The 224,625-nt window shown below is 56.6% G+C and carries 229 protein-coding genes, 5 tRNA genes, 1 other RNA gene and 1 pseudogene (2 of these 236 cut by a window edge); 111 read left to right on the top strand and 125 right to left on the bottom strand.

What is annotated here, in order from left to right; all coding sequences use genetic code 11:
• A protein-coding gene (locus tag ACR0LL_RS04515; protein ID WP_480584300.1) for an ATP-binding response regulator crosses the window boundary here: on the top strand, positions 1-1,658 show its 3' portion. It extends 634 nt beyond the left edge of the window; the window shows 1,658 of its 2,292 coding nt (coding positions 635-2,292); its start codon lies off the left edge, out of view; it ends in the stop codon at positions 1,656-1,658.
• A 4-nt stretch (positions 1,659-1,662) separates the two neighbouring features.
• Here the strand turns inward: ACR0LL_RS04515 and ACR0LL_RS04510 are convergent, their stop codons facing one another.
• Positions 1,663-2,256, bottom strand: a complete 594-nt coding sequence (locus ACR0LL_RS04510) for a sulfotransferase family protein (protein WP_480584298.1) — start codon at positions 2,254-2,256, stop codon at positions 1,663-1,665.
• 192 nt (positions 2,257-2,448) lie between these two features.
• On the opposite strand from ACR0LL_RS04510, the gene recA reads away from it, so the two are divergent.
• The 4 genes from recA to ACR0LL_RS04490 all read left to right on the top strand — a co-directional run bounded on the left by recA (position 2,449) and on the right by ACR0LL_RS04490 (position 7,641).
• Positions 2,449-3,516, top strand: coding sequence for a recombinase RecA (recA, locus tag ACR0LL_RS04505; RefSeq protein WP_480584296.1), 1,068 nt, complete (start codon positions 2,449-2,451; stop codon positions 3,514-3,516).
• 169 nt (positions 3,517-3,685) lie between these two features.
• The gene (gene alaS, locus ACR0LL_RS04500) at positions 3,686-6,358 is read left to right on the top strand and encodes an alanine--tRNA ligase (RefSeq protein WP_480584294.1); all 2,673 of its coding nucleotides are present in this window, start codon (positions 3,686-3,688) and stop codon (positions 6,356-6,358) included.
• Position 6,359: 1 nt separating this feature from the next.
• Positions 6,360-6,647, top strand: a complete 288-nt coding sequence (locus ACR0LL_RS04495) for a DUF1330 domain-containing protein (protein ID WP_480485606.1) — start codon at positions 6,360-6,362, stop codon at positions 6,645-6,647.
• A gap of 409 nt (positions 6,648-7,056) precedes the next feature.
• The gene (locus ACR0LL_RS04490; RefSeq protein WP_480584292.1) at positions 7,057-7,641 is read left to right on the top strand and encodes a transglutaminase-like cysteine peptidase; all 585 of its coding nucleotides are present in this window, start codon (positions 7,057-7,059) and stop codon (positions 7,639-7,641) included.
• 214 nt (positions 7,642-7,855) lie between these two features.
• Here ACR0LL_RS04490 and ACR0LL_RS04485 read toward each other — a convergent pair whose 3' ends face one another.
• The 6 genes from ACR0LL_RS04485 to ACR0LL_RS04460 form a co-directional block, all read right to left on the bottom strand.
• Positions 7,856-8,512, bottom strand: coding sequence for a hypothetical protein (locus tag ACR0LL_RS04485; protein ID WP_480584290.1), 657 nt, complete (start codon positions 8,510-8,512; stop codon positions 7,856-7,858).
• A gap of 301 nt (positions 8,513-8,813) precedes the next feature.
• Positions 8,814-10,631, bottom strand: a complete 1,818-nt coding sequence (gene typA, locus ACR0LL_RS04480) for a translational GTPase TypA (RefSeq protein WP_480584288.1) — start codon at positions 10,629-10,631, stop codon at positions 8,814-8,816.
• A gap of 76 nt (positions 10,632-10,707) precedes the next feature.
• Entirely contained in the window at positions 10,708-11,043 is a 336-nt protein-coding gene (locus ACR0LL_RS04475) for an SMR family transporter (protein ID WP_267366185.1), read from the bottom strand.
• A gap of 362 nt (positions 11,044-11,405) precedes the next feature.
• Positions 11,406-12,575, bottom strand: coding sequence for an HD domain-containing protein (locus tag ACR0LL_RS04470; RefSeq protein WP_480584286.1), 1,170 nt, complete (start codon positions 12,573-12,575; stop codon positions 11,406-11,408).
• A complete protein-coding gene (locus ACR0LL_RS04465; protein WP_267366187.1) occupies positions 12,572-12,817 on the bottom strand; it encodes a hypothetical protein in 246 nt (81 codons plus the stop codon). The genes ACR0LL_RS04470 and ACR0LL_RS04465 overlap by 4 nt, the downstream gene beginning before the upstream one ends.
• On the bottom strand, positions 12,817-13,470 hold the full coding sequence (locus ACR0LL_RS04460) for an alpha/beta hydrolase (RefSeq protein WP_170424714.1): 654 nt from the start codon (positions 13,468-13,470) through the stop codon (positions 12,817-12,819). Before ACR0LL_RS04460 ends, ACR0LL_RS04465 begins: the two co-directional genes overlap by 1 nt.
• A gap of 179 nt (positions 13,471-13,649) precedes the next feature.
• Here ACR0LL_RS04460 and iscR point away from each other — a divergent pair, with 179 nt between their 5' ends.
• From iscR to ACR0LL_RS04410, 10 genes are all read left to right on the top strand, one after another.
• Positions 13,650-14,108: a Fe-S cluster assembly transcriptional regulator IscR gene (iscR, locus tag ACR0LL_RS04455; protein WP_209596301.1), complete on the top strand. Its 459-nt coding sequence runs from the start codon at positions 13,650-13,652 to the stop codon at positions 14,106-14,108.
• A 51-nt stretch (positions 14,109-14,159) separates the two neighbouring features.
• The gene (locus tag ACR0LL_RS04450) at positions 14,160-15,239 is read left to right on the top strand and encodes a cysteine desulfurase family protein (RefSeq protein WP_480584284.1); all 1,080 of its coding nucleotides are present in this window, start codon (positions 14,160-14,162) and stop codon (positions 15,237-15,239) included.
• Positions 15,240-15,257: 18 nt separating this feature from the next.
• A complete protein-coding gene (gene sufB / locus ACR0LL_RS04445) occupies positions 15,258-16,778 on the top strand; it encodes a Fe-S cluster assembly protein SufB (RefSeq protein WP_267365773.1) in 1,521 nt (506 codons plus the stop codon).
• Entirely contained in the window at positions 16,778-16,981 is a 204-nt protein-coding gene (locus ACR0LL_RS04440; RefSeq protein WP_480505146.1) for a hypothetical protein, read from the top strand. Before sufB ends, ACR0LL_RS04440 begins: the two co-directional genes overlap by 1 nt.
• Positions 16,982-17,028: 47 nt before the next feature.
• Complete coding sequence (gene sufC, locus ACR0LL_RS04435) at positions 17,029-17,784, top strand: Fe-S cluster assembly ATPase SufC (RefSeq protein WP_480584282.1); 756 nt, start codon at positions 17,029-17,031, stop codon at positions 17,782-17,784.
• Complete coding sequence (gene sufD, locus ACR0LL_RS04430) at positions 17,784-19,064, top strand: Fe-S cluster assembly protein SufD (RefSeq protein ID WP_480584280.1); 1,281 nt, start codon at positions 17,784-17,786, stop codon at positions 19,062-19,064. The genes sufC and sufD overlap by 1 nt, the downstream gene beginning before the upstream one ends.
• Positions 19,064-19,549, top strand: coding sequence for a YIP1 family protein (locus tag ACR0LL_RS04425; protein ID WP_267365776.1), 486 nt, complete (start codon positions 19,064-19,066; stop codon positions 19,547-19,549). Before sufD ends, ACR0LL_RS04425 begins: the two co-directional genes overlap by 1 nt.
• Entirely contained in the window at positions 19,546-20,112 is a 567-nt protein-coding gene (locus ACR0LL_RS04420; RefSeq protein WP_480584278.1) for a YIP1 family protein, read from the top strand. The genes ACR0LL_RS04425 and ACR0LL_RS04420 overlap by 4 nt, the downstream gene beginning before the upstream one ends.
• 13 nt (positions 20,113-20,125) lie before the next feature.
• Entirely contained in the window at positions 20,126-21,346 is a 1,221-nt protein-coding gene (locus ACR0LL_RS04415; RefSeq protein ID WP_480584276.1) for a cysteine desulfurase, read from the top strand.
• Between the two features lie 77 nt (positions 21,347-21,423).
• Positions 21,424-21,500: transfer RNA gene (locus tag ACR0LL_RS04410), tRNA-Arg, on the top strand.
• 275 nt (positions 21,501-21,775) lie between these two features.
• On the opposite strand, the gene mepK is transcribed toward ACR0LL_RS04410, so the two are convergent.
• The gene (gene mepK / locus ACR0LL_RS04405) at positions 21,776-22,345 is read right to left on the bottom strand and encodes a peptidoglycan L,D-endopeptidase MepK (protein WP_480584274.1); all 570 of its coding nucleotides are present in this window, start codon (positions 22,343-22,345) and stop codon (positions 21,776-21,778) included.
• A 353-nt stretch (positions 22,346-22,698) separates the two neighbouring features.
• Here mepK and ACR0LL_RS04400 point away from each other — a divergent pair, with 353 nt between their 5' ends.
• Genes ACR0LL_RS04400 through ACR0LL_RS04385 form a run of 4 tightly spaced genes read left to right on the top strand, consistent with a single transcriptional unit; the run spans position 22,699 to position 26,940 of the window.
• Entirely contained in the window at positions 22,699-24,306 is a 1,608-nt protein-coding gene (locus ACR0LL_RS04400) for a L,D-transpeptidase family protein (RefSeq protein WP_480584272.1), read from the top strand.
• A gap of 34 nt (positions 24,307-24,340) precedes the next feature.
• Positions 24,341-25,432 carry a UDP-3-O-(3-hydroxymyristoyl)glucosamine N-acyltransferase gene (locus tag ACR0LL_RS04395; protein ID WP_480584270.1) on the top strand — a complete coding sequence of 364 codons (1,092 nt, stop codon included), beginning with the start codon at positions 24,341-24,343 and terminating at the stop codon, positions 25,430-25,432.
• A 32-nt stretch (positions 25,433-25,464) separates the two neighbouring features.
• The gene (locus ACR0LL_RS04390) at positions 25,465-25,722 is read left to right on the top strand and encodes an acyl carrier protein (RefSeq protein WP_171723262.1); all 258 of its coding nucleotides are present in this window, start codon (positions 25,465-25,467) and stop codon (positions 25,720-25,722) included.
• A 9-nt stretch (positions 25,723-25,731) separates the two neighbouring features.
• Complete coding sequence (locus tag ACR0LL_RS04385) at positions 25,732-26,940, top strand: beta-ketoacyl-[acyl-carrier-protein] synthase family protein (RefSeq protein ID WP_267366704.1); 1,209 nt, start codon at positions 25,732-25,734, stop codon at positions 26,938-26,940.
• A gap of 48 nt (positions 26,941-26,988) precedes the next feature.
• Here ACR0LL_RS04385 and ACR0LL_RS04380 read toward each other — a convergent pair whose 3' ends face one another.
• The gene (locus ACR0LL_RS04380; protein WP_480480900.1) at positions 26,989-27,567 is read right to left on the bottom strand and encodes an invasion associated locus B family protein; all 579 of its coding nucleotides are present in this window, start codon (positions 27,565-27,567) and stop codon (positions 26,989-26,991) included.
• Positions 27,568-27,999: 432 nt separating this feature from the next.
• Between ACR0LL_RS04380 and ACR0LL_RS04375 the strand changes: the two genes are divergently transcribed.
• Complete coding sequence (locus tag ACR0LL_RS04375; RefSeq protein WP_480584268.1) at positions 28,000-29,547, top strand: helicase HerA-like domain-containing protein; 1,548 nt, start codon at positions 28,000-28,002, stop codon at positions 29,545-29,547.
• Positions 29,548-29,579: 32 nt separating this feature from the next.
• Here ACR0LL_RS04375 and ACR0LL_RS04370 read toward each other — a convergent pair whose 3' ends face one another.
• From ACR0LL_RS04370 to ACR0LL_RS04340, 7 genes are all read right to left on the bottom strand, one after another.
• Positions 29,580-29,834 (bottom strand): hypothetical protein, encoded by a 255-nt coding sequence (locus tag ACR0LL_RS04370; protein WP_209503910.1) that lies wholly within the window; start codon positions 29,832-29,834, stop codon positions 29,580-29,582.
• A 181-nt stretch (positions 29,835-30,015) separates the two neighbouring features.
• A complete protein-coding gene (locus tag ACR0LL_RS04365; protein ID WP_480584266.1) occupies positions 30,016-31,329 on the bottom strand; it encodes a branched-chain amino acid ABC transporter permease in 1,314 nt (437 codons plus the stop codon).
• Entirely contained in the window at positions 31,326-32,336 is a 1,011-nt protein-coding gene (locus ACR0LL_RS04360) for a branched-chain amino acid ABC transporter permease (RefSeq protein WP_480584264.1), read from the bottom strand. The genes ACR0LL_RS04365 and ACR0LL_RS04360 overlap by 4 nt, the downstream gene beginning before the upstream one ends.
• Before the next feature lie 207 nt (positions 32,337-32,543).
• Positions 32,544-32,873, bottom strand: a complete 330-nt coding sequence (locus tag ACR0LL_RS04355; protein ID WP_480584262.1) for a hypothetical protein — start codon at positions 32,871-32,873, stop codon at positions 32,544-32,546.
• Positions 32,874-33,578: 705 nt separating this feature from the next.
• Positions 33,579-34,409 carry an ABC transporter ATP-binding protein gene (locus tag ACR0LL_RS04350; RefSeq protein ID WP_267366696.1) on the bottom strand — a complete coding sequence of 277 codons (831 nt, stop codon included), beginning with the start codon at positions 34,407-34,409 and terminating at the stop codon, positions 33,579-33,581.
• A gap of 8 nt (positions 34,410-34,417) precedes the next feature.
• Positions 34,418-35,206 carry an ABC transporter ATP-binding protein gene (locus tag ACR0LL_RS04345; RefSeq protein ID WP_209596275.1) on the bottom strand — a complete coding sequence of 263 codons (789 nt, stop codon included), beginning with the start codon at positions 35,204-35,206 and terminating at the stop codon, positions 34,418-34,420.
• Positions 35,207-35,312: 106 nt separating this feature from the next.
• On the bottom strand, positions 35,313-36,494 hold the full coding sequence (locus ACR0LL_RS04340) for an ABC transporter substrate-binding protein (RefSeq protein WP_209503916.1): 1,182 nt from the start codon (positions 36,492-36,494) through the stop codon (positions 35,313-35,315).
• Between the two features lie 169 nt (positions 36,495-36,663).
• Here ACR0LL_RS04340 and ACR0LL_RS04335 point away from each other — a divergent pair, with 169 nt between their 5' ends.
• On the top strand, positions 36,664-37,746 hold the full coding sequence (locus tag ACR0LL_RS04335; protein WP_480584260.1) for a PQQ-dependent sugar dehydrogenase: 1,083 nt from the start codon (positions 36,664-36,666) through the stop codon (positions 37,744-37,746).
• Positions 37,747-37,748: 2 nt separating this feature from the next.
• On the opposite strand, the gene ACR0LL_RS04330 is transcribed toward ACR0LL_RS04335, so the two are convergent.
• Entirely contained in the window at positions 37,749-38,753 is a 1,005-nt protein-coding gene (locus tag ACR0LL_RS04330; RefSeq protein ID WP_267365697.1) for a GlxA family transcriptional regulator, read from the bottom strand.
• A gap of 169 nt (positions 38,754-38,922) precedes the next feature.
• Between ACR0LL_RS04330 and ACR0LL_RS04325 the strand changes: the two genes are divergently transcribed.
• Positions 38,923-40,293 carry a class II 3-deoxy-7-phosphoheptulonate synthase gene (locus ACR0LL_RS04325; RefSeq protein ID WP_480584258.1) on the top strand — a complete coding sequence of 457 codons (1,371 nt, stop codon included), beginning with the start codon at positions 38,923-38,925 and terminating at the stop codon, positions 40,291-40,293.
• A gap of 69 nt (positions 40,294-40,362) precedes the next feature.
• Here ACR0LL_RS04325 and ACR0LL_RS04320 read toward each other — a convergent pair whose 3' ends face one another.
• Positions 40,363-41,037, bottom strand: coding sequence for a PAS domain-containing protein (locus ACR0LL_RS04320; RefSeq protein WP_480480919.1), 675 nt, complete (start codon positions 41,035-41,037; stop codon positions 40,363-40,365).
• 245 nt (positions 41,038-41,282) lie between these two features.
• On the opposite strand from ACR0LL_RS04320, the gene ACR0LL_RS04315 reads away from it, so the two are divergent.
• The 11 genes from ACR0LL_RS04315 (at position 41,283) to ACR0LL_RS04265 (ending at position 51,719) form a co-directional block, all read left to right on the top strand.
• The gene (locus tag ACR0LL_RS04315; RefSeq protein WP_480584256.1) at positions 41,283-42,173 is read left to right on the top strand and encodes a YicC/YloC family endoribonuclease; all 891 of its coding nucleotides are present in this window, start codon (positions 41,283-41,285) and stop codon (positions 42,171-42,173) included.
• A gap of 17 nt (positions 42,174-42,190) precedes the next feature.
• The gene (gene gmk, locus ACR0LL_RS04310) at positions 42,191-42,832 is read left to right on the top strand and encodes a guanylate kinase (RefSeq protein WP_480584254.1); all 642 of its coding nucleotides are present in this window, start codon (positions 42,191-42,193) and stop codon (positions 42,830-42,832) included.
• On the top strand, positions 42,829-43,353 hold the full coding sequence (locus ACR0LL_RS04305; protein ID WP_480584252.1) for a gamma carbonic anhydrase family protein: 525 nt from the start codon (positions 42,829-42,831) through the stop codon (positions 43,351-43,353). The genes gmk and ACR0LL_RS04305 overlap by 4 nt, the downstream gene beginning before the upstream one ends.
• Positions 43,354-43,381: 28 nt before the next feature.
• A complete protein-coding gene (locus tag ACR0LL_RS04300) occupies positions 43,382-44,428 on the top strand; it encodes an ATP-binding protein (protein ID WP_480584250.1) in 1,047 nt (348 codons plus the stop codon).
• A 185-nt stretch (positions 44,429-44,613) separates the two neighbouring features.
• Positions 44,614-45,654: a substrate-binding domain-containing protein gene (locus ACR0LL_RS04295; RefSeq protein WP_267365708.1), complete on the top strand. Its 1,041-nt coding sequence runs from the start codon at positions 44,614-44,616 to the stop codon at positions 45,652-45,654.
• An 88-nt stretch (positions 45,655-45,742) separates the two neighbouring features.
• The gene (pstC, locus tag ACR0LL_RS04290) at positions 45,743-47,215 is read left to right on the top strand and encodes a phosphate ABC transporter permease subunit PstC (protein WP_480584248.1); all 1,473 of its coding nucleotides are present in this window, start codon (positions 45,743-45,745) and stop codon (positions 47,213-47,215) included.
• The gene (gene pstA / locus ACR0LL_RS04285) at positions 47,212-48,543 is read left to right on the top strand and encodes a phosphate ABC transporter permease PstA (RefSeq protein ID WP_267366511.1); all 1,332 of its coding nucleotides are present in this window, start codon (positions 47,212-47,214) and stop codon (positions 48,541-48,543) included. Before pstC ends, pstA begins: the two co-directional genes overlap by 4 nt.
• 12 nt (positions 48,544-48,555) lie before the next feature.
• A complete protein-coding gene (gene pstB / locus ACR0LL_RS04280) occupies positions 48,556-49,353 on the top strand; it encodes a phosphate ABC transporter ATP-binding protein PstB (RefSeq protein WP_480584246.1) in 798 nt (265 codons plus the stop codon).
• A 16-nt stretch (positions 49,354-49,369) separates the two neighbouring features.
• On the top strand, positions 49,370-50,071 hold the full coding sequence (phoU, locus tag ACR0LL_RS04275) for a phosphate signaling complex protein PhoU (protein ID WP_267366515.1): 702 nt from the start codon (positions 49,370-49,372) through the stop codon (positions 50,069-50,071).
• A gap of 12 nt (positions 50,072-50,083) precedes the next feature.
• The gene (gene phoB / locus ACR0LL_RS04270; protein WP_480480935.1) at positions 50,084-50,773 is read left to right on the top strand and encodes a phosphate regulon transcriptional regulator PhoB; all 690 of its coding nucleotides are present in this window, start codon (positions 50,084-50,086) and stop codon (positions 50,771-50,773) included.
• Between the two features lie 178 nt (positions 50,774-50,951).
• Entirely contained in the window at positions 50,952-51,719 is a 768-nt protein-coding gene (locus ACR0LL_RS04265; protein ID WP_480584244.1) for an SDR family oxidoreductase, read from the top strand.
• Here the strand turns inward: ACR0LL_RS04265 and ACR0LL_RS04260 are convergent.
• On the bottom strand, positions 51,716-52,585 hold the full coding sequence (locus tag ACR0LL_RS04260) for an acyl-CoA thioesterase (RefSeq protein WP_480585265.1): 870 nt from the start codon (positions 52,583-52,585) through the stop codon (positions 51,716-51,718). The genes ACR0LL_RS04265 and ACR0LL_RS04260 overlap by 4 nt on opposite strands.
• A 51-nt stretch (positions 52,586-52,636) precedes the next feature.
• Positions 52,637-53,812 (bottom strand): serine hydrolase domain-containing protein, encoded by a 1,176-nt coding sequence (locus tag ACR0LL_RS04255; protein WP_480584242.1) that lies wholly within the window; start codon positions 53,810-53,812, stop codon positions 52,637-52,639.
• 124 nt (positions 53,813-53,936) lie between these two features.
• Here ACR0LL_RS04255 and ACR0LL_RS04250 point away from each other — a divergent pair, with 124 nt between their 5' ends.
• On the top strand, positions 53,937-54,692 hold the full coding sequence (locus tag ACR0LL_RS04250) for a DsbA family protein (protein ID WP_480584240.1): 756 nt from the start codon (positions 53,937-53,939) through the stop codon (positions 54,690-54,692).
• A 7-nt stretch (positions 54,693-54,699) separates the two neighbouring features.
• On the opposite strand, the gene ACR0LL_RS04245 is transcribed toward ACR0LL_RS04250, so the two are convergent.
• Together ACR0LL_RS04245 and ACR0LL_RS04240 are read right to left on the bottom strand one after the other, a co-directional pair.
• Positions 54,700-55,734 carry a phosphotransferase family protein gene (locus ACR0LL_RS04245; RefSeq protein WP_480584238.1) on the bottom strand — a complete coding sequence of 345 codons (1,035 nt, stop codon included), beginning with the start codon at positions 55,732-55,734 and terminating at the stop codon, positions 54,700-54,702.
• Between the two features lie 14 nt (positions 55,735-55,748).
• Positions 55,749-56,567, bottom strand: a complete 819-nt coding sequence (locus ACR0LL_RS04240; protein WP_480584236.1) for an SDR family NAD(P)-dependent oxidoreductase — start codon at positions 56,565-56,567, stop codon at positions 55,749-55,751.
• 151 nt (positions 56,568-56,718) lie between these two features.
• Here ACR0LL_RS04240 and ACR0LL_RS04235 point away from each other — a divergent pair, with 151 nt between their 5' ends.
• From ACR0LL_RS04235 to ACR0LL_RS04225, 3 genes are all read left to right on the top strand, one after another.
• A complete protein-coding gene (locus tag ACR0LL_RS04235) occupies positions 56,719-57,720 on the top strand; it encodes an NADPH:quinone oxidoreductase family protein (protein WP_480584234.1) in 1,002 nt (333 codons plus the stop codon).
• 123 nt (positions 57,721-57,843) lie between these two features.
• Complete coding sequence (gene aroQ / locus ACR0LL_RS04230; protein ID WP_480480949.1) at positions 57,844-58,293, top strand: type II 3-dehydroquinate dehydratase; 450 nt, start codon at positions 57,844-57,846, stop codon at positions 58,291-58,293.
• Entirely contained in the window at positions 58,290-59,045 is a 756-nt protein-coding gene (locus ACR0LL_RS04225; RefSeq protein WP_480564792.1) for an autoinducer binding domain-containing protein, read from the top strand. Before aroQ ends, ACR0LL_RS04225 begins: the two co-directional genes overlap by 4 nt.
• A gap of 354 nt (positions 59,046-59,399) precedes the next feature.
• Here the strand turns inward: ACR0LL_RS04225 and tsf are convergent, their stop codons facing one another.
• The 5 genes from tsf to ACR0LL_RS04200 all read right to left on the bottom strand — a co-directional run bounded on the left by tsf (position 59,400) and on the right by ACR0LL_RS04200 (position 63,183).
• Positions 59,400-60,275, bottom strand: a complete 876-nt coding sequence (gene tsf, locus ACR0LL_RS04220) for a translation elongation factor Ts (protein WP_480472746.1) — start codon at positions 60,273-60,275, stop codon at positions 59,400-59,402.
• 77 nt (positions 60,276-60,352) lie between these two features.
• Complete coding sequence (rpsB, locus tag ACR0LL_RS04215; protein WP_209503940.1) at positions 60,353-61,135, bottom strand: 30S ribosomal protein S2; 783 nt, start codon at positions 61,133-61,135, stop codon at positions 60,353-60,355.
• Between the two features lie 166 nt (positions 61,136-61,301).
• On the bottom strand, positions 61,302-62,177 hold the full coding sequence (gene olsA, locus ACR0LL_RS04210; RefSeq protein WP_480485654.1) for a lyso-ornithine lipid O-acyltransferase: 876 nt from the start codon (positions 62,175-62,177) through the stop codon (positions 61,302-61,304).
• Entirely contained in the window at positions 62,143-62,898 is a 756-nt protein-coding gene (olsB, locus tag ACR0LL_RS04205) for an L-ornithine N(alpha)-acyltransferase (RefSeq protein WP_480584232.1), read from the bottom strand. Before olsB ends, olsA begins: the two co-directional genes overlap by 35 nt.
• A 102-nt stretch (positions 62,899-63,000) precedes the next feature.
• Positions 63,001-63,183, bottom strand: coding sequence for a DUF3553 domain-containing protein (locus ACR0LL_RS04200; protein WP_267364751.1), 183 nt, complete (start codon positions 63,181-63,183; stop codon positions 63,001-63,003).
• A 42-nt stretch (positions 63,184-63,225) separates the two neighbouring features.
• On the opposite strand from ACR0LL_RS04200, the gene ACR0LL_RS04195 reads away from it, so the two are divergent.
• A complete protein-coding gene (locus ACR0LL_RS04195; RefSeq protein WP_480584230.1) occupies positions 63,226-63,822 on the top strand; it encodes a histidine phosphotransferase family protein in 597 nt (198 codons plus the stop codon).
• Here ACR0LL_RS04195 and ACR0LL_RS04190 read toward each other — a convergent pair.
• From ACR0LL_RS04190 to ACR0LL_RS04150, 9 genes are all read right to left on the bottom strand, one after another.
• Positions 63,819-65,081, bottom strand: a complete 1,263-nt coding sequence (locus tag ACR0LL_RS04190; protein ID WP_480584229.1) for a glutamate-5-semialdehyde dehydrogenase — start codon at positions 65,079-65,081, stop codon at positions 63,819-63,821. The two genes, ACR0LL_RS04195 and ACR0LL_RS04190, sit on opposite strands and share 4 nt — an antisense overlap.
• A 32-nt stretch (positions 65,082-65,113) precedes the next feature.
• Complete coding sequence (gene proB, locus ACR0LL_RS04185; RefSeq protein ID WP_480584227.1) at positions 65,114-66,220, bottom strand: glutamate 5-kinase; 1,107 nt, start codon at positions 66,218-66,220, stop codon at positions 65,114-65,116.
• Positions 66,208-67,242 (bottom strand): GTPase ObgE, encoded by a 1,035-nt coding sequence (obgE, locus tag ACR0LL_RS04180; RefSeq protein ID WP_209596239.1) that lies wholly within the window; start codon positions 67,240-67,242, stop codon positions 66,208-66,210. The genes proB and obgE overlap by 13 nt, the downstream gene beginning before the upstream one ends.
• A 37-nt stretch (positions 67,243-67,279) precedes the next feature.
• Positions 67,280-67,816, bottom strand: a complete 537-nt coding sequence (locus ACR0LL_RS04175) for a GNAT family N-acetyltransferase (RefSeq protein ID WP_480472732.1) — start codon at positions 67,814-67,816, stop codon at positions 67,280-67,282.
• A complete protein-coding gene (locus tag ACR0LL_RS04170) occupies positions 67,813-68,421 on the bottom strand; it encodes a LysE family translocator (protein WP_480584225.1) in 609 nt (202 codons plus the stop codon). Before ACR0LL_RS04170 ends, ACR0LL_RS04175 begins: the two co-directional genes overlap by 4 nt.
• A gap of 96 nt (positions 68,422-68,517) precedes the next feature.
• A complete protein-coding gene (rpmA, locus tag ACR0LL_RS04165; protein ID WP_050602452.1) occupies positions 68,518-68,787 on the bottom strand; it encodes a 50S ribosomal protein L27 in 270 nt (89 codons plus the stop codon).
• Between the two features lie 11 nt (positions 68,788-68,798).
• Entirely contained in the window at positions 68,799-69,410 is a 612-nt protein-coding gene (locus ACR0LL_RS04160) for a 50S ribosomal protein L21 (protein ID WP_480480969.1), read from the bottom strand.
• A 219-nt stretch (positions 69,411-69,629) separates the two neighbouring features.
• The gene (locus ACR0LL_RS04155) at positions 69,630-70,433 is read right to left on the bottom strand and encodes a DUF2059 domain-containing protein (RefSeq protein ID WP_480584223.1); all 804 of its coding nucleotides are present in this window, start codon (positions 70,431-70,433) and stop codon (positions 69,630-69,632) included.
• Positions 70,433-71,275 carry a DUF2059 domain-containing protein gene (locus ACR0LL_RS04150; RefSeq protein WP_480584221.1) on the bottom strand — a complete coding sequence of 281 codons (843 nt, stop codon included), beginning with the start codon at positions 71,273-71,275 and terminating at the stop codon, positions 70,433-70,435. Before ACR0LL_RS04150 ends, ACR0LL_RS04155 begins: the two co-directional genes overlap by 1 nt.
• A gap of 123 nt (positions 71,276-71,398) precedes the next feature.
• Between ACR0LL_RS04150 and ACR0LL_RS04145 the strand changes: the two genes are divergently transcribed.
• From ACR0LL_RS04145 to ACR0LL_RS04105, 9 genes are all read left to right on the top strand, one after another.
• A tRNA-Ser gene (locus ACR0LL_RS04145) sits at positions 71,399-71,488 on the top strand.
• A gap of 249 nt (positions 71,489-71,737) precedes the next feature.
• On the top strand, positions 71,738-72,292 hold the full coding sequence (locus ACR0LL_RS04140) for a hypothetical protein (RefSeq protein ID WP_480545581.1): 555 nt from the start codon (positions 71,738-71,740) through the stop codon (positions 72,290-72,292).
• A gap of 209 nt (positions 72,293-72,501) precedes the next feature.
• Positions 72,502-73,530 carry an alcohol dehydrogenase catalytic domain-containing protein gene (locus ACR0LL_RS04135; RefSeq protein ID WP_480584219.1) on the top strand — a complete coding sequence of 343 codons (1,029 nt, stop codon included), beginning with the start codon at positions 72,502-72,504 and terminating at the stop codon, positions 73,528-73,530.
• Positions 73,531-73,605: 75 nt separating this feature from the next.
• Positions 73,606-74,481, top strand: a complete 876-nt coding sequence (locus ACR0LL_RS04130) for a branched-chain amino acid ABC transporter permease (protein WP_480584217.1) — start codon at positions 73,606-73,608, stop codon at positions 74,479-74,481.
• 3 nt (positions 74,482-74,484) lie between these two features.
• Complete coding sequence (locus ACR0LL_RS04125; protein ID WP_480584215.1) at positions 74,485-75,582, top strand: branched-chain amino acid ABC transporter permease; 1,098 nt, start codon at positions 74,485-74,487, stop codon at positions 75,580-75,582.
• Complete coding sequence (locus ACR0LL_RS04120) at positions 75,579-76,343, top strand: ABC transporter ATP-binding protein (protein WP_480480983.1); 765 nt, start codon at positions 75,579-75,581, stop codon at positions 76,341-76,343. Before ACR0LL_RS04125 ends, ACR0LL_RS04120 begins: the two co-directional genes overlap by 4 nt.
• Entirely contained in the window at positions 76,340-77,113 is a 774-nt protein-coding gene (locus ACR0LL_RS04115) for an ABC transporter ATP-binding protein (RefSeq protein ID WP_480584214.1), read from the top strand. The genes ACR0LL_RS04120 and ACR0LL_RS04115 overlap by 4 nt, the downstream gene beginning before the upstream one ends.
• 5 nt (positions 77,114-77,118) lie before the next feature.
• Positions 77,119-79,005, top strand: coding sequence for an AMP-dependent synthetase/ligase (locus tag ACR0LL_RS04110; protein WP_480584212.1), 1,887 nt, complete (start codon positions 77,119-77,121; stop codon positions 79,003-79,005).
• 25 nt (positions 79,006-79,030) lie between these two features.
• The gene (locus ACR0LL_RS04105) at positions 79,031-80,191 is read left to right on the top strand and encodes an ABC transporter substrate-binding protein (RefSeq protein WP_480480990.1); all 1,161 of its coding nucleotides are present in this window, start codon (positions 79,031-79,033) and stop codon (positions 80,189-80,191) included.
• Positions 80,192-80,259: 68 nt separating this feature from the next.
• Here the strand turns inward: ACR0LL_RS04105 and rpsI are convergent, their stop codons facing one another.
• The 3 genes from rpsI to ACR0LL_RS04090 form a co-directional block, all read right to left on the bottom strand.
• On the bottom strand, positions 80,260-80,745 hold the full coding sequence (gene rpsI / locus ACR0LL_RS04100) for a 30S ribosomal protein S9 (protein WP_209503959.1): 486 nt from the start codon (positions 80,743-80,745) through the stop codon (positions 80,260-80,262).
• Positions 80,746-80,751: 6 nt separating this feature from the next.
• Positions 80,752-81,210, bottom strand: coding sequence for a 50S ribosomal protein L13 (gene rplM, locus ACR0LL_RS04095; protein WP_209503960.1), 459 nt, complete (start codon positions 81,208-81,210; stop codon positions 80,752-80,754).
• Between the two features lie 161 nt (positions 81,211-81,371).
• Positions 81,372-82,775, bottom strand: coding sequence for an aminotransferase-like domain-containing protein (locus tag ACR0LL_RS04090; RefSeq protein ID WP_480584209.1), 1,404 nt, complete (start codon positions 82,773-82,775; stop codon positions 81,372-81,374).
• A 99-nt stretch (positions 82,776-82,874) separates the two neighbouring features.
• Between ACR0LL_RS04090 and ACR0LL_RS04085 the strand changes: the two genes are divergently transcribed.
• A complete protein-coding gene (locus ACR0LL_RS04085; RefSeq protein WP_480472702.1) occupies positions 82,875-83,102 on the top strand; it encodes a DUF1127 domain-containing protein in 228 nt (75 codons plus the stop codon).
• Positions 83,103-83,162: 60 nt separating this feature from the next.
• Here ACR0LL_RS04085 and ACR0LL_RS04080 read toward each other — a convergent pair whose 3' ends face one another.
• Positions 83,163-83,606, bottom strand: a complete 444-nt coding sequence (locus tag ACR0LL_RS04080; RefSeq protein WP_480558422.1) for a PaaI family thioesterase — start codon at positions 83,604-83,606, stop codon at positions 83,163-83,165.
• Between the two features lie 58 nt (positions 83,607-83,664).
• Between ACR0LL_RS04080 and ACR0LL_RS04075 the strand changes: the two genes are divergently transcribed.
• The 4 genes from ACR0LL_RS04075 to gluQRS all read left to right on the top strand — a co-directional run bounded on the left by ACR0LL_RS04075 (position 83,665) and on the right by gluQRS (position 87,576).
• Entirely contained in the window at positions 83,665-84,450 is a 786-nt protein-coding gene (locus tag ACR0LL_RS04075; protein WP_480584207.1) for an enoyl-CoA hydratase, read from the top strand.
• Positions 84,451-84,705: 255 nt separating this feature from the next.
• A complete protein-coding gene (trmFO, locus tag ACR0LL_RS04070; protein WP_480584205.1) occupies positions 84,706-86,046 on the top strand; it encodes a methylenetetrahydrofolate--tRNA-(uracil(54)-C(5))-methyltransferase (FADH(2)-oxidizing) TrmFO in 1,341 nt (446 codons plus the stop codon).
• Between the two features lie 37 nt (positions 86,047-86,083).
• Entirely contained in the window at positions 86,084-86,698 is a 615-nt protein-coding gene (locus ACR0LL_RS04065; protein ID WP_480584203.1) for a class I SAM-dependent DNA methyltransferase, read from the top strand.
• On the top strand, positions 86,695-87,576 hold the full coding sequence (gene gluQRS / locus ACR0LL_RS04060) for a tRNA glutamyl-Q(34) synthetase GluQRS (RefSeq protein ID WP_480584202.1): 882 nt from the start codon (positions 86,695-86,697) through the stop codon (positions 87,574-87,576). The genes ACR0LL_RS04065 and gluQRS overlap by 4 nt, the downstream gene beginning before the upstream one ends.
• 4 nt (positions 87,577-87,580) lie before the next feature.
• Here gluQRS and hisI read toward each other — a convergent pair whose 3' ends face one another.
• The gene (gene hisI / locus ACR0LL_RS04055; RefSeq protein ID WP_480481004.1) at positions 87,581-87,970 is read right to left on the bottom strand and encodes a phosphoribosyl-AMP cyclohydrolase; all 390 of its coding nucleotides are present in this window, start codon (positions 87,968-87,970) and stop codon (positions 87,581-87,583) included.
• 48 nt (positions 87,971-88,018) lie between these two features.
• On the opposite strand from hisI, the gene ACR0LL_RS04050 reads away from it, so the two are divergent.
• Positions 88,019-88,471: an iron-sulfur cluster assembly scaffold protein gene (locus ACR0LL_RS04050; protein ID WP_480584200.1), complete on the top strand. Its 453-nt coding sequence runs from the start codon at positions 88,019-88,021 to the stop codon at positions 88,469-88,471.
• Positions 88,472-88,529: 58 nt separating this feature from the next.
• Positions 88,530-89,168 (top strand): MarC family protein, encoded by a 639-nt coding sequence (locus ACR0LL_RS04045; RefSeq protein ID WP_267366387.1) that lies wholly within the window; start codon positions 88,530-88,532, stop codon positions 89,166-89,168.
• 184 nt (positions 89,169-89,352) lie between these two features.
• Here the strand turns inward: ACR0LL_RS04045 and ACR0LL_RS04040 are convergent, their stop codons facing one another.
• The 5 genes from ACR0LL_RS04040 to sciP form a co-directional block, all read right to left on the bottom strand.
• Positions 89,353-89,475, bottom strand: a complete 123-nt coding sequence (locus tag ACR0LL_RS04040; RefSeq protein ID WP_267366389.1) for a hypothetical protein — start codon at positions 89,473-89,475, stop codon at positions 89,353-89,355.
• A 112-nt stretch (positions 89,476-89,587) separates the two neighbouring features.
• A complete protein-coding gene (recG, locus tag ACR0LL_RS04035) occupies positions 89,588-91,678 on the bottom strand; it encodes an ATP-dependent DNA helicase RecG (RefSeq protein WP_480584198.1) in 2,091 nt (696 codons plus the stop codon).
• Entirely contained in the window at positions 91,675-93,927 is a 2,253-nt protein-coding gene (ligA, locus tag ACR0LL_RS04030; protein ID WP_480584196.1) for an NAD-dependent DNA ligase LigA, read from the bottom strand. The genes recG and ligA overlap by 4 nt, the downstream gene beginning before the upstream one ends.
• A gap of 123 nt (positions 93,928-94,050) precedes the next feature.
• Positions 94,051-94,767 (bottom strand): response regulator transcription factor CtrA, encoded by a 717-nt coding sequence (gene ctrA / locus ACR0LL_RS04025; protein WP_480584195.1) that lies wholly within the window; start codon positions 94,765-94,767, stop codon positions 94,051-94,053.
• 70 nt (positions 94,768-94,837) lie between these two features.
• The gene (sciP, locus tag ACR0LL_RS04020; protein ID WP_480584193.1) at positions 94,838-95,146 is read right to left on the bottom strand and encodes a CtrA inhibitor SciP; all 309 of its coding nucleotides are present in this window, start codon (positions 95,144-95,146) and stop codon (positions 94,838-94,840) included.
• Between the two features lie 128 nt (positions 95,147-95,274).
• Between sciP and mnmA the strand changes: the two genes are divergently transcribed.
• Positions 95,275-96,420: a tRNA 2-thiouridine(34) synthase MnmA gene (gene mnmA, locus ACR0LL_RS04015; RefSeq protein ID WP_480584191.1), complete on the top strand. Its 1,146-nt coding sequence runs from the start codon at positions 95,275-95,277 to the stop codon at positions 96,418-96,420.
• Here the strand turns inward: mnmA and ACR0LL_RS04010 are convergent.
• The 19 genes from ACR0LL_RS04010 to ACR0LL_RS03920 form a co-directional block, all read right to left on the bottom strand.
• Positions 96,417-96,962 carry a carboxymuconolactone decarboxylase family protein gene (locus tag ACR0LL_RS04010; protein ID WP_480584190.1) on the bottom strand — a complete coding sequence of 182 codons (546 nt, stop codon included), beginning with the start codon at positions 96,960-96,962 and terminating at the stop codon, positions 96,417-96,419. The two genes, mnmA and ACR0LL_RS04010, sit on opposite strands and share 4 nt — an antisense overlap.
• 98 nt (positions 96,963-97,060) lie before the next feature.
• Positions 97,061-97,636 (bottom strand): hypothetical protein, encoded by a 576-nt coding sequence (locus ACR0LL_RS04005; protein ID WP_480584188.1) that lies wholly within the window; start codon positions 97,634-97,636, stop codon positions 97,061-97,063.
• Positions 97,629-98,795 (bottom strand): lipid-A-disaccharide synthase, encoded by a 1,167-nt coding sequence (gene lpxB, locus ACR0LL_RS04000; protein ID WP_480584186.1) that lies wholly within the window; start codon positions 98,793-98,795, stop codon positions 97,629-97,631. The genes ACR0LL_RS04005 and lpxB overlap by 8 nt, the downstream gene beginning before the upstream one ends.
• Complete coding sequence (locus ACR0LL_RS03995; RefSeq protein WP_480584184.1) at positions 98,795-99,589, bottom strand: LpxI family protein; 795 nt, start codon at positions 99,587-99,589, stop codon at positions 98,795-98,797. The genes lpxB and ACR0LL_RS03995 overlap by 1 nt, the downstream gene beginning before the upstream one ends.
• Positions 99,590-99,593: 4 nt before the next feature.
• The gene (gene lpxA, locus ACR0LL_RS03990; protein ID WP_480584182.1) at positions 99,594-100,379 is read right to left on the bottom strand and encodes an acyl-ACP--UDP-N-acetylglucosamine O-acyltransferase; all 786 of its coding nucleotides are present in this window, start codon (positions 100,377-100,379) and stop codon (positions 99,594-99,596) included.
• Positions 100,376-100,849, bottom strand: coding sequence for a 3-hydroxyacyl-ACP dehydratase FabZ (gene fabZ, locus ACR0LL_RS03985; RefSeq protein WP_480584180.1), 474 nt, complete (start codon positions 100,847-100,849; stop codon positions 100,376-100,378). The genes lpxA and fabZ overlap by 4 nt, the downstream gene beginning before the upstream one ends.
• Before the next feature lie 73 nt (positions 100,850-100,922).
• Positions 100,923-101,501: an OmpH/Skp family outer membrane protein gene (locus ACR0LL_RS03980; protein ID WP_480584178.1), complete on the bottom strand. Its 579-nt coding sequence runs from the start codon at positions 101,499-101,501 to the stop codon at positions 100,923-100,925.
• Between the two features lie 6 nt (positions 101,502-101,507).
• Positions 101,508-103,868, bottom strand: coding sequence for an outer membrane protein assembly factor BamA (gene bamA, locus ACR0LL_RS03975; RefSeq protein WP_480584177.1), 2,361 nt, complete (start codon positions 103,866-103,868; stop codon positions 101,508-101,510).
• 128 nt (positions 103,869-103,996) lie between these two features.
• Positions 103,997-104,125 (bottom strand): hypothetical protein, encoded by a 129-nt coding sequence (locus tag ACR0LL_RS03970; RefSeq protein WP_267364732.1) that lies wholly within the window; start codon positions 104,123-104,125, stop codon positions 103,997-103,999.
• Between the two features lie 79 nt (positions 104,126-104,204).
• Positions 104,205-105,557 (bottom strand): RIP metalloprotease RseP, encoded by a 1,353-nt coding sequence (gene rseP, locus ACR0LL_RS03965; protein ID WP_480584175.1) that lies wholly within the window; start codon positions 105,555-105,557, stop codon positions 104,205-104,207.
• Between the two features lie 4 nt (positions 105,558-105,561).
• Complete coding sequence (dxr, locus tag ACR0LL_RS03960; protein ID WP_480584173.1) at positions 105,562-106,734, bottom strand: 1-deoxy-D-xylulose-5-phosphate reductoisomerase; 1,173 nt, start codon at positions 106,732-106,734, stop codon at positions 105,562-105,564.
• Positions 106,734-107,516, bottom strand: coding sequence for a phosphatidate cytidylyltransferase (locus tag ACR0LL_RS03955; RefSeq protein ID WP_480584171.1), 783 nt, complete (start codon positions 107,514-107,516; stop codon positions 106,734-106,736). The genes dxr and ACR0LL_RS03955 overlap by 1 nt, the downstream gene beginning before the upstream one ends.
• Positions 107,513-108,244 carry an isoprenyl transferase gene (locus ACR0LL_RS03950; RefSeq protein ID WP_480564851.1) on the bottom strand — a complete coding sequence of 244 codons (732 nt, stop codon included), beginning with the start codon at positions 108,242-108,244 and terminating at the stop codon, positions 107,513-107,515. The genes ACR0LL_RS03955 and ACR0LL_RS03950 overlap by 4 nt, the downstream gene beginning before the upstream one ends.
• Positions 108,245-108,253: 9 nt before the next feature.
• Positions 108,254-108,817: a ribosome recycling factor gene (frr, locus tag ACR0LL_RS03945; protein ID WP_480481034.1), complete on the bottom strand. Its 564-nt coding sequence runs from the start codon at positions 108,815-108,817 to the stop codon at positions 108,254-108,256.
• A 181-nt stretch (positions 108,818-108,998) separates the two neighbouring features.
• A complete protein-coding gene (acuI, locus tag ACR0LL_RS03940; protein ID WP_480564854.1) occupies positions 108,999-109,994 on the bottom strand; it encodes an acryloyl-CoA reductase in 996 nt (331 codons plus the stop codon).
• A gap of 106 nt (positions 109,995-110,100) precedes the next feature.
• Complete coding sequence (locus ACR0LL_RS03935) at positions 110,101-111,204, bottom strand: dimethylsulfoniopropionate demethylase (RefSeq protein WP_480584168.1); 1,104 nt, start codon at positions 111,202-111,204, stop codon at positions 110,101-110,103.
• Positions 111,205-111,432 (bottom strand): hypothetical protein, encoded by a 228-nt coding sequence (locus ACR0LL_RS03930; protein ID WP_480584166.1) that lies wholly within the window; start codon positions 111,430-111,432, stop codon positions 111,205-111,207.
• A 39-nt stretch (positions 111,433-111,471) separates the two neighbouring features.
• Entirely contained in the window at positions 111,472-112,176 is a 705-nt protein-coding gene (locus ACR0LL_RS03925; RefSeq protein WP_480584164.1) for a DUF1326 domain-containing protein, read from the bottom strand.
• A gap of 4 nt (positions 112,177-112,180) precedes the next feature.
• Complete coding sequence (locus ACR0LL_RS03920) at positions 112,181-112,945, bottom strand: DUF2182 domain-containing protein (RefSeq protein ID WP_480585263.1); 765 nt, start codon at positions 112,943-112,945, stop codon at positions 112,181-112,183.
• Between the two features lie 115 nt (positions 112,946-113,060).
• Between ACR0LL_RS03920 and ACR0LL_RS03915 the strand changes: the two genes are divergently transcribed.
• The 9 genes from ACR0LL_RS03915 to ACR0LL_RS03875 all read left to right on the top strand — a co-directional run bounded on the left by ACR0LL_RS03915 (position 113,061) and on the right by ACR0LL_RS03875 (position 120,049).
• Positions 113,061-113,792, top strand: coding sequence for a FadR/GntR family transcriptional regulator (locus tag ACR0LL_RS03915; protein ID WP_480584162.1), 732 nt, complete (start codon positions 113,061-113,063; stop codon positions 113,790-113,792).
• A 115-nt stretch (positions 113,793-113,907) separates the two neighbouring features.
• Positions 113,908-115,308: a selenium-binding protein SBP56-related protein gene (locus tag ACR0LL_RS03910; protein WP_480584160.1), complete on the top strand. Its 1,401-nt coding sequence runs from the start codon at positions 113,908-113,910 to the stop codon at positions 115,306-115,308.
• Between the two features lie 13 nt (positions 115,309-115,321).
• Positions 115,322-115,972 carry a hypothetical protein gene (locus tag ACR0LL_RS03905; RefSeq protein ID WP_480584158.1) on the top strand — a complete coding sequence of 217 codons (651 nt, stop codon included), beginning with the start codon at positions 115,322-115,324 and terminating at the stop codon, positions 115,970-115,972.
• Positions 115,973-116,037: 65 nt separating this feature from the next.
• Positions 116,038-116,400, top strand: a complete 363-nt coding sequence (locus tag ACR0LL_RS03900) for a DUF4345 family protein (RefSeq protein WP_480537818.1) — start codon at positions 116,038-116,040, stop codon at positions 116,398-116,400.
• Positions 116,401-116,436: 36 nt separating this feature from the next.
• Positions 116,437-116,783, top strand: a transfer-messenger RNA (tmRNA) gene (gene ssrA, locus ACR0LL_RS03895).
• Between the two features lie 99 nt (positions 116,784-116,882).
• The gene (locus ACR0LL_RS03890; protein WP_267364373.1) at positions 116,883-117,314 is read left to right on the top strand and encodes an ester cyclase; all 432 of its coding nucleotides are present in this window, start codon (positions 116,883-116,885) and stop codon (positions 117,312-117,314) included.
• Between the two features lie 131 nt (positions 117,315-117,445).
• Positions 117,446-118,261, top strand: coding sequence for a chromate resistance protein ChrB domain-containing protein (locus ACR0LL_RS03885; RefSeq protein WP_480584154.1), 816 nt, complete (start codon positions 117,446-117,448; stop codon positions 118,259-118,261).
• A complete protein-coding gene (chrA, locus tag ACR0LL_RS03880; RefSeq protein ID WP_480584151.1) occupies positions 118,258-119,511 on the top strand; it encodes a chromate efflux transporter in 1,254 nt (417 codons plus the stop codon). Before ACR0LL_RS03885 ends, chrA begins: the two co-directional genes overlap by 4 nt.
• A 76-nt stretch (positions 119,512-119,587) precedes the next feature.
• On the top strand, positions 119,588-120,049 hold the full coding sequence (locus tag ACR0LL_RS03875) for an SspB family protein (RefSeq protein ID WP_480584148.1): 462 nt from the start codon (positions 119,588-119,590) through the stop codon (positions 120,047-120,049).
• Positions 120,050-120,076: 27 nt separating this feature from the next.
• Here ACR0LL_RS03875 and ACR0LL_RS03870 read toward each other — a convergent pair whose 3' ends face one another.
• Positions 120,077-120,640 (bottom strand): hypothetical protein, encoded by a 564-nt coding sequence (locus tag ACR0LL_RS03870; RefSeq protein ID WP_480481056.1) that lies wholly within the window; start codon positions 120,638-120,640, stop codon positions 120,077-120,079.
• A 206-nt stretch (positions 120,641-120,846) separates the two neighbouring features.
• On the opposite strand from ACR0LL_RS03870, the gene fumC reads away from it, so the two are divergent.
• Genes fumC through ACR0LL_RS03850 form a run of 4 tightly spaced genes read left to right on the top strand, consistent with a single transcriptional unit; the run spans position 120,847 to position 123,297 of the window.
• Positions 120,847-122,241, top strand: a complete 1,395-nt coding sequence (fumC, locus tag ACR0LL_RS03865; RefSeq protein WP_480584145.1) for a class II fumarate hydratase — start codon at positions 120,847-120,849, stop codon at positions 122,239-122,241.
• A complete protein-coding gene (locus ACR0LL_RS03860; protein ID WP_480584142.1) occupies positions 122,241-122,417 on the top strand; it encodes a DUF4169 family protein in 177 nt (58 codons plus the stop codon). Before fumC ends, ACR0LL_RS03860 begins: the two co-directional genes overlap by 1 nt.
• A complete protein-coding gene (locus ACR0LL_RS03855) occupies positions 122,414-122,635 on the top strand; it encodes a ribbon-helix-helix domain-containing protein (protein ID WP_267364385.1) in 222 nt (73 codons plus the stop codon). The genes ACR0LL_RS03860 and ACR0LL_RS03855 overlap by 4 nt, the downstream gene beginning before the upstream one ends.
• A 59-nt stretch (positions 122,636-122,694) precedes the next feature.
• The gene (locus ACR0LL_RS03850) at positions 122,695-123,297 is read left to right on the top strand and encodes a DNA-3-methyladenine glycosylase I (RefSeq protein ID WP_480584139.1); all 603 of its coding nucleotides are present in this window, start codon (positions 122,695-122,697) and stop codon (positions 123,295-123,297) included.
• A gap of 3 nt (positions 123,298-123,300) precedes the next feature.
• On the opposite strand, the gene ACR0LL_RS03845 is transcribed toward ACR0LL_RS03850, so the two are convergent.
• The 4 genes from ACR0LL_RS03845 to ACR0LL_RS03830 all read right to left on the bottom strand — a co-directional run bounded on the left by ACR0LL_RS03845 (position 123,301) and on the right by ACR0LL_RS03830 (position 127,619).
• Entirely contained in the window at positions 123,301-124,182 is an 882-nt protein-coding gene (locus ACR0LL_RS03845; protein WP_480584137.1) for a fructose bisphosphate aldolase, read from the bottom strand.
• A gap of 73 nt (positions 124,183-124,255) precedes the next feature.
• Positions 124,256-125,605 carry a cytochrome P450 gene (locus ACR0LL_RS03840; protein ID WP_480584134.1) on the bottom strand — a complete coding sequence of 450 codons (1,350 nt, stop codon included), beginning with the start codon at positions 125,603-125,605 and terminating at the stop codon, positions 124,256-124,258.
• Positions 125,602-126,804 (bottom strand): hypothetical protein, encoded by a 1,203-nt coding sequence (locus ACR0LL_RS03835; RefSeq protein WP_480584131.1) that lies wholly within the window; start codon positions 126,802-126,804, stop codon positions 125,602-125,604. The genes ACR0LL_RS03840 and ACR0LL_RS03835 overlap by 4 nt, the downstream gene beginning before the upstream one ends.
• Positions 126,805-126,866: 62 nt before the next feature.
• Positions 126,867-127,619: a cytochrome c biogenesis CcdA family protein gene (locus ACR0LL_RS03830; protein ID WP_209504008.1), complete on the bottom strand. Its 753-nt coding sequence runs from the start codon at positions 127,617-127,619 to the stop codon at positions 126,867-126,869.
• Positions 127,620-127,725: 106 nt separating this feature from the next.
• Here ACR0LL_RS03830 and ACR0LL_RS03825 point away from each other — a divergent pair, with 106 nt between their 5' ends.
• Positions 127,726-127,959, top strand: coding sequence for a sulfurtransferase TusA family protein (locus ACR0LL_RS03825; protein WP_209504009.1), 234 nt, complete (start codon positions 127,726-127,728; stop codon positions 127,957-127,959).
• A 43-nt stretch (positions 127,960-128,002) separates the two neighbouring features.
• Here the strand turns inward: ACR0LL_RS03825 and ACR0LL_RS03820 are convergent, their stop codons facing one another.
• The 7 genes from ACR0LL_RS03820 to purC all read right to left on the bottom strand — a co-directional run bounded on the left by ACR0LL_RS03820 (position 128,003) and on the right by purC (position 137,458).
• Entirely contained in the window at positions 128,003-130,795 is a 2,793-nt protein-coding gene (locus ACR0LL_RS03820; RefSeq protein WP_480584128.1) for an Rne/Rng family ribonuclease, read from the bottom strand.
• Positions 130,796-131,297: 502 nt separating this feature from the next.
• A complete protein-coding gene (locus ACR0LL_RS03815) occupies positions 131,298-132,632 on the bottom strand; it encodes a sigma-54-dependent transcriptional regulator (protein ID WP_267364599.1) in 1,335 nt (444 codons plus the stop codon).
• Between the two features lie 12 nt (positions 132,633-132,644).
• Positions 132,645-134,390 carry a sensor histidine kinase gene (locus ACR0LL_RS03810; RefSeq protein WP_480585260.1) on the bottom strand — a complete coding sequence of 582 codons (1,746 nt, stop codon included), beginning with the start codon at positions 134,388-134,390 and terminating at the stop codon, positions 132,645-132,647.
• Positions 134,391-134,459: 69 nt separating this feature from the next.
• Positions 134,460-135,128 (bottom strand): phosphoribosylformylglycinamidine synthase subunit PurQ, encoded by a 669-nt coding sequence (gene purQ, locus ACR0LL_RS03805; RefSeq protein ID WP_480505287.1) that lies wholly within the window; start codon positions 135,126-135,128, stop codon positions 134,460-134,462.
• 11 nt (positions 135,129-135,139) lie between these two features.
• A complete protein-coding gene (locus ACR0LL_RS03800) occupies positions 135,140-136,183 on the bottom strand; it encodes a zinc-dependent alcohol dehydrogenase family protein (protein WP_480584126.1) in 1,044 nt (347 codons plus the stop codon).
• Between the two features lie 3 nt (positions 136,184-136,186).
• Positions 136,187-136,417 (bottom strand): phosphoribosylformylglycinamidine synthase subunit PurS, encoded by a 231-nt coding sequence (purS, locus tag ACR0LL_RS03795; protein ID WP_117872765.1) that lies wholly within the window; start codon positions 136,415-136,417, stop codon positions 136,187-136,189.
• Positions 136,418-136,702: 285 nt separating this feature from the next.
• Positions 136,703-137,458 carry a phosphoribosylaminoimidazolesuccinocarboxamide synthase gene (gene purC, locus ACR0LL_RS03790; protein ID WP_209504015.1) on the bottom strand — a complete coding sequence of 252 codons (756 nt, stop codon included), beginning with the start codon at positions 137,456-137,458 and terminating at the stop codon, positions 136,703-136,705.
• 186 nt (positions 137,459-137,644) lie between these two features.
• On the opposite strand from purC, the gene ACR0LL_RS03785 reads away from it, so the two are divergent.
• Together ACR0LL_RS03785 and bmt are read left to right on the top strand one after the other, a co-directional pair.
• Positions 137,645-137,965 carry a DUF1476 domain-containing protein gene (locus tag ACR0LL_RS03785; RefSeq protein ID WP_267364605.1) on the top strand — a complete coding sequence of 107 codons (321 nt, stop codon included), beginning with the start codon at positions 137,645-137,647 and terminating at the stop codon, positions 137,963-137,965.
• 124 nt (positions 137,966-138,089) lie between these two features.
• A complete protein-coding gene (bmt, locus tag ACR0LL_RS03780) occupies positions 138,090-139,103 on the top strand; it encodes a betaine--homocysteine S-methyltransferase (RefSeq protein WP_267364607.1) in 1,014 nt (337 codons plus the stop codon).
• A 6-nt stretch (positions 139,104-139,109) separates the two neighbouring features.
• Here bmt and ACR0LL_RS03775 read toward each other — a convergent pair whose 3' ends face one another.
• The 10 genes from ACR0LL_RS03775 to ACR0LL_RS03730 all read right to left on the bottom strand — a co-directional run bounded on the left by ACR0LL_RS03775 (position 139,110) and on the right by ACR0LL_RS03730 (position 150,522).
• The gene (locus tag ACR0LL_RS03775) at positions 139,110-139,886 is read right to left on the bottom strand and encodes an enoyl-CoA hydratase-related protein (RefSeq protein ID WP_480584124.1); all 777 of its coding nucleotides are present in this window, start codon (positions 139,884-139,886) and stop codon (positions 139,110-139,112) included.
• A 75-nt stretch (positions 139,887-139,961) separates the two neighbouring features.
• Complete coding sequence (locus ACR0LL_RS03770) at positions 139,962-140,417, bottom strand: cytochrome c-type biogenesis protein (protein WP_480481083.1); 456 nt, start codon at positions 140,415-140,417, stop codon at positions 139,962-139,964.
• On the bottom strand, positions 140,414-142,378 hold the full coding sequence (locus ACR0LL_RS03765; protein ID WP_480584122.1) for a heme lyase CcmF/NrfE family subunit: 1,965 nt from the start codon (positions 142,376-142,378) through the stop codon (positions 140,414-140,416). Before ACR0LL_RS03765 ends, ACR0LL_RS03770 begins: the two co-directional genes overlap by 4 nt.
• Before the next feature lie 75 nt (positions 142,379-142,453).
• Positions 142,454-143,032, bottom strand: a complete 579-nt coding sequence (locus ACR0LL_RS03760; RefSeq protein ID WP_480584121.1) for a holin family protein — start codon at positions 143,030-143,032, stop codon at positions 142,454-142,456.
• Positions 143,023-143,634, bottom strand: coding sequence for a holin-associated N-acetylmuramidase (locus ACR0LL_RS03755; protein ID WP_480584118.1), 612 nt, complete (start codon positions 143,632-143,634; stop codon positions 143,023-143,025). Before ACR0LL_RS03755 ends, ACR0LL_RS03760 begins: the two co-directional genes overlap by 10 nt.
• 116 nt (positions 143,635-143,750) lie before the next feature.
• Complete coding sequence (gene ccmE / locus ACR0LL_RS03750; RefSeq protein WP_209504023.1) at positions 143,751-144,197, bottom strand: cytochrome c maturation protein CcmE; 447 nt, start codon at positions 144,195-144,197, stop codon at positions 143,751-143,753.
• A 7-nt stretch (positions 144,198-144,204) separates the two neighbouring features.
• On the bottom strand, positions 144,205-145,233 hold the full coding sequence (gene argC / locus ACR0LL_RS03745; RefSeq protein ID WP_480584115.1) for an N-acetyl-gamma-glutamyl-phosphate reductase: 1,029 nt from the start codon (positions 145,231-145,233) through the stop codon (positions 144,205-144,207).
• A gap of 94 nt (positions 145,234-145,327) precedes the next feature.
• Entirely contained in the window at positions 145,328-146,137 is an 810-nt protein-coding gene (murI, locus tag ACR0LL_RS03740; RefSeq protein WP_480584112.1) for a glutamate racemase, read from the bottom strand.
• Between the two features lie 8 nt (positions 146,138-146,145).
• Entirely contained in the window at positions 146,146-147,024 is an 879-nt protein-coding gene (locus tag ACR0LL_RS03735; RefSeq protein ID WP_480584109.1) for a lysophospholipid acyltransferase family protein, read from the bottom strand.
• Between the two features lie 78 nt (positions 147,025-147,102).
• The gene (locus tag ACR0LL_RS03730) at positions 147,103-150,522 is read right to left on the bottom strand and encodes an indolepyruvate ferredoxin oxidoreductase family protein (protein WP_480584106.1); all 3,420 of its coding nucleotides are present in this window, start codon (positions 150,520-150,522) and stop codon (positions 147,103-147,105) included.
• 169 nt (positions 150,523-150,691) lie between these two features.
• Here ACR0LL_RS03730 and ACR0LL_RS03725 point away from each other — a divergent pair, with 169 nt between their 5' ends.
• The 6 genes from ACR0LL_RS03725 to grxD all read left to right on the top strand — a co-directional run bounded on the left by ACR0LL_RS03725 (position 150,692) and on the right by grxD (position 157,706).
• A complete protein-coding gene (locus ACR0LL_RS03725; RefSeq protein ID WP_480481095.1) occupies positions 150,692-151,600 on the top strand; it encodes a LysR family transcriptional regulator in 909 nt (302 codons plus the stop codon).
• Positions 151,601-151,872: 272 nt separating this feature from the next.
• Positions 151,873-154,119, top strand: a complete 2,247-nt coding sequence (locus ACR0LL_RS03720; RefSeq protein WP_480584103.1) for a mechanosensitive ion channel family protein — start codon at positions 151,873-151,875, stop codon at positions 154,117-154,119.
• A 180-nt stretch (positions 154,120-154,299) separates the two neighbouring features.
• Positions 154,300-156,459: a phosphoribosylformylglycinamidine synthase subunit PurL gene (gene purL / locus ACR0LL_RS03715; RefSeq protein WP_480584100.1), complete on the top strand. Its 2,160-nt coding sequence runs from the start codon at positions 154,300-154,302 to the stop codon at positions 156,457-156,459.
• Positions 156,460-156,594: 135 nt separating this feature from the next.
• On the top strand, positions 156,595-156,831 hold the full coding sequence (locus tag ACR0LL_RS03710; RefSeq protein WP_267363417.1) for a BolA/IbaG family iron-sulfur metabolism protein: 237 nt from the start codon (positions 156,595-156,597) through the stop codon (positions 156,829-156,831).
• Between the two features lie 235 nt (positions 156,832-157,066).
• The gene (locus tag ACR0LL_RS03705; RefSeq protein ID WP_480584097.1) at positions 157,067-157,357 is read left to right on the top strand and encodes a hypothetical protein; all 291 of its coding nucleotides are present in this window, start codon (positions 157,067-157,069) and stop codon (positions 157,355-157,357) included.
• On the top strand, positions 157,344-157,706 hold the full coding sequence (gene grxD / locus ACR0LL_RS03700) for a Grx4 family monothiol glutaredoxin (protein ID WP_209596128.1): 363 nt from the start codon (positions 157,344-157,346) through the stop codon (positions 157,704-157,706). The genes ACR0LL_RS03705 and grxD overlap by 14 nt, the downstream gene beginning before the upstream one ends.
• 6 nt (positions 157,707-157,712) lie before the next feature.
• On the opposite strand, the gene ACR0LL_RS03695 is transcribed toward grxD, so the two are convergent.
• The 3 genes from ACR0LL_RS03695 to ACR0LL_RS03685 are packed head-to-tail and all read right to left on the bottom strand — an operon-like array spanning position 157,713 to position 159,195.
• The gene (locus tag ACR0LL_RS03695; protein ID WP_480481105.1) at positions 157,713-158,060 is read right to left on the bottom strand and encodes an MliC family protein; all 348 of its coding nucleotides are present in this window, start codon (positions 158,058-158,060) and stop codon (positions 157,713-157,715) included.
• On the bottom strand, positions 158,057-158,452 hold the full coding sequence (locus ACR0LL_RS03690) for a cell division protein ZapA (protein ID WP_480481107.1): 396 nt from the start codon (positions 158,450-158,452) through the stop codon (positions 158,057-158,059). The genes ACR0LL_RS03695 and ACR0LL_RS03690 overlap by 4 nt, the downstream gene beginning before the upstream one ends.
• Positions 158,452-159,195 carry a hypothetical protein gene (locus ACR0LL_RS03685; RefSeq protein ID WP_480481109.1) on the bottom strand — a complete coding sequence of 248 codons (744 nt, stop codon included), beginning with the start codon at positions 159,193-159,195 and terminating at the stop codon, positions 158,452-158,454. Before ACR0LL_RS03685 ends, ACR0LL_RS03690 begins: the two co-directional genes overlap by 1 nt.
• 236 nt (positions 159,196-159,431) lie before the next feature.
• Here ACR0LL_RS03685 and tkt point away from each other — a divergent pair, with 236 nt between their 5' ends.
• The gene (gene tkt / locus ACR0LL_RS03680) at positions 159,432-161,456 is read left to right on the top strand and encodes a transketolase (RefSeq protein WP_480584094.1); all 2,025 of its coding nucleotides are present in this window, start codon (positions 159,432-159,434) and stop codon (positions 161,454-161,456) included.
• A 45-nt stretch (positions 161,457-161,501) separates the two neighbouring features.
• On the opposite strand, the gene ACR0LL_RS03675 is transcribed toward tkt, so the two are convergent.
• A complete protein-coding gene (locus tag ACR0LL_RS03675; RefSeq protein ID WP_480584091.1) occupies positions 161,502-161,924 on the bottom strand; it encodes a hypothetical protein in 423 nt (140 codons plus the stop codon).
• Positions 161,911-162,870 (bottom strand): DUF808 domain-containing protein, encoded by a 960-nt coding sequence (locus ACR0LL_RS03670; protein ID WP_480584088.1) that lies wholly within the window; start codon positions 162,868-162,870, stop codon positions 161,911-161,913. Before ACR0LL_RS03670 ends, ACR0LL_RS03675 begins: the two co-directional genes overlap by 14 nt.
• A gap of 181 nt (positions 162,871-163,051) precedes the next feature.
• Between ACR0LL_RS03670 and gap (ACR0LL_RS03665) the strand changes: the two genes are divergently transcribed.
• The 3 genes from gap (ACR0LL_RS03665) (at position 163,052) to gap (ACR0LL_RS03655) (ending at position 165,355) form a co-directional block, all read left to right on the top strand.
• Positions 163,052-164,053: a type I glyceraldehyde-3-phosphate dehydrogenase gene (gene gap, locus ACR0LL_RS03665; protein ID WP_480584085.1), complete on the top strand. Its 1,002-nt coding sequence runs from the start codon at positions 163,052-163,054 to the stop codon at positions 164,051-164,053.
• A 71-nt stretch (positions 164,054-164,124) separates the two neighbouring features.
• Positions 164,125-164,268, top strand: coding sequence for a hypothetical protein (locus ACR0LL_RS03660; RefSeq protein ID WP_209596120.1), 144 nt, complete (start codon positions 164,125-164,127; stop codon positions 164,266-164,268).
• Between the two features lie 82 nt (positions 164,269-164,350).
• Positions 164,351-165,355 (top strand): type I glyceraldehyde-3-phosphate dehydrogenase, encoded by a 1,005-nt coding sequence (gene gap, locus ACR0LL_RS03655; RefSeq protein WP_480584082.1) that lies wholly within the window; start codon positions 164,351-164,353, stop codon positions 165,353-165,355.
• Here the strand turns inward: gap (ACR0LL_RS03655) and coaD are convergent.
• From coaD to ACR0LL_RS03640, 3 genes are all read right to left on the bottom strand, one after another.
• The gene (gene coaD, locus ACR0LL_RS03650) at positions 165,347-165,838 is read right to left on the bottom strand and encodes a pantetheine-phosphate adenylyltransferase (RefSeq protein WP_209596116.1); all 492 of its coding nucleotides are present in this window, start codon (positions 165,836-165,838) and stop codon (positions 165,347-165,349) included. The genes gap (ACR0LL_RS03655) and coaD overlap by 9 nt on opposite strands.
• Before the next feature lie 85 nt (positions 165,839-165,923).
• Positions 165,924-166,361 (bottom strand): CBS domain-containing protein, encoded by a 438-nt coding sequence (locus tag ACR0LL_RS03645; RefSeq protein WP_267363439.1) that lies wholly within the window; start codon positions 166,359-166,361, stop codon positions 165,924-165,926.
• A gap of 60 nt (positions 166,362-166,421) precedes the next feature.
• Positions 166,422-167,303: a LysR family transcriptional regulator gene (locus ACR0LL_RS03640; protein ID WP_480585256.1), complete on the bottom strand. Its 882-nt coding sequence runs from the start codon at positions 167,301-167,303 to the stop codon at positions 166,422-166,424.
• A 125-nt stretch (positions 167,304-167,428) separates the two neighbouring features.
• Between ACR0LL_RS03640 and ACR0LL_RS03635 the strand changes: the two genes are divergently transcribed.
• The gene (locus ACR0LL_RS03635) at positions 167,429-168,928 is read left to right on the top strand and encodes a CoA-acylating methylmalonate-semialdehyde dehydrogenase (protein ID WP_209596112.1); all 1,500 of its coding nucleotides are present in this window, start codon (positions 167,429-167,431) and stop codon (positions 168,926-168,928) included.
• Between the two features lie 239 nt (positions 168,929-169,167).
• Positions 169,168-169,713, top strand: a complete 546-nt coding sequence (locus ACR0LL_RS03630) for a L,D-transpeptidase (protein ID WP_480585253.1) — start codon at positions 169,168-169,170, stop codon at positions 169,711-169,713.
• 68 nt (positions 169,714-169,781) lie between these two features.
• On the opposite strand, the gene ACR0LL_RS03625 is transcribed toward ACR0LL_RS03630, so the two are convergent.
• On the bottom strand, positions 169,782-170,258 hold the full coding sequence (locus ACR0LL_RS03625) for a fasciclin domain-containing protein (protein ID WP_480485754.1): 477 nt from the start codon (positions 170,256-170,258) through the stop codon (positions 169,782-169,784).
• 71 nt (positions 170,259-170,329) lie between these two features.
• Positions 170,330-171,181 (bottom strand): class I SAM-dependent methyltransferase, encoded by an 852-nt coding sequence (locus ACR0LL_RS03620; RefSeq protein ID WP_480584079.1) that lies wholly within the window; start codon positions 171,179-171,181, stop codon positions 170,330-170,332.
• A 137-nt stretch (positions 171,182-171,318) separates the two neighbouring features.
• Between ACR0LL_RS03620 and ACR0LL_RS03615 the strand changes: the two genes are divergently transcribed.
• The 5 genes from ACR0LL_RS03615 to ACR0LL_RS03595 all read left to right on the top strand — a co-directional run bounded on the left by ACR0LL_RS03615 (position 171,319) and on the right by ACR0LL_RS03595 (position 176,043).
• Positions 171,319-172,434 (top strand): carboxylate-amine ligase, encoded by a 1,116-nt coding sequence (locus tag ACR0LL_RS03615; protein WP_480584076.1) that lies wholly within the window; start codon positions 171,319-171,321, stop codon positions 172,432-172,434.
• A gap of 110 nt (positions 172,435-172,544) precedes the next feature.
• Positions 172,545-173,687 (top strand): acyl-CoA dehydrogenase family protein, encoded by a 1,143-nt coding sequence (locus tag ACR0LL_RS03610; RefSeq protein WP_480584073.1) that lies wholly within the window; start codon positions 172,545-172,547, stop codon positions 173,685-173,687.
• A 7-nt stretch (positions 173,688-173,694) separates the two neighbouring features.
• The gene (locus ACR0LL_RS03605; RefSeq protein ID WP_480584070.1) at positions 173,695-174,735 is read left to right on the top strand and encodes a 3-hydroxyisobutyryl-CoA hydrolase; all 1,041 of its coding nucleotides are present in this window, start codon (positions 173,695-173,697) and stop codon (positions 174,733-174,735) included.
• A 3-nt stretch (positions 174,736-174,738) separates the two neighbouring features.
• Positions 174,739-175,611, top strand: a complete 873-nt coding sequence (gene mmsB / locus ACR0LL_RS03600) for a 3-hydroxyisobutyrate dehydrogenase (RefSeq protein ID WP_480584067.1) — start codon at positions 174,739-174,741, stop codon at positions 175,609-175,611.
• A 108-nt stretch (positions 175,612-175,719) separates the two neighbouring features.
• On the top strand, positions 175,720-176,043 hold the full coding sequence (locus tag ACR0LL_RS03595) for a hypothetical protein (RefSeq protein ID WP_209504052.1): 324 nt from the start codon (positions 175,720-175,722) through the stop codon (positions 176,041-176,043).
• Positions 176,044-176,059: 16 nt separating this feature from the next.
• Here ACR0LL_RS03595 and uvrA read toward each other — a convergent pair whose 3' ends face one another.
• From uvrA to ACR0LL_RS03580, 3 genes are all read right to left on the bottom strand, one after another.
• Positions 176,060-178,918: an excinuclease ABC subunit UvrA gene (uvrA, locus tag ACR0LL_RS03590; protein WP_480584064.1), complete on the bottom strand. Its 2,859-nt coding sequence runs from the start codon at positions 178,916-178,918 to the stop codon at positions 176,060-176,062.
• Between the two features lie 176 nt (positions 178,919-179,094).
• Positions 179,095-179,171, bottom strand: a tRNA-Asp gene (locus tag ACR0LL_RS03585).
• 45 nt (positions 179,172-179,216) lie between these two features.
• Positions 179,217-179,293, bottom strand: a tRNA-Asp gene (locus ACR0LL_RS03580).
• A gap of 181 nt (positions 179,294-179,474) precedes the next feature.
• Between ACR0LL_RS03580 and ACR0LL_RS03575 the strand changes: the two genes are divergently transcribed.
• Positions 179,475-179,549, top strand: a tRNA-Val gene (locus ACR0LL_RS03575).
• A 138-nt stretch (positions 179,550-179,687) separates the two neighbouring features.
• Here ACR0LL_RS03575 and lon read toward each other — a convergent pair.
• The 3 genes from lon to ACR0LL_RS03560 form a co-directional block, all read right to left on the bottom strand.
• On the bottom strand, positions 179,688-182,096 hold the full coding sequence (gene lon, locus ACR0LL_RS03570; RefSeq protein ID WP_480537778.1) for an endopeptidase La: 2,409 nt from the start codon (positions 182,094-182,096) through the stop codon (positions 179,688-179,690).
• Positions 182,097-182,375: 279 nt separating this feature from the next.
• Positions 182,376-183,506, bottom strand: coding sequence for a tRNA guanosine(34) transglycosylase Tgt (gene tgt / locus ACR0LL_RS03565; RefSeq protein ID WP_480584062.1), 1,131 nt, complete (start codon positions 183,504-183,506; stop codon positions 182,376-182,378).
• Between the two features lie 63 nt (positions 183,507-183,569).
• On the bottom strand, positions 183,570-184,481 hold the full coding sequence (locus tag ACR0LL_RS03560) for a nucleoside hydrolase (protein ID WP_480584060.1): 912 nt from the start codon (positions 184,479-184,481) through the stop codon (positions 183,570-183,572).
• A 175-nt stretch (positions 184,482-184,656) separates the two neighbouring features.
• Between ACR0LL_RS03560 and ACR0LL_RS03555 the strand changes: the two genes are divergently transcribed.
• The 3 genes from ACR0LL_RS03555 to ACR0LL_RS03545 all read left to right on the top strand — a co-directional run bounded on the left by ACR0LL_RS03555 (position 184,657) and on the right by ACR0LL_RS03545 (position 186,282).
• Complete coding sequence (locus ACR0LL_RS03555; protein WP_480584059.1) at positions 184,657-185,547, top strand: SPFH domain-containing protein; 891 nt, start codon at positions 184,657-184,659, stop codon at positions 185,545-185,547.
• Entirely contained in the window at positions 185,547-185,825 is a 279-nt protein-coding gene (locus tag ACR0LL_RS03550) for an NfeD family protein (RefSeq protein WP_267364499.1), read from the top strand. Before ACR0LL_RS03555 ends, ACR0LL_RS03550 begins: the two co-directional genes overlap by 1 nt.
• A 94-nt stretch (positions 185,826-185,919) precedes the next feature.
• Positions 185,920-186,282: an SUF system Fe-S cluster assembly protein gene (locus tag ACR0LL_RS03545; RefSeq protein WP_267364500.1), complete on the top strand. Its 363-nt coding sequence runs from the start codon at positions 185,920-185,922 to the stop codon at positions 186,280-186,282.
• Between the two features lie 230 nt (positions 186,283-186,512).
• Here ACR0LL_RS03545 and ACR0LL_RS03540 read toward each other — a convergent pair whose 3' ends face one another.
• Positions 186,513-186,854, bottom strand: coding sequence for a hypothetical protein (locus ACR0LL_RS03540; RefSeq protein ID WP_480584056.1), 342 nt, complete (start codon positions 186,852-186,854; stop codon positions 186,513-186,515).
• 218 nt (positions 186,855-187,072) lie between these two features.
• Between ACR0LL_RS03540 and ACR0LL_RS03535 the strand changes: the two genes are divergently transcribed.
• Together ACR0LL_RS03535 and tpiA are read left to right on the top strand one after the other, a co-directional pair.
• Entirely contained in the window at positions 187,073-187,438 is a 366-nt protein-coding gene (locus ACR0LL_RS03535; protein ID WP_480584053.1) for a HesB/IscA family protein, read from the top strand.
• A gap of 149 nt (positions 187,439-187,587) precedes the next feature.
• A complete protein-coding gene (gene tpiA, locus ACR0LL_RS03530; RefSeq protein WP_480584050.1) occupies positions 187,588-188,337 on the top strand; it encodes a triose-phosphate isomerase in 750 nt (249 codons plus the stop codon).
• A 9-nt stretch (positions 188,338-188,346) separates the two neighbouring features.
• On the opposite strand, the gene ACR0LL_RS03525 is transcribed toward tpiA, so the two are convergent.
• From ACR0LL_RS03525 to ACR0LL_RS03495, 7 genes are all read right to left on the bottom strand, one after another.
• Positions 188,347-188,793, bottom strand: a complete 447-nt coding sequence (locus ACR0LL_RS03525) for a nucleoside deaminase (protein WP_480584047.1) — start codon at positions 188,791-188,793, stop codon at positions 188,347-188,349.
• 65 nt (positions 188,794-188,858) lie between these two features.
• The gene (locus ACR0LL_RS03520; RefSeq protein ID WP_480584044.1) at positions 188,859-189,170 is read right to left on the bottom strand and encodes a DMT family transporter; all 312 of its coding nucleotides are present in this window, start codon (positions 189,168-189,170) and stop codon (positions 188,859-188,861) included.
• A 153-nt stretch (positions 189,171-189,323) separates the two neighbouring features.
• Positions 189,324-190,700, bottom strand: a complete 1,377-nt coding sequence (locus ACR0LL_RS03515) for a TRAP transporter large permease (protein WP_480584041.1) — start codon at positions 190,698-190,700, stop codon at positions 189,324-189,326.
• Positions 190,700-191,377 carry a TRAP transporter small permease gene (locus ACR0LL_RS03510; protein WP_480584038.1) on the bottom strand — a complete coding sequence of 226 codons (678 nt, stop codon included), beginning with the start codon at positions 191,375-191,377 and terminating at the stop codon, positions 190,700-190,702. The genes ACR0LL_RS03515 and ACR0LL_RS03510 overlap by 1 nt, the downstream gene beginning before the upstream one ends.
• 116 nt (positions 191,378-191,493) lie before the next feature.
• Complete coding sequence (locus tag ACR0LL_RS03505; protein WP_480584035.1) at positions 191,494-192,495, bottom strand: DctP family TRAP transporter solute-binding subunit; 1,002 nt, start codon at positions 192,493-192,495, stop codon at positions 191,494-191,496.
• A gap of 286 nt (positions 192,496-192,781) precedes the next feature.
• The gene (locus ACR0LL_RS03500; protein WP_480584032.1) at positions 192,782-194,011 is read right to left on the bottom strand and encodes a sigma-54-dependent transcriptional regulator; all 1,230 of its coding nucleotides are present in this window, start codon (positions 194,009-194,011) and stop codon (positions 192,782-192,784) included.
• A complete protein-coding gene (locus ACR0LL_RS03495; RefSeq protein WP_480584029.1) occupies positions 194,008-195,741 on the bottom strand; it encodes a sensor histidine kinase in 1,734 nt (577 codons plus the stop codon). Before ACR0LL_RS03495 ends, ACR0LL_RS03500 begins: the two co-directional genes overlap by 4 nt.
• 46 nt (positions 195,742-195,787) lie before the next feature.
• On the opposite strand from ACR0LL_RS03495, the gene ACR0LL_RS03490 reads away from it, so the two are divergent.
• Complete coding sequence (locus tag ACR0LL_RS03490; protein WP_480584026.1) at positions 195,788-196,969, top strand: cytochrome P450; 1,182 nt, start codon at positions 195,788-195,790, stop codon at positions 196,967-196,969.
• Positions 196,970-197,014: 45 nt separating this feature from the next.
• Here ACR0LL_RS03490 and ACR0LL_RS03485 read toward each other — a convergent pair whose 3' ends face one another.
• On the bottom strand, positions 197,015-197,497 hold the full coding sequence (locus tag ACR0LL_RS03485; RefSeq protein ID WP_267365581.1) for an Lrp/AsnC family transcriptional regulator: 483 nt from the start codon (positions 197,495-197,497) through the stop codon (positions 197,015-197,017).
• A gap of 174 nt (positions 197,498-197,671) precedes the next feature.
• Between ACR0LL_RS03485 and cobA the strand changes: the two are divergent.
• From cobA to infC, 7 genes and pseudogenes are all read left to right on the top strand, one after another.
• Positions 197,672-198,418: pseudogene (cobA, locus tag ACR0LL_RS03480) on the top strand (uroporphyrinogen-III C-methyltransferase); the annotation flags it as partial.
• A complete protein-coding gene (locus tag ACR0LL_RS03475) occupies positions 198,418-198,732 on the top strand; it encodes a DUF2849 domain-containing protein (protein WP_010439754.1) in 315 nt (104 codons plus the stop codon). The pseudogene cobA and the gene ACR0LL_RS03475, both read left to right, overlap by 1 nt.
• Positions 198,733-198,797: 65 nt before the next feature.
• Positions 198,798-200,462, top strand: coding sequence for a nitrite/sulfite reductase (locus tag ACR0LL_RS03470; RefSeq protein WP_480584023.1), 1,665 nt, complete (start codon positions 198,798-198,800; stop codon positions 200,460-200,462).
• The gene (locus ACR0LL_RS03465) at positions 200,452-201,213 is read left to right on the top strand and encodes a phosphoadenylyl-sulfate reductase (protein WP_480472505.1); all 762 of its coding nucleotides are present in this window, start codon (positions 200,452-200,454) and stop codon (positions 201,211-201,213) included. Before ACR0LL_RS03470 ends, ACR0LL_RS03465 begins: the two co-directional genes overlap by 11 nt.
• Positions 201,210-201,617, top strand: coding sequence for a DUF934 domain-containing protein (locus ACR0LL_RS03460; protein WP_480584019.1), 408 nt, complete (start codon positions 201,210-201,212; stop codon positions 201,615-201,617). The genes ACR0LL_RS03465 and ACR0LL_RS03460 overlap by 4 nt, the downstream gene beginning before the upstream one ends.
• 108 nt (positions 201,618-201,725) lie before the next feature.
• On the top strand, positions 201,726-202,559 hold the full coding sequence (locus tag ACR0LL_RS03455; protein ID WP_480537754.1) for a ferredoxin--NADP reductase: 834 nt from the start codon (positions 201,726-201,728) through the stop codon (positions 202,557-202,559).
• Positions 202,560-202,675: 116 nt separating this feature from the next.
• Positions 202,676-203,266, top strand: coding sequence for a translation initiation factor IF-3 (gene infC, locus ACR0LL_RS03450; RefSeq protein WP_480492811.1), 591 nt, complete (start codon positions 202,676-202,678; stop codon positions 203,264-203,266).
• A 57-nt stretch (positions 203,267-203,323) separates the two neighbouring features.
• Here infC and ACR0LL_RS03445 read toward each other — a convergent pair whose 3' ends face one another.
• From ACR0LL_RS03445 to ACR0LL_RS03435, 3 genes are all read right to left on the bottom strand, one after another.
• Positions 203,324-203,713: a hypothetical protein gene (locus ACR0LL_RS03445; protein ID WP_480584016.1), complete on the bottom strand. Its 390-nt coding sequence runs from the start codon at positions 203,711-203,713 to the stop codon at positions 203,324-203,326.
• A gap of 76 nt (positions 203,714-203,789) precedes the next feature.
• Entirely contained in the window at positions 203,790-205,106 is a 1,317-nt protein-coding gene (locus tag ACR0LL_RS03440; protein WP_480584013.1) for an aspartate aminotransferase family protein, read from the bottom strand.
• The gene (locus tag ACR0LL_RS03435; protein ID WP_480584009.1) at positions 205,103-205,876 is read right to left on the bottom strand and encodes a beta-keto acid cleavage family enzyme; all 774 of its coding nucleotides are present in this window, start codon (positions 205,874-205,876) and stop codon (positions 205,103-205,105) included. Before ACR0LL_RS03435 ends, ACR0LL_RS03440 begins: the two co-directional genes overlap by 4 nt.
• 107 nt (positions 205,877-205,983) lie before the next feature.
• Here ACR0LL_RS03435 and ACR0LL_RS03430 point away from each other — a divergent pair, with 107 nt between their 5' ends.
• Positions 205,984-206,862, top strand: coding sequence for a MurR/RpiR family transcriptional regulator (locus ACR0LL_RS03430; RefSeq protein WP_480584005.1), 879 nt, complete (start codon positions 205,984-205,986; stop codon positions 206,860-206,862).
• Positions 206,863-206,905: 43 nt separating this feature from the next.
• Here the strand turns inward: ACR0LL_RS03430 and ACR0LL_RS03425 are convergent, their stop codons facing one another.
• Positions 206,906-207,907 (bottom strand): molybdopterin-binding protein, encoded by a 1,002-nt coding sequence (locus ACR0LL_RS03425; protein ID WP_480584002.1) that lies wholly within the window; start codon positions 207,905-207,907, stop codon positions 206,906-206,908.
• Entirely contained in the window at positions 207,904-208,872 is a 969-nt protein-coding gene (locus ACR0LL_RS03420; protein ID WP_480583999.1) for an XdhC family protein, read from the bottom strand. The genes ACR0LL_RS03425 and ACR0LL_RS03420 overlap by 4 nt, the downstream gene beginning before the upstream one ends.
• Positions 208,873-209,096: 224 nt before the next feature.
• Here ACR0LL_RS03420 and ACR0LL_RS03415 point away from each other — a divergent pair, with 224 nt between their 5' ends.
• The gene (locus ACR0LL_RS03415; protein ID WP_480481159.1) at positions 209,097-209,603 is read left to right on the top strand and encodes a hypothetical protein; all 507 of its coding nucleotides are present in this window, start codon (positions 209,097-209,099) and stop codon (positions 209,601-209,603) included.
• Positions 209,604-209,607: 4 nt separating this feature from the next.
• On the opposite strand, the gene ACR0LL_RS03410 is transcribed toward ACR0LL_RS03415, so the two are convergent.
• On the bottom strand, positions 209,608-210,867 hold the full coding sequence (locus tag ACR0LL_RS03410; RefSeq protein ID WP_480583996.1) for a vWA domain-containing protein: 1,260 nt from the start codon (positions 210,865-210,867) through the stop codon (positions 209,608-209,610).
• A gap of 58 nt (positions 210,868-210,925) precedes the next feature.
• Positions 210,926-211,834: an AAA family ATPase gene (locus ACR0LL_RS03405; protein ID WP_480583993.1), complete on the bottom strand. Its 909-nt coding sequence runs from the start codon at positions 211,832-211,834 to the stop codon at positions 210,926-210,928.
• Positions 211,835-211,997: 163 nt separating this feature from the next.
• On the opposite strand from ACR0LL_RS03405, the gene pyrC reads away from it, so the two are divergent.
• Positions 211,998-213,035 carry a dihydroorotase gene (pyrC, locus tag ACR0LL_RS03400; protein ID WP_480583990.1) on the top strand — a complete coding sequence of 346 codons (1,038 nt, stop codon included), beginning with the start codon at positions 211,998-212,000 and terminating at the stop codon, positions 213,033-213,035.
• Here the strand turns inward: pyrC and ACR0LL_RS03395 are convergent.
• Positions 213,032-214,324: an MmgE/PrpD family protein gene (locus ACR0LL_RS03395; protein WP_480583987.1), complete on the bottom strand. Its 1,293-nt coding sequence runs from the start codon at positions 214,322-214,324 to the stop codon at positions 213,032-213,034. The genes pyrC and ACR0LL_RS03395 overlap by 4 nt on opposite strands.
• A 37-nt stretch (positions 214,325-214,361) precedes the next feature.
• A complete protein-coding gene (locus ACR0LL_RS03390; protein WP_480583984.1) occupies positions 214,362-214,808 on the bottom strand; it encodes a type II toxin-antitoxin system RatA family toxin in 447 nt (148 codons plus the stop codon).
• Between the two features lie 72 nt (positions 214,809-214,880).
• Between ACR0LL_RS03390 and hpt the strand changes: the two genes are divergently transcribed.
• Positions 214,881-215,423: a hypoxanthine phosphoribosyltransferase gene (gene hpt / locus ACR0LL_RS03385; protein ID WP_267365856.1), complete on the top strand. Its 543-nt coding sequence runs from the start codon at positions 214,881-214,883 to the stop codon at positions 215,421-215,423.
• A 120-nt stretch (positions 215,424-215,543) separates the two neighbouring features.
• A complete protein-coding gene (locus ACR0LL_RS03380) occupies positions 215,544-215,900 on the top strand; it encodes a hypothetical protein (RefSeq protein WP_480583981.1) in 357 nt (118 codons plus the stop codon).
• Positions 215,901-215,911: 11 nt separating this feature from the next.
• Here the strand turns inward: ACR0LL_RS03380 and ACR0LL_RS03375 are convergent, their stop codons facing one another.
• Both ACR0LL_RS03375 and lipA read right to left on the bottom strand, forming a co-directional pair.
• On the bottom strand, positions 215,912-217,063 hold the full coding sequence (locus tag ACR0LL_RS03375) for an amidohydrolase (protein WP_480583978.1): 1,152 nt from the start codon (positions 217,061-217,063) through the stop codon (positions 215,912-215,914).
• A complete protein-coding gene (gene lipA / locus ACR0LL_RS03370; RefSeq protein WP_480481175.1) occupies positions 217,060-218,010 on the bottom strand; it encodes a lipoyl synthase in 951 nt (316 codons plus the stop codon). Before lipA ends, ACR0LL_RS03375 begins: the two co-directional genes overlap by 4 nt.
• Positions 218,011-218,271: 261 nt before the next feature.
• On the opposite strand from lipA, the gene ACR0LL_RS03365 reads away from it, so the two are divergent.
• Positions 218,272-218,820 (top strand): redoxin family protein, encoded by a 549-nt coding sequence (locus tag ACR0LL_RS03365; protein WP_480583975.1) that lies wholly within the window; start codon positions 218,272-218,274, stop codon positions 218,818-218,820.
• A 50-nt stretch (positions 218,821-218,870) separates the two neighbouring features.
• On the opposite strand, the gene ACR0LL_RS03360 is transcribed toward ACR0LL_RS03365, so the two are convergent.
• Positions 218,871-219,953, bottom strand: a complete 1,083-nt coding sequence (locus ACR0LL_RS03360) for a DUF6456 domain-containing protein (RefSeq protein WP_480583972.1) — start codon at positions 219,951-219,953, stop codon at positions 218,871-218,873.
• A 241-nt stretch (positions 219,954-220,194) separates the two neighbouring features.
• Between ACR0LL_RS03360 and ACR0LL_RS03355 the strand changes: the two genes are divergently transcribed.
• On the top strand, positions 220,195-220,494 hold the full coding sequence (locus ACR0LL_RS03355; protein ID WP_480583969.1) for a DUF6477 family protein: 300 nt from the start codon (positions 220,195-220,197) through the stop codon (positions 220,492-220,494).
• On the opposite strand, the gene ACR0LL_RS03350 is transcribed toward ACR0LL_RS03355, so the two are convergent.
• Positions 220,495-222,039: a trimethylamine methyltransferase family protein gene (locus ACR0LL_RS03350; RefSeq protein WP_267366259.1), complete on the bottom strand. Its 1,545-nt coding sequence runs from the start codon at positions 222,037-222,039 to the stop codon at positions 220,495-220,497.
• Between the two features lie 306 nt (positions 222,040-222,345).
• Between ACR0LL_RS03350 and guaA the strand changes: the two genes are divergently transcribed.
• Positions 222,346-223,905 (top strand): glutamine-hydrolyzing GMP synthase, encoded by a 1,560-nt coding sequence (guaA, locus tag ACR0LL_RS03345; RefSeq protein ID WP_480481185.1) that lies wholly within the window; start codon positions 222,346-222,348, stop codon positions 223,903-223,905.
• 210 nt (positions 223,906-224,115) lie between these two features.
• A protein-coding gene (locus tag ACR0LL_RS03340; RefSeq protein ID WP_480558544.1) for a DMT family transporter crosses the window boundary here: on the top strand, positions 224,116-224,625 show its 5' portion. It continues 396 nt past the right edge of the window; 510 of the gene's 906 nt are visible here — the first part of the coding sequence; its start codon is at positions 224,116-224,118; its stop codon lies off the right edge, out of view.

Genomic DNA, 224,625 nt, shown 5'->3' with positions numbered 1-224,625 from the left:
CGCACCCTGCCAGGGCGCAGGATATTTTCAGCGAAGCCGAACCGCGGACCGGGGCTGTCAACTCCGTCAGGACCCGCGATGGTCATGTTCTGGCTGCCGTGTCCGAATTTTCTCAATCCGGGTCGGAACGAAGCCTTTGTTTGTTACCGATTACGCAAATGCCCGCACAGGATGCGGTCATGTCCTTCTCAGACCTTCCGGTTCCAATCCTCAGACTTTCCGAGGACGGCATCATTCTGGACAGTAATCGGCTGGCGGCGAAACTGTTGGGAAAGAAGCAGCTTGAAGGCAGTAACATCAGCGACATCATGCGGGGCATGGGTGGCCCTGTGCTGGATTGGTTGAAACGAACCGAGGCGCATGAAGAAACGCAGCGATCAGAGTTTTTGCAGTTCATTAGGGACGACAAGGAAATCTTTGTTCAAGTCACCCTGAGCCGTGTGTTTGTCGATGGAAAGATATGCCTGATCGCGGTTCTGAACGATGCGACTGAACTGAAGACGCTCGAAGCTCAATTCGTTCAGGGCCAGAAGATGCAGGCCGTAGGGCAATTGGCCGGAGGTGTTGCACATGATTTCAACAACCTGCTGACGGCCATTTCCGGTCACTGCGATCTGCTGCTGTTGCGCCATGACCAGAATGACCCGGATTACGGGGATTTGGTGCAGATCAATCAGAATGCCAACCGGGCCGCCGCGCTGGTCAGTCAGCTTTTGGCGTTTTCGCGAAAACAGACCCTCAGGCCCGAAGTGTTGGATCTGCGTGACACGATATCGGATCTTATTCACCTGCTGAACCGTTTGGTTGGCGAGAAGGTGCAATTGACGCTGAGCCACGATCCGGTGCTCAAACCCGTGCGGGCGGACAAACGTCAACTTGAGCAGGTGCTGATGAACCTTGTCGTTAACGCACGAGATGCCATGCCGGACGGTGGTGAAATTCGCATTGAAACCAGTGTGTTGACCATTTTGCAGCCTCTCATGCGGGACAGGGCAACCGTACAACCGGGCGACTATGTGACAGTCAAGGTTGTGGATGGCGGTGTTGGTATCCCAGCAGATAAGCTGCAGAAGATTTTCGAACCCTTCTACACCACGAAACGAACTGGTGAGGGCACCGGGTTGGGGTTGTCAACGGCCTACGGGATCGTAAAGCAAACCGGTGGGTTTATCTTTGTCGACAGCGCAATTGGACGGGGCACCGAGTTCACTGTCTTTCTTCCGGTTTGCGCGACGACGTCCGAGGTCGAAACTGAATCGCCAGTCCAGCCCGAAGCCCAGAGCGCCAGGCAGGGCGAAGGCGTGGTGCTGCTGGTCGAGGATGAGGCGCCTGTTCGCGCCTTTGCGACCCGCGCCCTGCGGCTGAAAGGTTACACCGTGCTCGAGGCGGACTCGGCGGAAGAGGCGCTTCGACTGCTTGAAGATTCCGCGTTAAGTGTTGATGTATTCGTCACAGATGTTGTCATGCCAGGAATGGACGGGCCCACTTGGGTGCGCAAGGCCATGGAGACGCGCCCGGATGCGCGTGTGATTTTCGTGTCCGGGTATACCGAAGGCGTTTTCGGTGATACCGGTCCGGATATTGCCAACTCAACCTTCCTGCCCAAACCGTTTTCCCTCAACCAACTGACAGAGGCCGTGTTTCAACAACTCAACTGATGGATCACAATGCGGCTTTGTGCAGCGCAAATTCTTCCGGGCAGGCATTTCGAAACTTCTCTTCGGTCGCAGGTGACAGATGCAAATCTCCCGGAGGCGATACGTTTTCGCGCTTCAGGTCGATCTGCATGTCCAGACGTGCTTGCAGAAAGTCCAACACCTTGTCCTGATGTTCGTATTTGAAGATATGACGAGCGCCAGCGCTGTCGTTGCGGGTACGGAAGAATTGCGCCTGGCTGCCGACATTGGCGAACTCGGGACGTGTGTCCAGCAAATAGGCTTGCACGAATGCGTCAAAACTCATGTCACGTGTCGAGCGCGGTTGACCTATCAAGTCTTCACGACTGCGAAACCGGTACCAGCTGCCCAGCCAATCCAACGGCTCGCGCACAATGGCCATAATTTCCATCTCGGTATCAAACAGTTTTCGAAACATGGTCTGGAAAAACCGGTCATACCGACGCACCGGGGCGTGTTTCAGCTCTGGCGGATGTGTCACGATGAGATCGGCCCGATCACGCAACGCCGTGTGATAAGCCGTGCTTCCGGTCTTGGGGACTGAAAGAAAAGCAAGTCGTTCTTTATAAAAAACAAGCATTTATCGGTTCCCAAGGTTGCCATGTCACTTGTGCAGATTGTCGTAAACGACTCTTTAACACAATTGCAGAAGACTGATTTCTGTAAGTTTTAGTTGAAATGTTCTCTTTTTGATCTCATAAGGAACAAGAGGCGAACAAAGCAGCGATTGCCGCCCGATTAAGGGTGTGACAAAAGGGAAGGCGACAGGACAATGGCGGATCTTCTGACAATGAGCGACAAGAAAAACGCAGACAAGCAAAAGGCGCTCGACAGTGCGCTGGCCCAGATCGAACGGCAGTTCGGCAAGGGGTCGATCATGAAGCTGGGAGAAGATGCCCGGCAGGACATCGAGGCGAGCTCGACCGGGTCGCTGGGTCTGGATATCGCGCTGGGTATCGGCGGGCTGCCGATGGGGCGTATCGTTGAGATTTACGGGCCTGAGAGCTCGGGTAAAACCACTTTGACCCTTCATTGCATTGCTGAGCAGCAAAAGCGGGGCGGAGTTTGCGCGTTCGTAGATGCGGAACACGCTCTGGACCCGCAATATGCCCGCAAGCTGGGCGTTGATCTGGATGAGCTTTTGATCTCCCAGCCTGACACCGGTGAGCAGGCGCTTGAAATCACAGATACTCTGGTACGCTCGGGCGCAGTCAATATGGTTGTTGTCGACTCGGTCGCTGCCCTGACGCCGAAATCGGAACTCGAAGGGGACATGGGCGACAGCAGCGTGGGTGTACAGGCCCGGCTGATGAGCCAGGCAATGCGCAAACTGACAGGCTCGATCAGCCGTTCGAACTGCATGGTCATCTTCATCAACCAGATCCGGATGAAGATCGGCGTGATGTTCGGCAGCCCGGAAACCACAACCGGTGGCAATGCGCTGAAATTCTACAGCTCGGTTCGGTTGGATATCCGCCGGATTGGCGCGATCAAGGACCGGGATGAAGTGGTCGGGAACCAGACCCGCGTCAAAGTTGTGAAGAACAAGGTTGCACCGCCGTTCAAGCAGGTCGAGTTCGACATCATGTATGGCGAAGGCATCTCGAAGATGGGCGAATTGCTGGATTTGGGTGTTAAAGCCGGTGTTGTCGAAAAGTCCGGGTCCTGGTTCAGCTATGGTGATGAGCGGATCGGGCAGGGGCGTGAGAACGCCAAACAATACCTGCGGGAAAACAGCCGGGTGGCGCTGGACATCGAAGACAAGATCCGCGCGGCGCATGGGCTGGAATTCGATATGTCGCCAGGCTTTGCCGAGGATGACGATATTCTGGAGGCCTGATGTCCTGAGGTGGGTAACCCCTGACATCTGCGCAAAGACTGTAACACCTGAAACAAGGCGGCCTGATCGGGTCGCCTTGTTTCGTTCCTGAGAGCCTCTGCTGTGGACACTCACCTGACGGGGGGCTAAACCAACGGAGACCAAGATATATGTGCGCCGAGAGAGCCCTATGCCAACCCTGAACGACATCCGATCGACTTTTCTGAACTACTTTGAAAAACAAGGGCATGAGGTCGTCGCGTCCAGCCCGCTGGTGCCGCGCAATGACCCGACACTGATGTTCGTGAACTCAGGCATGGTGCAGTTCAAGAACCTGTTTACCGGTCTGGAAACCCGCGATTACAAACGCGCCACCACGGCCCAGAAATGTGTGCGTGCGGGCGGCAAGCACAACGATCTTGACAATGTTGGCTATACGGCGCGTCACCATACGTTTTTTGAGATGCTGGGAAACTTCTCATTCGGGGATTATTTCAAACATGAAGCGATCCCATTTGCCTGGGAGCTGATCACCAGGGAATTCGGTATCGACAAGACCCGCCTGTTGACCACCGTCTATCATACCGATGATGAAGCCTTTGAAATCTGGAAAAAGGTCGGTGTGCCCGAGGACCGGATCATTCGCATCGCCACCAATGACAATTTCTGGCAGATGGGTCCGACCGGACCTTGCGGCCCGTGTACCGAGATCTTCTATGATCATGGCGATCACATCTGGGGCGGCCCTCCGGGATCACCCGAGGAGGATGGCGACCGGTTCATCGAAATCTGGAACGTCGTTTTCATGCAGAACGAGCAGTTCGAAGATGGCTCGATGGTCGAACTTGACATGCAGTCGATCGACACAGGTATGGGGCTCGAACGGATTGGGGCGCTGTTGCAGGGCAGCCACGACAATTACGACACGGACCTGTTCAAAACACTGATCGAGGCTTCGGCGGATGCGACCGGTGTCGACCCCTATGGCGACCAAAACGTGCATCACAGGGTGATCGCGGATCACCTGCGGTCGACCTCGTTCCTGATTGCAGACGGTGTGATGCCCAGCAATGACGGCCGCGGATATGTTCTGCGCCGGATCATGCGCCGCGCCATGCGCCATGCGCACCTGCTGGGCGCCAAGGATCCTGTCATGCATCGCCTGGTGCCTACGCTGGTGCAGCAGATGGGCGGGCATTATTCTGAACTGAAACAGGCGCAACCGCTTATCGAAGAGACGCTGCTGCTGGAAGAAACCCGGTTCAAGCAGACACTGGACCGTGGTCTGAAGTTGCTGGATGATGAGGTTTCAGGGCTTTCCGAGGGGGCACCCCTGTCAGGTGAAGCGGCATTTAAGCTTTACGACACTTATGGCTTCCCACTGGATCTTACGCAGGATGCGCTGCGTGAAAAGGGCCTAAGCGTCGACACGGACGGTTTTGACACCGCGATGGCTGAACAGAAGGCCAAGGCACGTGCCGCATGGGCCGGGTCAGGTGAAGCAGCGGATCAGGTTGTATGGTTTGATGTGCTGGATACCGCCGGTGCGACGGATTTTCTGGGCTACGATACCGAGAAAGCCGAAGCGCAGGTTGCCGCTTTGGTTGTTGATGGCGCAATGGTCGACAAGATCGACGCGGGCAGCAGCGGTTGGGTCGTCGTGAACCAGACCCCGTTCTACGCGGAGGCCGGCGGTCAGGTCGGCGATACTGGCGCGTTGCGTAGGCTGGAGGATCGCGATCACCTGAGCCGCATAGAGGACACGAGGAAGTTTGCCGACGGCAAGGTCTATGCTCATAAGGTGGCGGTTCAAAGCGGCGTTGTTTGCAAGGGCGACGCGGTAGAGCTTGAGGTTGATCACGCCCGCCGTTCCGCCATTCGCGCCAATCACTCGGCCACGCACCTGTTGCATGAAGCATTGCGCGAAACACTGGGCGACCACGTAGCACAACGCGGTTCGCTGAACGCGGCGGATCGTCTGCGGTTCGACTTCAGCCATTCCAAAGCGCTGAGCCTAGAGGAAATCCAAAAAGTCGAACGCGAGGTGAACGATTTCATCCGCCAGAATTCGACTGTTGAAACCCGGGTCATGACACCCGACGACGCGCGCGCATTGGGCGCGCAGGCCCTGTTCGGCGAGAAATATGGTGACGAGGTTCGTGTCGTCTCCATGGGCAAGGCACCAACAGGCAAAGGCCATGACGGCGATACGTGGTCGATAGAACTCTGTGGCGGTACACATGTGCGCCAGACAGGTGATATCGGCACCTTTGTTGTGTTGGGTGACAGCGCCAGCAGTGCAGGTGTGCGCCGGATCGAAGCGCTGACCGGGGATGAAGCCTTCCGCTATCTTTCGGCACAGGATCAACGTCTGGCTCAGGTCGCATCAGAACTGAAGGCGCAACCGGACGACGTTGTGGCGCGCGTGAAAAGCCTTCTGGACGAACGCAAGGCTTTGCAGAACGAAGTGGCTCAGTTGCGCCGGGATCTGGCTATGGCTGGTGGGGCCGGTCAGGGCGGTGGTGCCGAGGCGCGGGATGTAAATGGTGTGAAATTCCTGGCGCAAGCCCTTAGCGGTGTTTCAGGCAAGGACCTCCCTGCGTTGATCGACGAACACAAAAGCCGCCTTGGATCGGGTGCGGTGCTGCTGATTGCGGATACGGGCGGCAAGGCGGCCGTTGCGGCTGGTGTGACGGAAGATCTGACCGGACGAATTTCGGCGGTGGATCTTGTAAAAGCGGCCGTGATCGAGTTGGGCGGAAAAGGCGGCGGCGGCCGTCCTGACATGGCCCAGGGCGGCGGCAAGGATGCATCAAATGCAGAGGCGGCATTCAAGGCCGCACAACAGGTTTTGGGAGGATAATATGGCTGCTCTTTGGATTGCGCATGTCACGGTGACGGACACTGAGGCGTACGGCAAATACGCTGAACTGGCCGGACCGGCCATCGCCAAGCACGGGGGCGAGTTTATCGCCCGTGCTGCGCGGTACGTTCAGCTGGAAGGCAAGGAACGTCCACGAAACGTGGTGGCCCGCTTCCCGACGCTGGAGGCTGCGGTTGATTGCTATAACTCGGATGACTACCAGCAGGCCCTGAATCACGCGCGCGGAGCAAGTGAACGTGAACTGGTAGTGGTCGAAATCACGGAGTGAACTTCGGGTTTAGTATCCAAGATGCTGATAATTCCGAGAAAACTGACGGTGAATAAGCAAGATTCGGCTTATGTCCTGTTCAGTTGATAAAGATCAGCCCGTGACAGCGGGCTTTTTTATTTAATTGATTGATTTCAATTTGTTATCTCCAAAAGCGCACAACTATCCGGGTAGTTCTTGACCGAATTGTGGCCGCGCCAACAAATTTCTTACGTGAAATTGTCAGAATCTCGGACGAATTTTTGCCCCGTTTTCTTTGCAGGTTCTCAAAAGATTGCGCGTGACACCTTATCACAGATAGTTTCAAGAAACAGAATGTGGTGCAGTTGGACATGCAATCGTTCGAAGAACATCGGATCGGGGAACTCGCATGATTTCATTAGCGAATTTAGCCAAGAGGTGTGTTTCCGTGCCTGCATCGGTTGCGAAGCGTTTATTGGGTATATGCGCCGTGTGCATCGGTGGCTTGGCTTCAGCACCTGCTGCCCACGCGTCCGACGGTGTCTTTATTCCATTTATCGCGTCTTCGCCACCGCCTTCAGGCGCAATCAACCTTTGCAGCCAGTATGACTGGGCTTGCGCCGCTAAACGCTCGGTCAAACTTTCCAGCCAGCAAGAGCTGAAGGTGGTAAATCAGGTGAATCGCCGCGTAAACGCGTCGACGCGTGAAGTTACGGATCAATCCCAGTACAAAACGCGCGAGCGATGGGCCTTGCCAACACTCAGAGGCGGTGATTGTGAAGACTTTGCATTGTTGAAGAAAAGGGATCTGATCCATGCCGGGGTTGATCCAAGTAAGCTTTTGATTGCCACCGTTCTGGACACACGCCGGACACCTCATGCGGTTCTGGTCTACCGCTCGGCGCAGGGCGACCTGATCTTGGACAATCTCACAAACCGGATCAAACCCTGGACAGCTACGCGCTATTTGTTCCTGCGCATGCAAGATCCGAAGCGGCCCAGTCAATGGGTCGGCGTTTACGGGCGCAGCTGACCTCAGTGGTATATTTACATACCCAAAATCTTGCCCTTGGACGCAGATTTGGTCTGCGCCCAAGAGAGTAGTCTTTGTCCTGTCGCTTGGACGGATTAATCCGAACGTTTTGCGTATCGACGTATTCTAGCCCCGAAGCCACGACCAGCAGAGTTTTTTCTATCGAATACGCTCCGCATTCCTGGGGCCGGTTCGCTGGTATTCGGTTTCGTCTCTATCGGTCTTCTTCTTGCGCTTCCCCACCGGGCTCTTCACCACCGGGCTCTTCACCACCGGGTTCTTCGCCGCCGGGTTCTTCGCCGCCGGGTTCTTCACCGCCGGGCTCTTCACCACCGGGCTCTTCGCCACCGGGTTCTTCCCCACCGGGTTCTTCGCCGCCGGGCTCTTCACCACCGGGTTCTTCACCACCAGGCTCTTCCCCACCGGGCTCTTCACCACCGGGTTCTTCACCACCAGGCTCTTCGCCACCGGGTTCTTCACCACCGGGCTCTTCACCACCAGGTTCTTCGCCACCGGTTGGGTTGCCGCCGCCACCATTGGGGGGCGTGTCGTTTTCCTGGGAAGGTCCGTCGCCGGATCTCTGGTCTGAGACACCGATCGATGCGGTCGGGAAGTCACTTAGCAGACCTGCCAGCGGGGCGCATTCTGCACCGACGCGTGCCAGGATCTGATCGAAGTCATGACGGCGTTGAATGTAGCGGATCATGCCGGATGTCACAGCATCGCATTCGCACAAAACCTGAGCGGACGCAGCGGATTGCCGTGCTGTTGCAACTGTACACGTCCCAGCGGCAAAGGTTTCACCGGCAGGTGAAAGCAGAAAAGTTGTCACAACAAAAAACAGTGGAAACTTACGAGCTCTATTACCCATTTTGAACTCCTTGGAACTCGATAACTAAACTACGTCCTTCTTTGCACCATTCCCGTATCGGTGTTTGTGAAGGACGTCACACTTCTGACGTGTTTTGACCATAATTCGAGGGCGCCTACAATATCTTGTTGGTGAGGCCTGGGGCGGAAATTTTCAACCATGGGGAGAAAGGTGTTAGTTTTCAAATAAAAACCGGGCATGGAGCCCGGTTTTTCTGATTTCGTCTTTTGTCGTATTGGAAGCAAATATGCCACACTATTGCCATTGTTTCCGTTTGGTCAGTTTGCAACCTGAGGGTGTTCTAGGCAGATTTGGCCATCCGCTTACGCTCGTGCGGGTCAAGAAAACGCTTCCGCAGGCGCACCGCGTTTGGTGTGACTTCCACCAGTTCATCATCGTCGATATAGGCAATTGCCTCTTCCAGTGAGAACTGAATATGCGGCGTCAGGCGGACGGCGTCGTCGGATCCACTGGCGCGCACGTTTGTCAACTTCTTGCCTTTGAGCGGGTTCACTTCCAGATCGTTGTCTCGCGAGTGTTCGCCGATCACCATACCCTGATATACGTCTGTTTGCGGACCAACAAACATACGGCCACGCTCTTCCAGGTTCCACAGCGCATAAGCCACAGCCTGACCTTTCTCCATCGAGATCAGAACGCCTGCGCGACGGCCCGGAATTTGCCCCTTATGTGGCGCCCAATCGTGGAACACACGGTTCAGTACGCCGGTACCGCGCGTGTCGGTCAGAAATTCGCCGTGGTAACCAATCAGACCACGGGACGGGACATGGGCGATGATCCGCGTCTTGCCGGTACCAGCCGGGCGCATCTCGACCAGTTCACCTTTGCGGGCGCCGGTGATCTTTTCGATAACGGAACCAGAATATTCGTCATCCACGTCGATAGTGACTTCTTCGATGGGCTCAAGCCGCTGCCCGCCTTCCTCACGGAACAGAACCTGCGGGCGCGAGATGCTAAGCTCAAAGCCTTCTCGGCGCATGTTCTCGATCAGAACGCCCATTTGCAGCTCGCCGCGGCCCGCAACTTCGAACGCCTCGCCGCCGGGGGTGTCGGTGACACGGATGGCGACGTTCGACTCGGCTTCTTTCATTAGGCGGTCTCGAATGACGCGTGATTGGACTTTTTTGCCATCACGGCCTGCTAGCGGGGAATCATTGATACCGAAGGTCACGGTAATGGTCGGCGGATCGATGGGCTGCGCGGGCAGGGCCTCAGTGACCAGAGGGGCAACCAGTGAATCCGCTACGGTGGCTTTGCTCATGCCAGCGATGGTCACGATGTCGCCTGCTTCGGCCACGTCAATGGGCTGCTGGGCCAGTCCCCGAAACGCCAGGATTTTCGTGGCGCGGAAGTTTTCGATCACCGAACCATCGCGGCTGAGCGCCTTGAGGCTGTCGCCGGCCTTCAGCGTACCGCTTTCCACACGGCCGGTCAGGATTCGGCCGATGAAGGGATCGCTGCCCAGTGTCGTGGCCAGCATCCGGAAGGGTTCATTTTTGTGATCGACCTGCTTCGGAGCAGGGACATGATCGACAATCAGGTCGAATAGCGCGCTTAAGTCCTTGCGGGGGCCGTCCAGCTCCATATCCGCCCAGCCCGAACGGCCCGAGGCGTACATTGAAGGGAAATCCAACTGGTCGTCATCCGCGCCGAGGTTGGCGAACAGGTCAAAGCATTCGTCCAGCGCGCGATCCGGTTCGGCATCCGGCTTGTCGACCTTGTTCAGAACCACGATCGGGCGTAGGCCCAGCGCCAGTGCCTTGGACGTTACAAACTTGGTCTGGGGCATCGGGCCTTCTGCGGCGTCCACCAAAAGAACAACACCGTCGACCATGCTGAGGATGCGCTCGACCTCGCCGCCGAAATCGGCGTGGCCAGGGGTATCGACAATATTGATGCGCGCGTCTTTCCACTCAACCGAGGTGGCCTTGGCAAGGATGGTGATGCCGCGTTCACGCTCCAGGTCGTTACTGTCCATGGCGCGTTCCGCGACGGCCTGATTTTCCCGGAATGCACCGGATTGTTTGAGCAGCTCGTCCACCAGGGTCGTTTTGCCGTGGTCCACGTGAGCGATGATTGCGATGTTGCGCAGGTCCATGAGAGGTCAGCCTTTGAACGGGAAGTTGCCGCGCGCATAACGCGGCGCGGCAAAATATACCAGCCCTAACCGGCCTTCAGTGTCCGGCAGTCTTTGAAAAGAGGTGAATGATCAGGATTCCGGACAAGATCAACGTCAGCCCCAGGATCGCAGGCCAGTCCAGCCTTTGGCCGAACACGATGAATCCGATCACGGCGATCAGGAATATACCGAGACCGGACCAGATTGCATAAACGATACCGACAGGCATGAATTTCAGCGTTAGCGCCATGAGGTAAAACGCAAACGCGTACCCAACGACAACGATCACTGATGGCCAGAACCGCGAAAACTGCTGGCTGGCTTGCAAGGCCGTCGTGCCAATGGTTTCCGCCAGCACTGCCAGTAACAGATACAGATAGGCTTGGGGCATTTGAGTACCTCGAAAAGGGTGGGTCCGGTGGCTTGGTGGCGATTTTCGTGAGTGAAATACGTCGACCGCCATGCAGTCTACAAGATTACCTTGGGTCAGGTATACCTGACTGTTTTTTCAATCGAATGAATGCAATATTCGCCATATATTTTTTATTTTTGTTAACGAGTTTTGAGCGATGACGTTATTTGCGAAATCAATCATATTTGCTTCGGTTCTGATAGTGGCGATTGGGTGGCTTGCTGACGGGGGGTCCGTCGAAGTGAATGCAGCCAACTTGGTTCAACAGTTTGATGGTAGTAGTGTTTTTTGAACGCCGCTAGAAACCAAGCAAGAAAAAAGGAGCCTTCAGGCTCCTTTTTTTATGTTTGAGGATCGGGTGTTTCGACATTTTCAAAATGCACAACCAGTTGCGGTTGCAGCCAGTCCCACAGCTGAGGTGCTCCCGCTGCAATAGCTGGTCGGACACGTGTTACAATCTGATCGAATTTTACTTTGTATTCGACCCATGATCCGCCACCTGTTTCCAGATTTGCTATGGGTGTTTGAAACCGGTCAACAGCCTTTGCAAATCTGGCTTCCGGGGTTTCAGCCGCCTCAAACTCGCGCCATAGTTCAGTAAATGACCTGTGTTGACAGTCAGGCAGAAGGCCAAACAGTCGTTTGGCGGCGGCGTGTTCCTTGGCTTCTTGTTCCGCGTGGTCGACATGTCCGTGGATCGGGTGGTCGCCCGCGTCGATTTCGACAACATCGTGCAAAAGCAACATCTGGAGGATTCGGTCCACTTGAACATCCGAATGCGCGTATTCCGACAATACCCAGGCGTAGAGCATGACATGCCACGAATGTTCCGCCGAGTTTTCGAACCGGTCACTGGCCATCAGGCGTGACGCGCGCAGAACGGATTTCAACTGATCCGCTTCTGTGAGAAACGCCAATCTTTTCGTGAATGCGTCATCCTGAGGGTCCGACTTGGTCAAGAGGTTTGTGGCATGCTGATGGGCCAGTGGAAACGCATGGGCCAGGTAAGCTGCGCGCCCACCCGCCAGGTTCGACCGCGCAATGTCCACATGATCGTGTCGCGGGTCAGTGGCGCACAGGACCTGAAACAGCGGCTGGCAGCGATCCAGAATCTTGGCAAACCGGGCATCCGGGGTCTGGTCCGCCTCGAACTCGTGCCAGAGAGAAAGAAATTCCTGTGCCTGTTCGTCGGGCAACAGACCAAACAATTCCTGTGCTGCGGCCTGTTCAGCCTCGGCCACGGTATCCCAATCCGTATTGAGGTGAATCGGGTGATCACCTGTCACGATCTCGACCAGATCATGAAGCAGCAACATGCGGATGACCCGGTCGACCGAGATGTCCGGCCCGGCCAGCGGCGCCATGACCATTGCCCACAAAGCCAAGTGCCAGCTGTGTTCGGCGGAGTTTTCGGGCCTTGACTGGTCAAGCAGGACATTTGCCCGCTCGACCAGTTTCAGATTGTCGGCCCGTTTCAGAAATGCGACCTGCGCAACCAGGCGATCGGTCATTGCTTTTCAATCGCCTTGAGTTTCGCGCGATGCGAAGCGAGGCGCTTGATCACGAATTGTCTGGCCTTGCGTTCAGCCAGACGCACGCGGATTTCTGTCAGGAAAGCCTCTTCCAGAGATTGAGACGCCGCACCAAGAACTTCACCCACTTCCACAAAGAACCGGTCTTCGCCGGTTTCGTCCATGACCTTCATCGTATCTTCGGCCAGTTTGGCCGCGAGCGATGTGATGGTGTCGGACATTAGCGGGTGTTCTCGGTCAGCCGACGTTTCACATAGTCGCTGACATCTGTGATCAGCGTGTCCATGTGGCGATCCTGGAAGAAATGATCCGCGCCCTCAACCTCGTTATGGGTGATCGTGATCCCTTTTTGCTCGTGCAACTTGTTGACCAGCGCGGTGGTATCCGCTGGTGGTGCCACACGGTCAGCCGATCCGTTGATGATCAGGCCCGAAGACGGGCAGGGCGCAAGGAAGGAAAAGTCATACATGTTTGCAGGCGGCGACACGCTGATGAAACCCGTGATTTCGGGGCGGCGCATCAGCAACTGCATTCCAATCCACGCCCCAAACGAAAAGCCCGCAACCCAACAGTGTTTCGAGTTGTTGTTCATGGATTGCAGGTAATCGAGCGCAGATGCCGCATCGCTCAGCTCGCCTACGCCCTGATCATATTCGCCCTGGCTGCGACCGACGCCGCGGAAGTTAAAGCGCAGCACTGTGAAGCCCATGTTGTAAAAGGCATAGTGCAGGTTATAGACCACCTTGTTGTTCATGGTCCCGCCGAACTGAGGATGCGGGTGAAGCACGATAGCGATCGGTGCGTCTTTTTCCTTTTGCGGGTGGTAACGGCCTTCCAGGCGGCCTTCGGGTCCGGGAAAAATCACCTCGGGCATGTGTGCTTTGGTCCTGTCATTTTCGTGCGGGTATCCGGATATACTTGACTATAATCGTCGGACACCTTAGAACGGTTCTAATTACATTGCTTGGCGCAATCGCGCTGTCAGTCGGAGATACGCACTGGCAGCGTCGGCGTCAATGATTTCGCGCAGATCCAGCTAAAAGGGGGCAGGGCATGAAGCTTTCGACCAAAGGGCGTTACGCGATGGTCGCTTTGGCGGATATTGCGCTTCAGCCAACAGACCGGCTGGTAACCCTGGGCGAAATCTCGGAACGGCAGGACATTTCTCTGCCGTATCTTGAGCAGCTTTTCGTCAAGCTGCGTCGCGCGGAACTGGTTGCTTCTGTCCGTGGGCCCGGAGGGGGGTATCGTCTTGCACGCCCCGCGTCCGAGATTCGCGTGGTCGAGGTTCTGGCCGCTGTGGATGAGACAGTTGATGCGCTGCAAAAAGGGGCCGGAGCATCCGGTGCGTCATCGGGTAGCAGGGCGCAATCCCTGACGAACCGCTTGTGGGAAAGCCTGAGCGCGCATGTTTATGTCTTCCTGCACCAGACGCGCCTGTCGGATGTGATCAGAAACGACCTTGCGCCTTGCCCGGCAGTTCCAAGCCTGTTTTCCGTCGTCGATGAATGAGCTGGGTAAGTCGAACATGCATATGAGTTCTGTGCAGGAAAAGATGTATCCATGAAACGTGTTTATCTGGATCATAACGCGACTACGCCGCTGCGACGCGAAGCGCGCGAGGCAATGATCGCGGCGATGGATGTGGTCGGGAACCCGTCATCTGTTCATGCGGAAGGACGTGCCGCAAAAGCGCTGGTCGAACGCGCGCGGGCGCAGGTCGCCGAGGCCGTTGGTTGCCGTCCGCAAGAGGTCATATTTACCTCTGGCGCGACCGAAGCGGCGCGGGTTCTGCAAAACCGCCCCGAAGGCTGCGACGTCTTTGTCGACAGCACTGCCCACGATGCGCTGTGGTCGCATTTCGATCTGACCCATTGTAGCGAGCATCCCTTTGGCCCCGGGCACATATTGGCGATGGGGCTTGCGAACTCCCAAACCGGGGTCATCACGCAGCCGCCTCAGAAAGTTGAGAGCCAGTGGCCCTATGGCGCGCGGCGCGCTGATTGGCTGTTGCTGGATATTACGCAGGTTGTCGGACGCATTCCATTTTCCTTCGCCTGGAGCGGCGCTGATATGGCGATTCTGTCGGCGCATAAGATTGGCGGGCCAAAAGGTGTTGGCGCTTTGATCCTGCGGCAAGGTATCGATATCGAACCATTGGCCAGCGGTGGCGGACAGGAAATGGGCCGAAGATCCGGAACTGAAAATGTGGTGGGTATCGCCGGATTTGGCGCGGCTGCCGAAGCTGCTCAGCGCGATCTGGCTGATGGAGTATGGGAAAAAGTCAGAGAACTTAGAAATATTCTAGAAAAGGCCCTTGAGGCTGGTTCAATATCTACTATTTTTGTCGGGAAAGATCAGGAGCGACTCCCGAATACCCTGTGTTTCGCGACGCCCGGCTGGAAAGGCGAAACGCAGGTGATGCAGATGGATTTGTCGGGCTTTGCCATCAGTGCGGGATCCGCCTGTTCCAGCGGCAAAGTCAAAACCAGTCGGGTTCTGACAGCAATGGGATTTGATGAGACGGTGGCGTCATGCGCAATCCGCGTATCGTTGGGGCCAGAGACGACTGAAGAAGATGTGCTGCGTTTCGCCGAAACGTGGCTTGAAAAAGAGAAAAAGCATCGCGCGCGGGCTGCGTGATCTGACGGAGGGTAAGTCATGGCCGCTTTGGACCAGACCCAGGTAAAAGAAGGTGTCGATCAGGAAACCGTGGACGCGGTTCGCGAGGTCGGCACATACAAATATGGCTGGGACACCGATATCGAGATGGAATACGCGCCCAAAGGCGTGAACCCGGATATCGTCCGTCTGATCTCGGGGAAAAACGATGAGCCCGAGTGGATGACCGAATGGCGTCTGGCCGCGTTCGAGCGTTGGACCAAAATGGAAGAACCCAAATGGGCGATGGTTCACTATCCGCCAATCGATTTTCAAAACCAGTATTACTATGCCCGCCCCAAATCGATGGAAGAGAAGCCCAAATCTCTGGATGAGGTCGATCCAAAGCTGCTCGCCACTTACGAAAAGCTTGGTATCCCTCTGAAAGAACAGATGATTCTGGCTGGTGTTGAAGGTGCAGAGGATGCACCTGCCGAGGGCCGCAAGGTAGCGGTCGATGCAGTGTTTGACTCGGTTTCCGTGGGCACGACCTTTCAGGCCGAACTGAAAAAGGCAGGCGTGATCTTCTGCTCGATCTCTGAGGCGATCAAAGAGCATCCCGAATTGGTCAAGAAGTACCTGGGAACCGTGGTTCCGGTTTCAGACAACTTCTATGCGACACTGAACTCGGCCGTATTCTCGGATGGTTCGTTCGTCTACATCCCGCCGGGGGTTCGCTGCCCGATGGAGCTGAGCACCTATTTCCGGATCAACGCCGAAAATACCGGTCAGTTCGAACGCACCCTGATCATTGCTGACAAGGGCTCGTACGTCTCATATCTGGAAGGCTGTACCGCCCCCCAGCGCGACACGGCGCAACTGCATGCCGCTGTGGTCGAGATCATCGTCGAAGAAGATGCCGAGGTGAAATACTCGACCGTTCAGAACTGGTTTCCGGGGGATGAAAACGGCAAGGGTGGTATCTATAACTTCGTGACCAAACGCGCCGACTGCCGGGGTGATCGGTCTAAGGTGATGTGGACACAGGTGGAAACCGGATCGGCCGTGACATGGAAATACCCGTCCTGCATCCTGCGCGGCAATGAAAGCCAGGGTGAGTTCTATTCGATCGCGATAGCCAACAATTATCAGCAGGCCGACACCGGCACCAAGATGATTCATCTCGGCAGGAATACCAAGTCGCGCATCGTGTCCAAGGGCATCAGCGCGGGCAAGGCCCAGAACACCTATCGTGGGCTAGTGTCGATGCACCCGAAAGCCAAGGACAGCAGGAACTACACGCAGTGTGACAGTCTGCTGATCGGCGACAAATGCGGCGCACATACGGTTCCCTATATCGAGGTCAAGAACAACTCGAGCCGCGTTGAGCACGAGGCGACGACGTCAAAAGTTGATGACGATCAGCTGTTCTACTGCCGTCAGCGCGGCATGGACGAAGAAGAAGCCGTAGCGCTGGTGGTCAACGGGTTCTGCAAAGACGTGCTTCAGGCGCTTCCGATGGAGTTTGCGATGGAAGCACAGCAGTTGGTGGCCATCTCACTTGAAGGTTCGGTTGGGTGATGACGCGGTCACCCGGAACCCGCATCCGTAAGGATAATGTGCTGACCTGGCTTGGGTACACATTGCCGGTTCTGGGCGGTCTGCTTGGCGTGGCCTACGTCAACACCCATTACATGGAATTCATCAACCCGGTTTGGGCAGTAGGTGGCGGGGCGATCCTGGGTTGGATCATCGCCAGACTGATCCGCAGATTACTGGGCTAGAACAATACGGGGCCAAGGGCCCCTTGCGATACGCAAAAGGACAAAAAATGCTGGAAATCAAAAACCTGCACGTACAGCTTGAAGAAGAAGACAAACAGATCCTCAAAGGTGTAGACCTGACGGTCGAGGCTGGCAAGGTACACGCGATCATGGGGCCGAACGGGTCGGGCAAATCGACCCTCAGCTATGTTCTGTCGGGGCGCGACGGGTACGAAGTTACCGAAGGTTCGGCCACTCTGGACGGTCAGGACCTGCTGGAGATGGAACCGGAGGAACGCGCAGCAGCAGGTGTTTTCCTTGCCTTCCAATACCCGGTTGAAATCCCCGGAGTTGGCAACATGACGTTCCTGCGCACCGCAGTAAACGCGCAGCGCAAGGCCCGTAGAGAAGAGGAACTGTCTGCCGCAGACTTCCTGAAAGAAGTGCGTGCCAAGGCCAAGACGCTAAAGATCGACGCGGATATGCTTAAGCGCCCGGTCAATGTTGGTTTTTCGGGCGGTGAGAAAAAGCGTAACGAAATCCTGCAGATGGCTATGCTTGAACCGAAGATGTGCATCATGGACGAAACCGACTCGGGCCTTGATGTGGATGCGATGAAGCTGGTCGCCGAAGGTGTGAATGCCCTGCGGGACGAAGGCCGTGGGTTCCTGGTCATCACCCATTACCAGCGCTTGCTGGATCACATCAAACCTGACGTCGTGCACATCATGGCCGATGGCCGCATTGTCAAAACTGGAGGCCCGGATCTGGCGCTTGAGGTTGAAAACAACGGTTATGCCGACATTCTGGCCGAGGTGAACTGATGGCTTTGCCGCAAGCGAAACAAACCGCAACCGAGGCGCGTCTGGCTGCGCTGACCATGCCTGACGCGGGCTGCACCCGCGGTGCACGCGAAGACGCTCTGGCGCGTGTTCTGGAATCCGGGCTGCCGGGGCGCCGGGATGAGTATTGGAAATACACCCAGCCCGACAGTCTGATTTCTGCCGAGGCTTTGCCTGCGGCGGTGTTTGTCAATGATGAACCGGTACTTTTCAACGACCTCGACCGTTTGAAAATAGTCTTTGTCGACGGGGTGTTCAGCGCCGAGGAATCCGATGAGCTGTCGCTGGACGGTGTCAAGATCGACCGGATTGAAGACATCTGCTGCAAAGACATTCATTGGGCAAAAGACCTGTATGGCGTTCTGGAAGCGCGTGGCCAGTCCCCGGTTCAGCGCCCGTTGGCTGCATTGAACACGGCCTTTGCGTCGGATGGAGTTGCCATTCACGTTACGGGCAAACCCTCTAAACCGATCAACCTGATCTATCGTCATGCCTCACCGACATCCGACGCGATCCTGCATCACGTTATTCGTGTGGAAAGCGGGGCCGAGGTGACAGTTCTTGAATCCGGTCCGGCGGCGTCGCGTTTCAACAAATGCATCGAGATTGAAATCGCCGACAAGGGGACGTTGCATCATGTGCGGGCACAAGGCAGGGACCATGAACGTCGTGCCGCGACCCATATGTTCACACGTTTGGGGGCAGAGTCGGTCTACAAGTCCTTCACCTTGACAGCGAATGGGGTGCTGACCCGTAACGAACAGGTCGTTGAACTGACCGGGGACAATGCTGTGGCGCATGTGGCCGGGGCCTGTGTTGGGGATGGTGATTTCCACCATGATGACACGGTGTTCATCACCCATGACGCGGTAAATTGCGAAAGCCGTCAGGTCTTTAAGAAAGTGCTGCGCAACGGTGCGACCGGAGTGTTTCAGGGCAAGATCCTTGTAAAGGAAGGGGCTCAGAAAACTGATGGCTACCAAATCAGCCAATCGCTGCTTTTGGATGATGACAGCCAGTTCCTCGCCAAACCGGAGCTAGAGATCTACGCCGATGACGTGGCGTGTTCCCACGGCTCAACCTCGGGGGCGATTGACGAAACAGCGCTGTTCTATCTTCGGTCACGGGGTGTACCGGTCAAGGACGCGACCAACATGTTGACGCTGGCGTTCCTGGCCGAAGCGGTGGACGAAATCGAAGACAGTGCTTTGGCAGATGAAATCGTAAGCCGTCTGGAAGGGTGGCTGGCGCGTCGAAGCTGATGGCCCTGTCGTCGGATATCCTGGCAACGTACCGGGGGCCGGGGCGCGTGGTGCGCAGGCTTCTGGATATGGGCCAACGAGAAGACCGGGCGCTGATCTTTGTCATGGCTTTTTGTGTGGTGGCATTCATCGCCCAGATGCCTGGCCTTGCCCGTAAAGCGCATTTGGAAGGCGTTGAGCTGAATATGCTATTGGGTGGTGCTCTGCTTGGATCAGTGTTCATTCTGCCCTTGGTTTTTTACACGCTGGCACTGGTATCTCATTGGGCGGCACGCCTGTTTGGCGGGCAGGGAAGCGCCTATGGTGCGCGCCTGGCACTGTTCTGGGCGCTGTTGTCCTCTGCGCCGCTGGTTCTGCTGAACGGCCTTGTCGCCGGGTTCATCGGGCCAGGGCCTACCTTGACGTTTGTAGGTCTCGCCTGGGTTGCTGTTTTTGTCTGGTTCTGGGTATCAGGTCTCAGACAAGTGCAAAGGTCCGTCGCATGAATTCGAGTTTTCTGGGAAATCTGGCGGTCTTGACGATCAAGAACCCGGCCGAAGCGGCGCGTCAACTGATGGCGCTCAAGCTGGGGCGAGAAGTGCTTTGGCTGGCATTTGCGCTGGCCGTCGTTTTGAACTGCGTTGTCCAATTGGGAATTGATCTGTCGATAACAATGGCGGCAGGTCAACCCTCTCCTGCGCTCGAAAGCATTCCCATGGTTTTAGTGCGCTCGGCCGGGGCCATGATGCTGAGCATTGTCGCGTTCCTGTTGGTCGGGCGAATGCTTGGAGGTCTGGCGAAGTTCGATGATCTGATGGTTCTGACGATCTGGCTGCAATTCCTGCAAATAGCCGCCTTGGTCGTGACGCTGATCTTGAGCCTGACCCTACCGTTCCTGATGATGATGACATTGTTGGCGACAGCAATCCTGAGCCTTTACGTCACGCTTCATTTTCTGAACGAAGCGCATCAGCTCGGGTCGCTCTGGAAATCCTTTGCGGTAATTGTGTTGTCAGCCCTTGTCGCCATCCCTTTTGTTCTGTTTCTAAGCCCAACCGGGCCCGTCTAGGAATACCACTCTTATGTATGATGTGCAGAAAATCCGCTCTGACTTTCCGATCCTGTCGCGTCAGGTGAATGGCAAGCCTTTGACGTATCTCGACAATGGTGCTTCGGCTCAGAAACCTCAGGTGGTCATTGACGCGGTGACGCGAGCCTATGCCGAGGAGTATTCGAATGTCCATCGTGGCCTGCATTTTCTGTCCAATCTTGCGACAGAGAAATACGAGGCCGTTCGTGGCACGATCGCGCGGTTTCTGGGGGCATCGAACGAGAATGAGATCGTCCTGAACTCTGGTACCACCGAAGGGATAAACCTGATCGCCTATGGCTGGGCTATGCCGCGACTAGAAGCGGGGGATGAGATCGTTCTGAGTGTGATGGAGCACCATGCAAACATCGTACCCTGGCATTTCCTACGCGAACGACAGGGCGTTGTGCTGAAATGGGTCGATGTCGACGCAGAGGGCGGGCTTGACCCTCAGGCGGTAATCGATGCAATCGGGCCGAAAACCAAGCTGGTTGCTGTGACGCACTGCTCGAACGTGCTGGGTACGGTCGTGGATGTGAAAGCCATAACTAACGGCGCACATGCCAAGGGCGTTCCGGTTCTGGTTGATGGCAGTCAGGGTGCCGTTCACATGCCAGTAAATGTTGAAGAGATTGGGTGCGATTTCTACGCAATCACAGGCCACAAGCTTTATGGTCCGTCAGGGTCGGGTGCGATTTTCATCAAATCCGAACGCATGGCCGAGATGCGCCCCTTTATCGGTGGCGGCGACATGATCAAAGAGGTCAGCAAGGATCAGGTCATCTATAATGACCCGCCAATGAAGTTCGAGGCCGGCACGCCGGCGATCGTGCAGACGATCGGACTTGGCGTAGCGCTGGAGTATATGATGGACCTGGGGATGGAAAACATCGCTGCCCATGAATCCAGCTTGCGCGATTACGCGATGCGACGTCTGACCGGACTGAACTGGTTGCAGGTTCAGGGCACTCGCCCGGACAAGGCAGCGATTTTCAGCTTTACGCTGGACGGTGCTGGCCATGCACACGACGTTTCTACCATTCTCGACAAGAAAGGTGTTGCGGTTCGTGCCGGTCACCACTGTGCAGGGCCGCTGATGGACCACCTGGGGGTGACGGCAACATGCCGCGCCAGCTTTGGTCTCTATAACACTACCGATGAAGTAGATACGCTGATCGAAGCGCTTGAATTGGCGCATGATCTGTTTGCCTGATTTTGGTCTTGATAAGGGTGCGGCAATCGCGATTTGCAGTTGCACCCGGATTGGAACAAGGTTAGCTAACGGCCAAGGCACCTGTAGCTCAGCTGGATAGAGCGCTGCCCTCCGAAGGCAGAGGCCAGAGGTTCGAATCCTCTCAGGTGCGCCACCCAATATTCAACGTCGGATTGAAATCGGAAGCCCTGAACAGTGGACTTGTCGATTGGATTGCTTAATGCGTTGATCGTGCAGTCATCACAACGGCCCATGAGTGCAAAAATACTGCTGAGTTGCAGTATTTGAGGGAGGGATTCGCTGTCGGGTATCGGGAGTTATTGTAGTAGCTGATTTGGCGGCTCTGCCGCCAATCGCCACGAATGTTAGAAAACCGAGTGGGAAACTCAGTCAGTCAAAAGTTCCAAACAGAACCGATGTGTTCAGGTTTTACCCGCGCCAGGTGCGAACCACGCCGCAATCCATGTGTACGAAGTTCGATCCATAATACTGACCAACACCGCCTGCGCGGCACGACATCGCCGCCTTGGCCATCTGCGATACCGAGCGGGAGGCAAGGCGCAAATCAGCTGCTTGCCCTTCCATGTGAAGCGAGTTGCGCGCCACACGGCGGGACCGGGAACGCAGCATTGCGTTGGTCTGAGGTGAGCGATAGCCGGACAACAGCATGTAGGGTTCGTTGACATCCAGCAGGCTGTGTGATGCCGCCATGATATCAATCGTGCGTAAATCGATGGATTTTACCTGATCTGTGCGCCAATCACGCATGAAGTTGTTCACTTCTTTGACAGCGTCTTTGATATACTTACCATCGACCCAATAGATCATATCCAACCGTTCGCCAGTGCGACCGGAATACATACGAATGCGACGGATGTCGCCGCCACCGCGTAAAAAGCCTGCTGCGTTGGAGTAGGTGGGGGCTGCTGCGACTGCCGTTGCTGCAAACGCTCCCAATAGGGCACGTCGGGTCAAGCCCGAGGAACTGCTCTCAGTCATTTTGGTTTCGTCCCGTACTGTTCCTGCCTGCACACGATGTTACGTGCACTGTCTTAATTATTCCCATCCCAGATGCGGGATTTATGGCACAATCGGAATCGACGGCCAAGAAGTGTTTCATCTTCACCTTTTCAAGGGGGAATTTTCGGCAGTTTTTTGCGCATTTGTCACAGAGCATCACAAATATTTCGCAGTTGTGGGCTTTGGGCCGCGCAGCCGATGCAAACGCGCATCAGGCCCACGAAGAAGCGATTTGGTAAGGATATCGTGAGTGGACAAGCGTTCTGGCGCGACTGCATAGTTGTTCGACGTATAAATCACCAGTTCAACCTATTGAATTCCAAGGCTATCCTATGTTTTCTGTTCTCCGCACCAGTACCAGCATCCTGTTTGCCGCGTGTTTCGTTGCTACCGCATCCGTCGCCAATGCGTCGTCCGAAGCTGCGCCAGGAACTGCGTTTCAGATGGCGATGGCTGAACATACTCAGCAGGCGCCGCAACTGGTTGAGTTCTACCGGGCGAACGGATTTTCGCCGCTTTGGGTCGGCGATACGCCTGAACACACTCAACGCCGGGCGGCGCTGATCAAGGCGCTTACGACTGGGCATCTGCACGGCCTTCCACAGGCCGAGCCAATTGTTGCTGCCATGATGGAAAAGATGGAAAGGGCCCGTTCGGCGCGCGATCTCGGTGCGGTTGAAGCAGAACTTAGCCGTATCTTTGTCGAATATGCTGACGCGCTTTATGCGGGCGCAATCCGGCCCGGCAGTGTGGATGATGGGCTGGTTCGGTCCGTAGAACGACGCAGCACTGTTGAGCATTTGCAGGGAATAAGCACTCAAGGCGCGGCCTACTTTACAGTCTTGGCGCCGCAATCACATCAATACCGCGCATTGATGAAGCAGAAGTTGTCCTTGGAAAAGCTTGTGTTTCAAGGGGGATGGGGGCCAACAGTTCCCGAAAGCAAACTGGAATACGGCGACACGGGACCGAATGTTGTCAAGCTGCGCGACCGTCTGGTGGTGATGGGTTACATGAAACCGTCCGCCAGCCCGTCTTTCGACAGCGCGTTGCTTGAAGGCGTTCGTGCCTTTCAATCCGCGCATGGGCTTGAAACCGATGGTGTGGCGGGCAAGGGGACGATTGCCGAAATTAACCGTCCAGCCACAGACCGGTTAAAAGCCGTTTACGTTGCGTTGGAACGCGAACGCTGGCTGCCTCGGGAACGCGGCACGCGCCATATCCTTGTGAACCAAGCCGATTTCACGGCCAAGATCGTGGACGACGGGCAAGTCACTTTTGAAACCCGCGCAGTCATCGGTAAAAATGTGCATGATCGCAGAAGTCCGGAATTTTCGGATGAGATGGAGCATATGGTGATCAACCCAAGCTGGCATGTTCCCCGCTCGATTGTGACCAAGGAATACCTGCCGAAACTGCAATCAAACCCGAATTCCGTGGGCCATATTCTGATTACTGACAGAAGCGGCAGGCAGGTCGATCGGGGTGCGGTTGACTTTACCCAGTTCACGACCAGAAATTTTCCCTTCGCAATGCGTCAACCGCCCAGTCAAAGCAATGCGCTGGGTCTGGTGAAGTTCATGTTCCCCAATAAGCACAACATCTATCTTCATGATACTCCACAGAAAAACCTGTTCTCGCGTGAGGTTCGGGCCTTTTCACATGGGTGTATCCGCTTGGCCCAGCCCTTTGAATTTGCATACGCCTTGCTGGCCAAACAAGAGGAAGATCCAAAGGCATTCTTCCATCGCGTTCTGAACACCGGAAAAGAGACCAAAGTTAATTTGGAACAGAAAGTTCCGGTGCATCTGATTTACCGCACGGCCTATGTCGGGCCCAAAGGCGAAGTGCAGTATCGTCGCGATGTCTATGGGCGGGACGGCAAGATTTGGGAAGCCTTGCAAAAGGCAGGGGTGGCCCTGCCGGACGTTCAGGGATAAGCACAGGGCAAATCCTGCCAAAAGGAAGCCCGCCATGCAGTTTACCGTACAACAGATCGCCGAGTCTCTGGGTGCCGAATGTCAGGGCGATGGCGGCCTGACGATTGTGCGCGCCGCCGAACCGGGCGATGCAGGCCCGACAGATCTGGCGATGGCTATGTCTCCGAAATACGCCGAGGCGCTTACCAACGGAGCCGCTCGTGCGGCCGTCCTATGGGAAGGGGCCGACTGGCAGGCGATGGGATTGCGTGCGGCGATTTTTGTAAAACGTCCCCGTATGGCGATGGCTGGCATCACTTCCATGCTGGACCGGGGGCAGGGTGTCGAACCGGGGATTCACCCCTCGGCCGTGATCGACCCGACCGCTGAAATTGGTCTGGATGTGGCGATTGGTCCGTTGGTTGTTGTGGGCGCGCGCGCCCGGATCGGCGCGGGCTCTGTCATAGGGGCACATTGCGCGGTGGGAATGGACGCCATATTGGGCGACCAGGCAGTGTTGCGCGAAATGGTCAGCATTGGCGCACGGGCGCAGATCGGAGATCGTTTTATTGCGCAACCCGGTGCCCGGATCGGCGGGGACGGGTTCAGTTTTGTAACACCCGAAGTCTCGGGCGTCGAAAATGTACGCAAGACAATGGGCGATCAGGGTGAGGCCAAAGCTCAGAGCTGGCTGCGCATTCATTCGCTGGGCGCTGTGGAAATCGGTGATGACGTCGAAATTGGTGCGAATTGCACAATCGACAATGGCACGATCCGAAATACGTATATTGGCCACGGTTCCAAGTTGGATAACCTGGTCCATGTCGGGCACAACACCCGAGTCGGTCAGGACTGCCTGTTGTGCGGTCAGACTGGTGTGTCGGGTTCGGTTGAGATCGGAAACAACGTGGTTCTGGGCGGTCAGACCGGCGTTGTCGACAACATATTCATCGGGGATGGGGTTATTGCCGGAGGCGGCACCAAGATACTGTCCAACGTGCCCGCTGGTCGCGTGATCATGGGGTATCCCGGCGTCAAAATGGAAACGCATACGGACATCTACAAGGCACAACGGCGTTTGCCCCGTATGGCACGCGACGTCGAGGCATTGAAAAAGGCTGTTTTCAAACAGACCCCGAGCGATTAAATCAACCTCAAACTGATAATCAGGGGATCGACATGAGCATCAGCGACCGCGTCATCGCGATCATTGCAGAGCAGGCCGTTCTGGAGCCATCGGATGTAACGCCCGAAAGCACGCTGGAAGATCTGGGTATCGACAGCCTCGGGCTGGTCGAAAGCATATTTGCCATCGAGGAAGAGTTCGACATTTCGATTCCTTTCAATGCCAACGAGCCCGAGGCCAATGACTTCGATATCTCCAATGTGGCCGCGATCATCTCTGGGATCGAAAAGCTTGTGTCGGAAAAGGTCTGACACACGCTCATGAAACGCGTTGTCATTACCGGAGCAGGTACGATCAATTCGCTGGGCCATTCGGTCCCTGACACGCTGGAAGCAATGCGCGAAGGTCGTTGTGGTATTTCGGAACTTGAATTCCGGGATGTTGATCGGTTGGCCATCAAGATCGGCGGACAGGTCCGGGGTTTCGAGGCGGAAGGGCGGTTCAACCGACAGCAGATGTCGCTGTACGACCGCTTCACCCAATTCACCCTGACGGCAGCCAAAGAGGCGATTGAACAGTCGGGTATCGAATTTCACGGCGAACTGGCGGCCAGATCAGGCGTCGTTCTGGGGACCGCAGGCGGTGGTGTTTCAACCTGGGATGACAATTACCGTTCCGTTTATGAGGACGGGAAGAACAGGGTACACCCCTTTGTCGTTCCAAAGCTCATGAATAATGCAGCCGCCAGTCATGTCTCAATGGAACACAACCTGAAGGGCCCCAGTTTCACCGTGTCGACGGCATGTGCGTCATCAAACCATGCGATGGCTCAGGCTTTTCAGATGGTGCGTAGTGGCGCGGCTCCGGTCATGGTTACGGGCGGGTCCGAATCTATGTTGTGTTTCGGCGGTGTAAAAGCCTGGGAAGGTCTGCGCGTGATGTCGAAAGACGCGTGCCGCCCGTTCAGTGCCAACCGCAACGGAATGGTGCAGGGCGAAGGGGCTGGCGTCTTTGTCTTTGAGGAATACGAACACGCCCGCGCCCGAGGGGCCGAAATACTGTGCGAAGTTGTCGGCTTTGCCATGTCATCGGATGCCTCGGACATTGTGATGCCCAGCAAACAAGGGGCCGCGCGTGCCATGGCCGGTGCCTTGGCCGATGCGAAGCTGAACGCAAAAGATGTGGGTTATATCAACGCGCATGGTACCGGAACAGCTGCAAATGACAAAACCGAATGCGCAGCCGTGGCCGACGTGTTTGGGCCGCACGCAGACGATCTGATGATATCGTCCACGAAGTCCATGCACGGCCACCTGATAGGCGGGACCGGAGCTGTTGAGCTGCTGGCCTGCATCATGGCACTGCGGGACGGTGTCATTGCACCGACGATTGGATATGAGGAACCGGACCCGGAATGCGCGTTGGACGTGGTACCGAACGAAGCACGCGAAGCAAAGGTCGACGTCGCGCTTAGCAACGCATTCGCCTTTGGTGGGTTGAATGCCGTACTGGCCCTGAAGCGGGTTTAGTGAAAAAGCCGCCGTTGTTAATACGGCGGCTTCCACGGATGTTTTTTCTTAGTTTGTGTTGACGTTCAGAGCGTCAAAGCCCGATGTGAAGCCGGAGAGCGACATGTCCATTTCAAGAACCTGATCCGGGAAACGGGCGGGAACCAGTGAAAACGTCGCTTTGGTACCAGCTTTCATCGCGTCGATATCCCCTTGGCTTAGACCCAGTTGCGCGATGCAGCCCACGGGAACGCATTGGTGATAGTTGTACAACTTACGCGGCGCGCCATCGATTGACAGGGCCAGTTGCGCTTGCAGCAAAGTTTCGAGGGGTACGATCACATTTGCCCAAGCAACGGCGGCACCACCTTCCGGCAGTTTCCCGATGGATACTTCTGCGATCGGATCCCCATTTTTACCCTCCAGAACCTGAACGATGGCGCAAGGATCCTCGCCTTCCTGTGCCTTGATACAGGATACGTCCCAATCGCCGAATTCTTCCTTTACGAACTGTTCTCCGACCCGGGGGCCTTCCTGACCAAGGTCCAGACCGGCGTCTGGCGCGGTTGTGGTTGTGTCTTGTGCATACGCTGCGCCGGATAGCAGAACAGCGGCGACCGTGTTGAACGAGAGGATTTTCTTGAACATGAATGCCTCGGGTTGATGATTGATCTTTTTGCTTCGTTTAACACTCTTCTGAACCAGTGTCAGGCACTAACAGAACAGCCTTTTTGAACGTGAACGGATTCTTGCCTGAGGCCTGGAACCGCACCTTCGGAGGTTAGAAAAAGGGAGCTGTTCGACCAGCTCCCTTCCCCATAAGTTTCTCCCCGTCGGACTGGCCGACTTATTTATGCGCAAACCCTACGGAAGGGGCGCACACGGGTCAACAGCTATCCTCATTTTTTAATCTATGCGCCAGAATAATAATCCGATGGCCAAACCAAAAAGGCCGTGCCAGCAGGCACGGCCAGTCGACAGGGAGGAAGTCTGCCCCGCAATGCAAGGCAAATAGACTATCGCAGTCAAATGTTAACTTTGTATGCTGGCGGCAGATCGGTGAACAATAAGGCAATGTTAATGGGCACGAATATCTTTTTGGGCGGTGGCGGTAAAAACTATGGCCAGCCGCAGGAACTGGCTTTGAAATATGCCAACCGCCACGGGTTGATTGCCGGGGCAACTGGTACCGGCAAAACCGTGACATTGCAGATTCTTGCAGAAGGTTTTTCTCAGGCGGGTGTCCCGGTATTCCTCTCGGATGTGAAAGGGGATCTGTCTGGTCTGGCCCTTCCCGGAAGCGAGGCCCACAAACTGCATCAGGCCTTTCAGGACCGGGCCAGCCGGATCGGGTTCGAGGATTTTGCCTATTCTGCGTGCCCGGTGACATTCTGGGATTTGTTCGGTGAACAGGGCCATCCCGTGCGTACGACGGTGACAGAAATGGGCCCGCTGTTGCTGTCGCGGTTACTGGAGTTGAGCGAGGCGCAGGAAGGTATCCTAAATATCGTATTCCGCGTGGCCGACGAAGAAGGGATGCCGTTGCTGGACCTTAAGGACCTACAGGCGCTGCTGGTCTGGATAGGAGAGAATCGGGCGCAACTGTCATTGCGATATGGCAATGTATCCACGTCATCAATCGGGGCAATCCAGCGACGTCTGTTGGTCCTCGAGAATCAGGGCGGAACAAAATTGTTTGGCGAACCGGCGCTGGATCTGGCCGATCTGATGCGAACTGACGAAGCCGGGCAGGGGATGGTGAACATTCTGGCATCAGACCAGCTGATGGCAGCCCCACGGCTATATGCAACGTTCCTGTTGTGGCTGTTGAGTGAACTGTTCGAAGAGCTGCCAGAGGTCGGAGACCCCGAAAAACCAAAGCTGGTGTTCTTTTTTGACGAAGCCCATCTGTTGTTCGACGATGCGCCAAAGGTTCTGGTGGACAAGGTCGAACAGGTCGCCCGCCTGATCCGTTCAAAGGGTGTGGGTGTATACTTCATCACTCAGAGCCCCGGTGATATCCCGGAAGATATTCTTGGACAGCTGGGCAACCGTATACAGCACGCATTAAGGGCATTCACGGCGCGGGACAGAAAGAACCTACGGCTGGCCGCTGAAACCTATCGCGAGAACCCGACTTTTGACACGGAAACGGCAATTCGCGAAGTCGGTGTGGGGGAGGCCGTCACTTCCATGCTGCAAAAGAAAGGTGTTCCGGGCGTGGTCGAGCGTACACTTATTCGGCCGCCGGGATCTCAGCTGGGGCCTATTTCAGATGCCGAACGCCGGGATATCCTTGCCGCCTCAGCGATGTCAGGGAAATACGACAAGAGCATAGATCGAAAATCTGCCTTCGAGATTCTTCAGGCGCGGGCCCAAGCTGCGGCCATTGCAGCGGAACGGGCCGAGTCCGACGAAGTTCTTGAAGCGCAATCGCCGATCGAACGCGAATACTCTTCGGCCCGCAGATATTCGGGCAGCCGGGTCGGCCGGTCCTCCTCCCGGGGTGAGCGCAAGCAGGACACGTTTGCCACGGCAATGACCGAAGCGGTGATCAAAGAGCTTAAGGGCACAACCGGGCGCCGGATCGTGCGCGGTATCCTCGGCGGATTGTTTCGCAACAGGTAAAAACGTAGCGTCCTTGGTGGGCGCTACAGCGTTTACTTCAGTCGGCGTTGGCCTTCCTGGCGACAATAGGCGTCAGCCTCGGGAACAGACATCTTCGTGGCTGGGAAGTCGATTGCACGGTCCCAGGTCACGCGATCCTGACGATACAACTGACAGGTCACGACACCTTTAGGTGTCTGAACCTTGACGGGCGTCGTCTCAAGATCTTCGGGGCTGGGGACACAAGCGGATACCGCAACCGCAATAGCCGGAAACAGAATGAGTGATTTCAGATGTGGTGCTTTCATTTTCTACTCTTATCTACTCGTCTTGTTGATCGATTGAAACGGCATAGGCGAGGGTGAGTGCCAGCAACCTGCCGCAAATCGAAAACACTGTGGTGGGTTCGTTTATTCAGAAAAACCTTAAGATTCAAGAAACCGCGCCAGATAAGTGGCGCGGTTTTGCGCATTGGAACGTGGCGCGGACCTATTTCTCGGGGATCAGACCCCTTGGGCTGAATCTGAGAACAATCAACAGGATCAGGCCCATCGTGAACAGACGCATATGTGCGGCACTATCAATAAGATGTGCCTTCAGCGCGCTGCCATCCGGCAAGCCTGCAGTGATAACACTCATCAACCACAAGCCAATCGGTTCGACCTGAACCCACAAGAACCATATCAGGAACGCACCCAAAACGGCCCCGAAGTTGTTGCCTGAACCGCCAACGATCACCATGACCCAAACCAGGAAGGTAAAGCGCAGCGGATTGTAGGTGCCCGGCGTCAGCTGTCCGTCCAGAGTGGTCATCATCGCGCCTGCGATGCCGCAAATGGCCGATCCTAATACGAAAATCTGCAAGTGGCGACGGGTGACGTCCTTGCCCATCGCTTCGGCTGCAATTTCATTGTCGCGGATTGCGCGCATCATACGGCCCCACGGGCTTTTCAGCGCCATTTGCGCCATCCAGAGCAGCACCAGAAGAACCAGCATGAACAGCAGCGAATACCCAAGTTTCACCGAGAGGGTGGATGCAGTGACCGGATCCAGCCCCAGCCATTCGGCGCGGGCAAGAAAAGCCGGATCTTGCTGCAAGTCAACTTCATAACCGACAACCGGGGAGGGACGCGGGATGCCATAGACGTTCTTCACGCCGCGGGCCAGCCAGTCCTCGTTCTTCATGACGGCGATAATAATCTCGGCGATACCCAGAGTGGCAATCGCCAGATAATCTGACCGCAGCCCTAGCGCGGTTTTGCCAATCAGCCACGCCGCCCCGGCAGCCAGCAGACCTCCGGCAGGCCAGGCCAGCAGAACGGGCAGGTTCAGTCCACCGATGTTACCGGCAATCGCCGGGTCAATGGCCTCGACCGCGGCAACATTGGGGTCGAACACGGCCCGGTAGAGGAAGAAGCCGACGATAAGGACAGTGATTATTGTGAGCGTCTGCACCCGGCCTTTGGGCAATCTTGTTGCCACCAGTACGGCTGCAACAACGGTGGCAGCCCCCAGTAGCAAGGACAGAACGATACCAAAACCGCCAGCGCCCCAAGCACCCGGAGTAGGCTCTGTCGAAACCAGAACCACGGCCAGACCGCCCAGCGCGACGAAGCCCATGACCCCTACGTTAAACAGGCCCGCAAAGCCCCATTGCAGGTTCACACCGATCGCCATGATGGCCGAGATCAGCCCCATGTTCAGGATCAGAACGGCAGTGTTCCAGCTTTGCGTGAAACCGGTCAGCAAAATGAGACTGCCAACAGCAATGAAAAGCAGAGTGTTTTTGACAGATTCGGTCATACTGCTTTCCCCTTGAACAGGCCCGTGGGCTTAAACAGAAGCACGATCAGCAGGATGACAAAGCTGACAGCGAATTTGTAATCGGTGGACAGGAGCTGGACCAATCCGGACGGCTCCAGGTTTTCGGGGGCCACATAGGTCAGTACTTTTTTCCAGGCATAGGTGATCGTCACCTCGGAAAACGCGATGATGAACCCGCCTGCAATTGCGCCCAGTGGGTTACCAAGGCCACCCACGATGGCCGAAGCGAAAATCGGCAGCAGAAGCTGGAAATAGACGAAGGGTTTAAAGCTCTTGTCCAACCCGTAAAGAACACCCGCTGTGGTCGCCAAGGCGGCCACGATGATCCAGGTGATCATCACAACACGTTCAGGGTTGATGCCGGACAAAAGCGCCAGATCCTCGTTGTCGGAATAGGCGCGCATCGATTTCCCGGTTCGTGTTTTATTGAGGAACCAGAACAACAAGGCCACGGCAATAACGGCCACTATCAGTGTAATCCCTTGTGAGGTCTTGATCGCCAGCCCCTCTTGTAGGCCCGTCATGGATTTGAAGTCCCGCGCGGATATCAGGAATCTTGCACCGTCCGAAAACTTTTGGTCATCCGGCCCGATGATAAAGCGCACCAAACCGTTCATGATGAACATTACACCCATTGATACGATCACAAGGATAACCGGCTTGGCCTTTTGTTCGCGGTAAAAGCGGTAGACCAGCCTGTCCGTGACCAACACCAGCAGGATGCAGCCAAGGATGGCAAAGGGCAGGGCGAGCAGGGCAGTCGGCAACGGCCCAAAGCTGACACCAGCGGCCTGTAAGCCCCAAGTGACAAGCACAGCGATCATCGCCCCAAAGGCCATGGTGTCACCATGGGCAAAGTTCGAAAACCGCAGGATGCCGTAGATCAGGGTCACGCCAAGCGCTCCCAATGCCAGCTGGCTGCCATAGGCAATCGCAGGCACGATGACAAAGTTGGCAAGCGCAACAAGCGCGTTGAGTAAGTCCATTATTTCTTCTCACTGTCCGGGTGCGACCTTATGGCATAACGGTCTGCGCGGGCACAATGTTTTGCACGCGATTTATCGTGATATTTTCCTGCTGGTAGCGAAAAAACCCTAGAAAAACTTTCAAGAAGGACGGACTTTCCACATCAAGCTCGGCTCAGTCACGCACCGGTCAATTCCGGTGCGTGGTCGAGATGGTCGGAAGGAGGCTCAGGCGTTTGTTTCAGTACAAGCGCCGCGATCAGTCCCCGCGTTGGGGCCTTTGATCGAGAGATCAAAGGTCATGTCGTCATAGTTCACGACAAAGGTCATGACCTCATCGCCCTGGATATAGACAAACGTCATGTTGCCAACGCCTTTGAAGACCATCGCATCGCCAGAAACACGTGTAGTTTCGATGATGCCCTTGTCTCCTTCCGACGCCCGTTTGAGGCGCACTTCACTGCCGTCGCGGTCTGAAACGCAGACAAAGTGGCGCTCTTCCGCAGTTGCTGCGGTTGTGCACAAAGTGGCGACGGCCACCCACATCCATTTTTTCATTTTTGTGTCCTGAACAGGTTTTTCATTCAGAAGGTTCGCTTGATTTCACGGAACTTGAGTTGTTTGACCGGGAAACCGTTTCCTTCACAGTGCCCGGCGCTAAACGCCCAATGTGACCGGATTGCAGCCGAGGCGTGGAATTGTTGGGATGGTGATCGAGGACATGAGACTGTTGGATACCGAGATCAATCTGCATGTTTTGCAAGACTGGTGGCTTCAGTCGATTGCGGGAACAAGAACGAAGTTGGCGAGCGTCACAAGGACGTCGAAGAATTCCTTAGTACAAACCCCCATGAATGGCGCTGCAACTAATTTTTGTCATTCGATTAGACAGAAACGCATTGTGACCCCAGTTACTTATCGGGACGAGGTTCATACCAAACGCGTCAGCAATTTCACCGTTGGGCACGATAACGATAAAATAGTCGGGTTTAGGATTTTGTTTAATGTATGTTTTGGCCTGAGCGTAATTTTCAAAGTACCCTAGTTTGACACGTCGATCTTCACTTTATTCCAGAAAATAGTCGTTGTTCTCACGGCTCAAAAAAAGCGAAGAAAGCGGCAAACTTGCCCGCGCGCACACTTGTTCTTCACACGCAGCGTACATGCTACAATTTGTCGGGAATCCGTATTGGTCCCAAGCTGCCCAAAGAACGGATGCTTGGAGTAGCCAAGCCATCGGAAATACGAGAAAAAACCTAATCCTCAACCGCCCAAGAAACTCTTCCGCACTTCCGGATCGGCCAGCAATTCCTTGCCCGTACCGGTATAGGCGTTTCGCCCCTGAACCAGCACATATCCCTTATCGGCAATCTCCAGCGCCTGGCGGGCGTTTTGTTCAACCATCAGGATCGGCAGGCCGGTGCGTGCGACCTCGATGATGCGGTCAAAAAGCTCATCCATCACGATGGGTGAGACACCTGCGGTGGGCTCGTCCAGCATCAGGACCTTGGGTTGCGTCATCAGCGCGCGACCCACGGCAACCTGTTGGCGCTGACCGCCAGACAGTTCGCCGGCAGGTTGGTTGCGTTTGTCACGCAGAATTGGGAACAGATCATAGACCTGCTCCATTGTGTCCGAGAAATCGTCGTGACGGATAAAGGCACCCATTTCCAGATTTTCCTCGACAGTCATCGAGGTGAAAATGTTCGATGTCTGAGGAACAAAGCCCATACCGCGGATCACACGGTCTTGTGGGGTGAGGCTGGTGATATCCTCGCCGTCCAGGCGTACAGAGCCGGCGCGCACATCCAGCATCCCAAACACGGCCTTCATCGCCGTTGACTTGCCCGCACCGTTGGGGCCGACAATGACTGCGATCTCACCCTTGTCCACGGCAATGGTGCAGTCGTGCAGGATGTCCGGGCCTTTGCCATAACCGCCGGTCATGGTGTCGCCGATCAGAAACGGGCCGCCTTCAACGCGATGAGTCGTCCCGCTTTTACGATGGGCAGGCGTCATTGTTCCGATACCTTGCGTGTTGGTAATCGATGCGTCCTTGTTGCCCTTGTCGTCCTGATAGGGGTTGTCGCTCATACCAGCGGTCATGTCTGGGCCTCCAGCTTGTCTTTGTTTTTGAGGCCGGTGCCAAGATAAGCTTCGATCACGTGCTCGTTTGCCTTGATCTCATCCAGAGTACCCTCGGCCAAAACCTTACCCTCGGCCATGCAGATGACCGGGTCGCAGATCTTGCCGATGAAATCCATGTCGTGCTCGATGACGACGAACGTATAACCACGCTCTTTGTTCAGGCGCAGGATCGTATCAGCGATGGTCATCAGCAGGGTGCGGTTCACGCCTGCTCCGACCTCGTCCAGAAATACGATCTTGGCGTCCACCATCATGGTACGACCAAGTTCCAGCAGTTTCTTTTGACCGCCCGAAACCTGACCGGCCTTGTGATCGGCCAGATGTTCGATGGTCAGAAACTCCAGCACCTCGTCTGCCTTGGCTTTCAGCGCGCGCTCTTCATCAGCGATGCGCTTGCGTCCGAACCAGGTATTCCACAGCGCCTCACCCGATTGCGCACCGGGCACCATCATCAGGTTTTCGCGGCAGGTCATCGACGAAAACTCATGCGCGATCTGGAACGTGCGCAGCAAACCCTTGTGAAACAGCTCATGCGGGGGCAGGCCGGTGATATCTTCACCATCCATAACCACCTTGCCGCTGGTCGGGGGCAAAACACCGGCGATTACATTGAACAGAGTGGTTTTTCCGGCCCCGTTGGGCCCGATCAGGCCGGTGATCGACCCTTTTTGGATTTCCAGCGACGCCCCGTCCACCGCGTGAAACCCGCCGAAATGCTTATGCACGTCCTCGACGACGATCATGGTATCCCCTTGCCTTGTCCCCGTGAAACGAGGTGCAGCCTTTTGTCATTGAAACAGCCCGGGCACAAGGCCCGGGCTGTTTGATTTTATGGTTTGATATGCGGGATCAACGGAAGTTGACGGTCTTGTTTTCGCCGTCGGTCACTTCGATCTCGCGGTATGAACCTGCGCTTTCGCCGGGGCCGATCAACTCGACACCGGACGCGCCGACATAGTCGATGTCCTGACCGGCGGCCAGCAGTTCCAGACCTTTAGCCAGTTCACCCGGATAGATCTTTTCACCCGGTGCGTTAGCGACGTCCATAACTTTGCCCGCGTAATCTGCCGGGTTGGTCGAACCGGCGGCTTGCATGGCGAACATGAACAGCGCTGCCGCGTCATAGGATTCGGGCGAATAGGGCGACGAACCGTCAAATCCGGCTGCTTCGGCCAGTGCAAAGTACTTTTCTGCACCTTCACCACCCGACCCGGCGATCTGACCGAACGAGCCGTTCAGGTCGGGGCCGACATTTGCGGGCAGCGAGTCGCCAATCATGCCGCCGGGCAGACCAAAGGTGTCAAACGCACCGCTGTCCAGCGACGACTGGATGATGCCCAGACCCCCCTGGTCCAGATAACCCGCGACAACCAGAATGTCGCCACCGGCCGAGGCCAGCGCGCCAACTTCAGCCGAATAGTCGGCCTTGCCGTCTTCATGCGCCGTAACGATGGTCACTTCACCGCCAACCGCTTCGAAGGACGTCTGGATCGCATCGGCCAGACCTTTGCCATAATCGTTGTTGGTATAGGTCAGCGCGATCGAGTTGATGCCGCGATCCTTGAGGATATCAGCCATAACCTGACCTTCGCGCGCATCCGACGGTGCGGTGCGGAAGAACAGGCCGTTGTCCTCCATGGTCGACAGGCCGGGCGAGGTCGCCGAAGGCGAGATCATGACCATGCCGTTTGGAATGGCAACGTTTTGCAGAATCGCGCCGGTTACACCTGAACAGTCGCCGCCGATGATGCCTGCAACGCCGTCAGCGATCATACGCTCGCCGTTCGAGGTGGACAGACCATTGTCGATACAGCCGGTATCGGCACGTACACCAGCCACGCTGGCACCGTTCATAAACTTGCCGGATTCGTTGACTTCGGCGATTGCCAGCTCAGCACCCGACCCCATGGCAGGGGCCAGCGATTCAATGGGGCCGGTAAAGCCGATCAAAATCCCGAGTTTGACATCTTCGGCCATGGCTGCGCCGGCCAGCAATGCAGTTGCTGCAGTTGCAGTAAGCAGCTTTTTCATATGGTTACTCCCAGTTGTGAACGTATTCGTTCTGGCGACGACCCTAGGCAAGCTGTTCGGAAAAGAAAAGTCCTAACGCAAACGTGTCTTTTTCGGTTGAAAATCTATCTGTTTTGTTGGGACTCACCCCTGATTGTCACCGAAAGGGACCAGAATGTTCAGGACGGCGATGATTCTGTCTTTCTCACTCTGCGCCTGGAATGCCGCAGCCCAAACGTTGTCGGTTTCAGCCGGGATGGTCCAGCTGCAAGAAATGGTCGGCGGGCTGGAGACCCCATGGGCGGTTGGCATTTTGCCCGATGAAAGCTTCCTCGTCACGGAACGGGATGGAAGGTTGCTGTATGTGCGAAATGGACAAGTTGGGGATGTTTCAGGCGTTCCAATGGTTGCGGCTTTGGGGCAGGGCGGATTGCTGGACGTCACGATTTCGCGCAATTTCAATCAAAGCCGAGAGGTCTTTCTGACCTTCGCAAAACCTCAGGGCGACGGTGCAGGGACTGCGGTTGCGGTTGCGCACCTGTCCGAGACTGGCAAAAACCTTCAGAACTTCCGAGTAATTTTCGAGGCATCGCCCGGTGGTACGGGTGGTCGGCATTTTGGCAGTCGTGTGGTCGAAGCGCTGGACGGGACATTGTTCGTGACCCTCGGTGACCGGGGGCAGGCGGAGAATGCACAGGATCGGTCCAATCCCATGGGCTCGGTCATTCGTATCAACCGCGATGGGACGGTTCCGGCAGATAACCCCTTTGTCGGGCAATCGAATATCGAACCCGAGATATGGTCATACGGCCATCGAAATCCGCAGGGCGCGGACTTGGACGCGCTTGGCCGACTTTGGACCTCGGAACACGGGGCGCGGGGTGGAGATGAAATCAACCAACCCCGCGCGGGCCGGAATTATGGTTGGCCCGTCATCTCCTATGGTACGCATTATTCAGGTGAAAAAATCGGGGAAGGTACAGCCAAAGAGAGGCTGGAACAGCCAGCTCACTACTGGGATCCTTCCATCGCGCCGTCCGGCCTGCTGGTTTATTCCGGCAAGCTCTGGCCGCAATGGGCAGGTGATGTTTTCGTAGGATCTTTGAAATTTGACTATATCGCCCGACTTCAGGGCGATCCAATGCATGAGGCCGAACAGATCAGAAGCCCTGAAACCGAGCGCGTCCGCGATATCGTCGAAGCGCCAGACGGTTCGATCTGGTTTATTTCGGTTGGGAAGGGGGCAATTTACAGAATATCTCCGGCGGAGTGACCTTACACCGATAGCCGCCCGCTTTGCGCACCACGCTCGCGATAAGGTGTTGTGTTGTAATGCGCGCGGTAGCATTTTGAGAAATGGCTGGGCGAAGCGAACCCACAGGCCAGCGCTACGTTGATTACGCTCATATCTGTTTGCATCAGCAGGTTCCGTGCCTTGTGCAAGCGAAGTTCCATATAGTACCGCTTGGGCGAGCGGCTGAGATAGCGCCGGAACAGACGCTCAAGCTGGCGGGTTGACATGCCGACTTCCTTGGCCAGAATCGAAGGAGAGATCGGCTCTTCTATGTTCTTTTCCATCATCAGGATGACCTGACTCAGCTTGGGGTGACGTACGCCAATCCGTGTCGGTGTAGATAGGCGCTGCGTGTCCTGATCTGTCCGGATAGACGAATAGATCATCTGATCCGCCACCGCATTTGCCAGGTCTTCGCCGAAATCGTCTGCAATCAACTTGAGCATCAGATCAATAGACGAGGTCCCTCCAGCCGTCGTCATACGACCGCCGTCAATCTGAAAGACAGCTTTCGTCAACTCGACCTCATCGAATTCTTCGATGAAACTGTCTGAGTTTTCCCAATGTATCGTGGCGCGCTTGTTGTCCAGCAGGCCGGCCTTGGCCAAGGTATAAGCAGCCGTGCACAGACCACCGATCCGCAATCCGCGCCGTGCCTCGCGCCGCAACCAGTTCAGAATGCGTTTGGTGGTCGCGGCTTGTACGTCAACGCCCCCGCAAATCAGAACGACATCGTCGCGTTGCAGTTCGTCCAGGTCACGATCCAGTTTGAATTCGGTTCCGGCCGAGCATGAAATCGAATCTCCGCCTTCACCTGAAAGCGTCCATGTATAAAGTTGTTTGTCGGCCATGCGGTTTGCGATGCGCAGGCTGTCGAGCGCCGACGCAAAAGACAGCAGCGAAAACTTGTCCAGCAGGACAAAAACGAAATGGCGGGGTGTGGCCCCAGCATTTTCCACCGTGACTGCTTGGCGTTGCACTTGCATGACAAAATGTCCTTAATTCTGCGCGGGAAAACCTGGTATCCGGCGACGTATTTGGCAGTCACCATGATCAAAGCTTGTTTGCGGCGTCAAGAGGCGCAAATGGGATATGGTCACTCTTCATTGCTTTTTGTATAGAGGCGACCTGAACACTTCAGCGGAGATCAAAGCTATGACCGAATGGCAAAAGTCGAACTGGCGCAACAAGCCCCGGGTTCAGATGCCAGAGTATACCGACGCGGCCGCATTGGCCAAGGTCGAGGCCCAGCTTTCGCAGTATCCCCCGCTGGTCTTTGCCGGTGAAGCGCGGCGCCTCAAGCAACATCTTGGTGCCGCCGGTCGCGGCGAGGCCTTCCTGCTTCAGGGCGGGGATTGTGCTGAAAGCTTTGAACAATTCAGCGCCGATGCGATCCGTGACACCTTCAAGGTGATGCTGCAAATGGCGATGGTTCTGACCTATGGTGCCAAGGTGCCGGTGGTAAAGGTCGGTCGCATGGCCGGTCAATTTGCAAAACCGCGCAGCGCCCCGACCGAGGTTGTGGATGGTATAGAACTGCCCAGCTACCGGGGTGACATCATCAACGAACTGGCGTTCACGCCCGAAGCGCGGATTCCGAATCCCGGAAAGATGTTGCAGGCCTACACGCAGGCGGCGGCCACGTTGAACCTGCTGCGTGCCTTCTCAACCGGTGGCTTCGCCGACATGAGCCGTGTTCATTCGTGGACGCTGGGCTTTACCGACGAACAGGACGTTCAGAAGTATTCCGAAGTTGCGGACCGCATTCAGGACACCATCGACTTCATGGAAGCGGCTGGTATCACGGCAGACACGACGCACGAATTCTCGACTGTTGAATTCTACACCAGTCACGAAGGTCTGTTACTGGAATATGAAGAGGCGCTGACTCGTCTGGATTCGACCTCGGGCAACTGGCTGGCCGGGTCTGGCCACATGATCTGGATCGGCGACCGTACACGCCAACCTGACGGCGCACATGTCGAGTTCTGTCGTGGCGTTCTGAACCCGATCGGTTTGAAATGTGGTCCGACGACGACGGCAGAAGACCTCAAGGTTCTCATGTCGAAGCTGAACCCTGAAAATGAAGAGGGCCGCCTGACCCTGATCGCGCGCTTTGGTGCAGGCAAGGCGGGTGAACACCTTCCGCGTCTGGTCAAGGCCGTGAAGGAAGAAGGGGCCAAGGTCACCTGGGTGTGCGACCCGATGCACGGCAATACGATCAAATCGGCCACGGGCTACAAAACCCGCCCGTTCGATTCTGTCCTGCGTGAGGTGCGCGATTTCTTTGGTGTGCATCAATCCGAGGGCACGATCCCTGGCGGTGTCCATTTCGAGATGACCGGTCTCGACGTTACCGAATGCACCGGTGGTGTGCGGGCTGTGACCGAAGAGGATCTGTCGGATCGTTACCACACCGCCTGCGACCCGCGCCTGAACGCGTCTCAGTCGCTGGAACTGGCGTTCCTTGTGGCGGAAGAACTGACCAACCTGCGCCGTAACGGATCAAAACGCGCCGCAAGTTAAGCGTGCGAAAAGAAGGAAAAACAGCGGGCCAACGGTCCGCTGTTTTTTGTTCCGGGTGTTCAAACTGGTTCAGTCATCGCGCGACACGACCAGACGAAGGTGTTTGGCCGCGCGTTTGAAATCCGTTTGGTCTTCGGCAAAACCGTCAACGGTTTGAGGCACAGCAGGAACTGGTGCCTGAACTTCCGAAAACGATTTGATCCGCGTATCCGTAATCGAAAATCTGCGTGGGGTTTTACCAATCGCACCATCCGCAACCATGACGCCCAGAACCCGGCTGACGTCGCCCAGATCGCTTTTGAGCGGCAAAAGGATCATGCAGGCCTGCATCCGGGTACGTCCCAGTATCCCGCTCGAATCCAGCCCCAGTTCGGCAACGGCGGGTGCTGCGAATACCTGCTCCAGAACGTCCTTAAGACTGGCGCGGTCATCAGGTTGAAAAAAGGCCGTCACAGGCATGCCGCGAACCTCCATCCCCGCAAGCGCGTTCAAGTGGCTTCCGGCAAGACGAAACCGGGCCAGTCCGGGCGCGATCCGTTCAAGAATGAAAGTATATTCAAGTATGTTTTCCAGTCCACGCGGGTCGACCTGAGACCGCATCGGAACACCGTCACCGCTCAGCAATGCAGTCCAATACGCCTCGGCCTGGCGGATCGGCGTAAGGCTGCGCCCACTGTCAAAGCGATCCATTGCGACGATCTTTCCAAATTCTGACCCGGAACCAGTCCCGAAAAAGGTTTTCATTTTCTTCACCCTTACGTCAATTGGCCGCCATTTTCATAAAATGCAACACAACCGGAGCATTTGTGGCCTGCAAGCCATTACCAGGGGTAGTTTGACTCGGGTTTATTCAATTTTGGAGCAATTCTTTAACGAATGGTTAACTTACGCCAAACAAATGCGGCCTCAGCAAACTCTTGCTCTGCACCGGCCAATCGCATTAGGTGCGGCACACATCCAAATCGGTGAGGTCACAGGAAAGGACAGTCATGATCAGATCCATGACCGGGTTTGCCTCGGGCAAGGGGGAATACGGACCGCACAGCTGGACGTGGGAGTTGCGCAGTGTTAACGGCAAAGGCCTTGATATGCGCCTGCGCGTCCCTGAATGGCTGACCGGGCTTGAGGTGGCCCTTCGGGCCGCGCTGTCAAAATCCCTGAGCCGAGGGAATGTGACCCTTTCAATGCGTCTGACCCGCGAGGACTCTGCCTCGGAACTGGCGTTGAACGAGGTCGCTATGGCCGCTGCCCTGAGCGCTTTGGAACAAACACACAAGATGGCAGCTGCGCGCGGTATCGCTCTGGAACCGGCGCGCGCCTCGGACCTATTGGCACTGAAAGGCATGTTGGATGCAACCGCAGATGCGGATGATCCCGCTCCGCTGGTTGCGCGCCTGACCGAAGATTTCAACGACCTGTTGGCCGCTTTTGTCGATATGCGCCGGGCCGAGGGCGAGGCGTTGGCTACTGTGCTGAACACACAGCTGGACCAAGTTGCGGCGCTGACAGCTCAGGCCGCTGATCTGGCCGTGCATCGTAAGGACAAGATGGCCGCGACATTGCGGGACAATCTGGCGCACGTACTGGACAACGCGCAGGGCGCGGACCCGGATCGCGTCGCGCAGGAACTGGCATTGATCGCGGTTAAAGCCGACATTACCGAAGAGATTGACCGCCTGTCTGCACATGTCGTCGCAGCAAGAGAGCTGCTTGGGCAGGAAGGGGCTGTCGGACGCAAACTTGATTTCCTGATGCAGGAATTCAACCGCGAAACCAACACGCTGTGTTCCAAGGCTCAGAGTACGGAACTGACGGCTGTCGGGCTGGAACTGAAGGCGGTGATCGATCAGATGCGCGAACAAGTGCAAAACGTAGAATAATGATGGGAACGACTGATATGGCGGATCGCCGAGGCCTTTTAATCATCCTGTCTTCCCCGTCCGGGGCAGGCAAATCCACCCTGGCAAAGCGGCTGATGGACTGGGACAAGGACCTTGAGTTTTCGGTCTCGGCCACAACCCGCGCCCCGCGTCCCGGAGAAGAACATGGGCGGGATTACTATTTTCTTTCAGAAGACGAGTTCAAGCAGAAGGTCGCCAATGGCCAGATGCTGGAACATGCGCATGTTTTCGGCAATTTCTACGGCTCACCCGCTGATCCGGTGCGTAGCTCGATTCACGCGGGCAAGGACGTTCTGTTCGACGTGGACTGGCAAGGTGAGGTTCAGATCCGCAATTCGGACTTGGGTAAACACGCGCTGTCGATCTTTATCCTGCCGCCGTCGATCCCTGAACTGCGCCGCCGTCTGGAATCGCGTGGACAGGATAGCGATGAAGTTATCGCAAGGCGGATGCTCAAAAGCTGGGACGAGATCAGCCACTGGGGCTATTACGATTATGTCCTGATCAATGACGATCTTGAGGCGACCGAAAAGAAGCTGAAGACCATCGTCAGCGCCGAACGGATGCGCCGTATTCAACAGCCAAATCTGCAACAGCACGTGCGCAAACTTCAAAACGAATTCGAGGGGCTGTCATGACGATCTACGCGTTAGGTGAGCACATGCCGGATATTCACGAGGACACGTGGGTTGCGCCCGATGCCAACCTGATCGGCAAGGTCGTGCTGGAACAGGGCGCCTCGGTTTGGTTCGGCTGCACGATACGCGCAGATCACGAGGAAATCCGCGTTGGTGCAGGCAGCAACGTTCAGGAGAACTGCGTCATGCATATCGATGCCGGGTATCCTTTGTCGATCGGTTCGAATTGCACCATCGGACACAAAGTGATGCTGCACGGGTGTACGATCGGAGAAAATACTCTGATCGGAATGGGCGCGATTGTTCTGAATGGTGCCCGGATCGGCCGGAATTGCCTGATCGGGGCAGGGGCCCTGATCACGGAAGGCAAGGAGATTCCGGATAATTCCCTTGTGATGGGGGCTCCGGGCAAAGTGGTGCGCCAGTTGGACGAGGCCGCAGCAAAACGGATTACCCTAAGCGCGCTGCACTATCAGGAAAACATGCGCAGGTTTCGTGACACCCTGAGAGCTGCTCAATAAGGCGCGTGGATTGATCGGGGTTTGAAGCATGTCAGATGACCTTCTTGATGGATTTGTCCAGGCCATCCCTATGCCCGCGCTGATGGTGGATCAGACCGAACGGATCGTTGCCGCCAATACGGATGCGAAAACCCTTTTGGGGCAGAATATCGTGGGGCGGCATTTTGCGACCATCCTGCGGCAGCCACAGGTTCTTGAAGCAATTGAACAAAGCCTTCAATCGAAGGGAACCAAGACGGCACGTCATCTTTCCAATGATGGTGCACAGGACACAACATTTGATGTGCAATGCCGGTATATGAACGGGGTCGGAGCCGTGTCGGGCGGGGCCGTTCTGACCACTTTTCAAGATGTCACGCATCTGGAACAGGCAAGTCAGATGCGCCGCGACTTTGTTGCCAATGTCAGTCACGAATTGCGGACGCCTTTGACGGCACTGATGGGCTTCATTGAAACCCTGCGCGGCCCTGCACGCAACGATCCGGCTGCGCGTGACCGGTTCCTGCAAATCATGGCTGATGAAGCCAACAGGATGAACCGGCTGGTTGGCGATCTTTTGTCCCTGAACCGCGTGGAAAGCGAAGAAAGAGTACGCCCAAATCAACAGCTGGAGTTGACAGGGCTGCTGCAATCCACCCTGAACTCGTTGCGCCCCCTGGCGGAAGAGGCGGGTGTGACGCTAACGCTTGACGCACAGGACGGCCCACTTTCCGTGACCGGAGACAGCGATCAGTTACGGCAGGTATTCACCAACCTGATCGAAAACGGAATAAAATACGGTGCCAGCGGTGCCAGCGTTACAGTCAGCGTTCTGTCATCAGAGCGTGACGCGGCGATGCGTGGACCTGGGGTGCGGGTGAAGGTCATCGACAAGGGGCCAGGAATTGATTCCGTGCATCTGCCACGTCTGACCGAGCGATTCTATCGCGCCGACAATCACAGATCCCGGCAGTTGGGCGGAACGGGGCTGGGGCTGGCTATCGTCAAGCACATCGTCAATCGCCACCGTGGACGGTTGCGCGTGGAAAGTGAGTTGGGAAAAGGGTCCGTCTTTACGGTCATCTTACCACGGTAGCCCTTCCCGCATTACCGCCCTTCAAAATCTGTCTCGTTACGATTTCTTGACCCGAAATCTCCGGATAATCGAAGGTTGTCATAAAAGCGTTACACACTTGTCACAAAAGGCTTACGCACGGCCCCTAGGGGTGCACGCAGGATCATCATGGGGGTGATCAATCATACCTTTTCAAGGAGACTGAAATGTCCTTTGTAAAACTGTCGGCTTCTGCGCTGGCAATCGCCACCGTCTCGGCAACTACCGCTGCTGCCCGTGACAACGTTCAGGTTGCCGGTTCGTCGACCGTTCTTCCATATGCCTCGATCGTCGCGGAACTGTTTGGTGAGAACACCGACTTCCCGACCCCGGTTGTTGAATCCGGCGGTTCGTCAGCTGGTCTGAAGCGTTTCTGTGAGGGTGTTGGTGAAAACACCATCGACATTGCAAACGCATCACGCGCGATCCGTGAAAAAGAAATCAAAGCCTGCGCCGAAAACGGTGTGACTGACATCATGGAAGTCCGCATCGGTTATGATGGCATCGTTTTTGCAAGCCAGCAGACCGGTCCTGCCTTCACCGCTTTTGAACCTGCTGACATCTTTAACGCTTTGGGCGCAAAAGTTCTGAAAGACGGTGAAGTGGTTGATAACCCTTACACCACCTGGGCTGAATTCAACCCCGAACTGCCTGATGTAGAAATCGCGGGCTTTATTCCGGGTACAAAACACGGCACCCGTGAAGTGTTCGAAGAAAAAGTTCTGCTGATCGGGTGTGAAGCAACCGGTGCGATGGAAGCCATGATTGCTGGCGGCATGAGCGAAGACGACGCAGAAGATGCATGTCTGGCTGTACGTACCGACGGCAAGGCGGTCGACATCGATGGTGACTACACCGAAACGCTGGCGCGTATCGACACCAACCCCAATGGCATCGGCATCTTCGGCCTGGCGTTCTACGAGAACAACACCGACAAGCTGAAAGTGGCCACCATGTCGGGTATTGCTCCTTCGACCGAAACCATCTCGACCGGTGAATATCCGGTTTCGCGCCCGCTGTTCTTCTACGTGAAGAAAGCCCATATTGGCGTGATCCCCGGCCTGAAAGAATACGCCCAGTTCTTTACCCACGACGAAATCGCAGGCGCTTCGGGTCCTCTGGCAAACTATGGTCTGGTTGCGGACCCTGAGCTGGCAAAAACTCAGGATGCAATCGCCAACGAAGTAACCATGGGTTCGGGCAGCTAATCCCGCCTTTGGTTAGAAATACCGGGGGCGGCATTTATGTCGCCCCCACATTTTTCAGCTTTCCCGGCCAAGACCAAATGGGGGTTTCATGCCGATAGTATGGCTCGTTCTGATCGTGCTTGCGATTGCTTCAGTCGGTTACGTGTTGGGGCGCACACGCGCCCTGCAAAGCGTCACAGGAGATATCCGGGCTTTGCACTCGCTGCCGTCGTATTATGGCGCAAATGTCGCTCTCAAGACGATCGTACCCGCATTTGGCCTTATGATCCTCTGGTTGCTGGTACAACCGCTTTACGTGAACTCTCAGGTTTCTGAAACGATCTCGGGTTCCGCCATCCAAGACGGCTCGTCCCTAAATCTGGTCATGGCCGAGGTCCGTCGCACCGCTTACGGTCTGGATAACGCGGTTGCCGCCGGGCAGATACCCGAGGAACTGGCGCGCAACGCGCGCGCGGATGTAATCGACATGACCCAGCGTCTGAAGGATGCCGGGCAGGTGGTGACGTCGGATATCACGCAACCTGTGCTGCGCGCGGCGCAAAGTTATCGGATCATGAATGCGATCGGCTATTCGGTCATGACTGTCGCCGTCATACTGACGGCACTCGCCGGTGCTGCAGCCAGCTGGTTTCAAACTCACGCAGAATACCGCGCGCGCAATGTGGTCGAGCAGGGCGTGCGTTTTCTGTTGCTGGCGGCCGCATCCATCGCAATTCTGACCACTGTCGGGATCGTCCTGTCTCTGGTTTTCAATACTTGGGAATTCTTCAAGCTCTACCCTGCTACCGATTTCTTTTTCGGCACGACATGGGCCCCCAGTTTTTCGGGACGCGGCGGGTCGTCTGAGCTTGGTATTATTCCCTTGTTGTGGGGGACATTCTATATCTCTATCGTTGCGCTGCTGGTGGCCGTCCCGATCGGGTTGTTCGCCGCGATTTACCTCAGCGAATACGCCTCCCCCCGTGTCCGCGCCGTAGCAAAACCGCTGCTCGAGATTCTGGCCGGTATCCCGACCATCGTTTACGGCCTTTTTGCGCTGCTGACCGTTGGTCCGCTTTTGCTTGGCCTGTTCGGGGATGAGGGGCTTGGCTGGATGAAAGCTGGCACGGCAGTCATGACCGCTGGGTTGGTCATGGGCATCATGCTGATCCCGTTTGTGTCCTCTTTGTCCGATGACATCATCAATGCGGTGCCGCAGGCCATGCGTGACGGTTCTTACGGATTGGGCGCAACGCAATCGGAAACCATCCGTCAGGTCGTTCTGCCAGCTGCGCTTCCGGGTATCGTGGGGGCGATCCTGCTGGCCGCATCGCGCGCCATCGGTGAAACTATGATCGTGGTCCTTGGGGCAGGGGCGGCAGCACGGCTGAGCCTGAACCCGTTTGAAGCCATGACGACGGTCACCGCAAAAATCGTGAGCCAGCTAACCGGAGACGCGGATTTCGCATCGCCCGAGGCGCTTGTGGCCTTTGCACTGGGCATGACCCTTTTCACCCTCACGCTTGGGCTGAACATCTTTGCCCTCTACATCGTGCGTAAGTATCGGGAGCAATACGAATGACCGACGCCAGTATGCAAAGCCCTGAAACAGGTCATCGCTCTGTCTCGCTGACTGTAGCGGATGCACATACCAAAAAACGTGCAAATGCAGAGAAACGATTTCGGGCCTACGGGATTGTCGCTATTGCAACGGGCCTGTTTTTCCTGATCGTTCTGTTCGCCTCAATCCTGTCGCAGGGTATTCCGGCCTTTCAGCGCACTGTTGTCAGCGTGGATTTCACCTTGTCCGCTGCGCAGCGAGACGAGGCGGAAAGTACGTTGTTCAAGACCAAGGCCTATTCCAACCTGTTCATCGCTCAGTTGAGCAAGGAACTGGAAGACCAAGGGATCAGCGTTGATTTCGACGAAGCGGCGATCGAACGTCTTCTTGGTAAAATCGGCGGTACAATCCGAACTTACTATGCCGATAACCCCGGCAAGCTGGGTGATCCGGTCAAGTTTGATCTGGCCGCCTCCAGCCGGGTCGACGGGTATTTCAAAGGCCGCGTGTCCCGTGACACCTTGCAGGACAGCCGGTTTCTACAGCTTAGCGATCTGGATCTGGTTGATGCGCTGGAACAGGCGGGCATCATCAAGCAGGCTTTCAACTGGCCGTTCATCACCGGTGCGGATTCTGGCGTTGACAACCCGGGCGGTGCCGGCATCGGCGCCTCGGTCATTGGGTCGTTTTTCATGATGCTGGTGGTTTTGGGCCTGTCACTGCCTATTGGTGTGGCAGCGTCGATTTATCTTGAAGAGTTCGCTCCACAGAACAGGTTCACCGACCTGATTGAAGTGAACATCTCGAACCTTGCAGCCGTGCCGTCGATTGTGTTCGGTATTCTGGGTCTGGCCGTGTTCATCCAGTTCATGCACCTGCCGCAATCGGCGCCGCTGGTTGGTGGTCTGGTTCTGACCCTCATGACATTGCCGACGATCATCATCTCGACCCGCGCCTCGCTGAAAGCGGTTCCGCCGTCGATCCGTGATGCAGCGTTGGGGGTAGGGGCCTCGAAAATGCAGGCTGTGTTCCACCACGTGCTGCCTTTGGCCGCGCCGGGCATTCTGACCGGCACCATAATCGGTCTGGCACAAGCCTTGGGTGAAACCGCGCCGTTGTTGCTGATCGGCATGGTAGGCTTTGTGGCGCGGGGATATCCCGACGGGTTCCTTGCCGGCTTTACCGAGCCGAACTCGGCAATGCCCGCCCAGATTTACACTTGGGCCGCACGCGCTGATGTCGGGTTCTACGAAAAGGCCTGGGGCGGAATCATCATCCTTTTGATGTTCCTGCTGACCATGAATATCATCGCTATCATCCTGCGCCGCCGCTTTGAACGCCGCTGGTAATTGGGGGCAATAATGAACGACATGACACGAGTGGAGAGAACCGTGGACTCCAAAGACATCAAGATCAACGCGAAGAAGGTTCAGGTTTATTACGGTGATACCCACGCCATCAAGGACGTGAGTGTTGAGATCGAAGACAAGACCGTCACGGCCTTTATCGGCCCTTCGGGTTGTGGAAAATCGACCTTCCTGCGGTGTCTGAACCGGATGAACGACACCATCGATATCTGCCGAGTCGAAGGTGATATCCTGCTGGACGGCGAAGACATTTATGACAAGCGGGTCGACCCTGTTCAGTTGCGCGCCAAAGTCGGCATGGTGTTCCAAAAACCGAACCCGTTCCCCAAGTCGATCTACGACAACGTGGCCTATGGTCCGCGCATCCACGGCTTGGCCAAGAATAAGGCGGAACTGGATGATATCGTTGAGAAATCATTGCGTCGAGGCGCAATCTGGGATGAGGTCAAGGACCGTCTGGATGCGCCCGGTACGGGTTTGTCAGGGGGTCAACAGCAGCGTTTGTGTATCGCCCGCGCCGTGGCAACAGAACCGGAAGTCCTGTTGATGGACGAGCCGTGCTCGGCGCTGGACCCGATTGCAACCGCACAGGTCGAAGAGTTGATCGACGAATTGCGTTCCCGATATTCGGTTGTGATCGTCACCCACTCGATGCAGCAGGCCGCGCGCGTCAGTCAGAAAACGGCCTTTTTCCACCTGGGTAATCTGGTGGAATTCGGTGAAACCGGTCAGATTTTTACAAATCCAGTCGATCCGCGCACGGAAAGCTACATTACAGGCCGTATCGGCTAAGCACAGGTATCAAACAATGAGCGAACAACATATTGCATCTGCTTTTGACCGCGACCTCGAAACAATCCAGGCGCATATCATGAAGATGGGTGGTCTGGTTGAGGCCGCTATCATGGGCGCGGCGCGCTCGCTTGAAAGCCGTGACGTTGAGCTGGCCCAGGAAGTACGACAAGGTGACAAGGCCATCGACGCGTTGGAAGACCTAATCGACGAGGAAACCGCGCGTCTGATTGCGTTGCGTGCGCCCACGGCCAGTGACCTGCGACTGGTTCTTTCGGTCCTGAAAGTATCCGGTAATCTCGAGCGGATTGGCGATTACGCGAAGAACATCGCCAAGCGTACGACCGTTCTGGCCAATGCGGGCGAGATCAGCGGCAGCGCGGCTGCCTTGCGCCGCATGGCGCGCGAAGTTGAGCGTATGCTGCGCGACGCGTTGGACGCCTATATTCAACGCGACGCGGAACTGGCCACCGACGTCATCAACCGCGATGAAGAGGTCGACCAGATGTACAACGGCCTGTTCCGCGAATTCCTGACCTTCATGGCTGAAGATCCGCGCAATATTTCGGCCTGTATGCACCTGCATTTCATCGCCAAGAACATCGAGCGTATGGGCGACCATGTAACCTCGATTGCCGAGCAGGTGGTGTATCTGGTTACAGGCGACCGCCCGACCGAGGCTCGGCCCAAGGCCGATATAACGTCGCAAACAGCGTAGGAGAGGCTTGAGATGTCCGCAGATCAACCGACGGTTCTGGTGGTCGAGGATGAGTTGGCCCAACGCGAGGTGCTGGCCTACAACCTTGAAGCCGAAGGTTTTCGCGTCTCAAAGGCGGCCAACGGTGACGAAGCTATGCTGCTGGTCGACGAAGACTGCCCGGATATCATTGTTCTGGACTGGATGATGCCCAACCTCAGCGGGATTGAGGTTTGCCGCCGGCTCAAAAGCCGTCCGGACACACGCTCGATCCCGATAATCATGCTGTCGGCCCGATCAGAAGAGGTAGACAAGGTTCGCGGGCTGGAAACTGGTGCCGACGATTATGTGGTCAAGCCATATTCGATCGTCGAACTGATGGCGCGTGTCCGAACACAACTACGCCGCGTCCGACCGGCAACTGTTGGCTTGCGACTGGAGTACGATGACATCATTCTGGATTCGGAAACCCACAAGGTCAGCCGCGACAGCAAGCCCTTGAAACTGGGTCCAACCGAATTCCGGCTTCTTAGCACGTTCATGGAAAAGCCGGGCAGGGTCTGGAGCCGTGAACAATTGCTGGATCGGGTCTGGGGACGCGACATCTATGTCGATACGCGTACCGTTGATGTTCACATTGGACGACTGCGCAAAGCCTTGACGCAACATGGCGGGGATGATCCGGTTCGCACAGTCCGCGGTGCCGGTTACGCGTTGGGATAATTCGCATCAGACCTGTGTTGAACGCATTGGTCTGATGGCTGATTGCAATGGAATCTGAGTATATCTCCGCTACTTCCTATTATCGTGTAATTGGTATTATGGTAAAAACGTAATACTTGTAATACGGAACGCAAGCCAACACATTGAAAACACTGTAACGAACCTGTCCGGAATACGCATGGAGCTTAAGAACAAAACTGTCGTTGTCACCGGCGCTGCCCAAGGCATTGGTCGTGGTCTTGCAGAACGGTTTTCCCATGAAGGTGCACGTGTAATCTGCTCGGATGTCGACATCGCTGGCGCAAATTTGGTCGCGAAGCAAATTGGTGGTCAGGCGTATCCCTGCGACGTTTCCAGCGAAGCGCAGATCAAGGCTCTGATTGATTTTGTTGAAGAAACTGTCGGTCCAATTGACCTGTTTTGCGCAAATGCCGGAATTCTGACGCTTGGCGGTCTCGATGTTGCGGACGAAGATTGGGATCGGATCTGGAAGATCAATGTCATGTCCCATGTCTGGACTGCTCGCCATCTGGTTCCACGCATGGTTCGTCGCGGCGGCGGATATATAATGATAACTGCGTCTGCGGCAGGTTTGCTGAACCAACCTGGTGCAGCCCCATATGGGGTTACCAAACACGCGGCTGTAGGATTTGCCGAATGGCTTTCGCTGACATATGGCGCTGAAGGATTGAAAGTCTCGGTCCTGTGTCCGCAGGCGGTACGTTCGAAAATGACCGAAGGCCATGAAATCTCAGTAGCTTCGATTGATGGGATGCTTGAGCCCAGAGATGTGGCTGAATCCTGTGTGCAAGCTATTCGAAATGAACGGTTTTTGATTCTGCCTCATCCACAAGTCGCTGATTATTTGCAATTCAAAGCGGCTGATTACGATCGGTGGCTTAGCGGAATGCAGAAGTTAAATCAAAGGTTTATTGGCAATACTTAAGGTCGTACGCGAATTCTGCGCATCAATCCTTCCTGTGCGACAGATGCAACAAGGGTACCGTCCTCGGAATAGATCGATCCACGGTTAAAACTGCGTCCCTGCCCCGTCCACGGCGAGTCCATTACGTAAAGATGCCAGTTCTGAAAATTTACCGGTGCGTGAAACCATAGCGCGTGGTCCAGACTTGCGCCGTTGAACTCTCCGCTAAACCAGCTCAGACCGTGTGGCCGCAATCCAGAGGACATCAGGTTCATGTCAGACGCATAAGCCAGCAGTAAGTGCTGCGTTCTGGTGTCGACCGAAGCAGCAGCGGGCATACGGAACCAGGTCTGGTTTCGATCATCAGAGACTTTCGGTGTGAATGGGTCCAGATGATCGACTTCCCGGACCTCGATCGGGCGCTCGCGCAGCAATTCGCCCCTCAACCTTTCGGGAACACGTTCAACGTATGTTTTACGCAATTCAGATCGGGACGGGTACGCTTCCGGTGCGTTCACGACGGGCATCGGATGCTGATGGTCCCAACCTTCGTCCCGGACATGAAAGGATGCCGACATGTTCAGGATTTGCTTTCCATGCTGAATCGCAACCACACGGCGGGTTGTGAACGAACCTCCGTCTCGCGCGCGATCAACTTGATAAATAACGGGTTTCTCTGGATCTCCCGGGCGAATGAAATAGGCGTGTAGCGAATGGCACAACCGCTCTTCAACAGTCCGATACGCCGCAGCGAGCGCTTGCGCGATGACCTGCCCGCCAAAGATGCGTGTTGGCGTTTCACCGCCCGACCCTGTCCCGCGAAACAGATCGACCTCAAGCCGTTCAATATCCAGAAGATCCAGTAAGATACGTTCCGCTTCGGTCATCGTCTGCTCGCAAGTTGTGTCGTCCGGCACCGGGTATCAGTACAGAGTAAATCATTCAATCATGGCCGCATGAACCAGTGCCTTGAGTTCGGCGCGGGATGGGTACGAACTTGAGGGGGACAGTTGGGTAAAGAAAATCGCCGTCAGGTCATTCTGCCAGTCAATCCAGAAATAGGTCGACGCCATTCCACCCCAGCTGAAATCCCCGATAGAGCCGGGAACCCTTACCAGACCGGGATTCAGAACAACCGCACCAGCTAGCCCAAAGCCCATTCCTTCCATCGGTTGCTCTGCGAAACTCTGCGGACCCATTGACGCAATGTCCCCGGGAAGGTGATTGCGCATCATGAAATCGACGGTTTTCGGGCCAAGTATGCGGTACCCTTTCCCGGCCCCCCGATTTCGAAGCATGTCCGCGAATTTGGCATAATCATCGATTGTCGAAATCAGACCGCCACCGCCGGAAAAGGTCGTCGTGTTTTCGAACGGGGATTCTATGTGGGAATCGAACAGTCTCAGGCTTTCGCTACCGTGATCCGCGGAATTCAGCGCCATCGCGTCGCCAGCCAATGGGGTGTAGAGCGATGCGAAACGATCCCCTGCCCCAGCGGGTACGGAAAAACCTGTTTCGCGCATCTCCAGCGGCTCAAGGATTTCGCTTCGAAAGAACTGCTCCAATGACTGGCCCGAGACCACCTCGATCACTCGACCCAGCACGTCAATCCCGACTGAGTATTCCCAGCGTGCACCGGGTTGGAACGCCAGTGGCAGCCCAGCCAGATCGCGCACAAGATGTTCCAGAGGCCCCTGATTGGGTTTGAAAATAAGGTCCCGTTCATCCATCGCTTGGGGCAAAAGCCCCGGGTTGAACGGGTAGCTTAGCCCACTGGTATGCGTCAGTAACTGATGTAGTGTTGGAGGCGGTGCAGCCTCGGTCTGATCCAGTTTCTCCGCCCCCGGGACCAGCGCCTGCATATCTTTGAATTCAGGTAAAAACTCAGACACAGGCGCGTTCAGGTGAACAAGCCCGCGTTCGACCAATGTCATCAACGCGACCGATGTGACCGGTTTGGTCATGGAATAAATGCGCACCAGCGTGTCGCGTTGGAATTGCCGGCCAGTCTCGAGGCTGCTGACACCACAGGCATGAAAAAAGGTCACATTCCCTTTGTGGCGCAGCAAAAAGGATGATCCGGCATATTTGCGCTGCTCAACATAGTTTTCCATCCAATGGCTAAGCCGATCTAGCCGGTTTTGATCAAACATGGATTGCCTGTGGGACATTTGGGAACTTCCGTGAGGTTCTAAACTGCGACTGTTTAAGCTTGTGACCTGAAATAGCAGCAAAAAGTTGCGTGTTGCAGAGAAATTCGTGAACGGACTTCATCAGCGTGTCTCACAATGGAATGCTAGACTGATTTCGACGCAGATTCGCCTGAAGTTCAATGAACAAGATTTCAAGGGACCGAAAGGGAGGAACCCCATGACGCAGACCATAGACTTCATTTACGATTTTTGCAGCCCGAACGCGTTTCTCGCCCATAAGATGCTCCCCGATCTTGCCGAGCGCTATGACGCAAGCATTACTTATGTTCCTGTCCTGCTGCCTGCGGTGTTCAAGGCGACGCATAACCAAAGCCCGTTTCAGGCGTATTCCGAAAACCGCCAGAAGACAGCCTATTTGACGCATGATCTGCACCGGTTTGCCCGCCGTCGTGGGTTGAGCTTTCATATGAGCCCGCATTTTCCGATCAACACAAAACTTGCCATGCGCGGCGCGTGTTTTGCCAATGGAAAACCTTGGGAAGTCGGATATATAAACGCGGTTTTTGATGCAATATGGGTGCATGGTCAGAAGGCGGACGAGATCGGTGTCCTTTCGGATATCCTGCATGAAAACGACTTGCCCGTTCGCAAAATTCGCGAAGCCATGGCGAGCCCCGACGTTAAACTGAAACTGAAAGAGAAAACCAAGTCGTCGGTTCGGCGAGGTGTGTTTGGGGTTCCCAGCATGTTTACCGGGGCTGAGCTGTTTTTTGGAAAGAACAGTCTGCCAAACCTTGAAGTTGAGCTTTCAAGGCAAGATAGTGACACAAAAACAGGTTGATAGGTCGTCACTCTAATGTGGACTCAAGAGCTTTCAGGCCGTGCTGGGCGAATATAGGAACATATGCGCCAAAAGCCTTTGCGCGGTCGGGGTCTGACGCGTTCCCATCCAACGCGCGTTTGTAGACACCCTGTAGAATGCCCGCCATACGAAAGAAATTGAAGCCCAGATAAAAGCCGAAATTGTCTATGCCATCCAGGCCTCGACGTTTGCAGTATTGGGCAATGAATGCCTCATCGCTGGGCAGGCCCAGGCTGTTTCGATCCACACCCGCCAGCCCCCGGCCCTGTTTTCCCGGCGGCAACTGCCATTGCATGATTACTGCGGCCAGATCCGCATAAGGGTGACCGATCGTCGACAGTTCCCAATCCAACACCCCGATACATTCCGCCCGGTTCGGCGCAAACATCAGGTTGTCGATGCGGTAATCCCCATGCACTAGCGTGCGCTGTCCGTCATCGGCCGGTACCGAGGTCTCGAGCGCTGAAGCCAGCGCATCCATATCCGCAATGGCCGAGGTCTCGGACGCGCGGTATTGCTTGGTCCAGCGCGCGATCTGACGCTCGTAATAGTTGCCAATCGGCCCATAGTCAGACAGGCCAACGGCATCGATATCCACCATGTGCAATTGGGCAAGAACTCTGTTCATTTCGTCAATGATGGCGGCGCGGGTTTCGTTGCTTTCTTTGGGCAGGGTTGGGTCCGGAAACACCCTGCCCTGCAAGCGTTCCATCACATAGAAGGCCGAGCCGATGACGCTGATGTCTTCACACAGCAGATACATCTTGGGCACCGGAACCTCGCTCCCGGCAAGGGCGCTTTGAACCCGAAATTCGCGATCAACGGCATGTGCCGATTTCAGCAATACGCCGGCGGGCTTTCGGCGCAGCACATAGGCTTTCTCTGGTGTGCGTAACTCAAACGTCGGGTTGGATTGACCGACATCAAATTTCCTCGCCTCCAATGGCCCGTTGTAGCCGGAAAGATGCGCGCTCAGATACGCATCTACCGCCGCCAGATCCAGTTTGATTTCGGTTTTCATTGGCTGTCTTCCCGTCACAGGGCCTCGGCAAAGATGTTTCCGGCGGTCACCACGTTGATCCCACCCGAAACCGGGATCACTGCGCCTGTCACATAGTTGCCGCCGCGACCGCACAGGAACAACATACAGCCTGCAATATCCTCGTCCCGTCCGACGCGACCCAGAGGTACAGACTTGCCAACCCGTTCTCTGGTATCCTCATCGGCTGTCGCAAAGGCAGTCATGCGCGACACAAACGGCCCCGGAGCGAGTGCGTTAACCGTGATGTGGTGCGGTGAAAGTTCCTTGGCCAAGACCTTGGTCAGGTGCAAAACAGCAGCCTTTGAGGCCGAATAGCTGTAGGCCCCATCGCCCATTGGGACTTCACCCATGACTGACCCCACATTGACAATGCGCGCCGGGTCTTCGGCGGTGCCTGATTTCATTAGCATTGGCAAAAGCCGCTGGGTCAGTTCGAATATCCCTGTCACGTTGACAGACATGACCTTTTCCCATGCATCGTAGGGAAACTGCCCCATGGGAGCACCCCAGGACACCCCCGAGTTGTTCATCAGGATGTCCAGTTTGTCCGTACGCTCCTGAATGTCAGAGACCAGCTTGCCTATACCGACTGCGCTGCCAATGTCACCGGCAAAGCCTTCGGCGCTGCCCGGCGCGTCCAGCGCGTTCAGTTCTGCGGCGACCTCGGCACAGGCGTCCCCTTTTCTTGAGGCAATGAGCACGCGCGCGCCCGCACGAACCAGCGCCTCGGCTGCCATGCGGCCAATACCTGTCGCTCCACCTGTTACCAAAGCGGTTTTGCCGTGAAGCGAAAAGAGGGTGTCGGGGGTCATTTTGTGCTCCTCAGTTTCTTTGTCACCAGTTCATCCTGATACAAATTGCGTTCCTCTTGCCGTCGCGGCAGGCGTTGGACCGTAGCGTTGACAAAAAACCATGCTGCACCAAAACTTCCTCGACACAAAGTACAGGCAGATCAGAGGCGGTATGCAAGCATTACTCAGCGTCGCACCGGGCGGTCCCGAAACCCTGGAGCTTACGACCCTACCAGATCCGCAGCCGGGCAAAGGTCAGCTATTGATTGGTGTGAAAGCAGCGGGCGTGAATTTTCCGGACACGTTGATTATCCGCGATCTGTACCAGATGAAGCCGCCACGGCCCTTTGCTCCGGGCGGTGAAATTGCGGGTGAAGTTCTGGCTGTGGGCGAAGGCGTCAATGGATTTAAGCCAGGCGAACGTGTTTTGGCCCTAACCGGGCATGGTGGGTTTTCGACCCATGTCACGCTCAAGGCGGACGCAGCAATCCGAATTCCTAATGCGATGCCCTATGAAGATGCCGCCTGTTTCATTTTCACCTACGGCACGTCGTACCACGCGTTGAGGGATCGGGCGGAGATTCAACCCGGTGAAACCCTGTTGGTACTGGGTGCCGCCGGAGGTGTGGGGTCAGCCGCCATTGAACTGGGCAAAGCCATGGGTGCCAGGGTGATCGCAGCTGTTTCATCACCTGAAAAGGCCAAATTCTGTAGCCAGATTGGTGCCGATGACGTGGTGATTTACCCGCGCGACATGGACAAGGATGCGCAAAAAGCCTTCTCAGCCGAAGTTAAGAAACTTGCCGGTCCTGACGGCGTAGACATCGTCTACGACGCTGTTGGGGGTGCGCTGGCCGAACCGTCCCTGCGCAGCATAGCCTGGAAAGGTCGTTACCTTGTCGTCGGTTTTCCGGCGGGCATTCCGCGGATTCCTTTGAATCTGGCGCTTTTGAAAGGATGTCAGATCGTTGGTGTGTTTTGGGGCGCGTCAGTTTTCCGCGACCCAATCGGCCATGCTGACAACGTCAAGAACCTGTTCGATCTTTACACAGCCGGCAAAATCAAACCGCGAATTAGCGCGCGGTTCCCGCTTGCCCGCGCGCACGAGGCGCTTGAACAATTGTCGCAGCGATCCGTTCTGGGAAAAATCGTTGTCACCATGGCGGAAAGTTGAAGCCCTGAACAAAATAGCGACCCGCTTCGCACACCGGTTTTTCGACTGTACTCGATCCGGCAAAGGCAGGTAGACAACCCAACCTTTAGGCGTCTATGTACCATTAATGGGGATCGTGAAGACATGCACAACGTTTTGGTATTGAATGGCCCAAACCTCAACCTGCTTGGCACACGGCAGCCCGAGGTTTACGGCAGCACCACTCTGAAGATGATCGAGGAGGAGTGCCAGCGCCATGGCGCGTCCATTGGCCTTGAAGTATCGCATCTGCAATCCAACCATGAGGGTGTGTTAATTGATGCGATCCACGGCGCACGCGGTGTGCAGGATGGCCTTGTGATCAATGCGGGGGCGTTCACACACACGTCGGTTGCGTTGATGGATGCCATCGCGTCAGTTGAACTGCCGGTTGTCGAAGTTCACCTGTCAAACATCCATGCAAGGGAAGCATTCCGTCACAAGTCCTATATCGCGCCTGTTGCTCTGGGTCAGATCTGTGGCTTTGGCGCCCAAAGCTATGTTCTTGCTCTGGACGCGCTGGCCGCGCATTTGAAAGCAGGTGGCACGGCATGACCCTCAGGGATTATCTGCGGTTTGTCAGCTATGCCAAGACCCTGGAAGACCTGTGGGATGCGCATTGCCGACAGATGGCGGAATTCGGGTTCGATCGTCTTATCTACGGCCACACGCAATACAGGACGGCAACCTCATTGGGTGATCCAGAGGACTTTGTCATTCTGACTAACCATAATCGTGCCTATGTGGATGGCTTCATCAAGGACGGTTTGTATTTTCACGCCCCCATGTTGAAATGGGCGCTGGACAATGAAGGTGCCGCCAGCTGGAAAATGTTGCTGGACATGCACTCTCGCGGGTCGATGACCGATAAAGAGCGTGAGGTTTTCGAGTTCAACAAGTCCATGGGCGTCGTTTCTGGTTACACCATCAGCTTCAACTCGGTCTCTGTGCGCTCAAAAGGGGCGATTTCCCTATCCGCAAAGGAAGGGATGAGCCAGGAAGACATTGACGCGATCTGGCAAGAGCATGGCGAAGACATTCTTTTGATGAACAACGTTGCGCATCTGAAGATCCTGACATTGCCTTTCAACCCACCGAACCGGGCACTGACAAAGCGTCAGCGCGAGGCGTTGCAATGGGTTGGTGACGGCAAAACCACGCAGGACATAGCCTTGCTGATGGGCCTGACAGCGGCAACTGTCGAAAAGCATCTTCGACTCGCCCGTGAGGCGTTGTCGGTTGAAACGACGGCTCAGGCTGTTTTGAAGGCATCTTTGCATAATCAGATGTTCATTATGGAAGTTTAGGAGTGTTTTTATGACGCCATCCCGCGTCAGTTTACCCTAGGTAAGGAAATCACTACTTTTCAAATCCAACCTAAAAGTTGCAAAGTGAGAGTGTTCCGTGAGTGGTGGCTTTAGCCAGGGAACATTCGGTTGGATCTTTGCGATTTCAAAGCTCTCCAATCACTCTGACAAGGGGGCGCCTATTCGTCCGCGTACCTGTGTCGGAATTTTGGGGGGCCTCGACCATCCCCATCATGCGGGGCCCTCCAATCCTTCACTTCTTTGCCAATTCTCTGATGTGCCACCAACAAAAAAGGGCTACGCGACGCGTAACCCTTTCACTTTGTTCAGCAAGGCCCCTGTCGGAGCCTTTCTTTAGCCCTGAGCAGCTTTTGCGACTTCGGCAGCGAAGTCTTCTTTTTCCACAACGATGCCTTCGCCGACTTCCAGGCGAACAAAGCCGGTGATGGTTGCGCCTGCTTCTTTTGCAGCGGCTTCAACGGTCAGATCAGGGTTCACAACGAATTGCTGGCTCAGCAATGTCGATTCGGCGACGAATTTCTTCATGCGGCCTTCGATCATCTTTTCGATCACCTGCTCCGGCTTGCCGGATTCGCGGGCGATGTCCATCTGAACCTGCTTTTCCTTCTCGACAATTGCCGGGTCCATGTCGGCCTCAGACAGGGCGGCCGGGTTCACAGCTGCGATGTGCATCGCAACCTGCTTGCCGATAGCCTCATCACCACCCGACAGAGCGACCAGCACACCGATTTTGCCCATGCCGTTGGTCGCAGCGTTGTGCACATAAGACACGACAGTATCGCCCGACAGCTTGGCCATGCGGCGCACCGACATGTTTTCGCCGATGGTGGCGATCTTGTCGGTCAGGGTGTCGGCAACGCTTTTGCCGCCCAGATCAGCAGCCAGCAGTGCTTCGATGTTGTCCACACCTTCAGCAGCGTTCGCAATCTTGCCGACCATTTCCTGGAACTCAGCGTTTTTCGCAACGAAATCGGTTTCCGAGTTCACTTCGACAGCAACACCGTTGCCACCGCTGACGTGAACAGCCACCAGACCTTCTGCTGCGGTACGGCCCGATTTCTTGGCCGCTTTGGCCAGGCCTTTGGTGCGCAGCCAATCAACGGCGTCGTCCATGTTGCCGCCGGTTTCGGTCAGCGCTTTTTTTGCGTCCATCATGCCTGCGCCGGTCGAGTCGCGCAGTTCTTTAACCATTGCTGCTGTGATTGCCATCTTTTGGCTCTCCTCAATTCAAACGGAATTGGGGCAGGTCATACCCTGCCCCATATGTCATTTACGTGACGGGCAGCTTACGCTTCGGCAGGGGCTTCTGCGGCTTCTTCCGCAAGAGCTTCTTCAACCGGAGCTTCTTCGAATGCGCCCAGATCTACGCCTGCTGCGCCCATCTGCGCGGTCATACCGTCCAGAGCGGCGCGTGCGGCCAGATCGCAGTACAGAGCGATTGCGCGAGCTGCGTCGTCGTTGCCGGGGATGATGTAGTCAACGCCATCGGGCGAGCAGTTGGTGTCAACAACAGCCACAACCGGGATACCCAGTTTGTTGGCTTCTGCGATGGCCAATGCTTCTTTCTTGACGTCGATGACGAACAGCAGGTCCGGAACGCCGCCCATTTCGCGGATACCACCCAGCGATGCCTGAAGTTTGCCCTGGTCACGTTCCATGCCCAGACGCTCTTTCTTGGTCAGGCCTTCTGCGCCCGATTCCATGGCTTCGTCGATCTGGTTCAGACGGTTGATCGACTGGGAAACGGTTTTCCAGTTGGTCAGCGTGCCGCCCAGCCAGCGGTGGTTCATGTAGTACTGAGCCGACTTTTCAGCCGCTTCAGCGATCGGGCCAGCGGCCTGGCGCTTGGTACCAACGAACAGAATGCGGCCACCTTTTGCGACGGTGTCACGAACAGCCTGCAGAGCCTGATCCAGCATCGGAACAGTCTGGGTCAGGTCCATGATGTGGATGCCATTGCGCGAGCCGTAGATGAACGGGCCCATGCGGGGGTTCCAACGCTGTGTCTGGTGACCAAAGTGAACGCCAGCTTCCAGCAGCTGACGCATGGTGAACTCGGGAAGAGCCATGCTATTTTCCTTTTCCGGTTTACGCCTGGGCGGGGGTGAAAGAAGCGGACGCTCCAACCGGCGGTCTTGATGAGGATGTCTCCCTCAAAAAGGCCAAACCCCGCCTGCGGGTTTGAATGGCGCGCGTATAAGGCAGGTTTGCGCGCTACGCAAGGGCCAATCGCCCTTATTTTTCAAGCTGCGCCAATGCGTGCGCATGCCTGACGGCGTCTTCACAATGGGCGGCAAGAGCCTTGCGGTTTTCAAAGTCGCTGACCCGCGCTGGCGCATGATAGATTAGTTCAACCGTTCCTTGCCGACGTGCGCCAAGGGTCTTCAGCAAATGCGGCCCGAACTCCATATCCCCCCACCAGCCATAAAAGCGTTTTGGCTGGCCTTTGGGCGCGTGAAACACCACAGAAACGGGTTGGATATACATGAAATCACGCAACTCATCTGCAAAGAACGCGGCGAAAAGCGTTGTTTTGAAAGGTAAAATGCGAAGCCCGTCGGTTGAGGTGCCTTCGGGGAAAAACAACAGTTTGTGACCCACTTTCAGGCGGGTTTCAAACAGCTTGGTTTGTTCCTTGGCTTTCTTGCGATCCCGTTCGATGAAAAGCGTCCCGGTCGCACGGGCCAGCCAGCCGATACCGGGCCATTTGGCGACTTCTGCTTTGGAGACAAAATAGACCCGCTTGCGCGCGTTCAGAGCAAAGATATCCAGCCAGGACGTGTGGTTTGCCACCACCGCCCCCCTCTCTTTCATCAGCGCGCCTGATGTGCGGAACCCGATGCCAAGAATTCGAAACGCGTTGCGGCAGACAAACTGCGTGATGAACGGCGTCACAGGTCGCCGGACGCCGAAAATCGGATACTCGATCAGGCGAACGGCCAGAAGGATGATCAGGCCACCAAAGACAAGGGCCGCCAGCGGGACTCCGCGCAGAATGACCAGAACCCATCCTGTAACGCCCAGCTCGATCGGATCGGGCGCGTCTTCACTATTCCAGAGCGGGTCATTCACAGCGTCACGCCCCGCCATAAATTCGACGCTGCCGTTCATTCATGCGCGTCGTGTCGAGGATCAGGCACACATCCGTTGTGTTGAAGGTGTGGTCGATAAAGGCGCCCTCGCCCACGAAACCACCCAAGCGCAGGTAGGCTTTGATCAATGCTGGCACCTGAACCATGGCGGCGCGGCGGTCCAAAGCCTCTGGTTTCACAAGGTTCATCGACTGAAAAACATCGGGCTGCGCCCGTACGCGCAACTCTGGCGGAGCCAGATGGTTGTGGTGAAGCATCGACAAGGGCTGCGCCAATGTGGTCACGTCTGTTCCGTGAAAACTCGCAACGCCGAACAGCACCTCAATGTCACGTTCCGCTACATAAGCGGCCAAACCGTTCCACAGGTGGTACATTGCCGTACCCCCACGGTAGTCGGGGTGCAGGCACGACCGTCCCAACTCCAGCAGTTTGCGCCCGCTGTTCTTGAGAACGGTCAGGTCATATTCATCTTCGGAATAGAATTGCCCCAGTTCCGCAGCACGTTCGCCCGGTAACATCCTGTAGACGCCAATGATTTCGCCGGTGTGATCATCATAGGCCAACATATGATCGAAATACGGGTCGAAACGGTCTTTCTCGAGGCCAGCATCGTGATCGACCATCTCTCCACCGCCCCCCAACTCACGCACGAAGACGTCATAGCGCAGGCGTTGAGCTGCTTGCAGGTCGGCTTCGGTCTCGGCCAGTTTTACAGTGAAAGAAGGGCCAGTATCCGGCATATGGGGTGATCCGTGTTCTTTTGGCTGCTGATACCGCAGTTTTTCAGCCAAAGGCAACAAGCCCCGCTTCGGTCAGCGTTGTTAACCTTTCCTAAACCACTTTCACAGATCAAAGACCGGCATCAGGGCGATGCGCGTTCCGTCGATCACCACTTTTCCCTGCTCGCGAAAGTTCACGGTGATCTTGCCTGCAATGTTGGACTGAACCTGTCCGACGCCCCATTCGGGAAAATCCGGGTGGCGGACAAACATGCCCGGTGCAAGTATAGCATTCATGTCTGTCATAGGGGCCTCCGGGACGTGCGGCAGATACAGTCGGAGGTACGCATGGGCGAGAGCAACGTCAACCTGGCCGAATTGATCGGTTCGCGGATTTGCCATGATCTGATCAGCCCGATCGGGGCGATCACCAACGGGCTTGAGCTGTTGGATATGGTGGGCGCCGTACAGGGCCCCGAGATGGAACTGATCTCGGGCAGTGTCGGAAGTGCCGGGGCGCGTATACGCTTTTTCCGCGTTGCCTTTGGCTCGGCCAGTGATCAGCCGCTTGGTCGGACCGAAGTAACCGAACTGCTGAAAGATATCGAGCGTGCCGGGCGGATACGGGTCAACTGGAACCTGACCGGGCCAGTGCCGCGTAATCAGGTCAAACTGGCCTTTCTGGCGTTTATGTGCTGCGAAAGTGCCATGCCGCTGGGCGGCGCGGTCGAAATCGTCAATCAGGGCAACAATTGGATTGTGACCGGGGTTGCAGACCGGTTGAATGTCGATAGTGATCTTTGGAAGAACGTTGTGACAGGTCGGTTTCCCACCAAGATCACGCCCGCGCACGTTCAGTTCGCGTTGCTGCCTGAAACGGCAGCTGCGATGGGTCGGCGGATTGCCGTTGAAACCTCGGCAACCCGCGTGTCACTTCGGTTTTAAGCCCGGATCGTTCCGTTCCCGCGCACGAGATATTTGAAACTGGTCAATTGCGCCGCCCCAACCGGCCCGCGCGCGTGCATCTTGCCCGTCGCGATTCCGATTTCTGCCCCCATGCCAAACTCGCCACCATCCGCAAACTGAGTCGAGGCATTGTGCATGAGGATTGCGCTGTCCAGACGCTCAAAGAAACGGGCCGCTGCCGCGTCATCCTCGGTCATGATGCAATCGGTGTGGTTCGAGCCGTATTGCTGAATATGAGCAATCGCGGCATCAATATCGGCAACGGGCTTCGCCGCGATCACGCTGTCGAGGAACTCTTTTCCCCAGTCATCCGCCGTAGCAGCAACTGTACCCTCCCCAGCGAGAACACCGTCGGCGTGAACCTCGACGCCTGACTGGACCAGTGCCGCAACCACGTCACGCCCCAGTGTGTCGGCGATATCCTGATGAACCAGCAAGCATTCAGCGGCTCCGCAAATACCAGTGCGGCGGGTCTTGGCATTCAGTACCACTTCCAGCGTTTTCTGCGGGTCAGCAGCCTTGTCGATGTAAATGTGCACGATGCCTTCGAGATGGGCAAAGACCGGCACACGGGCCTCTCGTTGTACAAGGCCCACCAGTCTCTTGCCTCCGCGTGGAACGATGACGTCGACATAGTCGGTCAATGTCAGCAACTCCTGCACCGCGGCGCGGTCGCGTGTGGGCACAAGTTGAATGGCGTCTTCGGGCAGGTTCGCGGCCTTCAGCCCTTCGACCAGACAGGCATGGATCGCGGTTGAGGAATGAAAGCTTTCGGATCCGCCACGCAGGATTACCGCATTGCCCGATTTCAGGCACAGCGCCCCGGCATCCGCAGTCACGTTGGGTCGGCTTTCATAGATCACGCCGATAACCCCTAACGGTGTCCGGACGCGCTGGATGTTAAGGCCCGTGGGCATATTCCATTCAGACAGAACCTCACCCACCGGGTCGGCCTGCTCCGCGACGGTTCTCAGTCCGTCCACCATGCTCTGAACACGCGCCTCACCCAGCATCAGGCGATCCATCATTGCGGGGCTCAGTCCCTTGTCGCGGCCGAATTCCAGATCTTTTTGATTGGCTTCGATGATCCGTGCCCGATTGGCCCAAACCGCGTCTGCGGCTGCAATCAGCGCTGCGTGCTTTCGTTCAGCTGTTGCGAAAGCCAGTTCACGCGAAGCGGCTTTGGCACGTTTCCCAAGATCTTCCATCAGAGCAGGAATGCTATCGAAGTCTTTCATATCGCGTGCCTTTCAGATCATCTTATTGAAGGTTAAAGGGCGAGGTCGTCCCGGTGGATGAGGGCTGCGCGGCCGGGATAGCCCAGCGTCGCTTCAATCTCAGAAGACTTACGCCCCTTGATCGCATCGGCTTCCTGCGCCGTATACCGGCTTATCCCCTGAGCCAGACGGCGGGATTCCAGATCAAGGACGGCGACAGGATCGCCGCGACCGAAATCTCCGGTCACTTCCACAATCCCGGCAGGTAGCAGGCTTTTGCCATTGGCCAGTGCCTTGGCCGCCCCCTCGTCCACGGTAATCTCACCCCGAGGTTTCATCGCCGAAATCCAGCGTTTGCGGGCTGCATGTGGATCCAATGTCGCGGTAAACCATGTGGAATTGGCACCGTTTTCGAGCGTTTTCAGAGGGTTCAGAACCGACCCTTCGGTAATCGCCATGGCGCAACCGCCCGCGGTCGCCATCTTGGCTGCCAACAGTTTTGTCTTCATCCCGCCTTTTGACAGGCCCGAGCCCGCATCACCGGCCATGGCTTCAATTTGGGGTGTGATCCTGTCGATTGTCTCGAAGCGCTTCGCCGAAGCGTCTTCCTTGGGATTACCCGAATAGAAGCCATCCACATCCGACAGCAGAATCAGTTGGTCGGCCCCTACTGTCACGGCGATTTGCGCGGCCAAGCGGTCATTGTCGCCATACCGGATTTCGTCCGTTGCAACCGTGTCGTTTTCATTGACGATCGGAACGACGCCCAACCCAAGCAGAGTTTCCAAGGTTGCGCGTGAGTTCAGATACCTGCGGCGATCTTCGCTATCTTCAAGCGTCACCAGAACCTGCGCCGTGGTGATCCCATGGGGTGCCAACGCTTCTTCATAAGCGCGTGCAAGCCGGATTTGCCCAACCGCAGCAGCAGCCTGTGACTGTTCCAAGGGCAGTGCCGCCATCGGCAGTCCCAGAACGCCGCGGCCCAGTGCAATCGAACCGGACGAAACAAGGATTACATCTTTCCCTTGTCCCTTGAGCCAGGAAACATCCTGCGCCAACGACAGCAGCCAGTCAGAACGCAGCAAACCAGTGTCGCGATCAACCAGCAAAGCCGACCCGATTTTTACCACCAGACGGCGTGCCGAGGTCAGGGTTGCCAAGGCTGTGCCTCCTCAGCGGGTTTCTGACGCACACGGTTGTCGTCAATCTGGCTGCGCAGCGCCCGCAGAACTTCGGTTACACCCAGATGTGCCACACCGGACATGGTCATGACGGGGCCGCCCACGGCCTCCTCAAGCTCAGCGACGGCAAGGGCACGTTCTTCGTCATCCAGCGCGTCGATCTTGTTCAGAACAGTGATCCGGGGCTTTTCAGCCAGTTCACCGCCATAGGCTTCTAGCTCGTGAATGATCGTGCGGTAATCATCGGCGACCGTCGCAGAGGTGCCATCGACCAGATGCAACAACACGGCACAGCGTTCCACGTGACCCAGAAAACGGTCACCAATGCCACGGCCTTCATGAGCGCCTTCGATCAGGCCCGGAATATCGGCCACAACAAATTCGACGTTGTCCACGCCGACAACGCCAAGATTGGGGTGCAGCGTGGTAAACGGATAGTCGGCAATCTTGGGCCGCGCATTCGACGTGGCCGCCAGAAAGGTCGACTTGCCTGCATTCGGCATACCCAAAAGACCCACATCGGCGATCAGCTTGAGCCGCAGCCAGATTGTGCGGTCAATCCCCGCCTGCCCCGAATTGGCGCGGCGCGGGGCCTGATTGGTGGCGGACTTGAAATGCAGGTTGCCAAAGCCGCCATTGCCGCCCTTGGCCAGCAGAACGCGTTGCCCGACTTCGGTCAGGTCGCAGATGACGGTTTCTTCGTCTTCGTCCAGGATTTCAGTGCCAACCGGAACACGCAGAACGATATCGTCCCCATCCTTGCCGGTGCGTTGCTGCCCCCGGCCCGGTTGCCCGTTTTTGGCGAAGAAGTGTTGCTGATAGCGGAAGTCGATCAGGGTGTTCAGCCCATCCACAACTTCGGCCCAGACAGACCCGCCTTTGCCGCCGTCCCCGCCATCGGGGCCGCCGTATTCGATAAACTTTTCGCGTCTGAAGCTGACGCAGCCGCTACCGCCGGCCCCGGACCGGATGTAGACCTTTGCGAGATCGAGAAATTTCATGTGTGTCCCCTACTGCAAAGGCCCCATCGGCCACAAGTCAGAGTTTTTTACTGTATGTCCAGGTGGGCACATTCGCATCGCGCGCCACCGAATAGCTTTCCGCATCGCCCAGATACTGGAACCCGCAATGGGTCAGGACCCGGGCCGAGGCCGGATTATCCTGAAACACACTGGCAAACATCGTCGCGTTTTCCAGCGGGTTGGCGTTAACAAGCGCTTCCACAGCCATCGAGGCAATGCCCGTGTTCCAATAGATCGGCGCGACCCAATAGCCGACTTCAGACTGATTCCGATCAAGCCGTTTCAGCGAAATCACACCGATCAGTTCCGGGCCACCGTCCTTGGTAGCATCCATGACCCAGACGTCCTCGTCCCGGTTGTCAGCCATCGAACGGGTTACAAAGGCTTCGATCGAACCAGGGGCCAGTGGATGTGCAATACTGGTGGTCATCCGCGCCACGCGCTCATCACCTGCGTAATGCTCGATAAGGCCCATATCCGACCGGCGCAGGGGGCGCAGGTCGAACCGCTCGGTTTCAATGACCGGCTGATTTATTATTGTCTCAAGCTTCATTGGTGTGTTCCTCCTCCGAACAACACGAATAGTACGGACGCGACCGTAAGACCCGCCAACGTCCACATCAGATATTTTTCCGCCGGGCGACCTTCAACCGCATGCGCGATTCTATCCCCCGCAAAAGTCCAGATCGGGTGCAAAACAATCTGGCAGATCAACAAACTAAGAGCGATCGTGAGCGTTGCGTCAAAGCTGGACGTCCCCGCCGCGACAAAGCCCGTAAAACCTGCAACAATCATGGCCCAGGCTTTTGGATTCAGCGGATGCACGATCAACCCCGCCCAGAATCCCGGAACATCACCAACCGCAGTTTCGCGCGACAGTCGCAAATTCGCGATCTTCCACGCCAGCCAGCAAATATATGCAGCCGAAGCATATTTCAGCGCCGCAAAGGCCGTCGGAACCTGTTCCGCCAGTTGCAGCAAACCAAAGCCCACGGGCCAGATAATCAGCTGCTTACCAAGCACGACACCGGCCACAAAAGGTAATGCGGCACGAAACCCATAGCGCGCACCCGTTCCCAGCAGGACCATGTTGGCCGGCCCCGGCGTGCCGACCTGAGAGGCGGCAAAGATCAGGAAACTGGTGGTTGCGACTGTCATCGGTTCTTTCGATCACGACTGCGTTAAAACGAGAAAGGGGACCGGCACTTTGTGCCGGTCCCCCATGAATTTTTCTTAAACCTTCTGGGTCTCGGCTTACTCTGCGGCCTCCGCCACTGGCAGGACCGAAATAAAGGTGCGGTTTTTAAGTCCCTTGTGGAACTTCACGGCGCCATCGACAGTTGCAAAGATGGTGTGATCTTTGCCAATGCCTACGCCTTCGCCCGGCCAGAACTTGGTACCGCGCTGACGCACGATGATGTTGCCTGCGATAGCGGCCTGGCCACCATACAGTTTTACGCCAAGGCGACGACCAGCTGAGTCGCGACCGTTACGGGAGGAACCGCCAGCTTTTTTATGTGCCATTCTCTCTCTCCTTAGCCTTTAGCCAATTCTTTGGCTTGCTCAACCCATTCGGGTTTCACTTTGACCGTTTCGATAGCAGCAATCTGCTCATCCGACAAGGCGGCCAGAGCGGCAAAGCTCTCGATACCGGCCTCAACCAGCTTCTTGGCGGCGGCAGGGCCGACACCGTTCAGTTGGGTCAGATCGTCAGCAGCGGCAGCAGCGGGTGCTTCAGCCTTGGCTTCGGCTTTCTTGGCAGGCTTTGCAGCGGGTGCCGCCTCGCCAGCCGGAGCGGAACCGGTTGCAGCTTTGATGCCGGATTTGTCGGCGCCCGACGCCAGAATGTCGGTGATTTTGACCAGTGTCAGTTTCTGACGGTGGCCAACGGTACGCTTCGAGCTGTGCTTACGACGGCGTTTGACGAACTTGATGACCTTGTCACCTTTGATCTGTTCGATCACTTCGGCCTGAACGCCTGCGCCTGCAACGAAAGGTGCGCCAACGACCGGAGCGTCACCGCCCAGCATCAGAACATCGTTGAATTGAACTTTTTCACCTGCGTCGGCAGCCAGTTTTTCAACGCGGAGGATATCGCCCGCCTGAACCTTGTACTGCTTGCCGCCAGTCTTGAGGACCGCAAACATGCGTCTTTCCTTTTCTAACCCGCGTTCTGTGGTCCCCGGTTGGGTGTTTTGGCCCCAAGAAACTTGAAAGCCACCTCGAACAGCGTGCCCTTTTCGGGCTGTGTGAATGGCCCCTGACAACGTCATGAGGGCCAAATAATAACGATACCCGGCGCGGAAAACCGGCCGGGATGCGCGCTTATCCATAGATTACAGGTAAAAGTCAACACCAAAGCGGCGTCAAAGATCGGACGCCCTCAGCGCTTGTCCAACCGCCTGCCCCAGGCGATAGGAAATATCATTGAACATACGATCAAAGCCGTTAAACACGGCCTCATTCAAGGCGCGTCCCGTCTCGGTTCTGGAAAACGCGATATTTTCGCGCATCTGAGCCTCATCCAACGGGCGGTAGGCCATAAGAAGAAACGAATAAAGCCACTCCTCAGTGTCCTCGGCCCGGCTTTCTTTCTGCAACAAAAGCTCTGCCAGCAGTTCCTGATCATCGGTCCGCGCATCAACATCAAGGCCCTGAAAGAAGCTGTAGTCAGACGTCAATGCCCCCTGAACATTCTTTTCGATCAGGTCATTTGCCTCGATATATTCCTTGACCAAAGCAAACTGAGCGGTGCTGCGTTCTGCGGATTTGTAGACTTCTCGGGCCATGTCTTCGATTGCCTGATCCGACATGGCGCGCCGGGCCGAGTTTTCCAGTGTTACGATGGTCTGGCCAAGATCACTTTCAAAAAACAAGATGGCCTGATCAAGCTGAATATCGGACATACCTTCTTTGAAGGCGTCCGTCAGATGTTCCCGCATCCAAAGGGGATCGTAGATACGATTGACCTGCGACTCGAAAAAAGCGCCACCCTTGTTATCCAAAAAAGTATCATCAAGAGTCTCGCGATGGCCCTGCCCCTCGTGAACAAGGATTTCCATCACCTGTGTCAGGCGCATGGCTTTCGCCAGTCGGTCGACTTTTCCATCGGCATACAGCGGCAGTGCCCAACACAGGGCGACCACAAATGCCAGAATTACGCGCTGCATCAAATGTCCTGTGCCGGGTGCAATTCGGCCATCCGCGCGGCCAGAACCTCGAACCTCATGGCCATGATCTCATATTGGATGGCGTTCAATAGCTCGTAGACTTCCTGCATCAGCGGCTGTTCCAGCGCGTCAACATATGTATCCACATCAGCGTCGGAAAAATCCTGATAAGTGTAAGCAGCGCCCGCCAGATTGGACAGTTGCAGTGACTGACGCATTGCCGGTTCATTTTGCTTCATCAATTCACGCAGTTCATCCCCGTCCAGCTGTAGCTCGATGACTCCCGATGCGCTGGCCGCCAACAGGAAGCGCACCTGAATTTCCTGCAAGGCACGCAACGCCGTACCTGTGGAATCGATCGCGGCGTTCATGCGTTTAAAACTTTCGACCCGTTTCGACCCGTTCTTGATCAGGTCAGAGATGATCCTTTGACCTGCCAATTGCTTGACGTCATCGTCTTCTTGCATGTGTGAGGCATTTTCGGCCACGACCAGACGTTGACCAAGGTCAGACGCGTAAAACTCGACAGCGTGTGCCAGGGCCTCGTCACTTAGGGTCTGTTCCAGAATGGAAACTGCGGTGTTGTGCATTGCACCGACTTCAAAAACCTCGTCCGTCAAACGGGTCCAGTCCGAGCCGAAACCCTCTGGGTCAACACCCAACATCTGCGGCGCGGACCGTGAGCTCAGGGCGATGCTTTCAAGAGCTACGTCAAAACCGGTCGTCGTCAGAAAAGCCTCAATCCGATCCCGGTTCGCCGCAGAAAGCTCCAAAGGAACCAGAACAAGCGCCAGAAACGGGGCGAGAAACCAAAAGGCGATGCGGTGTGCAAACTGTGTCATACCTTTCAGAGTAGGTGTTTTGCGCTGGCAGGCAACGGAAAATCCGGGCAATCACGATTTCCGGAATTTTCTGCTTGCGCCCCCGTTCGTTCCTGACTAAATCCCCCCCTCACAGACCCCCGCGGAGAGGTGCCGGAGTGGTCGAACGGGGCGGTCTCGAAAACCGTTGTGGGTGCAAGCCCACCCAGGGTTCGAATCCCTGTCTCTCCGCCACATTCCCAATATCGAAGGCTGTCAGAAAACGTCTTCCGGTCTGATTTGGGTTATCAACAAAATTGCAAGTGGTCCGCTGTCAGAAACTGTAGTGGCCTATGTCACCCGGCGTGTTCTTGCCGTGAAATCTGGTGCAATCAGCGTAGCACGGCCCAAACCTGTATTCTGCTGAGAATTCACAGGAATTCCCCTTTGTATATCCGCTACATTTAACGCATCCCAGCGACACATTTTCCAAAGGAGACAAACATGTCGCGTATTCTTATCCTGATCATCATCGCCGCTGTTGGTGTTGGTGGTTACTACTATCTCAACCAGTCCGAACAAACCCCGGCTGAACAAGTGCAATCCGCAGCGCAGGAGGCGGGCGATGCAGTGGCTGATGCCGCGTCAACCGCTCAGGAAGCTGCGTCTGACGCGCTGGAAGGTGCAACAGAACAGGCCAGCGAGGCAGCTTCATCCTTGACCGAACAGGCGCAGGAAGCCGCATCGTCGGTTGCCGACCAAGCCAGTGAGGCAGCTTCGTCTGTTGCGGAACAAGCATCCGAGGCAGCACAGCAAGCCGGTGATCAGGTGGCGGCGCTGGCGGGTCAGGGACAGGAATTGCTGAGCTCCTGGATTCAGGAAGGCAAGCTGGACCCCACCAATTTCGACTATGAAGGCATCATGAGCTCGATTCAGGACAGCACATTGGCCACGGATCTGAAAGAACAGGCGATCAAGATCGTAAATGACATTAAAGAGTCGCCTGAAACCATCGCCTTGAAGATTCAGGAACTGACCGCGCTGTTGACGCAGCAATAACAAAGAAGGGGCCGGTTGCCAGTTCCCGGCCCCTTCCTCTCACGCCAATTTTCCAGTCGTGCCCTTACGTTATCGTTTCTCTGAATTGACCCAGTGTGCGGCTTTTGATTGGCTGCCCCGACAACACATCCTCACCCCGAGATCGCCCGTTGGCAATCTCCTGTTTAAGGGGGTGTGCGCATTGAACAAGCCATCTTGAGGACGATCCCATGACTGACCTGCCCCAAACAATGAAAGCTGCCATCCTGAAACACGACGGGTACTCGGCCACTTCGACCGGACCAGTCATCGAGGATGCGGCTGATTGGCTTGAAGCTGCGGAACTGCCCGTTCCCAATCCCGGCCCCGGTCAGGTTTTGATCCGCCTGCGCGCGTCGTCGGTCAATCCGTCCGACCTCCACTTCATCAAGGGTGAATACGGCCAGCCGCGCGTCAAAGGTGCCGCGGCCGGATTCGAAGGCTGTGGCGACGTCGTTGCAACCGGAAAAGGTGCCGAGGCGCTGAAGGGACAGCGCGTCGCTTTCGTGGCCGCAGGTTCCGGCGCCTGGGCGGAATACATCGTGACGCAGATGCAAATGTGTATTCCTTTGCGTCCGGATATTTCAGATGATGACGGAGCCGCGCAAATCGTCAACCCTCTCACCGCGATGGCGATGGTGGACATGGCAAGGGAAGACGGCGATGCATTTGTGATATCCGCTGCGTCCAGCCAATTGGGAAAACTGATGTGCAGCCTCGGGCGTGATCTGGGGTTAAAACCCATCGCGCTGGTGCGCCGGGCCGAGACAGTCGATACGCTGAAAAGTCTTGGAGCAGCCGAAGTGCTTGTGACGTCCGATCCTGAAATCGTCGAGAAGTTTGCCGCGATAAGCGCCACGCTGAAGCCTCGGGTCTTCCTTGATGCGGTGACGGATCAACTGTCCGAGAAACTGTTCTGCGCCATGCCCAACCGGGCGCGCTGGGTCAGCTACGGCAAACTTTCGACCGAAGCGCCAACGCTTTCTCAGACCGGCCAGCTGATCTTCATGGGGAAACGGATCGAAGGTTTCTGGCTGACGCAATGGATGATGTCGACACCGCCCGCTGACCAGATGCGGGTTGTGGCCGAAGTTCAGGCCCGCTTTGCCGATGGTCGCTGGAAAACGGATGTTTCCGAACACCTTACACTCGAAAATCTTGTGTCGAATCTTGCCGATGCGCTGAAAAAGAGTGACGGAAAGGTGATTATCACCCCATAGTAGAACTCACCTGCGTTACCGGAGGATACACGCGGGCGGACGAAGACGCTGGAAAACCGGTGGAGGGAGGACAGTGTGGATAACGCGCAGCTGCTGATTAGCGGGCTGGCGAACGGGTGTGTCTACGGCCTGATCGCGCTTGGCTTTGTATTGATCTACAAGGCAACCGAAGCGGTGAATTTTGCGCAGGGTGATTTCATGATGCTGGGCGCATTTGTGACCATCGGCCTGACAAATACCGAATATATGGGGTTGCCGTTCTGGCTCGCTCTGCCTGTTTCATTGGGAATAATGGGCGCGCTCGGTTTTCTTCTTGATCGCCTGATCATTCGCCGCTTGTTCGGTGAAAGCCAGACCGCCGTTGTCATACTGACCATTGCTTTGGGCTTTGTGATCCGTTTCGTTGCCGGTCTAATCTGGGGGCACGAGCCGCAAACGCTGCAAAACCCGCTTGCGGGCAAAGAAGTGCGTATGGGCGGTCTTGTACTGGGGATGGAGGATGTCGCGATAATCGTTGTCACGGTGCTGCTGACATGGGCACTCTATGTTTTCTTCAGCCGCACCAAGCTGGGTCTGGCGATGCAGGGCGCCTCGCAAAACCAGCTGGCAGCTTATTACATGGGCATTCCCGTCAGGCGTGTTCAGGGATGGGTCTGGGCTTTGGCCGGAGGCGTTGCAGGAATTGCCGGAATTCTCTTTGCTGCAAAAGGGGCTGTGGATCCGACAACAGGATTGCTGGGCATCAAGGCGTTTGCCGCCGCCGTTATCGGCGGGTTCGGCAGTTTGCCGGGTGCATTGGCCGGAGGGCTGATTGTCGGCGTTATCGAACCCTTCGCCAGCCGGTACATTGCGGCAGGTTACAGCCAGGTCGCGCCATACGCTTTGCTGCTTGCCGTCCTGATCTTCCGACCAAACGGGCTGTTCAGTCAGGTCCGGGTCAAGAAGGTCTGAGCCATGCGGATCGTTTTCAAAACCGACTACATGCAGGATATCCGCCCCTGGAAAGACGGGTTCCAGTTGCGCCTTTATCTGCTTCTACTGTTTGTCGTCGCGGCCGCGCCTTTCGCACTGGACGATTTCTATCTAGGTGAACTGACAAACGTTCTGATCTGGGCAATCGCCGGTCTGGGTCTGATGATCCTGACCGGACATACAGGGCAAGTCAGCCTGGGCCATGCGGCCTTTCTGGCCTTTGGCTGTTATGCCAACGTGGCCCTGATTGAGGCAGGCGTTCCTTTTCTAGTCGCGTTTCCGCTGGCCGGAATTCTGACCGGGATCGCGGGTGTGACCGTCGCAGTCCCTGCCCTGCGGCTTCACGGTATCTACCTGGCGATCTTTACCATGGCGCTGTCCATCCTGATGGATGACATCATCGTTCTGTCCGAGCCGATCACTGGTGGTGTCGCGGGTAAATATATCGGCGGGGTCGAGATCTTTGGCCTTACGGTTGACCGCTGGGGGACGCCTGGTCTTTTTTACTGGCTGGTTCTGTTCGTCACCGTTCTGGTCACGTTGGGATATATAAACCTGCTGCGGGCCCCGCTAGGACGTAGCTTCATCGCCGTGCGCGACTCCGAGGTTTCGGCGCAGGCGATGGGTATCGATATCGCGCGAACAAAGATGATTTCATTCGCCTTGTCCTGTGCGGTTACAGGTTGGGCCGGCGCGTTGATGGGTCTGTTTGCTGGTGCGTTTAACAATGAAACCTTCAGCGTCCTGATTTCGATCCAATTGCTGATGATGATTGTTATTGGCGGGCTGGGCTCGATCCATGGCGCGTTCCTGGGCGCAATCGTCATCGGGTTCTTGCCGCAGTTTCTATCGATTTCAAAGGAATATGTCGGCGCGATCATCGGCGGAAACACCGTTGCCATTCCGGGGCTGGAGTTCGGCATCTTTGGCATGATCCTGATCGGCTTCATCCTTTTCGAACCCATGGGCATCTATGGCCGCTGGTTAAAAATCCGCACCTGGTTCGAACTGTTTCCTTTCTATCGCAAGGACATGTTCAAACGGCAGAAATCCTATCTCAAGACGGAGCGTCTGAGATGAGCTTGCTGGAATTTGAAAACGTTACCCTGAAATTTGGTGGTCTGACGGCCGTGGACAATTTGTCCTTCGAGGTTCAGAAGGGCGAAGTTTTTGCCATAGTCGGGCCGAATGGCGCGGGCAAATCGACGGTCTTCAACCTGATCTCGCGCTTTTACGAACCGTTTTCAGGGTCGATTAGGTTTGATGGTCACGATCTGCTTCAGGTCAAACCGTCTGGCGTGGCGGCCTTTGGTGTGGCGAGAACCTTCCAGAACATCGAGCTCTTCGAACACGCAACTGTCCTGCAAAACCTTTTGGTCGGACGACACAGGCATCGGACTACGAACCTGATTTCAGAACTTTTGTTCACCCCTGCAGTTCGACGGCAAGAGCTGGAGAACCGGGAAAAAGTTGAAAAAATCATCGATTTCCTCGACTTGCAGGCCTATCGCGACAAGATGATTTCAGGGCTGCCTTACGGCGTGCGCAAAGTGGTCGAAGTGGCACGTGCCCTGGCGACCGATCCCAAGTTACTGTTGCTGGATGAACCGGCGTCGGGGCTGTCGGTGGAAGAGACGACCGATATGCGTTGGTGGATCGACGATATCCGGCGACAAATGGGCATTACCGTGCTGATGGTCGAACACGACATGGGATTGGTATCAGGCGTGTCCGACCGGGTCCTGGCCATGGCAGATGGGGCAAAGCTGGCCCTCGGGCCACCGGCAGACGTGCAATCGCACCCGGCCGTGATTGAGGCATATCTGGGGAAAGCCTCATGAACGCTCCGATCTTGCAAGTTCGCAATATCGAAAGTTTCTACGGTCCGATCATGGCCATTCGGGGCGTTTCACTGGATGTACACGAAGGAAAAATCGTGTCGATCCTTGGCGCAAACGGCGCAGGCAAAACCACATTGATGAAAACCATCTCTGGAGTGATGGACCCGGAAAAGGGAACGATTACCTTTGACGGCGGTGACATCCAGGGCTGGGAGCCGCACAAGGTTGTCCAGCGCGGGGTGGTCCACATCCCGGAAGGGCGCGAAGTGTTTCCTCTGTTAACGGTTGATGAAAACCTAAGCCTCGGCGCCTACACCCGCAAAGACAAAGACCAGATCGAACAGGATCGTGAGTTGGTTTTTCGTTATTTTCCGGTTCTGAAAAGCCGTCGGTCGCAAGAGGCCGGAACCCTTTCGGGTGGGCAGCAACAGATGCTGGCAATAGGGCGCGGATTGATGGCCAGACCTCGTATCATGTTGCTGGATGAGCCGTCTTTGGGCCTGTCCCCTCTGCTGGTGCAAGAGATCTTTGGCATTCTCAAACGTCTGAACGAAGAACAGAATATGACGATGTTGCTGGTTGAACAGAATGCCAACGCGGCGCTGGAACTGGCGCATCACGGCTATGTCATGGAGGTGGGTCGCATCGTCATGGACGGGGCCGCGGATGCGCTTTTGCAATCGGACGATATCCAAAGCTTTTATCTTGGAAAACAGGATGAAGGCGCGCGCGAAAGCCGCCGCTGGAAGCGGAAAAAGACGTGGAGGTAAGACGGATGGACGCCACGCCCCTACCCCCACAGGTCGTGATAAACGGCGTTCAGTTCAATGCAACGGCAGGACAGCGCCCGGTGCGTGTTGATGGCTGCATCACAATTGCTGAGTTGTTCCAAAGCCGATGTGCCGAACTGGGCAGCCGAACAGCGCATCGCGAAAAAGACCTGGGTATCTGGAACTCCTATTCCTGGGCCGATTATTGGCAGCATGCCAAATGGATCGGGCTGGCCTTGCGCAAGCTGGGGCTGGAGCGTGGCGATGTGGTCTCTATCCTGTCCGAAGATCGCAAGGAATGGGCCTGGCTCGACATGGGTATTCAGGGCGTTGGCGGTATCGCTTCCGGCGTCTACACCACGGATTCCGCCAGTCAGTTGCAGTATCTGATCAACGACAGCGGCAGCCGGTTTCTGATTGTCGAGGACGAAGAACATCTGGACAAGTTTCTGGGAATTGAGACCGAGGTTCCCGATCTGATCAAGGTAATCATCCTTGAAGACGAAGGATTGCATGACCTGAACCATCCGCGCTGCATGATGATCGACGAGCTGTTCGCCTTGGGCCAAAAGGCAGAACTGGCCGAGCCCGGGCGCTTCGAAGCGGAAATTGCATTGGCCAAACCGCAGGACACTGCCTTGCTGGTCTATACGTCGGGCACAACCGGTCAGCCGAAAGGCGCAATGCTTAGCCATGAAAATATTCTGGCCGCCGTCGAATCCGCGGCACGGGCGCTGCCAGCACTGCCCGGCGATGAACAGCTGTGTTTCCTTCCCCTGTGTCACATTCTGGAACGTAATGTCTCGGTCTATTTTCCTTTGGCTGCCCGCTGCACTGTCAATTTTGCCGAGAGCCCTGAAACTGTTTTTCCAAACCTTCAGGAGGTCTCGCCGACAACCTTCACAGCGGTGCCAAGGGTTTGGGAAAAGATCTACTCACACGTCCAGATCCTGACGCAGGAAGCCACACCTTTGGGGCGGCTGGCATTCGGCCTGGCATTGAAAATTGGTGCGCGCCGTGCCGGATATCTGAGTGCTGGCCAACCTGTTCCAACCGGCGTCGCCACCAGATTCTGGTTCTGGGATCAGCTGGTTTTGAAAAACCTGCGCCGAATGCTGGGCTTGGACAAACTGCGACGAGGAGGAACGGGTGCTGCCCCAATCTCGACCGATCTGCTTAAATGGTACTGGTCCATCGGCGTGCCGTTAGTGGAAGGGTTCGGGATGACCGAAACTTCGGGCCTTGCCACGCTCAACACCACAGACAGCAATAAGATCGGAACCATAGGCAAAGCCGTCGAAGGGTGCGACATCCGCATCTCGGACGATGGTGAAATCCAACTGAAGGGCCTGAACATTTTTCAAGGATACTGGCGCAACAACGCGAAGACGGCAGAAACTTTCACCGCCGATGGCTGGCTGCGTACGGGGGATATGGGGTCAATAGATGAGGATGGCTATGTCACCATCACGGGCCGCCTGAAGGATATCATTATCACCGCGGGGGGTAAGAACATCACCCCAGCCGAGATCGAAAGCCGCCTTAAGTTCAGTCACTATGTCGCGGACGCAATCCTCATCGGGGACAGGCGTAAATTTCTGACGGCACTGATTATGATTGATCAGGAAAATGTCGAAAAATACGCGCAGGGCCATAAAATCCCCTTCTCGAATTTCGCCTCGCTATGCGCAGCACCGGAAATCAGGCAGTTGATCAGTTCAGAAATTGCCGCTGTGAATGCAGAGTTTGCCCGGGTCGAGCAGATCAAGGATTTCCGTCTAATTGACGTCCTGCTGACCGCTGAAGACGACGAGCTTACAGCCACGATGAAGCTGAAGCGCGGACTGGTCGAAAAGAAACACGGGCATCTGATCGAAGACATGTACACTTGACCAAAAGATTAACGGGAGGAAAGAGATGAAGAAATTACGTAACAGGCTGGCGGCTGCATCACTGCTGACAGCATCGGCAACACTTGGTTGGGCGCAAACACAGGGCGTGACCGATGATGAGATTGTCATTGGTTCTGTCAACGACCTGAGCGGGATTTTTGCCGCGGTGGGTGTTCCGGCGACCAAAGGTGCAAATGTCGTCTTTGATCGGGTGAATGCAGCGGGTGGCGTGCACGGGCGCAAAATTCGTTACGTGGTCGAAGACAATGGCTATCAGATGCCGCGAGCCATGCAGGGCTATAACAAACTGCTGAATCGCGACAAGGTATTTGCCATGTTGCAGTCGCTTGGAACGCCGATGAACATGGCAGGTTTCAAGCTGTTGGATCCCAAGGGCATTCCCAACGTGGCGCCTCTTACTGCCGCGCGTCAGATGTTGCAGGAACCCATGCGGAACAAGTTCACCTCTTTCTCGACCTATTTCGATCAGGCGCGTGTCGGTGTGAACTATCTGGCAGGCGAGTTTGGATCAAAGACGGTCTGCACCATGTACCTGCCGACAGATTTTGGTGAGGAAATTCTAGAAGGCAGCAAGGCCGGAGCCGAAGAGGCCGGGATCACTTTTGGATCAGAAACCACCCATAAACCGGATGAGACGGACTTTGTTGGATCGCTGAGCAAGCTCAAAGAAGAGGGTTGCGATATCGTCACCATGGCGCTTGGGGTGCGGCAGGCGATCACCGTCGTGGGCACCGCAAAGAAAATGGGCCTGACTGATATGAAATTTCTCGGCACCTCGGCCAGTTTCCTGACGGTCGTGGCGCAGGTGCCTGGTGGCGTGACCGATGGATTCTACGCGGCAGCTTCGTGGCAGGATCTTTGGGCGCGTGCCGATCAACCTGCCCCGGCCGCATTTATCGAGGAATACAAGGCAGCTACGGGTGAAGATCCGGTCGGATTTGCCATGCTGGGTTATTCGGCGGCTGAGATGATGGTCAAGGCGTTGGAGGCCGCAGGCCCCGATCTGACGCAGGACAGTTTCATCGCGGCGATGGAAACTCTGGATTATCAGGATGATCTGGTCGGCAACCACATCACCTATGGTCCTGAAGACCATCAGGGCGCGGATACTGTATTCGTCAACGTTGTTGAAAACGGCGCGTGGAAACTCGTTCACGAAGAATGAATCTCTGACCCGCGCAAAGCAAAAGGGCTCGCAAGTGCGAGCCCTTTCTTTTGGGTATTCCCGGCGAATTAACGCTTCGAGAACTGGAACGAACGGCGGGCTTTTCGCTTACCGAATTTCTTACGTTCCACAACGCGGCTGTCGCGGGTCAGGAAGCCAGCGGCTTTCAGGGCACCACGCAGGTTCGGATCATAGAGTTGCAGCGCTTTCGAGATGCCGTGCTTGACCGCACCGGCCTGACCGGTCAGGCCACCGCCTTTGACGGTTGCAACAACGTCGAATTCACCTTCTACGCCGGCAACCTGGAACGGCTGGCGCAGAATCAGCTGCAGAACGGGGCGTGCAAAATAGACGTCCTGATCTTTGCCGTTCACGGTGACCTTGCCGGAACCCGGCTTGATCCAGACGCGGGCAACAGCGTCTTTACGCTTGCCGGTGGCATAGGAGCGGCCCAGCTCGTCACGTACGGGTTCACGCACGATGACTTCTTCGGCCACGGTTTCAACGCCTGCGACGGCGCTCAGCTCTTCGAGAGTATTGATCTGATCAACCATCGGTCATTAGCTCCGGGTGTTTTTCTTGTTCATGGACTTGACGTCCAGAACTTCGGGGGCCTGGGCCTCGTGCGGGTGCTCGGCACCGGCATAGATACGCAGGTTGGTCATCTGCTGGCGCGACAGGCGGTTGCCTGGCAGCATGCGCTTGACGGCCTGGAAGACCACGCGCTCGGGGTGCGCACCTTCCAAAATCTGCTGTTTGGTGCGCGACTTGATGCCGCCCGGGTGGCCAGTGTGCCAGTAGAAGTTTTCTTCGCGCTTCTTGCCGGTCATCTGGATTTTGTCAGCGTTGATCACGATGACGTTGTCGCCCATGTCCATGTTCGGGGTGAACGACGCTTTGTGCTTGCCACGCAGGCGCATGGCGACGATCGAAGCAAGACGGCCCAGAACAACGCCCTCGGCGTCGATCAGGATCCACTTCTTGTCGATGTCTGCAGGTGTTGCAGAAAAGGTTTTCATGGCAGGATAGTCCTGTTTGATGTGAAAGACCGCCCCAGCGGAGCGGCCCGAATTCGATGGACGGGTTTTATGAGGTGCCTGCACGCAGGTCAAGCAACACTTGTCTTATTTATATGCGTAAAAACAAAGACTTAAAAAATAGGTATTATTTTACCCCATCTTCAAACGCTGATTTGTTCAGGTGGATTGTCCAATAGTACGCGCAGGCGTTGCATCGCGTCCTCGAACCGTTCCAGCGACACATGGCCATTCATGGCAATACGTACCGCGTTCGGCGCGCGCCCATCGCGCAGCGCGAATTCGTCGGCGGATCGGAGCTGTATCCCTTCCCGCTCGGCCGCGCGACTGAATGCAGCCGACCGCCAGCCAGACGGAAGGCTCAGCCAGACAAAGGGAACGTCCGGGCCCCAGTTCAGATCAAACCCACCCAGGGTATTGACGGCGACGCGTAGATAATCTCCCATCCGCGTGCGCACATCCTTGGCGATCTGGCGCGTGCGCGGATCGGACAACAAATGACGGGTTAATTCCGCCAACGGTTGGGCTAATCCGAAATATCCGTATTCAGCGGACCGGCGCAAATCCACACTTCTTTCTCTGGGGGCGATAGCAAAACCCACACGCAATGCCGGTGTCAGAATCTTTGAGATTGATGACACGTGCCATCCCCGTTCAGGCGCCAGCGCCCGAAAGCTGGGCTCTCGGGCTTCGCCCATGCGATAGCAGTCATCTTCAATGATCTGCAAATCAAAGCGACGGGCAATCTCAACGATCTCTTTCCTCCGCTCCAACGGTGTGTGCGCGCCCGTTGGGTTCTGAACTTCTGGCGACACACAGACGGCCTGCGCTGTGGTCTGGCGCAGAACATGCTCCAACGCTGCGGGATCGACACCCCATTTGTCCATCTTCACACCGACCACTTCCGCGCGCATAAGTTCGCCTGCGCGACGGAACCCGGCATAAGACAGGTCCTCGACCAGAACGACAGGTTTGGGCCCGCGCAGGATCGTCTGAAACACAACGCAAAGCCCGTTCTGGCCACCATGTGTCAACACAATATCATCATGGGTCAGTGCACCCAGCGGAAGATCTGACAACCAGTCCACAACCGCCTGTCGCACGGGTTGGTACGCATCGCGCGTCGGGTAATTTAGAAACAAACCCGGATCGGCTTGCGACACTTTTTTCAAACATTCACGGATCAGGGACACCTGCCCCATATCCGCCAACCTTGGGCTGAACAGGCTTACATTGGCATTGTACTTGTCGTCGCGAAGATGCAGTTGCCGCGCCCAAACGTCGTCAAGAATGGGCGATTTCGGCGGCGCAACAAATGTACCACGTCCGACTTCGGCTTGTAACAACCCCTCATCTGTCAGGATTGTATAGGCGCGCGCGACTGTACCTGGTGTTATTTGCAGTCGATACGCCAGTTCGCGCACCGGAGGGAGTTTGACACCGACTTCCAAAGATTTGTTATCTATGGCTTTTCGAATTGTGTCGGCAACCAGAGTGTATTTCGGTCCTTTAGCTTTTGACAGCGCCTCTGGCCAAATTGTATCCATTACAATTCTTCCTTTGCTTTTGACACAATTTCGAATGTATCAGTCATGTGTACCAAGTACAGCTAATTTGTGTCAATACAATTTGAAAGGAATTCCGAGATGACACGCACAATGCACACCCCCGCCCTTCTGCTGCTGACCGACAGCCCCCGGCTGCCTCTGGCCGCTGCACTGGCCGTGCGGTTTGCGGCAGCGGTCACTCAATGGGAGCGTCGTCGCCGCAGCCGCGTCAATCTTAGTTATCTGGATGACCGCTTGCTGAAAGACGTCGGTCTGACACGCCATGATGCGCGCCGCGAAGTAAAGCGCCATTTTTGGCAGATTTAACTGATCCCCAGTCCCATTATTGGGACCTCTTCCTGGGCCGGGGCTTGTCCCCGGTCTTTTTTATCCGAATTTCGCGGCTGCAGACCCTGCTGGTGGCAGGGAATAGGTCATCGTCGCTCTGGCAACTGGGTCTTCTGCGCCATCGGAATACATAAGCACGTCACCGACGGCCAAAGTCCGGCCCAGTTTCAGCAGGCGACATTTGGCGATCATGTCCGTGTTGCCTTCTGGTTTGCGCAAAAAATCCAGGGAACTGTTCGTTGTGACCGCCAGGGATTGACGCCCTTTTCGCGCCAGAACCATTGCGTATACACAAACATCGGCCAACCCAAACATGGATGGCCCCGAAACCGTGCCCCCCGGCCGCAAATGCTGATCCTGCACAACAAGGCGCATGGTGATTGTATCTTCGGTCAGGTCCTCGACGACAAAGTCTTTGTGCACCTGCGGGAAAACCTGCTTAAGGTATTGTGACAGTTCGTCCCGGTTCATTGCCAACGCCATGCTTTCCCTCCTCCTCATACCGACCTAGAGTTGGCCCAACATGGGATCGGAGGGCAAGATGGCAATTCTGGAACGTAACGACACCGGCGCTGTTGCGCGGCTTACAATGAACGCCCCAGAGAGGCTGAACGCGCTGAGTGACGAGATGCTGTCGGCGCTTCAGGCTGAACTGGACACGTTGCGGAAAGACACGTCGATCCGGGCAGTGATCTTGGCGGGTCAGGGCAAGGCATTTTGCGCTGGCCACGATCTGAAACAGATGACGGCCGGACGCCAGTCCGAAGATGGCGGCAAAGCTTATTTCAATGACCTGTTTTCGCGCTGCGCGAAAGTGATGATGTCGATCCAGTCCCTGCCCCAGCCCGTCATCGCACAGGTCCACGGCATTGCAACCGCCGCCGGGTGTCAGCTGGTGGCCACCTGTGACATGGCCGTCGCTGCCGAAGGCACACGGTTTGGGGTGAACGGGGTCAATATCGGCTTATTCTGCTCCACCCCAATGGTGGCCCTCAGCCGCAATATCCCCAAAAAGCAGGCATTTGAGATGCTGACAACAGGAGACTTCATATCAGCTGAACGTGCTGCCGATTTGGGTTTGGTCAACCGCGTTGTCCCCATGACGCATCTTGAACAAGAAGCCAATGCGCTTGCAGAACAGGTTGCCTCCAAACTGGGAGCCGCCGTCAAGATAGGCAAAGAGGCGTTTTATCAACAGCTTCTGATGCCGCTGGATCAGGCCTATGCCTATACCGGCGACGTAATGGCGCAAAACATGCTGTACCGGGATACAGAAGAAGGCATTTCAGCCTTTATCGAAAAACGCCCCCCAAATTGGTCCCAATAATGCAATTGTTTTGCACATTTTTCGCCACTGTTTTGATTTTTGCACTTTTCAAAAGGGCGACACTGTGGCAAAGCTGGGTCGAGGCCAAGGCCTCAGGACACTTTTGGGTCGCCGTGGGCGGAAGGTCCCTCCAGCTGGTCTCTCTCACCAGCGCTGACAATCCCGCAGCGGCGACCCCAAGACCCCTTCCACAAAATTCGCGAAACCGCTTTGCCTCAGTTGCGCCCGATTGTGGTCTGCCATATGTGGCATCGCATGACACAAGTTTTGCATATTGTAGGCGGCGGCATGGCCGGGTCAGAAGCGGCCTGGCAAGCTGCTGAAATGGACGTGGATGTTGTGATCCACGAAATGCGTCCGTCCATCGGCACCTTTGCACATCAGACCGGCAATCTGGCGGAAATGGTGTGTTCGAACTCGTTCCGCTCGGATGATGATGAGCAGAATGCCGTGGGCCTGCTGCATTGGGAAATGCGCGCCGCCAATGGGTTGATCATGACAACGGCTGATGAACACCGCCTGCCAGCCGGTGGAGCGCTGGCTGTGGATCGTGACCCGTTTGCAGAAAGCGTGACCGCAAAACTTCGCGCCCACCCGCGCGTGACGGTAACCGACGAAGAAGTGACGACCCTGCCCGACGAAGGCCAGTGGATCTTTGCGACCGGTCCCCTGACGTCACCTGCGCTGGGCCAGGCCATCCAGGCCGAGACAGGGTCTGACGCACTTGCCTTTTTCGACGCCATCGCACCGATCGTCTATGCCGAGAGCATCGACATGAGCAAAGCGTGGATGCAATCACGCTACGACAAGGGCGAGACCGAAGAAGAACGCACAGCCTATCTGAACTGTCCGATGGACCGGGATCAGTACGAAGCCTTCATAGACGCGCTTCTGGCAGCAGATAAAACTGAATTTCACGAAGGAGAGACAGCAGGTTACTTCGACGGTTGCCTACCCATCGAGGTTATGGCCGAACGCGGTCGCGAAACGCTGCGCCATGGTCCGATGAAACCGGTCGGGCTGACCAACCCGCATGAGCCCGACGTGAAACCTCATGCGGTGGTGCAGCTGCGCCGTGATAACGCTTTGGGCACCTTGTTCAACATCGTGGGTTTCCAGACCAAGATGAAATATGGTGCCCAGACCGAAGTGTTCCGTATGATCCCGGGTTTGGAAAATGCCAGCTTTGCCCGGTTGGGTGGCATCCACCGCAACACGTTCATCAACTCTCCCACGCTTTTGGATTCGCAAATGCGGTTGAAATCCAAACCCAACATCCGGTTTGCCGGACAGATCACGGGTGTCGAAGGCTATGTAGAAAGCGCAGCGATGGGGTTGCTGGCCGGTCGGCTGGCCGCCGCTCAGATTTTGGGGCGTGACCTGCCAACCGTTCCGCAAGACAGCGCAATGGGTGCTTTGATTCACCACATAACGGGCGGTGCCGAGGCCAAGACCTTTCAGCCGATGAACGTGAATTTCGGCCTGTTTCGCCCCGTGGATGGTCTGAAAGGCGGTCGTCGGGGTCGTAAAGACAGGTACAAGGCCTATACCGACCGGGCCAAAGCCGAATGGAGTACCTGGCTGGAGCATTGCTGACTGGACGCGTAATGCGGTCTCAGCCTAGCATGCTGGAATGAACGACACGTTTCTGAACAGCACATACAATCTCGGCACGCCTGAAGCGACTGAAGCGCACTATCAGAACTGGGCTGCAACCTATGAAAAGGAAGTTGGTGAACACGGTTACGCCACGCCGGGCCGTGTAGCAGCGGCTTTGTGGTCTTTCGCACCGAAGCCTCAGACACCCATTCTGGATTACGGCTGCGGCACCGGGTTGTCGGGGCTTGCCCTGCGCGCAGTTGGCTTTGAGGTCATCGATGGGATGGACCCAACAGAAAACATGCTTCAGGAAGCCGCCAGCAAGGGCGTTTACCGAACATTGACCGGATTCGATATCGCCAAGCCCGCGCCGTTGAAACGTGGGGAGTACACGATGATCGCAGCCATAGGAGTGATCGGAAAAGGTGCTGCCCCGCCCGAGACACTGGATTTGTTGATGCACGCACTGCCCAAGGGTGGTTTGCTTGGCTTTTCGCTGAACGATCATGCGTTGGCGGACCATAAATTCACCTGCCGTCTGACGGATTGGGTCGACATGGGGGCAGCACGTTTGTTATTTCGTGAACACGGTCCCCACCTGCCTGGAATCAACCTTAACTCTGACGTGTATGTAATAGAAAAAGCGTGACTCTTGTAACGCGCTTTGCGCCATCCCCAACAGGCCCCCTTCATCTCGGGCACGCGTATTCTGCGTTGGTTGCCAGCGATAGGACCGCATCTGAAAGCGGCCGGTTCTTGCTGCGAATTGAGGATATCGATCGATCCCGCTCACGACAGCTATGGGAGGATCAGATATACAGCGACCTCAGATGGCTGGGGCTGACATGGCCTGAACCCGTAATGCGCCAATCGGATCGTATGGACGTTTACCATAAGGCGTTGGACCAGCTATGGGCGCAGGGGCTTTTGTATCCATGCACGTGTAATCGCAAAGATATCGCAGCAGCAGCCAGTGCGCCGCAGGAAGGCGCACCCATGCTTGGACCCGACGGGCTTGTGTACTCTGGAACCTGTCGAAAAAGGTTTGCTGGCAAAGATTTATCGAACCTTCCTCGTCCAACTCAGGACCCCTTGCGATTGGACGTGGTCAAGGCGTGTCAGGCGGTCCGCAACCCGGACAGGTACCAATTTCTTGAGTTGGGATCGGGTCCGGGCGGCGAAACCGGCATTATCACTTTCACGCCTGATGAGTTGGTCACCACCATAGGTGATGTAGTTCTGTCCCGCCGCGACATGGGGACGTCGTATCACTTGTCCGTTGTGCTTGACGATGCTGCTCAGGGCGTAACACAGGTGGTTCGAGGGCGGGACTTGTTCGAAGCAACCCGCATCCACGTTCTTTTGCAGGCGTTGTTGAACCTACCGACACCCGAGTATTTCCATCATGATCTGATCCGCGATGATGCAGGTAAACGGCTGGCCAAACGCGACGATGCCCGCGCAATTGCAAAGTACCGGGCCGACGGAGCCAGCCCAGATGACATACGCCGAATGGTTGGGCTTTGACCCCCTATTCCATTGGCGCCATCAGTTCAGTTTCCACCCCACCCCGAACGGCGGTAAAAAAACAGGTTCGTCGGTTGGTATGACAGGCTGCTCCGGTTTGACGGACAAGAACCAGTAGGCAGTCCCGGTCGCAATCGATCCGGAAATCCACAAGTTCCTGCACATGGCCCGAGGTTTCGCCCTTGATCCAGAAAGCCTGCCGCGAGCGTGACCAATAGGTCACCCGCCCGGTTTCGAGGGTCTTTTCAACCGCCTGTACATTCATCCAGGCCATCATCAGAACCTCGCCTGATGTTTCATCCTGCGCAATCGCCGGGATCAGACCCGCCTCATTAAATCTCAAAGTAGAGGGATCAAACACGACTGGGTCAGACATCTCAAAAACCTTTTGCATCCGGTGGGCTCGCCACTATGTATGGGTAACACACGACGAGGGAAAGCCATGAGCGGCGAGAACGACCTGATTAAGCTGTACTCCGGGCGCATTCTGGCGCTGGCTGCGGATATTCCGCATCTTGAGAGACTGGAAGATCCCGATGCAACCGTCAAGAAACGCTCACCTTTATGCGGATCGACTGTAACTGTGGACATCAAGGTTCGCGATGGTCAGATCAGTGCCTTTGGTCAGGAAGTCAAAGCCTGCGCTTTGGGGCAAGCGTCCGCCTCGGTCGTTGGGGAAGCGATAATTGGCGCGTCGCGGGCGCAGGTCGAAGCTGCGCGCGATCAGTTGGCGGCCATGCTCAAGACTGGCGGCCCTGCACCTGATGCGCCGTTTGATGGGCTTGAGGTGCTTATGCCCGCACGGGATTATAAAAACCGCCACGCGTCGATCCTGCTGGTTCTGGATGCCACGGCTGAGGCCATGGCGCAGGCTGAACAGGCAAACTGCGCCTGATTATAGCTATTTGGTGTAAACCCGTTTACCCTCTGCCCAGATTTCAGGAGGGATGGGTTTGAATAATTTGCTCGAGCATTTCGTTACGCTTTGGGTCGTTATCGACCCGATTGGAACAATTCCCGTTTTCATTGCAGTTACTGCCGGATTGGACGCGGCAGGCAGGCGGCGGACAGCGATGTTAGCAGCCGTGATAAGTGCTGCCGTATTGCTGTTCTTCCTTGTATTTGGTCAGGTGCTGATCGAAGCGCTGGATATCGGGTTGAATTCGTTTCAGGTCGCTGGCGGCATTATTCTGTTTCTGTTTGCCCTGACGATGATCTTTGGTGAAAGCAAACAAGAGATCGAACAACGGCAAGCCGAAGAAGATCGTGAAGACGCGTATCACCAGCAGAACCCGGCGATTTTCCCGCTTGCCGTGCCTTCACTGGCATCCCCCGGCGCAATGCTGGCAATTGTTATCCTAACTGACAACCACCGTTACAGCATCGCGGATCAGGGTATCACAGCGCTTGTCATGCTTTCCGTATTGCTGGTTGCGTTTGTACTGATGCTTTTGGCCGAGCCCATCATTCGGCTGATCGGTCATTCAGGCGCGGCAATCATCAGCCGTGTCATGGGGATGATTTTAGCCTCGGTTGCTGCCAACTCAGTCCTGTCCGCGCTGTTGGAGATCTTCAAAACCGGCCAATTGTAAAAAAAGCCGCCGCGCTTTCCGGGCGAAAGGGCGGCGGCAGGTATTGCGTGTCTCGTGTGGGGTCCGGTGTACCGCGCGGGGCCGAGGCATGGCCCCTCAAGGGGTTTGGGACAGGCAGGTCACCCTTGACTGAAATGGGGATGACAGCGCGGATTTTTCGGCACGAGATCGCAGGCAGAAAGGCTTAGAAACCAACCGGCAGGTGAAGGGCCACCATCAGCATCACGACCAAAGACAACACGCCAACGGCATCCTGCAGGATGGTCGATTGCGCGCGGCTAAAAGCGGTCTTGATCTGGGTCAGCATAGGGTCACCTCCGGTCAGAGTTTTAATCCTTTGTTGACCTTTTGTTCTCATATTTCCAAGCGCAGGTAAAGAACTTTTTAAGAACATTTGTGAACTTTAGGGAACATTACAGCTAACCCACTGAAATCAAACGGATCGCCTGATCCTGTTTCATCAGCCACAAAAGTACACGTGCGGCCCGTCCCCTGTCCGAAGTCAGTTTGGGATCGGTCGTTAGCAGCGCCCGCGCATCGGATTGGGCGACGGCCATCAATCCTGCCTGACGTTCCAGATCCGCGATATGGAATTTTGGCAACCCGGATTGCGCAGTTCCGATCAGATCGCCCGCGCCTCGCATCTCAAGGTCAGTTTCCGAGATTCGGAAGCCATCCTCTGTCTCGCGCAGAACCTCCAGCCGCTTGCGCCCTCCCTCGCTGAGCGGTGGTTGATACATCAGCAAACAGGTGGATTCCGCATCCCCGCGCCCGACGCGCCCCCGCAACTGGTGCAATTGCGCCAGCCCAAAGATCTCGGCCCGTTCAATGACCATGATCGTTGCGTTGGGTACGTTCACGCCGACCTCGATCACCGTTGTGGCAACAAGGACCTTTGTTTTCCCATTCTGAAATGCGCTCATCGCGGCGTCTTTGTCGGCGGGTGGCATCTGACCATGAACCAGCCCCACAACGCCCTCACCCAAAATGGCCCGCAGGCGTTTGAAGCGTTCCTCGGCCGCTGTCAGGTCTGAAACTTCGGATTCGTCGACCAGAGGGCACACCCAGTAACACTGTCGCCCCTCATCAATCGCACGCCGCAGGTGGGCTATGACTTCGTCCGTGCGCTGTGTGTTGACAATCGCCGTTTTGATCGGTTTTCGCCCCGGAGGCTTTTCATCCAGCACCGAAACATCCATGTCGCCATATTGCGCCAGCGCCAGACTGCGCGGGATGGGGGTGGCAGTCATTACCAGAACATCTGCCCCCTTGCCTTTTTCCGACAACTCCATCCTCTGCCGCACGCCAAACCGGTGCTGTTCGTCGACGATGGCCAATCTCAGCGCCTTGAATTCAACATCGCTTTGAAACACTGCATGTGTGCCAACCAGTATGTGAATATCGCCTTGTTTAAGCGCCTCAAGCTTGGCACGCCGCTCCGCGCCCTTGTCACGCCCGGTGAGCAGTTCCAGAACCACTCCGGCCTGCTCGGCCAGGGGGCGCAATCCTTCCAGATGCTGGCGCGCCAGAATTTCGGTCGGGGCCATCATCACGCCCTGCCCGCCTGCCTCAACCGCGATCAGAAGGGCCATGAAGGCCACCAGCGTCTTACCGGCGCCGACGTCGCCCTGTAACAGCCGGTTCATTCGGGCGTCAGACGCCATATCAGCCGAAATCTCATCAATGGCGCGCGTTTGTGCGCCAGTCGGGCGATATGGAAGGCTTGCCAGCACTTTCGATTGCAGTACCCCGGTTCCCACGCTGACGATCCCCCGCGACTTGCGCTCTCGTTGCCGGGCCAGAGCGAGCGTCAGCTGATGCGCAAACAACTCGTCATACGCCAACCTCTGACGTGCAGGGGCAAACGGCGCGACATCATCCGCGCCGCGCGGATTGTGACCGGCGTGAATGGCCGCGGACCAGTTCGGCCAGTTTTGCTGCGACACCTGCGCCGGATCGATCCATTCCTCAAGTTCGGGTGCGCGTGCCAATGCGCTGCGGCTGGCCTTGAACGCTGTTTTCTGCGTCAGCCCTTGCGTCAGGTGGTAAACCGGTTCGAATTCCGGGATATCTCCTGCTTGTTCAACGGGCAACATGTGGTCCGGATGCACCATCTGCGCCATGCCGTCGAACAGTTCCAACTTACCGGAAACCATGCGGCGTGATCCTTGTGGCAACACTTTCTTCAGATACTCACCACGTGCGTGGAAAAAGACCAGCTGGAAATCGGCCTGACTGTCTTCGACATGAACGCGATAGGCACCCCCCTTGCTGCGGGGCGGTCTGTGCGGGCCAACTGTCACTTCCACGGTCAGAGTGGCCGGCAGGTCCACCCCTTGAATTGTATCCCGCCTGCGCCGATCCACCACGGCATAAGGCAGGCTGAACAGAACATCGCGCGGGGATTCCACCCCGGTCTGCGCCATGGCCTGCGCTGTCTTGGGGCCGACGCCATCCAACGTTTCCAGCCCCGCAAATAGCGGGAAAAGCTGTTCGGGCCGTCCGCTCATGCGCCTTCTATCAGCTGAAGCCAGCCATCCTCGTCCAAAGTTTCGATCCCAAGTTCCGCTGCCTTTTTCGCCTTTGACCCGGCCCCGGGACCCGCGACCAGAATATCGGTTTTCTTGCTGACAGAGCCGGAAACCTTGGCGCCCAACGCCTCGGCCCGCGCTTTCGCCTCGGCGCGGGTCATCTTTTCCAGCGTTCCGGTGAACACTACGGTTTTACCTGCGACCGGACTGTCCGAGGCTGGCGCGTCCGGGGCGATAACCGTCAATTCGCTGCGCAACGTGTCGAAAGCCCGTCGTTCCTCTTCATTGGCAAATGCGTCCGACAATGAAAGGCCAAGTGTTGCGCCAATTCCGTCGATGCCGATCAGCTCTGCCCAGGCGGCATTGGCATCGGCTGCGACATTGGCCTCCGCGATGGCCGCGTCCCGCACTTCTTTCACGCGTGCGCGACGCCCTTCAAGCTGGGCCGCCGCACGCTCTGCGTCTTCCGCCTCATCCGCCCGCCGTTGCGCCAGCGCAGCCGGTCGTGCAGTGTCCAGCGCGAGCGCCATCGCATCCCAATCACGATAATACAGCGCCAGATCGCGCGCACCGACTTCGCCCACATGTCGAATGCCCAGTGCAAACAACAAGCGTGCAAATGGAATTTTCCGCTTTTCATCAATGGCTTCGAACAGGTTCCTGGCAGATGTTTCGCCCCACCCGTCCCGGTTTTTCAACCGCGTCAGACTGGCTGCGTCCCGCTGTTCCAGCGTGAAGATATCAGCTGGTGCATTGATCGGAAGGGTTGGATCCCCATAGAACATTTCAATCTGTTTTGCACCCAGCCCTTCTATATCAAAGGCTTTGCGCGACACGAAATGTTTCAGCTTTTCAACGGCCTGCGCAGGACAGATCAGGCCGCCGGTGCACCGTCGAACCGCGTCGCCCTCTTCACGGATCGCATCGCTTCCGCATTCGGGGCAATGTGTCGGAAAGGCAAAGGGGCGTGCATCGGCGGGGCGTTTGGACAAGTCGACATCCGACAGTTTGGGGATCACGTCGCCCGCGCGATAGACCTGAACCCAATCGCCCACTCGGATATCTTTTCCATCACGGATCGTGCCGCCTTTGGCGTCGCGCCCGGCGATGTAATCCTCGTTGTGCAAAGTGGCATTGGAGACGACCACCCCGCCAACCGTTACAGGATGCAACCGTGCCACGGGGCTGAGCGCCCCTGTTCGACCAACCTGAATGTCAATCGCCTCCAACCTGGTCCAGGCCAGTTCGGCTGGGAACTTATGTGCGATTGCCCATCTTGGCGTCGTCGAACGGAAACCCAAACGCGCCTGCAATGACAGATCGTTTACCTTGTAGACGACCCCATCGATATCATACCCCAAGGTCGCACGCTGCGCTTCGATATCCCGGTAATGAGCGATCATGCCCTCAGTCGTGGCACATAGGCGCGTCAAGGAATTCGTGGGGAACCCAAGGGTCGCAAGACGCTCAATTGCTCCCATCTGGGTATCCGCCAAAGGCTCTGACAGTTCACCCCAGGCATAGGCGAAGAAACGCAATGGGCGGGATCGGGTAATTTCCGAATCCAGCTGGCGCAGTGACCCTGCCGCCGCATTGCGCGGGTTGGCAAAGGGTTTGCCCCCCCGTTCAGTCTGCCGCTCATTCAACGCTTCGAAATCAGAGTGGGACATGTAAACCTCACCCCGAACCTCAAGAACGTCAGGCGCGTTTCCAATCTGCTGTGGAATATCAGAGACTGTGCAGGCGTTGGCCGTTACGTTCTCGCCAACTTCACCGTCGCCCCGCGTTGCGGCCTGAACCAGCTGTCCGTTCTCATATCGCAAGGACAAAGAAAGGCCGTCAATCTTGGGTTCAGCTGTGAAAGCCAGCGGCGCGCCTGCATCAAAGCCCAGATATTTGCGAATCGAGGCGTCGAAATCGGCAATGTCCCCATCGTCGAACGCATTTCCCAGTGACATCATTCGGACGGCATGAGTAACCTTTGAAAACCCATCCGCCGGTTTGGCCCCGACTTGCTCTGTCGGGCTGTCAGCACGTTTCAGGTGCGGAAAAAGCGCCTCGATCTCGGCATTTCTGCGTTTGAGGGCATCATAATCCGCATCCGACAACTCGGGCGCATCTTCTGCGTGATACAGCGTGTTGGCTCGGGACAGTATGTCCGCCAACCGCGCCAGTTCGGCACGCGCCTCATCATCCGTCAGGTCTGATATGGGAATGGAATTGCTCATGGCCTCGCCCTGTCACGCGTTCTTGGACCTCAGTGATAGGGCGAGGCCATGGCCAGGTCCAGATGTGCTGAGCCGTGAGTGCAATGTGCCGCCCTGGACCACCAGCGACACAAACGGTTCAAATCAGAGGCCGACCGCCATTCGCGTCTCGTCCAGAGTGTTGCTTTGCGGGTCGCGCAACACGTAGCCCCGCCCCCAAACGGTTTCGATATAATTCTCACCACCGGTTGCATTGCTGAGTTTTTTGCGCAGTTTGCAGATGAAGACGTCGATGATCTTCAGCTCGGGTTCATCCATGCCTCCGTATAAGTGGTTCAGAAACATTTCCTTGGTCAGAGTCGTACCCTTACGCAAGCTGAGCAATTCCAGCATCTGGTACTCTTTTCCTGTCAGGTGCACGGTTTTTCCGTCCACCTCAACGGTCTTGGCGTCCAAATTTACAGCCACGCGACCTGTATGGATGATGGACTGCGAATGCCCTTTCGACCGGCGGATGATGGCATGAATGCGGGCCACCAGTTCTTCGCGGTGGAAGGGTTTGGTCAGATAGTCATCCGCGCCAAACCCGAAACCTTTGATCTTGCTGTCCGTATCATCTGTGCCCGAAAGGATCAGGATCGGTGTTTCCACACGGGCAATCCGTAGCTGGCGCAACACTTCATGCCCGTTCATGTCCGGCAGGTTCAGGTCCAGCAAGATCAGGTCGTAATCGTAGAGCTTTGCCAGATCGATACCTTCTTCGCCAAGATCCGTAGCATAAACGTTTAGGTTCGCATGCGTCAGCATCAGTTCGATGCTTTTAGACGTGGTCGGATCATCCTCGACAAGAAGTATACGCATTTTCACTGCTCCAATTCGGGTCAATAATTCCAATTAAAATTAAACCTGACCAAGAATGGTTAATCTGACGTTACCGTTGAATCATATATTTCTGCTCTCCTTTAGGTTGTCGATACTTTTTTAAGGCCGTGGCTTTTAAAGCCTCGACACCGTGTTCCGCGACCAGGGAAACCCAGCCGTTGAATTCTTCGTCGCTGATGCCGTATTTCTGTTTTGCCTCGGACAGGCTGATCAGCCCGTAAAGTACCCCACGCACGACGAGAATCTTGCGGGAGGCCACCCACCGCCTTGTGCTTGTCGGCGGCAGATCGGCGCGCGTCAGTATGGATCCATCCGGCAGAGAAACAGACCTTGGCCCTTCCACTTTGTGCAAATACATCGCTTTACCCTTTTTGCTGCATCAAAGCTGGCACCAGCCTACTTAAGGTCGTATGAAACCGCCCCTTGAGAGTGTGTAGAATTTTCCTATATTCTGCCGGTCTTTCTTAACCCGGACAGGAACCGCCAATGGCCCTCGACACCGAGCCCCCCCTGAACTCGCTTGGCTTTGCCAAACCGCCCTCGGAAACGCGGGTGGTTGTAGCCATGTCAGGGGGCGTCGATAGCTCCGTCGTCGCGGCCTACTTGGCCGATCAGGGCTATGATGTGGTGGGGGTGACACTGCAACTCTATGACCATGGCGCGGCTTTGGCCAAGAAAGGGGCGTGCTGTGCCGGGATCGATATCCACGATGCGCGCCGCGTAGCAGAAGAGCGTGGGTTTCCCCACTATGTTCTGGACTATGAAAACATCTTCAAGGACGCGGTGATCGATGAGTTTGCGGAAAGCTATCTGGCAGGCGCAACACCCGTCCCCTGCATTCGCTGCAACGAGCGCGTAAAATTCAAGGACCTGCTGGAAACCGCCAAGGATCTTGAGGCCGACTGTATGGCCACCGGGCACTATATCCAGCGCAAGATGGGGCCACACGGCCCGGAACTGCACAGCGCCGAAGACGCTAACCGGGATCAATCCTATTTCCTGTTCTCAACAACGCCCGAACAGCTTGATTTCCTGCGCTTCCCGTTGGGTCATTTGCCGTCAAAAGACGCGACCCGCGAAATGGCGGCTCAATATGGGTTGTCTGTGGCGGACAAACCCGACAGTCAGGACATCTGCTTTGTGCCCGACGGCAATTATGCCAACGTCATTGAAAAGCTGCGCCCCGGTGCTGCGGAACCGGGTGAGATTGTTCATGCCGATGGCCGCGTTCTGGCACAGCACAACGGGGTGATCCATTACACGATCGGCCAAAGGCGCGGCTTGGGCATCGGCGGCCTGAGCGAGCCGCTTTATGTGGTCAAGCTGGACGTGGACAAAAAACAGGTCGTTGTCGGCCCCAAAGAGATGCTGGCAACGCGTGTCGTTCCCGTGCGTGAGATCAACTGGCTGGGCGATGAAGCCTTCACATCGCGCGAAGAATGGCACCTGTCAGTCAAGGTCCGTTCGACCCGCCCCCCGCGCGAGGCCATTATTCGACCACTGTCCGACACCGCTGCTGAGGTGGAATTGCTGACACCCGAAGAAGGCATTTCGCCCGGTCAGGCCTGCGTCTTCTATGCCTCAGAAGGCAGCCGCATCTTTGGCGGTGGCTGGATCTGGCGCGGATACTAGGCTGAAACGGGTTCAACCTCGGGTTCGATCTGGATCTGAAGCGCATCGTTGAACCGGTTGAATGCACCGCACAATGCGATGCGCCAGGTTAACTCGACAATCTGGGCATCGCTGAACCAGTCCCGTAGGTTGGAAACCTCAGCGTCGCGCATGCGGCCTGAACGTGTCGTCACCGCCTCGGCGTATCGCACGACAGCCTTGTCGCACGCGTCCAGTTCGGGGTGGTTGTCGACATCTGGCAAACGCGCCGCGCCTTCGGGGCTGAGACCTGCAACCGTCAACAGCGGAGTATGATGCGAGACGCAGTAGTCACAGGCGTTCAATTTGGAAACCGTCACCATGGCCAGTTCCAGCGAACGACGCGGCAAGGTTTGCTGTTCCCGCAACGCCGTCAACATGCCCGCGACATGTTCCAGAACCGGTGGACAATGTGCGGCAACCCGGGCCCAATTGTCGAACGGGCCATAAGCACCCAAAGCCGCATGTGACGCGCGTGTCTCGTCTGCCATCTCAGGGTCTGACAAGGGGGGGATGCGGGTCATGATGAAATCTCCTTTTCAGCGAGGATATCTTAAGTCCGCACCGCTGCAACAGACGGTCTCGGATAACAAACCCGAGACGGAATGCCGAAACAGGCCTGTTACAGGGCATCCGTGGGCGAATTGAAGAGGATGTAAAGCCCGACGCAGACCATGATATATGGGGCGATCCGATCCATACGGGCGACGCGTGGTCCAAGGCTTTTGGCCCGAGGTGCGCCCCAGGCGGCAACTACGACCAGAACTGAAGCGGCCAGTGCTGCGCCGATCAAGGCGGCAACACGGTATGAAGGGGCAGACTCCGCCAATAGCGGTGTCATGACCGCGAAACTGTCAATCGACAGGCTCAGGAACAGGGTAACCACCGATGTTACGGCCCCTTTTAACTCGGTTCCTTCAGAATTGGCCCCGAAAAACTGCCGCCAGATTCCGCGCAAACCAAAGGCCAGTGGTACAAGACCCAGAAACCCGATCCAAAACGGTGCGCCGCTCTGGTCAACACCCAATGCGACGGTCATGGCCAATGTCAGAACAATTGTCTGCGCGACGGCAAAGCCAATGATGGCGCGGCGTTGCTCGATCACCATTATCAAACCCAGTAGGACGGCCAGATTGTCCAGATTGGTGGATATCATGGCAACCGCGGCTGAAGCGGCGAACAGCGTGTGATCAAGCATGCTTAATCTGCATTCTGTCCAGCACAGCTCGTGCCGCCCGCAACCCCGGTGCTTCTCCTCCGCGCCCCAACCGTTCCATTGTCAGGTTCATCGCGAGTTGCTGAGTGTCAGGGGCATTGGTCACGTCATGCAGGGCTTTGGCGATCTTGTCTGGCTGGCAATCGTTCAGCAGGCATTCAGGCACGGCGCGTGTTTCAGATACCAGATTGACCAATGTAACAGTGTCCAGCTTGACCATGCGTTCGGCCATTTTCTGGGTCAGCCAATTGAGTTTGTAGGCGATCACCATAGGTGTATTCTGCGCCGCCAGTTCCAAAGAAACCGTACCCGAAGCGGCCAGCGCGATACATGCCGTGCCAAAAGCCGCGCGTTTTTCGACCGTGGCTTGCCCGGCCCCCATTTGTCGCGGGTCGAGCACTATTGGTGCGCCCGGCCAGCTTTGCGTCAGAGCGTTGACCAGGTCAGTTGTCGCACCCACGGTTGGAACCACGACACGATAACTGGGATGGTCCGTCAAAAACAGCCGCAATGCCTCACCGAACGTGTCTGCCAGACGTTCGATCTCACCCCGTCGCGATCCGGGCAGAGCCAGCAGGACTGGTTCATCCCCTAGGTCGTACCTGCTCCGGAAGGCCGCAATCTCGGCCTGTGTTGCCGTCGGTTCGCTGGCAACAGGGTGGCCGACAAAGTCGCACTCCATCCCTGCCCGCTCCATGTATGGCGGCTCGAACGGAAGCAGTGCCAGCACATGGTCGATGACCTTTGCCATTTTGTCCGCCCGTCCCGGACGCCAGGCCCAGACACTGGGCGCAACGTAGTGCACGGTGCGAATATCACTGGCGCACTTGACGAGTTTGGCGACACGCAGGCTGAAATCGGGGCTGTCGATGGTGATCAGAACATCCGGCCGCGTGTCCAACACTGCGTGCGCGGTCTCCGAGATCCGACGCTTGAGTTGAAAAAACTTCGGCAGAACCTCGATCAAACCCATCACCGAAAGTTCCGACATCGGAAACCGGCTGGTCAGCCCCTGAGCAGCCATCAAAGGTCCGCCCACCCCGTCGAACTCAATATCGGGGATAAGGGATTTCAGCCCCTCCATCAACGCGCCGCCCAGCCGGTCGCCCGAAGGTTCACCGGCGACCAGAAAGACGCGCATCAGACCGCCCGCTCGCGAATATACAGGAACAGCCCAAGACGGTTACATTCGGCGATGACCTGTTCTTTTTCCAAAACCAGCACACCGCCCTTTTCCAGAACGATGCCAGACAAGCCTGCCGCGACCGCATCCGTGACGGTGTCGGGCCCGATGGCAGGCAGATCAGCACGCCGATCTTGATCGGGCTTTGGGCCTTTGAATAGTATGCCACCCCCCGCGTCCGGGCGTTGCGTCAGGGATTGAAGCATCCAGGCGGTTCCAAAGATGCCCTCGACTGCCAAAACCTGCCCTTTTGAGACGGCACAGGCCTGACCAATATCCGCAGCCCCCATGGCCCGCAGAATTCCGGCAGCACGATCTGCATCTGTCATGTCACTTTCGGATGGATGCACTTCGGTCAGACAGCCCAAAGGCGGTAAAAGGCTTGGGGCGATTTCCTGCGCTGCCCGGACTCGCATACCGGCGCCTTCCAGCAGGCCAATAACAGCCCGCAACGCTCCGTCATCACCCGACAGCATGGCCTGCTGGATCACCGGAACCAACGGCATCGTTGCCGCGTCAATACGTTTGGGATCAACCTGCGGGCGCCGAACTGCGCCGGCCATACAAATCTCGGTCACGCCCTTCGCCTGAAGCCCGGCAATAAAACTGCCAAGCTGTTCAAGCGGAAACACGATATCTGCGACCAGATCATCCGGCAGGAACCCTTCCATCGCGCAGATCAGCGGACGTTCTGCCAGCTGGGCAACCAATTCGGTCGGCAGCGCCCCGGTTCCCGCAATCAACGCAAGCATGTCCCTATTTCCTCGGTGTCAGGAACGACCGATCGCTGTGTCCGGTGACAAAATCAACGATCCGCTGCACATAGTCGCTTTCGTTACCCTGACCAAGACGGTTGGCGCGATCCATGAACGTTCCATCGCCCTCAGACAGCTCCTTGAACGCGGCACGCAATGCCGAGATGTCTTCGCGCGAAACACCTTTACGCTTGAGGCCCACGAGGTTCAGACCTTCAAGCTCACCCCGGGACGCTTGTACCAAACCGTAGGGAATGACGTCCTTTGGCACCATGGTGAGCGCACCGATGATCGCCCCGCGACCAACACGCACCCACTGGTGCAGGCCCGAAATGCCACCGACGATCACATCATCCTCGACGATGCAGTGACCAGCTGCCCCTGCGTGGTTCACCATGATAACCCGGTTGCCGATCTGCACGTCATGGGCCACATGAACACCTGCCATTAGCAGGCAATCATCCCCGATCCGGGTTACACCGCCGCCACCTTCGGTCCCGGTATTGATCGTCACGTGCTCGCGAATGCGGTTGCGCTGACCGATTTCAAGGCGCGTGTTTTCACCGCCAAATTTCAGGTCCTGCGGAATCTCACCGATCACCGAAAAATTAAAGATCACGGTGTCTTCGCCAATCGATGTGTCACCGGTCACAACGACATGAGACTTCAGTTCGACCCGATCAGCCAGTTTTACATTGGCGCCCACATAGCTGAAAGGACCGATGACGCAATCCTGCCCGATCTGCGCCCCGTCTTCGATAATCGCGCTGGGGTGGATACCGCTCATGTTGTTTTTTCCATATCCCAATCGACATAGGCCGAGAATTCTGCCTCGGCGGCCACTTCACCATCAACAGTTGCGCGGCCGTTGAATTTGAAAAGCTTGCCACCTTTCTTGCCGCGAACCGTTTCGACATGCATTTCCAGGACGTCGCCAGGAACAACTTTCCTGCGGAATTTGCATTTGTCGATGCTCATGAAATAGATCAGCAACTCGGTGTCGATGACATCCATACCCACGCCCAGCATTACGCCTGCTGTCTGCGCCATCGCCTCAACGATGGTAACACCTGGCATGATCGGAGTTCCCGGGAAATGCCCTTGGAAATGCGGCTCGTTCATGGTGACGTTCTTGATACCTCGGGCTGATTGATAGCCAGTGATGTCCACCACCTTGTCGACCAGCAAAAACGGATAACGATGCGGCAGGATCCTTTGGATCAACTGAATATCGGCGCTTTTGGGTTCCGTTGTCATGATTCAGGTATCCCGTTCTGAATGTTTCTTTTTCAGCGTGGTTAGCAATACAGCCTCGCAAGGGCAAGCGAACCTATTCGCTTGTGTCCTTTTGCAACCCGCTGCCATCGCCAATTGCCGTGTTCACACGGATTATCGCGGCCTCGGTGATATCTGACGTGCTTACAACGACATTGGAGCGTTCGATGATCACGCTGGCCCCGAATTCGCGTAGCAAATCAACAAGGATCGGGCGAACAATTTCAAAAAACGTTTGCTGCGCTTCCTCGCTGCGACGTGCCAGCGCGTCCAGCTTTGCCCTTTGTCCGTCTCGATGGGACTGAACCTTGACATCGAACGCTTCGGCCAGCGGGCGAAACTCCTCTGCTGGCATGGTCGTGCGCTTTTCGGTCAGGTCTTTTTCTTCTCGGCTGAGTTCCGCGACAATCCGTTCATTTTCTTCCGCAAGCATTGCGCTTTCTTTTTCGATCTCGCGCAATACACGTTGCCCGAATGCCGAATTCTTGAACAGCTGCTCACCGGACAAAGTAACCACACTGGCTTGCGGAACACCCAGCTGCTGCGCATCAGCCGAAGGGGCCTGAAACAGCATCATAAATGCACACAGGGCCCAAAGCGGGCCCTGTATCGAGGTAAAGAACCTGTTCGTCATCGCAGATCAGAACCGGGCCTGAATGGTCAGGTCAAAGTTCTGTTCCTTGTCGAACGTTTCCTTTTTCAGAGCCTTCGAGAAGTTGAACTGCAAAGGTCCAAACGGCGTTTCCCACAAGACCGAGATGCCGATTACGTGACGAATGGACCCGTCTGCACCAACGATATTTGCCCCTGCAGTATTTACATCGTTGATGTTGTAAAGGTTTCCAACGTCATAGAACAGACCGCCCCGCAGGCCCAGCTCCTCGGGCAGACCCAAGGGGAAATCGGTTTCAAAACGCGCGACCCAGTAATAGTTGCCGCCGATGGCATCATCCTGGCCATTGGACAAATCACGCGGGCCAAGACCTGCAGGTTCAAAGCCGCGGAAAGTGCGAGGCCCCAAAACAAAACGGTCGACAGTGCGGCTGAAGTCATTTCCGCTCCAATTCAACGCACCCAACTCCAATGTGGCACGTAGTACCACTTCTTCATTCCAGACCCGCGTTTGAGCGATGCCGCGCGCAGTGGTTTTGAAATACTTGTTATCACCGCCAAGGCCTGCCGCGTCGACGCCCACCTCGAACAGAACACCAGAATTCGGGTCCAGACCACCAATCCGGCTGTCATAAATGTAGGACAGTCCCAGTGAACTGGACGTCCGTTTGCCTTGCGCGATCTCGGACGCGATCACTGCGCCATTGGTCTGATTGCTTTGTTGCGTCATCTCGCTGCGGTCCCAGCCATAGCGCAGGCGAAGAGCAGACAGTTCACCGATTGCATAGGTCAGCTGAGGTGTGAAGAACAACGAGCTCGTGTCGTAGCTGGCAAAGCCGGAATTGGTTGCCGACAGCCCCAGACCAAGGTCGAAACGCAGCTTGCGACCAAGCAAATAGGGTTCGGTAAAGTTAATCGTGTACTGTTCTGAATCCTGTGCTGTCGAGATCGACACACCAAGATTCTGACCGCGTCCCAGGAAGTTTGCCTCGTTCAGGCCGATTGCAATCCCGAAGCCGTCTGTGACCGAGTAGCTGCCGCCAAGGCTCAGCGAACCTGTAGGCTGTTCCTCGACATCCACATCCAGAATGACCTGGCTGGGTGATGACCCCTCCCGAGGCTCGACCTCCGCAACTGCAAAGAAACCAAGCGCATTGATGCGTTCCGCGGCCTGACGGATTTCACGTGGGTTGAACGGGTCACCTTCGACGGTGTCGAACTGACGACGGATTACACGGTCCAGCGTGGTGGTGTTGCCTTCGATATCGATCCGTTCAACAAAAATCCGCGGACCTTTCGTCAGAACAAATTCAATATCCAGGGTAAGATCACGGTCATTGCGCGTCACACGCGGTTCAACCCGCAGGAAATCAACACCCTGTTTCACCCCAAGGCGTTCTTGCCGCGCGATCGAGTTTTCCACCAGTGTCGGCGTATACGTCACGCCCGGTTTGATTTTCAGCACATCCTGATAAGGCGCTGCATCAACGCCGGCGATTTCACTAACCGTCGTGATCTTTCCAAACGAGAACTTTTGGCCTTCGGTGACGTTCATCACAAGAAAGAACGCATCCCGTTCGCGGGTGAATTCGACGTTGGCGCTGTTCACACGGAAATCGATATAGCCCCGCGACAGGTAGAAATCGCGAATGACCTGTTTGTCGAATTCGATGCGGTCGCCAATAAACGTGTCGTTGCGGAAGAATGTCCGCAGGAAGGTTGCCTGCTTGGTTTCCAGAACCCGGCGCAGCCTCCGGTCCGAATAGGCGCGGTTGCCGACAAAGCTGACGCGCTCGACCTCAATGGTCGTGCCTTCTGCCACTTCAAAGACCAGATCAACCCGGTTGTCGCTGCGACGGATAATGCGAGGAATAACGGTTGCCGCGACGCGACCCTGGGCGGAATACACTTCGGCAATGGTGTCGGCGTCTGCTTCGGCCGCCTGTGGCGTAAAGACCCGGCGGGGTTGCGACGAGATCACGTCCAGAAGAACGTCGTCTTTGACGCGAGCATTCCCTTCGATGCTGATCTGGTTGATCGTTGGATATTCCTGGACCTGAATGACCAGAGTCGTGCCGCGCGGCGTCAATTCAACTGTCTCAAATACACCACTGTCAAGCAAACGCTGATAGGCATCGTTAAGCTGCCCGGCCGTTACAGTCTGGCCCGGTTCGATTCCGGTCCGAGCGATAATTGTTCCGGTTTCGATCCGGCGGTTCCCCTCAACATCAAACGAGTTGATTGTGTAGTTTTGCGCCGATGCCGCATGCGGAAACGCCAGTAAACTTACCGCAACAAAAAGGAAAAAAACCGTTAGCGCCTGCCACAAAATATTGTTTGTCGGCATATGCCCCCCGCAGGATGTGCCTGCGTCTCGCCTGTCAGTCATTTTATGCTCTACCCAGAATTTTGAGACTTTAATGCTGAGTAACGGGATTGAATGAGCTTGTCAAAAGGCGATATCGAAGCAGTCAGGCAGACGACCACGCGACAACAGACCTACGATTTTCCCGAGAATCACATTCCCGCCAGATAGGCGGCTCCAGCCATCGCCAACGCTGTAACGGCAAAACTCAGCATAACGTCCCAATTCAACATGAACAGGAAGCTAAAGCTTTGATAAGATTTTTTCAGCGTTTTGGACATGACTGTTCCCTTTAGACGGGAATGTTGTAGCGCTGAAATATGGCGGCAATGCGGCTGGAATCTGCTCCAGCCGCCACATTCAGCAGAACAGGTCGTTGCTGACCGAAAACAGCATCAGGGTCAGAATGATCGAAATTCCAATGCCCATGAGTATGCGCAACGCCCGGTCGCTGGGCGGTTTCCCGGCAATGGCCTCGTAGGCGTAGAAGACGAGATGTCCGCCATCCAGCGCCGGAATGGGAAACAGGTTCAACAACCCGACCGCCGTCGACAGGACAGCAATGAAGAAGATAAAATTCTGCGCCCCCTGGCTGGCCATCGCCCCCGAGGTTTCGGCAATTCCGATTGGCCCCGAGATGTTGCAGGTGCTGATTGCACCCGTCACCATGTGCCACATGCCGGATAAGGACCCTTCGATGATGCGTCCAGTCTGGATGACACCGCCCTTTAGGGAATCGAAAAGACCAGCCGGTACGGTTGCAGGCTCAAGCATCATGCCGCCGACGATTCCGATGCGCCAATGGGTGACAAAACCACCATCAGGCTGCGGTTCATCTGTGCGCCGGGGTGCCAGGGCAAACTCCAACTCGGAACCATCCCGCCAGACTTCAAGCAGCAAGACGCGGCCGTCCGATCCTTCGACATGATCCTTTAGCTGTTCGAAGGCAAAGATCGGTTCACCATTGACCGAGGTGATGACATCCCCTTGCTTCAGTTGGATATCCATAGCCGCGCTACGGGGAGCAACCTGACGGATCAGCGGCGGAAGCATCCAGGGGGCCTGAACCTCAAGGGGTTGGCCATCGCGGATCACGGAATAATCCAGAACCGGTTGAACAGGCAGCTGGTCGATGAATTCCTTCCATGCGACTTCTTCGTCATAGTCCGGTGTCGGACGACCGGCGATAGCCGTGATCACATCTCCCTCGCGCAATTCCTGCACGGTGCCTGGCAAAGGCTGCAACGCGCCAACGGTCAGGGGTTCACGCGAAACGCCCTGTGACCAGAAGATCAGGCCAAAAACCAGAATGGACATGGCGAAATTAAAGACCGGGCCAGCCGCGACAGTTGCTGCCCGCGCCCATAGCGGGGCGCCGTGCATGGTGCGGCGCAACTCCTCAGGATTTTGGGTCGCGATGTCTTCCATCGCCTCTTCATCCTTGCCCGAGGCCGCATTGGCGTCGCCCAGAAATTTCACGTATCCACCAAAAGGCAACGCTGCGATCTGCCACTTGGTTCCGCGTTTATCCTTGCGGCTCCAGAGCACCGGTCCAAACCCGAGCGAAAAGACTTCGGCATGGATACCAGACCACCGGCCCACAATGTAATGGCCATATTCATGCACGGCCACAATGACCGACAGCGCAATAACAAAGGCAACAATCGTCCACAGCAGATTGCCGAATTGCGGGATCAGCGAAAGTACGTCCAAATTTCTATCCTGCTCGTTCCATCACAGTGTTGTCGACCCACTGACGTGCCAGATGGTCGGTTTGCTGCACGTTATCAAGTGTCATCGGGGCATCAATAAGGCCACCCGTTGCGTCAAACCTGTCCAAAACGGCAGAAACGGTATCCGCCATATCAAGAAAGCCGATCCGGCCCGCAATGAAGTGATCCAGCGCGCGTTCCTTGGCGGCATTGAATACTGCGCCAGCCAGCCCACCACGTTGCATCACGTCCCAGGCGAGTTTCAGAGCTGGATAGCGTGTCAGATCCGGTTCGTTAAAGCGCAGCTGTCCCAGCTTTGCCAGGTCCAGCCTTTGAACCGGCAACTCCTGCCTATCCGGCCAGTGCAACGCATACCCAATGGCGTGGCGCATATCGGGGGCCCCCATATGCGCCATCATCGCGCCATCCCGAAACCCGACCATTGCATGGACAATGGATTCGGGATGAACCAAAACTTCGATCTGATCCGGAGAAACTCCGAAATATTCTTTTGTTTCTATGACTTCCAACGCCTTGTTGAACATCGAGGCACTGTCGATCGTGATCCTCTGTCCCATATTCCAATTCGGGTGGCTGGACGCTTGTTCGACGGTGGCGTTTGCCAGATCTTTCAGCGGCCAATCGCGGAACGCTCCGCCACTTGCCGTGATAATCACGCGTTCGACCGTGTTGATATCTTCGCCAACCAGCGCTTGAAACACGGCAGAATGCTCACTGTCGACCGGAAGCAAACGCGCGCCATGGTTTTTTGCAGTGTCCAGAACCAATGATCCTGCGCAGACCAATGTTTCCTTGTTGGCCAAGGCCAGTGTTGTCCCTTGTTTCAGGGTTTCGATCCCAGGCGCAAGGCCTGCTGCTCCGACGATGGCTGACATGACCCAATCTGCCGGGCGCGCTGCGGCCTCGGCGATCGCACGCGGCCCGGCCGCCACTTCGACCCCACTTCCGGCCAGTGCGGCACGCAAATCCTCCAACCTGTCTTCGTGTGCCGTGACAGCTAGATCGGCACGCAACCGACGTGCGTCATCGGCAAGTTGTCGAATATTTGCGCCGCCTGTAAGGGCCACCACATCATAGTCTTCGGGTTTACGCGAAATCAGATCAAGCGTGTTTTGCCCGATCGAACCCGTGGCCCCAAGAACGGAAATCCGTCGCATTACATCTCACCCGGCGTGTACAGAAGCCCTGCGATCAGAACAAACACCGCAGCCCCCATCATGCCGTCGAACCGATCCAGAAATCCGCCATGGCCGGGGATCAGATTTGAACTGTCCTTGACCCCGAATTTACGTTTGATCGCGCTTTCGATTATGTCACCCGCTTGACTGGCCATTGAAGCGAGAACGGACACAACAACAAAGGCAAATCCAAAACCCGCGTGGGTTGCGAAGGCGATACCGACACAGGCCGCGGCAGCCCATCCGCCTGCCGTTCCCGACCATGTTTTCTTGGGGCTGACCTTTGGCCAGAACTTGGGTCCACCGACCATTTTACCCACAAAATAGCCCGCCACATCGGTGGCAACCACCACCGCGATCAGCCAGACCATCCAGCCAAAACCCGAGTTTTCGCGAATGGAAATGAAACCCAGACCAGCCGCAACAATCCAGACCGCGAACATTCCGTACAAGGGTTTCGAACGGCTGATCTGTCCCATGCCCACCAAAGCTGGCGCAAGCACGACTGGAAGCGTGTATAGCGCCGGCAGGTGGTAGCTGAGGATAACCGCAAACGCAGTCAGAACGCCCAACTGGACGGCCACACCCTGGCTTTCAGGGTCAATCATCCGAACCAGTTCCCAGGTCATCAGGCCACAAGCAGCCGCAATGAAGACCTCGAACCAGAAACCGCCAAGCCAGACTTCGATGGCCCCTATTGCAACCAGAACGGCGGCAGAAAGGACCCGGCTCGTCAGATCAGACCACCGGCCATCACTCATGCCAGAACCGCCCCGTACCGACGCTCTCTGGCCCCATAGTTGCGACAAAGCCGTTCGAGTTCTGCGGCGGTGAAATCCGGCCACAAGGTATCTATGAATTCGTACTCGGAATAGGCGGACTGCCACAGCAGAAAGTTCGAAATCCGTGCTTCGCCACTGGTGCGAATGACAAGGTCAGGATCCGGAAGGACGCGTGTATCCAGATACTTAGGTAACGTTTCTTCATCCACATCCTCGGGTCTAAGCCGCCCGTCGGCCACATCCCGCGCGAGACGTTTGGTGGCGCGCGCCACCTCGTCCCGACCGCCATAGTTCAGGGCGACCGTCAGATGAACAAGGTCGTTGTCCTTGGTTTCCTCTTCAAGTGAATCCATCAATTCGGTCAGTTTCGAATCCAACCTTACCCGATCGCCAATGAACCGAACCCGGATGCCATTGTCCGCCAGGGTCCGTGTCTCCTTGATGATGTAGCGCCGAAACAGGCTCATCAACCCGGCCACCTCAACCTGCGTTCGCTTCCAGTTCTCGGTCGAGAATGCAAATACAGTCAGGTACTTGATCCCCAGATGCGGGCAGGCCTCGACAACCTCCCGAACACGCCGCGCACCGGCATGGTGCCCAAACAACCTGGGGCGACCGCGCGCCTGCGCCCAACGGCCATTGCCATCCATGATGATAGCGACATGGCGCGGGCCGCAGACCGGATCGGTTTGGGGATCTTTTGGCATCAGACCAGATCAGACCTGCATGATTTCAGTTTGCTTGGTTTCAAGCGCCGCATCGACCGCCTTGATCATCGCATCCGTGAGATCCTGCACTTCGCTTTCCCAAAGCTTCTGGTCGTCTTCAGACATACCGTCCGCTTTTGCCTTCTTGATCTGATCCATGCCATCCCGGCGCACATTGCGGATCGCGATCCGGGCGCTTTCCGCATATTGGCCAGCGACCTTGCCCAGTTCACGGCGACGCTCTTCGTTCAACTCAGGAATCGGAAGCATGATGATGGTGCCGTTCAGCTGCGGGTTGATGCCCAGGCCGCTTTCGCGAATGGCTTTTTCAACCTTCCCGACCAATGACTTATCCCACACATTTATAGTGACCATGCGGGGCTCAGGCACGTTGACGGTGCCCACCTGGTTGATCGGTGTCATCGAGCCATACGCGTCGACCATGACAGGTTCCAGCATCGAGGCCGAGGCGCGCCCGGTTCTCAGCGAGGCAAATTCGGTTCTCAGATTGGCCATTGCGCCATCCATACGGCGTTTCAGGTCATCGGTGTCCAGTTCGAAGTCGTCAGACATGCTGCTCACTCCCCGTATTCAGGTACTCTTTGGATGGGTCTTACGCCATCACATTTGGGATGTATAGCAATCATGAGGCGGTTTTGTACCAATGGCCAGAGGTGTTGCGATCATTTTGTACCAAACGCGCCTCCGCAAAACCCGACACGGCGTCGTATCGGGTTTAGGCTGTCAACTGCACTCAGGCATTCACATCGACAACAACGCGCCCTTTGACCTGCCCTTTCAGGATATCGGCACCCAGTTGCGGAAGGTCGGACAAGGCCGCTGGTTGTACCATCGACTCAAGCTTGTCCATCGGCAGGTCGGTTGCAATCCTTTTCCAGGCACGAACCCGGTTTTCATAGGGCTGCATAACACTGTCGATGCCAAGAAGGTTCACGCCGCGCAGCAGGAAGGGAATCACCGTTGCAGGAAGCGCCGCGCCGCCTGCCAGACCCACGGCCGCAACCGAACAGCCGTATTTCATTTGCCCAAGCACACGCGCCAGCATCGCACCGCCCACGGCATCCACGCAGCCCGCCCAGGTTTCACTTTCCAGCGGGCGCTTGGTTGTCTCATTCAGCTCATCGCGGGGCACTATTGTCGTTGCGCCCAGCGATTTCAGATAATCGCCGGTTTCAGGTCGCCCGGTCACGGCGGCCACCTCATACCCGAGATGGCCCAGAATGGCAGTGGCCACCGACCCAACACCACCGGCCGCCCCGGTTACCAGAACCGGGCCGCGATCGGGGGTCAACCCATGATCCTCCAGCGCCATCACGGCCAGCATTGCGGTAAACCCGGCGGTGCCTACGGCCATCGCCTGCCGGGCATCAAGCCCATCCGGCAGAGGCACAAGCCAGTCCGCCTTGGCACTGGCTTTCTGCGAATATCCACCCCAATGCGCCTCGCCTACCCGCCACCCGGTCAGAACAACCTTGTCACCCGGCTTGTAACGCGCATCGGTCGATGCCTCGACGGTACCGGCGTAATCAATTCCGGGAACATGCGGATACGCCCGCACCAAACCGCCCCCCTTCGGTGACAGGCACAAACCATCCTTGTAGTTCACTGTGGAATATTCAACCGCGACCGTGACGTCGCCATGCGGCAGATCATCCAGCGTAAGCTGCCTGACCGACGCGCTCGCCAAACCGCTTTCTTCGTCCTTGTCCATCACAAGTGCATTGAACATCTCTCAATTCCTTTCGTGTTTCTGTAACCGGCCCGCTGCTTCACCTGGCCCTAAATATCCCGGGGGAGTCGCGCAGCGACGGGGGCAGCGCCCCCATCCCCCCCCTTTAAATCCAGAAATGCGACTGCACGGTCGCGCGGCGCATCCCATCTGGCGTTTCCACGTCCAGCTCCGTTCCCGCATCCCAATGGCTCAGGCGTACCATGCCAATGGCTACGTTGGTGTTGAAATCGGGTGACCACGCGGCCGAGGTCACCTGCCCCACACGCTTGCCGTCGGCGTAAAGGCCCCATGGGCGGTCGCAGCCAGGCACCGGATCGCCCGTAATGGCGATGGGGCGGATTTGCTGAACGGGCCCCTCCTTGGCCACACGCAGCAACGCGTCCCTGCCGATACAGCCAATCGCGGTATGTGTGTTGCAGAACTTGCCCAGACCGCACTCATGCGGGGTGTTGTCGTCGGTCATGTCATTGCCATAGGACAGCAGACCGCCTTCAATCCGTTCGATCAGGTTCGGGCATCCGGCGCGCACCTGCAAATCTTCCCCTGCCGCAAACAGAGCGTTCCACAGGGGCATGCCGATATCGCTGCCTTCCACATAAATCTCGAACCCGCCCTGTTTGGAATAACCGGATCGCGCCACAGCCAGATCGCGACCTTCAAACTGGAACATATCGAATTTGAAGAACCGGATGTCGCGCACCCGGTCGCCAAAGACACGCGCCATCAGATCGTCAGCTTTGGGACCCTGAACAGCAAGAGGTGACACATCCGGTTCGTCCACCAGCACATCCAGACGATATCCAACGGCGATTCCCTTGACCCACAACAACAGATCGCTGTCAGCGATAGAAATCCACCAGCGGTCTTCGGACAGTTTTACCGCAACCGGGTCATTCAGCATGCCTCCGGTTTCATCCACGATGGGGACATAGAAACATTGCCCCGGCAGCATCCCCCGCAAATCGCGCGGGGTCAGCATCTGCATCAGGCGCGCGGCGTCCGGTCCGCGCAGCTCGATCTGCCGCTCGCACGCGACATCCCAGACCTGCACATGGGATTTCAGATGCCGGTAATCGGCTTCGACGCTTTCGAAGACCGTGGGCAACAGCATACGATTATAAACCGTGTACCCCTTGACCCCTGCGGCTTCGACCCCGTCTGAAAACGGTGTGCGCCGTAAGCGGCGCGAAGCGGAAATCTGCGGCATTCAAACCTCCTCGGACATAAAGACGATGTCGCTAACGGGCGCTTGCGACCGAACTTCGGTCAGCACTTTGAGCAATGGACCCCCATGGTGGGTCTGATGGTTGAAGAAATGGATCACATAGTTTTCGTAAGGCATTGTGACATCGACCTCTTTTGCGGCGAAGCGCCAGATGGGTGTCCTCGGGATCGGGTCAGATCCAGATGTGACACTGCTCGCCTTGCCAGCCATTAAAGCGTGCCATCTCTTGCGCATAAGCGCCGGTGATCATCACTTGGGCCCGTGCCAATCAATCGGACAGATTTCAGCCGACTTGCCGCCAAAATCCCAAACGCGCCCGTAGTCGCGCACTTTCGACTTGGTGCCACGCGCCACGATGATGTCAGGACCCATCCAGTATTTTGAGTTTGAAACCATCACGGGATGCTCGGGGTCTTTGCCTGCCAGCATCTCGATCTCACCCTGAATCTTGCGACCTATCATGATGCGGCGTTTGGTGCCGTCACGCTCGATCTGAACCGGCGCCCGTTCGGCCCCGATGATATCACTGACGAGCATGGTGAACAGACCGGTGGTGCCGCCCGCCTGCCCGCTGAAGATTTGCAGCAGCCCGTTATAGGCTTTGCCGCTGGCGCGTTCATCTACGTAAGCCGCCACTTTCCACTGGCCTTCGCCCATCCGGCCGGGAATATCGACCAGCAGGCCGACATTCAGACCCGACAGGTCCTCGCCCTCGTAATGGCCCTCATCAACGATAATACCCATCCAGGCATGACAATGCCCTTCGGTCGGAGGGTGCGCGCCCAGTGAAACGACGCAGGGACAGAACACATCGCACGAGCAGTTCAGGATCAACTCCCCCTTGATGGCCCAGTCCGTCGGGCTCATCTCGCGCCGCTTGGGATTGGGCATCCGGCTGTCGATACGCTGGCTGACGGGCAACCGATCGGCATCTGGTTTTCTGTTCTTAGCCATTGGCTTATCCTCCGTAGCTAATAGGGTAGACGAGCAGGAAAAGACCGCCCGCAATCAATGCAACTCCCACCGGTCGGGTTACAGCATGCCCGATCTGGGGAAGTTTTTCCAAAACCATGAACAGGGTCGCAAGACCCATCCACAACAGGCTCATGACGCCGCCTACAAAACCCAGCGCCATGAAACCCCAGCAGCATCCGACGCAGAAGGCACCAAGGCCCAGTCCCATGCGAACGCCGCCCGCAAATCCGGTTCTCCAATGGCCCAGGAAATAGGTCATCGGGGCGTGGCACACGCCATGGCAGACCTCTTTGACGCGCGAGAACTGAAACGCGCCAACCGCTATCATCAACCCGCCCGCAACCCAGCCGGATCTGGCAATGCCCAGCATGTCGATCACGCCACCAAACAGCAAAGCCTGTTGCGTTCCCGCGATCACAGCCGCAAACCCGACCCAAACCAAGGAATACCCTGCAAGCACACCCAGCCACCCGGCACGGGTGCCATTGGCGCTGCGGATCAGGTCGTCATAACTGCGCAGGGTTGGCACAAGCGTCGGCAGCATCATGGCGGCCATCATGATCGCCCACATCCAGAACAGCGTGCCAAACTCGGCCATGGGCATGTACATGTCCATGCGCGGGTCCATCGCAGCCATCGCCTGCCCCATAGGCCCCGGACGACCGATCAGGTCCAAGTCCATGTCGCGGCCCATCGCGAACATGACCCACCATGCCCACAGGATCAGGACATAAAAGCCCAGCCACATTCCGCTGCGCAGCCAAGTACGACTCACTTCGGCCTCCCGACTCAACTCTCTTGCTTTTCAAATGTCAGACTTTTAAATGTCAGACAAATAAAAATTTACTCAGGGTCTTCTGAATATGAAAATCGCACCTCGGAAAACCGCCGACCTGTCTGCCCAGATTGCACAAGCCATCCGGGATGCGATTGTTTCGGGCGAGTTGATTGTGGATGCGCGCCTGCCCTCGGAAGCGGAACTTTCCGAGCAATTTCAGGTCTCGCGCCCAACGGTGCGTGAGGCTTTGAAACGACTGGCGGCGCAATCCCTGATCCGCACACAGCGTGGCGCAACCGGAGGTGCGTTCGTAAACCGTCTGAGTTTCGAAGATGCCTATTCTCAGCAGATCACGACCTCGACCCTGCTGCTGTCGATGAACGCTGTCAGCTTTGATACGGCCTGCGAGGCCCGCTATGCGCTGGAGCGGGCCTGCGCCCCCCTGTCTGCCCAGAGACGAACAGCGGATCAGCTTGCCACGATGCGGGCGGAAATCTTTCGCCAGTCCCAGCCCGGTCTGACGGATGAGGCGTTTTGTGCATCAGACGTCACCTTCCACAGGGCCCTGGTGGACGGGGCCGACAACCCGGTCCTGTCCTATCAACTGGCTGGCGCGGTCGAGGCGATGCAGCCTTTGATGAACATGATTACCTTCACGGCACGTTCGCGTGAAGAAATCATCGCATTGCACACCAGAATTGCAGACGCGCTTGAGGCCAAAGACGCAGATACCGTCGACGCCGCGCTGGTCGATCTGGAGCATTACACACAGCAACTGGCCCACGATGTGGCCGAACGCAAACGTAAACCGGCCTGAAGGCTTAAACGGAAACATACTTTAAAGGCAGAGGTCGAGCAGGCAGAATGTCATCCGGCATCAAGATCGGAACTCTCAATAAGAATTGAATGACAATGATTTACGGGAGGACGTTATGAACAAAAGACCGGACCCAACCTTTTATCCTTCGGCCAAGCTGGCGATGGAAGGCCCCGCAGAAACGCTTGCTTTCACGCTGATGCTCAGCCCCGATTTTTCGCAACCCGACGGGCTGGCAGTAGTGAATGTCGATCCAACCTCGGCCGATTTCGGGAAGATCGTGCATCAGGTGATCATGCCCGAAAAAGGCGACGAGTTTCACCATTTTGGTTGGAATGCCTGTTCGTCGTCACTGTCACCGCTCAGCGGTCACGCGTTTCTGGAACGTCGCTATCTGATTATCCCCGGTATCCGTTCCAGCCGGATATACATCATCGATGTAAAGAACCCGCTTGAGGCGAAGATTCACAAGATCATCGAACCCGAGGAAGTCTTTGACAAAACAGGGTATTCACGACCACACACGATCCATTGCGGGCCGGAAGGCATCTATGTGAGCACGCTGGGCGGTGGCGGTGAGGACGGCACGGATGGCCCTCCGGGTATTTTCATCATGGATTGTGAAACCTTCGAGATCATCGGGCGCTATGAGATCGAGCGCGGCGTGCAGGACAAGCACTATGATTTCTGGTGGAATCTGCCGCGCGATTACATGGTAAGTTCCGAATGGGGCCTTCCCCCGCAATTTGAAAACGGGCTGGTGGCCGAGGATCTGCTTTCGAACAAATACGGTCACCGCATCCATTTCTGGAACCTGCGCAACCGGACCAATATCCAAACCATCGATCTGGGCGAAAACCACCAGATGGCGCTGGAAATCCGGCCCGCGCATGACCCAGTCAAACAATACGGGTTCTGTGGTGTTGTCGTCGACACCACCAACCTGCAAGGCGCAATCTTTACGTGGTGGCGCAATGAAGATGGCACGTTCGAAGCCAAGAAAACGATCACCATCGACCCGCAACCCGCTGATCCTGATGATCTTCCTGATCTTCTCAAGGGGTTTGCCGCCGTACCACCACTGGTCACCGATATCGACCTGAGCCTGGATGACAAATACCTTTATGTCGCTTGCTGGGGCACCGGCGAGATGCATCAATATGATGTATCCGATCCGATGAACCCGACCCTTGCCGGGAAGGTCGAAATCGGAGGGATTGTCAAAAAGACCAAACATCCGAACGGTCAGACCTTTGGCTATGGGCCACAAATGGTCGAGATCAGCCGCGATGGTAAACGCGTTTATTGGACCAATTCACTTTATTCCACGTGGGACGATCAGTTCTATCCCGAAGAAGGCGGCGCGGCCATGGTCAAGGCGGATGTCGGTGAGAATGGCGGGCTGATTTTGGACCCGAAATTCTGGGTTGATTTCCCCAAAGGATATCGCAGCCACCAAATCCGGCTGGAGGGCGGAGATTGCTCAACCGACAGTTTCTGCTACCCCTCGGTCTGAATTGGAGATTCTGATGACATCAACGGCTGGCCTTTGGCTGGCCGTTGTTCTGAGCGGCGCGTATCACGGGCTGAACCCCGGGATGGGCTGGCCGCTGGCGGTTTCCTCGGCCCTGATGGAGCAGCGCCAATCCGCCCTCTGGCGCGCGCTGGCGGCTTTGGCCAGCGGGCATTTTGTTGCCATGCTGGGTGTCCTTCTGCCCTTTGCCCTGATGGCCGTTCTGGTCGATTATCAACGGGAAATCCGCATCGGGGCTGCGTTGATTGTCATCGCGATGGGGCTATACATTGCGATCACCCGCCGTCATCCCCGTTTTCTGTCGCGCATACCGCCCAGCAAACTGGCGCTGTGGTCGTTTCTGGTGGCGCTTGCCCACGGGGCCGCCCTTATGCTGGTTCCGATCTATCTTGGTCTGTGCCAGTTGGACGAACTGGATGCCGGTCATCAGGCGATCTCCAAAATCATGACAACAAACGGTCTGCTGGTTCTGGGAGTTGCGGCCTTGCACACCGCCGCCATGGTTCTGGGCGGAGGGTTTCTGGCCTTCGCTGTTTATCGTTGGCTGGGGCTGCGTTTCCTGTCCCGCAGCTGGTTCAACTTGGAACTCATCTGGGCGCTCAGCCTTGTTTTAGTTGGTCTTTTGGGGCTGTGGTCGGCGGTTTAATCGCTTTCCTTTGGGCCGCAACACACTATCCTTAGGTGCTAGTATTACAATTCAATGAGGCCCGGATGATCACTACCCTGAATGTCATTGCCGCGTTGCTGACAATCGGTTTTGGCCTGTTCGGCTTTCTGGCGCCAGTTCATACCGCCAACGCGCTGGATCTTGCACCTACCAACAGCACCATGGGTCTGAGCGAGTTGCGCGCTTCGGTCGGAGGGCTGTTTGTGGTCTCGGGCATTGCTGTCATCTGGCTGAATGCTCCGATGGCCTACACGATGCTGGGCATAGTCTATGCGGGTGCCGCATTGGGCCGCTTCCTGTCACTGGCGCTGGATAACCCGCCTTTTGTGAAGGCAGCAACCTTTGGTGGAATCGAACTGGTGCTGGCGATATGGTTGATCGCCGCAAACTTCAATCGGGCCGCGTAACACACTGTAATTAAAGCTAACAAAGATGTGCAATCCGGGTTTGCATCCGCCGCTGACCTCACCTATATATGAGGTGTCCTTCGGGACTATGGACATAAACGCGCTCGTAATAAGCGGATCGGACCCGGGGGCGGTACCCGGCGGCTCCACCAAAATCCTTCGTTTGAGGATCAGGGGGCCGAAACAGGATCGACGAACGTCTAAAGGGGTAAGCTTTGTCTCGGCTGTCTGCCACCGTTACCGGCGAAAACAGTACAATTGCAAACGACAATCGTGCTCCGGTTGCAGTTGCTGCGTAAGCAGTAACAAGACCGAAACTTAAGTCCTTGCGCCTAGCCGCGTAAGGCGGGGTTCGCAGGTACCTGGCAACAGAAACCTGCACTTCCCCCCAATATGTCTGATATTTATGCCGCCTTTGCGCAGATTCAGAGTTTGTTCATTCCTTTTTGCCATCGTGTTCGCAGTTGGACAGGAGCGTTGGGATGACAAATTCGGAGATACTCAGATCCTGGTATTCTGAGGTTTGGGAAAACGGAAACACCGAGGCAATCGATCAGTTCTTTGCGCCCGAAACCATGGCCGAGGGACTGATCCCCGAAATGCAGGTGGGTGCAGACGATTTTCGGGACCTCGTAACGGCATTTCGTCATGTCTTGGGGGATATCAAGGTGGATTTGCCCAAGATCATCGAGAATGGCGATTGGGTATCCGCAATCCTGCATGTGCAGACGTGCCGGGCCGATAACGGTGCCCCTTTGGAGGTGACCGGTCAGGTCATGGCCCGGTTTAAAGACAATAAGATGGTCGAAGCGTATAATCATTTCGATTTCATCTCGTTCTTTGAGGAGATGGGCCAGTTTCCCGCCGACACCCTTCCCGTGTGTATGACCGGTCAGCGGCTCGACTGGGCCTGACGGTACAAACCGCAAACTTGACCCCCTATGTTCTTGCGCGGTAGCACTGGCGCAGGGGGTCAACTTGCGAACACCCCGTGAGGCGTCAGCCCAAGCTTCGCATGGATCCGAACGACTAAAGGAGACATGCTATGGCTGCTCTTAACGCCATCACACCGACCCAATTGAGCCGGTTAATCGGAACGCCTCGGGCGCCGGTTCTGATCGATATACGCACCGATGCGGATTTCAGCGACGATCCGCGGCTGATTCCGGGGTCAATTCGCTGCCCGCACACGGAAATCGACGCGATGAGTCGTCTGATTGGCAACGACCCTTGTGTAATTATCTGCCACAAAGGCAAAAAGCTGAGTCAGGGGGTGGCGTCCTGGCTGCGCGGGAAGGGCAAAAACGCCGAACATCTGGAAGGCGGGTTTGAAGGGTGGCACGAACAGCGCGAGGCGCCGTTGGTCCCACAGTCGATTCTGCCGGCGCCCATTAATGGCAGCACATTGTGGGTTACGCGCCAAAGGCCCAAAATTGACCGTATCGCCTGCCCCTGGCTGATCCGCCGGTTTGTCGATCGCAATGCACGGTTCCTTTTCGTCGCGTCGGAAGAAGTTCAGGGAGTCGTTGATCACTTTGGTGCCACCCCCTTTGACGTTCCGAATACATTTTGGACGCATCAGGACAGCGGCTGCACATTTGACACGATGATCCGGGCATTTGACCTGCGAACCGAGGCACTTGAGCGTATGGCCCGGATCATACGCGCTGCGGATACCGACCAGAATGATCTGGCCCCGGAAGCCGCTGGGTTGCTGGCGTTCTCGGTCGGTTTGTCCCGCCAGTATCGCGATGATCATGCTCAGCTTGAAGCCGGGTTGCACCTTTATGATGCCCTGTTCCGCTGGGCGCGCGACGGGTTTGATGAAAAGCATGACTGGCCATCGGGTCATGGCGCATGAGACCTACGGCACTGGACCTTTTCAAGGTATTCGGACGGATCGGCCTGTTGTCATTTGGGGGGCCCGCCGCCCAGATCTCGCTGATGCATCAGGAACTGGTCGAGCGCCGGCCCTGGCTGGATGAACAGACCTATCTGCGCGCGCTTTCCTTGTGCATGTTGCTGCCCGGTCCCGAGGCAATGCAATTGGCTACTTACGCTGGCTGGCGCTTGCGCGGTGTCGCGGGCGGGCTGATTGCGGGCAGCCTGTTCGTTTTGCCAGGGGCGTTTGTCATTACTGTTCTGGTCGCGCTTTATTCAGCATTTGGCGACATTCCACTGGTGCAATCCGCATTTACTGGCATCAAGGCGACCGTCATCGTGATCGTCCTGCAAGCCCTGCGCAAGCTGTCAGGTAAGGCGCTGACGGATACGGAACATCGTGTCATCGCAGGCCTGTCGTTTCTGTCAATCTTTCTGTTCAACCTGCCCTTCCCGCTGATCATTCTGATCGCGGCCCTGTGGGGGTATTTGCGTTATAATGGATCCATTTGGGCAACCGCTGTTCAGGACACGCCGAACTTTGCTCGTTCGGCCCGGACGATAGCGGTCTGGTTGCCGCTTTGGCTGGGGCCGCTTGTTGTTTTAACACTCAGCGGCCATCAATTGCTCAGCGATCTGGGGTGGTTCTTTGCCCGTCTGGCTGTTGTGACCTTTGGCGGCGCCTATGCCGTTCTCGCCTATATGTCGCAAACCGTTGTGGATCAGTATCACTGGATCAGTGCAGACCAGATGATTGACGGATTGGGGCTCGCAGAAACCACCCCCGGGCCATTGATACTGGTTACACAGTTTGTCGCCATGCTGGCGGGACAGATCAACGGTGGTTTCTCACTGGCGCTTGCTGCGGGCGCTGTTGCGTTGTGGGCAACGTTTGTGCCCTGCTTTTTGTGGATTTTCCTGACGGCCCCTTACCTTGACCGTCTGGCCACACGTCCCCGCCTGTCTGCCGCCCTTCACGGTATCACCGCCGCCGTTGTCGGAGTGATTCTCAACCTTTCCGTGTGGTTTGCCCTGAATGTTCTTTTCGAATCGGTGCCAGACATGAATTTGGGTCCGGCGGCAATACCCGTGCCCCAAGTGTCTTCGCTGAACATTCCGGCTCTTGCATTAACCTTTATTGCTGGAATATTGATATTTCGACTAAAATTGGGGATCGGAACAGTGTTGGTTCTGATGTCACTGGCAGGGCTGGTTGCGCATAATATCTGATCAATCCGATCATACCTGCCCTTTCGTTTCCGAACAAAACCCCTATGCTGAGCTTAACCACTTTTGAGGATGACACATGTCGCAAGGCATCGACTATGGCAACCTGATGCACACCGCCATGCGCGGGCTTATCAAGACTGTGCTGACGGATGTTTCGAAATCCGGTCTGCCCGGAGCGCATCACTTTTTCATTACCTTCGACACACGCGAAGATGGCGTGGATATCGCCGATTGGCTGCGCGACCGGTATCCGGAAGAAATGACAATCGTCATGCAGCACTGGTTTGAAAACCTCGAGGTCGGAGAGAACGGATTCGCCATTACCCTTAATTTCGGGGACGCGCCGGAGCCGCTTTACATCCCCTATGGCGCGATCAAAACCTTTGTCGATCCATCGGTGGAATTTGGACTGCGGTTCGAAAGCCCGGACGACGAAGATGATGACGATTATGTTGCAGAGGACTTGATCGAAGTCGAAGAGGAAGAACAGGCGCATCACGACGCCGATGTCGTGTCACTGGACAGCTTCCGCAAATAAGCTTTTGAGCCCTGCCCTGCGCGGGGTTCAGCGTTTCATCAGAAATGTTTCGACAGATCGGGATTTCTGACCGTCTATGAAGCGCGAGAATGACAGGTTCAGCCCGTCTTCGGCCAGGGTTCGGTCGAACTGCTGCAATTCATATCCGCCGTCCACGTCAATGAACAATGAAAACACCGTCAGCGTTTCGCCTTCGATACGCCCCCAGACGAAGGGTTCACCTTTCATCGGATCCAGCGGAACCTCATGACCGAACACGTTGCGTTTCATTGCGGCCGAAAATACATCCGGGCGGTCCGAGGGCACGAAGTCGATGGAAAACTGCTGTTCTTTTACCCGCCCGTCCAGCTTGTAGGTCGTGGTCTGCCAGCTGACGTTGAACCCGTTTTTGGTCTCGAAAATAGAAACGCTCATATCCCGCGGGGTTGAGGTTCCGTCCGCATCCACGACATTTGCCGAGCCCACATAATCCCCCAGGAACGGGGTAATGTCCGCGGCGCGCGCAGATGCGCCCAGAACAGACAGCCACAAAGCACAGACAGCAAATAACACGATCGCTTTTTCAAGCGTAATGCGATGGAAATTTGACATCTTGTCCTCCAAGGCGGCTACGAACCCATTGTAGCTGAGAGGGGGCCGCGCACAATGGCACATTCCCTGACGATAACAATAAAAGTGACGCACCCCGCGCCTATACCTTTGACGCCCTTGGGTTTAAGGTGCGCGCAACTGGCCGATTGCGTCACAGCTTGGCTGCGGCTAAACGGCATACAACAGCATACCAGACGGAGTGACAGATGTCTCAGACCCGCACCGAATCCGACAGCTTTGGCCCGCTCGAGGTTCCTGTCGACAAGTATTGGGGCGCGCAAACGCAGCGTTCGATCATGAACTTCCCGATCGGTTGGGAGAAACAACCCATCGCCATTGTGCGTGCGCTGGGCGTGATCAAGCAAGCCTGCGCGATGGAGAACAAGGCGACCGGAAAACTGGATGCCAGGATTGCCGACGCCATCATTCAGGCCGCGGGTGAGGTGATCGAAGGCAAGTTTGACGACAACTTTCCGCTGGTCGTCTGGCAGACAGGTTCCGGCACCCAGTCGAACATGAACTCGAACGAGGTCATCGCGAACCGCGCCATCGAAATTCTGGGCGGTGTCATCGGTTCAAAAAACCCCGTGCATCCGAACGATCACTGCAACATGGGTCAGTCGTCGAATGACACCTTTCCCACCGCGATGCACATCGCCACAGCGATGAGTGTTCGTGACGTCCTTCTGCCCGGGCTTGAAAAGCTGGCCTCAGGTCTTGAGCAGAAAGCTGATGAGTTCAAGGACATCATCAAGATCGGCCGGACTCATACGCAGGATGCAACGCCTCTGACACTGGGGCAGGAATTCAGCGGTTATGCCCACCAGATCCGTCAGGGGATTGCGCGCGTACACGCAGCGCTGCCCGGCATCTACGAACTGGCGCAAGGCGGCACCGCCGTCGGCACCGGCCTGAACACCCAAAACGGTTGGGGCGAAGCGGTTGCGGGCCATATGGCGCAGATCACCGGCCTGCCCTTCGTGACTGCGCCGAACAAATTCGAAGCGCTGGCCGCCCATGACGCCATGGTCTTTATGTCCGGGGCTTTGGCGACCATCGCAGGCAGCTGTTACAAGATTGCCAACGACATCCGTTTCCTGGGCTCTGGCCCGCGTTCGGGGCTTGGAGAACTGATCCTGCCCGAGAACGAGCCCGGCTCGTCCATCATGCCCGGCAAGGTGAACCCGACCCAGGCCGAGGCTCTGACACAGGTTGCTGCGCACGTAATGGGCAACAACGCCGCGATGAATTTTGCAGGCAGTCAGGGCCATTTCGAGCTGAACGTCTATAACCCGATGATGTCCTACAATCTGTTGCAATCCATCCAGTTGCTGGGCGACGCCGCCGACAGCTTTACCGAGCGGATGTTGCTGGGCATCAAGGCCAATGAGCCGCGCATCGACAAGCTGATGAAGGAATCGCTGATGCTGGTGACGGCGCTGGCCCCGACCATCGGCTATGACAACGCCACAACGGTCGCCAAGACCGCGCATAAGAACGGCACAACCCTCAAGGAAGAAGCCATTGCGCTGGGGTTTGTGGACGAGGCAACGTTTGACGCCGTTGTCCGCCCCGAACAGATGATCGGCCCGAAAGACTGATGGGCAAGCCGGTCAACCTGAACCGGTATCGAAAAGAAAAGGCGCGGGCCGAAAAGAAGGCCCGCGCAGATCAGAATGCCGTCGCCTTTGGGCGCACCAAGTCCGAGAAAACAATCGTCAAACTTCAGCAGGACAAGCAGAGGCGTGACCTTGACAATCACGAGCTGGATGAATGAGCGGTCGGCCAATAAAACGTTCATTGACCCTCAAGGGACACCGGACATCTGTCTCGCTTGAAGATGAGTTTTGGCGGGCATTTCGCGACATTGCGAAAGAAAAAGATCAGCCAATCAATGCACTGGCCGCGCAAATTGATGTTGACCGCGACCCGGAAACCGGATTGGCCTCGGCTATTCGCGTGTTTATTCTGAACTGGTACCGAGACAAGGTTTAACGCTTGTCAGATCTTGGTTGTTAAGTGTAACTTCACCATAGAACAAAAGGGGTACACTCATGGGAAGCACGGTATTGGGACCTGACGGTCAACCTCGGTGTTCCTGGTGCCAGGCGGCGCCGGAATTCTTTGACTATCATGACACCGAATGGGGCTTTCCGGTCTCGGATGACCGGCGACTGTTCGAGAAACTGTGCCTGGAAAGCTTTCAGTCGGGTCTTAGCTGGCGCACGATCCTGAACAAGCGCGAGAATTTCCGAGAAGCGTTTTACGGTTTTGATTTCAACAAGATGGCCGAGTTCTCTGAAGTCGATGTTGAACGTCTGCTGCAAAATGATGGGATCATTCGCCACCGGGGCAAGATCGAGGCGGTGATCAACAACGCCCGCCGCGCGCAGGAGCTGGTGGCGTCGGAAGGATCGCTGGCGGCTTATGTCTGGCGGTATGAGGCGGAAACCCCGTCGCCCCCACAATCGGCATCCACATCGCCCGAGTCGGTGGCAATGTCGAAGGACCTCAAGAAACGGGGCTGGAAATTTGTTGGCCCCACGACGGTGTTTGCGTTCATGCAGGCCATGGGGCTGGTCAATGACCATGCCGAAGGCTGTATCAGCAGAAAAAAAGCGGCACAGTTGCGCCGCTCTTTCATGAAACCTGTCTGAGGATCAGACCGAAGCTTTGAAGATCTTGTCGATATTGCCGCCCAAGGCGGTGTTGAATTCGGCGTCCGACTGCTGTTTCGAGAGACCTTCGGTCAGTGCGCGAGAGAAAGAAGCGATCATTTTGCCGTTCTGTCCCAACAGGTCGCAGGCCTCTTCGGTCGAATACCCACCTGACAGCGCAACAACGCGCAGAACGCGCGGATGGTCGGCCAGTTCGTCATACAGGTTTGCCTGTGTCGGGATCGTCAGCTTCAGCATGACCTCCTGCCCCTCACCCAGCTGGTCAAGGTTCTTCAGGATTTCAGCTTTCAGAATCTCCTCGGCCTCGGCCTTGGTTTCTGAATGAATGTTGACCTCAGGCTCGACGATTGGAACCATTCCGGCGTCAGTCACTTCACGGGCAACGTCGAATTGCTGGGCAACCACGGCCGCGATGCCTTCGGCATTGGCCTCGTGGATGACCGAACGTTCTTTGGTACCGAACACGCCTTCTGCCTTAGCTAGCGTGTCGGCCAGACCGGGGATCGGTTTCATCAACTGAACACCGTTGGCCTGATCCTCAAGGCCCTTGTCGATTTTCAGGAATGGCACGATTCCTTTGACCGACCAGAGGTAATCAGCGACTTTGCGGCCCTCGATCTCTTCACCAAGGGTGCGTTCGAACAGGATCGCACCGATGACTTTGTCTTTGGTGAAGTCATTGGCCAGAATGATCCGCGCGCGCATCTTTTGAATTTCGCCGAACATCTCAGCGTCCGAGCTGTAGGTCGACGCGTCAACGCCGTACAACGCCAGAGCTTTCGGGGTCGAGCCGCCGCTTTGATCCAATGCCGCGATAAAGCCTGCGCCGTTGATCATCTGCGCGCGCTGTTCTGCTTTGGCCATAATGTTTTCCCGTTCAATGATGATTCCGATGTCTTCCCCCGCATACATCACAGTCAGGACCGATGGTAGTTTGTTAGCGCTCAACCAGCCGCAACCATATGCCATCCCTGGATCGAACGGTCAGATGGGCCACCGGAACCGGCGTTTTGCCGCTGATTGTTTCGAATTTGAAATTCCGCACCAGCATCGACAGGATCAGCGGCCCTTCGACCATGGCAAACCCGGCCCCGGTACAGACGCGGGGACCTGCGGAAAACGGGATATATGCCTTACGCTGGCATGTTTTGCCGTTGTCACTGTTCCAGCGGGTCGGGTCAAAGCCGTCGGGATTGTCCCATAACCGTTCGTGACGGTGCAGGTGCCAGGGGCTGATTACGATTTGTGACCCGTTGGGAACGTCCCTGTTTCGGAACTGGTGTGGGCACGTGGCCTCTCGCACCATCATGGGAACCGGCGGGTAAAGGCGCAGTGCCTCGCGAAACACGTCGCGGCTGATCTTGAGTTTGGAAACCGAGGCAAAGGTCGGATCGTCCAGAACGGCAGCTTCGTTAGCAATCCTTTCCTGCCATTCGGGATAAAACGCCAGCAGATACAATGTCCACGCCAGGGCCGATGCGCTGGTTTCATGGCCTGCCAGAAAGAAGATCGCGACCTGATCGACCATCTCCTCGGGCCCGAAAAACTGACCGGTTTCAGGGTCAGCGGTTGTCATGATCTTGGTTGCCAGATCATCGGGGGCGGTTCCGGCCTTGATCGCCTCTGCCCGCTCATGGGTCAGGTCAGTGATCAGGTTACGGATGTCTTCGGCGTTTTTCCGTGTCGTCCGGGAGTGGAACCGAGGCATCCATTTGGGCAGCGGAACGAAAGCTGCAAGGTTCAGCAGAGGTTGTTCACGCTGGTAGTTGCGGAACTTTTCAAACACCTTGCTGGCTATGGCGTGGTCGATCGGCACCGAAAACAAGGTGCGAAAAATCACATCTGCTGCGGCGTGGCTTGTCTGTTCTTCGACTTCGATCTGTTTGCCGACATGGGGGCGCAACCGCTCAACACAAGCGTCTGCTGCGGCCAGCATGGCGGGAAACGTGTCTTTCAGCCGCCCGCCCTCAAATGCCGGGTCAATGATGCGCCGCTGACGTTTCCACGTCTCTCCATTGGTTAGGAACACCGAATTACCAAGCAAGGGGCGCAGGCCTTCGCTGATCCGGCCCGATTTAGGAAAATCTTCGGGGCTTTTCCTGAGGACGGTGTCAATCAGGTCCGGTTCATTGACCAGGAAGGACCGGAAGAAGGGTGTCCTGAATTCGGCCATCCACGCGCGATAAAGGCGCGCTGGCTGTGCAGACAGCAGATCCTGACGAAACAGTTTCAGGTAACGCAATAGGGAAACCTTGTCTGCGCGCGGCTGGGGCTTGGGCGGGATCATGGGCGAACCGACGTGTATTTGGACACAGGCGTCTCAATCCGGCTGCGTGAGGGGGCACGTCCTCGGAACCGCTGTTTCAGCGTCAAAGGGCCTGCTGTAATTCGGAAATAGTCGTAAATACCCGGCGTATCGAATGCGCAAAGGTACTGAAAATGCAGCCGGAAGAACCGCCAGCGCAGGGCTTTCCAACGTTCAGGCGCCAGAGTTTGCGTAAAGGCCGCCGACAGGACAAGCGGCCAGCGTTTGTCCGGCCCGGCCACCCCTGTAACGGCCACCGGATCACACAGCGCAAATGCGCAGCCATCCCCGGGGGCCGAGACATCGACCCACGTGATGTCCGGACTGGAAGACAGGAATTGAAGGTCGGACCGAAGGCCATGCGCATTTGGCAGAAAGGACACCATAGGCATCACCTGCCCCAGGCTGAGGAACGACAACTCTGCCCCCTGTTGCGGCACGGCCCTGTCGCGGATCAGGTCGGCCAGAACAGACACCCCCAGATGCGCACCCGAACTGTGGCCCACCACCAGAACCTCATCTACACCGGATATCAGCGCGGCTTCAATCGCTTTGCGGAATGCGGCCAGCCTTTCCTTCAGTTTAAGCGGAGTTTCCCCCTTTAACTGTGCGGAATAGGCGTAATCATGCATCAGGTAGTAGGCAAACAACCGGTTGTCGATCTTGCGGAACCACAGCATCAGCGCAACCGCAACGGCAATACCCGGTAACAGACCCCACCAGCCAGCCATCGCCACACATGCCCACGCGACTGCAAACGCAACCAGCAGCTGAGACACCAACATCGCCACCGGATAGAGCGCCGCAATCACCGGGCCTTTGCGCAACCGCATGAGGCGCCACAAAGCACCGGTCGAAATGTATATCCACGCCGTGTGCGCCAACTTCGCATAGGTTGCTGGGATCGACGCGGACATGCTGTCGCGCACGATGTCTGACCAGACCAGTACTTCGATCTCTGTCTCAACAGACGCACCGTCCTGCATTGATGTCACGGACCAGCCGAACAGACCTTTTGCGGACTTAGGGGCAATCGTGATCTCATATCCTGAAATCCGGGCCTGCGCTTGCGACTCGGTTCGGTAAAGCTCGCGATATCGTCGCGGCGGCATCGGGTCATAACCGGGGATGTAGAACACCCGGCGTTTGCGCACCTGTGACTGATTTCTCTGACTGCTCATGCCTTTACCTTCTGCCGCGCAGGTTAACGCAGGCTTTAGGTCAAGGTAAGGGGGTCAGACGCTCAACCGAAATTCGCAAGCGCCGGAAAGGTTTCCAGCAACCACCAACTGAAGCGGGTGAACAGGCCCGTGATCAGCATGATGCCCACGAACAGCAGCAGCCCACCCATGACTTTTTCGATCACACCCATATAGGGTTTGATCCGGTTCATCACGGTCATAGAGCGGTTGAGGAACATGGCAGCCAGCAGAAACGGAATACCCAATCCAGCCGCATAAACACCCAGTAACAGCGTTCCACGCGCCACCGAGGCCTCGGATGCCGCAAGTGACAGGATCGCGCCAAGTTGGGGGCCTATGCAAGGCGTCCAACCGAAGGCAAAGGCCAATCCAAGAATATAAGCACCAAAGACCGAACCACCGGAATCACCGGTTTCGATCCGCGCTTCGCGGTCCAGAAAGGGGATGCGGAAGACGTTCAGGAAATGCAGACCAAAGACAATGACAACGGCACCGGACAGTTTGGCGAAAAGTACCTGATTTTGCAGCACAAACGCCCCGAAGGCAGATGCAGTGAAACCCAACAGCAGAAAAACTGTCGACAGGCCCAACACAAAGAACAGCGCTGACATGGTTGCCTTGCGCCGGGCGCGGGCCTCATCCTGCATCTCGTTGATCGTGACACCGCTCATATATGCCAGATAGGGCGGCACGATGGGCAGCACACAAGGCGACAGAAAGCTGATCAGGCCACCCAGCAGGGCAACAAACATGGCGGGCAGCAGCCCCGCGTCTATGATTTCTATTCCGAACATGTTTTAGCACATAAGTGATGAATGGCGGTCCGTCACGGGGCCAATGAGTCACATCCTCGTGCTTGGAATCTGGACAATATTACAACTTCGCCCTATCCCGAAAATCATGTCAGAGATTACAGATACGCTGGATGCGCTGGGCCTTCTGTGCCCCCTGCCCGTCCTCAAGGCCCGCAAACGGCTGAAATCCATGCCGCAAGGCTCTGTGCTGCGTGTATTGGCTGATGATCCGGCAGCCATCATCGATGTCCCGCATTTTTGCGCCGAAGCTGGCCACACCTTGCTGTCTCAGGATTTCGACGGCGCACATCAGATCTATCTGATCCGAAAATCCGACTGACTTAACGACAAAAGAAAGGCGGGCAAACCTGCCCGCCCTTTCATCATTTACCCAGCGACCACCATCCGCGCCGTTTGGGCCTGTCGGATTCTGGTTCAGGTTCATCTGCCACAGTTTCAAGCACCGGTTCAGGTTCTGTTGCCACGGGTGTTTCTGCAACGGGCGCGTCTTCGACCGGCTCATCGGCAGATTGAACTGCAGGTTCTTCCACCGCTGCCACCGCTTCAGCCTGTGCGACTTCTTCGGTCTGTTCGGCTACCTCTGTTGCTTCAGGCGCAGCATCAGCGGCCTCAACAGCTTCGCTTTGCTCGGCGACCGCCGCCTCGGCAGGTTCGGCTTCGGCGTCTGAGGCCGCTTCTTCAACCGCGGGAGCATCAGCCCCGGCATCGGCGTCCGTTGCTGCAGGCTGTTCCGCAGCCTCATCTGCTACAGAATCTTTCTTACGACGACGCGGAGCGCGCTTACGCTTAGGCTTGGCAGGTTTTTCCTCTTCGGTCGCTTCGGCTTCGGCTGCCTCGACAGTGGTTTCGGTTTCAGCGGATTCACCTGTGGCATCCTCCTGCTGTGTCCCTTCACCGTCATCCGCGCCCTGTTCCGGCGCGTCACCATTGCCCCCACCCTTCTTGCGACGACGACGGCGGCGCTTGCGCTTGGGTTTGGTGTCATCTTCGGTCGGCGTAATATCCTCTTCGGTTTCGTCATCTTCCGAAGAATCGACCAGATCCATCAGCGAGGCATCGACCGACACGACAGGTGCTGTCGCTTCGGGAACAATGCGGCTGGCGGTCTTGAATTTCTCCATCGAGAAATCCGGGCTGACCAGATGCACATCGCCTTCGATCCGTACAGACAGGCCATAGCGCGATTCGATCTGTGCAATATGCTCGCGCTTCTGGTTCATCAGGAAGTTCGCGATACTGACTGGGCAGCGCACCAGAACCTCGCGTGAGCGGCGGCGGGTGCCTTCCTCTTCGATCTGACGCAGGATCGACAGTGCCATGTTGTCGTCCGAACGGATCAAGCCGGTGCCGTGGCATGCCGGGCATGGCTGCGTGGTCGCCTCGATCATACCGGGGCGCAGCCTCTGACGGCTCATCTCGAGCAGGCCAAAACCTGAAATCCGGCCGACCTGAATGCGGGCACGGTCGGTTTTCAGCTTGTCCTTCAGACGCTTTTCAACGGACGCGTTGTTCTTGCGCTCGTCCATATCGATGAAATCGATGACAATCAGACCGGCAAGGTCACGCAGACGCAACTGGCGGGCCACTTCTTCCGCAGCCTCCAGGTTGGTTTTCAGCGCCGTTTCCTCGATCGAGCCTTCTTTCGTGGCCCGGCCCGAGTTCACGTCGATTGCCACCAGCGCTTCGGTTACGCCGATCACGATATACCCGCCAGATTTCAGCTGAACGGTCGGGTTGAACATCCCCGCCAGGTAGCTTTCCACCTGATAGCGCGCAAACAGCGGCAGCGCGTCCTCGTACCGTTTCACATTCTTGGCGTGCGACGGCATGATCATCTTCATGAAGTCTTTGGCGATGCGGTATCCGCCTTCGCCCTCGACCAGAACCTCATCGATATCGCGGTTATAAAGGTCCCGGATCGACCGTTTGATCAGATCGCCTTCTTCATAGATCTTCGCAGGTGCGATGGATTCCAGGGTCAATGCCCGGATCTGCTCCCACAGGCGTTGCAGGTATTCATAGTCGCGCTTGATTTCCGATTTGGTGCGCTTGGCGCCCGCAGTCCGGATAATCAAACCCGCCCCCGTGGGCACATCAATATCCGCGGCGATTTCTTTCAGTTTCTTGCGGTCAACCGCGTTGGTGATCTTGCGGCTGATCCCACCGCCACGGGCGGTGTTTGGCATCAGAACACAATAGCGACCGGCCAGCGACAGATATGTCGTCAGGGCTGCCCCTTTGTTGCCGCGCTCTTCCTTGACGACCTGCACCAGCAACACCTGGCGCACTTTGATCACTTCCTGAATCTTATACCGGCGTGGGCGTGGCTTGCGCGGAGGGCGGATGTCTTCGCTGTCGTCTTCCTCGGCCACGGATTCAATCGTGTCATCTTTCGCGGCAGCGTCAGCGTGTTCTTCATCAGCGTCGCCATCATCTGCGTCCTGGTCATCTTCAGACAATTCAGACGCTTCATCGCCATCGTCAGCGCTTGAAACATCCGCCGCGTCATCAGAATCCCCTGCTGCGTCGTCTTGTGAAGACTCAACTGTTTCAGCCTCTGCCTCGTCTTCCGAAGCCGTTCCCTCTACAGTGTCATCTGACACAGCTTCCGGCGCTTCGTTGTCCTCAGGCTCCTCAACAGGGGTCTCAGCGACGACTTCCATTGGCGATGTCCCCTCGGGCACCTCCATGTCCGCTTCGTCACTTTCGTCAAAATCGATGGTTTCCATACCGGTCGGCTCGGTCGAAACTTCCATCGTTTCGACCAAATCGTCCGACTTCAGATCCGCGGCCTTCGATCGGGACCGAGAACGCCGCTTTTTCGGCTTGCCCTCGTCGGCCTCATCCCGCGCCTTCATGGCCTCGGCATAAGCGCGCTCTTCCTCCATCAACGCCTCACGGTCGGCGATGGGGATCTGGTAATAGTCCGGGTGAATTTCCGAAAACGCCAGGAAGCCGTGCCGGTTCCCGCCATAATCCACAAAGGCCGCCTGAAGCGACGGCTCAACCCGTGTTACTTTTGCAAGATAGATGTTGCCAGCAAGCTGGCGCTTGTTTTCGGATTCAAAATCGAACTCCTCGACCTTGTTTCCGTCGACCACCACGACGCGGGTTTCCTCCGCGTGGGTGGCATCGATAAGCATTTTCTTAGCCATGTGTCCTTGGTGCACCGCGCCAAACGCGTTGTCCTGACCCGTCCAGGTGGACAGGCACATTTGGGGAGGTGTCTTGTCAGGGCGATATTGGACGGCGCGCGGCAGGGTCTGGCGCTGTGGCCCCCTGCCCGGTCACTCAATCGTTGCGCGCGCGTCATCGCGGTTCTTCTCCGACAGGCGCGTTAGCCGCAGCCTGCCCATTATTCCTTTCGCCCGACATGTCGGACTCAGGTACTACATTGCCCCAAATGAGGCACAATCGGTCTGCTTTGCGGCGAACAATCCGTCATCACCATCAGCAAAGCAGCGAAACTCAATGATTCGGGGCTTATGGACACAAAACTGGCCCGGCCCGTCCGGACACAATAAAAGCAGTCCTGTGGAAAAGACAATGGGCAAACTGCACCGCCCCTGCCACGGCGTGCGGGATCGCCTTCATCTGGCCAAAAATATCCCGGGGGAGTCGCCAAAGGCGACGGGGGCAGAGCCCCCGCCACAAAGTTTACAGATAGTCCGACCGCTGGAGGCCGTATTTGGCCATCTTTTCATTCAGCGTCCGGCGCGGCAGGCACAGCTCATCCATCACAGACGCGATCGAGCCTTTGTGCCGCCGCATCGTGTTGTCGATCAGCATCCGTTCAAAGGCTTCGACATATTCCTTCAGCGGCTTGCCTTCAGTGGTCATGACCGGCTGCATTTCCTCGTGATCTGACATCAACAGCGAGGCGATTGTTCCGGACCCGCGGCGCGATTGCAGCACCGCGCGTTCGGCAATATTGATCAACTGACGTACGTTCCCCGGCCAGGGCGCCTGCAACAGCTGCGCCGCTTCCTGAGCACTTACCTGAGGCGCATCACAGCCGTATTCTTCGGCGAACTGCTCGCTCAGACGGGTAAACAGGGTCAGAATATCCTCGCCCCTCTGGCGCAGGGGTGGCATGGTGATGCGCAAGGCGGCCAATCGGTAGAACAGGTCCGGCCGTAAGACATCTTCGGAGGTTTTTCCCGCCTCTTGCAGGTTCGAGATCGCAACGATGCGTGTCTCGGCCGGCGTGCCCTGCTCGTTCATCACGCTGAGCAGCTTGGCTTGCAGGGAGTCGCTGAGCGCCTCGACATCTTCCAGAACCAGCGTCCCGCCCCGCGCCTCTTCGATGGCGGGCAATTGGGCATCTTCGGGCATCATCGGCCCAAACAGACGTTTGGCCAGCGCGTCTTCCTCGAGTGCCGCGCAGGACACCAGCACGAACTTCTTACCGGCACGGCTGCCAACCGCGTGCAAGGCGTGTGCAACAAGCGTCTTTCCGGTTCCTGTCTCACCGTCGATTAGCACATGGCCATCCGCCTGACCCAGATCGAGGATATCCTCGCGCAGGCGTTCCATAACCGGGCTGGCGCCGATCAGCTTGTTCATGATCTGGGTGCCGCCGGACAATTCACGGCGCAGCGCGCGGTTGTCCAGCGTCAGACGCCGCGCATTGCTGGCCCTTTTGGCCAGCTCGGACATGCGGTCGGGGTTAAAGGGTTTTTCAAGGAAGTCGAATGCACCGACACGCATCGCCTCGACAGCCATCGGAACATCGCCGTGACCGGTGATCATGATCACAGGCAAGGTGCTGTCAGCGCCCATCAGCTTTTTGAGAAGCTGAATGCCGTCCATTCCGGGCATCTTGATGTCCGAAATAACAATCCCAGGATAATCCGGACCCAACACCTTGAGCGCATCTTCCGCGCTGGCAAAGGTTTCCGTGTCGTAGCCGGACAAAGCGAGCCACTGGCTGATCGACTGGCGCATGTCCTGTTCATCGTCAACAATGGCAATTTTCATGGCTTGTGCCATAGTCATTCCTCGTTATTCCGCGGCTTCAAGGCCGTCTCTTCCCAGTGCAGGCAACTGCATTTCAAACACCGCACCGCCATATTGGCCGTTGCGCGCAGTCAGCCGTCCCCCATGGTCGTTCACGATCCCTGACGAGATGGCAAGCCCCAGACCAACACCGTCTCCGGGCTGTTTGGTCGTGTAGAACGGCTCGAACAGGTTTTCGATATCCTCGATTCCGTGCCCGTTGTCGCGTACGGTCAGCACTGCCATATCACCTGCTGCCAGGATGATTTCCACATCCGGCTCTACCACTGATTTGGTGGCGTCCAGCGCGTTTCGCAAGAGGTTGACCATGACCTGCTCGATGCGCATTCGATCCCCCATTACGATCACAGGTTCCTCTGGTACGATCTGCGTGATCTTCACGTGGCGCTGACGCAGTTGAGGCTCCATCATCGACAGGGATGAGGCCAGCGCTTCACCAAGATTTACTGGTGAAAACGCATCCGCGCCCTTGCGTGCATAAGACTTGAGCTGCCGGGTAATTGCGCCCATCCGTTCGATCAGACCATCGATGCGGCCAAAGCTGGCAAGGGCCTCTTCCGGGCGGTTGCGGCGCAGCAGCAGACGGGCCCCGGCAAGATAGGTTTTCATTGCCGCCAGAGGCTGGTTCAACTCATGGCTGACCGCTGCCGACATCTCGCCCAGGGCGGCCAGCTTCGAGCTTTGCGCAAGCGTCTGTTCCGCCAAATCCAGCGTCTTTTCAACCCGTTCACGTTCAGCGATTTCCCGCTGTAGCCGTGCGTTCAATGCGCGAAGCTCTGCCGACTCGCGCTGGAACAGGGTCATGCGCAACGTGGCACGGCGGCTCAACGCATAGAACGCAAGCGCCAGAAGAATCGCAAACCCCATGATTTCCAGCGCCAGAACGCTGTTCACCTTTTCCCGGATCGAGGCATAGGTCGTGAACGAGGTCATCTGCCAGCCGCGGAACGGAATGCGCGTCTCGATCCGCATTACCGCTTCGCCCTGAAGATAGGCATCAGGCGGCAGCGCGGTCCAATCGGTTGTTGCTCGGATGGCGCGCTGGATCGCACCTTGTGGAGGTTGGCGCAGCATCGCCGTGTTCTCATCCAGCCCGCGCCACCGGGGTTCAGTAGACAGAATGATGTTGCCGGTGCTGTCGGTAACCATCACCGCGTCCGAGATACCGGCCCAGGCGCGTTCGAACTTCTGCAGGTCAACCTCGACGACGATCACCCCCAGAAACTCCGCCCCGTTCTCCAACCGGCGCGAATACACAAAGCTGTATCCGCCTGCATCCTTGGGAATAACGGAGAAGATCGTCGCGTTCGAGCGGATCGCATCCACAAAATAGGGCGTGTTCCGGTGCCCCTCGCCCAACCTGCTTCGGTCAGTTGCGGCAACTGTTCGCCCGTCGCTGTCCAGCAAAACCAGAGAGGCCGCGCCGATCTCTTCCACGAATGAAATAAGGCGCTGTGTCGACAGGGTGTAATCGCCTGACTGCAATGCCGAAATCAACGTCGGGTCGCGGGCAAGCAATTGCGGAACAATCGAGTTGCGGCGCAATTCACTCAGCAAGTTGCCCGAATACAGCGTCAGCCGCAGTTCCGCCCGGTTGCGCGTGGATTCGGTGAACCTGTCGGTCAACAGCCGGTTCGTGACCCACACCGTTGCAATTGTAGCGACCAGCAGAACAAGAACCGCCAGCCGCAACCGCCAGCCCAGCGGTGCACCACGAAACGGTTTCAACATATTTGACCAGCCAGATCGAACTTCGGGGTTCATTGCGAAAGGTTACGCCCCGGCGGGCGAGACCTCAAGTCACGCCGCTTCAAACACACCTGACAATGCGCGGAACAACGCCACCCCGTCTGTGCCGCCATGACCCTGATCGGCTGCGCGTTCGGGGTGCGGCATCATTCCAAGCACGCGGCGGTTTTCCGACAGGATCCCGGCGATATCCCCAACCGAGCCGTTCGGGTTTTCGGCATAGGTGAACGCGATCCGGTCCTGATCTTTCAAAGCGGCCAGTGTCGTGTCATCCGCAAAATAGTTGCCATCGTGGTGCGCAATCGGAATACCGATCACATCGCCTGCGTTGTAACCGCTGGTAAACGCGCTGTCGCTGGTTTCGACCTTCAGGCCGACGGTCTTGCAGATATATTTCAGCCCGGCATTGCGCAGCAACGCGCCCGGCAGGATGCCGGTTTCCGTTAGAACCTGAAAACCGTTGCAAATTCCGACGGCATAACCGCCACGTTGCGTGTGCTCGACCACGGCCTTGCAAATCGGCGATTGCGCCGCGATTGCGCCGCAACGCAGGTAATCTCCGTAAGAGAACCCGCCGGGAACACCCACGATATCAATACCTTCGGGCAAAGCCGCGTCTTTGTGCCAGACCATATCGACCTGAAAACCGGCCTGCTCAAAGGCGACGGCAAGATCTCGGTCACAGTTGGATCCGGGGAATACGATTACGGCTGCACGCATGGCGGGCCCTCCTACGAGACAAAATCTGTGACAATCGCAACACCCGGAGGCGTTGGATGGTCAAAAGCGGCAAGCTCGGCGCTTACCTGGTTCAGGGTTATTTTCCGGGTCACCAGCGGGCTCAGGTCGACCCCTTGACCCGCGATCAGCGACAACAGCGACGGATAGCGCCAGCTTGGCATCCCGCGGGTGCCAAATACGGAGAGCTGACCAGAATAGAGCACATCCATCGGCAGCAACATCTGCGCATGGTCCCCTGCGGGCATTCCGATTTGCACCATGCGCCCCATTTTGCGCAGGGATCGCATGGCGGAAACGGTCGTGGCTTCGACGCCAAGTGCCTCGATCGCAACATCGGCACCGCCACCGGTGATGTCCTTCACCGCCTGAGGGGCATCGCATGTCGCAGCGTTGACCACCGCATCGGCGCCCAGAGTTTCGGCATAGGCCAGCTTGTCCTCGGCGATATCGACAACGATTACACGCGCGCCAAGCGCCTTGCCCAGAAGAAGTGTTGATATTCCGACGCCGCCGCCGCCAAAGACAGCGATCCACTCACCACCCTGCACTTGCGCCCGGCCAACAAGCGCCTGCCACGCCGTGGTTACGCGGCACCCCAATGCGGCAGCGATTTCGGGCGCGATGCTGTCGGGCAAGGATGTCAGGTTGGCATCGGCATGAGTCACGGCAATATATTCAGCAAAAGCCCCGTCACAGGTAAAGCCGGGTACGACCTGGTTCGGACAGATTGTCTGATGACCCTGCGCGCAGTCCGGACAATGCCCACAGGCTAGGATAAAGGGCGCAATCACCCGGTCCCCGACACGCCACCGTGAGACGCGCGCACCGACCGAGACCACCTCGCCGCAAAACTCGTGGCCGGGTGTCATGGGCAGGACAACGTCCGGGTCTGAGCCCGACCAGGCGTGCCAGTCGGACCGGCACACGCCGCAGGCCAGCACCCGCACCACAACACCGTCTTCGGCGGGAACCGGGTCGGGGATCGTCGACACCTCAAGCGGTTGACGATAGGTGATCAGACGCGCGGCCCGCATCAATCAGACCAGTTCGATCTCGTAGCGTTCGATGACGGTGTTGGCCAAAAGCTTTTCGCACATCTCGGTCACGTCTGCCTCGGTCGCGCCATCGGCAAGCTCAAGATCGATGACTTTGCCCTGACGTACACCTTCGACCTGATCAAAGCCCATTGCACCCAATGCGTGCCGTACTGCTTCGCCCTGCGGGTCCAGCACCCCGTTCTTGAGCATCACATGAACCCGTGCTTTCATTTTGGCAACTCCAACTGTGGGCCGCATACAAGGCCCATTTCGTTGCGCGGGGGATAGCGCGCCTGATGGGTTTCGACAACCCTGTTTCAAACGCAGTTTGCCGCAGGCGAGTGACGATCCTGCGCCGTCAGTTGGACCTGAGTAGTTTTGTTGGCGCAGCAGCTGGAAACTTCGGAATAGTCATCTGATCAAACGGCCCGGCCACACGCAAACACCCTGCTCTGCCAACAACTTGGCAAAGGCAAAACGCCGCCCTGAGGGGGCGGCGCTGCTGAGAAGGAATGTTTAGTTGATCAGCGTCGGCTTGGTGACATTACTGGCAGGCAGCACACCCAGCCTTCGGGCGACCTCGGAATAGGCATCTGTCAGACTGCCCAGATCGCGGCGGAATACATCCTTGTCCAGTTTCTGACCGGTCTTGATATCCCACAGGCGGCAGCTGTCCGGGCTGATTTCATCCGCAACAACCAGCCGCTGATAGTCGCCTTCAAACACGCGCCCGATTTCGATCTTGAAGTCAACCAGACGGATGCCCACCGCCAGCATCACGCCGCTCAGGAAATCGTTCACGCGCAGCGCAAGGCTGAGGATGTCGTCCATGTCCTGCTGGCTGGCCCAGCCAAACGCGGCGATGTGTTCCTCGGTGACAAGAGGATCGCCCAAGGCATCATCCTTGAAGCAGTATTCAACGATCGGACGAGGCAATTGCGTCCCTTCGGCAATGCCAAGACGTTTCGACATCGAACCCGCCGCGTAATTGCGCACGATCACTTCCAGCGGAATGATCTCGCAATTGCGCACCAGTTGTTCGCGCATATTAAGGCGCCGGATGAAGTGGTTCGGAATGCCAATCTGGGTCAGTCCGGTCATGAAGAACTCGGACAACCGGTTGTTCAGCACGCCTTTACCGTCAATCACGTCCTTCTTCTCGGCGTTGAATGCGGTGGCGTCATCCTTGAAATACTGTACGATGGTGCCCGGCTCAGGGCCTTCATACAGAATTTTGGCCTTGCCTTCGTAGATTTTCTTGCGACGCGCCATAAGCGACCTTTCCAGACTGGCGAAAGGGAATGAGTCCCTTCACGTTGGCGTCCTCATAGTGCAAGCCCTGCGTTCCCGCAAGTTCGCTGCCCCGAGGGCCTTTGACGCAGCGCAAATACCTTGCACCCAGAGTGTCCTATTGTCATATCATCAGTGAGAAACGGTAATCCAAGGGGTCCCCAACCAATGACCACATTCGACGAACGTGAAGCCGCGTTTGAAAGCAAATTCGCCCATGACGAAAAGATGCAATTCATCGCACGGATGCGCCGCAACCGCTTTATGGCTGTCTGGGCGTCTGCGCTGAAGGGCGAAACTGTTGAACAGGCACGGAAATACGGACAGGAACTGGTTCATACCGACCTGCAGCATGTCGGCGAGGACGATGTTGTCGAGGCAGTCAAAGCCTACTTGGGTGATCTTGCAGATGAAGCCACGATCCGTTCGAAAATGGCCGAGCTTCTGGTTGAGGCCAAAGAACAGGTGATGGCGGAAGGCGAGCATTGATTGCCTGAAATGCAAAACTCATGATCTTCATGAGTTTTATGAATTTGATTTGACGCCCTGGTCATGAGACATGGGGCGTCTCTGTTTTTTTGCAGCGTTTATACGCTTTTTCTGGAATAACCCTATGACAAACGCGCTGAGCAAACTTCTGGACACCAAAGACGCCATCCTTGCGGACGGTGCAACGGGGACCAACTTATTTAACATGGGTCTGCAATCAGGTGATGCGCCTGAGCTGTGGAACGTGGATGCTCCGGACAAGATCAGGGCGCTGTATCAGGGGTCAGTCGATGCGGGCAGCGACCTGTTTCTGACCAATACGTTTGGAGGTACTGCGGCGCGTCTGAAACTGCATGATGCGCAGAACCGCGTGGGCGAGCTGAACCGTATCGGCGCAGAACTCGGACGTGAAGTCGCAGACAAAGCCGGGCGCCCTGTTGTCGTGGCCGGATCGGTTGGACCCACCGGCGAGATTATGGAGCCGGTCGGCAGCCTGTCGCATTCCGAAGCGGTTGAAATGTTCCATGAACAGGCCGAGGCTTTGAAAGCGGGCGGGGTTGACGTTCTTTGGGTAGAAACCATCAGCGCGCCCGAGGAGTTCCGCGCGGCAGCCGAGGCCTTTGCACTGGCCGACATGCCCTGGTGCGGCACGATGAGCTTTGACACGGCCGGGCGCACAATGATGGGTGTCACCTCGGCCGATCTTGCGCTTTTGGTTGAAACCTTGCCAAACCCACCGATCGCTTTTGGGGCCAATTGTGGTACCGGCGCGTCGGATATCCTGCGCACGGTTCTGGGTTTTGCTGCGCAAGGCACCGAGCGCCCGCTGATCTCAAAGGGCAATGCGGGCATTCCGAAATACGTGGATGGCCATATCCACTATGACGGGACACCCGAACTGATGGGTCGGTATGCTGCCATGGCGCGGGATTCGGGCGCCACAATCATCGGCGGGTGCTGCGGGACCATGCCCGATCATCTGCGCAAAATGCGCGAAGCGCTGGATACCACTTCGCGCGGCGAGCGCCCGACACTGGATCAGATCACCGAGGCACTGGGGCCGTTTTCGTCGGCTTCGGACGGAACCGAGGACGACGCGGGCCCCGAACGCCGTACGCGTCGCCGCCGCCGCGCCTAACGCTTATCAACGCCCTTCGAATTTCGGAGGGCGTTTTTCCATGAACGCCACTACACCTTCAGCAAAATCCCGCGACCGGCCACATTCACCTTGAAGATGCGCCTCGGTCGCAAGCTGCTGCTGCAATGTGTTTTCGTACGTCCCGCGAATGGCACGTTTGATCGCGCCATAGGCTGCGGTTGGACCTTTGGCCAGATATTCTGCCCTTTTGTGCCAATGTTCGGCAAACGTATCATCGGGCACAGCTTCCCAGATCATGCCCCATTCTTCGGCCTGCCGGGCGCTGATCTTGTCAGCAAACAAGGCGGCCCCCATCGCTTTGGCCAAGCCCATCTGGCGCGGCATGAACCAGGTGCCCCCGGCATCGGGCAGCAAGCCGATACGTGCAAACGCCTGTAGGAAATACGCACTTTCCGTTGCAATAACCACATCCGCACACAGCGCAAGGTTGGCCCCTGCCCCCGCAGCAGGTCCGTTTACAGCAGCGATCGTCGGAACCGGACAGCTGTGGATGGTTTCCAGCATCGGCTCGTATTCGTCGCGCAATGATCGTTCCAGATCGATCTTACCGGTCGATGATGCATCGCCCAGATCCTGCCCGGAACAAAACGCCGGACCTGCCCCGGTGATAACGATACAACGCGCTTTAACCGCGGCGTCTTTCATCGCGTGGGTAATCTCTGCCCGCATCCGAGTGGTCAGCGCGTTCATCTTGTCCGGTCTGTTCAGGGTCAGAACCGCCAGACCGTCCGATATGTCCAATAGAACCGTTTCGTAATTCATGAAGACTTTTCCCTCGCGCCACGTGTTTAAGCACGTTTACTTGTCCGGGCTGGTTGGGAAAAGCAGAACCAAACGTCAGTCTTCAAGAATTTGGCGAAGGCGTTCCTGTTCTTCTGCGCTTAGAGCTTCGGTTTCACCTGAAACCTGCGCCCTGGCGCGTGTGCGAAGAAAGTTCAACCCGACTGCGGCAGCGATCAGCAACATGATCGGCCCGGCAAGCCACAACAGCAGATTCGAGCCACTGGTGGTGGGCTTGAGCAAGACATATTCGCCGTAGCGGTCAACGATAAACGCGACGGCCTCTTCGTCGCTGTCACCCGCAACCAGGCGTTCACGCAAAAGCAAGCGCAGATCGCGTGCCAGTTCAGCGTTGCTTTCGTCAATGCTTTCATTGCGACACACCAGGCATCGCAACCCAACACTCAGGTCGCGCGCGCGCTGCTCCAGAACAGGGTCGTCCAGAACTTCATCAGGTTGTACCGCAAACACCGGCGCTGCCAGCAGCAGCAGGATCAATACAAGGCGTTTCATTCTGCGGGTACTCCGCCAGCGGGGGATTTGCGCGCACCTGCGGCGACACGGAACCGCCTGTCGCTCAGGCTGAGGACACCGCCGAGCGCCATCAGGATACATCCACCCCAGATCCAGTTCGCCAAAGGCTTGATATAGGTGCGCATGACCCAGCCGCCATCTGCCTGCTGATCCCCGATGACGACGTAAAGATCACCAAGAAAACGATAGTCAATCGCGGCCTCGGTCGTCGGCATGCGTGCAACGGGATAATCCCGTTTCTCGGGATGCAGCGTTCCGATGACGCGACCGCCCTTTTCGACCAGAACATCAGCCGTGGTTGAAAAATAGTTCGGCCCCTGTACCCGTCGCACGTCCTGCAATGTCAGTGTAAACTGACCCACTTCGAACGGCTGGTTCAGTTGCGCTACACGGATATCTTCCGCCTCCCACGCGGTCAGACCGGCAATCGCAAAGATCGTCACCCCAAGACCGGTATGGGCAACTGCCTTACCCCAATCGGCGCCCGGGAGTCGGATCAGACGTTTGAAGCTGCCATTGCGGCCTGTCCGGCTCCACAAATCAATGGCGGCGCCGAATGTAATCCAAGCCCCCAGAAACAAGCCTACGGGTCCTAACGCGCTGCGACCGGTCTGCATCGCCCAAACCAACAGCGCAATCGCCAGCGCCAGACCAAAGGCATAGCGCAGGGACCAGGCCGTTTTGCCCAGCCGACCGCGTTTCCACGGCAGCATTGCCCCGATTGGCAGGATAAGCCCCAGCAAAACCATGAACGGAGAAAACGCCGCGTTGAAAAACGGTGCCCCAACCGAAAGTTTGCGGTCAAACATCATCTCGGCCACCATCGGCCACATCGTCCCAACAAAAACGACGAAGCAACTGACCGCCAGAAGGACATTGTTCACGATCAGCGCGCTTTCGCGGCTGACCATGCCAAAAACGCCCTTGGCCTCCATCGCTTGCGCGCGTGTGGCAAACAAGGTAAGCGCGCCGCCGATGAAGAAGACCAGAATGATCAGGATGAACACACCGCGTTCCGGATCATTGGCAAAGGCGTGAACCGAGGTCAGCAGCCCCGAACGCACGATAAACGTGCCTATGAGGGAAAATCCAAACGCGATGATTGCCAGCAGAATGGTCCAGCTTTTCAATGCTTCGCGTTTTTCCACAACAATTGCCGAGTGCAACAGCGCCGCCGCCAGCAGCCAGGGCATGAAGGACGCGTTTTCGACCGGGTCCCAGAACCAGAAGCCGCCCCAGCCCAATTCGTAATAGGCCCACCAGGACCCCAGCGCGATACCGATAGTCAGGAAAACCCAGGCCGCCAGCGTCCAGGGGCGTACCCACCGGCCCCAGGCCGCATCAATACGCCCTTCGATCAGGGCAGCAATCGCAAAGCTGAATGCCATGCTCAAGCCGACATAGCCAAGGTACAGAAACGGTGGGTGGAAGGCCAGCCCGGGATCTTGCAGCAGCGGGTTCAGGTCGCGCCCGTCAAACGGAGCGATGGCAAGTCGGTCAAACGGGTTCGACGTGAACAGGATAAAACCGAAAAACGCCACGGCAATAGCCGATTGAACGGCCAGAACACGGGCTTTGAGTGTCGGTGGCAAGCCGCCACCAAAGAAGGCCGCCATCGCACCAAACAGGGTGACAATCAGCACCCACAGCAGCATAGATCCTTCGTGGTTGCCCCATGTTCCACTGATCTTGTACAGCATCGGCTTTGCCGTGTGGCTATTCTCGACCACAATCCTGAGGGAGAAGTCAGACGTTACAAACGCCCAGATCAATGCACCAAATGCAAACGCCGTCAGCAGGAACTGGACGATCGCGGCGGGCTCTGCAAAGCCCATCCAGCCGGTCCAGCGTTTTGAGGCGCCGATCAGGGGAACAACGCTTTGCACAATTGCGACAAAGAACGCGAGGATCAGGGTGAAGTGGCCAAGCTCTGTAATCATGCCCCGGAATATACGCCGGTGCGGAACCGGGGGCCATGACCTTTAGCTTGTTCTGCACGCACAAAGTGTCGCGGGTCAGATACCGCGTAGCTTTCGCCAATCGTTCAGCGCCTGGTTTTCCTCGGGACTTATGACATCGCTGTTCAGCACAGCATCCGGACCGGGATCAGCAACTCCCGGGCTGTCGCTCTGCATCGTGCGCAAGGCCTCGATATTGCTCATGACCGTTGGCAGTTGCGTCATGGTTGAGCGGATATCCCGCTGAAAATCCTGCATTTTACTTTGGTGACGCGCGCCAAAGTAAAACGATACGATCACGCCCAGCAACCACCAAAGCGGCTCTGGGACCAAGGCTATGCCCTGCATCCGTGCGGCAAACCATATTGGGTCGACCATGGCGGCAACAAACAAGCCAAGCGTTCCCAATGCCAGCGCCGGGCGCGGTAACCTGTTCACGCCGTCCATGACACGGTCAAAAAGACCCTTCTGAGGTGCCTGAAATTCAGAGCCAAACTGTAACATGGCTTGAGTTTGAATCTCATTGGCGCGTACTGCGCTTGCTTCGGTGTTTTCACGATAGAGTTCTGCGGTTTCCTGCAAGACGTTGCGCCCGTTACCAAATAAAAGCGCCAGCACACCTGAAATCAGCCCCATGCCGCGATCCTTCTGGTAAATTCGCTGTCCGAAAGATGATAACGCGGCGACAGAAACTCTTCGGCCCGTATTATCCAGCCACCTTTGCCGCCTGAACGGTTGCGCGCGTATTTTCTGGATGCAGGCCGCCGATCAGCAAGGCGAAAATAGTAGTTTCGCCGCGCAATCCCGTAGGCGTCGCGCAGGACGTCGGGCTCTGGCTGCGCCGCGCTTTGGCAGGCCGCCACGGTTTGCGGGCCTATCACGCCGTCGGCGGTGACGTTAAACCCCATTTCCTGTAGCAGCCGCTGAAGGATCTTCACCGCCTGCGCACCGGCATTCACATACATGTCGAAAACCGAAGCATGCAGGGTTTCGGGAAGCTCCGCAATGTGCGGCTTGTCGAAATAGTGCTGCACAAAGATTTCGACCGCTTGCCGAGGGGACAATGCGCGCACATCAGCCTCGTCAACCCGGCCGTCGCCAGTCAGATCCACACCCAGCCTGCGCAGGGTGTGAATCGTGACCCCGAACTTGGTTGCCCCGCCCGGATCGTCGGGGTCATCAACAAAGCCCCCTTCACGGGCCACAATCTCTTTGGCAATTTGGCGAACCGTTTGCATACCACCCTCGTAACGTTAGGTGGCCACACCGTTTCCGACAGGTATTAATGATTTAAAACGAAACGGAGCGCTGCATGCACCAGGCACGCAACGCTCCGTAACAGATTCAAACGGCTTCAGCTTTCTTCCGCGCCTTTGTAGACACCTTGCTCTTTCAGAGCGTCCATGACCTCTTTCGGCATGTAGGTCTCATCATGTTTGGCAAGAATTTCAGTCGCTTCAAAGACGCCGTTAACGTAACTTCCCGTGCCGATCATTCCCTGATTTTCCGAGAAAAGGTCAGGTAGAACACCTGTGAACGAGACCGGAACGCTTTCGCCGCCATCCGTTACAACAAAACGGATGGTTTCGCCCTGTCCGCGGATGATCGAGCCTTCTTCGACCAAGCCGCCAATCCGAAACACTTCGGTCGGTTTCGGCGGCTCTGCAATCACCTCGCTGGGCGAGCGGAAAAAGTTGATCCCGTCCTGCAATGCCCAACCAATCAACGCAGTTGCCGCCACCAAGGCAACAACTGCCACCAGAATGACTTGTACACGCCGACGTTTCTTGAGCGTTTTCATACCATCCTCACGGGAAAAGTGGGGCCATCATCAGGCCCAGAGTTTCATCTTCACCTAACATCAGGTTCGCGTTCTGCAAGGCTTGCCCACTGCTACCTTTTGTCAGGTTATCCAGCGCCGCAATCACAATTGCGCGCCGCTCAATCCGATCGGCTACAACACCGATGTGACAGAAATTCGACCCCCGCACATGGTGGGTCGAAGGGGTCTCACCCATCGGCAGCATCTGGATGAACGGCTCATCCGCATAGGCTTTGGCAAGCGTTTCGTAGATGCTGTGCGGGTCACCCTTCACATAGGTTGTGGCCAGAATTCCCCTGTTTGCAGGAATAAGGTGAGGCGTGAACTGCACATGCACAGCCCGACCGGCAAGTTTCGAAAACTCCTGATCGAACTCGCCAAGATGCCTGTGTGTCCCTCCGACGGAATAGGCATTGCTGCCTTCGCTCAGTTCAGCGTGCAGCAGGTTTTCCTTCAGTGACCGCCCTGCCCCTGATACGGCGCATTTCAGATCAAGAACGATATCGTCCAGATCAATGACCCCGGCAGATATCAGTGGCCGCAGAACATATTGGCCGGTCGCCGCATTGCACCCGGTACCCGCAACAAGCCGTGCCCCCTTGATGTCTTCGCGGTAGAACTCGGTGAGACCATAAATCGCCTCTTCCTGCTGTTTTAGCGCGATATGCGGATTGCCGTACCATTTTTCGTACTCGTCGGGGTCTGCCAGCCGGAAGTCTGCGGACAGGTCAATGATTTTCAGGTCTTTCGGCAAGTCCCGGATCACTTCCTGACTGGTTTTGTGCGGCAAGGCGCAAAAACACAGGTCGACCTGCGCAAAGTCGATCTCGGAGATTTTGCACAAATCCGGCAGATCCATGTGGCGCAGATGCGGGAAGACCTGCGCCATGGTCATGCCAGCCTTACGTTCGGCGGCCAGCGCGACGATATCCATGTTCGGGTGCTCGGCGATCAGCCGCACCAGTTCAGCGCCAGTATAGCCCGAAGCGCCCAGAATTGCGATTTTGTGGGTCATGTCAGACCTCTTTCACTTGAGTGTCACATGTTTCGACCGCCGATGCGACGGCCTTGAAATAAGGGAAGCAGAGCGGCTGCGTCCTTGACCTAAGTCAGGCAGCCTGGAACGTGATTTGTCGTCGGAGGAACTGCGTCGCCCGGTCGCTGACAACATTGGGTTTGCCTGTTGTCAGGAAACCACTTGGGCCGTCGCCCAACATGGTGGGGTGACGTTGCAGGTAATCTGCCAGGCTTTCAGCAACAAGCGCACCCTGGCTGTAAACCTGCACATCTTCACCCAACGCCGCCTGAAATGCTTCGGCCATCAACGGGTAATGCGTGCAGCCCAGAATAGCGGCCTGAGGTTCCGGCATCTTGCGTTTCAGCGCATCCACATGGCTGCGCACCAGGGCTTCGGCCAGGATCATGTCGCCGTCTTCTATGGCATCCACAACGCCGCCACAGGCCTGTGCCTCGACATCCACACCGATGGCCCGGAATGCCAGTTCACGCTGAAAGGCCCGGCTGGACACGGTGGCAGGCGTTGCAAACAACGCCACATGTTTGACGGCCACTTCGCGCGGCGGAGAATTGTCGCCCCATTGCCGTTCGGTCAGCGCCTCGATCAACGGGACAAAAACGCCAAGAACGCGTTTGCCGCTGGGCACGCCCTCTTCCTGCATGCGCCGCAACGCTGCGGCGCTGGCCGTGTTGCAGGCCAGAATCACCAGATTGCAGCCACGCGACCACAGATCCTGAACCGCCTTGCGGGTCAGCTGATAGATATCCTCGGCATCACGCACACCGTATGGCGCGTGTGCACTATCTGCAAAATACAGGAAATCAACGTCCGGCAGACGTTGCTGCGCGGCACTCAGGACGGTCAGACCGCCCAAACCGGAATCGAAGATACCTACTGCCATTAGATCCTTCAGGCGCGATGCCGTTCCTCAAACTCATAGCCGTAGTCATAAGACTTCAACGGCGTTGGAGACAGCTCATACGTGGCTTTGCGCAGGAAATCCATCATCTTGCGCGTATCCTTGCTGAGCGGGTCCAGAATGTCACGGCGTATCGGCTCTCCGATCACGACTTTCACCGGTGTATCAACGCGTTTCTTGAACTCTTTGATCAGCAGGCCCATCCGCAAAGTACTGTGCAGATGGCTGGCGATCTGAAACAGACGAGACGTGTGGCCATCAAAGAAAACCGGGACAACTGTGGCATTCGATTTGGCCACCATCCGCGCGGTAAACCCGCGCCAACCCGGATCCATGGGGTGGGAAAACGGCTTAACCCCGGTGCTGACCGTCCCGCCGGGAAAAATGCCGATCGCCCCGCCTTCGCCCAGATAGCTGAGCGCGGTTTTGCGGGTCTCAAGGTTCAGCTGCATCGCCTCTTTCGTTTCATCAAACGAAATTGGCAGAATGATGCGATTCAGGTCTTCGGCCTTGCGAAACACCCGATGGGCCAGAATGCGGAAATCACCCCGTGTCTCGGACAGGATATGTCCCATCATCAGGCCATCCAGAATTCCGTAGGGATGATTGGCAATCAGGATCAGAGGACCGTCTTTCGGAACATTCGAAAGCGATCCCCCCGACACGTCCAGTGTCAGCCCATAACGTTCAACCATCACGGCCCAAAAGTCGCGCCCATTGGCAACGTCTTTCTCGTACCCGTCCGCGCGTTTGATCAGGCGCATACGGCCTGTGGTGTTCTCCATCAGCTTGATGACCATCCGCCCGCCTTTGGTTTCGGCGGAATGCGCGTAGGAAATGTCGCGAACGGCATGACGACGAGAAGGCATATGGGTCTCCGGTTTGCTGCCTGCAAAATAAGTGCAAGTAACAATTTTGCCTAGTTATCGTGACACGCTTGTGACGTTTTATTCTGCCGCGGCCTGCAACCCTGCCCCTCCGCCGCGAATGACGGCCAGCAATTCCTCGCGCCGCTTGGCTGCTTTGGCCTCGTTCTCGCGCAATACCGGGCCAAATCCACGGATATCCAGCGGCAAACGGGCCAGGGCAGCAATCGCATCGCGCGTGGTCTGCGACACAAGCGGCAGAACTTCGCGCATGTCCTTTTCATATTGACGGATCAACGCACGCTCCATCCTGCGTTCCGACGAATAGCCGAAGATATCCAGCGGCGTACCGCGCAGCGCCTTCAACCGGGTCAAAAGCTTCAATGGGCCAATGACCGACTCCCCGAAAGCACGTTTGCGCGGTCTGCCGTTGCTGCCCGATCCCCCCAAAAAGGGCGGAGCCAGATGGAATGTCATCTTGAAATCGCCATCGAACTCGGCAGCCGCTTTGTCACGGCTTGTCAGAAGAAGGCGCGCGACTTCGTATTCATCCTTGTAGGACAACAGCTTGTGATAGCCTTTTGCCACCGCTTCGCGGATATCCGCATCCTCAACACTGTCGACCAGCTTGCGATACCGCTTGGCCAGCCGCGCACTTTGGTAGTCGGTCAGATGGCTTGCGCGGAATTCGATCTTCTGATCCAGCGATTTGGGCATCTCGGTTACGGTCGGGGACAGAATGGACTGTACCTCTGCCGGATGAAGAACCGCCCAACGCCCGATATCAAACGCACGCTTGTTCCGTTCAATCGTAGTTCCGTTCAATTCGATGGCATCAAAGATCGCCTGATGGCTGACGGGCAACAACCCGCGCTGCCAGGCCGCGCCAAAGATCATCATGTTGGAATAGATCGAGTCGCCCATCACGGCGCGTGCCAACTCGGTCGCGTCAAACAGCGAGACATCTTCTTTCAGTCGTGCTTGAAGAGCCAGTTCCAATTGATCGGCGGGAATGCGGAACTCGGTATTGCGCGTAAAGTCGCCTGTAACCGTCTCATGGCTGTTCACAACGGCGCCTGTACGGCCAGTGCGGGTCAGGCCCAATGTTTTGGCTCCGGCGGATACCACCAGATCACCGCCGATCAGCGCATGGGCTTCGCCGGTTGCGACACGGATGGCGCTGATGTCTTCGGGTGCGTTGGCCAGACGGCAATGGATGTGGACCGCGCCGCCCTTCTGCGCCAAGCCCGCCATTTCCATCATGCCCGCGCCTTTGCCGTCAATCTGGGCAGCTTGCGCAAGGATCGCACCCAGCGTGACAACACCGGTTCCCCCGACACCCGTGATCACCACGTTATGCGTACCGCTGATCTTGGGCAGCACCGGCATCGGTAGATCGGGCAAGTCGATTTCGGTTGTTGCCTCTTTGCGGATCTTCGCCCCCTCAAGCGTAACGAAGGAAGGGCAAAAGCCGTTCAGGCAGGAATAATCCTTGTTGCAGCTTGACTGATCGATGGCGCGCTTGCGCCCGAGTTCTGTTTCTTTGGGAACGATCGACACACAGTTCGATTGCACCCCGCAATCGCCGCAGCCCTCGCAAACATCGGTATTGATGAAGACGCGCTTGTCCGGGTCCGGGAACGTGCCGCGTTTGCGGCGGCGGCGCTTCTCGGCCGCACAGGTCTGAACGTAGACAATGACCGAAACACCCTCGATCTCGCGGAACTTCTCCTGCACCTGCATCAGTTCCGCACGCTCGAACGTCTGAACACTCGACGGCAGAGCCTTGAAGTTCACGTCTTCCTTTTCGTCATAGACCAGAGCAACCTCACGGACACCCATGGCTTTGACTTCGGCAACGATCCGTTCTGCGGTCAGATCGCCTTCATTCTCCTGCCCGCCCGTCATGGCGACGGCATCGTTGAACAGGATCTTGAAGGTGATGTTCGTGCCTGCAGACAACGCCGCGCGGATCGCTTGAACGCCCGAGTGGTTATAGGTGCCATCGCCAAGGTTCTGGAACACATGTTTGGTGGTCGAAAACGGGGCCTCACCGATCCAGTTCGCGCCTTCACCGCCCATCTGGGTAAAGCCCGTGGTGTTCCGGTCCATCCACTGAACCATGTAATGACAACCGATCCCTGCATAGGCACGGCTGCCATCCGGGACTTTGGTCGAACTGTTATGCGGGCAGCCCGAGCAGAAGTACGGAAGCCGCGTTGCAATTTCCTGCGCATTGTCGGCTCGGCGTGCCTCGGACAAAGAGGCCAGCCCGGCCCGAATACCATCGGTTTCACGCCCTTCTTCGATCAGGATCTCACCCAGCTTTTCGGCAATCATGATCGGGTCCAGCGCGCCGCGGGTCGGGAACAGTTCATCGCGGTGCAACGTACCGGCACCGCCTTTGTACCAGCCATATACCCGGCGGCCGCGACGGTCGTCAAAGATAGCCTCTTTGACCTGAACCTCGATTAGTTTGCGCTTTTCCTCGACAATCACGATCAGGTCCAGCCCTTCGGCCCAGTCGTGGAACCCGACCATGTCCAGCGGGAAGGTCTGCCCCACCTTGTAGGTCGTGATCCCCAGCCGTTCGGCTTCGGATTCATTGATATTCAAAAGCGACAGCGCATGGGTCAGGTCCAGCCAGTTCTTGCCCGCCGCAACAAACCCGATCTTTGCACCCGGTTTGCCCCATATCCGCTTGTCCAGCTTGTTGGCATGCGAAAACGTCTCGGCTGCAAACCTTTTGTAATCGATGACGCGCGTTTCTTGCAGGTGCGGCGTGTCCCCAAGGCGGATATTCAAACCGCCTTCCGGCATATCGAAATCAGGTACGACGACCTGCATTCGGTCGGGGCGACCATCCACAACCGAGGTAACCTCGATTGTGTCCTTCATGGTCTTTAGCCCGACCCAAACCCCGGCAAAACGGCTGAGCGCAAAGCCGTAAACTCCGTAGTCGAGGATTTCCTGCACACCCGCCGGGCTGACGACAGGCATATACATATCTACCAGTGACCATTCGGACTGATGCAACACGGTCGAACTTTCGCCGGTATGGTCATCACCCATCGCCATAAGCACACCGCCATGCTTGGCGGTTCCGGCCATATTCGCGTGGCGCATGACATCACCGGACCGGTCTACGCCCGGCCCCTTGCCGTACCAAAGCCCAAAAACCCCATCGAACTTGCCGTCGCCGCGCAAGCCGGCCTGTTGGCTGCCCCACAGCGCCGTTGCCGCCAGATCTTCGTTCAATCCGAACTGAAACGTAACATCGCTTTCGGACAACTGCCTTTGCGCCCGCATCATCTGCTGATCAACAGCGCCAAGTGGCGAGCCACGATATCCAGTCACCAGCCCCGCCGTGTTCAGTCCCGCCTGCCGGTCTCTGGCCTTTTGCATCAGCATCAACCGGACAAGCGCCTGTGTTCCGTTCAGAAGAACGGGACTTTTCTCAAGATCGAACCGGTCGTTTAACGTAATCTGTGGCTGACTCATCAGACGTCTCCCCTCGCCAGATCAGTGTGCATGTTCGTAGTGCATTTTAGGTCACAATTTCTGACCTGTATAGGCTTTATGCACTGAACCGTAACGTTTTCGGCCTTTGATTGTAGAACTTGTTACCTGTTTCATATAGGCGTTCGAAAAGATAACGAAAGTTGCGGCGATGGATTGGGACAAGCTTAGAATATTTCACGCGGTGGCCGATGCAGGCAGCCTTACACATGCCGGGGACAAGCTCAATTTGTCTCAATCCGCCGTAAGCAGACAGATCCGTGCGCTGGAAGAGTCATTGGATGCCACCCTTTTTCACCGTCACGCCCGGGGGCTGATTCTCACCGAACAGGGTGAGCTGTTGTTCGACGCCACATCCGCCATGTCAAAACGGCTGGACGCAGCTGCCGCACGCATTCGCGACAGTGAAGAAGAGGTCTTTGGCGTTCTTCGGGTCACGACGACCTTTGGGTTCGGCACACTGTGGCTCGCGCCGCGCCTGCCCAAGCTTTATGAACAATATCCTGATCTGAACATCGACCTGATGCTGGAAGAACGTGTTCTGGACCTTCCCATGCGAGAAGCGGATGTCGCCATTCGCATGAAGGAACCCAGCCAGGCAGATCTTGTGCGAAAACGCCTGATGACGGTTCAGATGGCGCTTTACGCGACGCACAACTACATCGAAGCCCATGGCGGAATGCTGAAATCTCTGGAGGATATTCAAAATCACCGGCTGATCTGTCAAACACCCGCGGCACCCCAGGTGGGCGCCAGCGCGGCAATGGTACGCCACCTTATGACCTACAATCCCGCATCCCTGTTGACTGTAAACAACTACTTCGGCGTCCTTCAGGGAGTGTTGCACAATCTCGGTATTGGGGTTCTGCCAGATTACGTCACGCAGGATTTCCCGCATCTTGTGCCGGTTCTGTCGGATGTCGAAACCGCTGACGTGCCGGTCTATCTGGCTTATCCCGAAGAACTCCGACACTCCAAACGTGTCGGTGCGTTCCGCGACTTTGTGCAGGACGAGATCATCGCGCAACGCAAACAGCTGAAAAAGATGGGAAAACTTTAGCTATGCACAAATAGCATAGCGGGCATGAGGACATTTCAGGGTTAATTTCCTTGAACGTTTACAAACTGACCCCTAAATGAGCACTCGAAGGCGGTGATGCTGAAACGCTCATCATCTTCATACCTCCCTGTTGGACTATGGCCGAGCTTATTGCTCGGCCTTTTTTTTGCTCAAAGCATTGTATTAAGTCAGCGAAAGCTCTGGGAAAAATAGACGCATGGGCATATGATCCCCAAAAAAAACGATACAATTTCGTGTTCGAGGGAAAATCCATGTTCCACCCATTCCGCCTTATGTTGGCGATTGTCTGCGCTTTATTTTTGGCGGTTCCGCTTTTTGCGCAAGATACCGGCTCAACTTCTTCAGTGACCATTCCAGACGATCTAACACCTGAACAGGTCGATGGTCTGGTTGCCCGCATGTCAGATGACCAGGTGCGCGCCATTCTGTTAGAGCGCCTTGATGCAGTCGCCGAAAAGCAGGCTGCCGAGAAGGCGAACGTGGAAGACCCGCTGACCGAAATCAGTGAGATATGGGCCGAGATGGTCTCGTCCTGGACACATGTTCTGACCACGCTTCCCAATATTGTCACGGCACAGATAACTGCGTTTGGCAATTTCAGCGACACGTTTGGAACGTCCGGCGTCCTTACCCTGTTTGGGCTTATTCTTTCTGTGTTGATTGCGGGTTTCATAGCCGAGAAACTGTTCATTTTCCTGACCCGCCGCTGGCATGAAGCGACCGAAGTTGGTGATGAGGCCGATCTCAGGGGCGCCATCAGCTACCTGTTCCGCAGGTTCTGCCGCGAAATTGCCGGGCTGATCGTGTTCTATGTTGTCATTCGCGCGATTGGTCGCGGGCTTCTGACACCCGAACAGATCACTTATGCCGCTCCGTTTGTGTTCTATCTGATCTGGATCCCGCGCCTGGGGGCTGCGGCCTCACGTTTTGTTCTGGCACCGGAGAAGCCCAAATATCGGTTGGTGAGTATTGACGACCATTGGGCAAAGTATCTGCATCGCAATCTGATCGGGCTGTTGATCCTGATCGGGTTCACACTGTTTGTTGTGCGATTCAACGCCCTAAATGGTATCACAGGGGACGACACACGCATCGCCTTCTGGCTGAATGCGGCAATCCATGTCTATATCGCCGTCATCGCTTGGACCGCGCGCGACGGGTTGTCTCAGATGATGCTGGGAACAGACCCGGACCGCACAAAATTCGATGAAGAAGTCGCGCATTATTACCCCTACTTCGCCATTGGCGTTTCGGTGACAATATGGCTGCTGGTCGAATTCCTGGTCGCACAACGCGATCCATCGACGCTCAGATTGCTTGGAGGTGGTGCGCATTTCACAACCATGTTCTGGTTGCTGATTGCCCCTGCCCTCGACACTTTGATCCGCGGGCTGGTGCGCCACTTGCAGCCGCCAATGTCAGGCGAAGGCCCGCTGGCCGAACGCGCTCATCGCGCGGCCAAGCGCAGCTATATCCGGATTGGGCGGGTTATTGCGGGTTTGGTCGTGGTTTTCATGATCGCCCGCACGTGGCATCTGGACCTGCGCAATGTCGCCTCGGCCGGTGTTAGTGCCGAAGTTGGCGGCGCTGTCATTGAATTCCTTCTGATCATCGCTGTCGGCTATATCCTGAACGAGGTCGTCTCGCTATGGATCAATCGTCGGCTGGCCAAGGAACAGACCGCAGCTGAGGCAGTCGACGAAGAAGCCGGCGGTGAAGGCGGCGGTGCCGGAGGCTCTCGTCTGGCGACGGTCCTGCCGCTGATGCGGATTACGGCCCAAGTCACAATTTCGGTAATCTTTGGCCTGCTGGCCTTGGGTGCGCTGGGCATCAACATCACACCGCTTCTGGCCGGTGCCGGTGTTCTGGGTCTGGCCATCGGCTTTGGTGCTCAGAAACTGGTGGCGGATATCGTCGGTGGTGTTTTCTTTCTGGTCGATGATGCCTTCCGCGTCGGCGAATATGTCGATGTGGGCGGAACCACCGGAACGGTAGAAAAAATCTCGATCCGTTCAATGCAACTGCGTCATCACAGGGGGCCTGTGCACACAATCCCTTATGGTGAAATCCAGAAGCTGACGAATTACAGCCGTGACTGGGTGATCATGAAGCTGAAGTTCACCGTGCCCTTCGATACCGATCCCAACAAGGTCAAGAAAATCTTCAAGAAGATCGGGGCCGAAATGATGGAGGACGAAACCCACAAAGAAGGCTTCCTGCAACCCTTCAAGTCTCAGGGTGTGTTCGACTTTGATGATGTGGGCATGATCATTCGCGGTAAATTCATGGCCAAACCGGGCAAGCAATTCACATTGCGCAAGGAAATCTTCAACAAGGTCAAGGCCGAGTTCAAGGCCAACGGCATCGACTTTGCCCGCCGCGAGGTGCGCGTTGCAATCCCCGGGCTGGATGAGGTCGAGCATCTGACGCCCGAACAGAAGACTGCTGTTGGCGCCGCAGCTGCTGCCGAGGTCAACAAAGACCAGGGATCGGCGTAACCTTCGGGGTTTACGTCGGCGATTTGCAGCAGGACTGCTGTACGGTTATTCGGAACCGGCTGTGATGCCGGTTCCGTTTTTCTTTGAAAGACGCGACCTGCGCCGACTTGACCCTTTCCACACGCGCGTGCTTGCCCTACAAGGCGCGCAATCTCGGCCCACTTGGACACAGGACAGAAGATGCAAGAGCCCGCCATCACACCCGATCTGATTGCCGCACATGGGCTCAAGCCCGAGGAATATGACATGATCCTTGAGATCATCGGGCGTGAACCGACCTTTACCGAGCTTGGCATTTTCTCGGCTATGTGGAACGAACATTGTTCTTACAAGTCGTCGAAGAAGTGGTTGCGCACTCTTCCGACCTCGGGGCCTCAGGTCATTTGTGGACCGGGCGAGAATGCCGGTGTCGTGGATATCGGCGACGGACAGGCCGTTGTTTTCAAGATGGAAAGTCACAATCACCCGTCTTACATCGAGCCCTATCAAGGCGCGGCAACGGGTGTCGGCGGCATCCTTCGGGACGTGTTCACCATGGGTGCGCGCCCGATCGCTTCGATGAACGCGCTGTCCTTCGGTGAACCCGGCCACCACAAAACCCGCCAGCTGGTCAACGGCGTGGTCGAAGGCATTGGCGGCTATGGCAACTGTTTCGGTGTGCCTTGCGTTGGGGGCGAGGTCCGCTTTCACCCCGCTTACAACGGCAACTGCCTTGTGAACGCCTTTGCCGCCGGTTTGGCCGACAGTGACAAGATTTTCTACTCTGCCGCGTCGGGCGTGGGCATGCCTGTGGTTTATCTGGGTGCCAAGACCGGACGCGACGGTGTTGGCGGCGCGACGATGGCCTCGGCCGAGTTTGACGACACCATCGAGGAAAAACGCCCTACTGTTCAGGTGGGTGATCCCTTCACCGAGAAACGCCTGATGGAAGCAACGCTTGAGCTGATGCAGACCGGTGCCGTGATCTCGATTCAAGACATGGGTGCTGCGGGCCTGACCTGTTCCGCGGTTGAGATGGGCGACAAGGGCGGTCTGGGCGTACGTCTGGATCTGGAAAACGTCCCCCAGCGCGAAGAGAACATGACAGCTTATGAAATGATGCTGTCCGAATCTCAGGAACGCATGCTGATGGTTCTCAAACCCGAACTTGAGGCCGAGGCCCGCGCCGTGTTCGAAAAATGGGATCTCGATTTCGCAATCGTTGGCGAAACCATTGCCGAAGACCGCTTCCTGATCATGCACAACGGTGAGGTCAAGGCCGATCTCGTCCTGTCCAAACTGTCTTCGACCGCGCCCGAATATGATCGCCCTTGGGTGCCGACGCCCGAAGCCGAGGATCTGGCCGAAGTGCCTCAGATCGATCCGATTGACGGCGTGCGCGCCCTGCTATCGTCGCCCAACTACGCGGGCAAGCAGTGGGTCTATGAGCAATACGACACGATGGTGATGGCGGATACAAACCGGACACCGGGCCTGGGTGCGGGTATGGTGCGCGTGCACGGCACCGACAAGGTGCTGGCGTTTACCTCTGACGTGACACCGCGCTACGTCCGCGCCAACCCGGTTGAAGGCGGCAAACAGGCGGTGGCCGAAGCCTACCGCAACCTGACGGCTGTTGGGGCGAAACCGTTGGCTACCACCGACAACCTGAACTTCGGCAACCCGGAAAAGCCCGAAATCATGGGCCAGTTTGTTGGCGCCATTCAGGGAATCGGTGCCGCAGTTGGCGCGCTGGATATGCCGATCGTGTCCGGCAACGTGTCGCTGTATAATGAAACCGACGGCCAGGCGATCCTGCCCACCCCCACAATCGGCGCTGTCGGGCTGCTGAACCACAGCGATGAAATCATCGGCAACGAAGTGCGCGAGGGTCACGTGGCTTTGGTGATCGGTGAAACCAAAGGCCATCTGGGTCAGTCAGCCCTTCTGGCCGAAGTCTTCAACCGAGAAGATGGCGACGCGCCACATGTGAATCTGGACGCTGAAAAACGCAACGGTGATTTCATTCGCGCCAATCGTGGAATGATCAAGGCCTGCACAGACCTGAGTGATGGCGGCCTTGCGCTGGCGGCCTTCGAACTTTCCGAGGCCGCCGGGGTTGGCGTGTGCCTGGATGATGCACCGACGGAATTCCTGTTCGGGGAAGATCAGGCGCGGTATCTGGTCGCGTGCAACTTTGATCAGGCCGAGGCGTTGATGATCGCGGCGGGTCAGGCAGGTGTGCCGCTGGTCTCGGTTGGCCGTTTCACCGGCGATACGATCAGGATCGGCGGCTCGGAGGCCTCGTTAGAAGACTTGAAGGCCATTTTCCGCAACAGTTTTGCCGACGCCGTCGCCTGATCAGGCTGAAAAAAACTCGCTCGAAACCTGCGCCCTGAATAAGCGCAGGTTTCGTCGTTTTGGCGCATTCAAGTGCACTTGCGCGCCCGGTTCAGGCGCTCTACATCTTTGGAAAGACCTTCAGGAGTTACCTACATGCCGATGAGCGCCCATCAAATCGAACACCTGCTGCGAGAAGCTTTTCCTGACGCGGATATTCAGGTCGGCGGCAACGACGGTGTTCATATGTCCGCCATGGTGGTGGACGAGAGCTTTCGCGGCAAAAACCGGGTGCAGCAACAACGCGCGGTTTATGCCGCGCTGAAAGGCAAGATGGATGGCCCAGATGGTGAGCTGCACGCGCTGGCGCTGACGACGAAAGTACCTGAGTGAGTGCAACCGTCTGGATATACGGCATTTGTGGACTGATTGCCTTTGCCGGCAGCGCCTTTATTATCAGATCGGCAATGAAAAATAGGCGCTCCGACAAAATTCGGGGTGTGAAACCTGGTCACGGAGACCAATTGATAGACCACGGAACCGTGTTGGGAGGCGGCGGTGGTCATGTAACCGTGTCTCGGGTCACCAGAGACCCACAGGCCTACGCCAAAGCGATGGTTCCCAAAAAATGAGTTCATGGCAGGATTGGATATCAGCAATCGCAGCTTTGATAGTTGCCGCCGCGCTGATCGAAGCCTATGTGAAGCGGAACAGAAAACGCAACCTCGCCGACATGCGTCCAGATCCGGGTGAACTCAGCAAAGTGGGCGGCCTTGAGAGATACGGGCTTGATCCGGTGAAAATGGCGCAGGCCGAACACCGGCGGCTTGAAACGGAAGGATGGGCACCCAGCTTGCCCAGTGATGGAACAATCCCCGCAGATGCGGATGAAAAGGAAATACAAAATGACCGACGTTAAGACCCAGATCGACGAAACCGTCAAAGCCAACGATGTGGTGCTGTATATGAAAGGCACCAAGGAAATGCCGCAATGCGGGTTCTCCTCGCGCGTGGCCGGGGTGTTGAACTACATGGGCGTTGAATACACGGATGTGAACGTTCTGGCCGACGAAGAAGTGCGTCAGGGGATCAAGGATTATTCCGACTGGCCGACCGTGCCCCAGCTTTATGTCAAAGGCGAGTTTGTTGGCGGCTGCGATATCATCACCGAGATGACGCTGTCGGGTGAACTGGATGCGTTGTTCGATGAAAACAACGTCGGCTACAACAAGGAAGCAGCCGACAAAATTCGCGAAGCAAACGCGTAATCCAGCCTAACGGCTGGAACAACCCCGGTAGATCTCCTGCTCAACGGCGGCGCCTGCCGCCAAATAGCTTACGGACGCGTCCCACCCTTTCGAGCGCAGGATGTAGGTTCCACCATCACCAATGGATTCGTAGCGGATACCAGACCCGCTTTGGACTTGACGCATCACAACCAGAGAATTGTCTACCAAGGTTGCCGCTGCCCCTGTACTATCCGGCGCGTTGAAATAGGTAACAGGCAGCGGTATTCCGTTTTCACAGGTGAAAGTGACAGACAGAATATCGATTTCGGCCAGTGCCGTTGTCGCGGGCGTAACCAGCGCCGCCGCACAGATGAATTTGCGCAGGAACCTCATCGTGCCTTTTTCTCCTCAACTACTGCGGCCAGCGCTTCGGCCCGTGCAGCCAGTTCGGCCAGCGTATCCGTAACGGATGGCGGAACCACGGCAACTTCGATGCGCTCAGGTTCGGGCGCCGGGGCGCTTCGCAGCGCCTGAAGCTCGGCTTCGGCTGCGGCCAGTTTCCCTTCGAGCGATTTGACCTTGTCCTCTGTCGCCGCAGTCTTGTCGGCCAGCATCAATCCGGCCATCAGCAACATGCGGGATTCCGGCATACGACCGATCTGATCGGACAGCACCTGCGCCTCGTCGTCCAACACTTTGGCAGCAGCGTGCAGAAAGGGCTCTTCCCCGTCCCGGCAGGATACGTCAAAACCGCGCCCGCCGATATGAATGGTCACTTCGGGCATTACTCTACCTCACCTTCAACAAGTTTCGCCTGCGACAGCAGAGGTTCCAACCTTGCAAGAACAGCCTGCGCTTCGGCAGCGTCTGACGCCTGCGCCGCGCGCGTTGCTTCCAGTTCCGCAACGGTGGCCCGGTTCAGCAGCTCGGCATCTGCGACACCTTCGGCGGCGGCGGCGCGCAATTCGTCTATCGCAGTGCGCAACTGCTCGTTTGCCTTGCGCATCCGTTGCAGATCGTCGTCCAGCCGCGACATTGCAGCGCCGTGGCTGGTCCGTTCAGCGCGCAGCATCTCAAGCTCGGCGCTCAGGTCGTCGACGCGGACAGTGTCTGACAGTTCTTCCTTTAGACGGCTGTTTTCCGCCTTCAGCGCCTCCAGCTCGGTGCTATTGTCCAATGCGGCCTTGGCTTCGGCCAATTCAGCGCGCGCGGCTTCGACCGATGCGATTTTCGCACGGGCTTCTTCCAGCTCGGATCGCAGAGCGTCTGTTTCGGCTGTATCAGCCGGAGCGGTTCGCAACTCCTCAAGATCGGCACGCAACCCGTCCACTTCCTGTTCGTGCTGTTCCTTCAGGGTTCTCAGGCGTTCCTGAAGCTGCGCGTTCGCAACTTTTTCATCTTCAAGCGCTGCCTGGAGGCCGTCATCTGGCCGGGCATCTACGGTCGCACCGCCCAATGCGTCGACGCCCGCTCCGATACGGTCCATCGCCGCAATAATGCGGTGCTGTAATTCCTCAAGTTGGCTCATGCCCCTGTCACCTCTTTATCAAGGTTCATTCTGTTGCGAAGCGATCCGAATCAAAATCGAATCCCGCCTGCCGCCAGTCTAACGGAATGCGACAGAAAATACCCACTGTTTGCTTTCAACCACTTGGGCCGCGCACTTCAAGCAATCCAAGCGGATAAACCCCGGTTCTGCTTGCACTTTGAGTGCTGAGTGGTATTGAGCCCGCAATCTGCTTTTTATCCAAAGGAACAACGCCCGTGGACCTGACTGCGCTGCGCAATGCCAACCCCGAACACTGGGACAAAGCTGCGGCCATCCGCACATTGACCCTTGATGCCGTCGCCGCTGCAAACTCCGGACATTCCGGTATGCCCATGGGCATGGCTGATGTCGCCACCGTCCTGTTCGAAAAGCATCTGAAGTTTGACGCCTCGGCCCCGAACTGGCCGGATCGCGACCGCTTCATCCTGTCCGCCGGCCATGGTTCGATGCTGGTCTATTCGCTGCTGTACCTTACGGGATATGCAGATGTGACGCTGGAGGAGATCAAGAATTTCCGCCAGTTGGGCGCAAAAACCGCAGGCCACCCCGAGAACTTTCTAGTCGCTGGCGTTGAGACCACGACCGGCCCGCTGGGTCAGGGTATCTCGAACGCCGTGGGCTTTGCGATGGCCGAAGAAATCCAGCGTGCACATTATGGCAAGAAGGTTGTTGACCACTATACCTATGTCATCGCGGGCGACGGTTGCCTTATGGAAGGCGTAAGCCAGGAGGCAATCACGCTGGCCGGCCGTCACGAGCTGAGCAAGCTGATCGTCTTCTGGGATAACAACAACATCACCATCGACGGCACCGTCGACATCGCCGACCGCACCGATCAGGTTCGTCGCTTTGCGGCCTCGGGCTGGCATGTGATCGAAATCGACGGTCATGACCCCAAGGCCATCGACGCGGCCATCGTTCAGGCGAAGAAGTCGAACAAGCCAACCATGATCGCGTGCGAAACCCACATCGCTTTGGGCCACGCGGCTCAGGACACGTCAAAGGGGCACGGTGCGCTGACCGATCCGGATCAGCTGAAGGCTGCCAAGAAGGCCTATGGCTGGGCGCATGATGCATTTGACGTGCCTGCCAATGTCAAATCCGCATGGGAAGCCATCGGTGCGCGTGGCGCTGCCGAGCGTGCGGAATGGGAAGCGCGTTTCGCACAACTGTCCGAGCGTAAGCAGGCTGAGTTCACCCGCGCCTATGCGTTCGAGGCCCCCAAGCGACTGGCTGGCGCCATTCGTGCCTTCAAAAAGCAGATGTCCGAAGACCAGCCGAAACTGGCCACCCGTTCGTCGTCGGAGAAGGTCCTGAACGTTGTGAACCCGATCATGACCGAAACCGTTGGTGGTTCGGCGGACCTGACCGGATCGAACAACACCAAATCGGCCGATATGGGTGTATTCCTTCCGGATAACCGCAAGGGTCGCTACATCCATTACGGTATCCGTGAACACGGCATGGCGGCCGCGATGAACGGTATGGCGCTGCATGGTGGTATCCGCCCCTATGGCGGTACATTTATGGCCTTCACAGATTATGCCCGCCCGTCCATGCGTCTGGCCGCGCTGATGAAGATCCCCAGCGTCTTTGTGATGACCCATGACTCGATCGGTCTGGGCGAAGATGGCCCGACCCACCAGCCGGTTGAACATCTGGCGATTTCGCGCGCGACACCGAACACTTTTGTGTTCCGCCCCGCTGACACCATTGAAACCGCCGAGGCATGGGAACTGGCGCTGACCTTCAAGGAAAGCCCCTCGGTCCTGTCGCTGACCCGTCAGGGTGTTCCAACGGTTCGTACCGAGCACAAGACCAAGAACCTGACCGCACAAGGTGCTTACGTTCTGGCCGAAGCAGAAGGTAATCGTCAGGCGATACTGATTGCAACAGGTTCCGAAGTGTCGCTGGCCATGGAAGCCAAAGCGACGCTCGAGGCCGAAGGTATCGGCACCCGCGTCGTCTCGATGCCCTGCATGGAGCTGTTCGCAGAGCAGGACGAAGCCTACCGCAAGCGCGTCCTTCCGGCAGGTCCGGTCCGCGTTGGTATCGAAGCCGCGGTTCGTGCTGGCGGCTGGGATCGTTGGTTGCTGGGTGAACGTGGCCGCGAAGCCAAAGCCGGGTTCATCGGCATGTCCAGCTTTGGTGCCTCGGCCCCTGCCGGTGAGTTGTACAAGCATTTCGGCATAACCGCCGAAGCAACCGTGGCCAAGGTCAAGGAATTGTTGGGGCTGTAAATCAGTCCCATCTGATCGAGCAAAGGGCGGCCTTGGCCGCCCTTTTCATTTGGGTTCAGCCTTAACCCGAAGTGCAAGTTCTTCATAGGCTTTCAGAGCGTAATCCAATCGCAACTCATACCGTCCTTGCACCACCACTTTCTCAGGTGTTTGCAGGCCGAGGCAAGACAACGCCTGGCGAAGATGTGTTCCAGACAGCGGAACATAATTGGCCGATTGACCCACTAAATCGTTGTAAAAGCGTCCCCCGAACCAACGGCTACGCTTCTGCGCCCTGAAAGCGGTATCAACACGAAAATGCAAGAAACTGTACAGCTCGGATTCATCGAATGGGACCTCGTCGGCAGCAACACTCAAAGCAGAAATAATTGAGGATCTGCCGTTTGATCCGCGGGTGCCCACTTTTCGAATAAGCGGGCCATCGATGGTCGTGCCCAGACGGTAACGGGTCAATTCAGTGTTTCGCATTCTTACTTAACAGTGGTGCTATGATCCGGGTTGCAACAGGGATCAAAACCAATCCCCAAGCCAAACCAAATACGCCATCCATCGTGGCCTTGGATACCCACTCAACCGCGCCAACCCATTGATCAGACACAGTATGCCCAATGGCATAGGCCCAATCATGGATATGATGGCCCAACCATCCAAAGCCCAACACCTCCATCCCGTGGATGACGATCGAGCCCCCCACCCACAGCATCGCCGCAGTTCCTACTATGGACAGTGTTTTCATCACCCCGGGCATTGCCTTGACCAACCCTCGGCCCAGACCGCGACCTATAGGTGTCGGCGCGTTCTGCGCCAGATAAAGCCCAACATCATCCATCTTCACGATCAGAGCCACCGAGCCATAAACCGCCACCGTCACGCCAATCCCCACAACGGCCAAAGTTGCGGCTTGCATCCAAAGGTTTGGCGCTTCAATCGCCGCCAGTGCAATGGTCATGATCTCGGCTGAGAGGATAAAATCAGTTTTGATCGCGCCCTTGACCTTCTGCTCTTCCAGATGGCCCGGATCCCGGTTTTTCATGTCTTCCTCTATGACGTGACTTCCATGAGGAAACAGAACGTGAAAAATCTTTTCGGCGCCTTCAAAACACAAATATGATCCACCCAGCATCAACAGTGGGGTGATCAGCCACGGGGCGAAATTGGCCAGCAACAAGGCTACAGGCAACAGGAGTATGATTTTGTTGAAAACCGAACCGCGCGCGATACGCCAGATGATCGGCAATTCGCGCGCCGGGGCAAAGCCTTGAACGTATTTCGGTGTCACTGCAGCATCGTCAATGATCACACCGGCCGTCTTGGCCCCTGCCTTGCCCGCCGCGGCCACGACATCGTCCACCGATGTCGCCGCAACCTTGGCGATCCCGGCCACATCGTCCAACAAGGCCAAAAGACCACTCATTGCGTTTCCTTTCCCAATCACTGCCGCATCTGGACCCTACCTGATCCAACGGCTAGCGCAAGCGTTAGCGCAACCGTCGCAGGTTTGCGCTAACACCTTAAAAATATGCCGTTTTTGCCCTTTTGAGATTCCCATTTCGCCGCTATATGGCCCTCAACGCAAGCGCATCAGGAGACGTCACATGACCATCAAGGTCGGTATCAATGGTTTTGGCCGTATTGGCCGCTGCACCCTGTCGCACATCGCCGCGTCGGGGCGTAACGACATCGAAGTGATCAAAGTCAACGCAACCGGCCCATTGGAAACCTCTGCGCATCTGCTGAAATATGACAGCGTTCACGGTCGGTTCCCGCGCGAAGTTTCGATCGAAGGCAACACAATGGATCTGGGCCGTGGCCCGATGCAGATGTTTTCGACCTACGATATGAATGAACTGGACTGGGAAGGCTGTGACGTCGTTCTGGAGTGCACCGGTAAATTCAATGACGGCAACAAGGCCAAAACACATCTGGATCACGGTGCAGGTAAGGTGCTGCTGTCCGCCCCCGGCAAGAACGTGAACAAAACCATCGTTTTTGGTGTAAACCACAACACCCTGACCGCGAACGACAACATGGTGTCGAACGGCTCCTGCACCACGAACTGCCTGGCCCCGCTGGCCAAGGTGCTGGACGAGGGCGTCGGCATTGAACACGGTATCATGACCACCATTCACGCCTATACCGGCGACCAGCCCACGCTGGACCGTCGCCACAGCGACCTCTATCGCGCCCGCGCTGCCGCAATGTCGATGATTCCGACCTCAACCGGTGCTGCCAAAGCTTTGGGTGAAGTTCTTCCAAACCTGAAAGGCCGTCTGGACGGTTCTGCCATCCGGGTCCCTACCCCGAACGTTTCTGCGGTTGACCTGACCTTCCGTGCGTCGCGTGACACCTCGGTGGCCGAGATCAACGCAATCGTCGAAGAAGCAGCCAAGGGCCCGATGCAGCGCGTTCTGGGATATGAGCCCGCACCGCTGGTATCAACCGATTTCAACCACACCGAAGAAAGCTCGATCTTCGCACCCGATCAGACCCGTGTCGTCGATGATCGCATGGTGCGCGTGCTGGCCTGGTATGACAACGAGTGGGGTTTCTCGGTTCGCATGGCAGACGTAGCCGTCGCCATGGGACGCCTTAACTGACCCTTCGGACTTCGCTTGTACGTTGATGCCCGCTCAGGTTATCTGGGCGGGCATTTTCGTTCGGAACCGACATGAACAATCAAATTGCCATCTGGCTTGGCGTCCTTCTGCTTGGGGGCATGATGCTGGACGTAGCCTTGTATGGAACCGAGCACATGTTGTTCCTCGGTAAGAAGCTATACGACTTTCTGGACTGGCTCGCTTTTTGGCGATGACAGAGGTTTTTCTTGACATTTCGCTTGATCTGTAATTGTTAGCGCTAACTCATATGGCTGAGATATTTGTACGGAGCGAACCATGACCCTGAAACTAGCGATCAACGGATTTGGACGGATCGGGCGCGGGGTTCTGCGCGCGGTGATGGAAAGCGGGCGTGCAGACGTTGAGATCGTCGCGATCAACGACTTGGGCAAGCCCGACATGAACGCGCATCTGTTCGAGTTTGACAGCGTTCATGGCCGTTATCCCAACCCTGTCACGCTTACAGACGCCGGTCTGGATGTGGGGCGCGGCCCGATCCGCCTGAGCAGTGAGCGTAATCCCGAAGACTTGCCCTGGTCTGACATCGACGTTGTTCTGGAATGCACCGGGGTTTTCCGCACGCGCGAAGCAGCTGAACGTCACTTCAAGAACGGGTCCCGGAAAGTCCTGATCTCAGCCCCTGCACGGGGTGACGGCGGTGTGAAAACCATCGTCTTTGGTGTCAACGATAGCGAGTTGACGGCCGAAGATCTGGTCGTTTCGAACGCATCCTGCACCACGAATTGCCTTTCTCCGGTTGCCGCAGCTCTGGACGCAGGTCTTGGTATCAAACATGGCAACATGACCACCGTTCACGCTTACACCGCCAGCCAGCCTGTGCATGACACAGTTGGAAAAGACCCCTACCTGTCGCGCGCCGCTGGACTGTCGATGATCCCCACCACAACCGGTGCAGCCGCCGCTGTGGGGCTGGTACTGCCGCAACTCAAGGGCAAACTGACGGGTCAGGCCATCCGGGTACCAACCCCGAACGTTTCGGTCGTTGATCTGGTTGCCGAGGTTTCGCGCCCAACGACCGAAGATGAGGTCAATCAACTGTTCATTGATGCCGCGGCAAAGATCCCCGGTGTTCTGGCCGCGGAAAGCCGTCCTCTGGTCTCGGTCGATTTCAACCACGACTCGCACAGCTCGACGGTGTCACTGGCAGAAACCAAAGTCACCGACGGTACGCTGGTTCGCGTGCTGGCCTGGTATGACAACGAATGGGGCTTTTCGAACCGGATGCTGGATACGGCCGCCGCGATGGGCGCCCTAGCCTAACCGCTCACGCAGTGCGGCATTGACACGGGGCGTGACGAATTTCGACACGTCTCCGTTCAAGCGGGCAATTTCTTTCACCAGTTTTGAAGCAATCGCCTGATGGCGTGCCTCGGCCATCAAAAAGACAGTCTCGATCGAGTCGTCCAGTGCGCGGTTCATACCAACCATCTGGAACTCATACTCGAAATCCGCGACAGCGCGCAAACCGCGGACGATGATCTGCGCACCGACATCCCTTGCGCAATCGATCAATAGATTTTCGAAGGGATGAGCGATAATTTCAGTGCCGGTTTGTTCAGTCAGTTCGGCGCATTCGGCCTCGATCATCGCGACGCGCTCTTCCAGCGAGAACAAGGGGCCTTTGTCCCGGTTGATAGCGACGCCAATGACCAGTTTATCCACCAATGCAGCCGCCCGGCGAATGATATCGATGTGCCCTATGGTGATAGGGTCAAAGGTTCCCGGATACAAACCAACCCGCATCACGCCCTCCTGCGCAATAAAATTTCTGCGCAAGCAAACACAACTTTGCTGCAGGTGCAAGTGATTGCTTTGGCACCCCTTGCTGTTAGTGCCCCATTATCATGCCTTCCAAGGCGTCCTTTTCCATCGCCAGTTCGGCCAGTTGGGCCTTTACCACGTCACCAAGTGTGACGATGCCGATCAGTTTACCGTCTTCGACAACCGGCATATGGCGAAAGCGCCCTTCTGTCATGCGGGCCATGATATCCTGAACAGAGGCCTGGCGCGTCGTCGTGATCAGGTCCTGCGTCATGTAAGATTTTACAGGTTGGTCGAGACAGCCACTACCGCTGGCGGCAAGCTCGCGAACGATGTCGCGTTCAGACAGAATTCCAATCGCGGTTTCTCCGCCATCGTCAGAAACAACAACCGTCCCGATCCGCTTTTCCGCAAGAATCTTCGAGGCTTCTGAAACTGTCGCCATTGGCGCCACCGTTACAACGCCGTCTGTCGCTTTGGACGTCAGGATAGCCTGTACCAACATGAAGAATTCCTCCGGAATAATAACACTTATTCCAAAGCGTTGCGCGATTGTGGCGACCTGTCAAGCACCGGCATCTGCTTCCAATCGAAGCACTTCCTCGCGAATGCCGCGCGTCAGGGCATCGGCAAAGCGGTTCAACCGTTCGTTGCGCTGATCTCCTTCATGCCGAACCAGATAGAAACTGCGCGTCAGACTCACTTGATCCGTCAGGATTTTCCGAAGTCCCGGATGGAACGGCAACGTAAAGTCATGTGCCACGCAAACGCCAGTTCCCAAACTGACCTGCCGCAATTGCACCGAGACCGAGTTCGATGCAAGCGCGACACGGTCAACCCCAATATCGTTCAGGTAATCCAGTTCGCGGTCAAAGATCATGTCGGGAATGTAACCGATCAACCGGTGCCCCTTGAGGTCAGCGACCGAGTGGATTGGTTCGTGACGTTTCAGATATTCATCGGTCGCGACCATGTGCAGTTTGTAATCACTGATTTTCTTGACCAAAAGCTGCCCTGCGGTTGGCGCGCTGACAGTAACGGCCATATCGGCCTCGCGACGGGACAGGTTGATCACCCTCGGCAGAGCCAGAATCTGAATATCCAGTTCCGGGTTTGAATCACTGATCCTGGCGCAGACCTGGGGCAACAGGTAATTTGCGCTGCCATCTGGCGCGCCGATCCGGATTTGCCCGCTGAGTGATTTCGTGGATCCCGCCACGGCTCCGGCCGCTGCGCGCATCGCCTCTTCTGCATGCAACCCATGCTCCAACAGGCGCTGCCCTGCCGGTGTCAGGACATATCCCTGCTGCGACTTGGTGAACAACGCAGAATCCAGCGTCGTTTCCAATCGCGCAACACGTCGCCCCACGGTGGCGGGATCGATTTTCAGGATACGACCAGCGGAGGAAAGACTTTCCTCGCGCGCCACGGCCAGAAAGATCCGCATATCGTCCCAGTTTGGAGTCACACCGTTTCCTTTTGCATTTTTGCAAAACTCTTTTGAGACATTGCCTCTGTTCGCGGGATTTCTGCAAGCCTATTGTGCGCACAAATCTATCGGAGGAGTTATTGATGCAAGATCTGACCCATTTCCTGAACGGCGAAATGGTCGCCGGTACATCCGGTCGTTTCGACAACGTCTACAACCCGGCTACGGGCGAGGTTCAATACAAGTGCCCGATGGCAAGTGCTGCGGAAACCACGGCGGCGATTGAGGCCGCAGCCGCTGCCCAGCCGGAATGGGGCGCAACCAACCCTCAGAAACGTGCACGTGTCATGATGGCAATGGTCGGCCTGATGAACCGCGACATGGACAAACTGGCCGAGGCACTAAGCCGCGAGCACGGCAAGACCATTCCCGACGCCAAGGGCGACTTGCAGCGTGGTCTGGAGGTGATCGAATACTGCATCGGTGCACCGCAGATGCTGAAGGGCGAGTTCACCGACAGCGCAGGCCCCGGCATCGACATGTATTCCATGCGCCAGCCGCTGGGTGTCGTGGGTTCGATCATGCCCTTTAACTTCCCTGCGATGATGCCCCTGTGGCATGTCGGTCCTGCACTGGCCTGCGGTAACGCCGTTGTTCTGAAACCGTCCGAGCGTGACCCCTCGGTTCCGCTGATGCTGGCCGAACTGTTTGTCGAAGCCGGTCTGCCCAAGGGTGTGTTCCAGGTCGTGAATGGTGACAAAGAGGCCGTTGATACGATCCTCGACAGCGAGATCATTCAGGGCGTCAGCTTTGTGGGGTCTACCCCGATCGCTCAGTATATCTACAGCCGTGCTACCGCAAACGGCAAACGCGCCCAGTGTTTTGGTGGTGCCAAGAACCACATGATCGTCATGCCCGACGCCGATCTGGATCAGGCCGCCGACGCGCTGGTCGGTGCCGGGTTTGGCGCAGCAGGCGAACGCTGCATGGCAATCTCTGTTGCGGTTCCGGTTGGTGAAGAAACCGCGGACAAGCTGATCGAAAAGCTGATCCCGCGCGTCGAAAAGCTGAAAGTGGGCCCCTACACCGCTGGTGACGATGTCGACATGGGCCCTGTAGTAACCGCCGCCGCAAAAGAGCGTATCCTTGGTCTGATCAATTCGGGTGTCGAGCAAGGCGCTAAGCTGGTCGTCGATAACCGCGACTTCAGCCTGCAAGGTTATGAAGACGGTTTCTTCGTCGGCCCGCACCTGTTTGACCACGTCACTCCGGACATGGACATCTACAAACAGGAGATCTTTGGCCCGGTTCTGTCGACTGTCCGTGCAGGTTCCTACGAAGAGGCGATCGGCCTGGCGATGGACCACGAATACGGCAACGGCACAGCGATCTTTACCCGCGACGGTGACACAGCGCGCGATTTTGCCAGCCGGATCAATATCGGCATGGTGGGTATCAACGTTCCGATCCCCGTTCCGCTGGCTTATCACACCTTCGGAGGTTGGAAAAAATCCATGTTTGGCGATCTGAACCAGCATGGCCCGGACAGCTTCAAGTTCTACACCCGCACCAAAACAGTAACCGCACGCTGGCCGTCGGGCATCAAGGAAGGTGGCGAGTTCAACTTCAAAGCCATGGACTGATTTCAGCCTGAAAAACTATGGAACCCGGCCCTATTCAGGTCCGGGTTTCTGCATTTTTCCGCCGAGCAGCGTTCAAATTCCCCACGTTCACAAGAAATTCAGGTGCGTCACTCTGGAAAATTGCGACCAATGGAAATATCTTGCCGCCAAATACACAACGAGCAGTGAATTTACCGGAGGCACCCTTGTCCCAATCCCGAATAACCCGTCGTTCCGCCCTGCTGGGCGTTGCATCCCTGATGGCGACCCCCGCCCTTGTTCGGGCCCAAAGCACGGACGCGTTTCCGGAGACAGAAGACGCGATCAGCACACAGTTACCGGTACGGCGCAATGTATCGTCCTTCGCGCAACAAAACTGGCAAGACCATTTTGATGAGCTGGGCGTTGGTTGCCTGTTGGCCGACATTACCAGCCGCGCGGTTCACTATTGGGCGCCGGATGGCACCTATAAGCTGTACCCCAGCTCTGTGCCCATGAGCGAAGAACTTACAAAACGCGGCTACACAAAAGTTGTGCGCAAGACCGAATTTCCAAGCTGGACGCCGACCGCCTCGATGCGCGAGCGTGACCCTACTCTGCCGGTGCGGATGGAAGGTGGCGATCCAGGCAACCCGCTGGGAACCCGCGCCATGTATCTGGACTGGCCTGCTTATCTCGTCCACGGCACGCACGACACGCGCAAGATCGGTCGTCAGAGCTCGTCAGGATGCATTGGCCTGTACAACCAACACGTTGAAGAATTGTATCCACTGGTTAAGGTCGGCACACAGGTTCGTTTGGTCTAATTTACCAGCTTAGAAAAGCAAAAGCCCCGGTCATACGCCGGGGCTTTGATTTCTTGAGGAGCAGAGCATCATTCCGGCAGGATAACAGCGTCAACCACGTGGATCACGCCATTGCTGGCTTCGATATCTGCCTGTATGACCTTGGCGTCATTCACTTTGACGCCGTTTTTGGCATTCACGCTCAGCCGATCACCCTGTACAGTCAGAACCTTCGCGCGCTTGCCAGCTATGTCGCCGGACATCACCTTGGCTGGTACAACATGGTACGTAAGGATTGACACGAGTTGATCTTTGTTCTCCGGCAACAACAACGTTTCCACCGTGCCTTCGGGTAAAGCGGCAAACGCTTCGTCTGTTGGGGCAAAGACGGTGAATGGACCTTTTCCTTTCAGGGTATCTACCAAACCTGCAGCTTGAACTGCGGCAACCAACGTGTTGAACGATCCGGCCGCTACAGCGGTATCAACGATATCCGCAGCCTGCGCCTTGACCGGCATGGCAAATGCAAATGCGGCGGCGGCACCCATAAAAGTACGACGAAACATGGCTGTCTTCTCCTCTCCAGCTTGTTATGGAAAGGGGTACGGGGCTATCGTCACGCCGGATCAGTCTGAATTCATTTTTCTTTTAGCTGTACCCAGATGCTTTGAGCGCGCCCTTCAGCCAAAAAGGGGAAATTGGCGACGGCATCGGGTCGATCCTGTTGCAGGTAATATCCCGGCCAAAGCATTGAATATGCGCCAGATTGCAGCAAAGCGTGCAACATGTACTGCTCGCCCCAACCCGGACAGTCATAAAAGAACCGCTTGGGGTATTCGTAGGGCAGAAAAACATCGTGCACATGGATCACCACTCCGGGCTTCAGTGTCGGAATGATGCGGCAGAACAAGTGCGCGACGTCGTTGCTCATCCGAACAACATGGCTGGAGTCGATGAACAGAATGTCGCCGGCTTCCAGCTCTGAAAACAGCGCCGGGTCGGCGTCCTCCAGCCGTTTTTGTTCGAACCGATCAACAACTTGGGCGATGTCAGCGCGGGGATACGGATCAATTGCCGTAATTGTGGTGTCAAACCCGCCATCAATGACTGCCTGCCGGGTTACTCTGGTCGAATTTCCGCATCCAACCTCAATCACCCGCCGGGGTTGAAAGCGTCGGATCATCAGATACAAGGCATCCGCGTCGGGGCTGTCGTAATAGCCGTTTCCAGCACGATAGCCGGTCTGATTGCGCTCAGGATCCTTCAGCGCGTCCAGCGCATGCTTATGCGCGGCGTATTCACTGACCAGTTGCGAAATATCAAACCCATCCATTCCCGGCGACAAAGCATAGACGGGGCGCGTCAGACCTCCGGCAGCCTCAAAAGCTTCCAGGCGTGTGCGCTCATCCTGTTCAGTGACCTTGTCGACCAGTTTCACACCCAGCTCATCCAGGGCGGCGTTGATCTGCGGGAATTTTCTGGGTTTCAAGTCGCTGGCTCCGTGGTCTTTGCTGCGTTATTCCATACCTTTGCTAGTCGTTCCTCTGCAAGGACAAGCCGGGCAAACCCTTGGCAAAAAGAAAATTTCCGTATTCACTGATCAAAATAACTACCGCGAGGGCCGCCATGCAGCAGGAATTCACGATCGGGATCGAAGAAGAATACCTTCTTGTAGATCGCGACAGCCTCCAATTGTCCGAAGCTCCCGAAGCGCTGATGGAAGCCTGTCAGAATGATTTCGAAGGACAGGTCAGCCCCGAATTCCTGCAATGTCAGATAGAAGTCGGCACCCGCCCGCATGCGACCGTTGCTTCGGCGCGCGAGGACCTGAAACGCCTGCGCTCCTGTGTATCGGAACGGGCTGCCGATTATAACCTGTCACCAATAGCCGTGTCGTGCCACCCTTTTGCGAACTGGAAGGATCAGCATCACACCCGAAAGGAACGCTATGATGCGCTGCAACACGCGCTTGGGGGCGTGGCCCGCCGGATGTTGATCTGCGGCATGCATGTTCATGTCGGGGTCGAAGACCAAGCCTTGCGTTCTGATCTGATGCCACAATTGTCTTACTTCCTGCCGCATCTTCTGGCGTTGTCAACGTCCTCGCCTTTCTGGAACGGCGAAGATACGGGCCTGTCGTCGTACCGTCTGACCGTCTTTGACAATCTGCCACGTACCGGTCTGCCACCGGTCTTTGCAAGCTGGGGCGAATATGAACGCACCACGGGTATTTTGATTGAACTTGGGGTCATCGAAGATACCACTAAGATCTGGTGGGACCTGCGCCCCTCGCATCGCTTTCCAACGCTTGAAACGCGGATTATGGATGTCCAACCAAGGTTGGAACACACGCTTTCACTGGCCGCCCTTGTTCAGGCGTTAACCAGAATGTTGTGCCGCTTGAAAGATCGCAACTTGCGCTGGCGGCAATACGATCGCTTTCTGATAGGTGAAAACCGCTGGCGCGCGCAGCGATATGGTGTGGGCGAAGGATTGATCGATTTCGGCGATCGCTCGATCAAACCCATGTCCGACCTGATCGGTGATCTGATGGGATTGCTGGCCGAAGATGCCGAGGCACTGGGCACAATGTCGGAACTGGCCCGCCTGCGGCAGATCGCCGAATACGGCACCTCGGCCACACGCCAGCGCCGCGTTCATGCCGAGGCTTCCGCGCGCGGGGAAGATCCCGGCAAGGCCGTCGTGCGCCACCTGATCGAAGAGTTCCACGCGGATCTTTAGACACTGGCGACAACAGTCCCCTGCCCAGAGCCATTGTTGAGCCTGCAAAATTTCTGTAAGAATTCAGAAATAAACAACCGTTCAATTCATTGCCGATGGGAGGGAGCGCCATGGATTTCGCACTCAGCGAGGAACAAACAGCCATTTTCGACATGGCACATGCCTTTGGGCAGGAACATATCGCCCCTTTTGCCCGGCAATGGGAGGCTGATGGAACGATCCCCAAAACCTTATGGCCCCAAATCGGAGAGCTTGGCTTCGGTGCCCTTTACGTGTCCGAGGCCAGCGGTGGGTCAAACCTGACCCGTCTGGATGCAACTCTGGTTTTTGAGGCCCTATCGATGGCCTGCCCGTCGGTCGCGGCGTTCCTGTCGATCCATAATATGTGCGCCAAGATGCTCGACAACTTTGCCGACGATGGCCTCAAGGCGCGCATCATGCCCGATGTTCTAAGCTTGAAAACTGTGTTGAGTTATTGCTTGACCGAGCCCGGTTCTGGATCGGATGCGGCAGCGCTGAAAACACGCGCCGAACGGACCAACGAAGGCTATACGCTGAACGGAACAAAGGCCTTCATTTCAGGCGGCGGATATTCCGACGCTTACGTCTGTATGGTGCGTACTGGCCAGGACGGGCCCAAAGGGATTTCGACCGTTTACGTTGAAGACGGCACGCCCGGCCTCAGCTTTGGCGCGCTCGAGCAGAAGATGGGCTGGAAAAGCCAACCCACCGCGCAAGTTCAGTTCGACGATTGCAAGATACCGGCCGGAAACCTTGTGGGCGCGGAAGGTGACGGATTCAAATACGCGATGATGGGGTTGGATGGCGGGCGGCTTAACATCTCGGCCTGCTCGCTTGGCGCCGCTCAGGCCGGGCTGGATATGACGCTGCAATACATGTCCGAACGAAAGGCTTTTGGCCAGTCCATCGACCAGTTTCAGGCCCTTCAATTCCGTCTGGCGGATATGGAGATCGAATTGCAGGCCGCGCGTACGTTCCTTCGGCAGGCAGCCTGGAAGCTGGATCAGGGCGCGCCGGATGCCACGAAGTTCTGCGCCATGGCCAAGAAGTTCGTTACCGAGACTGGATCGAAAGTTGTGGACCAGTGCCTGCAATTGCATGGCGGTTATGGCTATCTTGCGGATTACGGCATCGAAAAGCTTGTGCGTGATCTTCGTGTGCACCAGATATTGGAAGGCACGAACGAGATCATGCGTGTGATTGTATCACGCCAATTGCTTGCCAATCGCTGAGGCACCCATGTCAGATATCGATATCCGCACCACAGGCCGTGCCGGGCGTATCACCCTGACCCGTCCTCATGCGCTGAACGCGATGACCTATGACATGTGCATGGCTATCGACACAGCGCTGCGCAACTGGCGCGAGGACGATCAGATTGACCTGATCATCCTGGACGCCGAAGGGGAAAAGGCCTTCTGCGCGGGCGGTGATATTGCTGAACTTTATGAAACCGGCACCAAGGGTGATTTTTCTTACGGTCAGATATTCTGGCGTGACGAATACTGTCTGAATGCTCTGATCTTCGAATATCCAAAACCGGTCATCAGCTTTCTTCAGGGGTTCGCGATGGGCGGCGGTGTTGGCATCGGATGCCATGGCAGCCATCGCGTTGTGGGAGAAAGCGCAAAGATTGCCATGCCAGAATGCTCCATCGGACTGGTGCCGGATGTCGGCGGCTCGTTGATGCTGGCCCTTGCACCTGGACGCACGGGTGAGTTTCTGGGAACAACGGGCTATCGGATGGGGCCTGCGGATGCGATCTATGCCGGGTTTGCCGACCTTTTCATCCCGCAATCACAATGGTCCGATCTGATCGAGTTGCTCGAAGCCTCTGGAAACGCTGAGCTGTTGGCTGACCACGCCGATACACCGACTGATGGTGAATTGGTGAACTTGCAGGCCCAAATCGATCAGCATTTTTCCGGTGAAACCCTTGGCGACGTTCTGAACAGTCTGCGCAGCGACGACAGTGAGTTTTCGGCGAAAACTCTGGGCATGCTGAGGAAAAACGCGCCGCTTTCCGTGGCTTGCACAATCGAGATTCTTCATCGCCTGCGCTCCCCTTCTCTGACCATACGCCGAGCTCTGGAGATGGAGTATCGTTTCACCCACCGCGCGATGGAGCATGGCGATTTTCTGGAAGGCATCCGCGCGCAGATCATCGACAAGGATCGCAATCCGAACTGGCAGTTTCCTGACATGAACGTCCCTCTGGTGGCCGTGTCGAAAATGCTGCAGCCACTGGGTGCGGACGCCCTGACTTTCGAAGAGGATTAAGAGATGCAAATCGGTTTCATCGGACTGGGAAACATGGGCGCGCCAATGGCGGCCAATCTTGCAAAAGCCGGTCATCAGGTTATTGGCTTTGACACAGCAGGCGTGACGGTTGAAGGGGTAACTCAGGCCGCAACCGCTTCGGAAGCTGTTGCAACGGCCGATGCTGTCATCACGATGCTGCCAAACGGTGCGATTCTGAGGGCCGTTGCCGATCAGATCATTCCCGCAATGACACTAGGTGCTGTGCTGATCGATTGCTCGACAGTTGATGTGGAAAGCGCTCGTGCAGTTGCCGATAAGGCCATCAACGCCGGACTGTTGTCCGTAGACGCGCCGGTTTCAGGCGGCATCGGTGGTGCTGCGGCTGGCACGCTGACCTTTATGGCTGGCGGATCAGAAGCCGCGTTTGCCAAGGCATCCCCTCTGTTCGACATCATGGGGCAGAAAGCTGTTCACTGTGGTGAGGCCGGTTCCGGTCAGGCTGCCAAGATCTGCAATAACATGATCCTTGGTGTCACCATGATTGCAACCTGTGAAGCCTTCGCATTGGCCGACAAGCTGGGTCTGGACCGGCAAAAGATGTTTGACGTGGTAAGTACGTCGTCCGGATACAGCTGGACGATGAACGCCTATTGCCCTGCCCCCGGTGTCGGCCCGCAAAGCCCTGCGGACAATGGGTACGCCCCCGGATTCGCGGCCGAACTGATGCTGAAGGACTTGCGCCTCAGCCAGCAGGCGGCAGAGAGTGCAGATGCAGATACACCGATGGGTCAGGTGGCCACCGCGCTTTATGAGCAATTTGTCGAGAACGAAGATGGCAAGGGACGCGATTTCAGTGCCATGCTGCCACGGTTCGAAAAGCGCGGGCGTGACTAAGACAACTGGCGGCATCTTGCCCAACGATTTGACAGATGTTGGGCAAGCGACCATCTAGGCAGTCATGAACAAAAGGCCCCGGCTGGCCAAATCGCAAAGGAAGGCGACATGACGAGATTTTTGGTGACGACGGCAACTCTGGCGGCTTTGGCCCTTTCCCCGGTTGCCGCGGTTGCAAAAAATAAGGCCGGGCATTGCCCTCCTGGTCTGGCCAAGAAATCCGTTCCCTGTGTGCCCCCGGGTCAGGCAAAGAAAATCTATCGCGATGGTGACTTCATTACCAACGACTACCGCTGGATCAATGACCCCTATCGCTATGGGTTGAACCGAAACTACTCATATGTCCGTGCAGGTGACTACGTGTACCGGGTCGACCCCGAGACACGCAAAGTATTGAACCTGATTGGTGCGATCGCAGATATCCTGAACTGAGGCCGCGTCTGGGCACTTATTCTGCCGCGACGCGCGTCCCTTTCAGCATCGGCTTCAGGTATCGCCCGGTGTGGCTGCGTTCAACATCGGCTATGTCTTCCGGTGTTCCAGTGGCGACGATTTCGCCACCGCCATCACCACCTTCGGGTCCAATGTCGATGATATGATCCGCTGTTTTAACCACGTCCAGATTATGCTCAATCACCACGACCGTATTGCCTTGATCGACAAGTTCGTGCAGCACTTCCAACAGCTTGCGCACATCTTCGAAATGCAGACCTGTTGTCGGTTCGTCGAGAATATAGAGCGTACGTCCGGTTGAACGCTTCGACAGCTCTTTGGACAGCTTTACCCGCTGCGCCTCGCCACCTGACAACGTCGTGGCTTGTTGACCCACCTTGATATAGCCAAGACCCACACGCGCAAGGGCGTCCATCTTGTCCCGGATTGAGGGCACGGCCTTGAAGAACTCCTGCGCATCTTCCACTGTCATATCAAGCACATCCGCGATGGATTTGCCCTTGAACTTGATCTCAAGCGTCTCGCGGTTGTACCGCGCCCCCTTGCAGGTTTCGCAAGTCACGTAGACGTCAGGCAGAAAGTGCATCTCGATCTTGATGACACCATCACCCTGACATGCCTCACACCGCCCGCCTTTGACGTTAAAGCTGAAGCGACCGGGTTTGTACCCGCGTGCCTTAGCCTCGGGCAGGCCGGCAAACCAATCTCGGATCGGGGTGAAGGCCCCGGTGTAAGTCGCCGGGTTTGAACGCGGCGTTCGCCCAATGGGGCGCTGGTCGATGTCGATGACCTTATCGAGGTGTTCCAGCCCCTTGATGGTTTCACAGGGTGCTGGTGTCTGACGTGCCCCGTTCAGCCGCATTGACGCGGTTTTGAACAATGTCTCAATCGTGAGGGTGGATTTACCCCCGCCCGACACACCTGTGACGCAAACGAATTTGCCCAAGGGGAATTCGGCTGTGACATTCTTCAAGTTGTTGCCCGTGGCTTTGACCACCGTGACTTTCTGCTTTTTGCCTTTACGGCGCTGCACCGGAACCGCGATTTCACGCGTTCCCGCAAGGTACTGCCCAGTAATAGAGGCCGCATCTGCCGCGACTTCCGCAGGCGTTCCGTGACTGACCACCTGCCCGCCATGTACGCCTGCCCCCGGACCGATGTCGAAAACATAGTCAGCTTCGCGGATGGCTTCCTCGTCATGTTCTACAACGATCACCGTATTGCCCTGATCCCTCAGGTTCTTGAGCGTACCCAGAAGCCTGTCATTGTCACGCTGATGCAGTCCGATCGAAGGCTCATCCAGCACATAGAGGACCCCGGTCAGCCCCGAGCCGATCTGACTGGCCAGACGAATACGCTGGCTTTCGCCACCCGACAGTGTTCCGCTTGAACGGGACAGCGTAAGGTATTCCAAACCAACGTTATTCAGGAAACCAAGTCGCTCGCGAATTTCCTTGAGGATGGCGCGGGCAATTTCGTTTTTCTGGGCGCTCAGGTGGTTGGGCGCATCTTCGATCCACGCCAAAGCCTCACGGATCGACATCTGAACCACCTGCCCCACGTGCAGCCCGGCGATCTTAACCGCCAGCGCTTCGGCCCGCAGCCTGTAGCCTTCGCAGGCGCCGCAGGGGCGATTGTTTTGATATCGTTCAAATTCCTCACGAATCCACGCGCTGTCAGTTTCGCGGTACCGCCGTTCCATATTCGGGATCACGCCTTCAAAACTGCGGGTCACTTGATAGACGCGCCCGCCTTCGTCGTACCGGAACTGAATTTCATCATCCCCGGACCCACGCAGAAAGACCTCCTGCACATTTTTCGGCAGGTCTTTCCAGGGCGTGTTCTTGTCAAACTCGTAATGGCGCGCGATGGACTCGATGGTTTGCAGGAAATATGGTGATTTGCCCTTGCGCCACGGGGCCAAAGCACCATCGTAGAGTTTCAGCGTCTGGTCCGGCACCACCAAGCGTTCATCGAAAAACAACTCGACCCCAAGACCGTCACAATCCGGGCAGGCACCGAATGGCGCGTTGAACGAAAACAGGCGTGGTTCGATTTCGGGAATGGTGAAACCGCTGACCGGGCAGGCAAAATTCTCGCTGAATGTGATGCGTTCCGGATCACCTTCACGCGGGGCAGTTTCCAAAATGGCAATCCCGTCCGCCAAGTCCAGAGCGGTGCGCAGGCTGTCGGCCAGGCGCGTTTCCATTCCTTCCCGTACAACCAGTCTATCAACAACCACATCGATATCGTGACGGAATTTCTTATCCAATACAGGCGGTTGATCCAGTTCGTAGAACTCTCCGTCCACCTTGACGCGTTGGAAACCCTGTTTGCGCAGCTCCAGGAATTCTTTTTTGTACTCACCCTTCCGGTCGCGCACGATGGGGGCCAGAAGATAGCCGCGCGTGCCGTCTTCCATTGCCATGATCCGGTCGACCATGTCCTGCACTTGCTGCGCCTCAATCGGTTGCCCGGTGGCTGGGCTGTAGGGCGTTCCGGCGCGGGCAAACAGCAGACGCAGATAGTCATAGATTTCGGTTACCGTGCCCACAGTTGAACGCGGGTTCTTGGACGTCGTCTTTTGTTCAATCGAAATTGCCGGAGACAGGCCGCTGATATGGTCGACATCCGGCTTTTCCATCATATCCAGGAACTGCCGGGCATAGGCCGAAAGGCTTTCGACATACCGGCGCTGGCCTTCTGCATAGATGGTGTCAAATGCCAATGAAGACTTCCCCGAACCCGACAGTCCGGTGATGACCACCAACTGATCCCGAGGGATATCAACGTCTATACCTTTGAGGTTATGTTCGCGCGCGCCGCGCACCTCGATATTCTTCAGCTCAGCCATATGCGGCCCCCAACAAACAAGTGGTTAAGAGATAGGCGAGCCAGACCAAGACTCCAACAGAAAAGTTAGAACATTTAGTGAACAGTCGAAATTTCGCCGATTAGAACCTGCAATGATCAATGGATTGGAAAAGGTGCCCGTAAAGGCGCAACCGTTGATCTGATTAAGGAGGAAAATGGCGCGGTTGACGGGGCTCGAACCCGCGACCCCCGGCGTGACAGGCCGGTACTCTAACCAACTGAGCTACAACCGCGCATCTATTTTCGTGGCCTTTTGCCTGGACCAAGGATGGCAGCGATGGCGCGGTTGACGGGGCTCGAACCCGCGACCCCCGGCGTGACAGGCCGGTACTCTAACCAACTGAGCTACAACCGCCCGCTGCATGTTCATTGCTGAACGTTTGGGTGTATTATGGCTACGCTCGGGCAGCGTCAAGCGGCGTTTTCAAGTTTTTTGCCAGATTCCAGATTTTTGTATACGGCGCGATTTTTTGCGGATGCCGCGGGTTCTATTTCCCTTGCAGCCAACCTTCGGGAAAGATATCACCCCGTCCCATGGGTGATTAGCTCAGTGGTAGAGCGCTTCGTTCACATCGAAGATGTCAGCGGTTCAAATCCGTTATCACCCACCATTTTCCAGATCACACCGATGCCCAAAATGAAACGCTGGTTTCATGCAGCGTCTTGGCGCTGCATGGCGCGGTCTTCACTACATCCCTCAACAAAAAAGGCGAAGCTATTGCTTCGCCTTTTTTTGATTTACCAAAGACTTAATGCGCGGTCGCGGAAGGTCCGGTATTACCGGGCGACGCGGCCGCCGCTGCTGCGGCCTCTTCCGCGGCTTCGTCCCATTCGATCGGTTCCGGTTTACGCACCAAAGCATGTTCCAGAACTTCCGAGACATGTTTGACCGGGATGATCTTCAGCCCTTCTTTGACGTTGTCCGGGATATCCGCCAGATCCTTTTCATTCTCTTCCGGGATCAAAACGGTCTTTATCCCACCACGCAGCGCGGCCAGCAGTTTTTCTTTCAACCCACCAATCGGCATCGCATTCCCGCGCAGTGAGACTTCGCCGGTCATAGCAATGTCTTTCCGAACGGGAATACCGGTCAAAACCGATACAATCGACGTGACCATGGCCAGACCAGCCGATGGGCCATCCTTGGGTGTCGCGCCATCCGGCACGTGAACGTGAATGTCGATCTTGTCAAACTGCGGCGGCTTTACCCCGATCTGAGGTGAAATCGAACGCACATAGGACGAAGCGGCGTCGATGGATTCCTTCATCACATCGCCCAGCTTACCGGTCGTCTTCATCCGCCCTTTGCCGGGCAGTTTCAACGCTTCGATATGCAACAGGTCGCCACCCACTGACGTCCAGGCAAGACCGGTGACAACACCAACCTGATCGTCCTGCTCGGCCAGGCCATAACGGAATTTCGGCACACCCAGGAAATCTTGCAGGTTTTCGGGTGTGACCTTAACGGTTTCCGCGTCCTTCTTAATGATCTTGGTCAGCGATTTGCGCGCAACCTTGGCGATTTCACGTTCAAGGTTCCGTACGCCCGCCTCACGGGTATAGGTGCGGATGATCTTCTGCAGCGCTTCGTCGGTCAGCTCGAACTCCTTGGCTTTCAAACCATGGTTCTTGACCTGTTTGCTGATCAGGTGCTGCTTGGCGATCTCACGCTTTTCGTCCTCGGTGTAACCGGCCAACGGGATGATCTCCATCCGGTCAAGCAGAGGCCCGGGCATGTTGTAGCTGTTCGACGTGGTCAGGAACATCACGTTGGACAGGTCATATTCAACCTCAAGATAATGGTCCATGAACGTGTTGTTCTGTTCGGGGTCCAGCACCTCAAGCATCGCTGATGCCGGGTCACCCCGGAAATCTTGCCCCATCTTGTCGATTTCATCCAACAAAATCAGCGGGTTCGTGGTTTTCGCCTTCTTCAACGCCTGGATGATCTTGCCGGGCATCGAGCCAATATAAGTCCGACGATGGCCCCGGATCTCGGATTCGTCGCGTACGCCACCCAGTGAGATGCGAATGAACTCGCGCCCGGTTGCCTTCGCAACCGACTTACCCAGCGATGTTTTACCAACGCCCGGAGGGCCGACAAGGCACAGAATCGGCCCTTTCAGCTTTTTCGAACGTTGTTGAACAGCAAGGTATTCAACGATCCGTTCCTTGACCTTCTCAAGCCCATAATGGTCGGCGTCCAGAATCTCCTGCGCGCGGCCCAAATCCTTTTTGACACGGGATTTGGTGCCCCAAGGCAGAGCAAGAATCCAATCCAGATAGTTGCGCACAACTGTGGCTTCGGCCGACATGGGCGACATGTTCTTGAGCTTCTTAAGCTCACCCTCGGCCTTTTCCCGCGCTTCTTTCGACAGCTTGGTCTCGGCGATTTTGGCTTCCAGTTCAGCAACTTCGTTGCTGCCGTCCTCACCATCGCCAAGTTCCTTCTGAATGGCCTTCATCTGCTCATTCAGATAATATTCACGCTGCGTCTTCTCCATCTGGGATTTGACGCGGGTCTTGATCTTCTTCTCGACCTGCAGAACAGACATCTCGCCCTGCATCAGGCCATAGACCTTCTCAAGCCGCTCGCTGACGCTGAGAGTTTCCAGAAGCTCCTGCTTTTGTTCGACTTCGATGCCCAGATGCCCCGACACAAGGTCGGCCAGCTTCGCAGGCTCGGTTGTATCGCCCACTGCGGTCAGTGCCTCTTCGGGGATGTTCTTGCGCACTTTGGCGTAACGCTCGAACTCGTCCGCGACAGTGCGCAACAGTGCTTCGGTCGTGGTGACGTCGCCGGGAATTTCGGTCAGGTATTCCGCGCGGGCTTCGAAGAACTCTTCGTTCTCCAGAAACTCGGTGATCTGAACGCGCGCCTGCCCTTCGACCAGCACTTTTACCGTGCCATCGGGCAGCTTCAGCAGTTGCAGCACATTTGCCAGAACGCCGGTGCGGTAGATGCCTTCTTCATCCGGATCGTCAACGCCGGGATCGATCTGGCTGGACAACAGAATTTGCTTGTCATCCTGCATCACCTCTTCCAGCGCGCGGACCGATTTGTCACGGCCTACGAAAAGCGGCACGATCATATGTGGGAACACCACAATATCGCGCAGCGGCAGGACGGGGTAGGAGGAATTCAGAGGCTCTTGCATGCTCTATCCTTATCATTGGCAAGACGGCACTTGTCCCTCATCGAGGCAACATTTGACCGTCTCCTGTCTTGGACGATAAAGGTGGGGCCTCATCGCCCATTTTCAACCTTATCGCCATGTATCACCAATCAGAATGAACCGAGGTTTGGCGGACTGCAAGGCGTGCCGGGAACATATCCACCAAAATAGTAGAATACACCCTGCTCTTGCGCGATCAGTCGCCAGAAAACAGCCCGGCTGTGCAGAACTGGCCGTTTTCGCCTTGGAGGCGGCAAAACATCACAGCGGTTCGATATCCCCCTGCGCGCGCTGCGCGTGGAAATCGGCTTGCCAGACTTCGAACGCACCCGCGGCAATCGCGTCGCGCATGTCGGCCATGATCTCCTGAAAATAATGCAGGTTATGCCATGTCAGCAACATGCCGGAAATCATCTCATTCGCACGGAACACGTGGTGCAGGTAAGCGCGGGAATAATTCGAACAGGCTGGGCAAGTGCACTGCGCGTCCAGCGGGCGCGGATCATCTGCGTGACGGGCATTCTTGATGTTCACCACGCCGTAGCGGGTGAAAACCTGCCCTGTACGCCCGGACCGCGAGGGCAACACGCAATCCATCATATCGATCCCGCGGGCAACAGCACCGACGATATCGTCGGGCTTGCCAACGCCCATCAGATAGCGCGGCTTGTCCGATGGCAGGAAATCGGGGGCATAGTCGAGGCAAGAGAACATGGCCTCCTGCCCTTCGCCGACGGCCAGGCCACCAACCGCATAGCCTTCGAAACCAATAGATTTCAACGCCTTGGCGCTTTCTTCTCGCAGATCTTTTTCAAGCCCACCCTGCATGATGCCAAACAGCGCATGCCCCGGACGATCGCCAAACGCATCGCGCGACCGTTCGGCCCAACGCATCGACAGGCGCATCGACTCGGCAATGCGGTCACGATCCGCTGGCAGCGCAGGGCATTCATCGAAACACATGACAATGTCCGAGCCCAACAGGCGCTGGATCTCCATCGACCGTTCCGGTGTCAATTCGTGCTTTGACCCGTCAATATGGGATTTGAAGGTCACGCCCTTTTCAGTCAGCTTGCGCAAACCGGCCAGCGACATGACCTGAAATCCGCCGGAATCTGTCAGAATGGGCCGATCCCAGTTCATGAATTTGTGCAGTCCACCCAGTCGATCAATACGCTCGGCGGTCGGACGCAGCATCAGGTGATAGGTGTTCCCCAGCAGGATGTCTGCCCCCGTCGCGCGAACGCTTTCCGGCATCATCGCCTTGACCGTTGCCGCAGTGCCAACCGGCATAAAGGCAGGCGTTCGCACGTCGCCGCGCGGTGTGCTGATCACACCGGTCCGGGCTTTGCCGTCTGTGGCTTTCAGATCAAAAGTAAACTGTTGGGTCATGTCATCGCCTCGGGTCGCCGAACCGGGCAGGCTTTGCCCGATCCGGTCGGTCTTTGCAACCCGTCAGGGTAGCGAGGCAACTCGGTCTGTAAACAGTCGTACGACCCCTGCCCCATCCACGTCGCGGCAGACCAGAACTGCGGGACGTTCCGGATCAGGTCGCGTCGCACCCTTCTGGTCGCCTTCGGTGACGACCCGCAGACCCGTTTCGACCATGTCAAACATAGCACCATGAGAACAAGCAATCACAGCCGTCGAATCGTGCAGGCCGCAGCCCTCCAGACCACCGACGTCCTTGTAGAACTTCAAGTAAAAGCGAGAGATATCTCGCAGAAAGGACCCCATGTCAGGTGATCGCATTGCCAGGCTTTCGAAATCTGCAGTCTCGTAGAGCGTTTTCAGCGTGACATCCAAGCCGACCAGTACGGTTTCCGGCGGTGTGGCAAAGACCTCTTCAGCGGCAATCGCATCATGATAGATGTTGGCCTCGGCATGTACTGTAATATTACCAGGGCAGTACACCGCCCCGCCCATGATCACCAAACGCCCCAGATTGTCGGCGAATTCCGGATCCAGACGAATGGCGTTGGCGATGTTGGTCAGGGGGCCCACGGCGCACACCACCAGCTCTTTCTTGTGGGTTCGCGCCATATCAACCAGAAATTCAGCAGCCGGCAGGGCGTGGTTGCTTCCAATTTCGGGAATTTCAGTCAGGTCACCGAATCCTTCGGGACCATGCACATGTTCGGAGGGCGAATGCGTATCGGCACCCAAGGCAACCGCAGCCCCTTCCGCGACAGGCAGATCCAGACCCAGCTTATCAAGCAGGAACCGGGCATTGCGGCTGGATTGATGAACATGCGTGTTTCCGAACACGGTGGTCAGGCCGATCAGCTCGACCTCGGGCGCTGCGGCGGCATAGGCGATTGCCATGGCATCATCGATGCCAGGATCTGTATCGATTATCAGTTTCATCCAAGCCCGATACCGCAAACAATTAGGGATGCAAAGCGGTCACAGCACTATTTTTCGATACAGCGTTTTACAGTTGGAGCATTTGCATGGGGCTGCTTTCCACTCATACCAGAGTTGAAATCGGGCGACTCAATCGCCACATGTATACTATAGTACACAAAAACAAGAGGACAGTATGACCGAAGACCAAATCATCGGATTGCTTTCGTCAAACATCATTTACCTGCTGGCTGCAGTGCTGGTAATTGTTATCATTTTCAAGGGCATCAAGATTGTGCCTCAGTCCGAAAAATATGTGGTTGAACGGTTTGGGCGCCTGCATTCCGTGCTTGGCCCCGGCATTAACTTTATCGTTCCGCTGCTGGACGTTGCGCGTCACAAGATCTCGATCCTGGAACGCCAGCTGCCAAACGCGACGCAAGACGCAATCACCAAGGACAACGTTCTGGTGCAGATCGATACATCGGTCTTCTACCGTATTCTCGAACCTGAAAAGACGGTTTACCGGATTCGCGACGTAGATGGCGCGATTGCCACCACTGTCGCCGGGATCGTTCGCGCCGAGATTGGTAAGATGGATCTGGATGAGGTTCAGTCGAACCGGTCCCAACTGATCACGCGTATTCAGGAAAGCGTTGAAACAGCTGTCGATGACTGGGGCATCGAAGTCACCCGCGCCGAGATTCTGGACGTAAATCTGGATCAGGCCACCCGTGACGCCATGCTGCAACAGCTGAACGCCGAACGAGCCCGCCGCGCACAGGTGACAGAAGCCGAGGGCAAGAAGCGTGCTGTCGAACTGCATGCCGACGCCGAGCTTTACGCGGCTGAACAAACTGCCAAGGCGCGGCGTATCCAGGCCGAAGCCGAGGCGTTCGCGACAGGTGTGGTCGCCAAGGCCATTCAGGATAACGGCATCGAAGCTGCGCAGTATCAGGTTGCGCTGAAACAGGTTGAAGCCTTGAACGCGCTTGGAAATGGCACTGGTAAACAGACCATTGTTTTGCCTGCCAACGCACTGGAAGCCTTTGGTGACGCATTCAAAATGTTAAAAGGAGGAAAATGATGGCAGACCCCTTCTGGTTGACCTGGTGGATCTGGCTGGCCGCCGCATTGGCGCTGGGTATCCTTGAGATTTTCCTGCCCGGTTTCATTTTTCTTGGCTTTGCAATCGGAGCCGCAGTTACGGGGCTTATCCTTGCCGTACCCGGAATGGCTCTGTCTTTGAATGTATTGGCGCTGATCTTTGCGGTGATGTCACTGATTGCGTGGCTTGTTTTGCGGAAACTGTTTGCGTTGCCGAACGGTCAGGTCAAGACTTTCAACCACGACATCAACGACTAAATTGCCGCGGCGCCCCAATCGGCGCCGCCGCCCTACTGGACCCTGTTGCTCCTATTCCCTATATAATCGCTCAGGCAACTGACCCGAGGCAAAGATGACTCACCCGAGCGAACAGTTTGAAGGCACACCGCTGATTGCGCCGTCAACCATTGAGCACCCCCTGTACGAGCCCGTGGTCGAGGCGTGTCGCACGGTCTACGATCCGGAAATCCCGGTGAACATCTATGACCTCGGCCTGATCTACACGATCGACATTTCCTCGGACAACGCCGTGAAGGTGATCATGACACTGACAGCACCCGGTTGCCCTGTTGCCGGCGACATGCCCGGATGGATCATGGAAGCGATCGAGCCTGTTGCAGGCGTCAAAGAGGTTGACGTGGAACTGACCTGGGAGCCGCCCTGGGGTATGGAAATGATGTCAGACGAAGCGCGTCTGGAACTGGGATTTATGTAGGCACCTGCCACAGTTTCTCGGGTATTTGTCACAAAACATTGGTGGTTTTGTTACCTGCTCGTGCTTTCCCTGTCACAATGATGCGGGAAAAGACCTGCGGACGGCACCAATCAGTGTCGTACCTCGGGCCAGACATGATTTGACCGCCCCCCGAGTTCCGGCCCCGAAACACGGACCGTTCTTGCCCGAGAACGGTCCTTTTCTTATCCTAACCACCGAACGTCGGGTAATCAGTTCAAATTGCAGGTCTTTTTGATTTCCGCTGATCTGGCATCTAGTTGATTGATGTAGTCGCCCGATAGCATTTGCAGCCGTTTGTATTCCGTTCCTGTGACCAGCCCCAAAAGTGCCCCGGCAGGAGTAATAGCGGCAACACTTTCCAACTGTTGGTCCTGCGCGTGCTTTTTCTCGGCCGCGATGGCGCGCAGATCGCCCTCGCCGGTCGCGCAGTTTACCGGATGCCTCTCTCCATCATTGATGGCCGCCGCATCATCCGGAACAAACAGAAGAACTGCAATGGCAAGCACCGCGCCCATCAAGATCGATTTAACAATCGCCTGTAACTCATTCACAATATTATCATTTCTAATAGTATTTCAAAGCAAACCGAGTTAACTGCTGACCAACTTGAACCCATTCAGTTCCACGGTCTCTACGGTTGGATATCTTCAGCGAACCCATTCTGAATGCCGGGTTGTTTCATCCGGATAAAACTCTTTATAACACACCGTCTTGAGCCTTGACCTCCTGAGCCCTAAATTAAACGCAACGCGCGACAACGGAGACTTACATGTTCGGCATTCCCGGCAAACAGGCTGTGACCATGACGCCCAAAGCCGCAGAACAAATCACCCGCCTGATGAACTCGGGTGGCCACGCTGGCTTGCGCATTGGCGTCAAGAAAGGCGGCTGCGCAGGCATGGAATACACCATGGAATATGTCGATCAGGCTGATCCGCATGATGAAGTTGTCGAACAGGATGGAGCACGCGTCATGATCGCGCCAATGGCGCAGATGTTCCTGTTCGGGACTGAAATCGATTACGAGGTTTCGTTGCTGGAATCAGGTTTCAAGTTCAAGAACCCGAATGTTGTCGACGCCTGCGGTTGCGGTGAATCCATCAAGTTCGATGAAAGTATCGCGCAGCAATCCTAGTTTGCGCCGGATAATCCCGTGACACGGGCCGGACAGAACGCCGTATTGTCGATCAAAGCGCTTGAACCCACCCGATCCGTGGAATTGTAAGATCGCGTCGACAATGCTATCCGCATCCTAAATCATCGAATGATCAGGGAGATACGGGTATGCGGCGCAGGCTTGCGGCAGGAAACTGGAAAATGAACGGAACCGGTGCTGCGCTGAGCGAACTTGAAGCACTGTGCAAGTCTCACCCAGACGCTTCGGTCGATATACTCATCTGCCCTCCGGCAACATTGCTCAGCCGTGCCGCAGACACCGTACGCGGGTCAGCGGTTACCGTTGGCGGGCAGGATTGTCACGCGGCAAGCGCGGGCGCGCATACAGGCGATATCAGCGCCGGGATGCTGCTGGACGCGGGCGCGACGTCAGTCATCCTGGGTCATTCCGAACGTCGCGTAGACCATGAAGAGCATGACGAGGAAATACGTGCCAAGGCCCGTGCAGCGATGGACGCGGGGTTAAAAGCGATCATTTGCGTAGGCGAAAGTCTGGAGCAACGAGAGGCGGCCAATACGCTCGACATAATCGGCGGTCAGATGTCGGGGTCGATCCCGGATCAGGCAACCGGCGAGAACCTGATCATTGCATATGAGCCGATCTGGGCCATCGGCACCGGCAAGGTTCCGACGCTTGATGAGATTGGGGAAGTTCACGACTTCATCCGCGCCCGGCTAGAGCGCCGCTTTGGCGAAGGTGTGGGCCGCTCTGTCCGTCTTCTGTATGGTGGGTCGGTCAAACCCTCCAACGCGGCGGAGATCTTTGCGGTTTCAAATGTCGATGGTGCGCTTGTGGGTGGCGCCAGCCTGAAGGCCGGGGATTTCACGGGCATTATTCAGGCGCTGGAGAGCGTCTAGGATTCGCCTTTACTCGGCAATATCTTCGACCCAAAGCTCTGGATTTTCTTCGATGAACCGCTGCATCAGTGCGATGCAGTCAGGATCGTTGGCTATCACCACCTCGACACCGCGTTCGCGCAGGAAGTCTTCGTTGCCACCAAAGTTCTGGGTATCGCCGATCACCACACGCGGGATACCAAACTGAACGATAGTGCCCGAGCACATCATGCAAGGTGACAACGACGTGTAAAGAACCGTATCCCGATAGGTTTTCTGACGTCCCGCTTTGCGCAAGGCATCCATTTCGCCATGTGCGATCGGATCCCCGCCCTGCACACGTTGATTACGCCCTTGTGAAACAATATCGCCACCCCGCGCCAGAACTGACCCGATCGGGCATCCACCTTCGTCAAACCCGGCTTTGGCCTCGTCATAAGCAACGCGTAGCAGGCGCTTGTCGGTCTCAGTCAGCATTCCGGTCTCCAGTTCTTGTGTCTTCCGAACCCTGCCCAAGCGCAATAGCTTGGTCAATAAAGGGCTCATGCCAGCTTCATCAGGATAAGACCTGACACGATCAGAAGGGCCGCGAGAATCCGCGCAGGGCTTAGGGCTTCACCCAGAAACAGGATACCGACACAGAACGCCCCCACTGCCCCGATACCCGTCCAGATGATGTAAGCCGTGCCTAATGGCAGGTCGCGCATCGCCAGCGCCAACAGGCCGAAAGAGCCGATCATCGAAAGAGCCATCAAGGCCGTAGGCCACAATCGGGTGAAACCAGCCGATTGCTTCATCGCTACAGCCCAGACGATTTCCAATAGGCCTGCAAAAAGAAGAAAGATCCAGGGCATATGACAACCTCGTATTCGTTCGGGTCGTCCCGAAAGATGTCCCATTATGGGGAGGTCGTCCTCTGAACCCCAGTTAAGCACTTGATGCCGGGGTTCAAGATACGAAAAAACCGGGCAGTCGAAACCGCCCGGCTACGTACATCGTCAAACCACCTAATTGGTTATGATTTCCGGGCCCATGAAGGTGTTGGGCAGGAATGTCGAGATCCACGGAATATACGTCACCATAATCAGGAAGACGAAGAGAACAGCGAGGAACGGCAGCGCTGCCCTAACAACGCTCATCATCGGCATACCTGCAACGCCCGAGGTTACGAACAGGTTTAGACCAACCGGAGGCGTAATCATTCCGATTTCCATGTTCACCACCATGATGATGCCCAGATGGATCGGATCGATGCCCAACTCGATGGCAATCGGGAACACCAGCGGTGCGACGATCACCAACAGGCCCGACGGCTCCATAAACTGTCCACCGATCAGAAGGATCACGTTCACAACGATCAGGAACGCCACCGGCCCTAGCCCTGCGGTCAGCATCGCCTCGGCGATATGCTGCGGCACCTGTTCGTCCGTCAGAACATGCTTAAGGATCAGCGCGTTGGCGATCACGAACAACAGCGTCACCGTCAGCTTGCCCGCCTCGAACAGTGTATGCTTGGTATCGGGGTGAAAGAACGCCGTGACCAACGCGTAAGGCTTTTTCAGCAGCGGCAAGTTCTGTGCGTCCCCTTCCGTACTCAGCGGACCCATGTCCTTGTAGACGAAACTGGCGATGAAAAAGGCATAGACCGCAGCAACCGCGGCAGCCTCGGTCGGGGTAAAGATACCCCCATAAATGCCACCCAGAATGATAACGATCAGGAACAGGCCCCAACCGGCCTCGCGGGCCGAGGTAAAGACCTCACCCCACCCCTTCCATTCACCCTTGGGCAGGTTCTTGACCTTTGCCATGACATAGATGGTGACCATCAGCATGAAGCCAGCCATCAGACCGGGAATAACGCCAGCCAGAAACATGCGCCCAACTGAAACTTCGACGGCGGCAGCATACACAACCATCACGATGGACGGAGGGATCAGGATGCCCAGCGTACCCGCGTTACAGATCACACCAGCGGCAAACTCTTTGGAATACCCAACCTGGCGCATACCTGCGATGACAATCGATCCGATCGCCACAACCGTGGCCGGGGACGACCCTGACAGCGCGGCAAACAGCATACAGGCAAACACGCCCGCAATCGCCAGGCCGCCGGGCAGATGCCCCACGCAAGCAATCGAGAAACGGATGATCCGACGCGCTACACCACCTGTCGTCATAAAGGACGAGGCCAGAATGAAGAACGGGATCGCCAGCAGGGTGAAATGCCCCTCGAACGCCTCAAACAGCGTGCCTGCAACTGAAGCCAGCGAACTGTCAGAATAGATCAGTAGGAACAGGGTCGAGCTGAGGCCAAGTGCTACCGCAATCGGAACCCCGATCAGCAGCAGGCCGATGACCATCGAGAAAAGAAGGATAACGTCCATCAGTCATGCACCCCTTGTTGTGCGCGGACTTCTTCAATCTCGTCCTCGACTTCGTGGCTGGCGACAAGGCGATCGGTCTCACCACGCCAAATTTGAACGGCGACCTGCGTAAACCGGATCACCAGCAGCAGCATGGACACCGGCAGAACCAGATAAGGTACGACCTTGGGCAGTTTTTCATACCGCTCGCCATAGTTGATCAGGTCTTCCAGAAAGCGCAGCGGAGCGACCATGGGGATGTCGTCTACCTCGTAGAAACTCTGGCTGCGTGCGCCGAAATCAAACCCGGTCGGGAACCAGCGGCCCGATGTTGGCGGCAGATCTGCAAAGACTGCCCAATAGTCATATGCCCCTTTGAGCATCAGCAGCGAGAACATCAGACAGAACCCGACCGAGACCAGCGCCATAATGCGCCTCGGTGCTGGCGCCAGCATGTTCAGGATTGCATCCACACCCAGATGAGCATGTTTCTTGACCGCGTAAGACGCGCCCAGCAACACCAGCCAGCCAAACGTGAACACTGTCAACTCAAGCGCCCATAGGATATTTGAATTAAAGACAAACCGCGCGATCACGTTGGCAAATGTAACGACCGTCATAAGGCCCAAAAGCAACGCGATCAGGGTTTCTTCGATATGGTCGATCAGCCCGCCCTGGCCGGAGTTCGCACCAGACATCTTTCAGTCCCCGCATTTTATTGAAGAGAGAGTTGAGAATGGGGCGGGCCATTTCAGCCCGCCCGGCCTGCGCGTCGAATACTCCCCAGTCCCCGGACGCGCGGTCTTGAACGGGATCAGAATCCGGCGTTGATGGCCTGCGCCGCGTCGATCTTGTCTTGACCCACGTCACCGGCGAATTTGTCCCAAACCGGTTTCATTGCGTCGACCCAGGCCTGACGCTGTTCAGGGGTCAGTTCACGGATGACACCGCCTGCATCGATGATCGACGCTTTGGCCGCTTCGTTCACAGCAAAGGCTTCTTTGTTCCGGGTCTCGGTAACTTCGGCCAGAATAGTCAGGAACTGGTCCCGCACCGTCGGATCAAGACTGTCCAGCCAATCCACCGATGTCACGACCAGATAGTCGATGATGCCGTGGTTGGTTTCGGTGATACCGTCCTGCACCTCAAAGAACTTCTTGCCGTAGATGTTCGACCAGGTGTTCTCTTGCCCGTCCACAACGCCCTGTTGCAACGCGCCATACACTTCCGAGAATGCCATTTTCTGCGGGCTACCACCGATGGCTTCCATCTGTGCCACCAGCACATCTGACGACTGCACGCGGAACTTCAGACCGTTTGCATCCGACGGATCAACCAAAGCCTTATTGGCCGACATCTGCTTCATGCCGTTGTGCCAGAACGCCAGCCCTTGCAGGCCGCGGCGCTGCATGCTGTCTTTCATCGCCTGTCCTTCGGCCGAGGCCTGGAACGCGTCTACAGCGTCGACATTCTTGAACATGAACGGCAAGTCAAACAGGCGGAACTGTTTGGTGAACTTCTCGAACTTCGACAGCGAGGGCGCGGCCAGTTGCACGTCACCCTGCAACATCGCTTCGAGAACTTTGTCATCGTTGTAGAGCGTCGAGTTCGGGTAGACCTCAACACACATCGTGCCGTTCATTTCGTCGTTGACCCGCTGCTCCAGCAGCGATGCCGCGATTCCTTTGGGGTGTTTGTCGGTGTTCGTCACATGCGCGAACTTGACGACGATTTCACCTTCGTCGCATGCAGCCATACCAGCCGTTGCGGTTACTGTCAGAGCAAGCGCAGTTGCTGCCGTTGTCAGAAGCTTCATCTGATATCCTCCCAGAGTTCCTTGAAACTTGCAGTCGACGCTGGGTAAGCGCCGTATGGCATGCAGTGAAGCGACTCAGGGTAAAGCGCACAACTTTTGACTGCGATTGCGGAACGTGTCTGATTACCTGTTTAATACCAAAGTGTTACGTCGTTGCTGGTTCAGGTTCTGCGCTTCACAGGTCCGAGCCGTGCGAAAACTCGCACATCCTCAGAGCGGCTTGTGCGGATTTCCGCACAATTTCCGAATCACTTCTTCGAATCAGATGCGCCAATCCGGTTCCTGCTTATCTGCGGTAATCCTCGGGACGAATCTGGTAGCGCGCCAGCTTGTCGTAAAAGGTCTTGCGCGGCAGCTTCAGCGCCTTGGCCGCATCTGACGCTTTTCCATTGTGGCGGCCCAAAGCTGCAATCAACAAGGATCGTTCAACCCGCGCCATCTGTTCGCTCAACCCCAGATCCGTAGCCTGCGTAACCTCCTCGGGCATTCCAAGAACAAACCGCATCGCTGCTGACATCAGCGAACGGGCGTTGCCTGGCCAGTCGCTGGCCATCAAGGCCGCCAGATGTTCAGACGAAATCTCGGGATTTGCGATGCCTGCCTGCTCGGCCGCTTGCGCCACATAGTGACGAAAGATAACCGGAATGTCGTCGGGGCGTTCCGCCAGTGAAGGAACACGCACCCGCATTACATCCAAACGATAAAACAGATCAGCGTTGAACCGCCCTTCCGAACTTAACGCGGATAGGTCGGCGGTTGTTCCTGCAATAATACGCCCCCCCGGACCGCGCTCGATGATCTCCAACGCCGCAAACTGCGTGGCTTGGGGCATGGCGGACACTTCGTCCAGAAACAGGGAACCACCTACAGCATCGCCGCAGCTTTGGGCAAGATCATCGGGGCTTAGGCTTGAAGCCGGACGTTTGACAAAAGGCCCCTGACCAGCGGGCGACATCAGGTGGACCACTTCGGCCACTTTGGATATGCCGCTACCCGGCGGGCCGGTAACAAGAACTTCGGCCCCTGTCGGTGCGACGGTCCGCACGCGATCCCGCAGCGCCTCAGCTTGCGGAGACAGGCCAAACAGCAAACGTGCGGCCGGGTCCCCCTTTTCAAGTTCGGATTTCAGGGCGCGCTGTTCCAACACTTGGGTGCGGGCTGCGAATGCGCGTTCAAGAACGTCCATCAGGTCAGACGCAGCGCAGGGTTTTTCGAGAAAATCAAACGCTCCTTTTCCCATGGCTTCTACGGCCATTGGGATATCACCTTCTCCGGTCAAAAGGATCACCGGAAGCTCGGGGTCGATGTCCCGAGCATACGCCAACAAGTGGAAGCCATCCCGCCCGGGCATTCGAATGTCCGAAATAATCACACCGGGGAAATCCCGCCGAATATTATCCTTGGCCGCCACAAAAGAACCGGCTGTTGTCGGTGCGTAATCTGCAAGTTCAATGGTTTGCGCCAATGCCTCGCGAACAGCTGCGTCATCATCGACCAACAGAACCCTGCGCATCATGCTGCCTCTTCTTTTCCGTAGGGCTCCAGCTCGACGGTAAACACTGCGCCATCAGCCGTGTTTGCCCCGCGGATTTCACCCCCAAAGCTTTGAACAAGACCATATGATATAGAAAGACCAAGCCCCAGACCTTCAGATGATCCTACGCTTTTGGTCGAATAAAACGGCTCGAACACCCGGTCGGGGTCTTCAATCCCCGGTCCGGTATCCTGCACAGAAACGCGCAACCGGTCTTCTTCGTGCATCACAATCGAAATGTACCGCTTGGGTCTCCCCAGCATCGCATCCGCCGCGTTATTGATCAGATTAACAAAGACCTGCACCAAGCGGACTTCCCCCCCCCAAACATAAACCGCAGCCTGTCCCGGTTCCCATTCCAGCGTCACATCATCGTCACGCAAACGGGTTTCGGTCAATTCGACGGCAGTTTTCAGAACCTGCACCAGATCGACCCGGCCCATCGGTTCGCTTTCATTGCGGGCAAACGCGCGCAGGTTCTTGATGATCCGGGCCATGCGGGCGGCCATTTCCGAAATACGCCCAAGGTTTTCGCTGGCCCTGTCACCTTTGCCGCGTTCAAGAAAGGCCGTACCATTGTCGGCGAACTGCTGGATCGCCATCAACGGTTGGTTGAGTTCGTGGCTGATCCCCGCCGACATCTGCCCCAACGCGCTGAGCTTACCTGCCTGCACCAGCTCTGCCTGCGCTTTTTTCAGTGCTGCTTCGGCCTCCTGACGTTCTGCAACTTCGCGGCGCAATGCGGTGTTTGCTTGGGTCAAAGCACGGGTACGCTGCGCCACCCGGCTTTCCAGAACCGTGTTGGCATTCGCCAGCGTCCGTCGCCGTTCCATCGCAAGATACAGCATCGCACCAAACGCCAGACAGATCGCTGCGACCGCCGCCGCCTGCAACCCGGCAAGTCGCCGGGCCGGGGCCACGTCCACCAAAACCTCGGCGGTCATATCGATCACAGGCAATTCAAGCGTTAGGTGCAACGCATCGCGTGGCAAATACCGCCCCCAGTTCAGCCGCCACAATTCATGCTGGCCGACCCGCGTCGCGGCAAAATCCACCGAGGCACCCTCTGGTGGTGTCAGCCCGGACTGACCAACCTCGCGGCTCCAAAACAGCAAGTCCGACCGGTTTGAGATGAAGACGACGCCGTCAGAATCAACAAAGAAAACGGCTTCGGTACTGCCCCGCCAAGTTTGTTCAATGTCCTGGACATCGGCAACCACCATCACTGCACCTTCGACTTGCCCGGAGGCGGCAAAAGTCGGAGCGGCATAGGAATATATCCGGTCGCCACTGTCTGGAACCACCTCATGCGCGGTGCCCACCGCACCCTGCATGGCGCGCCTGAACGCTGGATGTGCGGACATGTCTCGCTGTGCCACTGGCTGTGCGGCGACCAGAACCCGACCGCTGCGATCCAGGTACATCATGTTGACGGCCGCTGTCTTGTCAGCAACGTCCAACAACATCGCTTGCGCGTCGTGTACTTGTATCGGTGTATCCAACGCGTGCAAGGCGGGATGTGTCGCCATCAGAACCGCCAGTTCCTGGTAGACCTGCATCTGGGTGCTGAGTCGATCCGCCGCCAGTTCAAGGTCGGCTTCGGCCTTGTCGCTTAGCTGAGACAGCGCCTGACGATAGCCATAAGACCAAACAAAACCTGACAGCAGCCCGACAGCGGACAAAAAACCGACAATGATCCAAACTCTCTGCATAGACAGGGTCTTGCATTCAACGCGGCTCGTGGCAAGTGTGCGTCGCATGAAGTCATTCTCGCAATCCCCGACAGACCCGGTTTTCGTTCAGAACCCCTACCCTTTCTATGATCAGGCCCGCGCTGCTGGTGATCTGTTCTACTGGCGCGACTACGATATGGTTGCTGCGACGTCCTGCCGTGCCGTGCGGGCACTTCTTCGCGACCGCCGGTTTGGGCGGGAAGTTCCGCCTGAATGCGCGATACAGGGCCCCGCCCATTTGGCCCCCTGGCTGGCTATCGAAGCCCATTCGCTGCTTGAAGCTGAACCCCCGCGACATACCCGCCTAAGGGCGCTTGTTATGCGCGCTTTCACGTCGCGGGAAATATCTGCGTTGCAGCCTTCCATAGAATCGCTATGCCACAGTCTTGTCGAGGCGTTTCCGAATACACCTTTCGATCTGCTGAGTGCTTATTGCACTCAGGTCCCGGTGGTAACTATCTGCCGACTGTTGGGCGTTCCCGAAGACATGGCGCCCAACCTGTTGCAGTGGTCGCATGACATGGTCGCGATGTATCAGGCCAACCGGACACAGGCGACCGAGGATAAGGCCACCAAGTCCTCTCAGGAGTTCACGGATTTCCTGTTGGGATACATTAACCAACGACGCAATGACCCGCGTGACGATTTGATCACCCGGCTTATCAGCGCCGAGGAGGAAGGCGAAAAGCTGTCCATCGACGAACTGGTCGCAACATGCATCTTGCTGTTGAATGCAGGTCACGAAGCAACGGTGCATTCGCTGGCGAACGGTGTGAAAACCCTGTTGCAAACACATACCAGCCCCGACGTTCTAGGCCCGGACCAGATCGACGCAACGATTGAAGAAATCCTGCGCTATGACCCGCCCCTACACATGTTCACACGTTATGCGTATGAAGACGTTGATATGTTTGGGCATTCGTTCAGGCGCGGTGATCAGATCGCGCTTTTGCTTGGCGCTGCAAACCGCGACCCTGCTGTCTGGGATGAACCCGACAGGTTTGATCCGACGCGCGCGATTGAGGTCAACACAAGTTTTGGTGGAGGCATCCATTTTTGCGTCGGCGCACCTTTGGCAAGGTTGGAAATGCGCATAGCTCTGCCCATTCTGTTCAACAGCTGCCCGAACCTGCGGCTTGCCGATCCGCCGACCTATTCAGACAGCTATCACTTCCATGGTCTGGAACGGTTAATGGTTCAGGTCTAACCTATATAAGGCGCGGATCGATCCGGCGCTGGCAGCACCTGCCTTCTAAGCCCCTTCAACCAACGCGTTGAGGGGAAGCATCGTTGTGGACTTGATTTCTTCCATTGACAAAAGCGCGGTCACGTTGTGCACCCGTACTTCCGAAATCAGCGACTGGTAGAATTGATCATAGGCGCGCGCGTTCTTGACCCGAACCTTGAGAATATAATCAATGTCGCCTGCCAGCCGATGCGCCTCCTGCACTTCGGGATGTTCGCGCAATGCCTTAAGGAACTTGCGCTGCCACTCAGCCTCGTGTTCCGACGTGCGGATCAAAACAAAGAAAGTCGCCTCAAACCCAAGCGCTTCGGCATCCAGCAAAACCGTTTGCTGACCAATGATTCCCGCACTCTTGAGCTTACGAATACGATTCCAGACAGGCGTCTTTGAACTGCCGACCCGAGCCGCTATTTCGTCCAGTGACTGCCCTGCATCACGTTGCAGCTCGGCCAGAATTTTCCGATCCGTATCATCTATCCGCACCGACATTCCAATATTCCTTCCACATCGAAGCTTTCGTTCCAAAATTTTGTTTCGATGGAACGTTTGTCCTTATTTGAGCGCCCATATGGCGCTTTGGTGGGAATATTTCCTATATTGAGGGTCAAGTCAAACCACACCCGAGATGATCCGATGCAGGACGTTCGCACAACAGGCACCAAAGGACATGTCGACTTTGTCGGCGCAGGTCCAGGCGACCCCGAGTTGCTGACACTCAAGGCGCTGACTGCGTTTGAGCGGGCTGATGTTGTGCTGCATGACCGCCTTATCAGTGAACCCATTCTGGACATAGCCGGTCAAAGCGCCGCTTTGGTTGATGTCGGCAAAGCCGGGTTCGGTCCATCCTGGAAGCAAAGTGATATCGACGCGCTTTTGGTCGAATATGCCCTGAAAGGTAACCGCGTGGTCCGCCTGAAGTCCGGCGATCCCACTGTCTTTGGCCGTCTGGATGAAGAGATCGAGGCCGTCAAGGCGGCGGGCATTTCGTGGCAGATCGTTCCCGGTATCACGGCGGCCTCTGCCGCGGTGGCTGGTATCGGCCAAAGCCTGACTCAACGCGGCCGGAATTCCTCGGTGCGGTTCCTGACCGGGCATGACATGAAAGGTTTTGCCGATCATGACTGGAATGCACTGGCACGGTCCGGTTCGGTTGCTGCGATCTATATGGGTAAGAAATCTGCCCGCTTTATCCAGGGTCGCCTGATCATGCACGGTGCCGATCGCGCCACTCCAGTCACACTGGTCGAAAACGCCTCGCGCCCGAACCAGCGGATTCTGGCCACCACACTGGATCAACTGCCCGCCGACCTGGCCACCGCCGAAATGGACGGACCAGCCCTGACATTCTATGGCCTTGCCCCGCGCGAAGCGGCGCAGGCTGTAACCGAATTCAATAAGGAGTTTGCCTGATGGCCCGCGCTTTTACCCCTAAAGTCGTCACCGCCAACGACCTGTTGGAAGGCGACGTGATTTATCAGACCGAAGATGACAGCTGGTCGCGCGATCTGTCCGAGGCCGAGCTGATCACCGATGAAGCCCATGCGCAGGTTCGATTGCTGGATGCCGCGCGCCAGGCAAACAAGATCGTTGGCGCGTATCTCGCCGACGCGATCGCCGGTGACAAGGGACCTGAACCCACCCATTTCCGGGAGGATTTCCGCCGGACTGGTCCGTCCAACTATGCCCACGGCAAACAGGAAACCTCCCCGCAGCCCCGGGTCTGATTTCAGGCTCTTCTCTCTCCCCTTCAAGGCCCCAGGTCCGGGGCTGCAACTAAGGACAGCTAAACATGTATCGCTACTCCGAGTTCGACACAGCATTTTTGGCAGAACGCAACGCTCAGTTCCGGGCGCAGGTTGAGCGTCGCATTGACGGCTCATTGACCGAAGACGAATTCAAGCCCCTGCGCCTGATGAATGGCCTGTATCTGCAGTTGCACGCATACATGCTGCGCGTTGCGATTCCCTATGGCACGCTCTCCAGCGCGCAGATGCGCCAACTGGCCCTGCTGGCCGAGAAGTGGGACAAGGGCTATGGCCATTTCACCACCCGTCAGAACATCCAGTACAACTGGCCCAAACTGAACGACGTGCCGGATATGCTAGACGCGCTGGCCGAGGTTGGCATGCACGCCATCCAGACTTCAGGCAACACCATCCGTAACGTGACAGCCGACCACTTCGCCGGTGCTGCCGCGGATGAGGTTGCCGACCCGCGCCCCTATGCTGAACTGCTGCGCCAGTGGTCCACCGACCACCCGGAATTCCAATTCATGCCTCGTAAGTTCAAGATCGCTATCACCGGTAGCGAAAACGATCGCGCCGTGATCAAGGCGCATGACATCGGACTGCAACTGGTCGAGCGTGACGGCGTTCTTGGTGCCCGTGTTATCGTGGGTGGTGGTCTTGGCCGTACGCCGATGATCGGTAAAGAATTGTCCGAATTCGTCGCCTTTGACGATTTGCTGGCTTACCTCGAAGCCACCGTTTCCGTCTGGAACCAGATCGGCCGCCGCGACAACAAGTACAAGGCGCGCATCAAGATCACCGTGCACGAGCATGGCATCGACGCCATCCGCGCCAAGGTGAACGAGCGTTTCCTGAAAGTCCGCCCACAGTTCAAGGGCGCGGATATGAACCTGCTGGAAGAGATCAAGGGCCACTTCGCCCCGCCCACCTTCCGCGAAGGTTCCGTTGCGTCATTCGAAAGCGCCTATACCAACGATCCGGTCTTCCGCTCGTGGGTCGACACCAACATCGCGCCGCACAAGAATGCGGACCACGCGATTGTAACGATCTCGATCAAGAAGCACGGCCAGACGCCGGGCGATGCGACGGCTGAGCAGATGCGCGTAATGGCCGATCTGGCCGAAGAGTTCGCCTATGACGAGCTGCGCATCAGCCATGAGCAGAACGTGATCCTGCCACATGTCCACAAATCGGACCTGCCTGCAATTCACGCCAAGCTGAAGGAATACGAGCTGGCAACCGCCAATATCGGTCTGATCAGCGATATCATCGCCTGCCCCGGCATGGATTATTGTGCGCTGGCGACGGCGCGTTCGATCCCGGTTGCTCAGGAAATTGCAACGCGGTTCGAGGACCTGAAGCTCGAGCATGACATCGGCCACCTGAAGATCAAGATCTCAGGCTGCATCAACGCCTGTGGTCACCACCATGTCGGCCATATCGGCATTCTGGGTCTGGACCGCGCAGGCGTCGAAAACTACCAGATCACTCTGGGTGGCGATGCAACCGAAACTGCGGCAATTGGTGATCGTACCGGTCCGGGCTTTGCCTATGACGAAATTGTTCCTGCCGTAGAGCGCATTGTCGACACCTATCTGAACCAGCGTGCAAGCGCAGAGGAGACATTCCTGGAAACATATCGCCGGGTGGGCATGGTGCCGTTCAAAGACGCCCTCTACCCCGAGGCCCGCGCAAATGCCGCTTGACCTGATCCAAACGGAACTGGGCCGGGACAGACGCGAACTGACTGAACGTGTCGAAGACCTGAATGCCCGGTTCCGGCACCACAGCGCCCATGATGTTATGCATGGAGCGATTGATGAGATCGATGAGCTTGCTCTGGTCTCGAGCTTTGGTGCGGAATCCGTCGTTCTGTTGCACATGGCGGCGGTGGTGAACAAGGCAACGCCCGTTCTTTTCGTGGACACGCAAATGCTGTTCACCGAAACGCTGGAATACCAGCAGGAGGTGAGCGAGCGTCTGGGGCTTACCAACATTCGCATCATCCGAGCCGAGGATGCAGAGGTTGAACGCGAAGACCCATACGGCGCATTGCGCCTGCGCGACACGGATGCATGTTGTAACCTGCGCAAGACTTTCCCGCTGCAAAGAGCGCTGGTGGGGTTCGATGGCTGGATAACCGGACGCAAGCGGTTTCAGGCAGGCACGCGCGCTGCGCTGGAATTCTTCGAGGTCGAGGACGGAACAGGTCGGATCAAGGTCAACCCGCTTGCCCATTGGGCGCCCGAGGATGTGCGGGCCTATATGGAAGAAAACAACCTGCCCCGGCACCCGCTGGTGGCCAAAGGATACCCTTCGATCGGCTGTGCGCCCTGCACCTCGCCTGTCAAAGAGGGCGAAGACCCCCGCGCCGGACGCTGGCGCGACCAGAACAAGGAAGAATGCGGCATCCATTTTGTCGATGGCAAGATGATGCGCGTTGGAGAGAAAACATGAACGTAATCGTAACGGATGAGGGCTTTTCGCCTGATGACTGGACCGACGGCTTTGTCACTCTGGATGATGCCGCCAATGACGTGGTCGCGCTGGACGTCAGTTCCGAGACAGACCCGGACGAACTGTTTGACCGGTTGGGCGGCACCAGGCTGGTTCGGATAGACTTTCCCTCTTTCGCAGATGGTCGCGGCTTTACCATCGCCCGCACATTGCGCCTGAAGGGCTACAAAGGCCGGCTGCGCGCCAAAGGGCATGTGCTTGCCGATCAATACGCCATGGCGCGCCGCAGCGGCTTTGACGAGGTCGAGATCGACGGAGAACTGGCAGACCGCCAACCCGAGGATCAGTGGCTGGCCCGCGCGAACTGGAAAGAGAATAACTATCAGGCTCGCCTGCGCGGCTGAACCCCGCACTCGCCAGCTTGTGACGCAAAGGGGGCAATCTGTCCCCTTTTCCTGACTTGGATCAAAGATTAAACGGAGATGTCGGTTTAGCAGACCGGCAGGTAAACGATGACAGAGATGAAGCCCGTGAGCGAAGCAACCGCCGTAAAAGTCCCCGTCCTTCCGGATGCGCAAACTGTAACCGAAGTCAAACACTGGACCGACAGCCTGTTTTCATTCAAGGTGTCGCGCCCGGCCTCGCTGCGTTTCCGCTCGGGCGAGTTTGTGATGATTGGTCTGCTGGGTGACAACGGCAAGCCGTTGCTGCGCGCCTATTCCATCGCCTCGCCCTCGTGGGATGAAGAGCTGGAGTTTTATTCGATCAAGGTTCAGAACGGCCCGCTGACCTCGAAATTGCAACATATCAAACCGGGTGACCAGATCATCCTGCGTCCCAAACCGGTTGGCACATTGGTGCATGACGCCCTGCTGCCCGGCAAGCGCCTGTGGTTTTTTGCGACCGGCACCGGCTTTGCGCCTTTTGCCTCGCTGCTGCGTGAACCGCAGACCTATGAGGACTATGACGAGGTCATCATCACCCACACCTGCCGCGAAGTGGCAGAGCTGGAATATGGCCGTCAGCTGATCGACAGCATCCGTCAGGACGAACTGTTGGCCGAACTGATCGGTGAAGGATTTGCCGACAAGATCCGCTATTACCCGACCACCACACGGGAAGAGAGCCCAAAGATGGGTCGCATCACCACTTTGCTTCAGGACGGCACCGTGTTTTCCGACTTGGGTATTGACGGTGGCATCAAGCCCGAAACCGACCGTGCAATGGTTTGCGGTTCGTTGGCTTTCAACCTGGATATCAAGGAAATCCTCGAAGGGTTTGGATTGCGTGAAGGTGCCAACTCGGAACCCAAGGAGTTCGTGATCGAAAAAGCCTTTGTCGGCTAAAGCAACCCTGCGTTCAGGGCTTTGCCACCCTGAACGCGAAAAACACCGGCAGAAAACAAGTTTTTTCGCATTACCCTGTATTTATGCCGCTTGAAGTGCGGCTCTGCCCGGTTTAAATTCCGGGCTCGAAATTCTGCAATCATCAAAGGAATGAACCCATAGCTCGCAGACCTCACAACGCGCCGCCACAGAGAGACACCGGCCCGCGCGTCAATGATAAGATCCGTGCCCCCGAAATTCGCCTGATTGGCGCCGAAGGTGAAAACGTCGGGGTGGTTCATCCCGCCAAAGCCATGCAGATGGCCGCAGATGCAGGTCTTGATCTGGTCGAAATCTCGCCCAATGCGAACCCACCGGTCTGCAAGATCATGGATTTCGGCAAGTACAAGTACGAAACGCAAAAACGCGAAAACGAAGCGCGCAAAAAACAAAAAGTCATCGAAGTGAAAGAGGTCAAGTTCCGACCGAACACCGATACGCATGACTATGACGTCAAAATGAAGAACGTCTTTAAGTTTCTGGAAAAGGGCGACAAGGTCAAAGTCACCCTGCGCTTTCGCGGCCGCGAAATGGCGCACCAGAACCTGGGTCGCGAATTGCTGGAACGTGTGGCCGAAGACATCAAAGAGGTCGGCAAGATCGAAAACATGCCGAAGATGGAAGGCCGTCAGATGGTCATGATGATCGGCCCGCTTCCGCATAAGTAATCCGCTTAAAAGACAGAAACGATCAAAGCCCCTTCGCTGCCGAAGGGGCTTTTTTGTTCAGGTTGCGCGTCTGCTTCGTAACCATTTGACCGCATCTCTGAAGTCGAAAAGCAAGGAAATTATGTCAACGATCAGAAGCACCCAAAGAAACTTGATAAAGGCAATGCTCAGGGTCGCATCGGAAAACAACAAAAGCGTTACGATAACAACCAGTGGAACCCAGCACAGAATGTGCGGCAAAGCCATCGCGCCGCTCATCCCGCGCGCAACCGCCATGATGGGTATGTTCAGCGCCATACCGGTAATCGCCAGAACAGCGATGAGCATCCCCTGCGGCTGATCCAGGAAAGCAAGCGGAACCAAATTAACCGGCACCAATATTACGGCCACCCAGATCTGCACCCAAAGGGGAAGCGCGCGGAAACTGCGCCAAATATCCAGCACCATTGATTTCGCTTTTTCAGATACTTCTCCCGCGACACTAACAAATAAGCTGCGGGCGAACAGTGCGCTCACGGTAATGTCAAAGCACGGCGGAAATGGCGCGTTCCAGTTTGCTGACGAGTTCGCCTATCTGTTCCTCTTCGATGATAAAAGGCGGCGCCAGCAGGACATGATCGCCGTTCCGGCCATCCCGCGTGCCTGCCATGGGATAGCAAATCAACCCTTCAGCCAGTGCTGCCTTTTTCACCTTACCTGCGATGCCACGTGATGGATCAAAAGGTTCCTTGGTGTCACGGTCAACGACCAGTTCAATACCTCGGAACAACCCACGACCACGGATATCTCCCACGTTCGGGTGCTGTCCGAATGCTGCCTCAAGGGCGGATTGCAGCTTGTTACCCATGACCCCGGCACGCGCAGGTAAATCCCGTTCGGTCAACTCACGGACCACCGCCAATGCGGCGGCTGTGGCGACCGGATGACCGACATAGGTGTGCCCATGCTGGAAAAACCCTGATCCGTCGCTGATCGCGTCATAGATCTTGCCGGTGCACAGCATGGCCCCGATTGGTTGATATCCAGCCCCCAACCCCTTGGCGATACACAAAATATCTGGCGCGATGCCGTCATGATCGCAGGCAAACATGTGACCGGTTCGGCCCATACCGCACATCACCTCATCCAAGATCAGCAACACACCATAGTGGTCGCAAATCTCGCGAATACGCTTGAAATATCCTTCAACCGCAGGAACTGCGCCAAGGGTGGCCCCGACCACTGGTTCGGCCATAAATGCCATGACCGTATCGGGACCCAGCCGCAGAATTTCGGTTTCCAGTTCATTCGCCACACGCTGGCCGTAGTCAAAACTGCTCTCGTCTTCCGGTTTTTCAGCATATTCGTAGCAGGCAGAGATATGGGTCATCTCGATCAGCATCGGGGCGAATTGTGCTCGTCTCCATGCGTTACCCCCTGCGGACAAAGCCCCCAAAGTGTTGCCGTGATAGCTTTGCTTTCGCGCGATAACGTGACGGCGTTCAGGTTGTCCGATTTCAAGGAAATATTGACGCGCCAGTTTGATTGCCGCTTCGGTCGCTTCGGACCCGCCCGAAACAAAATACACACGGTCCAGATCCCCCGGTGCATGCCGGATCAACAATTCGGCCAAAGCCTCGGCCGGTTCCGATGTCATGAACCCGGTATGTGCAAAGGCGATCTGTTCCACCTGCTGCTGTACCGCTTGGATCACAGCCTGATTCGAATGACCCAGACATGATACTGCGGCATCACCGCAATCCAGGTATCGCTTGCCCTCTGTATCAATCAGATAACAGCCATCGCCGCCAACCGCGACGGGGAGGTCCGATTTCGTGTGACGTGGGAAAACATGACTCATTTCTTTGCCCTTCCAAGCAATTCAACTAATGCTGCGACCGAAGCCGCGTTATCTGCCCACGGTCTGCCATCCGGTCCGGTCAGACTGTTTTCAAACCCAACCCGCACGTCACCACCGCGTCGCGCAGCCTCGGCTAGACAGGCATGTTCTTGCGCACCAAAGGCGCACACCATCCAACGGGCCGGGCTTTCTGGGAAGGCACCCAGATCGGATGGCATAGATTGCTGGCCATCCCTGTATCGCCCCAGAACAAGCAAACGGTCTGTCTGATCCGCCTGTACGATGCCCTGAACGTGCCAACGGTCCAGTAATCGTGCGTCCTCTGCATCATACAAAATGTGCTGAACCCGTGTGCCCTGATCCGCGCATTGTGCATAGACCCTGGGTGCAAGGTTAAGGTCGCGGGCGATTTCACGCACCGAGATTGAGGCCCATTCAGGTCGCACCTTTTGCAAACAGTCCAGTTGCGATGCTACGTCAAACCTCCCAACGGCTTCGGTCGTGATCTGTAGCTCCATTCCTGGAACCTCGCACTGCAATTCCGCAAGCGTTTCCCGGTACAATCCGGCGTCCAGTGAATGCCGTCCATCTGCATCCCGAATATGCAGATGCAACCCGTCCGCACCTGCGGCATGGCAATCCCGTGCAGATATGACGATCTGGTCAATCCTGAGCGGCAAGGCGGGATGATCCAACGCGTTCCGCCGGGCACCGTTTGGCGCAACCAGAATGTAGGGCCTGTCCAAGCTGTCAGTTGTTTTTGATGTCATAGCACCACCCAAGTCTTTGCCTTCAGTTAGATTCGCTGGATGACGTTTTCAATTTACACTAAAGAAAACATATGTTTCTTTTTGGTATGGCACCCACCCTTGCAGCCTTGACCAGCCAAATTCGGCGCGAGATCGACGAGATGCCTGCGCAGATGCAAGTCGCGGCGAAATATATCATCGACCATCCCGGTGATTTCGGCCTGAACCCAGTCAGGGTGACCGCTAACCGGATCGGCATCAGCACCAGTGTTCTTGTTCGACTGGCGCAGCGTATGGGTTTCGACAGTTTTGACGCCTTCCGCCACCCATTTCGCCTTGCCCTCACAACAGACAGCGAAGACAGGATAGGTCATGGGTGGCTAACCACATCACCCGGACAAGACCCTTTCCACGGCGCACAGGCCAGATTCGCGCGCAATGAGATGAATGTTGTGTCCCGCTCACTGCGTCTGATGGAGCCGAATTTGGCCAAGCGTGCCGTTGAATACATGGTGTCTGCACGTCGTTGTTATGTGACCGCCACAAGGTCCAGTCATGCGCTGGCCTATTATTTTCACTACGCGGGGCGCATGGCCCATCCCGGATTACAGCTGATACCTCGGCACATGGGCTCGGCCATCGATGACCTGGTCGAGGCCACGTCCGAGGATTGTTTGTTTGCCATCACGGTCCATCCCTACTCCGCAGATACGATCCAGTCGATGCGCTTTGCCCGCGACAGGGCCATAAAGATTGTACTGCTGTCGGATAGCGAGGTGATTGCCCCCGGCGTCAACCCGGATGTGGTTCTGCCCGTCAGCACCCGCACATTACATCCGTTTTCAAGCTTTTCCGGCGCGATGGCGGTTCTGGAATGCCTGCTCGGTCATCTCTTTGATGCAGGGGGCGAAGCTGCACGGGATAGGGTCGAACAGTTTCAAAAAGCGCGGGAGGACACCGGCGCGTATTGGCGGCCCGGCGTTTTGCCAAGGATGAGAAAACCCTAGAATATCAATAGTACATACGCAATATCGCGGACCTTGGCGGCGGTCAGTCGTTTCGTTTCGCCCGCGGCTGGGGTCTGGTTGGGATTTCCTTCAGCAATCCGCCAACACCCATTCCGGCAATATCTGCGCCTGTTGTTTCAATCCCGCATGCGACACGCGACAGCACCCAATCCGCCCCATTCAACGCTGGAGAGCGGGCGCATCCCGGCAAACCGATCACAGGTCGGCCTTGCAGGTCCCCCAGAAACAGCAGGTTTCCCGGATCAACCGGCATACCAAAGCGATCAATCGTCCCACCGGCCTGCCGAACGGCCGACGGTGCGACATCGTTCGGGTCCGAGGTGGCCGAACCCGTCAATATCATTAGCAGATCACCCTTCCCCTTAGAAATCGCGCTGGTCAAGGAATCTGTTCGATGCGGAACAATCTGCACCTCCGAAAGCTCCATTCCCAATGCCTCGACCCGTCCCCGAATGGCGGCAATCCCCTTTTCGTTCGGTGGCCCACCGGGTATCTCTGAGACAACAAGACCGGCTGTCCGATGAACTGGCCGCGCCAAACGCACAGCTCCTTGTGCCAGCCCGGTGGCGCGCTGAACATCAGCCTCTGGCACGGCATATGAGATGACCTTAATGGTCGCCACCATGCCGTTCGCCCCCATTTGCTGGTACTGTGGAACGGTCGCAACGGTAATCATCGGATTGACCTGATTGAACATTTCAAGTGCGTGAACATCAAGCACGGCAACCCCGGGCCCATCGGACAAAAGATTTACCCGCCCGGTAAATGCCTCGGTTACCCGCAAGTTGGCTGAAGCTGGATCAGGTGCCAGCGCAGACGCCAGTTTGCGTGCCGCCTGATCTTCATGGCAATCACCGGTATCCAGCCGGGCAACAATGACCTCGCTTAAACCAGCCTTTTCCAGTTGCGCCAAATGTTCCGAGCGCAATTCAAGCCCTTTGCGAAGCTTTCGCCCATCCGCTGTAACCGAATGCGCCAGAATGGCCCCCTCTGCCCGGGACACCGGTACAGGCCCAAATTTCATGCTTTCCCTCGAAGAACTGCAGTGATCTGCGCCAGTATCGCAACCGCGATTTCCGAGGGACCGGCGGCCCCGATATCCAGGCCAATGGGCCCATGAATGCCTGAGATTTGCGCATCGGTGAAACCGGCCGCTTTCATACGCTCAATGCGCTTGGCATGGGTGCGTGTTGACCCCAATGCACCGATATAGAACACATCGGCGTCCAATGCGGCTTGTAGCGCCGGATCATCAAGTTTTGGGTCATGTGTCAGCAAGACAATCGCGGTCCGCGCGTCCAGTCCCAGCTTCGCAACGGCTTCATCCGGCCAATCCGTCAGGATCGTTTCGCCGGGAAAACGCGCACTGGACGCGAAGGCGTCACGTGGGTCGATGATGGTTGGATCGTAGCCCGCAATCCGCGCCATCGGCACCAGAGCCTGCGCAATGTGAACCGCACCAACGACCAGCAACCTCAGCGGCGGGTTGTGCACTGCGACAAAGGTCTGGCCATCTTCTTCGAACCCTGACCGATCCATGCGCAGCCTGTCGGCATAAGCATTGCGGCGCAACGCCCTGCGCCCGGTCTCGACATTGACTTCGTAGGCAATGGGTGCACGAGCGGCCCGAGCAGCAACCAGTTCCGCCAACATAGGTTCGGGCAGGACTTGTCCTATGGGTTCGACAAGAATGCGTATAGTCCCCCCACAGGCCAAACCAACCGCGAAGGCATCGTCGTCACTGACCCCGAATTCAAGCAAACGCGCTTCGCCTTCATCAATGGCTTCAAGCGCCTCGACGATAACAGCACCTTCGACACATCCACCAGAAACAGAGCCTTCTATCCGACCATCGCCGCCAATCACCAATTGGGATCCCACCCGCCGCGGCGCACTGCCCCAGGTTTCGACAACCGTAGCGAGCGCCGCGCCGCGCCCGCTGCGGTGCCAGTCAAGCGCCGTTTCAGGACTGTTGTCGAATCGCTCCATAGGAACCTCCGGATGACCTATGACACCAACATAAGCGGGATTTGCGGGATGAAAAGCGCACCAAGCTTACCAAAAGGTCTATATTGAACCCCATAAGGCAACGCCACGGCCTGAAAGATATTCAACAAATCATAGCATTGATTGTTTGTGACCCGAGTTCTAGCCTGTGCGGGCAACCGACATCAGGTCTGGCTTGCATAACAAACAATTCATAGATCGGAGACATGCAGTTGAAACGAATTCTTGCACTGGGCGCGGCAGTTGGTCTTTTGACTTCAACCGCAGCGTGGGCTGACACATTCCAACGCTATGGAGAGGTTGAAGGCTGGAAAGTCTTCATCGACAATGAAAAGAAATCCTGCCTGATCGAGGCCGTTGATGATGCGGAAAACGTCGTTCAGATGGGCCTGACAGAAGATCGCGGTGTCGGATATGTCGGCGTGTTCACCAAGGCTGAAACCGATATCAAACGTGGCGAGACGCAAGAAGTTGCTATCCTGCTGGGCGACAACATCTATCTGGGTGAAGCGACCGGCATGAAAGGTAACATCACCAAAGGCTATTCCGGTGGATATGTCCTGTCGGACAGCCCTCAGTTCGCGGATGATCTGGCCAAGAAAAAGGTCATGATCGTTTTCCCTGAGACAACATATGCCTTCACGGTCGATCTGACAGGCACTTACAAAGCCATGGAGATGGCCCGCAAATGCAATGAAGAACAGCTGTCGTAAGCTGCTAGTCGGAAAACGCGGCCATCAGCCGCGCTTTCTGCCCCTGGTCGTCGGGTTGTGAAATCGCTGTGGCCAAGTCTTCGAGTGAGGCAATCGAATGCCCTGCGCGAAAACTGTCAACATGCGGCAGCATTGCGGAAACCCCTTGCGCCCTGGGCGCGAACCCGTCCCAACGCAACAAAGGATTCAGCCAGATCAGGCGTTTAGAGGACAGGTGCAGACGCTCAATCTCTTTCCTGAGGAGCTCGGGATCACCTCGCTCGAGCCCGTCGGTGATCAGCAGAACAACCGCCCCTTGCCCCATCACCCGGCGTGACCAGTCCCGATTGAATTGATGCAGGCACTCGCCGATACGAGTGCCGCCCTCCCAATCCTGCGCCTCAGCCCCTGCGGCGGCAAGTGCCGCGTCTACATCCCGTTGGCGCAGGTGGCGCGTTATGTTGGTCAGGCGTGTGCCGAATGTGAAGGCATGGACCTTGGCCCAACCCGCTCCCTTGGTGTTCGATACCGTGTGCAGGAAATGCAGGATGATCCGACTGTACTGGCTCATCGAGCCGGAAATATCGCAAAGTGCGACAAGATTTGGCCAGCGCGGTTTGGGTTGTAGCCTGGCAATATCGCGCAACTCACCCCCTTGCCGCATGGCCGCGCGCAAGGTGCGGGCACGGTCGATGCGGTGCCCCAGATGACTGGTCTGCCCGCGGCGTGATTCAATTGGCTTTACTGGCAGTGTCATCCGCGCCAAAACGCGCTTGGCCTGCGCGATTTCGACCGTGCTCATCTGCTCGAAGTCCAGATTGCGCAGCCGCTCCTCGGACGATGCGGTCTGGGTTGCGTCGATTTCGATCTCGGTTTCGTCTTCCTCTTGTCCTGCAGCGTCCGGCAAATCACGCTCAACCCCGTCCAGCAGCGCCTCAGCTGCGCGCTTTTCACCGGCATCGGCATTGCGTTCTTCCTGAACGCCGCGAATTGCAGGAAGCATCATCGCCATCATGTGTTCCATGTAACGCGGATCTCGCCAGTACATTCGGAAGACTTGCGCGAAAACCACGCGGTGTTCCGGGCGGTTCACGAAACAGGCGTGTAAGGTCCAATAGAAATCCTGTTTCTCGGAAAAACCTGCCGCCTGCACGGCACGAATTGCGTCGATCACACGACCGGGTCCGATTGGCAGCCCAGCCTTTCTGAGTGCGCGGGCAAAATGGGTGATGTTGTGCGCCAGCTTTGGGTTGTCTGGGATATCCAGCGGAAGTTGTTCGGCCATCAGACGTTATGGGGGCTCTGCCCCCATACCCCCGGAGTATTTGAAAAAAGGTGAAACATCAAACCGGTTCGAGCGTGGCCTTGGCCTCGTCGAGGATGCGTTTTGCCTCGGACCCCTGAAGTTTTTGAATGTCGTCCTGATATTTCAGGATCGCACCCAGCGTATCCCCGATTACCTCGGGGCTCAGGTTCATCACATCCAGCGCCAACAAACATTTCGCCCAGTCAATGGTCTCGGCCACGCCGGGTTTCTTGAACAGATCCTCGGTGCGCAAACGTTGAACGAAGGCTACAACCTCGCGACTGAGTGCTTCCGCGGCTTCAGGCGCACGGGCGTGCAGGATTTCGATCTCCCGCTCGAAGTTGGGGTAATCGACCCAGTGATAGAGGCAACGGCGCTTGAGCGCATCGTGCACTTCCCGCGTCCGGTTCGAGGTGACGATCACGATGGGCGGTTCGGGGGCTTTTATCGTGCCAAGTTCGGGGATGGTGACTTGAAAGTCACTAAGCGCTTCAAGCAGAAACGCTTCAAACGGCTCATCGGTCCGATCCAGTTCGTCGATCAGCAGAACTGGCGCTCCGTTTTCGTCCGGGCGCATTGCCTGCAGCAAGGGGCGTTCGATCAAGTATTCGTCCGAGAACAGTTCAGTCTGCAACGCGCCCCGGTCGGCCCCACCTGCGGCCTCGGCCGTTCGGATCGCGACCATCTGCGCCGGAAAGTTCCATTCGTAAACGGCAGAAGACGCATCCAGACCTTCATAGCATTGCAGACGGATCAGGCGCCGGTTCAACCCGGATGCCAGAGCCTTGGCGATCTCGGTCTTTCCAACCCCTGCCTCGCCTTCCAGAAACAACGGGCGTCCAAGTTTCAGCGACAGGAACACAACCGTCGCAAGGGCGCGACCGCAGACATAGCCCTGACGACCCAGCATCTGCTGCACGGCATCGATGGAAACTGGCTGTGTCATGGAACCCCTCTCTGCTTTAGGGATAAACAGGTCATGCAACCGTCTGGCCGTCAAGGCCTCAACCTTGGTCAGAGCTACGACGTTCAGGTCGGTTGACAAGATTTTCTTTGTGGCTTGCGCGGACGCAGTTGGTCTTTCGCAACAGCTATGCTAGCGGAAGGCCATGACCGACACCCTTACGCTCCGCCGCCCCGACGACTGGCACCTACATCTGCGCGATGGCGCGATGCTACAGGCCGTCCTGCCCGAAACCGCGCGCCATTTCGCCCGTGCGATCATTATGCCGAACCTGGTGCCGCCGGTTGTGCGCGGCGACCAGGCCGCCGCTTATCGCGACCGCATTCTGGCGGCCCTGCCCGACGGTATGACGTTCGAGCCTCTGATGACCCTGTATCTGACCGAGGATACAGATGCCGAAGATGTCGCCGCAGCCCGTGCCAGCGGTCTGATCAAGGCCGTCAAACTGTACCCTGCCGGGGCTACGACCAACTCTGCCTCGGGTGTGCGCGATTTCGACAAAGTGCGCCCGGTGCTTGAGAAGATGGCCGAAATCGGCTTGCCCATGTGCGTACATGGCGAGGTGACGGATCCCGAGATCGACATATTTGACCGCGAAGCCGTGTTCATCGACCGTGTTCTGGATCCGATCCGCAGATCGACACCTGGCCTGCGTGTGGTGATGGAACATATCACCACGTCCAATGGTGTGGATTATGTCAAAGCCAACGCGGTTGATCTGGGTGCAACGATCACGGCGCATCACCTGATTATCAACCGCAACCATATCCTGGTTGGTGGCATCAAACCGCATTACTATTGCCTTCCTGTTGCCAAGCGAGAGGAACACCGTCTGGCCCTGCTATCCGCCGCAACATCGGGCGATGCGCGGTTTTTTCTGGGCACAGACAGCGCCCCGCACACGGATGCCAACAAGGAAATGGCTTGCGGCTGTGCCGGTTGTTTCACAGCGACCAACACCATGTCTTTGGTCGCCGAAATGTTTGACCGGGAAGATGCTTTGGACAAGCTGGAAGGCTTTGTGTCGCTCAACGGGCCAGGTTTCTATCGCTTGCCGGTGAACCAGGATATGATCACCCTGACCAAGGGTGAGCCCGTTTCGTATCCCTCAAAGATTGACACAGGCGATGGACCGGTCACTGTGTTTGACCCGGGCTTTCCGTTGCACTGGCGCGTGGCTTAACCCGCCATTCGTTCGGCCAGATCGCGGGCACGCCCCCCGGTGCGCAGCATCGACCAGATCGTGTCCGCCTCATCCGCGCCGATCAGCTTGGTCGCTTTGTCGCGCACGCGATCCTCGCGGTCAGACAGCGACATTGGGTTCAGCAGATCATGCGTTGCTTCGCGGCGAATGCCATCGCGACGCAACAGGGACAGATGCGCCTGCGTTTCTGACAGGCTGTCATCTGCCTCGACCGTGATGCGGGCGCGCAAAGACGTAATACGCGGGTCAAGGCAGACCTTGTCAGTGAAACTGCCTGGCAAAGCCGTATCATATCCCAGCGCCTGCATCGCGATCACTGTCCGATAGGAAAACTTGGCTCCCAGTCCGGTTGTCGGTGACAGCTGATTGCACACACTCATCCAGCGCGGATGCGTTTTTATCTGGATCTCGGCGACCTCCGGTTCCGCTATGTCCAACTCCCGCGCGGCTTCCAGCGCGGCGTGAAGACCGTGGCAACAGGCGTGAAACTTGTGGCTGACCGTTTCAAACAGCCATTCATCGCCCAACCCATCCAGAGCAGTTTGGTCTGCCGCGCCTTGATGCGTTGCGCCAAACCCAAAAGGACCTTCCAGCGCGTCGGCGTTGGCCTGAAAACCGCGCTGCACCAGCAAGGCGGTCTCGACCCCTGCCGAGGCGGCAAGTCCGGCGTTATACGGCTTGCCCATGGTTCCGAACTGCGCCTTCAGCCCCGCCGCACGCGTTGCCGTCAGACCCAGAACCATTCGCATCTGGTTTGCGTTAAACCCCAACAAACGGCCAACAGCAACTGCCGCCCCGAAGGCACCGGATGTTGCCGTCTGATGAAACCCTGCCTGATAGTGGCCGCGTCCAAGCCACAAGCCAATTCGGATTGAGGTTTCCATACCCACCAAAGCGGCTTCGAGCATGTCGACTAGAATACGGTCATCCCATTCGGCCACAGCAAGGGCTGCGGGCAAAATGGCGACGGAAGGATGCCCGATATGGGCGAAATGCGTGTCATCGTAATCCAGCGCGTGGGACACCGTGCCGTTGACCAAAGCCGCACCGCGCAGCGGTGCCGAGTCGCCGCCAAAGAGATGTGCCTGAGGATTCCCGCCCTCGGACAGTATCATGTCGCGAACCGTGGCTGAGACGGGTTCGCGCGCGCCTGTCCGGCCCACAGCGACCCAGTCAAGAACAGATAGCGACGTGACGATTCTTGCCTGAGACGACGTCGAAACCGGGCCTGCCGCAAATGCGGCCAATGATGCTGTAATTTCCGTCATGCGCGTAGTCTAGCGTGCGCCTGACAAGGGTAAAGACCTAGCTGTAGAGTTCTTGCGCGCGCGCCTCGAACGCGCGCACGATCCGATGCATGGCTTCGTTGAATACCACGCCGATAATCCCTTGCAGGATGGCATTCTTGAATTCGAAGTCCACATGGAACGAGACGTTGCAACCCCCATCAGGCGCGTCCTCGAACTGCCAGTCGGATTTCATGTATTTGAAGGGGCCGTCCAGGTACTCGGTGTCGATTTTCTTTTGATCCGCAAACAGGGTTACTTTGCTGCCAAAACGTTCCCGGAAAACCTTGAACGAGATGACCAGATCCGCCTCCATCACCTCAGCCTCTTCCAGCGCATAGGTCTTGCGAATGCGGGCAGCAGCGCACCACGGCAGAAATTGCGGGTACTTGGCCACGTCGGCAACCAGGTCGTACATCTGCTGGGCAGTATAAGGCAGGTGGCGGGTTTCCGAATGGATAGGCATGACGTCCGGTATTTGCAGGTGACAATGGCGCGTCATGTCGTATGTTGCGCGCCAAAGATCAAGGGGGCTGCGATGACTGACCGCGCATATGTGATAGATGAGATGATCTCGGCAAAGGCCATCGCTGCTCGAATCGAGGAGCTGTGTCGCGACATTTCGGCAGAGTTCAAAGACACCGACAAGCTGGTGGTCGTGGGTCTGCTGCGCGGCAGCTTTGTATTCATCGCCGACCTTGTGCGCGAACTTGACCTTCCGATCGAAGTGGATTTCCTTGAAGCTTCTTCTTACGGAGACGCGATGGAGAGCAGCCGGGAAGTTCGTATTCTTAAAGACTTGCGCGGCGCAATTGAAGGGCGCGACGTGCTGGTTGTCGAGGATATCGTTGACACTGGCCATACGTTGAACCATGTCACCAAGTTGCTGCAAAGCCGTAACCCCGCGCGCCTGAAATCCATTGCCCTGCTGGACAAGCCGAGCCGCCGCGAAGTGGATTTCCGATCAGACTGGATCGGGTTTGAGATTCCAGACGAATTTGTCGTGGGATATGGAATTGACTACGCCCAACGCAATCGCAACCTGCCCTATATTGGCAAAGTCCGCTTTACAGACGAATAGCTGAGCGGGCAATTTACAGATCTCGTGCTCAGACCCGTTTAAAAATTCTATTTTTAGAATATCATTGGACAATCATCGCCTCGTCGCTTTACCTTTCAGGAAATAGCAGGAGTATTGATGATGAAGCGGTTTTTCGCGATAGCGGGCGTCTTTTTAGTGATCGTGTCCCTTGCAGGTGCGTCTTATGCAAAAGACAACAAGGGCAAAGGGCAAGGTGCCAACAAAACCAAAGTAGAGAAATCCATTAAGTCAAACGGCAAAGCTGTTCCGCCCGGTCAAATCAAACGATACACCCGAGGTCAGAAATTGCCGAACGACCTGCGTTTTGATTATATTGACGACCTCGACAACTGGAAGCTCAAACCGCTGAAGCCAGGGCAACGGTATATTCGGGTCGACGACGAAATAATCTCGATATCGGATGATACGAAGACTGTAATAGAAGCTGTTGGAATCGTTGGCGATTTGATGAACTGAAAGCCTTGGTCCTAGCAGTCGCGGCCTAACACAGCGTCGATGGCCTTCAAAAATATCCCGGTACCAATCGGAATAAGCGCATCCGGGAAGTCGTAGTCCGGGTTGTGCAACTGGGGATGGTCGCGCCCCGACCCCAACCAGAACATGGCGGTTTTCGCGCTTTTTCCAAACTCGCCGAAATCTTCTGAAAAACGCTGTGGCTGATCGGTCAACCTGCAAGAAACGCCCTGCTCCGTGCAGGCCTTGGACAGGATCGAAACTGCTTCCGGGTGATTGGCACAAGCCTCAAACACTTCGTCATAACTGATTTCGACCGCCAGCCCTTCGGCTTTGGCCGTTTCGCGGACCAGCGACTCAGCATCGCTGATCAGTTGCGCCATTCTCGTGTCCGTGACGGTGCGAAGCGTCACCCACAGCTCGGCCCGCCCCGGTGCTACTCCGACCGTGCGCTCACCCAACGCGGCATGTGTGACGGTCGTCAACGCGTAGTCGTCATTCAGATCCCCGCCGTCCCCTAACACGGTCAAAGCAGGTATCAGGTTTGCCAGCGCACCGGCAGGTGACACCCCATCTTGCGGAGCGGATGCATGTGACGTCTTTCCGGTCAGAACGATCTGCATCCCGCGTGAGGCGCAATTGGCAGAACCGCTGCAAATTTCGACCGCCCCCAACTCCAATCCCGGTAAGTTGTGCAAAGACAACACCAGGTCGGGCGCAACCTCGGCGTATTTGGGATCAGCTCGGAAAGCGATTGCACCATGGCCGGTCTCTTCGGCTGGCTGGAAGATTAATACGACGCGGCCCTTCTTGGGGCGTTGATGATTCAACACGTCTGCCACGCCCAGAACCATTGTCATATGCCCGTCGTGGCCGCACAAATGCCCTTTGCCCGCGACCTGTGATACATGGGAATGGTTCGCCAACTCCTGGATCGGCAGCCCATCCAGTTCGCAGCGAATGCCCAGCGTGGGACCGGGTTGGCCACTTTCGAAAACAGCAGCGATCCCGTGCCCACCTAATCCGGTCATGACATGGTCAGCACCAGCGTCGCGCAGAAATTCAGCCACCCGCGCCGCGGTTTTCTTTTCTTGTCCCGAAAGTTCGGGGTGTTGATGCAGCTCGTGGCGCAGACGAGTCAGTCGCGCGATCTGATCCGGTGTCACGCTTTTTGTAGCTTTTCTAGGCGCGCCGCGCGCAGTCGGGTGAAATCGTCACCAGCGTGATAAGAAGACCGGGTCAAAGGTGTCGCAGATACCATCAGAAAGCCTTTGCCGTATGCCGCCTTTTCGTATGACGCGAACTCGTCGGGTGTAACGAAACGATCAACGCCATGGTGTTTCGGCGTTGGTTGCAGATACTGGCCAATCGTCAGAAAATCGATATCCGCCGCGCGCATATCATCCATGACCTGGCGCACCTGCTGTTCGTTTTCGCCAAGTCCAACCATGATACCGGACTTGGTAAAGATCGACGGATCAAGTTCTTTCACCCGCTGCAAAAGACGCAGGGAATGGAAGTACCGCGCACCGGGGCGAACCTCGGGGTACAAACCCGGTACGGTTTCCAGATTGTGATTGAAGACATCCGGCTTCGCCTGAACCACAATTTCCAGAACATCCGCATCGCATTTCAGAAAATCGGGTGTCAGAATCTCGATCGTGGTTTTGGGAGAGCGGTGCCGCACCGCGCGGATGGTCTGCGCAAAATGCTCGGCTCCTCCATCGCTCAGATCATCCCGGTCGACAGAGGTGATAACCACATGGTTCAGGCCAAGTTTTTCGACTGCATGTGCCACCCGGCCGGGTTCAAAGGCGTCAAGGTCGTCTGGGCGACCGGTAGCGATATTGCAGAATGTGCAGCCACGGGTACAAATCTCGCCCATGATCATCATGGTGGCGTGACCCTGGCTCCAGCATTCGCCGACATTGGGGCATCCTGCCTCTTCGCAGACGGTGACCAGATTGTTGTCGCGCATGATCCGGCGCGTATCTGCATAACCTTTGCCGCCGGGTGCCTTGACCCTGATCCAGTTCGGTTTCTTGGGCTGCGCATTATCCGGGCGGTGCGCTTTTTCCGGGTGGCGCTGTTCGGGGATCTTCAGATCTCGCACGGGCAATTTTCCTGACTTTGGGTCAATCCTGTCGCTCATAACATAGACAGATGCGCAGTGTTACACCAGCGGCGCATAGCCGCTATGCAACACCGTCGTGCATAAGCAGGAGCGCGATTGAAAATTCCCGTTTTACCACATGTTTTCAATGCCTAATGAGAAGAGATTATTAGTTCAAAATGCGGCGTTTCGTCGATTGAAGGTAGTTTAGAACTGTTTTAAGTCACAACAAAATCACCAGTGAATCACAGGAGCTTGACCATGAAATCCGGCGCAAATCTGCCCAACGTGACCTTTCACACCCGTGTCCGTGATGACTCAATCGAAGGAGCAAACCCATTCCGTTGGGAAGACAAGACCACCGCTGACTATTTTGCCGGAAAACGTGTGATCCTGTTCTCGTTGCCCGGCGCGTTCACGCCCACCTGCTCGACATATCAACTGCCCGGCTTTGAAAACGGGTATAGCGATTTCATTGCCCGGGGTGTCGATGAAATCTACTGCATGTCTGTCAACGACAGCTTTGTGATGAACAAATGGGCGCAAGATCAGGGCCTGACCAACGTCAAGGTCATTCCGGATGGATCGGGCGAGTTCACCCGCAAAATGGGTATGCTGGTTGACAAGGATAATCTGGGCTTTGGCATGCGGTCATGGCGCTATGCGGCCATCGTAAACGACGGCGTTGTCGAAGCCTGGTTCGAAGAACCTGGCCTGATGGATAACTGCCCAGAAGATCCCTATGGCGTGTCTTCGCCTGAAAACCTGATGAAACATCTTCAGGCAACGGCAGAGCCCGAACTGGCCTGAGTATTAACAAGACGAATAAAGGCCCGTTTTGACGGGCCTTTTTTGTGCCTTCAGCCAATCATGCGGTCGCGTTCAGCCTGATCCTGATAGTGGCGTTTCAGACGCTGTAACGCGATCCGCAGAACAATCTTGCCTGATCGTGCGGACCAGCCCATACGCTTTTCCGCCAGTTCCAACCCTTCGAGATAGCAACAACACCGCAGGGCAACGTCACTTAACCCGGGGCCAAGATCAGACAAGGCCCGCGCCACGCGGTCCCGCGCATCGGATGACCCCTTTCCTCCGTGGCTTTCACTGTCATAACAGCCACGGCCACCAGCCGTTAGAAACCGGTCCCAGTTCTGTGAAACCTGTGGGCCAATCTGCGCCAATTCGAAATCTTCACGCAAACGCTCTCCGGCGCTGACAAGCGTTTCATCCAGAAAAGGCTTGCCGTCGCGGTCACGCCTGCGTGCAAGGGCAACCAAGGGGCTTTCCGCGGCGCTATAGCGAATGCGCTTGATCCGGTCACCCGCCCCGGCCGACGTCTTAGACTGAAACAACGACTGGGCTTCGGCAAATCCAAATTCGGTCCCCACCCGCGCCTTGTTTTCCGCTTTCGCAATCAGGTGGCTCAGGGCCGTTCGGCCAGCTGCAGAAATCCGATACCGTGAAATACGACCTGGGTTATCGCAGGAAATCCAGTCCTTTAAGGCCAGAGCCTGAGCGATCTCGCAATCGACGACCGCAGTTCTGGTCGCTCCGGCGTTGCCGGTGTCGCGAACGACTACCGCTTTGTCCATTTCTTCAGCCACGGCAAGAACCGAACCGGTTTCACTCAGGCGGCGCAAAATGCGCAATGCTTCTCTTTCGAACGCTTCTTCCTGGGCAGCTTCATCCGCGACCACGACCGCGTCGCCTGCGTCGTCGGACATGGAAAAATGTGTTTCTGCCAGCGATTGCAAAGCAGCATCCACCAATGGGTCGTCCCGGCGCATCTCGATACGCCGGATTTGCCGGAGGATGGTTGACGCATGGCAGCCTGCCGATCTCGCAATATCGCGGATCGAGCGTCCGGTTTCGGTATGAGCAAGGTATCTTTGCGCCCCCTCTGGAACCCATGCCGGAATGGTGAAAGCCATGTTGTTTTCCATGATTATTTGCCCTCGTCGACAAAACAAGATGTCACTTTTCGCCCTCGGATTGCGGGTTAACCAAATCTAACTAGAAGTCCATTCGTTACTCGTTCGTTAACCTCACAAGGCACGAACCAGATTTGATTCAAAAAGATAAACAGTCGTGAAACCATCGTTCGGAGAGGCTGTCACGCAGGCAACACCCGCTTAGGTTGTGCATTAAGTGGTCCCGTAAACCCTCAGACACAGGACACATAAGATGCAGGACCTGATGACAATGATCTCAACGCTTCATCGCCCACGCACGTTGGCAAGAGCCGCCAATTTCGGAGCGAGAGAGTACAACCGGGACAGGCATCTGCAACGTATTCTGGGATACGGGTCATTGCCGGGTTCAGGTCAGGCCCTGCTGCGACTGATGGAGATGGAAAAAGAGGTAAATGAACTGCGCAAAGAAGATGATGCCGCATACTCTCTGGTCCGGCATCTCGACATTCTTATCGCGCTGTTGGGTGAGGCGCGGCTGTATCAGGCCAGCCGCGCCTCGGTCCTTCATTAATCAGGAGAACGCATCCGGCATGGAGGCCTTTTTCTCGGCGATATAGGCTTCCAGCGCTGCGGCTGTATCCGGTTCCATATGCGGTTGCTGGTAATTAGCCAGCAGGTGTTCAACCCGCGCAGAGGCCAGAGCCCGCGTATCACGTGCGCCTTCTTCCTGCCAGGTTTCATATGGCTTGTAGTCCAGCAGATCGGACTTCCAGAACGATTCCTTGAAGTTCGCCTGTGTGTGGGCACATCCTAGGTAATGCCCGCCCGGGCCAACTTCCCGGATCGCATCCATGGCCTGCGCGTTTTCATCATAGGCCACGCCCTTGGCCAGCGAATGCAAAACACCCAATTGGTCGGCATCCATAACGAATTTCTCGAAGTCGGCCACTAGACCACCTTCCAGCCAGCCGCAGGCATGCAACATGAAGTTCACGCCAGCCAACAGTCCCATATTCAGCGAGTTCGCTGTTTCATAAGCCGCCTGCGCATCCGGAAGTTTCGAGCCACAGAACGATCCTGCGGACCGATAGGGCAAGTTCAGACGCCGCGCCAGTTGACCCGCGCCATAGGTGATATGCGCAGCTTCTGGTGTTCCGAAGGTCGGCGCACCTGAATTCATGTCGATCGAAGTCACGAATGCACCAAAGATCGCGGGTGCACCGGGACGGACGATCTGGCTGTACGCCACACCGGCAAGAACCTCGGCCAGAACCTGTGTCAAAGTACCGGCCACCGAGACCGGCGCCATCGCGCCGCCCACAATAAAGGGCGAGATGATGCAGGCCTGATTGTTACGTGCATAGACTTCCAGCGAGCCCATCATCACATCGTCGAATGTCATCGGCGAGTTGATGTTGGTCAGCGACGTCATCACCGTGTTTTGCTGAACGAACTCCTTGCCGAACAGGATTTCGCACATTTCGACCGAATCCTGCGCCCGGCTGGGATCGGTCACAGAACCCATGAAAGGCTTGTCCGACAGGGTCATGTGCGCCTTCAACATGTCCAGATGGCGCTTGTTCACCGGAATGTCGGTCGGCTCACACACAGTACCGCCCGAATGGTGCAACCACTTGGACATATAGGCGAGTTTCACGAACTTGTTGAAGTCGTCCATCGTCGCGTAACGACGACCGCCCTGTGCATCGCGCACGAAAGGAGGGCCGTAAACCGGGGCCAGGACCATGTTTCGGCCACCGATTACGACCGATTTCTCAGGGTTGCGGGCATGTTGGGTAAACTCGCTGGGCGCAGTTTTGATCAGCTCACGAGCCAGGCCACGCGGAATGCGCACGCGTTCACCGTCGATATCCGCGCCAGCGTCGCGCCAGCGTTCCAGAGCGGCAGGGTTATCAACAAAGTTAACACCGATCTCTTCCAACACGGTTTCCGCATTGTTTTCGATGATCTCCAGTGCCTCTTCATTGAGGATTTCGAAGTTCGGAATGTTGCGTTCGATGTATTTCGCGGTCTCGATACGAACTGCAGTCCGCTCGGCACGGCGGGCAGCGCCACCGCCACCTCTCGCCCTGCGCCGGGTGTTTGCCTCGGTCATGAGAAGATCCCGTGTTGTTGGTTAGATTGAGCGTTTGATACAGGTTTGCCGGAACGCAAGCATAGGGATTGCGGCACGTTGGGGGAAAAAGCGACATTGCCGTTCTGCAATCCCGCCAACGGGCTGCAATTGGGGATAATCGGATTTTGGAAAGTGCGGCCCAATTGTTACCGCGCCTGCCTACTTCGGATCACGAACGGCAGGAAACACGAGTGCCGAAGGCCTGTGTGGCGATCTTCATCGAATCCCGCGCCGGAATCGGACCTCGCTCTTGCGAAATGTGCAGGCTTGCCCTAAGGCGCTGACATGACCCAGACATCCCACGACCGCCTTCTGATCATCGACTTCGGCAGCCAGGTTACGCAGCTTATTGCCCGCCGCCTGCGCGAACTGAATGTCTATTGCGAAATTCACCCTTACCAGAATGTCACGATGGATTTCGTGCGGGAAATGGCCCCGCGCGCCGTGATCTTCTCGGGCGGGCCGGACAGTGTGACGCGCGAAGGGTCGCCCCGTGCTCCGCAAGAGATTTTTGACTACGGCGTGCCGATTCTGGGCATCTGTTATGGCCAGCAAGTGATGATGCACCAGCTTGGCGGCAAGGTCGAAAGTGGCCATGGCACCGCCGAGTTCGGTCGGGCTTTTGTCACGCCAAAAGACGAACTGGAAATTCTGAAGGGCTGGTTTGACGACGGGGATGAACAGGTCTGGATGAGCCACGGTGACCACGTCAGTGAAATCGCGCCGGGATTTCAGGTCTTTGGCACATCGCCCAACGCGCCCTTTGCGATCACAGCCGATCCAGCGCGCCATTTCTATGCCGTGCAGTTCCACCCCGAGGTGCACCACACGCCCAAGGGCGCGAAGCTGTACGAGAACTTCGTCAAGCTGGCCGGTTTCAAGGGCGACTGGACCATGGGGGCCTATCGCGAAGAGATGATCCGCAAGATCCGCGAGCAGGTTGGTGACAAGAAGGTCATCTGCGGTTTGTCGGGCGGCGTTGACAGCTCGGTCGCGGCGATCCTGATCCACGAGGCGATTGGAGACCAGTTGACCTGCGTCTTCGTTGACCACGGGCTGTTGCGCAAGAACGAGGCGACAGAAGTCGTCGGCATGTTCCGCGACAACTACAATATCCAACTGATCCACGCGGACGAATCCGAACTGTTCCTTGGCGAGCTTGAAGGGCAAAGCGACCCGGAGACCAAACGCAAGATCATCGGCAAACTGTTCATCGACGTGTTCCAGAAACACGCCGATACCATTGAAGGGGCCGAGTTCCTGGCCCAGGGCACGCTTTATCCGGACGTAATCGAATCGGTGTCATTCTCGGGCGGGCCTTCTGTAACCATCAAATCGCACCACAATGTCGGTGGCTTGCCGGAAAAGATGGGCCTGAAACTGGTCGAACCCCTGCGAGAGCTGTTCAAGGATGAGGTGCGCGCACTTGGCCGCGAACTTGGTCTTCCGCAGAGCTTCATCGGGCGTCACCCCTTCCCCGGACCCGGTCTGGCAATCCGCTGCCCCGGTGAAATCACACGTGAAAAACTGGGTATCTTGCGGGAAGCCGATGCGATCTATATCGACCAGATCCGTAAACACGGCCTCTATGACGACATCTGGCAGGCTTTTGTCGCCATCTTGCCAGTGCGCACGGTAGGCGTCATGGGTGATGGACGCACCTATGACTACGCCTGTGCGCTGCGGGCCGTCACATCTGTCGATGGCATGACCGCAGACTACTACCCGTTCAGCCATGATTTCTTGGGCGAAACGGCAACGCGGATCATCAATGAGGTTAAGGGCATCAACCGGTGCACCTATGACATCACATCGAAACCACCCGGCACCATCGAGTGGGAATAACCGGTGGGTGTCTGCGTAAAACTTAACTGATTGAGCTGCAAAACGTCCTTCTCGTTCAAGCTATTGTTCAGGGCAGTCATCTATACGACCTTGAATCTGGTGCACCTTCGACGTTTGAATAGCCGGGCAAACCTAGCCTGCTTATCATAAGCTCTTGGCCTTGCGGTCTTTTGGCCGCGCGGCTACGCGACGAACCTGAGGGCGCCCGAAATGAGCCATGCGCAGAAAGACGTGTTGAAGGCCGGTCTATGGATGACAGGTGCGATCGCCTCATTCTCTTCCATGGCGGTTGCAGGGCGTGAGCTGAGTTCTGCGCATGATACCTTTGAAATCATGATGTATCGCAGCATCGTGGGGTTCGTCGTTGTTGCGACAGTCCTGACTTTAACGCGCAACTGGCAGCAAGTTTCAGCCGAACGGCTGGGATTGCACGCCCTACGAAACACCTTACACTTTACAGGGCAAAATCTCTGGTTCTACGCCGTGGCAGTGGCTCCTTTGGCACAGGTTTTCGCGCTGGAGTTCACTCAACCGCTTTGGGTGATCCTGCTTTCGCCCCTGTTTCTGAACGAACGGTTGACCCCGCTCAAGTTGATTGCGGCGCTAATTGGGTTTTCAGGGGTTCTGATCGTCACACGCCCAGGCGCTGCCCCCCTGAGCCCCGGCTTAATAACAGCAGCAGCATCAGCGGTTTTCTTTGCGTTTACAACGATTACCACC

The organism is Ruegeria sp. AI2 (assembly GCF_056541275.1).
This window is presented reverse-complemented; position numbering and strand designations above follow the sequence as displayed.

Bases quoted from the DNA above. Each gene is read 5' to 3' on its own strand.
- ACR0LL_RS04510 (WP_480584298.1), bottom strand. From the start codon at position 2,256: ATGCTTGTTTTTTATAAAGAACGACTTGCTTTTCTTTCAGTCCCCAAG.
- recA (WP_480584296.1), top strand. From the start codon at position 2,449: ATGGCGGATCTTCTGACAATGAGCGACAAGAAAAACGCAGACAAGCAA.
- alaS (WP_480584294.1), top strand. From the start codon at position 3,686: ATGCCAACCCTGAACGACATCCGATCGACTTTTCTGAACTACTTTGAA.
- ACR0LL_RS04495 (WP_480485606.1), top strand. From the start codon at position 6,360: ATGGCTGCTCTTTGGATTGCGCATGTCACGGTGACGGACACTGAGGCG.
- ACR0LL_RS04485 (WP_480584290.1), bottom strand. From the start codon at position 8,512: ATGGGTAATAGAGCTCGTAAGTTTCCACTGTTTTTTGTTGTGACAACT.
- typA (WP_480584288.1), bottom strand. From the start codon at position 10,631: ATGGACCTGCGCAACATCGCAATCATCGCTCACGTGGACCACGGCAAA.
- ACR0LL_RS04475 (WP_267366185.1), bottom strand. From the start codon at position 11,043: ATGCCCCAAGCCTATCTGTATCTGTTACTGGCAGTGCTGGCGGAAACC.
- ACR0LL_RS04470 (WP_480584286.1), bottom strand. From the start codon at position 12,575: ATGACCGATCGCCTGGTTGCGCAGGTCGCATTTCTGAAACGGGCCGAC.
- ACR0LL_RS04465 (WP_267366187.1), bottom strand. From the start codon at position 12,817: ATGTCCGACACCATCACATCGCTCGCGGCCAAACTGGCCGAAGATACG.
- ACR0LL_RS04460 (WP_170424714.1), bottom strand. From the start codon at position 13,470: ATGCCCGAGGTGATTTTTCCCGGACCCGAAGGCCGCCTGGAAGGCCGT.
- iscR (WP_209596301.1), top strand. From the start codon at position 13,650: ATGAAGCTTTCGACCAAAGGGCGTTACGCGATGGTCGCTTTGGCGGAT.
- ACR0LL_RS04450 (WP_480584284.1), top strand. From the start codon at position 14,160: ATGAAACGTGTTTATCTGGATCATAACGCGACTACGCCGCTGCGACGC.
- sufB (WP_267365773.1), top strand. From the start codon at position 15,258: ATGGCCGCTTTGGACCAGACCCAGGTAAAAGAAGGTGTCGATCAGGAA.
- ACR0LL_RS04440 (WP_480505146.1), top strand. From the start codon at position 16,778: ATGACGCGGTCACCCGGAACCCGCATCCGTAAGGATAATGTGCTGACC.
- sufC (WP_480584282.1), top strand. From the start codon at position 17,029: ATGCTGGAAATCAAAAACCTGCACGTACAGCTTGAAGAAGAAGACAAA.
- sufD (WP_480584280.1), top strand. From the start codon at position 17,784: ATGGCTTTGCCGCAAGCGAAACAAACCGCAACCGAGGCGCGTCTGGCT.
- ACR0LL_RS04425 (WP_267365776.1), top strand. From the start codon at position 19,064: ATGGCCCTGTCGTCGGATATCCTGGCAACGTACCGGGGGCCGGGGCGC.
- ACR0LL_RS04420 (WP_480584278.1), top strand. From the start codon at position 19,546: ATGAATTCGAGTTTTCTGGGAAATCTGGCGGTCTTGACGATCAAGAAC.
- ACR0LL_RS04415 (WP_480584276.1), top strand. From the start codon at position 20,126: ATGTATGATGTGCAGAAAATCCGCTCTGACTTTCCGATCCTGTCGCGT.
- mepK (WP_480584274.1), bottom strand. From the start codon at position 22,345: ATGACTGAGAGCAGTTCCTCGGGCTTGACCCGACGTGCCCTATTGGGA.
- ACR0LL_RS04400 (WP_480584272.1), top strand. From the start codon at position 22,699: ATGTTTTCTGTTCTCCGCACCAGTACCAGCATCCTGTTTGCCGCGTGT.
- ACR0LL_RS04395 (WP_480584270.1), top strand. From the start codon at position 24,341: ATGCAGTTTACCGTACAACAGATCGCCGAGTCTCTGGGTGCCGAATGT.
- ACR0LL_RS04390 (WP_171723262.1), top strand. From the start codon at position 25,465: ATGAGCATCAGCGACCGCGTCATCGCGATCATTGCAGAGCAGGCCGTT.
- ACR0LL_RS04385 (WP_267366704.1), top strand. From the start codon at position 25,732: ATGAAACGCGTTGTCATTACCGGAGCAGGTACGATCAATTCGCTGGGC.
- ACR0LL_RS04380 (WP_480480900.1), bottom strand. From the start codon at position 27,567: ATGTTCAAGAAAATCCTCTCGTTCAACACGGTCGCCGCTGTTCTGCTA.
- ACR0LL_RS04375 (WP_480584268.1), top strand. From the start codon at position 28,000: ATGGGCACGAATATCTTTTTGGGCGGTGGCGGTAAAAACTATGGCCAG.
- ACR0LL_RS04370 (WP_209503910.1), bottom strand. From the start codon at position 29,834: ATGAAAGCACCACATCTGAAATCACTCATTCTGTTTCCGGCTATTGCG.
- ACR0LL_RS04365 (WP_480584266.1), bottom strand. From the start codon at position 31,329: ATGACCGAATCTGTCAAAAACACTCTGCTTTTCATTGCTGTTGGCAGT.
- ACR0LL_RS04360 (WP_480584264.1), bottom strand. From the start codon at position 32,336: ATGGACTTACTCAACGCGCTTGTTGCGCTTGCCAACTTTGTCATCGTG.
- ACR0LL_RS04355 (WP_480584262.1), bottom strand. From the start codon at position 32,873: ATGAAAAAATGGATGTGGGTGGCCGTCGCCACTTTGTGCACAACCGCA.
- ACR0LL_RS04350 (WP_267366696.1), bottom strand. From the start codon at position 34,409: ATGAGCGACAACCCCTATCAGGACGACAAGGGCAACAAGGACGCATCG.
- ACR0LL_RS04345 (WP_209596275.1), bottom strand. From the start codon at position 35,206: ATGATCGTCGTCGAGGACGTGCATAAGCATTTCGGCGGGTTTCACGCG.
- ACR0LL_RS04340 (WP_209503916.1), bottom strand. From the start codon at position 36,494: ATGAAAAAGCTGCTTACTGCAACTGCAGCAACTGCATTGCTGGCCGGC.
- ACR0LL_RS04335 (WP_480584260.1), top strand. From the start codon at position 36,664: ATGATTCTGTCTTTCTCACTCTGCGCCTGGAATGCCGCAGCCCAAACG.
- ACR0LL_RS04330 (WP_267365697.1), bottom strand. From the start codon at position 38,753: ATGCAAGTGCAACGCCAAGCAGTCACGGTGGAAAATGCTGGGGCCACA.
- ACR0LL_RS04325 (WP_480584258.1), top strand. From the start codon at position 38,923: ATGACCGAATGGCAAAAGTCGAACTGGCGCAACAAGCCCCGGGTTCAG.
- ACR0LL_RS04320 (WP_480480919.1), bottom strand. From the start codon at position 41,037: ATGAAAACCTTTTTCGGGACTGGTTCCGGGTCAGAATTTGGAAAGATC.
- ACR0LL_RS04315 (WP_480584256.1), top strand. From the start codon at position 41,283: ATGATCAGATCCATGACCGGGTTTGCCTCGGGCAAGGGGGAATACGGA.
- gmk (WP_480584254.1), top strand. From the start codon at position 42,191: ATGGCGGATCGCCGAGGCCTTTTAATCATCCTGTCTTCCCCGTCCGGG.
- ACR0LL_RS04305 (WP_480584252.1), top strand. From the start codon at position 42,829: ATGACGATCTACGCGTTAGGTGAGCACATGCCGGATATTCACGAGGAC.
- ACR0LL_RS04300 (WP_480584250.1), top strand. From the start codon at position 43,382: ATGTCAGATGACCTTCTTGATGGATTTGTCCAGGCCATCCCTATGCCC.
- ACR0LL_RS04295 (WP_267365708.1), top strand. From the start codon at position 44,614: ATGTCCTTTGTAAAACTGTCGGCTTCTGCGCTGGCAATCGCCACCGTC.
- pstC (WP_480584248.1), top strand. From the start codon at position 45,743: ATGCCGATAGTATGGCTCGTTCTGATCGTGCTTGCGATTGCTTCAGTC.
- pstA (WP_267366511.1), top strand. From the start codon at position 47,212: ATGACCGACGCCAGTATGCAAAGCCCTGAAACAGGTCATCGCTCTGTC.
- pstB (WP_480584246.1), top strand. From the start codon at position 48,556: ATGAACGACATGACACGAGTGGAGAGAACCGTGGACTCCAAAGACATC.
- phoU (WP_267366515.1), top strand. From the start codon at position 49,370: ATGAGCGAACAACATATTGCATCTGCTTTTGACCGCGACCTCGAAACA.
- phoB (WP_480480935.1), top strand. From the start codon at position 50,084: ATGTCCGCAGATCAACCGACGGTTCTGGTGGTCGAGGATGAGTTGGCC.
- ACR0LL_RS04265 (WP_480584244.1), top strand. From the start codon at position 50,952: ATGGAGCTTAAGAACAAAACTGTCGTTGTCACCGGCGCTGCCCAAGGC.
- ACR0LL_RS04260 (WP_480585265.1), bottom strand. From the start codon at position 52,585: ATGACCGAAGCGGAACGTATCTTACTGGATCTTCTGGATATTGAACGG.
- ACR0LL_RS04255 (WP_480584242.1), bottom strand. From the start codon at position 53,812: ATGGAAAACTATGTTGAGCAGCGCAAATATGCCGGATCATCCTTTTTG.
- ACR0LL_RS04245 (WP_480584238.1), bottom strand. From the start codon at position 55,734: ATGAAAACCGAAATCAAACTGGATCTGGCGGCGGTAGATGCGTATCTG.
- ACR0LL_RS04240 (WP_480584236.1), bottom strand. From the start codon at position 56,567: ATGACCCCCGACACCCTCTTTTCGCTTCACGGCAAAACCGCTTTGGTA.
- ACR0LL_RS04235 (WP_480584234.1), top strand. From the start codon at position 56,719: ATGCAAGCATTACTCAGCGTCGCACCGGGCGGTCCCGAAACCCTGGAG.
- aroQ (WP_480480949.1), top strand. From the start codon at position 57,844: ATGCACAACGTTTTGGTATTGAATGGCCCAAACCTCAACCTGCTTGGC.
- ACR0LL_RS04225 (WP_480564792.1), top strand. From the start codon at position 58,290: ATGACCCTCAGGGATTATCTGCGGTTTGTCAGCTATGCCAAGACCCTG.
- tsf (WP_480472746.1), bottom strand. From the start codon at position 60,275: ATGGCAATCACAGCAGCAATGGTTAAAGAACTGCGCGACTCGACCGGC.
- rpsB (WP_209503940.1), bottom strand. From the start codon at position 61,135: ATGGCTCTTCCCGAGTTCACCATGCGTCAGCTGCTGGAAGCTGGCGTT.
- olsA (WP_480485654.1), bottom strand. From the start codon at position 62,177: ATGAACGGCAGCGTCGAATTTATGGCGGGGCGTGACGCTGTGAATGAC.
- olsB (WP_480584232.1), bottom strand. From the start codon at position 62,898: ATGCCGGATACTGGCCCTTCTTTCACTGTAAAACTGGCCGAGACCGAA.
- ACR0LL_RS04200 (WP_267364751.1), bottom strand. From the start codon at position 63,183: ATGACAGACATGAATGCTATACTTGCACCGGGCATGTTTGTCCGCCAC.
- ACR0LL_RS04195 (WP_480584230.1), top strand. From the start codon at position 63,226: ATGGGCGAGAGCAACGTCAACCTGGCCGAATTGATCGGTTCGCGGATT.
- ACR0LL_RS04190 (WP_480584229.1), bottom strand. From the start codon at position 65,081: ATGAAAGACTTCGATAGCATTCCTGCTCTGATGGAAGATCTTGGGAAA.
- obgE (WP_209596239.1), bottom strand. From the start codon at position 67,242: ATGAAATTTCTCGATCTCGCAAAGGTCTACATCCGGTCCGGGGCCGGC.
- ACR0LL_RS04175 (WP_480472732.1), bottom strand. From the start codon at position 67,816: ATGAAGCTTGAGACAATAATAAATCAGCCGGTCATTGAAACCGAGCGG.
- ACR0LL_RS04170 (WP_480584225.1), bottom strand. From the start codon at position 68,421: ATGACAGTCGCAACCACCAGTTTCCTGATCTTTGCCGCCTCTCAGGTC.
- rpmA (WP_050602452.1), bottom strand. From the start codon at position 68,787: ATGGCACATAAAAAAGCTGGCGGTTCCTCCCGTAACGGTCGCGACTCA.
- ACR0LL_RS04160 (WP_480480969.1), bottom strand. From the start codon at position 69,410: ATGTTTGCGGTCCTCAAGACTGGCGGCAAGCAGTACAAGGTTCAGGCG.
- ACR0LL_RS04155 (WP_480584223.1), bottom strand. From the start codon at position 70,433: ATGCAGCGCGTAATTCTGGCATTTGTGGTCGCCCTGTGTTGGGCACTG.
- ACR0LL_RS04150 (WP_480584221.1), bottom strand. From the start codon at position 71,275: ATGACACAGTTTGCACACCGCATCGCCTTTTGGTTTCTCGCCCCGTTT.
- ACR0LL_RS04140 (WP_480545581.1), top strand. From the start codon at position 71,738: ATGTCGCGTATTCTTATCCTGATCATCATCGCCGCTGTTGGTGTTGGT.
- ACR0LL_RS04135 (WP_480584219.1), top strand. From the start codon at position 72,502: ATGACTGACCTGCCCCAAACAATGAAAGCTGCCATCCTGAAACACGAC.
- ACR0LL_RS04125 (WP_480584215.1), top strand. From the start codon at position 74,485: ATGCGGATCGTTTTCAAAACCGACTACATGCAGGATATCCGCCCCTGG.
- ACR0LL_RS04120 (WP_480480983.1), top strand. From the start codon at position 75,579: ATGAGCTTGCTGGAATTTGAAAACGTTACCCTGAAATTTGGTGGTCTG.
- ACR0LL_RS04115 (WP_480584214.1), top strand. From the start codon at position 76,340: ATGAACGCTCCGATCTTGCAAGTTCGCAATATCGAAAGTTTCTACGGT.
- ACR0LL_RS04110 (WP_480584212.1), top strand. From the start codon at position 77,119: ATGGACGCCACGCCCCTACCCCCACAGGTCGTGATAAACGGCGTTCAG.
- ACR0LL_RS04105 (WP_480480990.1), top strand. From the start codon at position 79,031: ATGAAGAAATTACGTAACAGGCTGGCGGCTGCATCACTGCTGACAGCA.
- rpsI (WP_209503959.1), bottom strand. From the start codon at position 80,745: ATGGTTGATCAGATCAATACTCTCGAAGAGCTGAGCGCCGTCGCAGGC.
- rplM (WP_209503960.1), bottom strand. From the start codon at position 81,210: ATGAAAACCTTTTCTGCAACACCTGCAGACATCGACAAGAAGTGGATC.
- ACR0LL_RS04090 (WP_480584209.1), bottom strand. From the start codon at position 82,775: ATGGATACAATTTGGCCAGAGGCGCTGTCAAAAGCTAAAGGACCGAAA.
- ACR0LL_RS04085 (WP_480472702.1), top strand. From the start codon at position 82,875: ATGACACGCACAATGCACACCCCCGCCCTTCTGCTGCTGACCGACAGC.
- ACR0LL_RS04080 (WP_480558422.1), bottom strand. From the start codon at position 83,606: ATGGCGTTGGCAATGAACCGGGACGAACTGTCACAATACCTTAAGCAG.
- ACR0LL_RS04075 (WP_480584207.1), top strand. From the start codon at position 83,665: ATGGCAATTCTGGAACGTAACGACACCGGCGCTGTTGCGCGGCTTACA.
- trmFO (WP_480584205.1), top strand. From the start codon at position 84,706: ATGACACAAGTTTTGCATATTGTAGGCGGCGGCATGGCCGGGTCAGAA.
- ACR0LL_RS04065 (WP_480584203.1), top strand. From the start codon at position 86,084: ATGAACGACACGTTTCTGAACAGCACATACAATCTCGGCACGCCTGAA.
- hisI (WP_480481004.1), bottom strand. From the start codon at position 87,970: ATGCAAAAGGTTTTTGAGATGTCTGACCCAGTCGTGTTTGATCCCTCT.
- ACR0LL_RS04050 (WP_480584200.1), top strand. From the start codon at position 88,019: ATGAGCGGCGAGAACGACCTGATTAAGCTGTACTCCGGGCGCATTCTG.
- ACR0LL_RS04040 (WP_267366389.1), bottom strand. From the start codon at position 89,475: ATGCTGACCCAGATCAAGACCGCTTTTAGCCGCGCGCAATCGACCATC.
- recG (WP_480584198.1), bottom strand. From the start codon at position 91,678: ATGAGCGGACGGCCCGAACAGCTTTTCCCGCTATTTGCGGGGCTGGAA.
- ligA (WP_480584196.1), bottom strand. From the start codon at position 93,927: ATGAGCAATTCCATTCCCATATCAGACCTGACGGATGATGAGGCGCGT.
- ctrA (WP_480584195.1), bottom strand. From the start codon at position 94,767: ATGCGTATACTTCTTGTCGAGGATGATCCGACCACGTCTAAAAGCATC.
- sciP (WP_480584193.1), bottom strand. From the start codon at position 95,146: ATGTATTTGCACAAAGTGGAAGGGCCAAGGTCTGTTTCTCTGCCGGAT.
- mnmA (WP_480584191.1), top strand. From the start codon at position 95,275: ATGGCCCTCGACACCGAGCCCCCCCTGAACTCGCTTGGCTTTGCCAAA.
- ACR0LL_RS04010 (WP_480584190.1), bottom strand. From the start codon at position 96,962: ATGACCCGCATCCCCCCCTTGTCAGACCCTGAGATGGCAGACGAGACA.
- ACR0LL_RS04005 (WP_480584188.1), bottom strand. From the start codon at position 97,636: ATGCTTGATCACACGCTGTTCGCCGCTTCAGCCGCGGTTGCCATGATA.
- lpxB (WP_480584186.1), bottom strand. From the start codon at position 98,795: ATGCGCGTCTTTCTGGTCGCCGGTGAACCTTCGGGCGACCGGCTGGGC.
- ACR0LL_RS03995 (WP_480584184.1), bottom strand. From the start codon at position 99,589: ATGCTTGCGTTGATTGCGGGAACCGGGGCGCTGCCGACCGAATTGGTT.
- lpxA (WP_480584182.1), bottom strand. From the start codon at position 100,379: ATGAGCGGTATCCACCCCAGCGCGATTATCGAAGACGGGGCGCAGATC.
- fabZ (WP_480584180.1), bottom strand. From the start codon at position 100,849: ATGACAACGGAACCCAAAAGCGCCGATATTCAGTTGATCCAAAGGATC.
- ACR0LL_RS03980 (WP_480584178.1), bottom strand. From the start codon at position 101,501: ATGACGAACAGGTTCTTTACCTCGATACAGGGCCCGCTTTGGGCCCTG.
- bamA (WP_480584177.1), bottom strand. From the start codon at position 103,868: ATGACTGACAGGCGAGACGCAGGCACATCCTGCGGGGGGCATATGCCG.
- ACR0LL_RS03970 (WP_267364732.1), bottom strand. From the start codon at position 104,125: ATGTCCAAAACGCTGAAAAAATCTTATCAAAGCTTTAGCTTCCTGTTC.
- dxr (WP_480584173.1), bottom strand. From the start codon at position 106,734: ATGCGACGGATTTCCGTTCTTGGGGCCACGGGTTCGATCGGGCAAAAC.
- ACR0LL_RS03955 (WP_480584171.1), bottom strand. From the start codon at position 107,516: ATGAGTGATGGCCGGTGGTCTGATCTGACGAGCCGGGTCCTTTCTGCC.
- ACR0LL_RS03950 (WP_480564851.1), bottom strand. From the start codon at position 108,244: ATGCCAAAAGATCCCCAAACCGATCCGGTCTGCGGCCCGCGCCATGTC.
- frr (WP_480481034.1), bottom strand. From the start codon at position 108,817: ATGTCTGACGACTTCGAACTGGACACCGATGACCTGAAACGCCGTATG.
- acuI (WP_480564854.1), bottom strand. From the start codon at position 109,994: ATGTTCAATGCACTTGTGATGGACAAGGACGAAGAAAGCGGTTTGGCG.
- ACR0LL_RS03935 (WP_480584168.1), bottom strand. From the start codon at position 111,204: ATGCCGCAGATTTCCGCTTCGCGCCGCTTACGGCGCACACCGTTTTCA.
- ACR0LL_RS03930 (WP_480584166.1), bottom strand. From the start codon at position 111,432: ATGGCTGGCAAGGCGAGCAGTGTCACATCTGGATCTGACCCGATCCCG.
- ACR0LL_RS03925 (WP_480584164.1), bottom strand. From the start codon at position 112,176: ATGGCTAAGAACAGAAAACCAGATGCCGATCGGTTGCCCGTCAGCCAG.
- ACR0LL_RS03920 (WP_480585263.1), bottom strand. From the start codon at position 112,945: ATGTGGCTGGGCTTTTATGTCCTGATCCTGTGGGCATGGTGGGTCATG.
- ACR0LL_RS03915 (WP_480584162.1), top strand. From the start codon at position 113,061: ATGAAAATCGCACCTCGGAAAACCGCCGACCTGTCTGCCCAGATTGCA.
- ACR0LL_RS03910 (WP_480584160.1), top strand. From the start codon at position 113,908: ATGAACAAAAGACCGGACCCAACCTTTTATCCTTCGGCCAAGCTGGCG.
- ACR0LL_RS03905 (WP_480584158.1), top strand. From the start codon at position 115,322: ATGACATCAACGGCTGGCCTTTGGCTGGCCGTTGTTCTGAGCGGCGCG.
- ACR0LL_RS03900 (WP_480537818.1), top strand. From the start codon at position 116,038: ATGATCACTACCCTGAATGTCATTGCCGCGTTGCTGACAATCGGTTTT.
- ACR0LL_RS03890 (WP_267364373.1), top strand. From the start codon at position 116,883: ATGACAAATTCGGAGATACTCAGATCCTGGTATTCTGAGGTTTGGGAA.
- ACR0LL_RS03885 (WP_480584154.1), top strand. From the start codon at position 117,446: ATGGCTGCTCTTAACGCCATCACACCGACCCAATTGAGCCGGTTAATC.
- chrA (WP_480584151.1), top strand. From the start codon at position 118,258: ATGAGACCTACGGCACTGGACCTTTTCAAGGTATTCGGACGGATCGGC.
- ACR0LL_RS03875 (WP_480584148.1), top strand. From the start codon at position 119,588: ATGTCGCAAGGCATCGACTATGGCAACCTGATGCACACCGCCATGCGC.
- ACR0LL_RS03870 (WP_480481056.1), bottom strand. From the start codon at position 120,640: ATGTCAAATTTCCATCGCATTACGCTTGAAAAAGCGATCGTGTTATTT.
- fumC (WP_480584145.1), top strand. From the start codon at position 120,847: ATGTCTCAGACCCGCACCGAATCCGACAGCTTTGGCCCGCTCGAGGTT.
- ACR0LL_RS03860 (WP_480584142.1), top strand. From the start codon at position 122,241: ATGGGCAAGCCGGTCAACCTGAACCGGTATCGAAAAGAAAAGGCGCGG.
- ACR0LL_RS03855 (WP_267364385.1), top strand. From the start codon at position 122,414: ATGAGCGGTCGGCCAATAAAACGTTCATTGACCCTCAAGGGACACCGG.
- ACR0LL_RS03850 (WP_480584139.1), top strand. From the start codon at position 122,695: ATGGGAAGCACGGTATTGGGACCTGACGGTCAACCTCGGTGTTCCTGG.
- ACR0LL_RS03845 (WP_480584137.1), bottom strand. From the start codon at position 124,182: ATGGCCAAAGCAGAACAGCGCGCGCAGATGATCAACGGCGCAGGCTTT.
- ACR0LL_RS03840 (WP_480584134.1), bottom strand. From the start codon at position 125,605: ATGATCCCGCCCAAGCCCCAGCCGCGCGCAGACAAGGTTTCCCTATTG.
- ACR0LL_RS03835 (WP_480584131.1), bottom strand. From the start codon at position 126,804: ATGAGCAGTCAGAGAAATCAGTCACAGGTGCGCAAACGCCGGGTGTTC.
- ACR0LL_RS03830 (WP_209504008.1), bottom strand. From the start codon at position 127,619: ATGTTCGGAATAGAAATCATAGACGCGGGGCTGCTGCCCGCCATGTTT.
- ACR0LL_RS03825 (WP_209504009.1), top strand. From the start codon at position 127,726: ATGTCAGAGATTACAGATACGCTGGATGCGCTGGGCCTTCTGTGCCCC.
- ACR0LL_RS03820 (WP_480584128.1), bottom strand. From the start codon at position 130,795: ATGGCTAAGAAAATGCTTATCGATGCCACCCACGCGGAGGAAACCCGC.
- ACR0LL_RS03815 (WP_267364599.1), bottom strand. From the start codon at position 132,632: ATGGCACAAGCCATGAAAATTGCCATTGTTGACGATGAACAGGACATG.
- ACR0LL_RS03810 (WP_480585260.1), bottom strand. From the start codon at position 134,390: ATGTTGAAACCGTTTCGTGGTGCACCGCTGGGCTGGCGGTTGCGGCTG.
- purQ (WP_480505287.1), bottom strand. From the start codon at position 135,128: ATGCGTGCAGCCGTAATCGTATTCCCCGGATCCAACTGTGACCGAGAT.
- ACR0LL_RS03800 (WP_480584126.1), bottom strand. From the start codon at position 136,183: ATGCGGGCCGCGCGTCTGATCACCTATCGTCAACCGCTTGAGGTGTCG.
- purS (WP_117872765.1), bottom strand. From the start codon at position 136,417: ATGAAAGCACGGGTTCATGTGATGCTCAAGAACGGGGTGCTGGACCCG.
- purC (WP_209504015.1), bottom strand. From the start codon at position 137,458: ATGGCGCGTCGCAAGAAAATCTACGAAGGCAAGGCCAAAATTCTGTAT.
- ACR0LL_RS03785 (WP_267364605.1), top strand. From the start codon at position 137,645: ATGACCACATTCGACGAACGTGAAGCCGCGTTTGAAAGCAAATTCGCC.
- bmt (WP_267364607.1), top strand. From the start codon at position 138,090: ATGACAAACGCGCTGAGCAAACTTCTGGACACCAAAGACGCCATCCTT.
- ACR0LL_RS03775 (WP_480584124.1), bottom strand. From the start codon at position 139,886: ATGAATTACGAAACGGTTCTATTGGACATATCGGACGGTCTGGCGGTT.
- ACR0LL_RS03770 (WP_480481083.1), bottom strand. From the start codon at position 140,417: ATGAAACGCCTTGTATTGATCCTGCTGCTGCTGGCAGCGCCGGTGTTT.
- ACR0LL_RS03765 (WP_480584122.1), bottom strand. From the start codon at position 142,378: ATGATTACAGAGCTTGGCCACTTCACCCTGATCCTCGCGTTCTTTGTC.
- ACR0LL_RS03760 (WP_480584121.1), bottom strand. From the start codon at position 143,032: ATGGGGCTGATTTCAGGTGTGCTGGCGCTTTTATTTGGTAACGGGCGC.
- ACR0LL_RS03755 (WP_480584118.1), bottom strand. From the start codon at position 143,634: ATGCAAACGGTTCGCCAAATTGCCAAAGAGATTGTGGCCCGTGAAGGG.
- ccmE (WP_209504023.1), bottom strand. From the start codon at position 144,197: ATGAAAACGCTCAAGAAACGTCGGCGTGTACAAGTCATTCTGGTGGCA.
- argC (WP_480584115.1), bottom strand. From the start codon at position 145,233: ATGACCCACAAAATCGCAATTCTGGGCGCTTCGGGCTATACTGGCGCT.
- murI (WP_480584112.1), bottom strand. From the start codon at position 146,137: ATGGCAGTAGGTATCTTCGATTCCGGTTTGGGCGGTCTGACCGTCCTG.
- ACR0LL_RS03735 (WP_480584109.1), bottom strand. From the start codon at position 147,024: ATGCCTTCTCGTCGTCATGCCGTTCGCGACATTTCCTACGCGCATTCC.
- ACR0LL_RS03730 (WP_480584106.1), bottom strand. From the start codon at position 150,522: ATGAGTCAGCCACAGATTACGTTAAACGACCGGTTCGATCTTGAGAAA.
- ACR0LL_RS03725 (WP_480481095.1), top strand. From the start codon at position 150,692: ATGGATTGGGACAAGCTTAGAATATTTCACGCGGTGGCCGATGCAGGC.
- ACR0LL_RS03720 (WP_480584103.1), top strand. From the start codon at position 151,873: ATGTTCCACCCATTCCGCCTTATGTTGGCGATTGTCTGCGCTTTATTT.
- purL (WP_480584100.1), top strand. From the start codon at position 154,300: ATGCAAGAGCCCGCCATCACACCCGATCTGATTGCCGCACATGGGCTC.
- ACR0LL_RS03710 (WP_267363417.1), top strand. From the start codon at position 156,595: ATGCCGATGAGCGCCCATCAAATCGAACACCTGCTGCGAGAAGCTTTT.
- ACR0LL_RS03705 (WP_480584097.1), top strand. From the start codon at position 157,067: ATGAGTTCATGGCAGGATTGGATATCAGCAATCGCAGCTTTGATAGTT.
- grxD (WP_209596128.1), top strand. From the start codon at position 157,344: ATGACCGACGTTAAGACCCAGATCGACGAAACCGTCAAAGCCAACGAT.
- ACR0LL_RS03695 (WP_480481105.1), bottom strand. From the start codon at position 158,060: ATGAGGTTCCTGCGCAAATTCATCTGTGCGGCGGCGCTGGTTACGCCC.
- ACR0LL_RS03690 (WP_480481107.1), bottom strand. From the start codon at position 158,452: ATGCCCGAAGTGACCATTCATATCGGCGGGCGCGGTTTTGACGTATCC.
- ACR0LL_RS03685 (WP_480481109.1), bottom strand. From the start codon at position 159,195: ATGAGCCAACTTGAGGAATTACAGCACCGCATTATTGCGGCGATGGAC.
- ACR0LL_RS03675 (WP_480584091.1), bottom strand. From the start codon at position 161,924: ATGCGAAACACTGAATTGACCCGTTACCGTCTGGGCACGACCATCGAT.
- ACR0LL_RS03670 (WP_480584088.1), bottom strand. From the start codon at position 162,870: ATGAGTGGTCTTTTGGCCTTGTTGGACGATGTGGCCGGGATCGCCAAG.
- gap (WP_480584085.1), top strand. From the start codon at position 163,052: ATGACCATCAAGGTCGGTATCAATGGTTTTGGCCGTATTGGCCGCTGC.
- ACR0LL_RS03660 (WP_209596120.1), top strand. From the start codon at position 164,125: ATGAACAATCAAATTGCCATCTGGCTTGGCGTCCTTCTGCTTGGGGGC.
- gap (WP_480584082.1), top strand. From the start codon at position 164,351: ATGACCCTGAAACTAGCGATCAACGGATTTGGACGGATCGGGCGCGGG.
- coaD (WP_209596116.1), bottom strand. From the start codon at position 165,838: ATGCGGGTTGGTTTGTATCCGGGAACCTTTGACCCTATCACCATAGGG.
- ACR0LL_RS03645 (WP_267363439.1), bottom strand. From the start codon at position 166,361: ATGTTGGTACAGGCTATCCTGACGTCCAAAGCGACAGACGGCGTTGTA.
- ACR0LL_RS03640 (WP_480585256.1), bottom strand. From the start codon at position 167,303: ATGCGGATCTTTCTGGCCGTGGCGCGCGAGGAAAGTCTTTCCTCCGCT.
- ACR0LL_RS03635 (WP_209596112.1), top strand. From the start codon at position 167,429: ATGCAAGATCTGACCCATTTCCTGAACGGCGAAATGGTCGCCGGTACA.
- ACR0LL_RS03630 (WP_480585253.1), top strand. From the start codon at position 169,168: ATGGCGACCCCCGCCCTTGTTCGGGCCCAAAGCACGGACGCGTTTCCG.
- ACR0LL_RS03625 (WP_480485754.1), bottom strand. From the start codon at position 170,258: ATGTTTCGTCGTACTTTTATGGGTGCCGCCGCCGCATTTGCATTTGCC.
- ACR0LL_RS03615 (WP_480584076.1), top strand. From the start codon at position 171,319: ATGCAGCAGGAATTCACGATCGGGATCGAAGAAGAATACCTTCTTGTA.
- ACR0LL_RS03610 (WP_480584073.1), top strand. From the start codon at position 172,545: ATGGATTTCGCACTCAGCGAGGAACAAACAGCCATTTTCGACATGGCA.
- ACR0LL_RS03605 (WP_480584070.1), top strand. From the start codon at position 173,695: ATGTCAGATATCGATATCCGCACCACAGGCCGTGCCGGGCGTATCACC.
- mmsB (WP_480584067.1), top strand. From the start codon at position 174,739: ATGCAAATCGGTTTCATCGGACTGGGAAACATGGGCGCGCCAATGGCG.
- ACR0LL_RS03595 (WP_209504052.1), top strand. From the start codon at position 175,720: ATGACGAGATTTTTGGTGACGACGGCAACTCTGGCGGCTTTGGCCCTT.
- uvrA (WP_480584064.1), bottom strand. From the start codon at position 178,918: ATGGCTGAGCTGAAGAATATCGAGGTGCGCGGCGCGCGCGAACATAAC.
- lon (WP_480537778.1), bottom strand. From the start codon at position 182,096: ATGCAAGAGCCTCTGAATTCCTCCTACCCCGTCCTGCCGCTGCGCGAT.
- tgt (WP_480584062.1), bottom strand. From the start codon at position 183,506: ATGACCCAACAGTTTACTTTTGATCTGAAAGCCACAGACGGCAAAGCC.
- ACR0LL_RS03560 (WP_480584060.1), bottom strand. From the start codon at position 184,481: ATGAAACTGATAATCGATACAGATCCTGGCATCGATGATGCCATGGCA.
- ACR0LL_RS03555 (WP_480584059.1), top strand. From the start codon at position 184,657: ATGACCGAAGACCAAATCATCGGATTGCTTTCGTCAAACATCATTTAC.
- ACR0LL_RS03550 (WP_267364499.1), top strand. From the start codon at position 185,547: ATGGCAGACCCCTTCTGGTTGACCTGGTGGATCTGGCTGGCCGCCGCA.
- ACR0LL_RS03545 (WP_267364500.1), top strand. From the start codon at position 185,920: ATGACTCACCCGAGCGAACAGTTTGAAGGCACACCGCTGATTGCGCCG.
- ACR0LL_RS03535 (WP_480584053.1), top strand. From the start codon at position 187,073: ATGTTCGGCATTCCCGGCAAACAGGCTGTGACCATGACGCCCAAAGCC.
- tpiA (WP_480584050.1), top strand. From the start codon at position 187,588: ATGCGGCGCAGGCTTGCGGCAGGAAACTGGAAAATGAACGGAACCGGT.
- ACR0LL_RS03525 (WP_480584047.1), bottom strand. From the start codon at position 188,793: ATGCTGACTGAGACCGACAAGCGCCTGCTACGCGTTGCTTATGACGAG.
- ACR0LL_RS03520 (WP_480584044.1), bottom strand. From the start codon at position 189,170: ATGCCCTGGATCTTTCTTCTTTTTGCAGGCCTATTGGAAATCGTCTGG.
- ACR0LL_RS03515 (WP_480584041.1), bottom strand. From the start codon at position 190,700: ATGGACGTTATCCTTCTTTTCTCGATGGTCATCGGCCTGCTGCTGATC.
- ACR0LL_RS03510 (WP_480584038.1), bottom strand. From the start codon at position 191,377: ATGTCTGGTGCGAACTCCGGCCAGGGCGGGCTGATCGACCATATCGAA.
- ACR0LL_RS03505 (WP_480584035.1), bottom strand. From the start codon at position 192,495: ATGAAGCTTCTGACAACGGCAGCAACTGCGCTTGCTCTGACAGTAACC.
- ACR0LL_RS03500 (WP_480584032.1), bottom strand. From the start codon at position 194,011: ATGATGCGCAGGGTTCTGTTGGTCGATGATGACGCAGCTGTTCGCGAG.
- ACR0LL_RS03495 (WP_480584029.1), bottom strand. From the start codon at position 195,741: ATGCAGAGAGTTTGGATCATTGTCGGTTTTTTGTCCGCTGTCGGGCTG.
- ACR0LL_RS03490 (WP_480584026.1), top strand. From the start codon at position 195,788: ATGAAGTCATTCTCGCAATCCCCGACAGACCCGGTTTTCGTTCAGAAC.
- ACR0LL_RS03485 (WP_267365581.1), bottom strand. From the start codon at position 197,497: ATGTCGGTGCGGATAGATGATACGGATCGGAAAATTCTGGCCGAGCTG.
- ACR0LL_RS03475 (WP_010439754.1), top strand. From the start codon at position 198,418: ATGGCCCGCGCTTTTACCCCTAAAGTCGTCACCGCCAACGACCTGTTG.
- ACR0LL_RS03470 (WP_480584023.1), top strand. From the start codon at position 198,798: ATGTATCGCTACTCCGAGTTCGACACAGCATTTTTGGCAGAACGCAAC.
- ACR0LL_RS03465 (WP_480472505.1), top strand. From the start codon at position 200,452: ATGCCGCTTGACCTGATCCAAACGGAACTGGGCCGGGACAGACGCGAA.
- ACR0LL_RS03460 (WP_480584019.1), top strand. From the start codon at position 201,210: ATGAACGTAATCGTAACGGATGAGGGCTTTTCGCCTGATGACTGGACC.
- ACR0LL_RS03455 (WP_480537754.1), top strand. From the start codon at position 201,726: ATGACAGAGATGAAGCCCGTGAGCGAAGCAACCGCCGTAAAAGTCCCC.
- ACR0LL_RS03445 (WP_480584016.1), bottom strand. From the start codon at position 203,713: ATGGTGCTGGATATTTGGCGCAGTTTCCGCGCGCTTCCCCTTTGGGTG.
- ACR0LL_RS03440 (WP_480584013.1), bottom strand. From the start codon at position 205,106: ATGAGTCATGTTTTCCCACGTCACACGAAATCGGACCTCCCCGTCGCG.
- ACR0LL_RS03435 (WP_480584009.1), bottom strand. From the start codon at position 205,876: ATGACATCAAAAACAACTGACAGCTTGGACAGGCCCTACATTCTGGTT.
- ACR0LL_RS03425 (WP_480584002.1), bottom strand. From the start codon at position 207,907: ATGAAATTTGGGCCTGTACCGGTGTCCCGGGCAGAGGGGGCCATTCTG.
- ACR0LL_RS03420 (WP_480583999.1), bottom strand. From the start codon at position 208,872: ATGGAGCGATTCGACAACAGTCCTGAAACGGCGCTTGACTGGCACCGC.
- ACR0LL_RS03415 (WP_480481159.1), top strand. From the start codon at position 209,097: ATGCAGTTGAAACGAATTCTTGCACTGGGCGCGGCAGTTGGTCTTTTG.
- ACR0LL_RS03410 (WP_480583996.1), bottom strand. From the start codon at position 210,867: ATGGCCGAACAACTTCCGCTGGATATCCCAGACAACCCAAAGCTGGCG.
- ACR0LL_RS03405 (WP_480583993.1), bottom strand. From the start codon at position 211,834: ATGACACAGCCAGTTTCCATCGATGCCGTGCAGCAGATGCTGGGTCGT.
- pyrC (WP_480583990.1), top strand. From the start codon at position 211,998: ATGACCGACACCCTTACGCTCCGCCGCCCCGACGACTGGCACCTACAT.
- ACR0LL_RS03395 (WP_480583987.1), bottom strand. From the start codon at position 214,324: ATGACGGAAATTACAGCATCATTGGCCGCATTTGCGGCAGGCCCGGTT.
- ACR0LL_RS03390 (WP_480583984.1), bottom strand. From the start codon at position 214,808: ATGCCTATCCATTCGGAAACCCGCCACCTGCCTTATACTGCCCAGCAG.
- hpt (WP_267365856.1), top strand. From the start codon at position 214,881: ATGACTGACCGCGCATATGTGATAGATGAGATGATCTCGGCAAAGGCC.
- ACR0LL_RS03380 (WP_480583981.1), top strand. From the start codon at position 215,544: ATGAAGCGGTTTTTCGCGATAGCGGGCGTCTTTTTAGTGATCGTGTCC.
- ACR0LL_RS03365 (WP_480583975.1), top strand. From the start codon at position 218,272: ATGAAATCCGGCGCAAATCTGCCCAACGTGACCTTTCACACCCGTGTC.
- ACR0LL_RS03360 (WP_480583972.1), bottom strand. From the start codon at position 219,953: ATGGAAAACAACATGGCTTTCACCATTCCGGCATGGGTTCCAGAGGGG.
- ACR0LL_RS03355 (WP_480583969.1), top strand. From the start codon at position 220,195: ATGCAGGACCTGATGACAATGATCTCAACGCTTCATCGCCCACGCACG.
- ACR0LL_RS03350 (WP_267366259.1), bottom strand. From the start codon at position 222,039: ATGACCGAGGCAAACACCCGGCGCAGGGCGAGAGGTGGCGGTGGCGCT.
- guaA (WP_480481185.1), top strand. From the start codon at position 222,346: ATGACCCAGACATCCCACGACCGCCTTCTGATCATCGACTTCGGCAGC.